The following is a 222636-nucleotide window of genomic DNA, read 5'->3' on the forward strand; positions in this document are numbered from 1 at the left end:
GACGACGTGACGGGCGAGGCGGTGTGTGCCTTCGTGGTGCTCAAGCGCAGCCGCCCGACGGGAGAGGAGGCCAAGCAGATCGCCAACGAGCTGCGTGCCTGGGTGGCCAAGGAGATCGGTCCGATCGCCAAGCCCAAGGACATCCGCTTCGGGGACAACCTGCCCAAGACGCGCAGCGGCAAGATCATGCGGCGCCTGCTGCGCAGCATCGCCAAGGGGGAGGCGATCACGCAGGACACGTCCACGCTGGAGAATCCGGCGATCCTGGAGCAGTTGTCACAGACCAACTGATTGGTTCTGTAGGACACGGCCGTTACTGGAAAGCAGAGGCTATTGGGCCTCGCGGCCTGAGGTAAAACCAGCGGAGCAGCCGTGCGCCTAGAGCGCACGGCGAGTTCCGTTGTGTTCGATTTTCCGAAGGAGGCCCCCCATGGGCGTGAGATCTGCTTTCCTGTTCGTCATTCTGCTGTTGATCGCGGCCCTTGCCGCGCTCAACTGGGGAACACTGTCGGCGCCCGTGCCGGTCTCGCTGGGCTTCATGACGATTTCCGCACCGCTGGGCTTGATGATGCTGGCGCTGACGATCGCTCTCGGTGTGTTCTTCCTGGTCTACGTGCTGTACCTGCACAGCTCGGTGTTGCTCGATGCCAAGCGCCACAACAAGGAAATGCAGGTGCAGCGCGATCTTGCCGACAAGGCCGAGGCTTCGCGCTTCACCGAGCTGCGCAATTTTCTGGAAGTGCAGGAGAACAGGCACATGGCGCAAAACGCCGAGCGGCATGCCTCGTTGCTGACCCGCCTCGGCCAGCTCGAGAGCGTGGTGCGCCAGCGCTCGGAACAGTCCGACAACACCGTGGCCGCGCACATCGGCCAGCTCGAAGACCGCATCGAGCGGCGCCCACTGCCCACGGACATCGATCCGCGGGTTTGACGAGGGCGCGTGGTCCCGGCGCGCGTGCCGGAATCAGCGCGTCATCAGCACCCAGGCGGCGAGCTTCTTGGCGTCGGCTTCGCTCACCTGGGTGTTGGCCGGCATCGGCACCGGGCCCCACACGCCCGAACCGCCCTTGATGATCTTTGCCGCGAGCATGTCGGCCGCGCCGGCGTTGCCTTTGTACTTGGCCGCCACGTCCTTGAATGCGGGGCCGAGCACCTTGCGATCGACCGCGTGGCAGCTCATGCAGTTTTTCGACGTGGCCAAGGCCAGGTCGGCGAAGGCGGGAGCCGCGAGGCAGAGTCCCAGAGCCGCGAATGACAGGAGTCTCTTCATGGGGATGTATTTCGTAATGGCTGGGTTACATTCGATCTAACGCGATTGTAGGTAGCGCCGTGCACCGGCGCCCGGAAGCGTTTCCAACAAAACCCCGAGGATTCGCGATGCTTTTTCTGCTGCTGGGCCTGCTTGGCGTGGCCTTGAAATACCTGGAAGTGGGCATGGTTGCCGGCTGGAGCTGGTGGATCGTGCTGTCGCCTTTCGCCATGGCCATGGCTTGGTGGGCATGGGCCGATTCGTCGGGCTATACCAAGCGCAAGGTCGTCGAGCGCGAAGAACGGCGCAAGCAGGCGCGCATCGACCGGCAGCGCAGCAACATGGGCATGCCGGGCAGCAAGGGCCAACGCCCGAAGCGCTGAGCGGGTCGCGTCGAGGGCTCGGCGGAGCCCGACCGGGCTTCAGAACTTGTCGAGCACCGCGCCCGAGCTTGCGCTCGAGGCGTTGAAAGCGAACTTGGCCTGCACGCCGCGGGTGTAGCGCGGCGCTGGCGGCTTCCAGCCTTCGCGGCGCTTGGCAAGCTCGGCTTCGGGCACGTTGAGTTCGAGCACCAGCTTGTGCGCGTCGATGGTGATCGAGTCGCCTTCGTTCACGAACGCAATGGTGCCGCCCGCCGCCGCCTCGGGCGCGACGTGGCCGACCACCATGCCCCAGGTGCCGCCCGAGAAGCGGCCGTCGGTAATGAGGCCCACGCTTTCGCCCAGGCCAGCACCGATCAGTGCGCCCGTGGGGGCCAGCATTTCGGGCATGCCCGGGCCGCCCTTGGGGCCCAGGTAGCGCAGCACCATCACGTCGCCGGCCTTGATCTTGCCGTCCAGGATGGCCTTGAGCGCCGACTGCTCGTCGTCGAACACGCGCGCCGGGCCGGTGATGACGGGGTTCTTCAGGCCGGTGATCTTGGCGACCGCGCCTTCGGGCGACAGGTTGCCCTTGAGGATGGCCAGGTGGCCTTCGTCGTACATCGGCTTGTCGATCGGGCGGATGACGTCCTGGTCGGCGCGCGGCACGTCGGGCACGTCCTTCAGCACTTCGGCAATCGTCTGGCCCGTGATGGTGATGCAGTCGCCGTGCAGCAGGCCCGCATTCAGCAGCACCTTCATCACCTGGGGGATGCCGCCGGCCTGGTGCAGGTCGACCGCCAGGTACTTGCCCGAGGGCTTCAGGTCGCACAGCACCGGCACCTTCTTGCGCATGCGCTCGAAGTCGTCGATGGACCACTCGACCTCGGCGGCATGCGCGATGGCCAGGAAGTGCAGCACGGCGTTGGTGGAGCCGCCTGTGGCCATGATGACGGCCACCGCGTTCTCGATGGCCTTCTTGGTCACGATGTCGCGCGGCTTGATGTCCTTCTTGATCGCCTCGATCAGCACCTTGGCGGATTCCTTGGCCGAATTTGCTTTCTCGTCGTGAGGGTTCGCCATGGTCGACGAGTAGGGCAGCGAGATGCCCAGCGCCTCGAACGCGCTGGACATGGTGTTGGCCGTGTACATGCCGCCGCACGAACCGGTGCCGGGAATGGCGCGCTTCTCGATCTCGTGCAGGTCTTCGTCGCTCATGTTGCCGGCGGCGTTCTGGCCCACCGCTTCGAACACGCTCACGATGTTGAGGTCTTGCCCCTTGTAGCGGCCCGGCAGGATGGTGCCGCCGTAGACGTAGATGGCCGGCACATTGGCGCGCAGCATGCCCATGAGGCCGCCGGGCATGTTTTTGTCGCAGCCGCCGACCACCAGCACGCCGTCCATCCACTGCCCGCCCACGCAGGTCTCGATGCAGTCGGAGATGACTTCGCGGCTCACCAGCGAGTACTTCATGCCTTCGGTGCCCATCGCCATGCCGTCGGAAATGGTGGGGGTGCCGAACACCTGCGCGTTGCCGCCGGCTTCCTCGATGCCCGCAATGGCCGCGTCGGCCAGCTTCTGCAGGCCCGAGTTGCAAGGCGTGATGGTGCTGTGGCCGTTGGCCACGCCGACCATCGGTTTCTTGAAGTCGCTCTCTTCGTAGCCCATGGCATAGAACATCGAGCGGTTGGGCGCGCGGCTCTTGCCTTCGACGATGTTGGCGCTGCGGCGGTTGATCTGGATCGGCTTGGTGTCCATGGTGTCTCTTCTGTCGTGGGGAGATCGGGGGCCCCAAGTATCGGACTTCTCATTGATTCATTCCAATCCGATTTTTCACGCGTATTGATATGCTCGGCATATGAAAGAAACCATGATCGACCTGCGCGCCTGGCGCCAGTTCGTGGCCGTGGCGGAGGAACTGCATTTCGGCCGCGCGGCCGAGCGGCTGCACATGACGCAGCCCCCGGTTACTCAGGCCATTGCCCAGCTCGAAAAGACGCTGGGTGTGCTGCTGTTCGACCGCACGCGCCGGCGCGTGGCGCTCACGCCCGCTGGCGAGGCCCTGCTGCCTGACGTGCGCGAGTTGCTGGCGCGGGCCCAGGCCCTGCCCGAGCGCGCGCGTGCGGCGGCGGCCGGGCAGGTGGGGAGGGTGCGCATCGCCTTCGTGTCCACCATCGGCTTCGAGAAGCTGCCGGCCTGGGTGCGCGAGTTCCGCGTGCTGTGCCCCGAGGTGGCGCTCGAACTGGTCGAAGCCACCGGCGACGTGCAGCTCGAAGCCTTTGCGCGCGGCGACATCGACGCCGGGCTCATGCTCCATTCCCCCGGCGCCGCACCTCCGGGACTTGCACGGGTGCCGGTGGAACAGGAATCGCTGGTGCTGGCCATGCCGGCGCAACATCGGCTGGCGGGCGCAACCCCCGTGCCGCTGGCCGAGGTGCTGTCCGAACCGCTGGTGATCTTTCCGCGTCGCATCGTGCCGTCGTTGCACGATGCGGTGCTCGGCCTTTATCACTCGGCGGGCCGCGTGCCGCAGGTGGCGCAAGAGGCGATTCAGATGCAGACCATCGTCAATCTGGTTTCGGGTGGCATTGGCGTGGCCTGGGTGCCGCACAGCGTGATGCAGTTCCGGCGCGCCGGCGTGGTCTACCGCCAGGCGCATGAGTTCAAGGGCCTGGGCCGCGGCCGGGTGGTGCTGCCCGCCTGCGAGACCAGCCTCGTGTGGCCCGCGCATGCCATGCATCCGGCGCTGGGTCGCTTCGTGGAATTCGTGCGCGAGCGCACGCAGAAGGGCGGCTGAGCTGGGTCGCTGGGGAGCCACACGCACGGGGCACAATCGGCGCCATGCTCATGTATCCGCAGATCAATCCCGTCGCCCTGCAGCTCGGGCCCGTTGCCATTCACTGGTACGGCCTGACCTACCTCGCCGCGTTCGCGCTGTTCTATTTTCTCGGCACGCGCCGCCTACGGCACGAGCCGTATCGCTCGCTGGTCGGCGCGGGCGCGTGGCAGCGCAAGGACATCGAGGACATTCTCTTTCTCGGTGTGATGGGCGTTATCGTGGGCGGGCGGCTCGGCTACTGCCTGTTCTACAAGCCCGAGTTCTATCTGGCGAATCCGCTCCAGATTCTTTACGTGTGGCAGGGCGGCATGAGCTTCCATGGCGGCCTGCTGGGCGTGATCGGGGCGATGCTCTGGTTTGCGCATTCGCGCGCCCGGCCGTTCTGGCAGGTGATGGATTTCGTCTCGCCTTGCGTGCCGACGGGACTCGCAGCCGGCCGCGTGGGCAACTTCATCAACGGCGAGCTCTGGGGCCGCTTCAGCAGCCCCGACCTGCCGTGGGGCATGGTGTTTCCGCAGAGCGGCTCGATGCTGCCGCGCCATCCCTCGCAGGTCTACCAATTCCTGCTCGAAGGGCTCCTTTTGTTCGTCATCATGTGGCTCTACGCGCGCAAGGAACGCAAGCAAGGGCAGGTGGCCGCAGTGTTCATGATCGGCTATGGCGTGCTGCGCTTCATTGCCGAGTATTTCCGCGAGCCGGATGATTTTCTCGGCTTGCGCGCGCTCAATCTGAGCCAAGGGCAGTGGCTCAGCGTGCCGATGGTGATCTTCGGCATCGGCCTGTGGATCTGGGCCGCGCAGCGCCGCCAGCCGGCGACGGCCTGAGCCTCCGGCACTCAGGGTAAGCACGGGCCGCGGGCGTGCCGCGCGGCCTTGTGCCGCGTTCCTCGCCGACTCACAATTACGCGTAATTACAGGAAATTACGCCTGACAGCGTTTCACATCCTCATGCGCCTGGTCCCGAACTCCTTGCACGACGAAGTGGCCGCCACGCTGCGCGAGCAGATCTTCGCAGGCACATTGGCGCCGGGCAGTTTCCTGGACGAGGCCGCGCTGTGCGAACGGCTCTCGATCTCGCGCACCCCCTTGCGCGAGGCGCTCAAGGTGCTCACGGCCGAAGGCCTGCTGCGGCACGAACCGCGGCGCGGCTGCTTCGTGCGTGAGGTGACCGAACGCGACCTGGACGAGATCTTTCCGGTCATCGCGCTGCTCGAAGGCCGGTGCGCCTACGAGGCCGCACGCAACGCGAGCGATGCCGAATTGAGCGAGCTCGATGCGCTGCATGAACGCCTGGTGCGCCATGCCAAGGGCAAGCGCATCAACGACTACTACGCCACCAACCACCTCATCCACGAGGCGATCATCCAGCTGGCCGACAACCGATGGCTGGCGCAGGTGATCGGCGACCTGCGCAAGATCCTCAAGCTGGCGCGACTCCAGCAGCTGCATGCGCCGGGCCGGCTCGAGCAGAGCCTGTCGGAGCACCTGGCGGTGTTCGCTGCGCTCAAGGCGCGCGACAGTCAAGGCGCGGACGCGGCCATGCGCACGCACCTGACGCGGCAGCGCGAGGCGCTGCGCGAGGTGGCGCGGCAGCAGAAATCCAGGGTGATGTCATGAACGACATGAAAAAAGACTTCCCCGCACCTCACAGCATTGGAGTTTGTAGATGAGTGCGACCGAATGGTTCCAGGCGCGATTGCGTTCTGGCGAGAAGTCAGGCAACAAGGTGCCGGTGGCGCCCGAGGGAGCCGCCCGCGGCGCGTCCAAGTCCGCCGCCAAGCCGAGCTTGCGTTCCACTGCCGAGCGCATGCAGGCCACCCTGCGCAAGGCCGACGAAGCCTTGTCGCCCCGCGCGCTGCGCCGCGTGCTCGCCGCCCTGCAAGCCGTGATCGATCCGCGCGTGAGCGAGGTCGAGGGCGGGCGAAGGGCGCACGCCATTGCCACCGCGTACGCCAGCGCCACACCCGAAGAGCGGCGCGATTATTGGGCGCTGATGAGCGAGCATTTCGCAGCCGATCCGCACAAGCTCAAGTTCGCCCGCGACCAGCACCAGGCAGCGGTGGGAACGCCCGACGAAGGGCAGGCCGAGCTCAAGCTGCGGCGCGCACTGGTCTCGCCCCGCATGCGCCTGCTGCAGCGCTTCGCGGTCGAGCCCGAAGGCATGCGTTTTCTGGTCGACCTGCGCGCCGAACTGCTGCCTTTTCTCAAGTCCGACAAGCGGTTGATCGCGCTGGATGCCGAGCTGGAGCACCTGTTCTCCACCTGGTTCGACGTCGCGTTTCTAGAGCTGCGGCGCATCGACTGGAATTCGCCCGCTTCGCTGATCGAGAAGCTGATCCGCTATGAGGCTGTGCACGACATCAAGAGCTGGACCGACGTGAAAAACCGGCTCGACGACAGCGACCGTCGCTGCTACGGCTTCTTCCATCCGCGCCTGCCCAACGAGCCGCTGATCTTCGTCGAGGTAGCTTTGGTCGATCGCATCAGCGAGGGCATTGCTCCGCTGCTCGACGAGGCCGCGGTGCCGATCCTCCCGGCCAAGGCAACGACGGCCATCTTCTATTCGATCAGCAACACCCAGGACGGCCTGCGCGGCGTGAGCTTTGGCGATTCGCTCATCAAGCGCGTGGTCGAAACCCTGCAGGACGAACTGCCGCGCCTCAAGATCTTTGCCACGCTCTCGCCCATTCCCGGCTTTCGCACGTGGCTCGGAAAGAACGCCGCGGAACTGCTGGCGCGCCTGGACGAAAAACGCGAGGCCGAGCTCGGTCGCCTGATCGGTTCGCTGCCGCCCACCGCCGACCGCCTGCTCGCGGCGGTGGACGGCGCCGCCACCCTCGACGCCAGGTCGCCGCTGCGTCAATGGCTGCTGCAGGCCGCTGCCGAATACCTGGGCCACACGCTGATCGACGGCACGCCGGCCGATCCGGTGGCGCGCTTCCACCTGGGCAACGGTGCGCGTGTGGAGCGGCTCAACTGGGCCGGCGATCCCTCGCCCAAAGGGCAGAAGCAGTCTTACGGACTGATGGTGAATTACCTCTACGATCTGAAACGGCTCGACAAGCATCGCGCGTGGCTGGCAGAAGGCAAGGTGGCGGTATCGGGAGACGTTGAAAGCCTGTTCTTCAAAAAAGGCTGAGAGTTCTGAAAGAAAAAAGTCCGGCGCACGAGGTGCCGGCGGCCGCATGGCGCGGCTCATCCACAACGACAGGAGATGACAGATGACTCAGAGTTTTCAACGACGCGACGTGCTGCGCCTGGCTGCGGCCGGTGCCGCTGTTCTGTGCGGCGGCGGGGCGCGCGCGCAGGGGGGTAATTGGCCGACCCGGCCGGTGAATATGATCGTGCCGTTTCCGGCCGGTGGCGGCACCGACGCCTTCGCGCGTCCACTCTCGGCGCAGTTTGCCAAGATCAGCGGCCAGACGCTGGTCATCGACAACCGCGGCGGCGCGGGCGGCACTGTGGGTGCCAGCATCGCATCCAAGGCCCAGCCCGACGGCTACACGCTCTTCATGGGCGCGGTGCACCACGCCATCGCACCGTCGATCTACCCCAAGCTCGACTACGACCTGGAGAAAGACTTCGTGCCGCTGATGCTGCTGGCCAACGTGCCGCAGGTGGTGGTGGTCAATCCGCGCCGCGTCACGGCCAACACCCTTCAGGAGCTTGTTGCCGCCGCCAAGCGCAACCCCGGCAAGCTCAACTACGGCTCGGCCGGCGCGGGCACTTCGCACCACCTGGCAGGCGAACTGTTCAAGCTGCAGACCAACACGTTCATCACGCACATTCCCTACCGCGGCGCGGGCCCGGCGCTGTCCGATCTGATTGCCGGCAACGTCGACCTGATGTTCGACGGCCTTGGTTCTTCGGCCCAGCACATCAAGGGCGGGCGCATCAAGGCGCTGATGGTGGCAGGCAGCAAGCGCAACCCCGCGTTCCCCGACGTGCCTTGCGCCGCCGAGGTGGGACTGCCCGACTACACGGTCACCACGTGGTATGGCCTCTGGGCGCCCAAGGGCACGCCGGCCGACCTGCAGGGGCGCATCGTCGACGACATGAAGAAGGCGCTGGCAACCGACGAGCTCAAGACCATCTGGGCCCAGAATGGCTCCGAGATTCCGAACCTCACGATGGCCTCCTACGGCGGCTTCGTGCGCTCGGAAATCAAGCGCTGGGCCGCGGTGGTGAAGGCCTCGGGCGCCAAGCTCGAGTGATGGACGAGCGCCACGTTTCGCTGCGCCGGGAGGGCGCCATTGCGTTCGTCACCCTGTCGAACGCGGGTCGCCTCAATGCGATGACGCGCGGCATGTGGCGCGAACTGCGTGCGGTGTTCGACGGCATCCGCCAGGCGGAAGATGCCGAACTGCGCTGTGTCGTGGTTCGCGGCGAGGGCGGAGCCTTCTGCGCCGGCGGCGACATTTCCGAGTACCCGTCGTTTCGTTTCGACGAAGCGAGCCTGCGAGAATTCCACGAGAACGAAGTCTGGGGCGCGCTGCAGGCCATGCTCGACTGCCCGCTGCCCCTGGTCGCACAGATCGAAGGCGCGTGCATGGGTGCCGGCATCGAGATTGCGAGCTGCTGCGACATCCGTCTTGCGGGCGCCTCCGCAAAATTTGGCGCGCCCATCGCGAAGCTGGGCTTTCCGATGGCGCCGCGGGAGGCCGCGCTGGTCCATGGCGCCATTGGCGACGTGCTGGCGCGCGACATGCTGCTGGCCGCCGGCGTCCACGGCGCACAGCGCCTGTACGATGCCGGATTTTTGCTGCACGTGCTGTCCGACGAAGAGGTGGTTGCCGCTGCAGAGGTGCATGCCGCGCGCATCGCAGCCCTGGCGCCGCAGGCCGCGCGCCTGCACAAGCACACCTTCGCCATGCTCAAAGCCGGTGCACATTCGACGAATACCCTTCTCGCGACCGCCTACGATTACGCCGACTCCGCCGAACACCGCGAAGGCATCGACGCCTTTCTTGCCAAGCGCACACCGAATTTCTGAAGACCGCCCGATGAAGACGAAAGCCAACGCCAACCTGTTTGCCGCCCTGCGTGCGGCCTTTCCTGCCGACCTCGACGGCATCGCCGTGGAGACCGACAACGGTCTGTTCTATTCGTGGCGAGACCTCGAGCGCGCCAGCGCCATGATGGCCAACCTGCTCGGCGCGCTGGGCCTGGAAGAGGGCGCCCGCGTCGCGGTGCAGGTGGAGAAGTCGGTCGAGGCGATGATTCTCTATCTCGCCACGCTGCGCGCGGGCTATGTGTTTCTGCCGCTCAACACCGCCTATCAAAGCGCAGAGATCGAATACTTCATCGACAATGCCGAACCGGCCGTGGTGGTGTGCACCAGCCGCAATGCCTCGTGGGTCGGACCCATCGCCAACGCGGCGGGCACGCGGCACGTGTTCACGCTCGACGACGATCGCACCGGCACGCTGCTGGAGGTGGCCGCGCAGTGCAGCGACCAGCACTTGATTGCAAAGAAGAAAGCCGACGACCTCGCCGCCATCCTCTACACCAGCGGCACCACCGGCCGCAGCAAGGGCGCGATGCTCACGCATGGCAACCTGCTGTCGAACGCCGAGGTGCTCAAGGACTACTGGGGCTGGACCCAAGGTGACGTGCTGATCCACGCGCTGCCCATCTTCCACGTGCACGGCCTCTTCGTCGCGTTGCACGGTGCCCTGCTGAACGGCAGCAAGATGATCTGGTTCTCGAAGTTCGACCCGAAGCGGGTTGTCGAGAAGCTGCCCGAAGCCACCGTGTTCATGGGCGTGCCCACGCTCTACGTGCGGCTCTTGGCCGAACCGGGTCTCACACGCGAAGCGGTGCGCAACATGCGCCTCTTCATCGCGGGCTCCGCGCCGCTTCTCATCGAGACCTTCGACGAGTGGCGCGAGCGCACCGGCCACACCATTCTCGAACGCTACGGCATGAGCGAGACGATCATGCTCACCTCCAATCCTTACAGCCCCGCGCAGGGCGAACGCCGCGGCGGCACGGTCGGCTTTGCCTTGCCCGGCGTGCAGTTGCGCGTTCGCGACGACAGCGGTCGCGACTGCACCACCGACGAGATCGGCAACATCCAGGTCAGCGGGCCCAATGTGTTCAGCGGCTACTGGCGCATGCCGGAAAAAACGAAAGAAGAGTTCACCGTCGACGGTTTCTTCAAGACCGGCGACGTCGGCAAGATCGACGGCCGCGGCTACATCACCATCGTCGGGCGCAGCAAGGACCTGATCATCAGCGGCGGCTACAACGTCTATCCGGCCGAGATCGAGGGCTACATCAATGAGCTCCCCGGCGTGGCCGAAAGCGCCGTGGTCGGCGTGCCGCACCCCGACTTCGGTGAAGTCGGCGTCGCGATCGTTATTCCCAAGGCTGGCGGAGTGCTCGACGCCGATGCAATCGTTGCGGAATTGAAGTCCAAGCTCGCGAACTTCAAGATTCCGAAGCGCTGCTTCGTCGTCGGCGAACTGCCGCGCAACACCATGGGCAAGGTGCAGAAGGCGCTGCTGCGGGAGCAGCACAAGGGGCTGTTCGCCTAGGGCTTTTCCTCGGCAGCGTCCGCGGGTTCCGGCACGCGCTGGAAGACGATGTCGGGCACCTGTGGTTCGAATGGCGCCGCGACGCGGTCGATGCGGCCTTCACGGTCGTAGAGAAAGGTCAGCGCCAGGTTGTCGGGGTAGAACTCGCTGGGTCTGTCCGGCGTGGTGAACACGTCGTAGTGCCAGTGCGTCAACGGACCTGAGAGGCCGCGCCATCGCCAGGCGAGCCCGAGATGACTGCTCGTGATTTCAATGCGCCCATAGGCCGGATGTTCATAGATGCCCGCGTACTCGGCGAGTGCATGGCTCGGCTGGGTTCCGGCGCAGCGTTTCTCTTCGCGCCTGGCCTTGTCCGTCTTCTGTTGATCGATGAAGCCGCGCCGCTTGGGCACAAGGCGGCTGAACCAGTCGACAGGCTCCCGCCCGCTGATCTGGTCGAGCGCCGCGTAGGTCAGCAGCGACGTCACCGCGCTCGGCGCGCGATTCGTCAGTACGACGACACCTGCGCGCCGCGAGGGCATGACCGTCATCAGTGTTCCCCAGCCGAGCCATGATCCTGAATGAGACAGCGTGCGATCGCCACGATAGCTTTCGCAGAACAGGCCGTGGCCGTAGTGCGAATCGCCAATCTCGGCATATTCCGACCGGGCCATGTGAATGCGTGGCGTCGCCATCTCGCGCAGCGCTTGCGGGGAGAGAAGCTGAATGCCGTTCACCCGGCCTTCGTCGATCAGAAAGCCAACCCACTTCGCAAGTTCGGCTACCGAGGTGTTGATACCGCCGCCTGCGGTGGTTCGGATGGGCCACAGCGGGGCGCGCGTGCATTCGTCGTCGACCATGGCATGCGGGCGAGCCGCGTTGTCGGCAGCGGCGAGCGCCTCGATGGTGAAACTGAATTCCTCGATGCCCAGTGGCTTCAGCAGGCGCTCGGCGATGAAGTCTTCCCAGCTCAACCCGCTGATCCGCTCCGCGACAATGCCCGCGACCATATAGCCGAGGTTCGAGTACTGGAAGGCATCGCGCAGTTCGCGGCTGGGCATCAGGTGGCGCAGCAGGGGCAGCATCTGCGCGCCCGACAGATCGCCGGGTTGGTGCACCCAGTCATGCCGCGGCAACCCGCTGCGATGGCAGAGCAGGTCGCGCAGCGTCAGGCGCTCCGTCGCGACCGGGTCGTGCAGGCGGAATTCCGGAATCAGGTCGCGCACGGGCCGGTCCCAGTCGAGTTTGCGTTCGTCGACCAGCAGCCCGAGCCCGGCCGCGGTGAACGACTTGGTGATCGAGCACAGCAAAAACTGCGTGTCGGTGGTCACCGGCTGGCCGGTGCCAGTGTCGCGCACGCCGTAGCCCTTGAGCACAGCAATCTCGCCGTCCTGGATGACGGCCAGCGCGAGCCCGGGCACTTTCCATTCCTGCATCGAGGCTTCGACGAGGCTGTCGAGATCGCTCCACATGGTCGGGGTCCTTGCCTTTGAATCGGGCCGCGCATCCTAAAGCAATCGCCCGATAGGCGCCTTTTTCTATGCCAGTGCCAGCCCGTTCATGAGCCCGCTGCGCGCATGGCAGTTGATGTATTCATAACTCTGCTCGTCGGCCTTCAGCACCGACACCTCGTGGTACACGCGCAGCTGCAACTGGAAGTTCAGCGCCTGCACGTAGCGCATGAAGCTGCCGAAGATCGCGACGTGCGTGGGATGCGATTCGGCCCAGCGTTCCATGTCGGCGAGCGAGCGCCAAAAACTCAGTCCGAACGATTTCTCCAGCTGCGCACCCTGGGCGTCGAGGTGGTGCATGTAGCGGTTGCTGTAGCAGCCGATGCCCAGGCCCTGGTCGCGCAGGAAGTCCATGCCTTCGCGCAGAACGGGTTCCATCTCGCCGAGATAGAGCGTGCGTTCCTGGCCCGTGGTGTCGGCCCACTCCTGGCCGGAGCGGATCATCGCGATGTTCTCGTGGCCCGCCACGCGCACGCGCTGCCCCGGTGCAGGTGCGCCCAGCGTGATGGCGCGTGTGCCCGAAGGCGCCATGGCATCGGTTTGCGACAACGGGATGCGGTCGCGCATCGAACCCCAGTAGCCATGCTCCTGCAGTTCGCCGCTCACGCCGCCCATCACCACGCCCACGCCTTCGAGGCGGTCCGGCGTGTTGAACATGGTTTCGAAGTGCTCGGCGCGTGGCGAAACGATTTCGCGGAAATAGCCGAGGCCCTCGGCCAGCCGCTCGTCGGAGCGCCACCAGGCGTCGATCTCCGGTGTTGCACACCATCGCGCGTGCGAAGTGGGGTCACTCCAATAGGCGATGGCGATCATGTTGTCGTAGCCATCGGCGTCGACGTAGTGCGCGAAGTCGTAGTGGCCGGGGCCGTCGGGCAGGGTGAAGCCGGCTGCGATCTTCATCAGCGCCGCGCACGCGCGGCCCCGCATTTCGGCCCCGCGCGACTGCACGCCGAAATAGCCCATCACGACCTGCGTGACCGCGGTCGGCGCGCGCGCCGACCAGACGGGGTAGGGAGGCGCATAGTCGTCCTCCACGCGGCGGTGGCGCGTGCGGGGACACTTCAGGTGCTCGGCAATGGCGGATTCCATGGCGTGGCTCCGGTGCTTCAGGCGGCCAGTGGCTGCTGGCGCGTCGCCGCTGCCGGCTCGGGCGTGGCGACGATGGCTTCGAAAGCGCCGCCTTCAACCTCGGGCGCGCGCTGCAGCACCACGGGCTCGCGGCGTGTCTTGTTCAGCAGCAATTGCGTGACGTCGGGGCGCGAATAGTGGCCACTCGGGTCGGCCGCCGCCTTGGCGAGTGCGATCATTCCCAGGTCGATGTCGGCGATCACCAGCCCTTCCTCGTCTTCAGCGAGCGGCGTGCCGAGCGGCGAGCCGTCGGGTGCATAGATGCGCGCATAGCCGCCGCCGACGCGCAGCATCTGCTGCTTGCCCGGGTCGGTGCACATCAGCTCGCTCATCGCCTGCGACACGGTGGCGCACGGCGCCACGACGAAACATTGGCCCTCGGCCGCGTACACCTGGCTCGCGGCGTTGTTGAGTTCGGGGCCGAGCGCATAGGCCGCGCCGCGGTAGAGCGAAAAGCTGGGCCAGGCGCCGCAGTGAATCTGCTCGTTCTGCGCATACATTGCATACTTGCTGAGCGGCTGAAGATGCTCCCAGCACGACAGCGATCCGATGTTGCCGATGGGCGTTTCGACCACGGCCAGGTCGGAGCCGTCGCCTTCGCCGAACACGGTGCGCTCCACGTGCGTTGGCTTGAGCTTGCGGCGCGTCTGCACCGTGTTGCCCTGGTCGTCGAACAGCGCCTGCGCAATGTAGAGGCTGCCGGCGGCCTTTTCGCTGTAGCCGAGCGAAACCCAGATCTTGTGTTTGCGCGCGGCATCCCTGATGCGGTCGAACTCAGCGGAGCCCACGACCAGCGCGTTGTCGTGGTAACGCTGCACGAACTGCATGCCCCAGGCCGGCGAGTCGAGCCAGATCCACCAGGGATAGCCCGGCACCCAGGTTTCGGGAAAGGCGATGAGCTTCACGCCTTGGCTTGCAGCCTGTGCCATGAGGTCGATGGTCTTGTCGATGGTGCCGTCGAGGTCGAGGAACTCGGGCGCGGCCTGCACAGCGGCAACGCGGAGCTTGGGATGAACGGTGGCGGGCATGGTGGATCTCCAGGAGATTGAGGGTGACGAAACAACTTCGCACACGCCGCACCGGGTTTGCGCGGTGGCATGCGGGTTGCTTCAAGCGTAGATTCGCCGCCGCGAAACGCCTTGATTCGAACTTGCGGCGTTCTTGTTCCAGCGTTGCATGCCGACTCCCCCTAGGAACCCCAAGGACCCCCGATGAACCAGTTGCTCAGCACCGACGCCGTCCCGCGCGACCAGCGGCTCGCCTACTGGACCGACATGATCTGCAACGTCTACGTGCAGCTCGGCTGCGACCCGGTGCGCGAGGGCGGCGCGGGCCAATTCGAAGGCAGCATCCGACAGCACACGCTGCCGAGCCTCGACGTGTCGGTGGTCAAGTCAGGGCCGCAGAAGGTCATGCGCACGCCGGGCCACATTTCGCGCTCGGGCGACGATTACTTCCTGGTCAGCATCCAGGCGCGCGGGCACGGCGTGGTGCGGCAGGACGGTCGTGATGCCGTATTGGCGGCGGGCGACTTTGCGCTGTACGACAGCACACGGCCGTATGAGCTGCTGTTCGACGACACCTTCGAGCAGATCGTGCTCAAGCTGCCCGGCGAACGCCTGCGCAGCGAACTACACGACACTGAAGCGCTGACGGCCACCACCGTGTCGGGCCGCGAGGGCGCTGGGCACCTGCTGCTGGGCATGATCCGCACGCTGCGCGAAGACATCGACACGCTGCAACCGGCCTCTGCGCTCGCGGTGGCCAACGGCGTGCAAAGCATTCTGGTGGCCGGCCTGCAGACGCTGCCCGCGGCGCGCTCGCCGGGGCTGAGCAGTCTCACGGCGTACCACCTCGCGCGCGTGAAGCGCCGCATTGACGATCAACTGGCCGATCCATCGCTTTCAGTGGGAAGCCTTGCGGCGGAGCTTGGTGTGTCGGCAAGCCACATCCACCGCATCTTCAAGAGCGAGCCGCTCACGCCGTCGCAGTACATCTGGGAACGCCGGCTCGAAGCCTGCAGCCGAGACCTGCTCGAGCCCCGCATGGCCGGACGGCCGGTGGCCGACATCGCCTACGGCCGCGGCTTCAACGACGCGGCGCACTTCAGCCGTGCCTTCCGCGAACGCTTCGGCTGCTCGCCGCGCGAGTGGAGGCAGCAGCGCGTTCAATAACTGAAAAAGAAAAGGCTTGGTGCCTTGCCTTACTGCACCAGCATCACGGTGGTGTCCGTCTCCGAAATCACCTTGGTGGCCACAGAGCCCATCAACGCTCGTCCGAAGATGCCGTGGCCGTGGGTGCCGAGCACGATGAGCTCGGCGTGTACCGCGGCGGCCGATTTGAGAATTTCTTCCGCCGCGTGTCCATGGCGCTTGTCGACCGTGTAGTTGGTAACGCCGTTCTCCGCGAACCGCGCCTTCACTGGCTCGATGACCTTGGCGTTTTCCTCGGCGTAGTAGTCGGCAATTACCTCTTTGCTGAGGTGGCGCGCGACGTGGCCCGAGATGCCGGTGCAGACATGCACGATGGTCAGCTCGTGGCCATCCACGAACATGGCGCGGTTGGCGAGAAGGTAGCTGAGCGCTTTTTGCGTATAGGCGCTGCCGTCGACGGCGATGAGGATTTTCATGCGACCGTTATACGGCCGGGGCCGTGGTGTCGCAACGGGTGTCACCCGCGAGCCAAGGGGCTTTGGGTCAGAGGCCTAGCCTTGCAGGCCCTTCCAGAGCATGTAGGCCGCCAGCAGGTACAGGATGCTCGCGAACACGCGCTTGAGCTTTTTGACCGGCAGGTTGTGAGCGGCCTTTGCGCCCAGTGGCGCAGTGAGCACGCTGCACACCGCGATCACCGCGAGTGCGGGCAGCCAGATGTAGCCGAACGAGCCACCCGGAAGGCCCTGCACCGATTGTCCGCTGACCACATAGCCCAGCACATTGGCCACTGCAATCGGAAAGCCCAGCGCGGCGCTGGTAGCGACGGCGTTGTGAATGGAGATGTTGCACCAGGTCATGAACGGCACGCTCACGAAGCCGCCGCCCGCGCCCACCAGGCCCGAGATGAAGCCAATGGCGCCGCCTGCCGACAGTTGCCCCGCGGTGCCTGGCATCTGGCGCGTGGGCTTGGGCTTGCGGTCGAGGAACATCTGCGTGGCCGAGAAGCCCACGAACAGCGCGAAGACGATGGCCAGCACCGTTCCCTTGAGCAGTGCGAACACGCCGAGGCTGCCCAGCAGGCTGCCGATGACGATGCCGGGCGCAAGGCGCCGCACGATGTCCCAGCGCACCGCGCCGCGCTTGTGGTGCGCGCGCACGCTGGACACCGAGGTGAAGATGATCGTGGCCATCGAGGTGGCGATGGCCATCTTCACCGCAAGATCGGAAGCAACCCCGCGATGGCCCATGATGATCGTGATGAACGGCACCATGAGCATGCCGCCGCCGATGCCGAGCAGGCCCGCCAGAAAACCGGTGCCCAGGCCGAGCGCGGCCAATTCGGCGATCAGGACGGGGTCGAGCAGGGAAGTCACGCAGCAGGCCTTGAAAAAAAGCAACGGCCCCGTGCAGTGCATGCAGGGGCCGTATGAACGAAAAAGGTGTCTGCAAGTGGGCGCCGAACCCGCATCCTGAACCAGGGTTCAGGTGGGCGAGGGCAGCAAGACTTCGGGTTCATCTAACGCGAGATGATCACGCCCGTCAAGCGATGTACCAAGCCCGGCTCCGGAGAGCATTGGAACAAGGAAATATTAAGCCCGACGCGCACCGCAGACAGTTTGGATTTTACGCCTCTGGCGGGCCGCCCGCCGCCGTTCAGAGTAAATGGTCGTCGCCGGCGAGGGCTTGATCGAGTTTCTGGATGAGTTGCGCGGCCTTGACATCGGCATCGCCGGGGTCGCCCTCTGGAGTGGCGGCAACCGGCGCGGATACCGTTGCAGCCGCCGCGGCGGTCTGCTGTGCGGCCAGGTCGAAGGCCAGGTTCAACGAGGCCAGCACGGCGATGCGGTCGCGTGCCTTGACCTTGCCCGCATCGCGAATCTTGCACATGGCGGCGTCTACGCGATCGACCGCGTCGCGCAACTGCGCCTCGCCGCCGTCGGGACAGCCGAGCAGATAGCTCTGGCCCATGATCTGAACTTCAATCTGCTTCATGCGGGGGAATCTTCGGAAGGTGGTTCGGCCGGCAGCCGCTCGAGCAGCGCATCCAGGCGCGTGCGGGCCGCGGCAAGCCGCGACTTGAGTGCGTCGCGCTCGCGCGTGAGCGCTTCGACCTGCTCCTGCAGCAGCGCATTGGTGCGCTGCACCTCTTCATGACGCACGAGCAGGCGGTCCACACGCTCGGCGATCTGGTCGATAGGGCTGGAGGCGGGCATGGTTGGCGATTGTAGTTTCACGCCGAACAACGGACCGCGCAACTTTTGGCTTACTGCGCGGTCGAAGGCCCTAAAATCCTGCCGTTGGTGCCTGCGGCGTGGTTCAAACGCCGCGGTTCAACGGGAAGCAGGAGTGAACGCCCCCTGAAACGGAACCGGGCCGAAGCCGCCTGCGCTGCCCCCGCAACGGTCAAGCAGTCGACGCACGCGCGTCAACCTCATCCATTCAGCCACTGGGCGCCCTGAAACAGGCATCTGGGAAGGCGGTGGGGTCGTACTGCCAGCCCGGATACCGGCCAACGAGGCGGCTGCCGCATGCGCGATCGATTTCGCGGCACGAGGCAGCCATTGCGCCCAAACGCTGGCGGGGAGGCCGGCGACGGGCATAGACGTTCGTTCGCTCCATTCATGACTTCCTGTGGTTCCCTCTCCCTCGGCCGTGTTCCCGCGCGCCGTCGCCGCATTGCCTGCCTGCCGCTTGCGCTGGCCTCCGCTTTCGGCGGCATATCGCTCTTCCAACTGCCGCTGGCGGCGCATGCGCAGCAAGTCGCAGCCGTCCCTGCGCTCGGGGAAACCGTGGTCACGGCCAACCGCACGCCGCAGCCGCTGTCTGATCTGGTAGCCGACGTGTCAGTGGTCGACCGGCAGACCATCGAGCGCAGCGGGGCGGTCGGCGTGGCCGACGTGCTGGCGCGCCTGCCCGGCATCGAGATCACGCGCAACGGCGGCGTGGGCAACTCCACTAGCCTCTACATTCGCGGCGCGGAGACGCGCTTCACGGCCGTGTACGTCGATGGCGTCCGTGTCGATTCGCAATCGACCGGTGGCGCTGGCTGGGAGAGCATTCCCCTGTCGCAGATCGACCGCATCGAAGTGCTTCGCGGCCCGGCTGCCGCCGTGTACGGCTCCGACGCCGTGGGCGGCGTGATCCAGCTCTTCACCAAACGCGGCGAAGAGGGGGTGTCTCCTTATGCGGGCGTCGGCTTCGGCAGCCACGGCCTGCGCAAGGCCGAAGCGGGCGTGAGCGGAAAGTCCGGCGCGCTGGACTATTCGCTGGGTGTAGCGCATGAGGAAAGCAGGGGCTTCAACGTGCAGCCTCTGGACAAGCGCACACCTTCGAGAGACGGCTACACCAGCCCCGACCGCGACGGCTACCGCAGCAACTCCGGCAACCTGCGGCTCGGCTACCAGCTCACCCCCGACCAGCGGCTCGACGCGACGCTGCTCTACAGCGATGTGGAAGCGGGCTACGACGCACAGGTCAGCGCCAGGGCCCGCCCGCCGATCCAGTTCAGGAACGACATCGGCAACAACACGCTGCGCACGGCCGGGCTTTCGTGGTCGGCCAAGTGGAACGATGTGTACAGCACGCGCGTGCAGGTCACCGATTCGCAAGCGGTCTACAAGACGCAGCCTTCGTTCTACCGCACCGAGACGAACCTGCGCGGCTACCTGTTCCAGAACGAATTTCGCTTCGGCCCGCACCTGGTGACCGCCACGCTCGAACGCCGCGAAGACGCGCTGGAAAATGCACCGACCCTCTTCAGCGGTCTGCTCGCGAACAAGCGCTCGCAAGATGCGGTCTCGCTCGGCTATGGCTTCGTGCAGGGCGCGCATTCGCTCCAGCTGCACGTGCGCCGCGACGACGACAGCGAATTCGGCGGCAAGACCACCGGCAGCGCGGCCTACGGTTTCTCGATCACGCCCAAACTGCGCGCCACGGTGTCGGCTGGAACGTCTTTCCGCGCGCCCACGCTGTACCAGCGCTTCAGCGAATACGGTACGCCAAGCCTGAAGCCCGAGTCGGGCCGCAACGTCGAGCTGGGACTGCAGTACACCGATGGCGGCACGCATGCGGGCATCGTGGTCTACCAGAACCGCGTCAGCAACCTGATCGTGTTCGACGGCTCGGCCACCAACTGCCCGTCCGGCTTCGGCTGCTATGCCAGCACCGCGCGTGCCCGCTACCAGGGCGTGACGCTGTCGGGCGGCCATCGCATCGGCGACGTGACCTTGCGCGCATCGGCCGACTTCCAGGATCCGCGCGACCTGGACACCGACCACCTGCTGGCGCGCCGCGCCCGTCGACACGGCACGCTGGGCGCCGACTGGCGCGTGGCCGGCTGGACGCTGGGCGCCGAGATCCAGTCGTCGAGCAAGCGCTTCGACGATGCCGCCAACACCCGCACCCTGAGCGGCTACACGGTGCTGAACCTGGTGGCCAGCACGCAGATCACGCGCGACCTTGGCCTGGTGGCGCGCGTGGACAATGTGGGGGACAAGGACTACACGCTGGCGCGCGGCTACGCCACGGGCGGCCGCAATGCTTACCTCGGCCTGAAGTGGACACCGCAATAAGCCAACCCAACGCAAACGGCGAACTTAGCGCTGATGCGCATGCCCATGCCTGAGCACGAACTCATCCTTGGCGGTCAGAAGAGCGGCAAGTCCCGGCGCGCCGAACAGCAGGCCATCGACTGGCTGGCCGAGGCGCCAGCCACGCGGCGCGCGGTGCTCATTGCCACGGGCCAGGCGCACGACGACGAAATGCGCGAGCGCATCGCACGTCACCGGGCCGACCGCGCGCAGCGCGTGCCCGCCATGCGCACGGTGGAAGAGCCCATTGAACTCGCGCGCGAAATCGTCACCCAGAGTGCGCCCGACACGCTGGTAGTGATCGACTGCCTCACGCTTTGGCTCACCAACCTGCTGATGCCGCTGCGTTCCGAATCGGCGCGACCGATGACGCGCACGCCGGCGACGCATATCGGCATGCTGCTCGTTGCATTGCGCGAAGCACGCGGACCGGTGGTGCTGGTCGGCAACGAGATCGGCCTGGGTGTGATTCCGCTTGGCGGAGAAACGCGGGCCTTCGTTGACGCGCTGGGCCGGCTCAACCAGGACGTGGCGGCCGCGTGTGGCCGGGTCACGCTGATGGTGGCCGGATTGCCGCTGACCTTGAAGGCGCCTGCCGCATGACAAGACACTGGATTCGCGCTTTCTCGCTCGCCATCGGCCTGGGCGTTTTCGCACTGGCCGCGCACGCTCTTGAGGTGGTCGACGAGCGCGGTGTGACAGTGAGCCTGCCGCAACCGCCGCAGCGCATCGTCACGCTGCTGCCGTCGTTGACCGAAGGAGTTTGCGCGCTCGGCGCGTGCGCCCGGCTGGTGGGCATCGACAACTATTCCAACTCACCGAACGCGGTGCTTGCCCTGCCTCGGCTGGGCGGCGGAATCGACCCCAATGTCGAAGCCATCGTGGCACTGAGGCCCGATGCGGTGCTGCTTGCCAAGTCTTCGCGCGTGACCCAGCGGCTCGAGGCGCTGGGCCTCAAGGTGGTGGTGCTCGAACCCAAGAGCCATGCCGACGTACGGCGCGTGCTCGACAAGCTCGATCAGGTGCTTGGTACCCACGAAGCCGCGAACATCTGGCGCGTGATCGATGCCAGCGTGTCGGCTGCCGCCCAGTCGCTGCCCGCCAGCGCGAAGGGCCAGCGCGTCTACTTCGAGGTCAACAGCGCGCCCTATGCGGCCGGCGAGTCTTCGTTCATCGGCGAGACGCTCACGCGCCTGGGCATGAAGAACATCGTGCCGGCGTCGCTCGGGCCGTTTCCCAAGCTCAATCCCGAATACGTGGTGCATGCCAATCCCGATCTGATCATGGTCAGCGTGCGCAGCGCAGCGGGCATGGAACAGCGACCGGGCTGGAGCGGCATCCGTGCGGTGCGCGAAGGGCGCATCTGCCGCTTCGATGCGGCGCAATCCGACGTGCTCGTGCGCCCTGGCCCGCGAATGGACGAGGCCGCGAGGCTCATGGCCCGTTGCATCGCGGAGAAAGCCGGTTGAGCCGCGCGGATCTCATGCATACACATCATCGGCGCTGCGTCTGGCTCTTCGGCTTTGCCCTGCTGGGCCTCGGCGGTGCATTGGCGGTGTTTGGCCTCGGCATCGGCAGCACCGGCTTCCAGAGCCTGCTCGCGGCGCGGCACGATGCGGTGGCGCTGCAGATCGTCTGGGACATCCGCCTGCCGCGCACGCTCGGCGCCTGGCTTGCGGGTGCACTGCTCGGTCTCGCGGGCTCGGTAGCCCAGGGCCTGTTCCGCAATCCGCTGGCCGATCCTTATCTGCTCGGCAGTGCGTCGGGCGCATCGCTGGGCGTGGCCTTGGCGCTCATGCTATTCGGCGGCTCGGCCGCCAGCATGCAATGGGCGATGCGCCTGGGGCTCACCGGCGCGGCCTTCGTGGGGGCGGTGTGCGCGGTGATGCTCACGCTGATGCTGGCGCGCGGCGTGCAGCAAACCTTGCGGCTGCTGCTCGCCGGCGTGATCGTCGGCGTGGTGCTCGGCGCCGCCAAGGACCTGATCACCATCGCTTCGGCCGACATCCTGCAGGCGCTGCAGGGCTTCGTCCTCGGTAGCACCGGCTTGGTCGGTTGGAGCGCGTGCGCGGTGATGGCCGCGGTCGGCGCGGTGTGCCTGCTGCTGGCCTGGGCGCTCGCCCCGGTGCTTGACGGCCTCGCGCTCGGAGAAGCGACGGCCCGCAGCCTGGGCCTCCCGCTCGGCGCGATGCGCGCCGCGCTGGTGGTGGTGCTCGCGCTGGCCACCGGCGCGGCCGTGGCGCAGACCGGCCTGATCGCTTTCGTCGGCCTGGCCGCGCCGCACCTCGTGCGTTCCGTGGTCAAGACCACGCACGCCGGATTGATCGTGCTGTCCACCGCGATGGGAGGCTTGCTGCTGATGGCCGCCGATCTGCTGGCGCGCTGGATCATTGCGCCACAGGAACTGCCCGTGGGCGTGCTCACCGCCGTGCTCGGCGGCAGCTACCTGCTATGGCTGATGCACCGGCGCAGCGCGCGAGGGGGCGTGGCATGAGCGGTCATATCCCCGCACTCGAAGCGCGCAGCGTGAGCGCCACGCTAGGCACCGCCGAAGTGCTGCACGGTATCGATTTGAAGTTCGGCGCCGCGCGCTGGACCAGCGTGGTCGGGCCGAACGGCGCGGGCAAGTCCACCTTGCTCAAGGCGCTGGCGGGGTTGCTCCCGCATCGCGGCGAAGTCTTTCTCTTCGGCGAACCCTCGGCCAAGGTGCCGGGCCGCGTTCGTGCGCAGCGCCTTTCATGGCTGGGCCAGAGCGGCGCGGCGGGCGAGGGCGGTGCCGACGACCTGATGGTCTACGACATTGCCATGCTCGGGCGCCTGCCGCATCAGCGTTGGCTTGCCGCCCCGAGCAAGGCGGACCGCGAGGCGGTGGAGCGCGCGCTGCGCAGCACCCAGGCCTGGGATTGGCGCGAACGGCCGCTGGGCCAGCTCTCGGGCGGCGAGCGCCAGCGCGTGCTGCTGGCCCGTGCGCTGGCCGTGGAGGCCGAGCTGCTGCTGATGGACGAGCCGCTCGCCAACCTCGATCCCCCGCACCAATCCGACTGGATGCAGACCACGCGCGCCCTGGTGGCCGAGGGCCGCACCGTGGTCAGCGTGCTGCACGAACTCCCGATGGCGCTTGCCGCCGACGAACTGGTGGTGATGAACCACGGCCGCGTGGTGCACCATGGCGGCAGCAGCGACCCGGCCACCCACGCCGCGCTCGAAGAGGTGTTCAACCATCGCATCCGCGTGCACCGCGTGGCTGACCAGTGGATCGCACTGCCGAACTGACGAGCATCAACACAAGGCCTACATACATCATGCAAATCGAAACTCCCCCCACCGAGAAGCCGTACGACAAGCCCGAAGGCGAGCGCCGCGGCATCGTCATCGTCAACACCGGTGACGGCAAGGGCAAGAGCACCGCGGCCTTCGGCTTGGCGCTGCGCGCGCATGGCCGCGGCAAGGCGGTGAAGATCTTCCAGTTCATGAAAGTGCCCTCGGCTCGTTTCGGCGAGCACCGCATGTTCGAGCAGCTCGGCATTCCGATCCAAGGCTTGGGCGACGGTTTCAGCTGGAAGAGCCAGGACCTCGATCACTCGGCCGAGCTAGCACGCGACGGCTGGGAAAAAGCCAGGACAGCGATTCTGTCCGGCGAGTTCTTCCTGGTGGTGCTCGACGAGATCACCTATCCGCTCATCTACGGCTGGCTGCCGCTTCAGGGTGTGCTCGAAACGCTGCGCGAGCGGCCCAAGCACGTGCACGTGGTGCTGACCGGCCGCCGCTGCCCGCCGGAGATTGTCGAGCTGGCCGACACCGTGACCGAGATGACCATGGTCAAGCACGCCTTCAAGGCCGGCATTCCAGCGCAGCGCGGAATCGAGGACTGAGTTCGATGTCGCAAGCCTTCGCGGCCCACGAGGTGAGGGCGGTGTACCGCGCCATCCATGAGCGGCGCGACATGCGTCACTTCGCAGGGGGACAGGTGGCGCCGGAGCTGCTGCGCCGGCTGCTCGAAGCGGCGCACCACGCGCCCAGTGTCGGATTCATGCAGCCGTGGCGGTTCATTCGCGTTCGAGACGGTGCCTTGCGCCAGCGTCTGCACGATGTGATCGAGCGCGAACGCGTGCTGACGGCCCGCGCCCTCGGCGAGCGCGAAGACGCGTTCATGCGGCTCAAGGTGCAGGGTGTGCTCGATGCGGCCGAACTGCTGGCCGTGTCGTTGGCCGACGGCCGTGAGCAGCATGTGTTCGGCCGACGCACCTTGCCGCAAATGGACCTGGCCTCGGCGTCCTGCGCCATCCAGAACCTCTGGCTTGCGGCGCGAGCCGAAGGGCTGGGCATGGGCTGGGTCTCGCTGTTCGATCCCGCCGAGGTGTCGGCCCTGCTGGGCCTGCCCGAGGGTGCGGAACCGATCGCGCTGTTGTGCCTGGGCCCGGTGCACGATTTCTACGAAGAGCCGATGCTGCAACGCGAACGCTGGGCCCGGCGCGAGCCCTTGTCGGCGCTGGTGTTCGACGAACGCTGGGGCCAGCCCTCGGACCTGTTTTCAACCTCGTCTTCCGTGGAGCCTGCCTGATGTTGGCCTTCGATGCCGTCCTGTTCGTCACCGCTGCCTGACTCGCGAGAATGACGGCTCCCATGCCCGCCTTTCCCCTCGAACACGCCCTGGCCGCCGCCGCCGCGCTGTGGCTTACGCTTGCCATCGACCGCTGGCTGGGCGAGCCCGCCGCGCGCTGGCATCCGGTGGTGTGGATGGGGCAGTACCTCGGCTGGATCGGCTCGCGCATCGCACCGCCGGTGGCCAAGGCGAAGCCGCGCGACCTGTCGCTCTTCTTGATTGGGGTGCTGACGTGGTGCGTGGGCGCGATGTGCGTGGGGGTGGTCGCCGCCGGCGTGCAGGCCGCGATGGTGCAATGGCTGCCCGCATGGGCGCTGGCGATGGCGCTGGCCCTTGCGCTGAAACCGCTTTTCGCGTGGCGCATGCTGCACGACGAAGTGCTCGCGGTCGAGGCGGCGCTGGGCATTTCGCTCGATGCGGGGCGCGCGCAGCTGGCGCGGCTCGTCAGCCGCGATGTCTGCGCGCTCAGCGAGCGCGAGGTGCGCGAAAGCGCCATCGAATCGCTGGCCGAGAACCTCAACGATTCGCTGGTGGCCCCGCTGTTCTGGTTCGTGCTGCTCGGCCTGCCGGGCGCGGCGGTCTACCGCTTCGCCAACACGGCCGATGCGATGTGGGGCTACCGCGGCGAACGCAACGGCCGCGACTGGACGTGGCTCGGCAAATGGGCCGCGCGCGCCGACGACGCACTCTCCTGGCTGCCCGCCCGGCTCACCGTGGTGCTGCTCGCGGTGGCGGCGTGGCAGTGGCCCACCGGGCTGGGCGGCGAAGCGCGCCGCACGCCGTCGCCCAACAGCGGCTGGCCGATGGCAACGATGGCGCTGCTGCTCGGTGTGCGCCTCGCCAAACCGGGCGTCTACGCGCTGAACGCCGAGGGGCGGCAGGCCACGGCGCTCGACACGCAACGCACCGCGCTGCTGGGCGGCAGGGCGGTGCTGGCGATGGCCGTGTGCGCAACCGCGGTCATCGTGTCGTCGGCGAGGTGGGCATGACGTCCGGTATCGCACTGCATGGCGGCCCGGACGAAACCGGCGCTGCGCCGCACGACTTCTCGACCAACGGCAACGCGGTGGGCGCCTGCCCGACCGCGGTGGCCGCCTTGCACACAGCCGATGCTGCGCATTACCCGGATCCGCGCTACACGTCGCTGCGCGACAGGCTCGCTGCATTCCACCGTGTCGCACCCGGCCGCATCGTTATTGCGGCCAGCGCGAGCGAATTCATCCATCGCATCAGCGCCGCCGTCGCGCAGGGCGGTGGGCGGCATATCTGGCTGCCGGCCCACAGCTACGGCGATTACGAACGCGCCGCGCAGGCCTGGGGGTTGCAGGTGCTGCGCGCGCCCCAGTCGCACGAGGGCGCGGCGCTGCTGTGGTGCTGCGAGCCGTCGAGCCCGCTCGGGCAGGCGCAGGCCGGACTGGCGCTGCATGCCAGTGCCGGCAGCACCTGCGTGCTCGACATGGCCTACGAGCCGCTGCGCCTCGAAGGCCGTGCGTCGCTCGATGCCGCGCAGCGCAACTGCATCTGGCAACTCTGGACACCGAACAAGGCCATGGGCCTCACCGGCATCCGCGCCGCCTACGCCATCGCGCCCGAAGACACCGCCGCTGCGCCCCTGATGCAGCGACTCGAACGACTCGCTCCGTCATGGCCGCTCGGCACCCACGGCGTGGCGCTGCTGGAGACCTGGACGGGCGACGAAGCGCAGGCCTGGCTTGCCCAGAGCCTGCAGACCTTGCGCGACTGGAAGGCGCAGCAGCGCGCGCTCTGCGCGTCCCTCGGCTGGCATGGCCTGCCCAGCGACGCCAACTTCTTCTGCGCCCGCACCGACCGGCCGTACCTCCTGCTGGCGGCGGCCCTGCGTGCCGAAGGCATCAAGCTGCGCGACTGTGCTTCCTTCGGCCTGCCGGGGTTCGTGCGACTGGGCGTGCTGCCGCCGCAGAGCCAGCAGGCACTGAAAGAAGTCTGGACGCGCGCCGCTGCCTCGGCCGAACATTGAAGCTCAACATGATCCGCAGGACATCCGCATGCTCTACGCCATCACCACGCTCTTTCTTTGCCAACTGGCCGGCGAGCTGCTCGTGCAGTGGCTGGGCCTGCCGATCCCGGGTCCGCTGATCGGCATGCTGCTGCTCTTCATCGTGCTGCTCGTTCGCGGCGGCGTGCCCGACGCCTTGAGCGAAACCTCGGGCCATCTGCTGCGCAACCTCATGCTGCTATTCATTCCCGCCGTGACCGGGGTCATGCTGCATTTCGAGCGGGTAGGGCGCGAATGGCTTCCGTTCCTGGCGGCCGGCATCGTGGGAGCGGCCTTCACCATGACCGTGACCGCGCTCACCCTGCGCTGGATGATCCGCATCACGGGCAAGGACGCGCAATGAGCCCATCCCCGAAACTCTCCGAAATCTGGGTCTTCCTGGCGCAGTCGCCGCTGCTGTGGCTGTCGCTCACGCTGCTGGCCTACCTGGGCGCGCTGTGGCTGCACAAGCGCAGCGGGGCTAATCCGGCGGTCAATCCGGTGCTGGTCTCGGTGATCGCCATCGTGAGCGTGCTGCTCATCACGCGCACGCCTTACGACACGTACTTCGAAGGCGCCAAGTTCGTGCACTTCCTGATCGGGCCGGCCACCGTGGCGCTTGCGGTTCCGCTTTACGGCCAACTCGCGCGACTGCGGCGCCTGTGGCTGCCGATCGGCGTGGCGCTGTTGGTGGGCTCGATGGCTGCCATCGTGTCGGCCATCGGCATTGCCTGGGCACTGGGCGGATCGCACGAACTGATGATGTCGCTCGCGCCCAAGTCGGCCACCATGCCGATCGCGATGGGCGTGGCCGAGAAGATCGGCGGGCTGCCGTCGCTTGCCGCGGTGGCGGCCGCCGTGGCGGGCATCTCTGGCGCCATCATGGCAACCGGGCTCTTGAACCTGCTGCGCATCGAGGAGCCCGCGGTGCGCGGCTTCTCGGTGGGCTTGGCAGCGCACGGCATCGGCACCGCGCGCGCCATCCAGGTGAACGAAACGGCGGGCGCATTCTCTGCGCTCGCCCTGGGGCTCAACGGTATCGCGACGGCGCTGCTGGTGCCGTTGCTGGTCAGGCTCATGGGCGTTTGACCGCGTTCGCAGCCAATGGCCTCCTGACGCAAAATGGCGGCCACTATTTGCGCTGGAGAGCAAGGCATGGCCCAGTACACCGCAGAAATCCTCTGGCACAGAGGCGAGCAGGACTTCCTCGGCAACACCTACAGCCGAAGGCATTCGATGCGCTTCGACGGCGGCGCGGAAGTGCCCGGCTCCTCGTCGCCGCACGTGGTGCCGCTGCCGTTTTCCGATCCGGCGGCGGTCGATCCCGAAGAGGCTTTCGTCGCTTCGCTGTCGAGCTGCCACATGCTGTGGTTTCTCACCATGGCCATGAAGCGCAAGTTCAACGTCGACCGCTACTTCGACTCGGCGAGCGGCATGATGGAAAAGAACGCCGAAGGCAGGCTCGCGATGACGGTGGTCACGCTCCGGCCCGAAGTCACGTTCTCGGGCGACAACCTGCCCACGCGCGAGCAGATCGAACACATGCACCACCGGGCGCACGAAGAGTGCTTCATTGCAAACTCGGTGAAGACCGAGGTGCGCTGCGAGCCAGTGTTCGCCGCCGCCGACTGAATCGGCGGGCAGCGAACGGCCTCATCGCCGCTGCAGCCGCGGGCTCTTCGCAAACAGTTCGGCCGCCCAATCCACGAACGCCCGCACTTTCGCGCTCAGGTGCCGGTTGGGCGGATAGACCACGTGAATCGGCAGCGGGTCGCGGTGCCACTCGGGCAGCACCTCGATCAGTTCGCCGCTTTCCAGCAGCGGCTCGGCCATGAAGGTGATGCACTGCGAGATGCCGAAGCCGCCGAGCACGGCCGCCATGTGGGCGTTGCTTTCATTCACCGACACGCGGTAGGGGCCGTTGAGCTCGATGGACTCGTCGCCCTTCTTGAACTCGTGCGGATAAACGCGCCGCGTGCTGCCCGAAAAGTAGCTCACCACATGGTGGCGCTTCTCGATGTCGTTGGGATGCTGCGGATGGCCATAGCGCCTGATGTACGCCGGGGACGCCACGGTCACGAAGTGCAGGGTGCCGATGCGCCGGGCCACCAGCGACTGGTCGCTCAGTTCGCCGGCCCGGATCACGCAGTCCACGTTGTCGGTGATGAGGTCGACCGTGCGGTCGCTCACGCCCAGGTCGACCTGGATCTCGGGGTAGCGGTCGCAAAAAGTGGCCAGCGCCGGCAGGATGATGAGCCTCGCCACCGAGGTGCCGACGTCGATGCGCAGCCGCCCCGTGGGGTTCGCCTGCGCATTGGTCATGCTGGACTCGATGTCGTCGAAGTCGTTTAAGAGGCGCGCCGCGCGTTCGTAGTAGGCGGCACCGTCGGGCGTTACGGTCACGCGCCGCGTGGTGCGGTTGAGCAGCTTTACCCGCAGGCGCGATTCCAGCGCCTGGATCTGCTTGGTGACCGTTCCCTTGGGCAGGGCGAGCGAGTCCGCCGCCCGGGTGAACGTGCCTGCTTCCACGACGCGGACAAAGATCCGCATTGCCTGGATTTGATCCATTGATGACTGTTCCTGGGAGCCCGGCCATGCCGGGAGGACGCGGATTCTCACACAAGGTGACAATCCCACAGCGTTTCCCGGATTGTTAGCCGTTTGGAAACAGAGTAGGGGCAGGTTGCCTGTTTAACCCCACACTGGCCGCCTTATATTTCGACTATCGCCAATCCTCCTGAGGTTGCCTCCATGTCACCCCGTCCGTCGTCCCGCTCTGCCGAAGCCGCTGCTCTCGCCGCGGCAGAAGGCGTGGAAGCTGATCTTTCGATCGAGCTGCCCGGCCGCGACCCCGTGGGCGCACGGGTGTATGGGCAGCGCCCCCGGGGCGAAACCGTGCCGCTGGTGCTGCACTTCCATGGCGGCACCTTTGTCTGCGGCAACCTGGACAACGGTCGCAATGTGGCCCGGCTCCTGGCCGGCGCGGGCGCGGTGGTGGTGTCGGTGGCTTATCCGCTGGCGCCCGAATCGCCATTCCCCGAGCCCATCGAGGTGGGCTATGCCGCGCTCGAGTGGCTCTACAAGCAGCGCGTGAAGCTCGGCGGCAAAGGCGCCCAGGTGTACCTGGCCGGCGAGGAAGCCGGCGGCAACCTGGCGGCCGGCGTGGCGCTGATCGCCCGCGACCGGGCGCATCCGCCGCTGGCGGGGCAAATCCTGCTGTCGCCCATGCTCGATCCGTGCGCGGGCACAGCGTCGCTGCGCAAGGCCACCAACGACGAGGCTGAATGCCGCTGGGCCAAGGGCTGGGAAAAGTACTTGAGCTGCCCGTCCAACGCCATGCACCCCTATGCGGTGCCGAGCGGATCGCTCCGGCTGTCTTCCCTGGCGCCCGCCCTGGTGCTGGTGGGGGCCGACGATGCGATGCGCGACGAGGCGATGACTTTTGCGGGGCGCCTGCGTGCGGCCGGCATCGACGTCACGAGCAGCGTGCTGCCTGGCGCCGCGAATTGGCCCAAGGCCCTGTACGACCCCGAGCCCTCGGGCTGCAAGGCGTGCGAGGCCAGCGTGCAGCAGCATTTCCGCGAATTTTTCAGTGCCACCACGCCGCCTCCCGTAGCGCCCAAGCCCAGCTAGGTGGTCCGGTCGCGGCAGCCTGGCTGACGACGCGACGCCACCCCTCGGCCCACCGGTAACCCCGGTCATTTTCGAGTTCCGCCTCCTGGTGCCACAAGCACCGGGATGGCCTGTTGCATCCCAAAACGTCATCGAGAAGGACGAATCATCATGTCGAACAACAATCAAAAACTGTCTTCCGCCGCCCGCAAGGGACTGTGGCCCGCCGTGACCGGCCTCACCGCTGTGCTGGCAGTGGCCGCCGCGGTGCTGGGCATGCACAGCTTCAAGGCCGAGGCCACCGCGCCCGCCGCGGCGCAGCAGGGCACGCCGGTTTCGGTGGCGACGGTGGCGTCGAGCGAAATCAATGCCTGGGACGAGTTCTCCGGCCGGCTCGAGGCGGTGCAGCGCGTGGATGTGCGCTCCCGTGTGGCAGGTGCCGTGCAGGCAGTGCACTTTCGCGAAGGCGCGCTGGTGAAGCAGGGCGATCTGCTGATCACCATCGACCCTGCGCCGTACGCGGCCGAAGTGGAGCGCGCCGAAGCGCAGGTGGCATCGGCCCAGGCCCGTCAGGCATTCAGCCGCAGCGAGCAGGAGCGTGCCAAGCGCCTGTGGGACCAGCAGGCCATTGCCCAGCGCGAATATGACGAACGCGTGAACGCCAGCCGCGAGGCCGACGCCAACCTGCGCGCTTCGCAAGCCTCGCTGCAATCGGCGCGCCTGAACCTCGGCTACACGCAGGTGCGTGCACCCGTATCGGGCCGCATCGGCAAGCTTGAAGTGACCGTGGGCAACCTGGTGGCCGCTGGTCCCGGCGCGCCGGTGCTGACCACGCTGGTGTCGGTGAGCCCGATCTATGCGAGCTTCGATGCCGATGAGCAGGTGATCACGCGGGCACTGAAAGACCTGCCGAGCGGCGCCAGCGCACGCGGCCAGATCGAGAGCATTCCAGTGCAGATGGGTACCTCGGGCTTCGAAGGCACACCTTTCGTCGGCAAGCTGCAGCTGATCGACAACCAGGTCGACGCCCGCAGCGGCACGGTGCGCGTGCGTGCCTCCTTCGACAACAAGGATGGCGCGCTCATCCCCGGCCAGTTCGCCCGCATCCGCATGGGCCAGGCACGCAGCGACTCCGCGCTGCTGGTGAGCGAACGCGCCATCGGTACCGACCAGAACAAGAAGTTCGTGCTGGTGGTGGGCGAGGACAACAAGGCGATGTACCGCGAAGTGACGCTCGGCGCGTCGATCAACGGCCTGCGCGTCGTGAGCAAGGGCCTGAAGGCCGGCGATCGCGTGGTCGTCAACGGCCTGCAGCACATCCGCCCCGGCGCGCTGGTGGTCCCGCAGACCGTGACGATGGACGCCAAGGCCGACACCAAGCAACAACAACCGGAACGCGTCGCGGAAGCCGCGAAGTCCTGAACTCGGAGGGGAGCGCGTTTGCGCTCGCCGGAGAAACAACATGAATCTCTCTAAATTCTTCATCGACCGGCCGATCTTTGCCGGCGTGCTGTCGCTATTGATATTGATAGCCGGCCTCATCGCTTTGCGCGGACTGCCGATCTCCGAATACCCGGAAGTCGCACCGCCCTCCGTGGTCGTGCGCGCCCAGTATCCAGGCGCCAACCCGAAGGTGATTGCCGAAACCGTTGCCACGCCGCTCGAAGAGCAGATCAACGGCGTCGAAGGCATGCTTTATATGGGCAGCCAGGCGACCACCGACGGCGTGCTCACGCTCACCGTCACCTTCCGCCTCGGCACCGATCCCGACAAGGCCCAGCAGCTCGTGCAGAACCGCGTCTCGCAAGCCGAGCCGCGCCTGCCAGAGGAAGTGCGCCGCCTCGGCATCACGACCGTCAAGAGCGCGCCCGACCTGACGATGGTGGTCCACCTCGTTTCGCCGAACGACCGCTACGACATCAATTACCTGCGCAACTACGCGGTGCTGAATGTGAAGGACCCGCTCGCGCGCATCGAAGGCGTGGGCCAGGTGCAGATCTTCGGCGGCGGCGATTATTCGATGCGCGTCTGGCTGGACCCGCAGAAGGTCGCGCAGCGCGGCCTCTCGGCCAGTGACGTGGTGGCCGCGATCCGCGGCCAGAACGTGCAGGCCGCGGCCGGCGTGGTCGGCGCTTCGCCGGGCCTCTCGGGCGTGGACATGCAGCTCTCGATCAATGCGCAAGGGCGCCTGCAGAGCGAAGAAGAGTTCGGCGACATCATCGTCAAGAGCGGCACCGACGGCGCCGTGACCCGCTTGCGCGACATCGGCCGCCTGGAAATGGGCGCCGCCGACTATTCGCTGCGTTCGCTTCTGAACAACGACCCGGCCGTCGGCATGGGCGTGTTCCAGGCACCGGGCTCCAATGCGCTCGACATCTCGTCCAACGTTCGCAAGACGATGGCCGAGCTCAACAAGAACATGCCGGAAGGGCTGGAATACCGCATTGCCTACGACCCGACGCAGTTCGTGCGCGCGTCCATCGAATCGGTGATCCACACGCTGCTCGAAGCCATCATGCTGGTGGTGCTGGTCGTGATTTTGTTCCTGCAGACCTGGCGCGCTTCGATCATTCCTTTGCTGGCCGTGCCGGTGTCGGTGATCGGTACCTTCGCGGTGTTGCACGTGCTCGGTTTCTCGATCAACGCGCTGAGCTTGTTCGGGCTGGTGCTGGCCATCGGTATCGTGGTGGACGACGCCATCGTGGTGGTGGAAAACGTCGAGCGCAACATCGAAGCTGGATTGACGCCGCGCGAAGCCACTTACCGCGCGATGCGCGAAGTGTCCGGGCCCATCATCGCGATTGCGCTGGTGCTGGTGGCCGTGTTCGTTCCGCTGGCTTTCATCAGCGGCCTCACGGGCCAGTTCTATCGCCAGTTCGCGGTGACGATTGCGATCTCGACGGTGATCTCGGCCATCAACTCGCTCACGCTGTCGCCCGCGCTCGCCGCCTTACTGCTGCGCAGCCACGATGCTCCCAAGGACGCTCTGACACGCGGCATGGACAAGGCCTTCGGCTGGCTGTTCCGCGGCTTCAACAGGCTCTTCAGCCGTGGCTCGGAAGCCTACAGCGGCGGCGTCAAGAGCGTGATCTCGCGCAAGACGCTGATGCTGGTGATCTACCTCGCGCTGATCGGCGTGACCTTCGGTCTCTTCAAGGCAGTGCCCAGCGGCTTTGTTCCGGCGCAGGACAAGCAATACCTGATCGGTTTTGCCCAGCTGCCCGACGGCGCCACGCTCGACCGCACCGATAACGTGATCCAGCGCATGGGCGAGATCATGAAGAAGAACCCGAACGTGGAAGACGCCATCGCCTTCCCGGGCCTGTCGATCAACGGTTTCACCAACAGCTCGAACTCGGGCATCGTGTTTGCCACGCTCAAGCCCTTCGACCAGCGCAAGCGCGCCGACCAGAGCGGCGGTGCGGTGGCCGGCCAGCTCAACGGTGCCTTCGCCAGCATCCAGGACGCGTTCATCGTGATGTTCCCGCCGCCGCCGGTGGCGGGGTTGGGCACCACGGGCGGCTTCAAGCTGCAGATCGAAGATCGCGCCTCGGTCGGCTACGACCAGATGGATGCGGCGGTGAAGGCCTTCATGGCCAAGGCCTATGCAGCGCCGGAGCTCACGGGCATGTTCACGAGCTGGCAGGTCAACGTGCCGCAGCTGTATGCGGATATCGACCGCACCAAGGCCCGCCAGCTCGGCGTGCCGGTGACGGACATCTTCGACACCATGCAGATCTACCTCGGCAGCCTGTATGCGAACGACTTCAACAAGTTTGGCCGCACGTACAGCGTGCGTGTGCAGGCCGACGCGCCTTACCGCGCCCGTGCCGAAGACGTGGGCATGTTGAAGGTGCGCTCGACCACGGGCGAGATGGTGCCGCTGTCGGCGCTGATGAAGGTGAATTCGACCTTCGGCCCGGAACGCGCCATGCGCTACAACGGCTATCTTGCAGCCGACATCAACGGTGGCCCGGCTCCGGGCTATTCGTCGGGCCAGGCGCAGGACGCGATCACCAAGATCGCGGCCGAGACGCTGCCCAAGGGCGTGAGCTTCGAGTGGACCGAGCTGACCTACCAGGAAATCCTGGCCGGCAACTCCGCCTTCCTGGTGTTCCCGCTGGCCATCCTTCTGGTGTTCCTGGTGCTGGCCGCGCAGTATGAAAGCCTGACGCTGCCGATTGCCATCATCCTGATCGTGCCCATGGGCATCCTGGCCGCAATGACGGGCGTATGGATATCGGGGGGTGACAACAACGTCTTCACGCAGATCGGGTTGATCGTGCTGGTGGGGCTGAGTGCGAAGAACGCGATCCTGATCGTGGAGTTTGCACGGGAGCTCGAGTTTGCCGGACGCACGCCCATCCAGGCTGCGATCGAAGCCAGCCGCCTGCGTTTGCGCCCGATTCTCATGACCTCGCTGGCCTTCGTGATGGGTGTGCTGCCCCTCGTGCTGTCGACCGGCGCGGGCTCGGAGATGCGCAAGGCCATGGGCGTGGCGGTGTTCGCAGGGATGATCGGCGTGACGGCCTTCGGCCTGTTCCTGACGCCGGTGTTCTATGTGCTGATGCGCCGCCTTGCGGGCAACCGTCCGCTCAAGCTGCACGGCGACGTGCCGCACGGGGAAGACTTCGTTTCGGCGGCGCATCCGGCTGCGCCGTCCCACGGAGGTTCCGGCGGTGGCGGGCTGCACCCGCTGCCGGCTGCGCCGCGTCCTTCGCACGGCTCGCATGACTGATCGAGAAGAAAGCTCATCATGAAATTCTCAGTACAACCTTGGGTCAAGCCACTTCGCACCGCCTTGCTGCCGCTGGTGGCGGCCCTGGCATTGGCCGGCTGCGCGAGCGTTCCCTCCGGCGTGCCGGAGATCCAGACCACCGCCCAGTTCAAGGAACAGGGCGCCGCGCCACCGGCCGGCTGGACGCGCGCCGTGCCTTCCGAGGCGCAGGCTCGCGGCGCCTGGTGGCTGGCATTCAATGACCCGGTGCTCAACACGCTGGTCGAGAAGGCCGACGTCAACAACAACAACATCCAGGCCGCCGCGGCTCGGCTCGCGGAAGCCCGCGCCCTGGCACGCAGCGCCAACGCCGACCGCATGCCGCAGATCGGCCTGAGCGGCGGTGCCAACCGCGGCGCGGGGCTCGACAAGGCCACGGCCAGCACCCGGCCGGCCACCATGACCAACATTGGGGCCACGTTCTCGTACGAGCTCGACCTGTTCGGCCGGCTCTCGGGCGCGAGCAATGCGGCCAAGCTCGATGCGGCAAGCCGCGAAGCGCTGCTGCAAAGCACGCGCCTCGCGGTGCAGGCCGAGGTGGCCCAGACCTATCTGCAACTGCGTGCGCTCGACGCCGAGCGCGCGCTGGTGCGCGAGCAGGTCGAGGCCTACCGCGACACGCTACGCCTGACGCAGCGCAGGCAGCAGGCCGGCGACATCGCCGAGCTCGACGTGGCGCGCGTGCAGACCGAGGTGTCGTCCACCGAGTCGGACGCGCTCGCGCTCGACCGGCAGCGTGCTCAGGTAGAGCATGCGCTCGCGGTGCTGGTGGGCGATTCGGCCTCCAGCTTCGGCCTGCGGACCGACGAATGGGCCACGGCGCTGCCATCCGTTCCGCCCGGTGTGCCGGCCACGGTGCTCACGCGCCGCCCGGACGTCTCGTCCGCGCAGAACGCCGTGCTTGCAGCGCAGGCGCGCGTGGGCGTGGCGCAGGCGGCATGGTTCCCGGACATCTCGCTGACCGGCGCCGCCGGCTATGCATCTCCGGAGATCGGCGACCTGTTCAAGTGGTCGGCCCGTTCATGGGGCGTGGGCGCGCTGCTCTCGCTGCCGATTTTCGACGGCGGCCGCCGCGAAGCCGGCGTGCAGGGCGCCAATGCGCAGCTCGACGGCGCGCTCGCGAACTATCGCAACCAGGTGCTGGTGGCGTTTCAGGAGGTTGAAGACCAACTGTCCGCCATCCGCATCCTGCAGGAGCAGTCGACCGTGCAGGCCCAGGCCGTCACGTCGGCCCAGCGCGCGACCAGTTTGTCCGACACGCGCTACCGCAATGGCTACATCAGCCAGCTCGACCTGCTCGATGCACGTCGCAGCGAATTGCGCAACCGGCGCCAGGCGCTGCAGGTGAAGTCGGCGCAGTACCAGGCGGCCGTGGGGCTGATCCGCGCCATCGGCGGCGGCTGGGAAGTGCCGCCCGCTACGGCGCAGGCTCAGCCCGGCGGGGCTGCCGCGCTGCAGACCGCGGCACGCTGAACACCAAAGGGGCGCAAGCCCCTTTTTCTTTGCCGCTTCCGCTTCGGAAACGGCATGCGGCGGCAACGACAATAGCCGCATGACAACCCGATGCGTGATGGTTCTGGGCACGACCAGTGGCGCCGGCAAGAGCTGGCTGGTCACGGCGCTGTGCCGCTGGTATGCGCGGCAGGGCCTCAAGGTGGCGCCTTTCAAGGCGCAGAACATGAGCAACAACGCCCGCGTGGTGGATGGCGGCGAGATCGGCAGCGCGCAGTATTTCCAGGCGCTGGCCGCGCGTGCCGTGCCCGACGTGCGCATGAACCCGCTGCTGCTCAAGCCCGAGCGCGACACTCACAGCCAGGTGGTGCTCATGGGGCAGGTGAGCGCCGAACTGACGGCCATGCCTTGGCGCGGGCGCAGCGAGCGCGTCTGGCCGCAAATCGCAGAGGCATTCGATTCGCTGCGCGCCGAGAACGACGTGGTGGTGATCGAGGGGGCGGGCTCGCCGGCCGAGATCAACCTGATGGCGAGCGACATCGTCAACCTGCGCGTGGCCCGCCATGCGGGTGCCCGCTGCCTGCTGGTGACAGACATCGACCGCGGCGGCGCCTTCGCGCATCTCTACGGCACCTGGGCATTGATGCCCGAGAGTGATCGCGCATTGCTGCGCGGCTTCGTGCTCAACAAGTTTCGCGGCGATGCCTCGCTGCTGGCCCCGGCCCCGCAGCAGCTGCAGGCGCTGACCGGTATCGCCACCGTTGCGACGCTGCCGATGTGGTGGCAGCACGGCTTGCCCGAGGAAGACGGCGTGTTCGACGATCGAAGCCGTGCGAGCGGCGCCGTCACGCGCACGGTGGCCGTCGTGGCGTACCCGCGCATCAGCAATCTCGACGAGTTCCAGCCGCTCAAGAACGTGCCCGGCGTGCGCCTGGTCTGGGCGCGCACGCCGGCGGACGTGGCCGGCGCGGACTGGATCGTGCTGCCAGGCTCCAAGCACACCAGCGGCGATCTCGCGTGGCTGCGCGCGCAGGGGCTGGACCGCGCCATCGCCGCGCACGCGGCGGCCGGTGGCGCCGTGCTGGGCGTCTGCGGTGGCTTGCAGATGCTGGGCGAGGCGCTGGTCGACCCGCACGGCATCGACGGCAACGCGCCCGGCCTCGGCCTGCTGCCGCTGGTGACCGTGTTCGAGCCCGAGAAGACCGTGCGCCACCGGTCCGCTGTCTTCGGCGAGTTGAGTGGCACATGGGCTTCGCTTTCGAACGTGCCGGTGGCCGGCTACGAGATTCACCATGGCCACACCGCGACCCACCCGCAGATGGCGCAAGACGGCCATGCCGTGATGCCCGAGGGGCTGGCCTGGCAGAACGCGCGCGGCAATGTGCTGGGCCTTTACCTGCACGGCCTGTTCGAGGATGCGGCCGCGCTGCACGCGCTCTTCGGCGCGGCGACACCCACGCTCGATGCCACCTTCGACGGTTTGGCCGATTTCATAGACACCCACTTCGAGCCCGGCGTATTGCAGGGCCTGATCGCATGACCGACAACAACCCCACCATCCCTTCCATCGCCGACATTCACGACGACGTCCTTGCGGCGCGTCTGCAAAGCGCGATCGACAACAAGACCAAGCCGCTCGGCGCGCTGGGCCGGCTCGAGAGCCTGGCCTTGCGGCTCGGCCTGATCCTTGGCAGCGAAACGCCGGCGCTCGAAGCGCCGCAGATGCTGGTCTGCGCGGGCGACCACGGGCTGGTGGCGCGCGGTGTCTCGGCATTTCCGAGCGACGTGACCTGGCAGATGGTCGAGAACTTCCTGGCCGGCGGCGCGGCCGTGAGCGTGCTGGCGCGCCAGCATGGGCTGGCGCTGACGGTGGTCGACTGCGGCGTGCGGCGCGACTTCCAGGCGCGCCCGGGCCTGGTGTCGCGGCGGATAGCCGCCGGTACGGCCGATGCATCGGCGGGCCCTGCAATGTCGGCGGCGCAATGCGCCGAGGCCGTCGCCAACGGCCGCGACGTGGTGCACCTGCTGCCCGGCAACGCCTTGCTGCTGGGCGAGATGGGCATCGGCAACAGCTCGGCGGCGGCGATGCTGCTCGCGCGGCTGGCGGGGCTCGATATCGATGCCTGCACCGGCTCCGGCACCGGGCTCGACGCCGCGGGACTCGCGCGCAAGCGCACGGTGCTGCGCGAAGTGCTGGCGCTGCATGCATCGGCGGTTTCGCCGTTGGATGCACTGGCTGCATTCGGCGGCTTCGAAATCGCCACCCTGGTCGGCGCGGTGCTGCAGGCGGCGCAGGAGCGCCGGGTGATCGTGGTCGACGGCTTCATCGCGAGTGCCGCGGTGCTGGTCGCACAGGCACTGCAGCCGCATGTGGTGCAGCGCTGCGTGGCGGCGCACAGCTCGGCGGAACCCGGGCATGCGCTGTTGCTGAAGCACCTCGGGCTGGAGCCCTTGCTGAGCCTGGACCTGCGCCTGGGCGAAGGCTCGGGCGGGGCGCTGGCCTGGCCGCTGCTCGAATCGGCCTGCCGCATCCTGCGCGAAATGGCGAGCTTCGAGGCGGCGGGCGTGTCGCGCAAGGACGCCTGAACTCGATGAACGGTGTTCGCCACTATCTGCTGGCCCTGCAATTCTTCACGCGCGTGCCGGTCACCGGCCGGCTTGCCGGATGGGTCGGGTTCAGTCCGAAGATGCTGCGTGCAAGCGCGGCGCATTTTCCCGGCGTCGGCTGGCTGGTGGGGGGCGTTGGCGCGGCCGTTTTCGTGCTCGCATTGCAGGGCTTGCCGGGCATGGCCGGTGCACTGGCCGCCGCGCTGCTGAGCATGGCCGCGACGGTGCTGCTCACCGGTGCATTTCATGAAGACGGGCTCGCCGACGTGGCCGACGGGCTGGGCGGAGCATCCGACCGGAGCCGCGCGCTCGAGATCATGAAGGATTCGCGCATCGGTGCCTTCGGCGCCATTGCGCTGGTGCTGGCACTCGGGCTCAAGGCCGCGCTGCTCGCGTCGATGGCGGGGCAGGGCGCGCTGGCGCTGGCAGCTGCCATCGCCAGCGCGCATGTGCTTTCGCGGCTGGCGCCGCTGTTCCTGATTCGCTGGTTGCCCTACGTGGGAGATGCCGGCGCGAGCAAGGCCAAGCCGCTGGCCGATGCAATCGGCGGTGGTGCCTTGCTGGTCGGCGTACTCTGGTCGATGCCTGCCGCCGGGCTGGTGCTGCTGACGCAAGGCCCTGCGAGAACGCTCGCCACGGCAGTGGCATGCGCTCTTGCGGCGCTGGTCATGGCGCGCATGTTCCGGCGCCGGCTGCAGGGGTTCACCGGCGACGGGCTCGGTGCGACGCAGCAGGTGTGCGAGCTTGCCATCTATCTTGCGCTGGCTTGGCAGGCATGAAGCTGTGGCTGGTGCGCCATGCGCAGACCGACGCCGCGCCGGGGCTCTGCTACGGTGCGACGGATGTGGGCGTGCCGGCCGAGGCGACGCTGGCGGTTGCAAACGCGGTGGTGGCCCGCCTGCCGGCGGGCGCCGCGCTGGCCCATTCGCCCTTGCGGCGTTGTGCCGAACTGGCACTGGCCATCGGCACGCTGCGCCCCGATCTCGTGGTGCGGGCCGACGCGCGCCTGGCCGAGATGGATTTCGGCGCCTGGGAAGGCCGGCCCTGGTCGTCGATCGCTCGCACCGAGTTCGACGCGTGGACCTGCAATTTCGCCGAGGGGCTTCCAGGCGGCCACGGCGAAAGCACGGCCGGCTTTCTGCAACGCACGGGCGCTGCCTTCGACGATTGGCGCGTGTCGGGGCAAGACGCGGTGTGGGTCACGCATGCGGGCGTGATGCGCGCAGTGCAACTGCTGCACCGTGGCGTGCGGCGCGTCGACAACGCCACGCAATGGCCGTCGGAGCCCATTGACTACGGGGCGTGCCAGCTGATCGAATGCGGCTGATGGAAAGCGACAAGGCGGCCTGCCGCCGTCACCGCGATGCCGAACCCCTCCACGAACGAACGCCTGTACGTACGCCTCGACGGCGACCCCTTGCACGGGCCGGAGGCCGACATGCCTGCGGGCACGTTGTGCGCCTTTCCGGTTGCAGCGCCGCTGCGGGCCCATGTCGCACACATTCTTCTCTACAGGGAAGCGCTGCCCGAAGGCCATGAGGTTGTCGAGCGCGTGCTGCCCGACGGGGCGGTGCGCCTGGTCTTCAATCTGGGCGATGCGCCGTCGGCGGGCGAAAGCGCCGGGCAACCTGTCGAGGCCCTGGGTGCTTCCGCAGCTCCGGTCCTGGTGCGCCTCCGCCGGAAGATGGAAGGACTGTCGGTAACCCTGCGCCCCGGTGCGGCCGCGGCCCTGCTGGGAATGCCGGCCAGCGAGATCGCCGGCACCGCTGTGCACCTGGACGAACTGTGGCACGGCCGTGGTGCTGAACTGCTGGAGCGCATGGCTGGGCAGCCGGACGACGCCTCGCGCGTGTCGGTGCTCTGCGCCGCACTGCAGCGGCAACTGGCCGATGGCGATGCCACCGTTCACCCGGCCGCGATGCGTGCGGCGCAACTCATCGTGGCGTCGGGGGGGGCGGCGTCCGCTGCGCGAGGTGGCGGCGGCCGTCGGACTCGGCGAGCGGCGGCTGCAGCAGGTCTTTCGGCAGCAGGTGGGGTTGTCGCCCCGTGCCTGGGGCCGGCTCGCGCGATTGCATGCCTGCGTGCGCGCCTTGCGCCTGCAGCGCGCGCCCGCCTGGGCAAGCCTTGCGCTGGACGGTGGTTTCTATGACCAATCGCACCTGGTCAATGAGTTCCAGGCGCTCTGCGGCCTCACGCCGACGGAGTTTCTGGGCCGCGCGATTTCGGGTTCTTCCAAGACGGCGGGTTGAAGCGGCCTTACCGTCGTCGTTTCGAACCCGGAACGAAAGGAGAAAACTGATGCATGCAGAAAGAGAAAGCAATGACCGGCCGTTGAAAGGCCGTGTGGCCGTGGTGACCGGAGCGAGCCGCGGCGCCGGCCGCGGCATCGCGGTAGAACTGGGCGCCGCGGGCGCCACCGTGTATGTCACCGGGCGGAGCACGCGGGAGCAGCCGGCGACCACCTATGGCCAGTTGCTCGCCCTCTCGGAGCTCGAAGTCCTGCCGGGCAGCATCGACGAAACGGCCGACGAAGTCACCCGCCTCGGCGGACGCGGCATGGCAATGCGTTGCGACCACACGCAGGAAGACCAGGTGAAGCAGCTCTTTGCACAGGTGCAGCGCGAGCAAGGCCGTATTGATCTGCTCGTCAACAACGCCTGGGGCGGCCACGAGACTTTCACCGGCGTGTTCGAGGCTCCGTTCTGGGAGCATCCGCTTTCCAACTGGGATTCGATGTTCGACCGTGGCGTGCGCAACCACCTGCTGGCCAGCCGGTGCGCCGCGCCGATCATGGTGGCGCAGCAGGGTGGGCTCATCGTGACCACCACCTTCTGGGACCGCGGCAACTACCTGCGCGGAAATTTGTTCTACGACCTCGCCAAGTCCGCCATGACGCGGCTGGCCTTCGGCATGGCGCAGGAGCTGCGTCCGCATGGCGTCGCTTCGCTGGCCGTGTCTCCGGGCTGGATGCGAACCGAGTTCGTGCTGGCCGGCCACAAGACCGACGAGGCGCACTGGCACGAGCGCCCCGCGCTGGCGCGAACCGAATCGCCGCGCTATCTCGGCCGCGCAGTCGCTGCGCTGGCGGGCGATTCGCGGGTGCTGGAGAAGAGCGGCGGCGTGCATCGCGTGGCCGACCTCGCGCGCGAGTACGGCTTTACCGACATCGACGGCCGGCAGGTCGAGGCGTTCGAGATGTAGCCGGAGAGCCGGCGAGGTTCAGGCCGACTTGGGCCGCGGCGTCTTCGGCTTGTAGTCGCAGTAGGGCGCCACTGCGCATTCCCAGCACTTCGGCGTGCGCGCCACGCAGATGTAGCGCCCATGCAGGATGAGCCAGTGGTGCGCATGCAGGCGAAACTCGAAAGGCACCCGCTTCTCGAGCTTGAGTTCCACTTCGAGCGGCGTCTTGCCCGGCGCGAGTCCGGTGCGGTTGCCGACGCGGAAGATGTGCGTGTCGACCGCGATGGTGGCCTCGCCGAACGCCACGTTGAGCACCACGTTGGCGGTCTTGCGGCCGACCCCCGGCAGCGCCTCCAGTTCGGCGCGCGTGCGCGGCACTTCGCCGCCGTGCAGTTCCACCAGCATGCGGCAGGTTTCGATCAGGTGCTTGGCCTTGCTGCGATAGAGCCCGATGGTCTTGATGTATTCCTCCAGGCCTTCCACCCCCAGCCGGAGGATCGCCTGCGGTGTGTTCGCCACCGGAAAAAGCTTGCGCGTGGCCTTGTTCACGCCCACGTCGGTGGCCTGCGCCGAGAGCAGCACGGCGGCCAGCAGCTCGAAGGGCGTGGCGTATTCGAGCTCGGTTTCAGGGGTGGGATTGGCCGCCTGCAGGGTGGCGAAGAAGAGGGGAATGTTGTCTTTTTTCATGGGGTCGAGGAAACGCGGCGCTCGTCAGCCATGCCAAGCACGGCGGCGATAGACGCAATATATCGTTGAAAGGCGATAGCCTTACGCAGCTTTATTGCCCGCGGCTTTCGCGACAATGGCGTCCAGAAAGTGAGACCTCCCATGCAATTCGCTTCCCGCCTCGACAACGTCGAAACCTCCGCCATCCGCGAACTCTTCAAGCTCCTGGGCAAGCCCGGCATCATCAGCTTTGCGGGCGGCTTCCCCGACAGCGCCATGTTCGACGTCGAGGGCCTGAAGGAGGCGAGCAACAAGGCACTGACCGAAGAACCCGGCGGCGCGCTGCAATACGGCGCCACCGAAGGCTACGAGCCGCTGCGCACGCAGCTTTCTGCCTTCATGAAGACCAAGGGCGTCGACGTGGACCCTAGCGGCCTGATCGTCACCACCGGCAGCCAGCAGGCGCTCGACCTGCTGGGCAAGACCATGATTTCGCCCGGCGACAAGGTGATCGTCGAAGGCCCGACCTTCCTGGCGACCATCCAGTGCTTTCGCCTGTATGGCGCGCAGCTCATCAGCGCGCCCATCGACGCCAACGGCGTGAAGACCGACGAGCTCGAAAAACTCATTGCCGAGCACAAGCCCAAGTTCGTCTACCTGATTCCCACCTTCGGCAACCCGAGCGGCGCCATGCTGAGCCTGGAACGCCGCAAGAAGGTGCTCGAGCTGGCCGTCAAGTACCAGACGCTGATCGTCGAAGACGACCCGTACGGCGATCTCTTCTTCGGCGAAGCACCGCCGCCTTCGATCCTGGCGCTCAGCAAGGACGTTCCGGGCAGCCGCGAGCTGCTGGCGCACTGCGGCAGCCTGAGCAAGGTGCTGAGCCCGGGTCTGCGCATCGGCTGGATGATTGCGCCCGCCGAGTTGCTGGCCAAGGCCACGATGTGCAAGCAGTTCAGCGATGCGCACACCAGCACCTTTGCCCAGGCCACCGCCGCGCAATACCTCAAGAGCGGCCGCATGCCCGCCACGCTCGCGCATGTGCGCGAGGTGTACGGCCAGCGGGCGCAGGCCATGGGCGCGGCGCTGAAGCGCGAACTGGGCGATGCGGTGAGCTTCACGCAGCCGCAGGGCGGCTTGTTCTTCTGGGCCCGGCTTACGGGGGCCAACGGCAAGCTGGCCGATGCGAGCGAACTGGCGAAGCGCGCCATCGAGCAACTCGTGGCTTTCGTGCCCGGGGCGCCGTTCTATGCGGAAAAGCCCGATATGGCGACGCTGCGGTTGAGCTTTGCGACGGCCGACGTGGCAAAGATCGAAGAAGGCGTGAAGCGCCTCGGCCAGGCCCTGTAGATCGTCAGGGCGAGCGATGCAGGCGGGGCGCCGCCAGCAGCGCGAGGTTGTCCGCAATGGCCGCATCCACGTTGGGATAGCGGCCTTTCATTTTCGATAGCGTCATGATGGTCTGAAGCGCCTTCAGGTCTTTGACCGAGGGCGCAACCTTGATCTGCGCGATGGCCGCCGATGCATTGCCACCGTTGACCAATGCCATTACCTTGCTTGCCCAGTCGTTTGCGCGCGCCATGTCTTCACCTGCTTTCAATTGAACCGCCGACTGTACACAGGACGGCCAGGCGGCATTGGTTACCATCACCCATGAGAAAAACCTTTCAGCTTCAGGTCGAGGGCAAGCACCCCGACCGTCTCCTCGAAGCCATCAAGCACGAGATCCGCAAGTACATCAAGCGCGAGCGGCGCCGCGTCCTGCCCGAAGGCAGCGACTTCTGGGACTTCGACTGCAAGTTCGGCACCTCGGCGGAAACCGCCGAAACCGTGCACCTGTCGGCCATCACGGGCCTGATCGACGGCGTCGTCAAGGACGCCGGCAAGCAGTTCTATGTCGAGATCCTGGCCAAGCCCGGCAAGCGCACACCGCGTCCGGCCGGGGAGCGGGCGGAAGAACCGCCCGAAGAAATCTAGCCTCTTCTCAAATCAGCGCCTGCGCGAGTTGCAGCCCGTAGCGCTGCTCCGCGTCCTGCAGGGCACGCGCGATCGACGGGTGCAGCCGCACCCCGTTCTTCGATTGCGCGTCCCGACGCTTCAAACCACCTTCGCCCGGCAGCCGCACCGGCTTTGCGGGGTCGATCGGCATGTTGTTGCGGCACTGCTCGGCCACGTGGTCCATCTGGCGCAGGAATGCTTCCTTGCCGCCGAACGCATTCAGGTCGTGTAGCGTGACGTGCACCGTCGCGCCCCAGCCCTCGGACGGATCGGCCCGGCCGTGGCCCGCGAGGCCGGCTGTCAGCGTCTCCACCAGCAGCGCCATTCCGTAGCCCTTGTGCCCATGGCTCAGGCCCCCGACCGGAAGCAGCGTGCCGGGCGGCTGGTCGAACAGCACCTGCGGGTTGTTGGTCGGCTTGCCGGTGGCGTCGATCAGCCATTCCTCGGCAAAGGTCTCGCCGGCCGCGCGCTTGCGGTTGCTCATGCCGTTGGTGGTGATGGAAGCCGAGATGTCGACCATCACGCCACCCTGCGACAGCGGAAAACCCATGGCCAGCGGATTGGGCGTGAACACCGCCTGCGTGCCGCCGAAGGGCGCGACGCTGGCCGTGTTGGGGTCGGAGCACGCCAGCAGCATCAGCATGTCTTCCTGCAGCGCACGCAGCATGTAGACCGCGAGACAGGCGATGTGGTGGCTGCGGCGGATCACGAGCGATGCGGTGCCGAGCTCGCGGGCGCGCGGCAGCAGCAGGTCAAGGCCCTGATCCATGAGCCAGGGGCCGGGCAGGCGCTTGCCGTCCCACAACACTGCCGCCGGGCGGTCCGACAGCACCTCGGGCGTACCGTCGCGCGTCATGCCGCCAGATTCGATTTCCTTCACATAGCCGGCCAGCAGGGCGAGGCCGTGCGTGTCGTGGCCCAGTAGATCGCCTTCGACCAGCGTGCGGGCGACGCTGTCGGCCATCGATGCAGCGAGGCCGGCCTTCTGCAGCAAGGCGCTGCCGTAGTCCCTGAGTGCATCTGCGCTGTAGAGCGGAGCGGTGTCGTCGTTCATTTCAGAATCTCCAGCAAGCGGTCGAGGCCGCCTTCGTTGATGGCCACCATGGCCTGCTCGCGCACCTTCGGCTTGGCGTGATACGCCACCGAGAGGCCGGCTTCGCCCATCATCGGCAGGTCGTTGGCGCCGTCGCCCACGGCAATGGCCTCTTGCGGCGAAATGCCCATGAGCGATGCGACTTCGAGCAGCGTGCGGCGCTTTTCGGCGCCGTCGCAGATATCCCCCCAGCTTTGCTGTACCACCTGGCCCGTGAGCTGGCCATCGGCCTCGTCGAGCAGGTTGGAACGCGCGAAGTCGATGCCCAGGCGGTCTTTCACGCGGTTGGCAAAGAAGGTGAAGCCGCCCGACACCAGCAGCACCTTGAGCCCCGCCGCCTTGCAGGCCGCCACCAGTTCGGCCGCGCCCGGGTTAAGCCTCAGCCGCTGGTCGTACACCTGCTGCAGCGCCTCAACCGGCACGCCCTTCAGCAGCGCCACGCGGCGGCGCAGGCTTTCCTTGAAGTCCTTGATCTCGCCGCGCATCGTAGCTTCGGTGATGGCGGCCACCTCGGCCTTCTTACCGACGGCATCGGCGATCTCGTCAATGCATTCGATGTTGATCAGCGTCGAATCCATGTCGAACGCGATCAGCTTGAAGTCGGCGAGCTTCAGCGGCGGCTTTACACGCTGCAGAACGAGGCCGAAAGAAAATTCGATGGCGTTCATGCGGGAACGGTTTCCTTGACGATGGGTTGACCGAGGCTGCGCAGCACGTCGCGCACCATTTGCGCGCGCTCCTTCGGTTCCTTGAGTTCACGCTCGATGCGCAGCTTTTCGTTGCCGGCGAGCTTGATGTGCTTGTTCTTCTGGATCAGATGGATGATGGCCATGGAATCGACCGGCGGATCCTTTTTGAACGTGATGTGGATCACGCCCGGCGCCGCATCGACCTTGACCACGCCATAGGGCCGCGCCAGCACGCGCAGCCGGTGCGTGTCGATCAGCGTCTGCGCCTGCGGCGGCAGCTTGCCGAAGCGGTCGACGATTTCTTCCAGCAGCGTGTCGATCTGGTCGGGTGTCTTGGCGGTGGCCAGCTTCTTGTAGAACGACAGGCGCAGATGCACGTCGCCGCAGTAGTCGTCGGGCAGCAGGGCGGGGGCATGCAGGTTGATCTCGGTCGTGACCGACAGCGGCGCGAGCAGGTCGGGCTCCTGTCCCGCCTTGAGCGCGCGCACGGCTTCGCTCAGCATCTCGTTGTAGAGCTGGAAGCCGATCTCCATCATGTTGCCGCTCTGGTTCTCGCCCAGCACTTCGCCGGTGCCGCGGATCTCCAGGTCATGCATCGCGAGGTAGAAGCCGGAGCCCAGTTCTTCCATCTGCTGGATGGCGTCGAGCCGCTGGGCCGCCTGCTTGGTCAGGCCCTCGGTGTCCGGCACCATGAGGTAGGCATAGGCCTGGTGGTGTGATCGCCCGACGCGGCCGCGCAACTGGTGCAGCTGCGCCAGGCCGAACTTGTCGGCGCGGCTCATCACAATGGTGTTGGCGGTCGGCACGTCGATGCCGGTCTCGATGATGGTCGAGCACAGCAATAGGTTGTAGCGCTGCGCCACGAAGTCGCGCATCACGCGCTCCAGCTCGCGCTCGGGCATCTGGCCGTGGGCCACGGCGATGCGGGCCTCAGGAAGAATTTCTTCGAGCTTCTGGCGCCGGTTCTCGATGGTCTCGACCTCGTTGTGCAGGAAGTAGACCTGCCCGCCGCGCTTCAGCTCGCGCAGCACTGCCTCACGGATCACGCCGGTGCCCTCGTTGCGCACGAAGGTCTTGATGGCCAGGCGCCGCTGCGGTGCGGTCGCAATCACGCTCAGGTCGCGAAGGCCTTCGAGCGCCATGCCCAGCGTGCGCGGAATGGGTGTGGCGGTGAGCGTGAGCACGTCGACCTCGGCGCGCATCGCCTTCATCGCCTCCTTGTGGCGCACGCCGAAGCGGTGCTCCTCGTCGATGATGAGAAGGCCCAGGTTCTTGAACTTGATCGACGGCGACAGCAGCTTGTGCGTGCCGACCACGATGTCGACCGTGCCTTCGGCCAGGCCCTTGGCGGCCGCGGTGATTTCCTTGGCCGAACGGAAGCGGCTCATTTCGGCCACCTTGACCGGCCACTTGGCGAAGCGGTCGACCAGCGTCTGGTAGTGCTGCTCGGCCAGCAGCGTGGTGGGCGCGAGGAAGGCCACCTGCTTGCCGCCGGTGATCGCGATGAAGGCGGCGCGCAACGCGACCTCGGTCTTGCCGAAGCCCACGTCGCCGCAGACGAGGCGGTCCATCGGCTGCGGCGAGATCATGTCCTGCACCACGGCGTGGATCGCGGCCTTCTGGTCGGCCGTTTCCTGGAAACCGAAGTCGTTGGCGAAGACCTCATAGTCGGCGGCCGAAAAGCGGAAGGCGTGGCCCTGGCGCGCCGCGCGGCGGGCGTAGATGTTGAGCAGCTCGGCGGCCGAGTCGCGCACCTGTTCTGCCGCCTTGCGCTTGGCTTTTTCCCACTGGCCGGAGCCCAGCTTGTGCAGCGGCGCCTCGTCGGCGCTGACGCCGGTGTAGCGGCTGATCTGGTGCAGCTGCGAAACAGGCACGTAGAGCGTGGCCTTGTCGGCGTACTCCAGGTGCAGCATTTCCTGCAGAAGCGGCTTGCCTTCGGGATCGACGCCCTGGCCCAGGTCCATGTGGATCAGGCCGCGGTAGCGGCCGATGCCGTGCGCGGTGTGGACCACCGGGTCGCCCACGTTCAGCTCCGAAAGGTCCTTGATCAGCGCCTCGACGTCGCTGACCTGTTCCTGCTTTTTGTTGCGGCGGCGGGTGGTGGGCGCGGTGGCGAAGAGCTCGGTCTCGGTGACGAGGTCGATGCCCTGTTCGCGCCATGCGAAGCCCGATGCCAGCGCGGCGGTGGCGATGCCGATCTTTTCGTCGTTCGAAGCCTCGAACTCGGCCAGCGAGTCGAAGGCCGGCGGGCTGACGCCGCTGGCGCGCAGGAAGTCGAGCAGGCTTTCGCGCCGGCCTTCGCTTTCGGCAATCAGCAGCACGCGGTGTGGCGTGGCCTTGATGTGGGCCTTGAGGCCGACCAGCGGATCCTCGGCGCCGCGCACCACCGCGAACGGCGGGAGCTTGTCGAACTCTGCGTAGGGTGTGTCCGTGGCGATGTCGCCCCGAATGGCCAGCTGCGCATGCGGCTTGGCCCGCTGGTAGAACTGCTCGGCGTTGAGGAACAGCGCCTCTGGTGGCAGTGCTGGCCGCTCCAGGTCGCCGCGCACCAGGCGGTAGCGCTCGTTGGTGTCCTGCCAGAAATGCTGGAAGGCGGGTTCGAGATCGCCGTGCAGCACCACGGTGGCATCGGGTCCGAAGTAGTCGAACACCGTGGCCGTCTCGTCGAAGAACAGCGGCAGGTAGTACTCGATGCCGGCGGTGGCCACGCCGTTGCCCATGTCCTTGTAGATGCGGCTCTTGGTCGGGTCGCCCTCGAGCAGCTCGCGCCAGCGGCTTCGAAAGCGCGCGCGGGCGTCGTCGTCCATCGGGAACTCGCGGCCCGGCAGCAGGCGCACCTCGGGGACGGGGTAGAGGCTGCGCTGGGTGTCGGGGTCGAAGGTGCGAATCGAGTCAATCTCGTCGTCGAACAGGTCGACGCGAAAGGGCACGGGCGAACCCATGGGAAACAGGTCGATCAGGCCGCCGCGCACCGCGTATTCGCCCGGGCTCACCACCTGCGTCACATGGCTGTAGCCGGCTAGCGTGAGCTGGGCCTTGAGCTTCGATTCCTCGAGCTTCTGCTTGGCCTTGAAGTGGAAGGTATAGCCGGCCAGGAAGGCGGGCGGCGCCAGCCGGTAGAGCGCGGTGGTGGCGGGCACCAGCACCACGTCGGCTTCTTTCTGGCTGATGCGCCAGAGCGTGGCGAGCCGCTCGCTGATCAGGTCCTGGTGCGGGGAAAAGCTGTCGTAGGGCAGCGTTTCCCAGTCGGGGAACAGGGCACAGCGCAGGTCCGGCGCGAAGAACGCGATCTCGTCGATCAGGCGCTGGGCGTCGTTGGCGTCCGCCGTGAACACCGCGGTGGCGCGGCCCGCGGCCTTTTCGCGCATGCCCAGCTGCGCAAGCAGCAGCGCATCGGCCGACAAGGGAGGACGCGGCAGCGTGAATCGCTTGCCCGCCGTGAGGTGGGGGAGGTCCATGGAACGCTTTAAAAATGCAGAACACCCCGCGCCGCTGGCGAGGGGTGTGAGATGGTCGATTCTAGAATGGCGGCCCCTTGTTCGCTTGCCGGCCCTAGCCCGGTGCCGGAGCCCATGTCTTCCTCCCGACTTTTCGTTCTGATTCCTTGCGCCGGCTCGGGCCACCGCGCGGGCGGCGCGCTGCCCAAGCAATACCAGCGGCTCGCGGGCGCTTCCTTGGTGGCTCACACGGTGGAGGCGTTCCGTGCGCTGGCGGGCCGCTTTGCCGGCTTGGCGGTGGTGGTGGCGCCGGACGACCGCGACGTGCAGGCGGCGCTGCCGCGCTTTCCGGCCACGGGCGAGTTTCTGCTGCAGGTGGGAGGCGTCACGCGGGCGGCCACGGTGCGCAACGGCTTGGCCGCGTTGCGGAAAAAAGGGGCCGGCGCGCACGACTGGGTGCTGGTGCACGACGCCGCCCGCTGTCTGGTCACATCGAGCCAGATCGAGGCGCTGATCGCCGCCTGCGAGCACGACGCCGTCGGTGGTCTGTTGGCCCAGCGCCTGGCCGACACGCTCAAGGTGTCGTCGGCCGAAAGCCGGGTGTCGCAGACGCTGCCGCGCGCCGACAAGTGGCTGGCCCAGACGCCGCAGATGTTTCGCATCGGCATGCTGCTCGATGCGCTGGAGCGCACGGGCGACGCGGTAACGGACGAAGCCGGCGCCATCGAGGCGATCGGCCTTGCGCCGCTGCTGGTACCGGGCACCGCGCAGAATTTCAAGGTGACCTTTCCGGAAGACTTCGCGCTGGCAGAAGCGGTCTTACTGGGCCGCAAGAAGGCCAGAGCATGAGCACCCCTTTTGACATCCGTGTCGGCGAGGGCTGGGACGTTCACCAACTGGTGGCGGGGCGCAAGCTGATTCTGGGCGGTGTCGAGGTGCCACACACTACCGGGCTCCTGGGCCATTCGGACGCCGACGTGCTGCTGCATGCCATCACCGACGCCCTGCTGGGCGCGGCGGGCCTGGGCGATATCGGACGGCATTTCCCCGACACCGATGCGCAGTTTCGCGGCGCCGATTCGGCCGTGCTGCTTGGCGAAGCGGCGCGCCGCGTGCGTGCCGCGGGCTGGGAGATCGGCAACGTCGACAGCACGGTGATCGCGCAGGCGCCCAAGCTGGCCCCGCACATTCCGGCCATGTGCCAGCGCATCGCAACGGCGCTGGGCCTCGCGCCCGACCAGGTCAACGTGAAGGCCAAGACGGCCGAAAAGCTGGGTCCGGTTGGCGAGGGCCGCGCGATGGAAGCGCGCGCGGTGGTGCTGCTGCACCGCTGAATCAGGCGCGCCGGACCCCTGGGGCTTCGACGGGCCTGGGTTCAGGCATGGCGCGCGGCATGCGGATGTGCGCCGCCAGGCCACGCCCCGGCGTGCTGGTGAGCGCAAAGGTGCCCCCCATGCGCTCGATGTTCTTTGCCACGATCGACAGGCCGAGGCCGGCTCCGGCGGCTGAGGTGCGCGCCACGTCGCCGCGGAAGAACGGCTTCGTCAGTTGCGAGAGCAGGGCGGGCTCGACGCCCGCGCCGTGGTCGCGCACCTTGATCAGCACCGCATCGTTGTTGGCCTGGGCCTGGATCACCACGTCGGCCACGCCAGTGGAAGGCGTTTTGCCGTAGCGCCGCGCGTTCTCCACCAGGTTGGAGATCACGCGCGTGAGCTCGACCTCGTCGCCGAGCACGCGAAGGTCGGACGGCACGTCGACCCGGATCTTCATTTCCTCGTAGTCCTGCACGGCATAGGTGCATGCGTCGACCACGTCGCGCAGCAGCACGGGCTTTGGGTCGACATGATCGGGCCGTGCGTAGTCGAGGAACTTGTCGATGATGGCGTCGAGTTGGGCGATGTCGGCCGCCATGTGGTCGCGCGCGTCCTCGTCGGCCACGCTCATCTCGGTTTCCAGGCGCAGCCGCGCGAGCGGCGTGCGCAGATCGTGCGAGATGCCGGCCAGCATGATGGCGCGGTCCTGCTCGATCTTGGCGAGCTGGTCGGCCATGCGATTGAAGCCGATGTTGACCGCGCGGATCTCGTTGGTGCGCGCGCTCTCGTCGAGCCGGTGCGCCTCGTACTCGCCTTCGCGCACCTGCATGGTGGCGCGCGACAGCTGCTTGAGCGGCAGGTTGATGAGTCGGGTGATCAGCGCCGCACCGGCCAGGGACAGGGCCATGGCCGTGCTGAGCCAGACCAGCCACGTGCGGCCTCCTACGATGCTAAAGCGAGTCGGGTCGAGCAGCAACCAGTAGGCGTCGCTTTCGATGGTGAAGCCGATCCACAGGCCGGGCTCGTCGTTGACGCGGCTGGCCACCGTGGTGCCTTCGCCGAGCTGGTCGATCAGCTCCTCAGTCACTCGTTGGTCGAGCGCGCCGCTGGTGTAGGGCTGGAAGCGGTCGTTGGGTTCGCGCGGCAGGATGCGCACGCCTTCCTGGTCGGCCAGCGTCTTGATCAGCGACACCCGCGTGATTGCGTCCGAATACACCAGCGCCGCGCGCGTGAGGTTCACGAGCGAGGCGATCTGGTGCGCCGTCTGAATGGCGCGGGGCTCGTATTCGAGCGAGCGAAAGGTCTGCAGCCACGCGACCGTGCAGCCGACCAGCAACAGCGCGAGCAGGAAGAACGTGCGCCAGAAAAGGCTGAAGCCGAGCTTGAGGCCCGGTCGTCGGTCACGCTGGCCGGCGCCCTCGAGAGGGCTCGGCATCGTGACCTGGGCGCCGTCCTCCTGGGCTGGGCTGGGTCTGGCTGAATTCAGGCCGATGGCCACCAGCGAATGTCGTCAGGCCGTGCCATCCGGCACGAAGACATAGCCCACGCCCCACACCGTCTGGATGTAGCGGGGTGCCGCGGCGTCGGCCTCGACCAGCTTGCGCAGGCGCGAGATCTGCACGTCGAGACTGCGGTCGAAGGGTTCGAATTCGCGCCCGCGCGCCAACTGGGCGAGTTTTTCGCGCGAAAGCGGCTGGCGCGGGTGGCGCACCAGCGCTTTCAGCATCGCGAATTCGCCGGTGGTGAGGGACAGTTCCTCACCGTCCTTCTTGAGCGTGCGCGACCCGAGGTCGAAGGCGAACGGCCCGAAAGTGACGGTTTCGTTCTCGGTGGAAGGCGCGCCTGGCGCTTCCAGTGGCGGACGTCGGCGCAGCACCGCGTGCACGCGCGCCAGCAGTTCGCGGGGGTTGAAGGGCTTGCCGAGGTAGTCGTCGGCGCCGACCTCGAGGCCCACGATGCGATCAACGTCTTCGCCCTTGGCGGTGAGCATGATGATCGGCGTGCGGTCATTGGCGGCGCGCAGGCGGCGGCAGACCGAAAGGCCGTCCTCGCCGGGCATCATCAGGTCGAGCACGATCAAATCGACCGTGTCGCGCAACAGGATGCGGTTGAGCGCCTTGCCGTCCTCGGCCACGATCACTTCGAAACCTTCCTGGGTCAGGTAGCGGCGAAGCAGGTCGCGGATGCGGGCGTCGTCGTCGACGATCACGATCTTGTCAGTGCGAGCGGGAACTTGAGTCATTTCTACAACGTTGAATTTGTAACAGCGTCGATTCTGAAGGCGTTAAGCCGCCGCTGAGCCAGTTTTACTTATGGTTTGACACTAAGTTACAAAACTTGCGGTCGCTAGCTGTCTAGCCATCCGGCGTTCGTTCAGCGGTGGCAAAGTCCACTTGTCCTATGACTTTTGCTCAATGAGAACCCTCTTTTCCGCGTTGCCGATCCTCGTTGCCTGCAGCTGCGGCCCCACCTGGGCCACGGCTGGCGAATTCCTCAAGGTCGGGGATTCGCGCCGCAACGAAGTGCGCGAGGCGGTGGCGGCTCACCGCGCGTCACAGCGTGCCGAGATCCGGCGAGAGGAGGCCGCGGCCGGCAGGCGCCTTACGGCTGCCGAGCTCTTCGAATTGCGGCAGCAGGTGCGCGGCCAGTGGACGCCGCCCGGCACACCCCCCAGGGCCATGAATTCGGCAGAATCGCAGCCGGCCGAGCGAATCGCGCCGCCGCCGATGTCGGCAGCGCGCGCGTTGACCTTGCCCCGTAGCCAGCGCCGTTAACGCGGCGCGGCGCGCGTTTCTGCGTTTCTTGAATACCAATCCAGGGGGTAACTCGTCTTGAAGAAAATCAGTTGGATCGCGGCCGGCGCCGCGTTGGCCGCGGTAGTGGCCGCAGGCAGTGCCACGGCCCAGAACATGGCCCCGCCGCCGCAGAACGTGCTGCAGCTCACTGCGTCGGGCACGGTCGAAGTGCAGCAGGACCTGCTGAGCATGACGCTCACCACCACGCGCGACGCCGCCGAGGCCGCCACGGTCCAGTCGCAGCTCAAGGCCGCGGTGGATTCCGCGCTGGCCGAAGCCAAGAAGAACGCCCAGCCTGGCCAGCTCGACGTGCGCACCGGCAACTTCAGCCTGTCGCCGCGCTACACCCGCGAAGGAAAGATCAACGGCTGGCAGGGCTCCGCTGAAATGGTGCTCGAGGGCCGCGACTTCCCGCGCATCACGCAGACCGCAGGCCGCATCACCACGCTCAACGTCGGCAACGTCGGCTTTGCACTGAGCCGCGAGCAGCGCGCCAAAAGCGAGACCGAAGCCCAGACCATCGCCATCGAGAACTTCAAGCAAAAGGCCACGGAGTTGGCCAAGGGCTTTGGCTTTGCGGGCTACACGCTGCGCGAGGTCGCGGTGAACGCGAACGACAGCGGCCCGATTCGGCCGCGCGCCATGGCGGCTTCGGCCAAATCCTTCTCCCCCGACGCGCCGGTGCCGGTGGAAGCCGGGAAGACCAGCGTGGTGGTGAACGTGTCGGGGTCGGTGCAGCTCAAGTAGAAGAGGGCGGGCAGGCGGGGGGAGGGGCGCGGGCCGCTCCCCTGCAATTACTGTGCGGTCCAGCCGCCGTCCATCTGCCAAGCCACGCCGCGCACCTGGTCGGCCGCCGGCGAGCACAGGAAGACCGCCAGGCCGCCGAGCTGCTCGACGGTGGTGAATTGCAGCGACGGCTGCTTCTCGCCCAGAAGATCGTTCTGCGCCTGCGTGGCCGAAATGCCGTCCCGTGCCGCGCGGTCGTCGATCTGCTTTTGAACCAGCGGGGTCAGCACCCAGCCCGGACAGATCGCATTGCTGGTGATTCCGGTGGTCGCGGTTTCGAGCGCCACCGATTTGGTGAAGCCGACGATGCCGTGCTTGGCCGCCACATACGCGGACTTTTGCGCGGACGCGACCAGCCCGTGGGCCGACGCGATGTTGACGATGCGCCCCCAATTGGCTTCGCGCATGGCGGGGATGGCGAGCCGCGTCGTGTGAAACGCGCTCGTGAGATTGATCGCAATGATGGCGTCCCAGCGCTCCGGAGGAAAGTCTTCCACCTTGGCCACGTGCTGGATGCCGGCGTTGTTGACGAGGATGTCGACGCGGCCGAACTTGGACGCGGCGAACTTCATCATGTCCTCGATCTGGTCGGGCTTGCTCATGTCGGCGCCGTGATATTCAGCGCGCACGCCGAGCGCTTCGATGCGGGTCTTGGGCGTCTCGGAATCGCCGAAACCGTTGAGCACGATGTGTGCGCCTTGTTGTGCAAGAGCCTCGGCAATGGCAAGGCCAATGCCGCTGGTGGACCCCGTGACAAGCGCGGTTTTGCCTTTGAGCATGAAGTTCAGTCTCCGGATGAATTAGGATGCGACGAGACATTATCCGCACCAGGACAACTTCGTTTTCATGACAGAACCGACGCTTCATTACGTGGCGTGCGACGACCCCCAAGGCGGGCATCGCATGGCCTATTGGCAATGGGGCAGTGCGCGCAGTGCGCACGTGGTGATGTGCGTTCACGGCCTGACCCGTCAGGGGCGTGATTTCGACGTTCTGGCCCAGGCCATCGTGGCACGTGCCGGCGGTGACGTGCGCGTGATCTGTCCCGATGTCGCGGGGCGCGGCCAAAGCGACTGGCTGCGCGATCCGGCGCTCTACCAGGTGCCGGTCTATGCGGCCGACATGGTGGCGCTCCTGGCGCAGCTGCACCACGAACAGCCAATCGAGACGCTCGACTACCTGGGTACCAGCATGGGCGGACTCATCGGTTTCGTGCTGGCCGGCCACAAGCAATTGCCGCTGCCGCGCCCAATACACCGCTTTATCGTGAACGACGTCGGCCCGACGGTCGAGGCCGCGGCCATCCAGCGCATCGGCGGCTACGTAGGGCAGGGCGGCCGCTATGCGTCGGTGCAGGAGGCAGCCGACGCGATGTGGGCAATCTCGACCAGCTTCGGTCCCCATACGCCGGAGCAATGGCTTTCGCTGTCGCAGCACATGGTGGTGCCTGCCTCGCGGCGCACGGCCGACGGTGCGCGCAAGGCCGACGAAGCCGGCGGAGCGGAAGCCGATTCCTGGCTGCTTCACTACGACCCGTCCATTGCCGTTGCGCTGCGTGCCATCACGCCCGAGGCCGCGGCCCAGGGCGGCGCGGTGATGTGGAGCCTGTATGACGCCATCGAGGCAAAAACCTTGGTGACGCGCGGCGCCCAATCGGATCTCTTGTCGCGCGAAACGGCGCTGGCCATGACGCAGCGCGGGCCCCGCGCCGCGCTGGTCGAGTTTGAAGGCGTGGGGCATGCACCCACCTTCGTCGACCCCGCACAGGTGTCGGTCGTCACATCCTTCCTGTTCGATTGAGGGCAGCGTGAAGCGCGATTCTTCGAGCCTTCAAACGGCACACAGTCCCGATTCGGCCGTGGCGGACTATCCGCTGTCAGCCGCCACGGCCGATCGCACCCCGGTGATGGAGAACATGCTCGCCCGTGCGCGTGCATTTGCCGAGCCGCTGATCGCCGACGAAAAACTCGACACTGGCGAGAACACGCTGGCCCACGCCGACGCCGTGGCTGCCATCGTCGCGAAGATGGGCGGCTCCGAAGCCATGCAGGCGGCGAGCTATCTGGTCTATGCCTGCCAGCATCTGAACCGGCCGCAGGAAGTGATTGCCAAGGTGTTCGGCGACAACTTTGCGGCGCTGGCGGTCGAGACCACCAAGCTGGTCCGTGTGCAGGAGCAAGCCCGCTCGGCTTCGCAGGGCCATCACCTGTCCGAAGGCGCGGGCGCGCAAACAGAGAACGTGCGCAAGATGCTGCTCGCGTTCTCGCGCGACCTGCGCGTGGTGATGCTGCGCCTGGCTTCTCGCCTTCAGACACTTCGGCATGCCGCGGCCAGCAAGCAGCCGGCGCCCGAGAGCGTGGCGCGCGAGTCGCTGCAGGTGTTTGCGCCGTTGGCCAACCGCCTGGGCATTTGGCAGGTGAAGTGGGAGATCGAGGATCTTTCTTTCCGCTTTCTCGAACCTGAAACCTACAAGCTGATTGCGCGTCTCCTAGACGAGAAGCGGGTCGAGCGCGAAGGCCACGTCGAGCAGCTGCGCTCGCAGCTCGAAAGCGAACTGCAGGCCGAGGGCGTGCGCGCCACCGTGCAGGGGCGGCCGAAGAACATCTATAGCATCGTGAAGAAGATGCGCGGCAAGTCGCTGGACTTCGCGCAGGTGTTCGACATCCTCGCGCTGCGCGTGGTGGTGCCCGACGTGAAGGACTGCTACGCGGCACTGGCCTGGGTGCATTCGCATTTCCTCCCAATCGACGAAGAGTTCGACGACTACATTGCGCGGCCCAAGCCCAACGGCTACCAGTCGCTGCACACGGTGGTGCGCGAAGTGGTCGACGGCAAGCCCGGCAAGCCGATCGAGATCCAGATCCGCACGGAAGAAATGCATGACCATGCCGAGCACGGCGTGGCGGCGCACTGGGCCTACAAGGAAGCAGGGCACAAGGGCTATGCGGGTGTGTGGGCGAGCGGCGAGTACGACGCCAAGATCGCCGTGCTACGGCAACTCCTGGCGTGGGAGCGCGATCTTTCGGGTGGCTCGCAGGGCCAGGGGCTCTTCGACGATCGCATCTATGTGCTGACGCCGGACGCAGCCATTGTCGAACTGCCGCAGGGCGCAACCCCGGTCGACTTTGCCTACACCGTGCACACCACGCTTGGCCATCGGTGCCGCGGCGCGCGGGTCGATGGGGCGATGGTGCCGCTCAACACGCCGCTGTCCAACGGCCAGACGGTGGAGATCATTGCGGCCAAGGAGGGTGGCCCATCGCGCGACTGGCTCAATGCCGAGCTGGGCTACCTGGCAAGCCACCGCGCGCGTGCCAAGGTGCGCGCGTGGTTCAACGCGCAGATCACGCACGAGACCGTGGCGCGCGGGCGAGAAGCGGTCGAGAAGCTGCTGCAGCGGGAAGGCAAGACGTCGACGCGGCTCGAGGACCTCGCTTCGCAACTGGGCTTCAAGTCGGCGGACCATCTGTTCGAAGTGGTTGGCAAGGACGAGTTCTCGCTGCGCAACATCGAAGTGCTCCTGCGCCCGCCGGAGCCTGCGCCGAATCCCGACGACGGCGTGCAGATCAAGAAGCCGCGCGCGAGCGAAAAATCCGGCAAGGGCGGCGTGCTGGTGGTGGGCGTGTCTTCATTGATGACGCAGCTTGCCAAGTGCTGCAAGCCTGCGCCGCCCGATCCCATCAGCGGCTTTGTGACCAGGGGCCATGGCGTCAGCGTGCATCGCACCGATTGCAGCAACTTCCGCACGATGGCTGCGCGCGACGGCGAGCGCGTGATCGACGTCGAGTGGGGCGTGGCCAAGAAGGGCACCGAGGCGCCGGTCTATGCGGTGGACGTGGCCGTGGAAGCGGCGGACCGCCAGGGCCTCTTGCGTGACATCTCCGATGTCTTCGCACGCGAGAAGATGAACGTGATCGGCGTGCAGACGCAATCGGTCAAGGGCACGGCGTGGATGACTTTCACTGTGGAAATCACCGACGCGGCGCGGTTGACGCAGGTGCTCGGCATCGTGACGGCGGTTGCCGGTGTGCGATCTGCACGTCGGCGCTAAAAAGCACGTTTTCTCCTGCTACAATAGCTGCTTCTCGGACACATCCTTAGGCGCGTAGCTCAGCTGGTTAGAGCACCACCTTGACATGGTGGGGGTCGTTGGTTCGAGTCCAATCGCGCCTACCAATTTCTGTTCCAACATCCGGCCAACCACCGGGTCTGTTGAACAGAGCTTTCACCGGGTTCCCCGGTGTCTCAATCGTCCTTTCGGTGAAGCAGACAAAGACCATGGCCACGTTGTTGTGCTACCTTGGCCGCACTGCAAACCTTTTCCAAATTCCTTGACAAGCGATCTGATGAATACGCGATCAACGGTTGTTGATCGGGCTCATGCCGATAAGCGCCTGGCTGCATTGCTCAGGCAAGCCCCCATTGAATTTGCGCGCGCGGTCTATGGCATCAACGACCACGCAGGTGGCCGCACCGACACCATGGCCGCACGCGAGGTGGCGCGCGCCCAGCGACAGGGCACGCCCGTGACGCAAGAGCGCGCAGAACAACGCGCGCGCGCCTACCTTCCGACCTCCGGCCACGAGCACTGTCCGCGCTGCTGGGTGGTCTATGGCCACAAGAGCCCGCTGCGCTTCAGGGAGGCTACGGAAGAACGCCCCGAGACGGCCGCCTGCGCTGCATGCGGTGCCGAGTACGCGACAACGCTCGACTGAAAGATGAAGGCAGGTCGCGCGAGGCGGTCAGGGTAAACCTTGTCGCGATGCAGCAAAACCGCTACCTAGAATTGATCGGATGACATGGGAGTCCATGTGAAGGAGTCCTCAGTGCAGAGCAAGAAGTCCGGGGTCAAGCCGGTGCAACGTGTAATCAAGAAGTACCCCAACCGAAGGCTCTACGACACCGAGACATCCACGTACATCACCCTCACCGAGGTGAAGCAGCTGGTCATCCAGAACGCGCAGTTCGTAGTGCGCGACGCCAAGAGCGGTGATGACCTCACGCGAAGCATCCTGCTGCAGATCATTCTCGAAGAAGAAGCGGGCGGCGCGCCGATGTTCACCGAGCAGGTGCTGGCCAACATCATTCGTTTCTACGGGCAGGCGATGCAGGGCTACATGGGTCCCTATCTGGAAAAGAACATCCAGGCCATGACCGAAGTGCAGGCCCAGCTTACAGAAAAGGCCGAAGGCCTCACGCCCGAGATGTGGTCGCGCTTCATGACCTTGCAGTCGCCCGTGCTCCAGGGGCTGATGGGCAACTATGTCGAGCAGTCCAAGAACGTTTTCCTGCAAATGCAGGAACAGATGCAGAAGAACACCGAACAGGTTTTGGGCGCATTCGGCATCAAACGCCCTTGAAATACCGGCCCCGGCAGATAGCTGGGACAATAGGGGCATATGAGCGAAGTTGCCTCCCCTGAACGTACGGCCACGCCGGCTGCCCCCAAAGTCGGCTTCGTGAGCCTGGGCTGTCCCAAGGCCCTGACCGATTCCGAACTGATCTTGACCCGCCTGAGTGCCGAGGGCTACCAGACGTCCAAGACCTTCGAAGGCGCCGACCTGGTGATCGTCAACACCTGCGGCTTCATCGACGATGCCGTCAAGGAAAGCCTCGACACCATCGGCGAGGCACTGGCTGAAAACGGCCGCGTGATCGTCACGGGTTGCCTGGGCGCCAAGACGGGCGACCAGGGCGGCAACCTGGTGCGGCAGATGCACCCCAGCGTCCTGGCCGTGACCGGTCCGCATGCCACGCAAGAGGTGATGGATGCGGTCCATGCGAACCTGCCCAAACCGCACGATCCCTTCATCGACCTCGTGCCCAACACCTTCGGCATTGCGGGCCTCAAGCTCACGCCGCGGCACTATGCGTACCTGAAGATCAGTGAAGGCTGCAATCACCGCTGCACCTTCTGCATCATTCCGTCGATGCGCGGCGACCTGGTGTCGCGTCCTGTCGGCGACGTGCTCGGCGAGGCCAAGGCCCTTTTCGAAGGCGGCGTGAGGGAACTGCTGGTGATCAGCCAGGACACCTCGGCCTATGGCGTAGACGTGAAGTACCGCACGGGTTTCTGGGACGGCAAGCCTGTCAAGACACGCATGCTCGAACTGGTGCGCACGCTGGGCGAAATCGCGGAACCCTACGGCGCCTGGGTTCGGCTGCACTATGTCTACCCGTATCCGAGCGTGGACGAAATCATTCCGCTGATGGCGAGCGGCCAGGTGCTGCCTTACCTCGACGTGCCGCTGCAGCACAGCCACCCCGACGTGCTCAAGCGCATGAAGCGGCCGGCCAGCGGCGAGAAAAACCTGGAGCGCCTCGCGCGCTGGCGCGAGGTCTGCCCGGAGCTCGTGATCCGCAGCACCTTCATTGCGGGCTTTCCGGGCGAAACCGAGCAAGAGTTCGAGCATCTGCTCGACTTCATCCGCGAGGCGCAGATCGATCGGGCCGGCTGCTTTGCCTATAGCCCCGTCGAAGGTGCCACCGCCAACGACATTCCCGGCATGCTGCCGCCGGCCGAGCGCGAAGCGCGCCGCGCCCGCTTCATGGAAGTGGCAGAAGCGGTGTCGATCGCCAAGCTGCGCCAGCGCATCGGTGCAACCATGCAGGTGCTCGTCGATTCCGCGCCGGGCATGGGCCGAAAAGGTGGCGTGGGCCGTACCTACGCCGACGCCCCCGAGATCGACGGCACTGTGCGCCTCTTGCCACCCGAGAAAATCAGCAAGACGCTCAAGGTGGGTGAATTCACCAAGGCCCGCATCGTGGGTGCCGAAGGCCACGACTTGATAGCGCTGCCGATCTGAGATTCGCCAAATGGAAAAGCCCGCATGAAGCGGGCTTTTCTAAAAGGCTCGATCAGGGCTGGCAAGGCCCGGTTGTTCCTAGTCATCCGAACGCGAGATGACCAGAAGACTCATGAACAACGCTCCAAGAAACATGCCGGCTATCAAAGTAAATGCTGCGACCACGGTGGACTCCTTGATTTGAATGGCTCAAACCAAAGGTAACGTTTTGCGTCGCTCTGTGGTTACTTTTTGAAGCATTTTGAATGGAAGAGCGTGACTTTTGCCACGTCTTTGCCTTTTGAAAACATGTGCTGGAGCGCCCGGGGCTCGCCTTCTCCGAACGTTCGTTAGAACGGAAGCGCTTCGCCAGCGTCCTGCGCGCGCCCCGGATAGAGGTATTTGGAGTACTCGCCCGCCTTGCCGTACAACTGCGTGGCAAGGCCCACCGGGTCCGTGGGGGAGGGGTTTCTTCAGGCTTGGACATGGTGGTTATCCTTTTTGAAAAGACTGTATAAATGTACAGTAATTTCAAGGCCTGTCCAGCTTGGCGAGTGGACTTAGCCGTGCCTGTTGAACCACGCCCAGAGAGCGACGCCCACGCCAACCCAGATGCCAACAATGATCACTGCACCGACGACGCTTCGGGGCTTGCTGCCTTGTTCTTTCATCCACTTGTCGGCCTGCGCGCGGCATTCCTCGAGTACGGCGGCCGGAATGAGCCGGATGTTCAGCCAGATGAGGGCAGGCAGCAGCAGGGCGTCGTCGATGTAGCCCAGGACCGGAATGAAATCGGGTATGAGATCGATCGGGCTCAGGGCGTAGGCGACGACAAAGGCTGCAAGCGCCTTGGCAAACCAGGGCGTGCCGGGGTGGCGGTAGGCAAACCAGAGCGTAACGGCGTCGCGCTTGATGCGCGACGCCCACAGTTTGATGCTTTGAAAAATGGCCATGAACGTGGAGATTGCCAGAGCGCGTCGCGTGGTATGGTGCATGTCGGCTTCGCAGCCCGCCGCAACCTCGGATCCAACCATGATCATCTTCGGCGCCGTACCCATCGGGTTGGGTTTGCGGTTCACCTTTACTGGCAACACGGTGTATTGATTGGTTGCCCCGCTTCTTGAGACTGTGCGCGATCATTCGTCGATGTACTGCGTCAGAATGGCGAGAAAGCCGCTCTCCCTGAGCGGCTGCCGCAGCATTTCATGAGAAGACGAAGCCCGTTGCATCTGTTCGAATCCGTGCCGCCCGAAACAATCCCGCAAGAGGTCTCCACCCGAGAGAGCGAAGGTGTGTGCGAACGCGGCGGCTTGCTGTCGATCCGGCCTTGTTTGGCCACGATCGGCTTTTGCGAGGGAGAGCATCCCTCGATCATGTTCCCAGGGCAAAGAAAAAACCCCTGTGAATCGATGATTCACAGGGGTTTCAGCTTGGTAGGGGTGGTGCCCAGAAGAGGACTCGAACCTCCACGATGTTACTCGCTAGTACCTGAAACTAGTGCGTCTACCAATTCCGCCATCTGGGCCCACATAGCTGCCGAAGCAGTTATGTTTTGAATTTCAGGAAAGAGAGAATCATATCAAAAATAATGGCCATTCCAGCGGCCTGCTGGATGAATTTGAAGGAACTGTTCAAGGGCATCGCGATGGACACGGTTTCGTGCAGCGCGACGACGGCGAAGCCGACATCTATCTGCCCCCGAACGAGATGCGCGCGGTGCTGCACAAGGACCGCGTCAAGGCGCGCGTGGTGCGCCAAGACCGGCGTGGTCGTCCCGAAGGGCGGGTGGTTGAAATCGTCGAACGCCCCGAGCAGCCGATCATCGGCCGCTTGCTTCATGAAGGCGGCATCTGGCTCGTCGCGCCTGAAGACAAACGCTACGGCCAGGACGTACTGATCCCCAAGGGCGCAACCGGTCCCGCGAAGGTGGGGCAGGTCGTGGTCGTGCAGCTCACCGAGCCGCCGGCGTTGTTCGGCCAGCCCGTGGGCCGCGTGAAGGAAGTGCTGGGCGAGATCGACGACCCCGGCATGGAGATCGAGATTGCCGTTCGCAAGTACGGCGTGCCGCACGAGTTTTCCGCGGAATGCCTGGCCGAAGCCAAGGCCTTGCCCGAGAAGGTCCGTCCCGCCGACAAGAAGGGCCGCATCGACTTGACCGACGTGCCGCTGGTCACCATCGACGGCGAGGACGCGCGCGACTTCGATGACGCCGTTTACTGCGAGCCCGCGAAAGTTGGCCGCGGCAAGGGATGGCGTTTGCTGGTTGCCATCGCGGACGTCAGCGCCTATGTGCAGACTGGCTCGGCGATCGATATCGACGCGTATGACCGCGCCACCAGTGTCTACTTCCCGCGCCGCGTTATTCCGATGCTGCCGGAAAAGCTTTCGAACGGCTTGTGCTCGTTGAACCCCGACGTCGAGCGCCTGTGCATGGTGTGCGACATGCTCGTGGCTGCCGACGGCGAGATCTACGCCTACCAGTTCTATCCGGCTGTGATGTTCAGCCACGCACGCTTCACCTACACCGAAGTGGCTGCGATTCTTGGCAACACGCGCGGACCCGAGGCGGCCAAGCGCAAGGACCGCGTGAAGGACCTTCTGAACCTCGCTGACGTCTACAAGGCGCTGCTCAAGCAGCGCGGCAAGCGCGGCGCTGTCGACTTCGAAACCACCGAGACGCAGATCATTTGCGACGATGCAGGCCGCATCGAGAAGATCGTGCCGCGCACGCGCAACGAGGCGCACCGCCTCATCGAAGAAGCCATGCTCGCCGCCAACGTGTGCAGCGCCGACTTCATCGCCGAAGGCAAGCACCCGGGCCTGTTCCGCGTGCACGAAGGCCCGACGCCCGAGAAGAAGGAAATCTTGCGCGGCTACCTGAAGGCGATGGGCGTGGGATTGAGCATCACCGACGACCCGCGGCCCGGCGAATTCCAGGCAATTGCCGAGGCCACCAAGGAGCGGCCCGACGCGCAGCAGATCCACACCATGCTGCTGCGCTCGATGCAGCAGGCGATCTACACGCCCATCAACAGCGGCCACTTCGGCCTGGCGTACGAGGCCTACACCCACTTCACGAGCCCGATCCGGCGCTATCCGGACCTGCTGGTGCATCGCGTGATCAAGGCGATTCTCGGCAAGACGCGCTATCAGCTGCCGATGCTGCCGACGCCGGGCGAGGCGCATGCCAAGCTGGCCAAGCGCTTGGCCTCCCGCGTCAAGGCGCCGACCACCAAGCCGCAGAAGGCCACCGTCGCGCCGACCAAGGAAGTGCTGGCCTGGGAAGCCGCCGGCCTGCATTGCAGCGCCAACGAACGTCGCGCCGACGAAGCCAGCCGCGATGTCGAGGCATGGCTCAAGTGCAAGTACATGCGCGAGCATCTGGGCGAGGAGTACGGCGGCGTGGTCACTGCGGCCACGACCTTCGGCATCTTCGTGACGCTCGACGCCATGTATGTCGAGGGCCTGGTGCACATCACCGAACTCGGAGGCGAGTACTTCAAGTTCGACGAAATGCGGCAGGAACTGCGCGGCGAGCGCACCGGCATTCGCTATGCCATCGGCACGCGCGTGCGGGTGCAGGTGAGCCGTGTTGACCTGGACGGGCGGAAGATCGATTTCCGCCTGGTGCGAGAGGGCGAAGAGCTCACTGCGCGTGCCATGAAGGACAAGGGCGTGGGCTCTGGTGGCGTGCCGGTCAAGGCATCGGCCAAGCGCAGTTCGCGCCACAAGGCCGAACACAAGGCCGAAGCCGTTCCCGAGCCGCGCATCGAGCGCGGCGCGAGCGCCGTTGCAGCGGGCCCGCAGTCGGCCATGCAGGCTTTCAAGTCGGCGGTCAAGAAAGCCGCCAACAAGATGAAGGGGCGCAAGCCGCGCCGAGCATGACGAGCAGCGCTTTGCGTCCATCCCCCACAGACACACCGAGAAGGAGAGACTGAACATGAGCGTGGAAAACAACAAGGGCCGCATCGCGATCGTCACGGGCGCGGGCACCGGCATCGGACGCGCCGCGGCGCTGGCATTGCTGGCCGACGGCTGGAGCGTGACCCTGGCAGGGCGCCGCCTGGAGCCACTGGAGCAGGTGGCGGAAGAGTCGGGCGCTGGCGCGCGAGCGTTTGCGGTGCCTACCGACGTGGCCAATCCTGAATCGGTGCAGGCGCTATTTGCCGCTGCGGTCGAGCGCTTCGGCCGTGTCGACCTGCTGTTCAACAACGCCGGTGTGGGCAACCCCCCTGGGCCGTTCGAAGACTGGACGGCGGACCAATGGCGCGGCGTGGTCGACATCAACCTGACCGGCATGTTCTTCTGCATTCAGCAGGCGTTCCGCACGATGAAGGCGCAAACCCCGCGCGGCGGCCGAATCATCAACAACGGTTCCATCTCGGCCACGGCACCGCGGCCGAATTCGGCGGCCTACACAGCGACCAAGCACGGCGTGGAGGGCCTCACCAAGACCGCTTCGCTCGACGGGCGCAAGTACGACATCGCCGTGGGCCAGATCGACGTGGGCAATGCCATGACCGAACTGGCGGCGCGCATGGCCAAGGGTGTGCCGCAAGCCAACGGCGAGCTCGCCATCGAGCCGCTGATGGACGTCGAGATCGTGGGTCAGTCGGTGCTCTACATGGCGAACCTGCCACTGGAAGCCAACGTGCTGTTTCACACCGTCATGGCGACGAAGATGCCCTTCGTCGGCCGCGGCTAGAGCAGGGACTTCAGGGCGCTTGGCGCGCCAACGCGCCGGCAGTGAGCGGCGGCGCATTGGCCGGCCACGTGTCGGCGATGTGGCCATGGAGCCAGACGGCTTCGTGCGCTGCCTCGAAGGCCGGTTTTTGCATGGCCATCGCGGCGCCGATCATTCCCGCCAGCACGTCGCCGGTACCGGCGGTTGCGAGGCGCGCGTTGCCGGTCGAGTTGAGGACCGGCGGCGCACCGCTGCCATCCGCAATCACCGTTCCTGAGCCCTTGAGCACGGCAACCACGCCGTAGCGGGACGCCAGTTGGCGGGCTGCTGCGAGCCTGTCTGCCTGAATGTCGGCGGCCGAGCAGTTCAGAAGGCGTGCGGCTTCGAGCGGGTGCGGGGTGATCACGGTCGGCTTTCCGCGCCGAGCGCGCGACGCCAGTTGCGTTTGCAATCCACTGTCGGCCGCAATGGCGTTCAGCGCATCGGCATCGAGCACCAATGCAGCCGCTGTCGCCAGCACGCGCGGCAGCACCGCGCGCACGGCTGTGCCGCCACCGCATCCGCAGACCGCCGTCATGCCGGTGAGATCGAGCGTGTTGGCGTCTCGCAGCATCAGCTCGGGCTGTGCCAAATCAACTGGGGCTGCACTGGGGTCGAGCAAGCCGACGAACACGCGTCCGGCGCCCGCATGCAACGCGCCCGAACCAGCGAGCAGTGCGGCGCCCGCCATGCCAGGTGCGCCACCGATCACTGCGAGGTCGCCATAAGTGCCTTTGTGCGATGCATGGCTGCGCGGCTGGTTCGTTGGTGCGCCTGAAAGGCGTGCAGTGGGTGGCTCGGCCATGCTGCTGCAACCCAAGTCGTCGAACCAAACCGTGCCCGCCGCGTCGCGGCCCTGGGCCGTGAAGAGGCCTGGCTTCAGGGTCAGAAAGGTCACGCAAGCTGACGAGATGGCTGCTGGATGGGTGGCGTGCCAGACCCCCGTGTCGGCATTGAGACCGGACGGTAGGTCGACGCTAAGCACCCGTTGCCCGCCTGCATGCCCTGCATGCATCTGCCGTAGCCACTCGGCCATGACGCCTTCGGGCGGCCGGGTCGATCCGATGCCGAGCAGCGCATCGATGGCCAGTTCATAGCCAGCAGGCGGCTGCGGCGAAAAGATCACCCCCGCATCCCGCGCGCGTTGCAGCGAGGCCTTGGCATCGGGCGGCAGGCGGTTTTCATCGCCCGCGAACGTGACGACCGGCCGAAAGCCTCGGCGCTGCAACTGCGCCGCGGCCTCGAAGCCGTCGCCGCCGTTGTTGCCGGGCCCGCAAGCGATCCACATCGTGCGCGCGTGCGGCGCGAGAGCCATGGCCAGCCGCGCCACGGCCAGGCCCGCGCGCTGCATCAGCGTGTGGGAGGGCAGGGTGGCCGCGGCTGCGTGTTCGATGCGCCGCGTCGCCGCAATGTCGAACAGATCGGCGGCGGTGGCGGACGTGATGCGTTGCATCAAGCCATTTTGCCGCTCGGCGGCCGACGAATGAAGCGCTTGAATAAACGGCGCTCCGGCGCCTCGAACCCTAGAGGTTGAGCCGCTCGACGCCAAGACCTTCGAGGTCGACGCCGGCATCGCGGCCACCGACCAGGTCGGCCACCACGCGTGCGCTGCCGCACGACAGCGCCCAGCCGCTGGAGCCGTGGCCCAGGTTGAGCCACACGCCCGGCACGCCGCTGGCACCGAGCACGGGAGGGCCGTCGGGCAGCATCGGCCGTGCACCCTTCCATTGCTGCACGCCCGACTGGAGCGTGACGGCGCCGGGAAACCAGTCGTGGAGCACCTTGTAGAGCGTTTGCACCGCGGATGCATTCAGCGTGCTCAGGGAGCCGCCAATCTCGGCGCTGCCCGCCACACGCACGCGCTGGCCCAGGCGCGAGATGGCTATCTTGTAGCGCTCGTCCATCACGGCGCTGCGGGGAGCGTTGAGCGATTCACGAATCGGCGCGCTAATGGAGTGGCCATACACCGGCGCAAGCGGAATCTTGAGGCCTAGCGGCCGCAGCAACTGGGCCGAGGCAAGTCCGGCGCACACCACCACCGCATCGAAGCGCAGCGGCGGTGAACCGCTGGCAAGCGAGATGGAGGCGGGGTCTGAACGGCTCAGGGGTGCAATGTCGCAATTGAAATGGAACTGGGCACCGAGCGCCTCGCACTCCCACTTGAGCAGCTGCGCGAACTGGCGGCAATTGGCCACCTCGTCTTCGGGCAGGTGAATGGCGCCCGCGAGTGCCGTATCGGCGTTGAGCGCGGGTTCGATGCGCCGGGCTTCGTCTGCGTCGACTTCCTTGAACACACTGCCGGCTGCGCGCAGCACCTCGAGCCCGGGCTGCACCAGCTTCTTCTCGCGCTTGGAGCGCAGCAGAACGAGGTAGCCGTCGCTGCGCTCATAGCTGAGTTCGCGCGCCTCGGTCACTTCGTGCAGCCGGGTGCGGCTGTAGAACGCCAGCCGCTGCATGCGGGCGCGGTTGGCGAGGTAGGTTTCGAGCTTGCAGGCTTTCTGCCAGCGCGACATCCAGCCCAGATCGCGTGTGCTCAGCGGCCATCGCAGCTTGATGGCGCCGTGCGGAGAGAGCAGCGAACGCAGCACCTTGCCCCGCATGCCGGGCGCGGCCCATGGCGTCACATAACCCGGCGCGACCACGCCTGCATTCGCAAAACTGGCCTCCTCGGCCGCGGCGCCGCGGCGCTCGAACACGGAGACTTCATGCCCATCCGAAACCAGTTCCCAGGCGGTGGTGACGCCGATGATGCCGGCGCCCACGATCGCGATTTTCATTGAATTTTTGAGTAAGAAGAGATGGCTGACACCCCTCGATGGGCGTGGAGCTATTGTCTTCGCAGTGCGTGTTCGGCTTGCAGGGCAATTGCGAGAACGGCGTCATCGTGCAGCGCGGCGTGCCACAGCATCAGGCCGACCGGCAGTTCGCCGGTTGCATGGCAGGGCAGCGAGATGGCGCAGCCGTCGAGCATGTTGACGATCGACGGGTTGCGCAGCAGCAGTGCGTTGACGCGAAAGAATTCCTCGTCGCGCTCGGCACCCGGCGCCACGCTGGCGATGGAGGGTGCGGTGATCGGCACGGTGGGCGACAGCACGGCGTCGAAGGACGCCAGCGCTGTTTCGATGCGGGCAATCCACGCGCGGCGGGCATTCACGAGGTCGATGTATTCGTGCGCCTTCATGCCGGCGCCGCGCAGGATGCGCTGCGCGACGCGCGGGTCGTAGCCGGCGCCGCTGCGCTCCAGCAGCAGCCGGTGCCAGGCATAGGACTCGGCCGCCGAAAACCCGCCCGTGGCGTTGATGGCCTGCAACTCGGCCAATTCCGGCAGCTCGATTTCCTCGACCTGGGCACCCGCACCGCGCAATGTCTGGAGCGCGTTCTCGAAGGCGCTGGCCACCGCGGGCTCGATGTCGTCGAAGAACACGTTTTTCACCACCGCGAGCCGGTAGGCGCCGACGGAGGCGGCACCGGCGGTTACGCGGCGCGCCGCAAGGATCTCGTGTGCGGCGATGGCATCGCGCACCGAACGCGTCATGGCGCTGACGGTGTCGAGCGTGGTCGAGAGCGGCAGCGCGCCATCGGCAGGCACCAGGCGGGACGTGCTCTTGAAACCCACGATGCCGTTCAGCGCTGCTGGAATGCGGATCGAGCCGCCCGTGTCAGAACCGAGCCCGATGAAGGCTGCCCCCGTCGCGACCGAAACGGCGGCACCGGACGACGAACCGCCCGGAATGCGCGGCGTGGCGGCGTCGCTCACGTTGACCGGCGTGCCATGGTGCGGGTTGACTCCCACGCCAGAAAAGGCGAACTCGGTCATGTTGGTGCGGCCGGTCAGCACGCCGCCCGCAGCGCGCAGCCGCGCGACCGCCACTGCGTCGGCCTTGGCTGCCGGGGCATGAGAAAGCACGACGGAACCGGCGGGGGTTGGCTGGCCCTCGATGTCGAACAGGTCCTTGGTGGTGAAGGCGAGTCCGGCGAGCCTGCTTTGCGGCGCCGAACGGCCGACCTGCTCGCGGGCTTCGTCGAACAACGTGCGCGTGAAAACGTGTTTGCAGGCAGGGGCTTCGGCGATGCCGATGGCACGCTCCAATTCGGTGCGTGCATCGGTGCCACCTGCCAGCATGTTCAGACGGGTGGCGTGAAGGTCGTTCATGGATCGATCGCCTGGGTGCAGAGGCTGGGTTGCGGGACGGGCCAAGGAGAAGATCAGGAGGAGCGGCGTGCTATACTCTTTGGGTTTCGCTGACCGCGTGACGGCAACCGCCACACACAGCCAGACACATCCGCAAACCGGCCCAATCAAGGTGTTGCGACTCCATTCGAAGGAGGCGCAAAACGGGCTGGATTTTAGACCCAACCTTTGGAGTAATTTTCAATGTCTACCACCATGCGCGAAATGCTGGAAGCCGGTGTCCATTTTGGTCACCAAACCCGCTTCTGGAACCCCAAGATGGCCCCGTTCATCTTCGGCCATCGCAACAAGATTCACATCATCAACCTGGAAAAGTCGCTTCCGATGTTCCAGGATGCGATGAAGTACGCCAAGCAGCTCACCGCCAACCGCGGCACGATCCTGATGGTCGGCACCAAGCGCCAGGCCCGTGAAATCGTGGCTGCCGAAGCCCGCCGCGCCGGCGTGCCTTTCGTGGACACCCGCTGGCTCGGCGGCATGCTGACCAACTTCAAGACGGTCAAGACCTCGATCAAGCGCCTCAAGGACATGAAGGCCCAGCAAGAAGCCGGCCTCGAAAGCCTGAGCAAGAAAGAGCAGCTCACGTTCTCGCGTGAAATCGCGAAGCTCGAAAAGGACATCGGCGGCATCCAGGACATGGCTGCGCTGCCGGACGCCATCTTCGTGATCGACGTTGGCTTCCACAAGATCGCCGTGGCAGAAGCCAAGAAGCTCGGCATTCCGCTGATCGGTGTGGTGGACTCCAACCACTCGCCCGAAGGCATCGACTACGTGATTCCGGGCAACGACGACTCGTCGAAGGCCGTCACGCTTTACGCACGCGGCATCGCCGACGCGATCATCGAAGGCCGCAACAGCGCCGGTGGTGACGTGGTCAAGGCCATCGCCGAAGGCAGCAGCGACGAATTCGTCGAAGTCGAAGAGGGCGCTTCGGCCTGATTGGTGCTCTCGCGAGCCTGAAGAAGGGGCTTTGGTGCCCCTTTTTTTTAACCTGATTTTTGGATTTACGGAGATAGAACAATGGCTGCAATCACCGCAAGCATGGTCGGCGAACTGCGCGCAAAGACCGACGCGCCGATGATGGAATGCAAGAAGGCCCTCACCGAGGCCGACGGCAACATGGAAAAGGCCGAAGAGCTGCTGCGCATCAAGCTCGGCAACAAGGCTGGCAAGGCATCGGGCCGCATCACCGCCGAAGGCGTGGTCACGGCTTTCGTCGACGGCGCTGCCGGCGGCATGATCGAGATCAATTGCGAAACCGACTTCGTCACCAAGAACGACAGCTTCCTGGCAATGGCCAACGCTGCCGCGATGCTGGTCGCCAAGCACAACCCTGCCGACCTCGCCGCACTGGGCGCGCTGCCCTACGAGCAAGACGGCTTCGGCCCCACGCTCGAAGACGTGCGCAAGGGCCTCATCGGCAAGATCGGCGAGAACATGAGCTTCCGCCGCTTCAAGCGCTTTGGCGGCAACGGCAAGCTGGCTTCGTACCTGCACGGCACGCGCATCGGCGTGATGGTCGAGTTCGAAGGCGACGACACCTCGGCCAAGGATGTTGCGATGCACATCGCCGCCATGAAGCCGGTGGCCATCTCGGCCGCCGACGTGCCTGCGGACCTGATTGAAAAAGAGCGTGCTGTTGCCGCCGGCAAGGCCGAGGAAGACCGCAAGACGGCCGAAGCCGAAGGCAAGAAGCCGCAGCCTGCCGACATCGTTGCCAAGCGCATCGAAGGCGGCGTGCAGAAGTACCTCAAGGAAGTCTCGCTGCACAACCAGCCGTTCGTGAAGAACGACAAGCAGACCGTCGAGCAGATGCTCAAGGCCGCCGACACCAGCATCAAGGGCTTCACCCTGTATGTGGTCGGCGAAGGCATCGAAAAGAAGGTCGACGACTTTGCCGCCGAAGTTGCAGCCCAGGTTGCTGCCGCCAAGGCCGCCGCGTAAAACTGTTACGCCCCAAGGCGACGGCGCGCATGTGTGTGCCGCCGCTTTTTCACCGCCTCGTTCTACACTCGCCCCCGCCAACACAAGTAAGGAAATTGCCCATGTCTGATCCCCGCCCAGCCCACAAGCGAATCTTGTTGAAGCTGTCGGGCGAGGCATTAATGGGAGACGATGCCTTTGGTATTAATCGCGCCACCATCGTTCGCATGGTCGAAGAGATCGCCGAGGTGGTGAACATGGGTGTGGAGCTTGCGGTCGTGATCGGCGGCGGCAACATCTTCCGCGGCGTCGCGGGAGGCTCTGTCGGCATGGACCGCGCCACGGCCGACTACATGGGCATGCTGGCCACGGTGATGAATTCGCTGGCTCTGGCCGACGCCATGAACAAGCAGGGACTGGTGGCGCGCGTCATGTCCGCCATCGCCATCGAGCAGGTGGTCGAGCCCTATGTGCGGCCCAAGGCATTGCAGTATCTCGAAGAGGGCAAAGTCGTCGTGTTTGCCGCGGGCACCGGCAACCCCTTCTTCACCACCGACACGGCCGCTGCGCTGCGCGGTGCCGAGATCGGTGCCGAGCTGGTGCTCAAGGCCACCAAGGTCGATGGCGTGTATTCCGCCGACCCGAAGACCAACCCCGATGCAACGCGCTATTCGACGCTTACCTTCGACGAGGCGATCGCGCAAAATCTCGGCATCATGGACGCCACGGCTTTTGCGCTGTGCCGCGACCAGAAGTTGCCGATCAAGGTGTTCTCGATCTTCAAGAACGGCGCGCTCAAGCGCGTTGTCATGGGCGAGGACGAAGGCACGCTGGTGCATGCCTGAGGAGTATTGAGATGACGACCCCTACCATTGCAGAAATTCGCAGCACGACCGATGCGAAGATGAACCAGTCGCTCGCTGCGTTCCAGAACAACCTCACCAAGATCCGTACCGGCCGCGCCAACTCGGCGCTGCTCGACTCGATCCATGTCGATTACTACGGCTCGCAAGTCCCGCTGAGCCAGGTGGCCAACGTGTCGGTGCTCGACTCGCGCACCATCAGCGTCCAGCCCTGGGAAAAAGGCATGGGCGCCAAGATCGAGAAGGCCATTCGCGAAAGCGACCTGGGCCTGAACCCGGCCTCGATGGGCGACCTGATCCGCGTGCCGCTTCCCGCCATGAGCGAAGAGCGGCGCAAGGAAATGACCAAGCTGGTCCGCAACGAAGGCGAAACCGCCAAGATCGCCACGCGCAACCTGCGCCGCGATGCGAACGAAGCCGTCAAGAAGCTGGTCAAGGAAAAGCTCGCCTCCGAAGACGACCAGAAACGCGCCGAAGCCGAGATCCAGAAGGTCACCGACCGCCACATCGCGGAAATCGATCGCCTGGTCGCGGCCAAGGAAGCGGAGATCATGGCCGTTTGAAGCTGCGCATGGCCTCCTCCCTGCCGCAGGTTCCCCGCCACATTGCCATCGTCATGGATGGCAACGGGCGCTGGGCGACGCGGCGGTTCCTGCCCCGCGTGGCGGGACACAAGCAGGGTGTCGAGTCGCTGCGGCGCTGCGTCAAGGCCTGCGTCGATCGCGGGGTGGGCATTCTCACGGTCTTCGCGTTCTCGTCGGAGAACTGGAACCGTCCGCCCGAAGAGGTGTCGGGCCTGATGGAGATCATGGTCGGTGCACTCGCACGCGAGGTGCCCAAGCTGAGCCGCGACGGCGTGCGGCTGCATTTCGTTGGCGAGCGGGCGGGACTCTCCAAGAAAATGGTGCAGGGCCTGGTCGATGCCGAGGAAGCCACGGCAGAGAACACCAAGCTCATTCTCAACGTCTGCTTCAACTACGGCGGCCGGTGGGACATTGCACGCGCCGCCGCCAAGCTGATGGAACAGGGCGAGCCGCTCACCGAAGCCAATCTCGACCGCGCCATGGCCCTGGCGCACGTGCCCGACCCCGACCTGCTCATCCGCACTGGCGGCGAGCAGCGGCTGTCGAATTTCCTGCTCTGGCAGAGCGCTTACGCGGAGCTTTTCTTCAGCAACAAGCTCTGGCCCGAATTCGACGAAGCCGAGCTGGACGCCGGAATTGCCGCGTTCCAGGCTCGCGAGCGCCGGTTCGGCAAGACTTCCGCGCAGGTCACGGCCGGCAGCGATTCCTCTTCAGATCGCCAGATGGCCTGAGGGCCTTCACGGCCCGACAACTCAGCCGCATGCTCAAACAACGCATCCTCACGGCCATCGTCCTGCTGGCGATCCTGCTGCCGGCACTCTTCTATCCGTCCCACATTCCCTTTGCCTGCGTCATGCTGGTGCTGATCGGCGCCGCAGCCTGGGAGTGGGGCCGCCTCAACGGCTACAGCCAGCGGCTGTCCGTGTTCCTCGGGCTGGAAACGGTCGTGCTGTGCGCGCTTTCATGGTGGCTCGGACTGCTCGCGCAGCCGCTCATGCTCATGTGGCTGGTGGCCAGTGCCGCGTGGGTGCTTGGCGGGGCGGCATTGCTGCGGGTGGCGGTGCCGGGCTGGCCCCGCATTCCGCGCGGCCTGCGCCTGGTGGGTGGGTTGCTGGCGCTCTGGGTGGCGTGGCTCGCGGCCGTGCAAGCGCGCATGGTCGGCATCAACTTCCTGCTGTCGATTCTCGTGCTGGTCTGGGTGGCGGACGTCTTCGCGTATTTCGCGGGCCGCGCCTTCGGCCTGAAGTTCACGCGCGGCAAGCTCGCGCCCACCATCAGCCCGGGCAAGAGCTGGGAAGGCGTGTGGGGCGGCATGGCCGGCGTGGTGGTTCTGGCCTTTGCCTGGGTCTGGGCCGACAAGGCGGCCGGCGCCACGGTGGCAAGCCTCTACACCCGGCTGCATGAACGCGGCTGGTGGCTGCTGCTGGTGGGCGTGGTGTTTCTGGCGGCGATGAGCGTTGTCGGCGATCTGGTCGAATCGCTGATCAAGCGCAGCGCCGGCGCCAAGGACAGCAGCAGCCTGCTTCCGGGCCACGGCGGCGTGCTCGACCGCGTGGATGCCCTCTTGCCGGTACTTCCCATTGCAATGATGCTGGCTTCCTTGTGAACACACCCAAACAACGCATCACGGTGCTGGGTTCGACCGGTTCGGTCGGGGTCAGCACGCTCGATGTCATTTCGCGGCACCCCGACCGTTTCGAGGTTTTCGCGCTGTCCGCTTCGACCAAGGTCGACGAACTGCTGGCGCAGTGCGCCCGGTTCTCTCCCCGGTTCGCGGTCATGGCCAGCTCGGCGCATGCGGCGCAGCTGGCGGAAAAGCTGGAGCAGAACAATCTTCCTACACGCGTACTGAGCGGCATCGACGCTATTGAAAAGATAGCGTCTCACGAAGAAGTCGACGCAGTCATGGCGGCCATCGTCGGTGCCGCAGGCCTCGGCCCTTGCCTGGCTGCCGCGCGCGCCGGCAAGCGCCTGCTGCTGGCCAACAAGGAGGCGCTGGTGGTCGGCGGCGAGCTGTTCATGCGCACCGTACGCGAGGGCGGCGCGACGCTGCTGCCGATCGACAGCGAGCACTCGGCCATTTTCCAGTCGCTGCCGGAAGACCCGTCGACCTGGGCGCGCCGCATCGACAAGATCATCCTGACCGCATCGGGCGGCCCGTTCCGCACGCGCGCGCCCGAGACCCTCAGTTCGGTGACGCCCGAGCAGGCCTGCGCCCATCCGAACTGGGTCATGGGCCGCAAGATTTCTGTCGATTCCGCCACCATGATGAACAAGGCGCTCGAGGTGATTGAGGCGCGCCACCTCTTCGGCGTGCTGCCCGAGCAAATCGAAGTGGTCATCCATCCTCAGAGCGTGGTGCATTCGATGGTGCAATTCACCGATGCGTCGGTTATCGCCCAATTGGGCACTCCCGACATGCGAGTGCCGATCGCCGTCGGCCTGGCATGGCCCGAGCGCATCGAAAGCGGAGCGGGGCGCCTGGACTTCCGCCAGATGGCAGCCCTGAGCTTCGACGCCCCCGATGCGGCGCTGTTCCCAGGCCTTGGCCTGGCCTGGCATGCGCTGCGCGCGGCGCCCGGGACCACGGCGGTGCTCAATGCCGCCAACGAAGTCGCGGTCCAGGCATTTCTTGATCGGCGACTGCGATTCGACCGCATTCATGCCGTCAACATGGAAACTTTGGAGGCTGTTGCCCCCTCCAAGCCCGCATCGCTGGCCGACCTGCTGGCGCTCGATGCCAGTGCGCGTGCGGCCGCCAACGCCGCGGCGCTGCGCTTCGCGGCCTGACCCTTCCCGTCGATAGAGGATCCGGATGCTCACCGTCATCGCTTTCGTCGTTGCACTCGGCGTCCTCATTGCAGTGCACGAATATGGCCACTACCGTGTCGCGGTGGCGTGCGGCGTCAAGGTCCTTCGGTTCTCGGTGGGCTTCGGCAAGACCCTCTATCGCTGGCAGCCCAAGCGCCAGCATCCGGGCCAGGAAACCGAATTCGTCATCGGCGCGTTTCCTTTCGGCGGCTACGTCAAGATGCTCGACGAGCGCGAAGGGCCGGTCGCGCCGGAAGAGCGCGAGCGTGCCTTCAACACGCAGCCGCTGCGCTCGCGTGCTGCGATTGTTGCCGCGGGTCCCATTGCCAACCTGCTGCTCGCGGTGGTGCTCTACACGGTCGTCAACTGGATCGGCGTGGACGAGCCTGTCGCCAAGCTGGCCCGGCCGGTAGCGGCCTCGCTCGCGGAAGCCGCGGGCCTGCGCGGTGGCGAGCACGTCACGCGTGCTGGCTTCGATGGCCGCCTGGAGCCCGTGCAATCGTTCGAAGACCTGCGCTGGCGCATGACGCGCGGCGCGCTCGACGGCCGCGACCTCACGCTTGAAATCGCGGGAGAGGGCGGCAAGGCCGCGCGCCAGATCGTGCTTCCGCTGAGCCGCATGGAGGCCAAGGATGCCGATCCGCAGATGTTCCGCAAGATCGGAGTCGTCGCGCCGTTGACGCGTCCCGAGATCGGCCAAGTGATGGCGGGCAGCGCCGCAGAACGCGCGGGCCTTCGCAGCGGAGACCTGGTTCGCACCGTGGGGAGCACGGCCATCGTAGATGGGCAGCAATTGCGCGAGATGATCCGCACCTCGATCGATGGCGACCAGCCTCGCGCACAGACCTGGCAGGTCCAGCGCGGCGGCCAGCCGGTCCAGCTTGAAGTCAAGCCCGAACTGCGCGAAGAGGGCGCCGCGAAGGTCGGCCGCATCGGTGCGTATGTCGGTGCGCCGCCTGAAATGGTCACGGTTCGGCAGGGTCCCGTCGACGGCGTCTGGCTCGGCATCGTGCGCACTTGGGAGGTCTCTGCGCTCACCGTTCGCATGATGGGCAAGATGGTGATCGGGGAGGCTTCGCTCAAGAATTTGAGCGGGCCGCTCACGATTGCCGACTATGCGGGCAAGTCCGCGAGCCTCGGCTTGACCCAGTACCTGGTGTTCCTCGCGCTGATCAGCGTGAGCCTTGGCGTGCTGAATCTCATGCCGCTGCCGGTCCTCGATGGGGGGCACCTGATGTATTATCTTTGGGAGGGCCTGACCGGCAAGAGCGTCTCTGACGCCTGGATGGAACGGCTGCAGCGCGGCGGAGTCGCCTTGCTGCTGGTCATGATGTCGGTCGCACTTTTCAACGACGTCACGCGGCTCTTTGGTTAACTTTCTGCCGGCCCTTTCCGCGCCGGCCCAATTCACAGATGAACACAAACTTCAGTCGCTTTCGCCTGCGTAGCGTTGCCGCGGTGGTGGCCAGCGCGCTGGCGGCCACGGCAGCTTGGGCCGTCGAGCCTTTCACGGTGCGCGACATTCGCGTCGAGGGCTTGCAGCGGGTCGAGCCCGGCACGATCTTCGCATCGCTGCCGCTGCGTGTCGGCGACACCTACAGCGACGAACGCGGCTCGGCTGCCATTCGAGCGCTGTTCGATCTGGGGTTGTTCAAGGACGTGCGCATCGACGTCAATGGCAACGTGCTGGTGGTGATCGTCGAAGAGCGGCCCACCATCGCCGACGTCGATTTCGTCGGAACCAAGGAATTCGAAAAGGCCGCGCTCCAGAAGGCGCTGCGCGAAGTGGGCCTGGCGGATGGCCGTCCCTACGACAAGGCGCTGGCCGACCGTGCCGAGCAGGAGCTCAAGCGCCAGTACGTCAGCAAGAACCTCTACAACGCACAGGTCGTGACCACCGTCACGCCCATCGAGCGCAACCGCGTCAACCTCACGTTCACCGTGACCGAGGGCGACTCCGCCCGCATTCGCGAAGTGCGCGTGGTCGGTAACAAGGCATTCAGCGAATCGACCCTGCTGAGCCTGTTCGACCAGGACAGCGGCGGCTTCATGAGTTGGTACACCAAGTCCAACCAGTACTCGCGTTCCAAGCTCAACGCCGACCTGGAAACACTGCGCTCGTACTACATCACGCGCGGCTATCTCGAATTCCGCATCGATTCGACGCAGGTCGCCATTTCGCCGGACCGCCAGGACCTGTCGGTGACCGTCAACATCACCGAAGGCGAAAAGTTCGTGGTGGCGGGCGTCAAGCTCGACGGCAACTATCTCGGCCGAGAAGAAGAGTTCAAGTCCCTCGTGAGCATCAAGCCCGGCGAGCCCTACAACGGCGAGCAGGTCACCGAAACCACCAAGGCCTTCACCGACTACTTCGGCACTTTCGGCTATGCGTTCGCGCGCGTGCAGGCACGTCCCGAAATCGATCGCGTCAACAACCGCGTGACGCTGACGCTGCAGGCCGAGCCTTCGCGCCGCGTTTACGTGCGCCGTGTCGCCGTGGGCGGCAACGCCAAAACGCGCGACGAAGTGATTCGCCGCGAGTTCCGCCAGTTCGAGGCCTCGTGGTACGACGGCGACAAGATCAAGCTCTCGCGCGACCGCGTAGACCGCCTCGGCTTCTTCACAGAAGTGAACGTCGAAACCCAGGAGATCCCGGGTTCGCCCGACCAGGTCGACCTGGTTGTCAACGTGAACGAAAAGCCCACTGGCAGCCTTCAGCTTGGTGCTGGCTACTCCAGCGCGGAAAAGGTGGCTCTCACCTTCGGTATCTCGCAGGAGAATGTCTTCGGTTCGGGCAACTTCCTCGGCGTGCAGGTCAACACCAGCAAGTACAACCGCACGGTGTCGCTGACCACCACGGATCCGTACTTCACCAAGGACGGCATCTCGCGCACCATCAGCCTGTACCACACCACCACGCGCCCGTACTCGACCAACGTCGACGGCGACTACAAGCTGGTCAACCAGGGGGCCTCGATCCGCTTCGGCGTGCCGTTCAGCGAAGTCGACACCGTATTCTTCGGCGCCGGCCTCGAACGCTATGCGTTCGATCCGAACACCTCGACCTCGTTCTCGGGCCTCTTCACGCCGGCGTCCTACCTCCGCTACTTCCAGTGCTCCAAGGATGCGACCGGCCTGTTCGTAACCGAGTGCGCCCAGAAGAGCGTGTGGGGCGTGCCGCTGACCGTCGGCTGGGGCCGTGACAATCGCGACAGCGCGTTGGTTCCGACCACCGGGCGCCTGCAGCGTGCCAACCTCGAGTTGGGCGTTGGCGGAGACATGCAGTACATCAAGACAAACTACCAGTACCAGCAGTTCTTCGCGATCAACAAGCAATACACCTTCGCAATCAATGCGGACGTGGGCTATGCCAAGCCGCTGGGCGGCAAGGTTTACCCGATCTTCAAGAATTTCTACGCCGGTGGCCTGGGTTCGATCCGCGGCTTCGAGCAAAATTCGCTCGGCCCGCGCGACGTGCCGCTGATTGGCCAGACCGAAGGCGCCGCTCTGGGCGGCACCAAGAAGGCGGTCTTCAATGCCGAACTAAGCACGCCGTTCCCCGGCGCCGGCAACGACCGTACGCTGCGCCTTTACGGCTTCTTCGACGTCGGCAACGTGTTCGGCTCACGCGCCGAAGGCCTGACCGACGAGCAGTACAAGGCCCAGAAGAAGCTGCGCGCCTCGGTCGGTTTGGGGATCAGCTGGATTTCGCCGCTGGGTCCGCTGCGTCTTGCCTACGCCTTCCCCATCAAATCCCAAAAGGAAGTGGTGGATCCGAATACCGGCTTGATCGTGATCCCGAAGGATAGAATCCAGCGCTTGCAATTCCAGATTGGAACGTCTTTCTAAATGAAGCATTTGATTCGCGCTGCGGCCGGCGCGTTGTTGATTCCTGTTTTTGCTCTGGTTGCTGCGCCCGCGGCCCAGGCGCAGGAGACCTTTCGCATCGGATTCGTGAATCCGGACCGCGTGCTGCGTGAAGCCCAGCCGGCCAAGGCCGCGCAAGCCAAGCTCGAGGCCGAATTTCTCAAGCGCGAGAAAGATCTCACGACGCAGGGCGAGGCGCTGAAGACGGCCTCCGAAAAATTCGAGCGCGAGGCGCCCTCCTTGTCGGAAAGCCAGCGTGCTTCGCGCCAGCGGGCGCTGGTCGACCAGGACCGCGACTTCCAGCGCCGCCGCCGCGAGTTCCAGGAAGATCTCAACGCGCGCAAGAACGAAGAGCTCCAGCAGGTCTACGAGCGAGCCAACCGCGTGGTGAAGCAGGTGGCCGAGGCTGAAAAGTACGACGCGATCTTGCAGGAAGCGATCTACATCAATCCCAAGCACGACATCACGGACAAGGTGATCAAGGCGCTGAACGCCTCGACCCCTTCTTCGGCAACGGGCGGCAAGTAACGCCGCAAAAAACGGCGTGTCACTGCAGCTCGGAGCCATTGTCAGCGCCCTGGGGGGCGAGCTCCACGGGGACGCGGCGCTGTCCATCGAGCGGCTTGCGCCGCTCCAGAATGCGCAGCCCGATGCGCTCAGTTTCCTGAGCCATCCCAAATACCAGCAGGAACTGGCGGCCTCCAAGGCCGCCTGCGTGATCGTCTCGCCCGCCATGCGCGAAGCCGCGGCGGCACGCGGGGCTTACATCGTCGCTCCTGATCCGTACCTCTACTTTGCGCGCCTTACGCAGTTGTGGAAGGCGCACCATGCGCGTCCCGAGGCCGACCGCATCCATCCCTCGGCGGTGATCCATCCCGAAGCCCACGTGGACGCCACGGCGCGCATCGGCGCCTTGTGCGTGGTGGAGCGGGGCGCACGCATTGGCGCCGGCACGGTGCTGAAGTCGCGCGTGACGATCAGCGAAGACTGCGTGGTCGGCGAGCGCTGCCTGCTGCACCCCGGCGTGGTGATCGGCGCCGACGGCTTCGGCCTGGCGCCGCACCAGGGGGCGTGGGTCAAGATCGAGCAGCTGGGGGCGGTGCGCATCGGCAACGATGTCGAGATTGGCGCCAACACCTGCATCGACCGCGGCGCGCTCGACGACACCGTCATCGAAGACGGGGTCAAGCTCGACAACCTGATCCAGATCGGCCACAACGTGCGCGTCGGCAAGCACACCGCCATGGCGGGCTGCGTGGGCGTGGCGGGCAGCGCCACCATCGGCGCGCACTGCACCTTTGGCGGCGGCGCTATCGTGCTGGGCCATCTCACGGTGGCCGACGGCGTTCATGTGTCTGCCGCCACGGTGGTCACGCGCTCGATCCACAAGGCCGGCCAGTACACCGGCATGTTCCCCATCGACGACAATGCGAGCTGGGAAAAAAATGCTGCAACGCTCAAGCAGTTGCACAGCCTGCGCGAACGACTGAAGGCGCTGGAGAAGGCCCCCCAGAAAAAGTGAAGACGATGCAGGAACAGAAAATCATGACGACGACGCTCGATATCCATCAAATCCTCAAGCTGCTGCCCCACCGCTACCCGTTCCTGCTGGTGGATCGCGTGCTGGACATGGAAAAGGGCAAGCGCATCACGGCGCTCAAGAACGTGACGATGAACGAGCCGTTCTTCAACGGCCACTTTCCTCACCGCCCAGTCATGCCGGGCGTGCTGATGCTCGAAGCGATGGCGCAGGCCGCGGCGCTGCTGTCGTTCCATTCGCTGGACATCGTGCCCGACGACAACACCGTGTACTACTTCGCGGCCATCGACGGTGCACGCTTCAAGCGCCCCGTGGAGCCCGGCGACCAGCTCACGCTCGAGGTTGAAATCGAGCGCATGAAAGCCGGCATTTCGAAGTTCAAGGGCCGCGCCCGCGTCGGCAGCGAACTCGCCTGCGAGGCCACGCTGATGTGCGCCATGCGCCAGATCAACTGATCTCGCGGCAGTTACAACAAGGCATGACGCAGGTTCATTCGACGGCGCTCATCGATCCGAAGGCAGAGCTCGACGCCTCGGTTTCGGTGGGGCCCTACACCATCATCGGCCCGCACGTGCGGGTGGGTGCCGGCACGACCATTGGCGCGCATTGCGTGATCGAGGGCCGCACCACCATCGGCCGCGACAACCGGATCTTCCAGTTTTCGTCGATTGGCGCAGTGCCGCAGGACAAGAAGTACGCCGGCGAGCCGACCGAACTGGTCATTGGCGACCGCAACGTCATCCGCGAGTTCTGCACCTTCAACCTCGGCGTGCCCGGGGCGGGCGGCATCACGCGCGTGGGCAACGACAACTGGATCATGGCGTACACGCACATCGCGCACGACTGCCGTGTCGATGACCACACCACGCTCGCCAACAACACCACGCTGGCCGGCCACGTGCACCTGGCCGACTGGGTCACCATCGGCGGGCTGACCGGCATTCACCAGTTCGTCTCGATCGGTGCGCACGCGATGGTCGGCTTTGCCAGTGCCGTGTCGCAAGACGTGCCTCCCTTCATGCTGGTGGACGGCAATCCTCTGGCGGTGCGCGGTTTCAACCTGGTCGGCCTGCGCCGCCGCGATTTTTCCGCCCCGCGCCTGGCCGCGGTCAAGCAGATGCATCGCCTGCTGTACCGGCAGGGCAAGACGCTCGAAGAGGCGCGCGCCGAAATCTCCGCGCTGGCGAACGACACGCCCGAGGCGGCCGAGGATGTGGCGCTGATGGAGCGCTTCCTGGCCAATTCGACGCGCGGCATCGCGCGTTGAACTAGCTGCCGGCATGGGCAAGGACGAACAGCGGCGGTTCGCGCTGGTGGCGGGCGAAGCGTCCGGCGACCTGCTCGCCGGCCTTCTTCTCGATGGCCTGCAGACGCGCTGGCCGTCGCTGCAGACGGTGGGTATCGGCGGGCCACGCATGCTCGCGCATGGCCTGCAGAGCTGGTGGCCGCAAGAAAAACTGGCGGTGCGCGGCTACATCGAGGTGCTGCGCCACTATGCCGAGATTGCCGGCATCCGCCGCCAGCTCAAGGCGCGGCTGCTTCGCGAATGGCCCGAACTCTTCATCGGCGTGGACGCCCCTGATTTCAACCTCGATCTCGAGGCGGGATTGCGCGGCCGCGGCATGAAGACGGTGCACTTCGTCTGTCCCTCGATCTGGGCCTGGCGCCCGGACCGCATCGAAAAGATCCGCGCCGCGGCCGACCACGTGCTGTGCATCTTTCCGTTCGAGCCCGCGCTGCTGGCAGAGCACGGCGTGCAGGGCAGCTACGTTGGGCATCCGCTGGCCAACGTGATTCCCATGGCGCCTGACCGCGCCGCGGCCCGCTCGGCGCTGGGCTTGGCACCGGATGCGGAGGTCGTCGCCTTGCTGCCCGGCAGCCGCCGGTCGGAGGTGCGTTACCTGGCTGCCCGGTTTTTCGCCGCCGCCGCGCAAATGCTGAAGACAAGGCCCGCGCTCCGGTTTGTCGCGCCCATCTTGCCGGGCCTGCGTGTCGAGGTGGAAGCCTTGCTGCAGGCCAGCGGCATCGCTGACCGCGTGATGCTGCTCGACGGCCAGTCGCACGCCGCGCTGACGGCCTGCGACGTTACGCTGATCGCCAGCGGAACCGCCACGCTCGAGGCGGCATTGTTCAAGCGCCCGATGGTCATTGCCTACAACATGAACGCGCTGTCGTGGCGCCTCATGCAGCGCAAGCAGCTTCAGCCCTGGGTGGGACTGCCCAATATCCTGTCGCGCGAGTTTGTGGTGCCAGAGCTGCTGCAGGATGCGGCCACGCCGGAGGCGCTGGCCCATGCCACGCTCGCCTGGCTCGACGCGCCTGAAAAGACGCAGGCGCTGCAACAAAAATTTTCAGAGCTGCACGTGCAACTGCAGCGCGATACGCCGACACTTTGCGCAGATGCGATCCAGAAAGTTCTTGAAGGCTGAGCAGGCTGCCCTCGTGTGGGACGCTCCGGGCCTCGTTGCAGGCGTGGACGAGGCGGGCCGCGGTCCGCTGGCCGGGCCGGTGGTCGCAGCAGCCGTCATCCTGGACGACAAGCGCCCGATCCGGGGCCTCGCCGATTCCAAGACGCTCACGCCGCTGCAGCGGGAACGCCTGAACGACCAGATCCTGGCCAAGGCGCTGTGCTGCTCGGTGGCGCAGGCCAGCGTGGAAGAAATCGACACCCACAACATCCTGCAGGCCACCATGATCGCAATGCGCCGCGCGGTCGAGGGCCTGCGCTTGAAGCCTGCCAAGGTGCTGGTCGACGGCAACCGCCTGCCGACGCTCGATGTGCTGGCCGAAGCCATCGTCAACGGGGATGCCCGAATCAAGGCAATTTCCGCTGCATCGATTCTTGCCAAGGTCCATCGCGACCGCCTGTGCCAGCAGCTGCACGTCGAGTTCCCCCTTTACGGATTTGCCGGCCACAAGGGCTATGGCACGCCGGAGCACCTGGAGGCGCTGTTGCGCCACGGGGCATGCGTTCATCACCGCAGGTCGTTCAGTCCGGTGGCTGCGGCGCTGGCGCGCACGATGGGCGACGCCGCCGCGCTGGACGTAACCGCCGCCCTGCCGACGCCGGCACTGATTGCAACGGTCGAAACCGTGCATCTCGACCTGCGCGCCGAGCCCTGAGCCGCCAAATGACCACTCCCGACGGCGTGAGCCACATCAGCTCGCGCGACAACCCGCTGCTCAAGGACTTGCGCAAGCTGGCCCAGGACCCGGGCGCCTACCGCAAGCTCGGTCGCGTGTGGCTCGAAGGCGACCATCTCTGCCGCGCAGCGCTCGAGCGGGGGGTCAAGCCCGCCATCGCCATTTTTTCGGAGACTTATTGGCCATCAGCTCCCGTCGAGTGGTCGAATGCTGCTACTAAAACGATAGTTGTTGCCGACGAACTTCTGCGTGCTGCCAGCGGGCTGGAATCGCCGGCCCTCATGGGATTCGTGCTTGAACTGCCTTCCCGGCCCGCGCTGCTACCCGACGCGCCGAGTGTCGTGCTCGACCGGCTGCAAGATGCCGGCAATGCCGGATCCATCCTGCGCAGCGCGGCCGCTTTCGGGTTCAAGCAGGTGATCGCGCTCAAGGGCACGGCCGCGCTGTGGGCGCCGAAGGTGCTGCGTGCGGGCATGGGCGCGCACTTTGGCCTCCGGCTGATCGAAGGCGTCGAGGCCGACGCGCTCGACGAGCTGAAGGTGCCGCTGGTGGCCACCAGTTCTCATCGGGGCGAATGGCTGCACCAGGCGCGCCTGCCAAACCCGTGCGCCTGGCTGATGGGCCACGAGGGGCAGGGCGTTTCGCCGGCCCTCGAAGCGCGGGCCACGCACCACATCCGCATTGCGCAGCCGGGAGGCGAGGAATCGCTGAACGTGGCCGCCGCGGCGGCCATCTGCCTGCACGCGAGCGGCGCGGCCGGGCTGGCGCACGCCCTTTCCTGATTTGGCGATGCCGTAAAGGCATGAGCGGCGTATGTTTTACGGCGCTGCAAGGCGGGAGAGCGGTGCCGCCGAGCTACAATCGGGGGCTTACTCGCAATAGCGTCGCCCGGCCGCCTTTAACGCCAAAATCCCCTTAAGCAGCAGTCCGCAGGCAACGCGCCTGGGGCTCCGGGCGACCGTAACCATCCGGAGAACCCAGTGCTTTTGTCTCTCAAGGGAAGTTTCCCGCCCGCCATCCTGGCGCTCGCAGACGGCACGGTCTTTCAAGGCAATTCGATCGGAGCCACCGGCTCCACGACCGGTGAAGTGGTGTTCAACACCTCCATGACCGGTTACCAGGAAATCCTCACCGACCCGAGTTATTGCCAGCAGATCGTGACCCTCACGTATCCGCACATCGGCAACTACGGCGTCAACGGGGAAGACATCGAAGCCGACAAGATCCATGCCGCTGGCCTGATCATCAAAGACCTGCCACTCGTCGCATCCAATTTCCGCAAGACGGCCACGCTGAGCGAATACCTCGTGGCCGGCAAGACGGTGGCCATCGCGAACATCGACACCCGCAAGCTGACCCGCCACCTGCGCACCCATGGCGCGCAGAACGGCTGCATCCTGGGCCTCGCCGCGGGTGAGGCGGTCACGCAGGCGCTGATCGACAAGGCCATCGCCGCCGCCAAGGGGGCGCCCAACATGGCCGGGCTCGATCTGGCCAAGGTCGTGTCGGTGAAGCAAACCTATGAGTGGACCGAAACCGAGTGGAAGCTGGGCGCGGGCTACGGCGTGCAGATCACGCCCAGGTTCCACGTCGTGGCGTTCGACTACGGCGTCAAGAAGAACATCCTGCGCATGATCGCGCAGCGCGGCGCCCGCATCACTGTGGTGCCGGCGCAAACGCCTGCCGCGGACGTGCTAAAGCTCAAGCCCGATGGCATCTTCCTGGCCAACGGCCCGGGCGACCCGGAGCCTTGCGACTACGCCATCAGCGCGGTCAAGGAACTCATCGAGACCGGCATTCCCACCTTCGGCATCTGCCTGGGCCACCAGATCATGGCGCTGGCCTCGGGTGCGAAGACCTTCAAGATGAAGTTCGGCCACCACGGCGCGAACCATCCGGTAAAAGACCTGGACAACGGCCGTGTGAGCATCACGAGCCAGAACCACGGCTTTGCGGTCGACGAGAAGTCGCTGCCGGCCAACTTGCGCGCCACCCACATCAGCCTGTTCGACAACACGCTGCAGGGCCTCGCCCGCACCGACAAGCCGGCGTTCTGCTTCCAGGGCCACCCTGAAGCCTCGCCCGGCCCGCACGACATCGGCTACCTGTTCGACCGCTTCACCGCGCTCATGGAGCAGGCACGTGGCTGATGCACCCGCGGTGCTCGACGCTTCGGTCATCGCCGCCTTGCGCGATGCCGAGGGCAAGATCTACGCGCTGCGCGGCCTCAAGGTCATGCTGGCGCAGGACCTTGCCGCGCTCTATGGCGTCGAGACCCGGGTGCTGTTGCAGGCCATGCGCCGCAACCTCGATCGCTTTCCGGCGGATTTCGCCTTCACGCTGGAGAACCAGGACCTCGAGAATTTGAAATCACAACTTGTGATCTCAAAACCCGAGAAGCCGGGCTCGGGCGGTGCGCGCTACCGAAGCGTGGCGTTCACCGAACAGGGCGTGGCCATGTTGTCGAGCGTGCTGCGCAGCGAACGCGCCGTGGCCGTCAACATCGAGATCATGCGTACCTTCGTCAAGCTGCGCAGCATGCTGTCGGAGCACGCCGATCTCAAGCGCAAGCTGAACGCGCTGGAACAGCGATACGACCAGAACTTTCGCGATGTATTCAACGCGATCCATCAACTGATGGATGAGCCGAAGCCGGGCGCCTACAGCGGCCGCGGCATCGGTTTCACCAAGGACAAATAAGATGCCCAAGCGCTCAGACCTCAAATCCATTCTCATCATCGGCGCCGGCCCGATCATCATCGGCCAGGCCTGCGAGTTCGACTACTCCGGCGTGCAGGCTTGCAAGGCATTGCGCGAGGAGGGCTACAAGGTCATCCTGATCAACAGCAACCCCGCGACGATCATGACCGACCCGGCCACGGCCGACGTCACCTACATCGAGCCGATCACCTGGCAAACGGTCGAGAAGATCATCGCCAAGGAGCGCCCCGACGCCATCCTTCCGACCATGGGCGGACAGACCGCTCTCAACTGCGCGCTCGACCTCTGGCGCAACGGCGTGCTCGACAAGTACACCGGCGCGGCCACCAACAAGCCGGTCGAACTCATCGGCGCCACGCCTGAGGCCATCGACAAGGCCGAGGACCGCCTGAAGTTCAAGGACGCGATGACCAAGATCGGCCTCGGCTCGGCGCGCTCCGGCATCGCCCACTCGATGGACGAGGCCTGGGCCGTGCAGAAGTCGGTCGGCTTCCCGACCGTGATCCGCCCCAGCTTCACGCTCGGCGGCACTGGCGGCGGCATTGCCTATAACCCGGAAGAGTTCGAGACCATCTGCAAGCGCGGCATCGAAGCCTCGCCCACCAACGAGCTGCTGATCGAAGAATCGCTGCTCGGCTGGAAAGAGTACGAGATGGAAGTCGTGCGCGACAAGGCCGACAACTGCATCATCGTCTGCTCGATCGAAAACCTCGACCCGATGGGCGTGCACACCGGCGACTCGATCACCGTGGCACCCGCGCAGACGCTCTCCGACAAGGAATACCAGATTCTCCGCAACGCCTCGCTGGCCGTGCTGCGCGAGATCGGCGTGGACACCGGTGGCTCGAACGTGCAGTTCTCCATCAACCCGAAGGACGGCCGCATGGTCGTCATCGAGATGAACCCGCGCGTGTCGCGTTCTTCGGCGCTGGCCTCCAAGGCCACGGGCTTCCCGATCGCCAAGGTCGCGGCCAAGCTGGCTGTGGGATACACGCTCGACGAGCTGCGCAACGAGATCACGGGCGGTGCCACGCCCGCGTCGTTCGAGCCCTCGATCGACTACGTGGTCACCAAGATTCCGCGTTTCGCATTCGAGAAATTCCCGCAGGCCGATTCGCGCCTCACCACGCAGATGAAATCCGTGGGCGAGGTGATGGCCATGGGCCGCACCTTCCAGGAGTCGTTCCAGAAGGCGCTGCGCGGCCTCGAGGTGGGCGTCGATGGTCTCAACGAGAAGACGCAGGACCGCGAAGTGCTCGAGAAGGAACTCGGCGAGCCCGGCCCCGAGCGCATCTGGTACGTGGGCGATGCCTTCGCGATGGGCCTGAGCGTGGAGGAAGTGTTCGCGCTGACCAAGATCGATCCGTGGTTCCTGGTGCAGATCGAAGAGATCGTGAAGATCGAACTCGAACTCGAAACCAAGTCGCTCGACGACATCGACAAGGACACGCTGCTCGCGCTCAAGAAGAAGGGCTTCTCCGATCGCCGCCTGGCCAAGCAGCTCAAGACCACCGACACCGCGGTCCGCGAGAAGCGCCGCGCCCTCGGCGTGCGCCCGGTCTACAAGCGCGTGGACACTTGCGCAGCCGAGTTCGCGACCAACACGGCTTACATGTACTCGACCTATGAAGACGAGTGCGAAGCCGACCCGACGGACAAGAAGAAGATCATGGTGCTCGGCGGCGGTCCCAATCGCATCGGCCAGGGCATCGAGTTCGACTACTGCTGCGTGCATGCCGCGCTCGCGATGCGCGAGGACGGCTACGAGACCATCATGGTCAACTGCAATCCCGAAACCGTATCGACCGACTACGACACCTCCGACCGGCTGTACTTCGAGCCGCTCACGCTCGAAGACGTGCTCGAGATCGTCGACAAGGAGAAGCCGCTCGGCGTGATCGTGCAGTACGGCGGCCAGACGCCGCTCAAGCTCGCGCTCGACCTCGAGGCCAACGGCGTGCCGATCATCGGCACCTCGCCCGACATGATCGATGCGGCCGAAGATCGTGAGCGCTTCCAGAAGCTGCTGCATGAACTCAAGCTGCTGCAGCCGCCGAACGCCACGGCGCGCACCGAACCTGAGGCGCTCGAAAAGGCCGCCGCGCTGGGCTACCCGCTGGTGGTGCGCCCGAGCTATGTGCTTGGCGGCCGCGCGATGGAAATCGTGCACGAGCAGCGCGATCTCGAGCGCTACATGCGCGAAGCCGTCAAGGTCAGCAACGACTCGCCGGTGCTGCTCGACCGCTTCCTGAACGATGCCGTCGAATGCGACGTCGACTGCCTGCGCGATGCCGAAGGCCAGACCCTGATCGGCGGCGTGATGGAGCACATCGAGCAAGCTGGCGTGCACTCGGGCGACTCCGCCTGCTCGCTGCCGCCGTACAGCCTGAGCGCCGAAACGATTGCCGAGCTGAAGCGCCAGAGCGCCGCGATGGCCGCCGCGCTCAACGTGGTGGGCCTGATGAACGTGCAGTTCGCCATCCAGCAGAAGGACGGCAAGGACGTCATCTACGTGCTCGAAGTGAACCCGCGTGCTTCCCGCACCGTCCCTTACGTGAGCAAGGCCACGGGCATCCAGCTCGCCAAGGTGGCGGCACGCTGCATGGCCGGCCAGTCGCTCAAGTCGCAGGGCGTGACGAAGGAAGTCACTCCGCCTTACTTCAGCGTGAAGGAAGCCGTGTTCCCGTTCGTCAAGTTCCCAGGCGTGGACACCATCCTCGGGCCGGAAATGAAATCGACCGGCGAAGTGATGGGCGTGGGCAAGACCTTCGGCGAAGCGTTCGTAAAGTCGCAGCTCGGCGCGGGCACCCACCTGCCGAAGTCGGGCAAGGTCTTCATCTCGGTGAAGAACAACGACAAGGCACGCGCCGTGGAAGTGGCGCGCGGCTTGGTCAAGCTGGGCTTCGAGATCATTGCCACCAAGGGCACGGCCGCCGCCATCGGCGCTGCGGGCATCGAATGCGCGACGGTGAACAAGGTGACCGAAGGCCGCCCGCACATCGTGGACATGATCAAGAACAACGAGATTGCGCTGGTCATCAACACGGTCGAAGAGCGCCGCAACGCGATCAACGATTCGCGGCAGATCCGCACCTCGGCGCTCCTGGCCCGCGTAACCACCTTCACCACCATTTTTGGTGCTGAAGCCGCGGTCGAAGGCATGGGCTTCATGGACGAGCTTGGCGTGATCTCGGTGCAGGAGATGCACGCGCAACTGGCAGCCGCCTGAGCGCCGCCATGGAAACCCAGCTGGTCGAACTGGACCTGGCCGACTGGAACGCGGCCACGCCCAACGAGGCGTGGATCGCGGCGCTCGAGGCCGGCAAGGTGCTGTACTTTCCGCGCCTGGGCTTCGAGCTGCTGCAGCAAGAGCGCAGCCTGCTCACGCCCAGCCTGTTGTCGCCCGACGTGCGGAACATCAGCCTCGATGCCGACGGTCACCTCAAGGGAGTGGCGGGCGACGAGCAGGTGCAGCGCGCGACTGCGGCGATGGTCGGGCGCTTTCGCGCGCAGGCGCAGCAGCTCATCCATGGCTTGCTGCCGCACTACACGCCGGCCCTGCGCCTGGCGCCGACCAGCTACCGGCCGACGCAGGTCGAGACGCGCGTGCAGTCGTGGCGCGCCGATGATCGGCGCCTGCACGTCGATGCATTTCCGTCGCGGCCCAACTACGGCGAGCGCATTTTGCGCGTTTTCACCAACGTGAATCCCGAAGGGGCGCCGCGTGTATGGCGCGTGGGCGAGCCCTTCGAGGACATCGCCAAGCGCTTTCTGCCGCGTGCCAAGCCTTATGTGCGATGGCAGGCCAAGCTGCTGCAGGCGTTGCATGTGACCAAGTCGTTCCGCAGCGAATACGACCACCTGATGCTGCAGCTGCATGACGGCATGAAGTCGGACATGGCCTACCAGGAAAGCTCGCCCCAAGAGACCGCCAAGTTCCCGCCTGGTTCGGTGTGGGTGTGCTTTTCGGACCAGACCTCGCACGCCGTCATGGCGGGGCAGTACATGCTCGAGCAGACCCTTCATCTGCCCGCGGCTAGGCAATACAATCCAGATTCGAGCCCGCTCGCCATCCTGAGCCGGCTGACCGGACGCACCCTCGTCTGATCCTTTCCCTCATCGACCGCCGAACGGCAGCGTTCGGCGGTTTCGCTTTATGGAGAACCAAACATGGCGACCATCCCAATTACCAAGCGCGGTGCCGAGAAACTGCGCGCTGAATTGCATCAGCTCAAGACCGTGGACCGTCCCTGGGTCATCAATGCGATTTCCGAAGCCCGTGCGCAGGGCGACCTGAGCGAGAACGCCGAGTACGAAGTCGCCAAGGATCGCCAGGGCTTCATCGAAGGCCGCATCCAGGAAGTCGAGGGCAAGCTCTCGGCCGCGCAGATCATCGACCCGGCCGAGCTGGATGCCGGTGGCAAGGTGGTGTTCGGATCTACCGTGGAACTCGAGGAAGAAGAGTCTGGCGACGCCGTCAAATACCAGATCGTCGGCGAAGACGAAGCCGACTTGAAGCTGGGCCTGATCAACATCTCCAGCCCGATCGCGCGTGCGCTCATCGGCAAGGAAGAGGGCGACGTTGCCGAAGTGCAGGCACCCGGTGGCCTCAAGCGCTACGAGATCGTCGCGGTCCGCTACCTCTGACCTGCCGCGCCGCATGAAAGACCGCCTCGCGCTGCTGCTGGCCGCCTTCTGGTGGGGCAGTCTCACGACGATCGGTTTCCTCGTGGTGCCAATGCTGTTCGCGAAGCTTGGCAATCCCGCTGTCGCGGGCAATTTTGCCGGGCAATTGTTCGAGGCGCAGAGCTGGATCGCCATCGGCTGCGGCCTGCTGCTGCTCATTCATTTCAGAACAAAGATGGACGAGCGCATCGACAGCGCCTCGATGGGCGCAATCTTCCTGATATTGGCCGCATTGCTGCTGGCGCTGCTCCAGCAATATGCCGTGGCGCCCCGCATTCTGGCGCGCGATAACCTCAAGCTGTGGCATGCCGTGGGAAGCGGGATGTACCTGGCTCAGTGGCTCTGCGCCGGCGTGCTGCTGTGGCGCATGGGCGCCGTTCGCACGCCCTCGGCAGACTGAAGGCTGGCGGTTGGGCAAGCTGCCCACCGCCATCCGTTCACCTCATTCTTTCCAGAACTTGGCGACCCAGCTTGCTGGCCGGATAAAGCGAAAAGTCCGGTTGCGGCGCCCCGCCAGCGCATCGGGCGGATTGCATTCGCCATGGAACACCATGATGCGTGCGCCTTCGGGGACGAAGGGCTCTTCCCAGTAGTTGGTCGGCCACATGGGAATGCCGTGGTACTTGAAGCTCGGGCACCAGGCTGTGGGCCAGTAGCCCAGCTTGCCCTGCTTGTGCAGCATGGCGGACAGGTAGGTCTGCTCGTTGCGGTACTCGGCCTGGACTTTGTCCATGTTGTTGCGGAAATACGCCAGCACGTCGGCGTGGGCACCCAACTCGAAGCGGTACACCGATGAATTTCCGGTGATTCGCCCGCGGCGCCAGGGGCGCGCGTAGTCTTTAATGATCAGGAACTCGCCCGGGTACTCGAAGAAGGCATCGAGGCTGCCCACGATCACCACGTCCACGTCCAGGAAGAGGGCGGTGCCGCGCAGGCCGTGCAGGTCCTTTTCGAAGGTGGTGAGCTTCTTCCACGCGCCGTCGCGCTGGCCGGGGGCCAGCTGCAGGTTGAGCGGCGGAATCGGCAGGCACGTCACTTCGGGGCGGATGCCGGTGCCGTCGTCCGTCAGGCACACGAACTTGAAGTCGCCGCTGAGATTGCGGCGCACCATCGCGTAGAGGCGGTTGACGTATTCGGGGCCGTATTTCGTGCCCCACTTCATGCAGAGGATGTGGCGTGTCACCCAGCTCAATCCGACTGGTTGCGCTTCTTGGCCGAGAGGGGCCGCTTCGCCTTGGCGCGCTTGATGGTGCCGCCGGGGGTGAGGCGCTGGTTGCCGAGCACGCGCAGGGTCTTGATCTCGGGGCGCTGGCCGCCGCGCTTGCTGTACTTCAGCACCTTGATGTCGCGCGGACCGGGCATGCGGTCTTCGTCGACCACGCGCTCTTTCTCGGGCTTGGGGCGCCACAGCACCAGCAGCTTGCCGATGTGCTGGATGGGCGCCGCGTCGAGCTCTTCGGCCAATTCGCGCAGCATGGCGTCGCGGGCCAGGCGGTCGTCGGAAAAGACACGGACTTTGATAAGGCCATGGGCCTTCAGCGCCGCATCGGCTTCTTTTTTAACGGCAGGGGTCAGCCCGTCTCCACCGACCATGACGATCGGATCCAGGTGGTGAGCTTCGGCGCGGTGCACCTTGCGCTCGGCAGGGGTAAGTTGAATGGCGGGCATCCCCGTATTATCGAGGGTAGAAAGCAACCTCTCGAACCGCCGGGCCGCTTCCACGCGAATACCGCAGCGCGAAGCACGAGAGGCTCCCCATGAGCACCAAGGCGAAAAGCAAAAAAGTAAACAAGGCGTGGCTGCACGACCACATCAACGATCCGTACGTCAAGCTGGCCACGCGGGAGGGGTACCGCGCACGCGCCGCCTACAAGCTGAAGGAAATCGACGAATCGCTGGGCCTGGTCAAACCGGGCCAGCTGGTGGTCGATCTGGGCTCTACGCCGGGTGCCTGGAGCCAATACCTTCGGCGGCGCATGTCGCCCGACGGGGCTGCGGCTGGCGCGCTGAACGGCACCATCATCGCCCTCGACATGCTGCCCATGGAGCCTATCGAGGGCGTGACCTTCCTGCAGGGCGACTTTCGCGAGGCGGAGCTGCTGGAGCAGGTGCTGGGCGTGCTCGCGGGCCGGAAGGCCGACCTGGTGGTTTCGGACATGGCCCCCAACCTGTCGGGCATCCATTCGGCTGACGCCGCCCGGGTTGCGCACCTGATCGAGCTTGCCATCGACTTCGCCCAGCACCACCTGAAGCCGGAAGGGGCGCTGGTCGCCAAGCTTTTCCATGGCAGCGGCTATGACGAGCTGGTGAAGCTGTTCAAGGCGAATTTCCGCACCGTGAAGCCCTTCAAACCCAAGGCCTCGCGGGACAAATCGTCCGAAACCTTTCTGGTTGGCATGGGTCTCAAGGCCCACGAAACGCTTTGATACCTTGCCGTCGGAGGCCTCGGCAGGGGGCCGTCAGGGCGCTAACCCTTGTCAGGCTATGGCTGCTTTAGGGAAATGCCCGCTTTTCGCAGCTTGAAAAGCCTAAAATGGGGCGCAATTGCGTATCCATAGCGCGTTCTTTCACAATCTTGTCACGCGCTTTCGACTGGAGCTTCGTTTGAACAATCAGTGGTTTTCCAAAGTTGCCGTATGGCTCGTCATTGCCATGGTGTTGTTCACTGTGTTCAAGCAGTTCGACACCCGCGGCGGCGTCGGCTCAGGAGCGGTGAGCTATTCGGAGTTCCTGGATCAGGTCCGAAACAACCAGATCAAGAGCGCCATCATTCCTGAAGGCGCGGGCGGCGGCGAAATCGTCGCAGTCACCAACGACGATCGCAAGATCCGAACAACCGCCACCGTGCTCGACCGCGGCCTGGTCGGCGACCTGATCGACCACAACGTCAAGTTCGACGTCAAGCCGCGTGAAGAGGGCTCGCTCCTCATGACGCTCTTGGTGAGCTGGGGCCCGATGCTGCTCTTGATCGGCGTCTGGATCTATTTCATGCGCCAGATGCAGGGCGGCGGCAAAGGCGGGGCATTCAGCTTCGGCAAGAGCAAGGCCCGCATGATGGACGAGAACAACAACACGGTCACTTTCGCCGACGTCGCGGGCTGCGACGAGGCCAAGGAAGAAGTCCGTGAAGTCGTCGACTTCCTGAAAGACCCGCAGCGCTTCCAGAAACTGGGCGGGCGCATTCCGCGCGGCTTGCTGCTGGTCGGCCCTCCGGGCACCGGCAAGACCTTGCTGGCCAAGTCGATCGCCGGCGAAGCCAAGGTTCCGTTCTTCTCGATCTCAGGTTCCGACTTCGTCGAAATGTTCGTCGGCGTGGGCGCGGCCCGGGTGCGCGACATGTTCGAAAACGCCAAGAAGAACGCTCCCTGCATCATCTTCATCGACGAAATCGATGCGGTGGGCCGCCAGCGCGGTGCCGGCCTGGGCGGCGGCAACGACGAACGCGAACAAACCTTGAACCAGATGCTGGTCGAGATGGACGGTTTTGAAACCAACCTCGGCGTGATCGTGGTGGCTGCCACCAACCGCCCCGACATCCTGGATGCCGCTCTGCTGCGCCCGGGTCGTTTCGACCGCCAGGTGTATGTCACGCTGCCCGACATTCGCGGCCGCGAGCAGATCCTCGGCGTCCACATGCGCAAGGTGCCGCTGGGCCAGGACGTGAACCCAAGCGTTATCGCGCGCGGCACGCCCGGCATGTCCGGTGCAGACCTGGCCAACCTCTGTAACGAAGCCGCCCTGATGGCCGCACGCCGCAACGCGCGCGTGGTCGAAATGCAGGACTTCGAGAAGGCCAAGGACAAGATCTTCATGGGCCCCGAGCGCAAGAGCATGGTCATGCCCGAGGAAGAGCGCCGCAACACGGCCTACCACGAGTCCGGCCACGCCCTCATCGGCAAGCTGCTGCCCAAGTGCGACCCGGTCCACAAGGTCACGATCATTCCGCGTGGCCGCGCCCTGGGCGTGACCATGAGCCTGCCGGCACAAGACCGCTACAGCTACGACCGCGAGTACATGCTGAACCAGATCAGCATGCTGTTCGGCGGCCGCATTGCCGAAGAAGTGTTCATGCACCAGATGACCACCGGCGCCAGCAACGACTTCGAGCGTGCAACCTCCATCGCCCGCGACATGGTCACGCGCTACGGCATGACCGACGCGCTGGGCCCGATGGTCTATGCCGAGAACGAAGGCGAAGTGTTCCTCGGCCGCTCGGTCACCAAGACCACGAACATGAGCGAGCAGACCATGGAAAAGGTCGATGCCGAAGTTCGCCGCATCATCGACGAGCAGTACGCCTTGGCGCGCCGCCTCATCGAGGAGAACAGCGACAAGATGCACACCATGGCCAAGGCCCTGCTCGAGTGGGAAACCATCGACAGCGAGCAGCTCGACGACATCATGGCAGGCCGTGCTCCGCGTCCGCCCAAGGACTGGACGCCGCGCATCCCGCCTTCGGGCAGCGGCGGCAGCGGCGGCACGCCGGCTGTCAATCCGGATCCGGCGCCCACAGTTGCCTGAAGTGCAACCGGCGTCAAACAACAACGGGGCCCTGGGCCCCGTTTTCGATGAAGGTGCCGCATGACGAAGGCCCCTGCAACCGTCTGGCAGACGGCGCGCTTTGCCGTCGATCTGGCGCAGCCACGCGTGATGGGCATCGTCAACGTCACCCCTGATTCCTTTTCCGACGGTGGAGCGCATGCTTCCACCGAAGCTGCGCTGCGCCATTGCGAGCAGTTGTTGAAAGAGGGCGCCGACATCCTCGATATTGGCGGCGAATCGACCCGCCCGGGCAGCCCGGCCGTGCCGCTCGACGCCGAACTGGCGCGCGTGCTGCCCGTGGTCCGCGAAGCGGTCAGGCTCAACGTGCCGGTGTCCGTCGATACCTACAAACCGGAAGTGATGCACGCGGTGCTCGATCTGGGCGCCGACATCATCAACGACGTCTGGGCGCTGCGGCAGCCCGGTGCGCGCGAAGCCATGGCCGCGCATCCGTCATGCGGCATCTGCCTGATGCACATGCATCGCGACCCGCAGACCATGCAGACGGCGCCAATGCAGGGTGACGTGGTGCCCGAGGTGCTGTCATTCTGGGTGCAGCAGGTGGCGCAGCTCCTGGCGCTGAAAGTCGATCCCTCGCGCATCACGCTGGACCCTGGCATTGGTTTCGGCAAGACCGTGCCGCAGAATTTCGCCCTGCTGGCGCGCCAGCGCGAGTTGCTGGGCGCCGGCTTCCCGCTGCTTCTGGGCTGGTCCCGCAAGTCGTCGATCGGCGCGGTGAGCGGCATCCAGATTGCCAGCGGACGCATCGTGCCGAGCGTGGTCGCAGCGGTGCTCGCGGTGGAGCGGGGCGCGGCCATCGTGCGGGTGCACGACGTGCGCGACACCGTGTCGGCGCTTGCCGTGTGGCGCGCCATGAAGGCTGAAGAGCCGCATCCCGATCTGCAAGTTTCACAAGATCAACAACAGGAGGAGATCCCTTGACCCGAAAATACTTTGGTACCGACGGCATCCGCGGTACGGTCGGCCAGTCGCCCATCACTCCTGATTTCGTGCTGCGCCTCGCGCATGCCGTGGGCCGCGTGCTCAAGAAGAGCCAGTCGCGTCCCACGGTGCTGATCGGCAAGGACACTCGCATCTCGGGCTACATGCTCGAAAGCGCGCTCGAATCGGGCTTCAATTCCGCCGGCGTCGACGTGGTGCTGCTCGGCCCACTGCCGACCCCCGGCGTGGCGTACCTGACGCGCGCGCAGCGTGCCAGCCTGGGCGTGGTGATCAGCGCCAGCCACAACGCCTACCCGGACAACGGCATCAAGTTCTTCAGCGCGCAGGGAACCAAGCTCGACGACGAGTGGGAGCTTGCGGTGGAGGCTGTGCTCGAGGAGGCTCCCGTTTGGGCAGCCTCGGCCGAGCTTGGCAAGGCGCGCCGTCTCAATGACGCACCCGGCCGCTACATCGAGTTCTGCAAGAGCACCTTCGCCAACGACCTCACGCTGCGCGACATGAAGCTGGTGATCGACGCGGCGCATGGCGCGGCCTACCAGGTGGCGCCCAACGTGTTCCACGAACTCGGCGCAGAGGTCACCAGCATCGGCTGCGCCCCCGACGGACTGAACATCAACAAGGGCTTCGGCGCCACGCATCCCGCCGCACTGGTCGCGGCCGTGACGGCGCAGAAAGCCGACTACGGCATCGCGCTCGACGGCGATGCCGACCGCCTGCAGCTCGTCGACGCGAGCGGGCGCCTGTTCAACGGCGACGAACTTCTCTACCTGATGGTGGCCGAGCGCATCGCGCGCGGCGACAAGCCCGTCGGCGTGGTCGGCACGCTGATGACCAACAAGGCCGTCGAGGTGGCGCTGCGCGGGCAGGGCATCGAGTTCGTGCGCGCCAAGGTGGGCGACCGCTATGTGCTCGAAGAGCTCGACAAGCGCGGTTGGCTGCTGGGCGGCGAAGGTTCGGGCCATCTGCTGGTGCTCGACCGCCACACCACCGGCGACGGCATCGTGAGCGCGCTGCAGGTGCTGCAAGCCTGCGTGCGCAGCGGCAAGACCGTGGCGCAGCTGCTTGCGGATCTCACGCTGTTCCCCCAGGTCCTGATCAATGTTCGGCTGGCGCCCGGCCAGGACTGGAAGAACAACGAGGGTTTGGTCCGCGAAACGCAGCGCACCGAAGCCGAGCTTGGCGACGGCGGCCGCGTACTGATTCGCGCAAGCGGCACCGAGCCGCTGGTGCGCGTGATGGTCGAGGCGCGTGACGCCAAGCAGGCCGAGGCCTGCGCGAAGCGCCTCGCCGCGACCCTCGAGTCCGCGCAGCAACGATGATCGAGGTCGTTCTCGTCGATTACCGCAACGCCGCGCAGGCAGCTGCGCTGGTCGACCTGCTCGATGCCTATGCGCGCGATCCCGCTGGCGGCGGCACGCCGCTCGATGCCAGCGTGCGCGCCGGGCTGCCCGCGGCATTGGCCGCGCGGCCGCAAGCCTTCAGCGTGCTGGCGTACGACGGTGCACAGCCGGTCGGCCTCGTCAATTGCATCGAAGGGTTTTCGACCTTCGCCTGCAAGCCGCTGGTCAATGTGCACGACGTGGTCGTGCTGGCCAGCCATCGCGGCCAGCGCGTTGCGCAGCGCATGTTCGCGCGGGTGGAGCAGGAGGCAAGGGCGCGTGGTGCCTGCAAGCTCACTCTGGAAGTGCTCTCGGCCAATGCGCCAGCGCTGCGCAGCTACGAGCGTGAAGGGTTCATCGGCTATCAGCTCGACCCCGCGTTCGGGCACGCGGTGTTTTTGCAGAAGAAGCTCTGAAAAAAGAAAAAGGGCCGGGGCGCATTTGGCGCCGTCGGCCCTCACCCCGACCCTCTCCCCGAGGGGAGAGGGAGTAAGACAAATCAGAAGCGCGTAACGGGCGGCTCGGCTTCGGTCTTGCTGAGCGCGTACTTGCCCAGCTCCCACTTCGCGATTGCATTGCGGTGCACTTCGTCCGGACCGTCCGCAAAGCGCAGCGTACGCGCACCGGCGTAGGCGTAGGCCAGCGGAAAGTCGTCGCTCATGCCGCCGCCGCCATGCACCTGCATGGCCCAGTCGATCACCTGGCAGGCCATGCTCGGCGCCACTACCTTGATCATCGCGATCTCGTTCTTCGCGACCTTGTTGCCGGCCACGTCCATAAGCCATGCGGCCTTGAGCGTGAGCAGGCGGGCCATGTCGATCTTGCAGCGCGCTTCGGCAATGCGTTCCTGCGTGACGGTCTGCGAAGCGACCGTCTTGCCGAAGGCCACGCGCGACGAGGCGCGCTTGCACATCAGTTCGAGCGCGCGCTCGGCCAGGCCGATGAGGCGCATGCAGTGGTGAATGCGTCCGGGGCCAAGCCGGCCTTGGGCAATTTCGAAGCCGCGGCCTTCGCCGAGCAGGATGTTGTCGACCGGCACGCGCACGTTCTCGAAGTACATCTCCACGTGGCCGTGCGGCGCGTCGTCGTACCCCATCACGTTGAGCGGGCGCACGATGCGGATGCCCTTGGCGTCCGCCGGCACGATGACCATGCTCTGCTGCGAGTGCTTCGGCGCGTCAGGATCGCTCTTGCCCATGGTGATGAACACGGCGCAGCGCGGATCGGCGGCACCCGAGATCCACCACTTGTGGCCATTGATCACGTACTCGTCGCCCTGGCGTTCGATACGGGTCGAAATGTTGGTGGCGTCGCTCGATGCGACGTCCGGTTCGGTCATCGCGAAGGCCGAGCGGATCTGGCCTTCGAGCAGCGGCTTGAGCCAGCGCGCCTTGATGGCTTCGGAGCCATAGCGGGCAATGGTCTCCATGTTGCCGGTGTCCGGCGCCGAGCAGTTGAAGGCTTCCGATGCCCATGGCACGCGGCCCATGATCTCGGCCAGCGGTGCGTATTCCTGGTTCGTGAGGCCGGCGCCTTCATAGCCCGACGCGGATGCACTGTCGACCGGCAGGAACAGGTTCCACAGCCCCTGGGCCTTGGCCTTCTCCTTGACCTTCTCAACGGTCTTGAGCGCGGTCCAGCGCTTGCCGGCGGCCGTGTTGGCGGCCAGTTCGGCCGAATACTCGGCTTCGGCCGGGTAGATGTGCTCGTCCATGAACGCGCTCACGCGCTTCTGGAGTTCCTTGGTTTTTGCCGAGTATTCGAAGTCCATCGTTTGTCTCCTGGTGGGGGTGTGAGGCAGCTACGCCTTTTGGGCAAACTGCCAGGCCATCTCGGCCATCGGTCGCGCGCCGCGGGCAGAGGCCACGGCCTGCTCGCTCGATGCGGTACCGGCCTCGACCCGCTTGGCAATGCCTTGCAGGATCGCGGCCATGCGAAACAGGTTGTAGGCCTGGTAGAAGTTCCAGTCGGGCGCCAGCGCCTGGGGCGTGGTGATGCGCGTGCGCTCGCAGTAGCGGCGGATGTATTCGCTCTCGGTGGGAATGCCCAGCGCCGCGACGTCCACGCCGCCGATGCCGCGGCCGGTGGTGGGAGGCATGTGCCAGGACATGCAGTGGTAGCTGAAGTCTGCCAGGGGATGGCCCAGCGTGGAGAGCTCCCAGTCGAGCACCGCGATGATCCGCGGCTCCGTGGCGTGGAACATCACGTTGTCCAGGCGATAGTCGCCGTGCACGATCGAGACCTTGGTCTCGTCGCGCGCGCTTTCCGGCATGTGGGCGGGGAGCCAGTCGATCAGGCGCTCCATGGCCTCGATCGGCTGCGACAGTTCTCCGGCACCATCGGTCGAGGCCTTGTACTGTTTGCTCCAGCGGCCGATCTGCCGCTCGAAGTAGTTACCTGGCTTGCCGTAGTCCGCCAAACCGCGCTCCGTGAACTTCACTGTGTGCAGCGCAGCGATGACGCGGTTCATCTCGTCGTAGTGGGCCGTGCGCTCGGCATTGCTCATGCCCGGCAGCGACTGGTCCCAGAGCACGCGGCCCTGCATGAACTCCATCACGTAGAAGGCGCGGCCAATGATGGCTTCGTCCTCGCACAGGCAGTGCATGCGCGGCACGGGCACGTCGGTGCCGGCAAGGCCGCTCATGACCTTGAATTCGCGCTCCACCGCATGGGCCGACGGCAGCAGCTTGGCAACCGGCCCAGGCTTGGCGCGCATCACGTAGCTCTGCGTGGGCGTGACGAGCTTGTAGGTCGGGTTCGACTGGCCGCCCTTGAACATCTCCACAGTGAGCGGACCCTTGAAGCCATCGAGGTTCTTCTCGAGCCAGGCTGCGAGTGCGTCGACGTCGAAGGCGTGCTGCTGCGAAACCGCGCGGGTGCCAATGAAGTTGGAGAAGTCCTGGCTCATGTCAGATGTCCGCTTCGGAGACGCGCATCAATGCGACGCGGTCGAGGACCACGAGGCCGCCCGGCTCGATGCGGATGGTGCCCTCGCGTTCCATGGTCTTGAGTTCCTGGTTGACGCGCTGACGCGATGCGCCGAGCAGCTGCGCCAGTTCTTCCTGCGCAAGTTGCAGCCCGATGCGCATCTGGCTGCCGTCTTCCAGGTTTGGCACGCCGTAGCTGCGCACCAGGTGAATGAGCTGTTTGGCCAGCCGCGCGCGCAAGGGCAGGGTGTTGAGGTCTTCCACCAGCCCGAAGAGTGTGCGGATGCGGCGTGCCTGCAGACGCATGAGCGCTTCGTACAGCTCTACGTGCGCTGCCAAGATTTTCTGGAAGTCGGCACGCGCCACGCAGAGGATGGTGGTGTCCCCATGCGCATAGGCGTCGTGCGTGCGCCGGTCCCCGTCGAACATCGCCACGTCGCCGAACCAGATGCCCGGCTCCACGTAGGTCAGCGTCACCTGCTTGCCTGACACGGCCGTGGAACTGACGCGCACCGCGCCCTTGGCGCAGGCAATCCAGTGGTCGGGAGGGTCGCCGCGGGCGGCGATCAGGTCGCCGTCCTTGTAGCGTTTGACGAAAGCACATCGGAGAATGTCGTGCCGCAGCGAGGGAGATAGAGAAGAAAACCAGCGACCACTGTTGATCGCTTCACGTTCTTCGATGGTAAGAATGGGGTCGTCCATTGGTCTGTCCTGTCGGCGACTGAAAGGCTGGAGGGTGTCACGAGAGCGACGTTGCGCTGCTACTCGTACTGCGGAGGCTTTTTCTCGAGAAACGCGGCAATGCCGATGCCGGCATTCGGGTGGTGCAGGTTGCGCACGAAATGGTCGCGCTCCTGCGAGAGCTGCGACGCGAACGTGGTGCCGCGCGCCTCGCTCAGCAGCTCCTTGATGCTGGCAAGCGAGTTCGGCGCGCGAGCGTTGAGCCGGGTTGCCAAGGCCAGCGCGCTGGCGAGTGCCTGGCCGTTTTCGCTCAGTTCATTGACCAGCCCGAGCGCATGCAGTCGCGGTGCGCCAATGCGCTCGCCGCACATCAGCCACTCGCTCGCCAGCTGGCGTGGCAATGCCTGGCCCAGGTGCCAGCTCAGGCCGCCATCGGGCGACAATGCCACGTTGCTGTAGGACGCCGCAAAAATCGCATCGCGCGCAGCGACGACGAAATCGCAGGCCAGCGCAAGCGAGAAGCCGGCGCCTGCCGCCGCGCCTTCGACCGCCGCGATGATGGGCTTGGGAAAGGCGCGGATTGAATCGATCCAGTTGTGCAGGCCCTCGATGCTTTCGGCCTGCACCGAAGGATCGCGCTGGCGGTTGTCGGACAGCCGCTGCAGCGAGCCGCCGGCGCAGAACCATGCGCCTTCGCCCACGATGACCACGCTGCGGATTTCATCGCTGCTCTCGGCGCCGTTGAGCGCCTCGATGCCCGCGGCGTAGATCTCGGGGCCCAGTGCATTGCGCTGTGTCGGGTTGGCGATGGTGAGCACCATGGTGCGTCCCTCGCTGGTGCTCTTCAGTTCGGCGGTCATCGCTGTGATGCTTTCGTTGGTGTTGGCTTGTTTATTCTTCTTCGTGCAGCAGGCTCAGGCCCAGCGCGCCGCGGCGGCGCAGCCACGGGCTCGGGCGATAGCGCGGATCGCCGTAAACGGTCTGCAGGTTGAACAGCACCTCGAGCATGTTGGTCGGGCCATACAGGTTGCCCATGGCCAACGGACCGCGCGGGTAGCCGAGGCCCAGCTGAACCGCGGTCTCGAGATCGGCCGGCGAGCAGACGCGCTGCTGGCACATGTCCGCGGCAATGTTCACGATGGTGCCGATCACGCGCTGCGTGACGAAGCCGCCGCTGTCGCGGATCACGCTCACGGCCTTGCCGTCGCGCGCGAAGAGGGCATGCGCCGCATCGCGGATGTCACGCCGCGTGGCCGGATTGGTGGCGAGCACGCGCCGCTTGGTGGCCGCATCGTCAATCAGCATGTCGATGCCGACGGTGCGCGTGGCATCCAGGCGTTCGACTGCGGCCACCGTGGTCACGTCGAAGCCCAATGGCGCAACCAGGATCACCGATCCGGGTGCGGGCGCGGCGCCGCTGTCGATCTGGGCGCCGAGCGCATTCACCAGCCGCAGCAGTTCCGCCCGCCTTGCAGCACGGGGAGAGACCCAGACCGAGGGCAGCGCCTCGACCGTGGGGGTCGGGGCTTCGGCCACCTGCTGCATCACGCCATCGTGGTACTTGTAGAAGCCCTCGTTGGTCTTGCGGCCCAGCACGCCCGCCGCAAGGCGCTGGGCCGTGATGACGCTCGGGCGGAAGCGCGGCTCCTCGTAGTACTGGCGATAGATCGATTCCATCACCGGATGCGACACGTCGAGCGCCGTCAGGTCCAGCAGTTCGAACGGGCCTAGGCGAAAGCCGGCCTGCTCCTTGAGAATGCGGTCGACGGTGGCGAAGTCGGCCACGCCTTCGCCAACGATGCGCAGCGCCTCGGTACCGTAGCCGCGCCCGGCGTGGTTGACGATGAAGCCCGGCGTGTCTTGCGCCTGCACGGCGCTGTGGCCCATCTGCACCGCGTAGCCGGCCAGCTGCTTGCAGACTTCGGCGGAGGTTTTGAAGCCGGCCACCACCTCGACCACCTTCATCAGCGGCACGGGGTTGAAGAAGTGAAAGCCCGCCACCCGCTCCGGCCGCTTGAGCTCGGCGGCGATGGCCGTGACCGACAGCGACGATGTGTTGGTGACGAGCGTGGCCGCGGGCGAGACCACCGATTCGAGTTCGCGGAACAGCGAACGCTTGACCTCGAGGTCTTCAACCACCGCTTCGATCACGAGGTCGCACTGGGCGAGGGCTGCTACCGAATCGACCGTCTTGACGCGTGCGATCTGCGCATCGCGCGCCGCGGCGTCGATCTTGCCCTTCTCGTGCAGCTTGTTCCATTGGGCCGCGAGAGCTTCGCGCCCGCGCTCTGCGGCGCCGGCGAAGCTGTCGAGCAGCAGCACTTCGCTGCCTGCCTGGGCGGCGATCTGGGCGATGCCTCTGCCCATGGCGCCGGCGCCGACGACGCCGATCCGGGTGTAGTTCACTGTCATTGAAAAAGATTTTCGCTGGTTGATGAGGCCGGCCCTCTTGCAGGCGTTGGGCCCCTGAATTTGCGCAGCCTTCGATTTTGCAGCCATGGACCGCGGGCGCGTGCCCGGTTTTACGCGGGTCCGCGTTTCAGGCCGCGCGGCGGCTGCGATCGATGGCCACGCTCAGGCCGATGGCGAGCAGCAGCAGGGAAAAACCGACCCAGTTCATCCACGAGACCGCATCGTTGGCAAGCAGCCATCCGCCCAGCCCTGCACCGACTGCCTGGCCAATGTAGATGCCCGAGCTGTTCAGCGCCACCGAGCCCGGCGCCAGAGCCGGGGCCAGGCCCACCAGGCGCGCCTGCTGCGCGGAATTGGTCGCGAAGCAGCCCAGACCCCAAGGTACGAGCACCGCCGCAAGCCAGGGGAGCGTGCCGGCCCAGGGCCAGAGAAAGAGGCTGAGCGCAATCAACGAACTTGTCAGCAGCACCATGCGGCCGGCGCCCGCCCGGTCGATGAACCGGCTCACGAGCATGTTCCCAACCAGCCCGAAGGCGCCGAACAGCGCCCACATCAGGCTCAGCGTGGTGGGATCCGCACCGAAGTTCCGCTTCAGCAATGGCCCGAAATAGCTGAACAGGACGAATTGGCCGCCACCCTGCAACGCCGTAACCGACACGATGCCCATCAGCACCGGGCTGCGGAGCACGCGCGACCATGCGGCGGCCGTCAGCGCGGCGGGCCGGATGCCGCGCGGCAGCGTCAGCCAGATCGACGCCGCACTCACGATGCTGAGCAGCGCAATGGCCGTGAAAGCCATGCGCCAGCCCAGGTGGCCGCCAATCAGCGCGCCGAGCGGCAGGCCCAGAACGGAAGCCATCGACCAACCGAGAAAGACGAAAGTCACGGCACGCCCGCGCTGCTCCTGCGGCACCAGCATGCCGGCACAGGCCGCGGCCTGGGGCGTGAAGATGGCCGGTGCGACAACCGTGAGCATGCGCACTGGCAGCAGTGCGCCAAAACTTGGCATCAAAGCCGCAATGACATGCCCAGCGGCATACCAGAGGAGGGTGAGGGCGAGCAGATGGCGGCGGTCCCAGCCCGCGACCACGGCCGCCAGCAACGGAGCGCCGAGGCACATCACGACCGCGGCGGCCGTGATCAACTGGCCCGCGGTGGCAACGGTGACGGCAAGCGATGTGCTGATTTCATTGAGCGTGCCGGGCACCACCATCACGCCCGTGCCGATCACGAAATTGCCGGCCAGCAGCGCCCAGAGCGCGCCCCGCGGCGCCGGCCGGCTCACTGAAGAACCTTCGCCTTCGGCCGCGGTATTCGCCTTGGGGCGGCCCGGCGGCGCGGGATCACCGGCGAACCTGCAGCGCGCCGGGATTCACGATGTTGGTGGGGTTGCCTTTGATGAAGCTCACGACGTTGTCGAAAGCCTGGCCGAAATAGCTTTCGTAGCTGTCCTGCTCCACATAGCCGATGTGCGGCGTGCAGATGCAGTTTTCCAGGCGAAGCAGCGCGTGGCCCTGCAGCGGCGGCTCGCTCTCGAACACGTCGACGGCAGCCAGCCCCGGACGGCCGCGGTTGAGAGCGGCCAGCAGCGCATCGGCCTCGACCAGTTCGGCACGCGAAGTGTTCACGAAGAGTGCCGTAGGCTTCATGCGCGAAAGGTCTTCGAGCTTGACGATGCCGCTGGTTTCCTCGTTGAGCCGCAGGTGCACCGACAGTACGTCGGCGGCGGCAAAGAATTCGTGGCGGTTCTGCGCGACCTGGAAGCCGTCGGAGCGGGCCTTGGCGCAGCTGGCCTCGCGCCCCCAGATGACCACCTGCATGCCGAAGGCTTGCCCGTAGCGCGCCACCAGCTGGCCGATGCGGCCATAGCCCCAGATGCAGAGCGTCTTGCCCTTGAGCACCGAGCCCAGCCCGAAGTTGGGCGGCATCGAGGCCGACTTGAGCCCCGATTGCTGCCAAGCCCCGTGCTTGAGGTTGCTGATGTACTGCGGCAGGCGGCGCATGGCCGCCATGATCAGCGCCCAGGTCAGCTCGGCCGGCGCCTGGGGAGAGCCGGTGCCCTCGGCCACGGCCACGCCTCGCTCGGTGCAGGCGGTGACGTCGATGTGGCCACCCACGCGCCCCGTCTGCGAAATGAGCTTGAGCTTGGGCAGCTTTTCGATCAGCTGGCGTGAGATGTGGGTGCGCTCGCGGATCAGCACGATCACATCGGCATCCTTCAGGCGAACTGAAAGCTGGCCGATGCCCTTGACCGTGTTGGTATAGACCTTGGCCGCGTACGCGTCCAGCTTGGCGGCGCAGCGCAATTTGCGCACGGCGTCCTGGTAATCGTCGAGGATCACAATGTTCATGGCGTGCCATTGTGCCTCGCAGCATTGACCTGACGCTCGCGTGAACGTTTGGATACCCGCCCCGGGCCATGGTCGCCGGGGCTTGCACGGATTCAGTGCAGGTGCGTGGGGCGGGCTGCGGTGCTGAGCGTTTCCATGGCTTCGAGCGCAGCGAGCCGGTCGAGTTCGGCGCAGACATCGGCCATTCGGCCTGAGATCACCATGCGGTTGGTGCTGCGTTTTTGGCCCTGGGGTCCGTCGACCACGCGGATGACACGAAGCGGACGGCTCGGTGCCGCCGCCGCCTTGGGTGGTGCCGAGGCGTGAGCCCGCGCCGTGCAAGCAGGCCGTACCGCAACGTAGCGCAACCCTGCGGACGCACTGCCGCTGTCGCGGTGACGAGGCCGGCGCGAGGGCAACAGCCGGCTTGCCAGTGATTGCAGCGGCATCCACAAATCAACGATGGTGAGGAGGGCGATTCCCATGTGAACTCCAAAAAAGTCTGAGGTTGAACACAGGCAGGATTTCTTTGAAGGGACGCAACAGGGTGATGGCGACATTGCGCCATACGCCCGCCACCTGTTGCGGCCGGATGGGGATGCTGGTGCAGGCCGAAGGGCCTACATCAGCATGGTGTTGCGAATGAGGCCGACCGCCAGGCCTTCGATTTCGAATGGTTCGCCGGGCTGGACAATGATGGTGGGGTAGTCGGGGTTCTCGGCGTGCAGTTCGATGACCTGCTTGTTGCGCTTGAGGCGCTTGACCGTGACCTCATCGCCGAGGCGCGCCACCACGATCTGGCCGTTGCGTGCTTCCTTGGTGGCTTGCACCGCGAGCAGGTCGCCGTCCATGATGCCGGCGTCGCGCATGGACATGCCGCGCACCTTAAGCAGGTAATCGGGCTGGCGCTGAAACAGCGTGTTCTCGACGTAGTAGGTCTGGTCGACGTGCTCTTGCGCGAGGATGGGCGAGCCCGCCGCGACGCGGCCAATGAGGGGCAACGCAAGCTGCGCCATGCCGGGCAGCGACAGCGAAAACTGGTTGTTGCGCGACTCGTTGAGCGAGCGCAGCGCGTCGCCCTTGAGGCGAATGCCGCGCGAAGTGCCGCTGACGAGTTCGATCACGCCTTTGCGTGCCAGAGCCTGCAGGTGCTCCTCGGCCGCGTTGGCCGACTTGAAACCCAGCTCATTGGCGATTTCGGCCCGCGTGGGCGGAGCGCCGGTACGGGCGATGGCGCTCTGGATCAAATCCAGGATTTGCTGCTGGCGGGCGGTAAGCTTCACGGCGAACTGCATATGTGGGTTCCTTGCGGCACTGGCTGAATATCCAGTACCTGTATTTTTAACCAGTTTTTAAAAGTTGGCAAGCATGGTCAATTCCCTTTCATCGGGCGCGCGGCGTGTCGTGGTGCTGGGCACCGGCGGAACCATCGCAGGCCGCGCCGCCAGCGGCGGTGACAACATCGGCTACACCGCAGGGCAGGTGGCGGTGACTGACCTGCTTGGCGGTATCGATGCGCCAGAGGGTGTGCTGCTCGAAGCCGAGCAGGTGGCGCAGCTCGACAGCAAGGACATGGGCTTCAATGTCTGGCTGCAACTCGCGCAGCGCTGCGCATTCTTTCTATCCGAGGCCGACGTGGCGGGGGTGGTGATCACGCATGGCACCGACACCATCGAAGAGACAGCATTTTTTCTCCAAGCGGTGCTTGCACCCAGCAAGCCCGTGGTGCTGACCTGTGCCATGCGTCCGGCAAGCTCGCTTTCGCCAGACGGCCCGCAGAACGTGCGCGACGCCATCGCCGTTGCGACTACGCCGGGGGCGCAGGGCGTGACGGTAGTCTGCGCGGGCACCGTCCACGGTTCGCTGGATGTGCAGAAGGTGCACACCTATCGCCCGGATGCGTTTTCATCGGGCGATGCGGGACCAGTAGGCTACGTGGAAGAGGGGGAGGTGCGGCGTCTTCGCGATTGGCCAAGTTTGCCGATGAGCAGGCTCGCGAAAATCCTTGCGATGAAGGCGGGCGACGCGTTGCGCTGGCCGAGGGTCGAGGTCGTCACTAGCCATGCTGGTGCGAGCGGCGCCATTATCGATTTGCTGTTGCAGGAGCGGACCGCGGGCGTGGCCGAGCCGATTCGCGGACTGGTTCTGGCCGCGACGGGCAACGGAACGGTGCATCACGCGCTGGAGGCTGCTGCGCTGCGCGCCCAGGATGCGGGAGTGGCCGTGCTGCGCGCAACCCGTTGTGCGAATGGGCGCATTCTGCCGAAGGCTGATGATCGCTTGCGCGACGCCGGTGCCCTGACGCCAGTCAAGGCACGCATCGCGTTGATGCTGGAACTGATCGAGTCGCCAGGGGCCGCCTGAGGCGGCGCGCGATCAGCTGCTCAGGGCAGCCAGGGCGCGTTGGGTGATCTCTTCGACCGTGCCGACGCCCTTGATGGCGCGGTACTTCGGGGCGGTGGCCGGATCGGCCTTCGCCCAGGCCGAGTAGTACTCGACCAGCGGACGCGTCTGCTGGCTGTAGACCTCGAGCCGCTTGCGCACGGTTTCTTCCTCGTCGTCCTTGCGTTGGATCAGGTCTTCGCCGGTGACGTCGTCCTTGCCCTCGACCTTCGGCGGGTTGAACTTCACGTGATAGGTGCGGCCCGACGCAGGGTGCGAGCGCCGGCCGCTCATGCGTTCGATGATGTCGCTGAACGGCACGTCGATTTCAAGCACGTAGTCGAGCTTGACGCCGGCTGCCTTCATGGCGTCGGCCTGCGGAATGGTGCGCGGGAAGCCGTCGAACAGGAACCCATCGGCGCAATCAAGTTGTGCGATGCGTTCCTTCACGAGGTTGATGATCAGGTCATCACTCACCAAGCCACCTGATTCCATCACGGCCTTGGCCTGCTGGCCAAGCGGCGTACCGGCCTTGACGGCCGCACGAAGCATGTCGCCGGTGGAAATTTGAGGAATGCCGTACTTCTGGCAGATGAAAGCCGCTTGCGTGCCTTTGCCCGCCCCGGGCGCGCCCAGCAAAATTAGTCTCATGGTGTCCTCGGACGGTTCTTGGATCTTGTGTCGCACCCAGCGCCGGCCCTAGAGCCGTGCAAGGCGGAATTGCGTCGAGGATAGCATGCGTAAGCGTGAAGAATTTCCGTCAATCGCCGCGGTATTGATGCAACTCAAGGGGCCAACTGGGCTGCAAAGACCGCGCGCACGCGAGCAAGGTCTTCGGGCGTGTCGATGCCCGGGCCCGGAGCCACCTGGCTGACATGCACCGCGATGCGATGCCCGTGCCACAGCGCACGCAATTGTTCGAGCGCTTCGGTGGCTTCGATGGGAGCCGGCGCGAGCGAAGGGAACTTGCGCACGAAACCGGCGCGGTAGCCGTAGATTCCGATGTGGCGCAGCGGCTGAGGTGACGGCAGCACGGAAGGCGGCGCGCCGCCAGCGGAGCCGTCGCGCCACCACGGAATGGGCGCGCGGCTGAAGTAGAGCGCGTTGCCCTTTGCATCGAGCACGGCCTTCACCACGTTCGGGTTCAGAAAGTCGTCGAGGGAATCGATCTCGTGGACTGCCGTGCTCATGGCGCATTCCGGGTGAGCTGCCAGCTCAGAGGCAACCGCGTCGATCAGGGCGGGATCGATCAGCGGCTCGTCGCCTTGCACGTTGACGACGATGTCGTCGCCGTCCAGGCCCAGTTGTTCGCAGGCTTCGGCCAGCCGGTCGGTTCCGCTGGGATGGTCTTGGCGGGTCAGGATGGCCTGCACGCCATGCGCCGCGCAGGCTGCGACGATGGACGGATCGTCGCCAGCCACCACCACGCGCGCCGTGCCGGACTGACTTGCGCGCTGGGCGACGCGCACCACCATAGGCAGGCCGGCAATGTCGGCCAGCGGTTTGTTGGGGAGCCGGGTCGACGCCAGCCGGGCCGGCACCAGGACGGTGAAGCTCACAGCCCCAGCTCTTCGTCGGACAGCGTGCGCGCCTCGTTCTCGAGCAGCACGGGAATGCCGTCGCGCACCGGATAAGCGAGGCGTGCGCTGCGCGAGCAGAGCTCCTGCTTCTCGGGGTTCCAGGTCAATGGGCCCTTGGTGACAGGGCAGACGAGCAGTTCAAGCAGCTTGGGATCCATCGAGCGATGATAGCTTTGCATCGAGAGCCGCGAAGAACTGCGGTTCGGGTGCGAAATGCAATGGCACGGCCAGCGCATCCGGGGCATGCCGCCAGAGCTTGACGGCGTCTTTTTCCGTGCAGAGGAGGGGGTGTTCAAGACCGGAAGGACGTTGCCAGCCGCCGAAGTCGAAATGGTCGGGCAGCGCGATCGTCTTGGTCAGTGTGAGGCCGCGCGCGCGCAGCATGCCGAAAAATGCTTCCGGCCGCGCGATGGCCGCAAGCGCGATCACCGGTGTACCGGCCAGCGCGTCAAGTGGCGTGCGCTGTCCGTCGCTCGCAACCGCGTCTTGCGCGAGTGCGCGGGTGGCGGTGTAGCCGCCCTCGAACGCCGGGTGCTCGCCACTGTGGAGCACCAGGTCGCAGGGGCGCGGCCATTGTTCGCGAAGAGGTCCGGCCGGCAGCCGCCAGCCATTGCCCACGCCGCGGTCGTCGAACACGCAGATCTCGACGTCGCGTGCGAGCGCCAGGTGCTGCAGCCCGTCGTCGCTCACGATGACCTGCGTGGCCGGGTGACGGGCGAGCAGCGCACGCGCGGCTTCGACGCGGCGCCGCGCCACGAACACGGGTGCGCCGGTGGCACGGCGGATCAGCGCCGGCTCGTCGCCGACATCCTGCGGATCGCTTTCATCGAGCACTTCACGGCAATCGTCGGTGCGGCGGCCGTAGCCGCGCGACACCACGCCGACGCTAAGGCCGCGGGCCTGCAGATGCCGAACCACGGCCATCACCACCGGCGTCTTGCCGGCACCGCCCGCAATGACGTTGCCGACGACGATCACCGGGACGCGCACGCGGTACGCCTTCAGCCAGCCTATTCTGTAGAGCCTGCGCCGCAAGCTGAAAAGCGCCGCATACAGCAGCGACAGCGGCCACAACAGCCAAGCCAATGGGCCGCGATGAAGCCAGGCGCGTTGAAGCCGTGAGGCCGGCGCGCTGGCCGCACCGCTGTTGCCAGTCGTGCGGCGGCCCTGCAACGGCACTCAATGCCCTGCCTGGGCCGACGACGACTGGGCTGCGAAAGTGATCTGGACCAGGCCCGCGCGGCGTGCGGCTTCCATCACCGTGATGACGGACTGGTGCGGGCTGCTCGCGTCGGCGCTGATGATCACCACGCTGTCCTTGCCGGCGGTGGCTGCCGCTCCCAGCGCGGCAGCCACCGTGGCCACGTTGCGGTCCGCCAGGGGCGTCTTGTTGATCGAGTAACGGCCGTCGGCGGACACCGCCACGATCACTTCCTTGGGATAGTCGCGCTGCGAATCGACGTCCGCCGTCGGCAGGCGCAGCTGCATCTCGGTGAACTTGCTGTAGGTGGTCGAGAGCATCAGGAAGATGAGGACGACCAGCAGCACGTCGATGAACGGGATCAGGTTGATCTCGGGTTCGTCGCGCGCGCCGTGGCGAAACTGCATGCGGCCGCGGCTCATGGCGAATCTCCCGCGGACAGCGGAGCTCTCGCAGTGGCGAGCGTGGGTGCGGCCATCATTTCCGCATTGCGTTCAGGTGGCGGGCGAAGCGCTCGCCAGAAAGCTCGAGGTTCAGCAGGTATTCATCGACCCGGCTGCGGAAATAGCGCCAGAAGATCAAGGTCGGAATGGCCACGATCAGGCCAAAGGCCGTGTTGTACAGCGCAATAGAAATACCGTGCGCCAGCTGCGCCGGGTTCCCCGAACCCACCGCCCCGCTCCCGGGCGATTGAGAGCCGAAGATCTCGATCATGCCGATCACCGTGCCAAGCAGGCCGAGCAGCGGCGCAGCCGAGGCAATGGTTGCCAGCGCCGGCAGGTAGCGCTCCAGCTTGTGCGCCACGGTTCGGCCGGAAGCTTCCATGGCCGCCCGAAGGTCGTCCTCGGTGCAGCGCGGGTTGGCATTGAGGGCGCGAAGGCCCGCGGCCAAGACTTGCCCGAGCATCGAATTGCGCTCCAGCTTGGTCACCACGTCCGGGCCCGGCACGGAACCGTGCGACACCGTGATCGCTTCATCGAGCAGCTTGGGCGGCAGGACCTTCACGGTTTTAAGACTTGTGAAACGTTCTATAACCAGCGCGAGGGCGATGATCGAACAGGCGAGCAATGGCCAAATGGGCCAACCCGCGGCAACTATGATGGAAAACAAGGAAATCCTCCGGCCCCGTAGACTGCAAATGCGGGGCGATTATCGCCCGAGCCCACCATCGCCACTCGGCTTGTTTACTTGTAAGCAAAGACGCACAGATTCTGTGGATAACTTTGTGATTAACCCGTTGGGCAACCTGTTCCAACCCGCATGGCGTGGGCTTTCCATTAGATCGACTGAATTTTGAGCAGCAGTTTTTTGAATGAAATCAACGACTTGCACGAGAAACCGTGCACTTGTTCCGCACCGAGGGCTGGGCAGGGGGACTTGCCGCCACACTGTGGAAGAGTGGTCACACGCTATCTGGCCTGTTTGTGACATTGCGTGATTCCTACACAACGCCGGGTCCGCGGATCTGGCCCGTCGGCGCCTTGTGCCGCGCGGTCGGGGATGCGCTCGACGCGCGCTTCAACCCGGTTGCGGTGCGCGGCGAAATCTCCGGTTTTTCACGCGCGTCGAGCGGACATTGTTACTTCGCGCTCAAGGATGATTCGGGCCAGCTACGCTGCGCGATGTTCCGGCGTGCGGCTGGCCTGCTCGATTTTTCCCCGCGCGACGGCGACCAGGTCGAGGTGCGCGGCCGCCTGGCCGTGTACGAGCCTCGTGGCGATCTGCAACTGGTGGTCGAAAGCCTGCAACGCGCCGGACAGGGCGCCCTGTTCGAGCAGTTCCTGCAGCGCAAGGCGCGGCTCGAGGCTGAAGGGCTCTTTGATGTCGAGCGCAAGCGGGCGCTGCCGGTCATGCCGCGCGCGGTGGGCCTCGTCACGTCGCTGGGCGCCGCGGCGCTGCACGACGTCGTGACCGCGCTGCGGCGACGCGTGCCGCACATTCCGGTGATCCTGGCGCCCGCGGCAGTGCAGGGTACCGGCGCACCGGCAGAACTCGTGCGCGCCCTGCAATCCCTGTACGCCCTTGAGCCTGCCGTCGACGTGATTTTGCTGGTGCGAGGCGGCGGCTCCATCGAGGATCTCTGGGCCTTCAACGACGAAACACTGGCGCGCACCATCGTTCAAAGCCCAGTTCCGGTGATCTGCGGGGTGGGCCACGAAACCGACTTCACCATCGCCGACTTTTGCGCCGACCTGCGCGCGCCCACACCCACGGCGGCAGCGGAACTCGTCAGCGCGCCGCAGGCAATGTGGCTCGGCGCGATCGATCTTCTGGGGGAACGACTCGACGGTGCGCTGGGCGCCCGGCTCGACATGCTGGGCCAACGCCTCGACCAGGCGGCGGCACGCTTGGGCCGGCCGTCGGTGCTGGTGGCGCGGCAACAGCTTCGGCTTGCGCACCAGTCGCAGCGTTTGCGCTATGCGGTGCTCTCGAGAACGGAGCGCCTGGCGCATGTGCCGCGTTCCATCTCGGCCGATTTGCCTCGCAAGCTCGAGCGTGCAGTTGTAGAACGCCGCGAGCGGCTGGAGCGCGTGGCGCTCCGGCTCAAGCTGCTCGATCCCGCGCTGGTGCTGCAGCGCGGCTATGCGTGGCTCACCGGTGCCGATGGCCGCGCGATCGTGAGCGCAAAGGCACTGAATCCGGGCGACGCCGTGGTCGCACGGCTGGCAGACGGATCCGTCGACCTGACCGTGGCCGGCAACTCGGGACCGCGTCCGACGCCCGGCCCGTGATTCCTTTCTAGAATCCTTAATTCCCCGCAACCAACCCACGAGAAAAAACCATGGAACATGTGCTCCCACCCCTGCCGTACGCCCTGGACGCGCTGGCACCCGAGTACTCGAAGGAAACGCTCGAGTACCACTACGGCAAGCACCACAATGCCTACGTGGTGAACCTCAACAACCTGCAAAAGGGCACCGAGTTCGAGTCGATGCCCCTGGAGGACATCGTCAAGAAGTCCAGCGGCGGCATCTACAACAACGCCGCCCAGATCTGGAACCACACCTTCTTCTGGAACTGCATGAAGCCTCAAGGCGGCGGCGCTCCCAGCGGCGCGCTGGCCAAGGCCATCGATGCCAAGTGGGGCAGCTACGACGCCTTCAAGGAAGCCTTCGTGAAGTCGGCCGTGGGCAACTTCGGCTCGGGCTGGACCTGGCTGGTGAAGAAGGCCGACGGCTCGGTGGACATCGTGAACATGGGCGCAGCGGGCACGCCGCTCACCACCGGCGACACGCCGGTGCTGACGGTGGACGTCTGGGAGCACGCCTACTACATCGACTACCGCAACCTGCGCCCCAAGTTCGTGGAGACCTTCCTGGCCAAGCTGGTCAACTGGGACTTCGCGGCCAAGAACTTCGGCTGATCCGGATTCCTCATTGAAAAAGCCGACCTGCGAGGGTCGGCTTTTTCGTTGGGGCTGGCGAGCGAAGCTCAGCGCTTGGCAGCAGCAAACAGCTCGCCGCCCAGCTTGGCGCCTTTCTTGATGTTCTTCTTGGCGAACCAGCCCTGGTTCATTTCGAGCACGAAGCGAACCGGCTCTTCGGAGCAATGCGAGTTCTCGGTCATCGGCTGCATGTCGACGAGGTTCACGATGCGGCCATCATCCGCCACGAAGGCGGCCGTCAGCGGAAGCAGCGTGTTGCGCATCCAGAAGCACTGGGTGGCCGGCTGATCGAAGACGAAGATCATGCCCTCGGCCTGGGGCATTGCCTTGCGAAACATCAGGCCGATCTCGCGTTGCAGGGGCGTCTGCGCGACTTGCGCATCGATCTTGTACAGGCCAACCGACAGCTGCGTGCGCTGCAGGTCGGTCTGGGGTTGCTGCTGGGCCTGCGCGGGCGCCGCCAGGCAAGCGGCAAGCAGGAGCAGGGCGGCAAAACGCTGAAACATCGGAAGGCTTCTTTCAGGTCGGGTTCAATGGTGCAAGGCCAATAAAAATGCCCGCTGAAGCGGGCATTGGCAGAGGCATTGCCGGTGAGCGTGGCAGCTTACACCTTCTTGGCGACGTGCGCCTTGGCCACGTGGCGAACCTTGTGCTTCTTGACCGTGTGCTTCACCGGCTTCGTTGCCTTGTTGACCACGGCAGGTGCGGCCGGCGCCGGAGCGGGCGGGGTTTGTGCGAATGCACCGGCTGCGAAAAGACCGGCGACGAGGGCTGCGAGCAGCTTGTTCATGAAAGACATCCTTTGAGATTGTTGATATGGACCACCTCCCAGTGGAAGGTCAACATTCAACGCGTCTACTGCTCGGCCCGGTTGACAGCAGTTGTGCCATGGGAGGCGAAAAAAAAGCGCTCCGGAGAGCGCTTTCTTGTACGGCTGAAGCCGATTACTGGGGCGTGCCGCCTTGGGTCGACTTGCGCTTCACGCTGCCGTCCTTGTTGCGGCGACGCTGGTCGCGCGTTTCGGCGCGCTTTTCGCCAGCTGCTGCAGCCTTGTCGGTACCAACGGCGCCGCCTTCGGGCGTCTTGGCGATGTCGCCGGCGGGAGCAGCCACCTTGCCAGCAGGCTTGGCTTCCTTCTTGGCTTCAGCGCGCGCTTGGGGCTTGCTGTTGGTGGCGTTCCCTTGCTCGGGCGTGGTGCCGGTGGGGTTCTGGGCGTAGGCGCCAGCGGCGAACAGGCCAGCGATCATGACTGCGAGAATTTTGCTCATTGATTGATTCCTCTATCGAGAATTGGTTGGAAACGCCTCCCGGCGAGCAGAAGGTCAGCAACTAACGAGGTCCTTGCCTCGCAGGTTGACAAACGCCAGCTGATGGGTTGCGTCTAAAATGTACAGCGATTTGTTCGCGGGCTGTACAGCGATTCCCCGTCGCTGTCTGAATTCGCAGACAGTCGTCCGAATTACGTCACTCCCGGAGTCATTCCCCCTCATGTCCAGCTACCAGCACATCAAAGTCCCGGCCGAAGGCCAGAAGATCACGGTCAACGCCGACAACTCGCTCAATGTGCCTGATCAGCCGATCATTCCCTTCATCGAGGGCGACGGCACGGGTCTGGACATCACTCCCGTGATGCTCAAGGTGGTCGACGCAGCGGTGGCCAAGGCCTACGGCGGCAAGAAGAAGATCCACTGGATGGAAGTCTATGCCGGCGAAAAGTCGACCAAGGTCTACGGCCCCGACGTCTGGCTGCCTGAAGAAACGCTGCACGCTGTGCGCGACTACGTGGTTTCCATCAAGGGCCCGCTGACCACGCCCGTGGGCGGCGGCATCCGTTCGCTGAACGTCGCGCTGCGCCAGGAACTCGACCTGTACGTGTGCCTGCGCCCCATCCAGTACTTCGAAGGCGTGCCCAGCCCGGTTCGCGAGCCGCACAAGACCAACATGGTCATCTTCCGTGAGAACTCGGAAGACATCTACGCCGGCATCGAGTTCGAAGCCGAAAGCGACAAGGCCAAGAAGCTCATCAAGTTCTTGCAAGATGAATTGGGCGTCAAGAAGATCCGCTTCCCCAACACCTCCGGCATCGGCGTCAAGCCCGTGTCGAAGGAAGGCACCGAGCGCCTCGTGCGCAAGGCGCTGCAATACGCAGTCGACAACGACAAGCCCAGCGTCACCATCGTGCACAAGGGCAACATCATGAAGTTCACCGAAGGTGGCTTCCGCGACTGGGCCTACTCCCTGGCTGCCAAGGAATTTGGCGCCGAGCTGATCGACGGCGGCCCCTGGATGAAGTTCAAGAACCCCAAGACGGGCAAGGAAATCACCGTCAAGGACAGCATCGCTGACGCGTTCCTGCAACAGATTCTTCTGCGTCCCGCCGAGTACAGCGTCATTGCCACGCTCAACCTCAATGGCGACTACGTTTCCGACGCGCTGGCGGCCCAGGTCGGCGGCATCGGTATTGCCCCGGGTGCCAACCTGAGCGATACCGTCGCCATGTTCGAAGCCACCCACGGCACGGCTCCCAAGTACGCCGGCAAGGACTACGTGAACCCCGGTTCCGAAATCCTCTCGGCCGAAATGATGCTGCGGCACATGGGCTGGACCGAAGCGGCCGACCTGATCATCAGCTCTATGGAAAAGTCGATTGCCAGCAAGAAGGTCACTTATGACTTCGCCCGCCTGATGGACGGCGCCACGCAAGTGAGCTGCTCGGGCTTCGGCCAGGTCATGATCGACCACATGTAATTTGCGCTAGACGCGCGAGCTAACAGCGTTCTGGCGCCCATGGGCGCCGGGAAGCCATGGGCCCTCGAGACCGTCACGGTTTCGAGGGTTTTTTCTTTCTTGGTCGCCGTGGGCCAGGCTGTTGGGCCCGTAGCGCAGCCGGGACAGGCTGGTACAGGTTGCTCCGGAGATGGCCCGCGACTGGCCCGACGCTGGCCCTTGAAACCTCTTGGGCATCGAGAAAATGGAGCCCGGCAATTCGAACCTGCCCACCCAAGGCGATGAGGAGCGATATTTGAAAAGCGGCGATCGAGCGGCTAAATTTTTTTAGCCATCTGTGCTGTCGCACACGGCGCAAGGCTCTTGATTTGTCGAATACGCGCCACCAAGTCTTCTTGCGCCGGCACGTTGCTTGCACGCTCTATAGAATCTTTTTTATGGCAACGAGAATTCCCAAGACTCCCAGTACTCCACCGGCCCAGAAACCGGCCGGGGATGACGGAGATTCGGTCGTTCTGGAGCGGCGGCCGCAAAAAACGGCGCCTCCCCAGATGTACCAGGTGGTGATGCTGAACGACGACTACACGCCCATGGAGTTCGTGATCGTCGTGCTGCAAGAATATTTCAACAAAGATCGTGAAACTGCGACCCAGATCATGTTAAAGATTCATCTTGATGGACGCGGCGTTTGCGGGGTGTATTCCCGCGACCTCGCGGCCACCAAAGTCAATCAGGTGATGGAGGCGGCGCACCAGGCCGGGCATCCGTTGCAGTGCGTGAGCGAGCCTGTTGCGTGAACCAGTTGAATTGCGCAAGCTCCAACCCATCTGAGAAGTTATTTACAGCAAGGCAAAAGGAAATCACATGATTGCCCAGGAACTGGAAGTCAGCTTGCACATGGCCTTCGTCGAGGCCAGGCAGCAGCGCCACGAGTTCATCACCGTGGAGCATCTGTTGCTCGCTTTGCTGGACAACCCGAGCGCCGCGGAAGTTCTGCGTGCCTGCTCGGCCAACGTCGACGACCTGCGGGCGTCGCTCACCAACTTCATCAAGGACAACACGCCCCAGGTGGCGGGTACCGACGATGTAGACACCCAGCCGACGCTGGGTTTCCAGCGCGTGATCCAGCGCGCCATCATGCATGTGCAGTCCACCGGCAACGGCAAGAAGGAAGTCACTGGCGCGAACGTGCTGGTCGCGATCTTCGGCGAGAAGGACTCGCACGCGGTGTACTACCTCCACCAGCAAGGCGTGACGCGCCTCGACGTGGTGAACTTCATTGCCCACGGCATCAAGAAGAGCGATCCGCCTGAAGCCGTCAAGGGCAGCAGCGAATCGTCTTCGGGCGAGGGCGAAGAGGGCGGCGGCGAAAAGAACGAGAAGGCTTCGCCTCTCGAGCAGTTCACACAAAACCTCAACCAGCTCGCCAAGGACGGCAAGATCGATCCGCTGATCGGCCGCGAATACGAGGTCGAGCGCGTCATCCAGATCCTGTGCCGTCGGCGCAAGAACAACCCGCTCCTGGTGGGTGAGGCCGGCGTGGGCAAGACGGCCATTGCCGAAGGCCTTGCATGGCGCATCACGCAGTCCGACGTGCCGGAAATCCTGGCCGAGGCGCAGGTCTACTCGCTCGATATGGGCGCGCTCCTGGCCGGCACCAAGTACCGCGGTGATTTCGAGCAGCGCCTGAAGGGCGTGCTCAAGTCGCTCAAGGACAAGCCGAACGCCATCCTGTTCATCGACGAGATCCACACCCTCATCGGTGCGGGCGCGGCCTCGGGCGGCACGCTCGATGCGTCGAATCTGCTCAAGCCGGCGCTCTCCAGCGGCCAGCTCAAGTGCATCGGTGCCACCACCTTTACCGAGTACCGCGGCATCTTTGAGAAGGATGCGGCCCTGTCGCGTCGCTTCCAGAAGGTCGACGTGGTCGAGCCGACGGTGCAGGAAACCGTCGACATCCTGAAGGGCCTGAAGTCGCGCTTCGAAGAGCACCATGGCGTGAAGTACGCGGTGGCGGCCCTGCAGGCTGCGGCCGAGCTGAGCGCCAAGTACATCAACGACCGCCATCTGCCCGACAAGGCGATCGACGTGATTGACGAGGCCGGTGCCGCCCAGCGCATCCTGCCCGCGAACAAGCGCAAAAAGACCATCAGCAAGACCGAGGTCGAGGACATCGTCGCGAAGATCGCGCGTATTCCCCCGGCCAACGTCAGCAACGACGACCGCGGCAAGTTGCAGACCATCGAGCGCGACCTGAAGAGCGTCGTGTTCGGCCAGGACAAGGCACTCGAAGTGCTGGCGTCCGCGGTCAAGATGGCGCGTTCAGGTCTCGGCCGCGAAGACAAGCCGATTGGCTCGTTCCTGTTCAGCGGCCCCACCGGCGTCGGCAAGACCGAAGCGGCCAAGCAGCTCGCCTACATCATGGGCATCGAGCTGATCCGCTTCGACATGTCGGAGTACATGGAGCGCCATGCGGTGAGCCGGTTGATCGGCGCGCCTCCGGGCTACGTCGGGTTCGACCAGGGCGGCCTCCTGACCGAAGCCATCACGAAGAAGCCGCACGCGGTGCTGCTGCTCGACGAGATCGAGAAGGCGCATCCTGACATCTTCAACGTGCTGCTGCAGGTCATGGACCACGGCACCCTGACGGACAACAACGGACGCAAGGCCGACTTCCGCAACGTGATCATCGTGATGACCACCAATGCGGGTGCCGAGACCATGAACAAGGCGACCATCGGCTTCACCAACCCGCGCCAGGCGGGTGACGAAATGGCCGACATCAAGCGCCTGTTCACGCCGGAGTTCCGCAACCGCCTGGACGCGACCGTGAGCTTCAAGGCGCTGGACGAGCAGATCATCCTGCGCGTGGTCGACAAGTTCCTGCTCCAGCTCGAAACGCAGCTGGCCGAGAAGAAGGTCGACGTCACGTTCAGCGACGGCTTGCGCAAGCATCTGGCCAAGAAGGGCTTCGATCCGCTGATGGGCGCCCGCCCGATGCAGCGCCTGATCCAGGACACGATCCGTCGTGCGCTGGCCGACGAGCTGTTGTTCGGTCGCCTGATCGATGGGGGCCGCCTGTCGGTCGACATCGACGACAAGGGCGAAGTGCAGCTGGACATCCAGCCGCTGCCGAAGAAGGAAGGCAAGTCCAAGCCCGAAGCCGAAGAGGCTGCTGCAGGATAAAGCGGGGCCGGCCAAGCCGGTTCCGCGGTATTTCTGGCAGTACCAAAAAGGCCGGTAGCATTCGCTGCCGGCTTTTTTTTGCCGGAAGCTACCTGTACCGCACACCTTGATTCTTCCCGAGCTCAGCCAGGAATGGAAAACCGGCCTCTCTTTGGCCTGGAGCGGCTATATCGCCGTGCTGTCGGTCTGGATCGTGATGCAGAAGCGTGCGCCGGTGTCCACCATGAGCTGGATCCTGTCGCTGGCGCTGCTGCCGTTTGCGGGCTTCATCGTCTATTACTTCCTGGGGCCGCAGCGCTTGCGAAAGCAGCGGGTCAAGCGCCTGCGCAGCCGCGCCAAGGCCCACACGCAGCCCGAACTTGCGCGGCTGCGGGACGCGGCGCAGAACGCGCCGCCGGCGCTGCAGCAGATGGCGCGGCTCGGCACCGCCGCGTGCGGGCTGCCGGTTTCCAGTGCGACGGGCGTGGAGTTGCTCTCGGGCGGTGCGCGGACCTTCGACGCGATTTTTGAGGCGGTGCGCGCGGCGCGCGACCACATCCACCTCGAGTACTACATCTTCGAGCCCGACAGGATCGGCACTGCGCTGCGCGACCTGCTGGTGGAGCGTGCGGGGCAGGGCGTGGCCGTGCGCCTCCTGCTCGATGCGCTCGGTTCCAAGCGCATCGGCCGCAAGTTCATGGCGCCCCTTCTAGCTGCGGGCGTGCAGGTCGCGCTTTTCCACGACACTCGCATCGGCCGCCGCCTGCGGCCAGTGACCAACTACCGCACCCACCGAAAGATCGTGGTGTGCGACGGCCGCGTCGGTTTCACCGGCGGCGTCAACATCACTGACGAGGAAGACAAGCGCACCCGTCCTGACGCGTACCACGACGTGCACCTTCGCATTGAAGGCAGTGCTGTGCGCTGGCTGCAGACGACCTTTCTCGAGGACTGGGCCTACGCCACCGGCGAAGACCTGCGGAACATGGACCCCCTGATGGACGCCATGCTGCCGCAGGTGGAGGCTGGCAACATTCCGGTGCAGATTGTGACCAGCGGACCGGACAACGCGCTGGAGCCCATCCACCGCATGCACGTGGAGGCCATTCATTCAGCGAGCGAACGCGCGTGGCTCACCACGCCGTACTTCGTGCCCGGCGAGCCCGCCCTTATGGCGCTTACCAGCGCTGCGCTGCGCGGCGTGGACGTGCGCCTCCTGGTACCGCGCCGCAGCGATTCGGCCATTGTGAGCGCCGCCGCGCGATCCTATTTCGACGAGCTGATTGCGGCCGGAGTGAAAGTGTGGGAGTACAAGGCCCGCATGCTGCACTCCAAGACCTTGGTGGTCGACGACCATTGCGCGATGATCGGTACCGCGAATTTCGACAACCGCAGCTTCCGGCTCAATTTCGAGGTGAGCGCGGTGGTTTACGGCCCCGAGTTGGCGCGCCCGCTGGCCGCGCAGTTCGAAACCGACCTCCACAGCTCCGGCGCGGTGCGCGCCCACCGGCCGCAGAGTTTCTGGCGCCGCCTTGGCGACGCGATTGCACGATTGCTTTCTCCCTTGCTCTGAATGAACCACACCTTTCTCTGGCACGACTACGAAACCTTCGGCGCCGTGCCGCGCCGCGACCGGCCCTCGCAGTTTGCCGCGATCCGCACCGACGCAGAGCTGAACGAAATCGGCGAGCCGCTGATGATCTATTGCAAGCCGGCGCCCGACTACCTGCCCAGCCCCGAGGCCTGCCTGATCACCGGCATCACGCCCCAGCTGTGTCTCGAGCGAGGCATCCCCGAGCACGCCTTTGCCGCGCAAATCGAGAAGGCCTTCTCGCAGCCGGGCACCATTGGCGTGGGCTACAACACCATTCGCTTCGACGACGAGGTGACGCGCTTCCTGTTCTGGCGCAATCTCATCGATCCGTATGCGCGTGAATGGCAGAACGACTGCGGCCGCTGGGACTTGCTCGACGTGGTGCGCCTCACCTATGCGCTGCGCCCAGACGGCATCGAGTGGCCGAAAAAGGAGGACGGCAAGCCCAGCTTCAAGCTCGAAGACCTGGCGCGCGCCAACGGCCTGCTGCATGAGTCGGCGCACGATGCGCTCTCCGACGTGCGCGCCACCATCGCACTGGCCCGGCTGATTCGCGATCGGCAGCCCAAGCTGTTCGAGTTTGCCTTCGGCCTGCACAAGAAGGACCGCGTCGCCAGTGAGCTGGGCTTGCCGGCCATGCGTGAAACAGCCAAGCCCTTCCTGCACGTGTCGGGCATGTTCCCGGTCGAGCGCGGCTGCTTGAGCGTGATGTGGCCGCTCGCGAGCCACCCGACCAACAAGAACGAGTTGATCGCCTGGGATCTGGCCCACGACCCGAGCGAGCTGCGCGACATCGACATCGAGACCCTGCGCCTGCGCCTCTTCACGCGCACCGCCGACCTTCCCGAAGGCGTGGTCCGACTGCCGGTGAAGGGCATTCACCTGAACAAGTCGCCGATGGTGGTGGGCAACCTTCGCACGCTCGCGCCGGCCATGGCCGAGCGCTGGAACGTCGATCTCGATGCGGCCATGCGTCACGCGGCCATCGCACGCGACCTGCCCGACATGAGCGCCATCTGGTCGCAGGTGTATGCCCGTCCCAAGGAGGCCACGCCCGACGTCGATGAAGACCTGTACGGCGGCTTTGTAGGCAATGGCGACCGGCGGCGGCTGAACCAGCTGCGAGGGCTGCCGCCCGAAGAGCTTGCCAAGGACCGCACTGGTTTCGACGACGGGCGGCTGGAGGAACTGCTCTTTCGCTACCGCGCACGCAACTGGCCCGAGTTGCTCAGCCCGGACGAAGCGGAGCGTTGGGAGGCGCTGCGCGCCGCGCGGCTCTTCAAGGGTGAGGGCGGGGCCCGCACCATCGAAATGCTGTTCAGCGAGGTCGATGCCTTGTCCGAAACCGCGGACGAGCGCGGCGAAGAGATTTTGGGTGCGCTCTACGAGTACGCCGAGGCCATTGCGCCTGAGGCCTGATTTGCGTCGAACGTCACGCCCAGCTAGGGCTTTTGGATCATCCAACTCGTGGCCTGCGCACGATCCGGCAGATGCAGCGCGGCCGTGGCAGCGGGCGTTTCCGCGAGCAGCCGGCCCTTGCGGAACACCTTGAGCCGCGTGGCGCGCAGGCGGATCGCCTCCACCGGGTCGCGCGCCTGTAGCAGCACGAAGCTCGCGTCGCAGCCCGCCTCCAGGCCATAGCCTTCAAGGTGCATCACGCGCGCGGCATTCGTTGTCACGGCCTCGAAGCACTGGCGGATGCCGGCCTGGCTCGTCATCTGCGCCACGTGCAGGCCCATGTGCGCCACTTCGAGCATGTCACCCGAGCCCATACCGTACCAAGGATCCATCACGCAGTCGTGGCCGAAGGCGACGTTCACGCCGGCGGCCATCAGCTCCGGCACGCGCGTCATGCCGCGGCGCTTGGGGTAGGTGTCGTGGCGGCCCTGCAGCGTGATGTTGATGAGCGGGTTCGACACCACGCCGACGCCGCTCTCGGCAATCAGGGGCAGCAGCTTGCTCACGTAGTAGTTGTCCATCGAGTGCATCGACGTGCAGTGCGAGCCCGCCACGCGGCCCTGCATGCCCAAGCGCTGAGCCTCGAAGGCCAGCGTTTCGATATGGCGTGAGAGCGGATCGTCCGACTCGTCGCAGTGCATGTCGACCAGCTTGCTGCGCTCGGCCGCAAGCTCCATCAGCAGCTTCACGCTGGCTGCGCCGTCGGCCATGGTTCGCTCGAAATGCGGAATGCCCCCGACCACGTCCACGCCCTTGTCGAGCGCGCGTTTCAGGTTGTCGACGCCGCCGGGGGAGCGCAGCACGCCGTCCTGCGGAAAGGCGACCAGCTGCAGGTCGAGGTAGGGCGCCACCTGCCGCTTGACTTCGAGCAGCGCATCGACCGCGAGCAGGCTCGGGTCGCTGGTGTCCACGTGAGAGCGAACGGCCAACAGCCCCTTGGCCACGGCCCAGTCGCAATACGCCAGCGCACGCTCGATCAGCGCTTCTGCCGTGAGCAGCGGCTTCAGTTCGCCCCACAGCGCGATGCCTTCGAGCAGCGTGCCGCTTTCGTTGACCCGCGGCAGGCCGTAGCTCAGCGTGGCGTCCATGTGGAAGTGCGGATCGACGAAGTGAGGCGCGACGAGCAGGCCTTGCGCGTCGAGCGTTTCGTGGGCAGGGGCGACGAGGCCTTGGGTGACTTCGGCGATACGGCCTCCCTCGACGGCAATCGACATGCCGGTGCGGCCGTCGGGGAGGGTGGCGTTGGTGACGAGTAGATTCAGCATTGGATGACCTGCGTCGCGGTGTTTCCAGTGGGTCCGAGATAGAGCCTAATTTTCATATCAGAAAACTTTGCGCTGCGGAGACAAAGCGCAAGAAGGTGCTGCCTATCCTCTCATGCTCCGATATACCAAGCTTGTCCAAAGGCCGAAAGTCATGAGGATTGATCGCGATCCGATATCGCCACAAATGCAGCGCAGTGGCGGCCCGTGCGTTATTTGGCTGACAGGACTTTCAGGCGCCGGGAAATCCACGATCGCCAAAAATCTGCGTCTGCGTGCAATGGCCGACGGTGTTCCGGTCGCCATCCTTGACGGAGATGACGTTCGTCGCGGCCTGAGCCAAGGGCTGGGGTTTGGCCAGGCAGATCGCCGCGAGAACATCCGAAGAATTGCGGAAGTCGCCCGCTTGCTGAGTGACCAGGGGCTCGTGGTCATCGTGGCCGCCGTATCTCCGATGCGTGAACTCCGTGTCTTGGCGCAGAACATCATCGGCGCGGCTTTTCATGAAGTCTATGTAAGTGCCCCTCTCGCGACTTGCGAACGGCGTGATGTCAAAGGTCTGTACGCGCGTGCGCGCCGGGGCGAGGTGACCAAATTCACGGGCATTTCAGACGCCTACGAGCCGCCCCTTCAGCCCGACTTGGTCATCGATACCTCGGACTGCGAAGTCGCTCATGCAACGAGCACTCTGATGTCAGCTTTCCGCGAGTGGCGTATGAGGGACAGAAGAAAATGAAAAATCATCTGCTCATCGCAGGGACGGGCCGTGCTGGCACGACATTCCTGGTGCAATACCTTGCCGAATGCGGCCTGGATACTCATCTTGCCCGCAATCAGCATCCTGGCTACGACGAGGATGCCAACGCGGGGCTGGAAGACTTGCTTCTAGGCAATGCCGATGCCCCCTACGTCGTCAAGTCGCCCTGGTTGTACGAGTACGTGGAGCGCCTGCTGGCCGATCGAGAGATCGTGGTGGATGCGGTCATTATTCCAATGCGAAGCATCGTCGAAGCGGCAACCAGCCGTTCCATCAACGAGCTGCGCGCACGTTACGGCAACCCGACGATGCCCGACGATTGCAAGCAATGGGAGTCCTGGGGAACGACGGCGGGCGGAATCGTCTATTCACTCAACCCCATCGATCAGGCGCGTCTTCTTGCGCTTGGCTTTCATGAACTTCTGCACGCGCTCGTGAAGCGAAGTATTCCGGTCGTGCTGCTTGATTTTCCGCGTTTGGTTGACGACCCAAACTATCTCTATGAGTCGTTGCATTCAGTCCTTGGGAGCAAGGTCGAGCGCGCATCGGCCCTGCGTGCGCATGAGCGCATTGCGGTGCCTTCGAGGGTTCGCATTGGCAAGGAACTGACTTCTGATGACGCTGTGAAATGCCTGCCGGAATCCGGCGCAAAGCCGCCGGGCATTGCATTCCCCAGCCATGCGGTGCTCGACAGAACCGCATTGAAGCGCCAGCTGGACAAGACGGTGATTCATGCCGAGCAACTGACCTTGGAAAAAGCGGCGTTGAAACGGGAGCTGGAAAAGGCTCGAATTCATGCCGAGCAATTGACCTCGGGCAAAACCGCACTGCAACGGGAGCGGGATGAAGCAACCACCCGTACTGCGCAACTGACGCTGGAGAAAACCGAACTGAATCAGAGGCTGAAGGAATCCGCAATCTGTATTGCGCAAATGGAGCGTCGCGTTGTCTCATTGCAGGCGTCGCACTCGTGGCGTGTGACCGCGCCGATGCGCGCGGTATCAGGCGTGATGAAGAATTTTTGGCGAGTAGCGTTTTCTTCTCGTCCATGAAAGGGGAGCCGACCGAGATTTGGCTTAGCGCGTGTGTTGCGCCCGATACCGGTATTGCCCCGGCGCAGGTCCGATCTCGATCATCACGCGGCGCAGCTTGTCGTCGTGGCTCGAATCGGCCTTGGCCGATACCACGATGCCCCGCGGTGTGGCGCGGCAGGTGAGGTCGCTGAGCGCAATTTCAGCGTGGTCGTTGTCGAGCTCGGCAATCGCCACAGTGTGCTCGGCATGCAGGTTGCCAGCGGCGTCGCGGCCCATCCATTGCACGTACAGGAAAGACTGCGCGTCCTGCTCAGCATGGATCACGCGGTAGGTGCCCTTGTGGTCCTTGCCCCACGTGCCGCACAGCTGCACCCAGTCGACCGCGTCAGGCGTCTTGAAGCGCTCGTAGGGCTGGTCGATGCCCAGCGCGTGCACGGCCGCGCAACACAATGCCATGAGCAGGCCCGCGTACATCGTGGCCGGCTTGCGCATCAGCGTTCCCCCTTGCGATAAGGCTTCATCAGCGCCTGCGGATAGCTCGCCTTGCGCGCCACCAGCACCAGCGCGAGGATCGACAACAGGTAGGGCAGCATCAGGTAGATCTGGTAGGGGAGCACCGCATCGCCCGATTGTTGCAGCCGCAGCTGCAGTGCGTCGAAAAACGCGAACAGCAGCGCGCCCAGCAGGGCCTTGCCCGGCCGCCATGAAGCGAACACAACCAGGGCCACGCAGATCCAACCCCGGCCGTTCACCATGTTGAAGAAGAAGGCATTGAAGGCGGAAAGCGTGAGGAACGAGCCCGCCACGCCCATCAACGCCGAGCCGGCCACGATGGCGCCGGTGCGCGTGGCCGCGACCGATACGCCCTGGCTCTCGGCCGCCTGCGGGTTCTCGCCCACCATGCGCAACGCGAGCCCGAGCGGCGTGCGGTACAGCACCCAGGCGATGGCCGGCACCAGTAGCAGCGCGAACAGGGTGAGCGATGTCTGTGCATTCAATATCGGCACCGGCAGCCACTCCATCGGCGCGAAGGGTGCGATGGTCGGCGGCGTGTTCACCTTCGGAAAGCTCACGCGGTAGCCGAAGTAGCTGAGCGCAGTGGCCAAGAGCGTGATGCCCAGCCCCGACACGTGCTGCGAAAGCGCGAGGCCCACGGTGAGAAAGGCGTGCAACAGTCCGAACACCATGCCCGTGAGCGCAGCCACGCCGACGCCGACCCACAGCGGCGCACCGGCATACACCGCGAGCCATCCGGTGAAGGCGCCTGCGACCATGATCCCCTCGATGCCCAGGTTGAGCACGCCCGCGCGCTCGCACAGCAGCACGCCGAGCGTGCCCAGGATGAGCGGCGTGGCGATGCGGAGCACCGCGACCCAGAAGGCCGGGTTGGCGAGGATGTCCAATAAATCCGTCATGGCGAATTTCTCCCTCCCCTTCCGGGGGAGGGTTGGGGTGGGGGCAAGCGGCGCTCGTTATGAAAGCCGATGCGCCCATCCCAGCCTTCCCCCAGCGGGGGAAGGAGCAAGACCGAAGAGGAGAGCGGAGTCATTTCATCCGCACCCGGTATTGCGTCAGCAAGGTCGCCACCAGCACCGCGATCAGCGAGGCCGCCACGATCACGTCGGCAATGTAGGTCGGCACGCCCACGGCACGGCTCATGGTGTCCGCGCCGACCAGCACACCGGCCACGAACACGCCCGCGGCGATCACGCCCAGCGGATGCAGGCCCGCGAGCATCGCGATCACGATGCCGGTGTAGCCATAGCCTGGCGACATGTCGAGTGTGACGTAGCTCGTGCGGCCTGCCACTTCGATGGCGCCAGCGAGCCCGGCCAGCGCGCCCGAGAGCAGCGCCACCAACACCACCGTGCGCGTGACCGGCACGCCGGCAAAGGCCGCGGCGCGCGCATTTGCGCCCATGGCGCGAATGTCGAAACCCAGCACCGTGTACTTGAAGATCGCCCACACCATCACCGCCAGCGACACGGCCCAGACGAGCCCGGTGTGTATGCGCGTCTGCGCGATGAGCTTGCCGAGTTCGAGGTCCGGCTGCAGCGACACGCTCTGCGGCCAGCCCATGGCGGTCGGGTCTTTCATCGGCCCGTCGAGCAGCGCGGAGACTCCGAGCAGCACGATGAAGTTGATCAACAGCGTGGTCACCACCTCGTCCACGCCGAGCTTGTTCTTCATGAGTGCCGGGCCCAGCAGCAGCAGGGCACCAGCGAGGGCCGCGGCCAGCATCATCAGCGGGAACAGCAGCCAGGGCGCGAGCTCGAAGCCGGTGCCGCCGTGCATGCCGCCCACGGCCACGGCGGCAAGGGCGCCGGCGAACAGCTGCCCCTCGGCGCCGATGTTGAAAAGGCGTGCCTTGAAGGCGACCGTCGCGGCCAGCCCGGTGAGGATCAGCGGTACCGCGCGCGTCAGCGTCTCGCTCCATGCGAACACCGAGCCGAAGCCGCCCTGCAACAGCAGCGCGTAGGTGCGTCCGACCGGTGCGCCGGCCCAGAGCACGAGCAGCGCGCTTACGAGCATGGTGAACGCCACAGCCCCAATCGGCGCCAGCATCAGCGCGGCGCGCGAGGTTTCGTGGCGCCGTTCGAGACGCATCATTGCAAGGCTCCTGCGCCTGGCTGCTGCTGCGTCGCGCCGGCCATCGCCAGCCCGATGGCTTCGCGCGTCCAGGCCGCGGCCGGCCGTGCTTCGCCCAGATGCCCGCCGTGCATCACCGCGACGCGATCGCCGAGCGCGAGCACTTCGTCGAGATCGTCGGAAATCACCAGCACCGCCGCGCCAGCATCGCGCGCGGCGATCAGCTGCTGCTGCACATAGGCCACGGCGCCGATGTCGAGGCCCCAGGTCGGCTGGTGCGCGACGATCAGGCGCGGCGCGCGCGTCGGGTATTTCTTGTTGTCGGCGTCTTCGGCCTGCTCGGGCGCGAGCAGCGCCCGCCCCAGGATCAGCTTCTGCATGTTCCCGCCGGAGAGCGAGCGGGCCGGCGCCATCAGGCCGGCGCCGCGCACGTCGAATGCTTTTTCGATGCGCCTGGCATGAAGCCGCGCGGCCGCGCGCCGAACGACCCACGACCAGCGCGAGAACACAGGGCTGCGCAGCCGCTCCGACACCGCGTTCTCCCACACCGGCAGGTCGCCGACCACGCCGACGGCATGACGGTCTTCGGGAATGCGCGCCACACCGCGCTGCACCAGCCGGGCAGGCGAGGGCGGCAGCGCGCGGCCCATCAGCTGGGCCGTGCCCGAGGTGGCACGGCGCGTGCCGCACAGCAGCTCGGCCAGCGCCACCTGGCCGTTGCCCGAAACGCCCGCGATGGCGGTGATCTCGCCGGCGCGCAGCGTCAGCGACACCTCGCGGAGGGCGCTCGAATGGTCCTGCCCGCCGTCCTTGGCCGATGCGGTGCTCACGTGGTCGAGCACGCAGACGGCATCGCCCACCGACTTGGCCGGCCGGCGCTGCGGGGCGTCGACCGCATGCCCGACCATCCAGAGCGCCAGCTGCGCCTGCGTGGTCTCGGCCGTGCGCGCCTCGGCCACGAGCTTGCCGCCGCGCAACACGGCAATGCGCTGCGACACGCGCAGCACCTCGCCAAGCTTGTGGCTGATGAAGATCACCGACAGGCCCTGCGCCACCATCTGCGCGAGCGTGGCAAACAGCGCTTCGCTTTCCTGCGGCGTCAGCACGGCGGTCGGCTCGTCGAGGATCAGGATGCGCGCGCCGCGGTACAGCGCCTTGAGGATCTCCACTCGCTGCCGCTCGCCAACCGACAGGCTGCCGATCATCGCGTCGGGCTCCACCGGCAGGCCGAAGCGTAGCGCCACTTCGAGCAGGCGGGCGCGTGCCGCCGCGCGGCGCGAGAACACGCGCCACAACGGCTCGGTGCCCATGATCACGTTGTCGAGCACGCTGAGGTTGTCGGCCAGCGTGAAGTGTTGGTGCACCATGCCTACACCAGCGGCCAGTGCGGCCTTGGGATTGCCGGCAGGCAACGGCGCACCGAACACCTCGATGCTGCCCTCGTCGGCGACGTAGTGGCCGAACAGGATCGACATCAAGGTCGACTTGCCCGCGCCGTTCTCGCCCAGCAGCGCGAGCACTTCGCCTGCTTGCAGGTCGAGCGAGATGCCGTCGTTCGCAACGAGAGAGCCGAAGCGCTTGGTGATGCCCTGAAGACGCAGAACGGTGGCGTTGCTCATGAATATCTTGCTCCTTCCCCCTCTGGGGGAAGGCTGGGATGGGGGCAAGCAGCGCCCGCAACGCCAGGGTGATCGATCGAAGGCCGCCTGCCCCCACCCCGACCCTCCCCCGGGAGGGGAGGGAGTGAAAGCGGGATCACTTCCATGCAGCCAGGAACGCCAGCATGACCTTGGCCGAGTTGTCCGCCGCAATGCCCATGAAGGTGCCCATCTCGTTCTCGCCGTCTCCGCCGCCCGCAAGGTCGCTGAGGGAACGGAAGGCGATGTAGGGCACGCCGTTGCTGTAGGCCACCATGCCCACGGCCGCGGTCTCCATGTCGAGCACGTTGGCCTGGAAAGTCTTGAAGGTGTATTCGCGATACGCCTTGTTGTCCATGAAGGCCTGGCCGGAGACGCCGTTGCCGCCGACCACCAGCTGGGGCTTGCGCGCCAGGCACTTGCCGGCACTGCAGTTCGCCAGGTCGACATTGCGAATGCTGCGCGCGACGTCCAGCATCTTCGGATCGGCCTCGAACCAGAACTTGCGCACGATCTGCGGATGCGCCGCCGAGCGCACTTCGACCGGGCGCGGATGCATCATGCCGAAATTGGGCAGCGTGGCATCCTTGATAAAGGGCGGCGCGGCGTATTTGCCCGGCGCGGTTTCGCGCGCCATCAGCACTTCGAGGTACTGACCCCATTGCGCCGGCACCGTGACGTCGCCGACGTGCAGCTGTGGATTCACACCGCCCGCGATACCGCTGAAGACGATATTGGTGATGCGAAACCGGTCGAGCACCACCTGCGTGTTCATCGTCGCATTGGTCATGCTGATGCCCGAGAGGAACAGCACGACCGGCTTGCCTTCGAGCGTGCCGGTGGTGAACTCGACGCCGTTGACGCTGTGCTTTGCCGCTCCCTGCAGGCGGTTCAGCAGCAGCGTGAGTTCGGGCTGGAAAGCCGAGATCACGGCAATGCGCGGCGCGTCGTCCAGCCGGACGTTGCGAGTGTCGGCGCTACCGGTCTTGTAGACGCCGGCACAACCGGAAAGACCGAGGGCCAGCACGCCGGCCGCTAGAAGAGAGCGCCAGCGCATCATCGTCGGCTTCCTCACTTCGCTGTTGACTTGGGTTGCGAGTCGTCGACCTTCACCGTGAACTTGCCGGCCAAAATGTCGGCCTGCCTTGCCTTTACCTTGGCGACGATGTCGGCGGGAACCTTCTTCTCGAAGGTGCCGAGCGGCGCGAGCTCCGAGCCCTTGTGCTTCATGGTCGAGTAGACGCCGTAGTCCTCGGCCGTGAACTTGCCTTCCTTCACGAGCTTGATCGCGCGGTCGGCCGAGGGCTCGAAGTTCCACAGGGCCGAGGCCACCACCGTGTCAGGGTATTGCGCCTGCGTGTCGATCACGTTGCCGATGGCGAGCTTGCCTTTTTCCTTGGCCGCATCGGAGACGCCGAAGCGCTCGGCATACATCACGTCGGCGCCTTTATCGATCATCGCGAAAGCCGCTTCCTTGGCCTTGGGCGGGTCGAACCAGCTGTTGATGAAGCTCACGCTGAACTCGACCTTGGGGTTGGTTTCCTTCGCGCCGGCCATGAAGGCATTCATGAGCCGATTCACTTCAGGAATGGGGAAGCCGCCGACCATGCCGATGCGATTGGTCTTGGTCATGCCGCCGGCCACCATGCCGGAGAGATACGCCGGCTCCTGGATGTAGTTGTCGAACACGCTGAAGTTGGGCGCCTGAGGCTTGAGCGACGAGCCCATCAGGAAGGCGACCTTCGGAAAGTCTTTCGCGACCTTGCGCGCCGCCGCTTCCACGCCGAACACTTCGCCGAGAATCAGCTGGTTGCCGCCCGTGGCGTACTCGCGCATCACGCGTTCGTAGTCGGCGTTGCTGACGTTCTCGGTGGCCTTGTATTCGATCTCGCCGCGCGCCTCGGCCGCCTTGAGCGCCTTGTGGATGCGGCCCACCCATTGCTGTTCGAAGGGCACGGTGTACACCGCCGCCACCTTGAGCTTGGCCTGTGCGAGCGCAAGGCCGGGCGCGCCCGCCGCAAGCGCTGCCGCGGCAATGGCGACCGAACGAATGATCAACTGACGGCGTGCTGTCACGGTGCTTCTCCTCGGTATAAAAAATTCTCGACCGCGCTCCCCGTGCCTCTTCCAGAAACACCGCGGAACCGGCTTTGCCGGGCCGCTGGTGTTGCCCCCTTGAGGGGGGAGTCGAGCTACACGAAGTGAGCGAGGGACGGGGGTGGGTTCATTTCGTGCCGAAGATGCGGTCGCCCGCGTCGCCGAGGCCCGGCAGGATGTACCCATGGCTGTTCAGCTCCCGGTCGATCGCGGCGGTGTAGATCGGCACGTCGGGGTGCGCTTTCTGCATGGTCGCGATGCCTTCGGGGCAGGTGAGCAGGCAGACGAACTTGATCGACTTGGGGTTGAGCTCCTTCAGGCGCTCGACCGCGGCCACGGCCGAATTGCCGGTGGCCAGCATCGGGTCGACCACGATCACGTCGCGGTTCTCCATTTCGCCCGGCATCTTGAAGTAGTACTCGACGGCCGTGAGCGTCTTGGGGTCGCGGTACAGGCCGATGTGGCCGACGCGCGCGCCCGGCACCACGGTCAGCATGCCGTCGAGGATGCCGGTGCCCGCACGCAGGATGGACACCAGCACCAGCTTCTTTCCGTCGATGACCTTGGCCTGCATGGTTTCGAGCGGCGTCTCCACTTCGATGTCCTGCATCGGCATGTCGCGCGTGACCTCGTAGGCCATGAGCATGCTGATTTCGTTCAGGAGCCGGCGAAAGCTGTTGGTGGATGCATCCTTGCGGCGCATCAGCGTGAGCTTGTGCTGGACGAGGGGATGGTCGAGGAGATGGACGTTGCTCATTGGATTTTTATTTCTGCCGTTGCTGATGCAGGGAGTCTAAAAGACGGTGCCGTCGCTTTCGATCAGGAGCGGTGGCGCTCCGTCACGCAAGCGTTGTGCCAAGACGCGGCCGGCGGCCCAGGTGCCGCCCTCGAGCACGCAGGCCAGCGGCAGTTCCTGCTCGGTGCGGTCGAGCATCTTGCGCACGTGCGGCGCCAGCTCGTCGAGCAGCGCCACGGTGAGCGCGCGCCATTCGACGATGAACTCGTCGCCGGCTTTCCAGGTGCGCGAAAGGAAAGCCGGGTCCTTCGGCACGATCACGCCGCTGTCGAGCAGGAGGCCGCCGTTGCGGTATTCGGGCAGGGCGGTGAGTGCATCGAGATGGCGCACCTTCACGCCCGCCCATTCAAACGGTTCGAGCAGCGAATAGGTGAGCCATTGCGACAGCTTGTGAAACGGCATCCAGCCGTTGGTGAGGCCGGGGCCGCGCACCGCGCTATGGCGCCAGCAGTCGCCGAGCGCAAGGGCCGGGTCGCTCCAGCCGATGCCGCCCGTGGCGTCGCTGCCGTCTGCCGCAATGCTGTCTATCGCATTGGCGGAGGGCCAGATGCCCGAGAGCGTTTCGAGCAACAGCGACAAAATCTGGTGTGCCGTGATCTCGGCCGTGGGCGGCGCGGCGGCGCCGAACGGCGCGACCAGCGCGTCGAACATGCCGGCGGGGCGGCCGTCGTCGCCAAAGGTTTCGGGTTGCTCGCTCATGGCTTCGCCGAGCCGGCGCAGCAGCACGGTGCGGCCGGGCAGGCCCACCAGCGGGTTGACGTCGCTGACTTGGAAGGCGTCGCCGAGCCTGTCGGTCACGAGGCCGCGCAAGCCGGCCGCGTCCACCTGCAGTGGATGGTCGGGGTCAGACGAGAACAGGCCGCTGGTGAAGGCATGGAAGCTCGCGACCGCCAGTCCTTCGGAGCGGGTGAAGCGCTCGCCCGAGGCAGGCTCGGTGTAGTGCCAGTCGGGCCCCGCGCCGGCATCGAGCAGCACGCTCACCAGCACCAGATCGATGTGAGCGCGGGCGCGCTGCCGTGCATCGATGCGCTTGCCGAGCAGCTGGTCGAGCTGCTTCAGCCGGTCGACGCCGCCGGCCTCGAAGTGGCGCCAGCGGCTGTGATACGGAATGGTGTCCCAGGGGTAGCGCTCGCGCGTGACCTCGGCCACCGTGCGCGACGCGTCGTCCAGCGCGTCGGCACCGCCGATGCGGAACCACTGCGACTCGCCCCGGCGCGCGCGCGCCAGCAGCGCGGCCGCGCGCTCGCGGATCGCGGCCGTGGTGCGCAGCACGGAGGCGGCGCCCGCGGGGTGGCTGGTGTCCGGCGCAAACTCGATGGCCGGATCGACGTCCCCTGCGCTGCCCGGCGGCAGGTTGCCGGAGCCATCAACGGGCAGGTAGTTGCTGATGTTTTCCTTGTTGCCGCTCATTCGCTCAATCCCCGGCCCTTGGCCTTCTTGAGTTCCTCGGCGTCCGGCACCGGGCCGGGCGTGAAATAGCCGGCCGCCATCTTGGCGTCCATCTCGACGCGGGCGTCGGCCGGAATCAGTTCGTCCGGAATGTTCACGCGCTCGCCGATCTCGATGCCAGAGCCGGTGATGGCGTCGAACTTCATGTTGCTCATCGACACGAGCCGATGGATCTTCTTGATGCCGAGCCAGTGGAAGACGTCTGGCATCAGCTCCTGAAAGCGCATGTCCTGCACGCCGGCCACGCACTCGGTGCGCGCGAAATACTGGTCGGCCGTGTCGCCGCCGAGCTGGCGCTTGCGTGCGTTGTAGACCAGGAACTTGGTCACCTCGCCGAGCGCGCGGCCTTCCTTGCGCGAGTAGGCGATGAGGCCGACGCCGCCGCGCTGCGCGCCCTGGATGCACTCTTCGATGGCGTGCGTGAGGTAGGGGCGGCAGGTGCAGATGTCGGAGCCGAACACGTCGGAGCCGTTGCACTCGTCGTGGATGCGCGCGGTGAGCTCTACCTCCGGGTTGGCCAGGTCGCGCGGGTTGCCGAAGATGTAGAGCGTCTGCCCGCCGATCGGCGGCAGGAACACCTCCAGGTCGGAGCGCGTGACGAGCTCGGGGTACATGCCGCCGGTCTCTTCGAAGAGCGTGCGGCGCAGGTCGGTCTCGGAGCAGCCGAAGCGCCGCGCCACCTCGGGCAGGTACCACACGGGCTCGATGGCGGCCTTGGTCACCATGGCGGCGCCGCCGGCGGTCAGAAAGTGGCCGTCGGCCTTGAGGCGACCACTTTGCAGCGCCTCGATCACCTCGGGCAGGATCACATGCGCCTTGGTGATCGCGATGGTCGGGCGAATGTCGTAGCCCGCCGCCAGCTCGGCGGAGAACACATCGGCCACCAACGCGCCCCAGGGGTCGAGCGAGACGATGCGCCCGGGTTCGCTCCATTGCGGGTAAGGGCCGATCACGTCCGTTGGCGCGGTGTTGGTCAGGTCGGCCTTGTGTTCGCGCTTGAGGGCGCCGGCCGCCACGGCCAGTGCGCGGTACACGCTGTAGGACCCGCTGTGCGTGCCGATCACGTTGCGATGCGCCCGCTTCGTGGTGGTGCCCACCACGGGTCCGCGCTCCGTGGCCGTGGCCGCTCCCCATCGGATAGGCAGGGCGCCAAAACCTCCGGCATGGGAGGTCAGCCGGATGTGGCCGGTCGACGACGAAGGATGGAGCGGGGGAAGGGGGGAGACGACAGGAGTTGCCGGAGTCGCTGGGATCACCGAAGAGGTCACTGTGCTATCTGCGGACATTGGAGGCCCTCAAAAAATGCAATGTACCGATCACTCGCGCGGCTGGCAAGCAGGGCGCGAAGGTCGTCATTGCTGCCGGGCCGTGGCAAGTCCGCCGCAGCCAGAGTGCTGCTCAGGCCGGCGAAGAGCGCAGGCCGTAGACCTTGCCGCCGACGAACAGGTATTCGGCGCGCAGCACGGGGTCGCCTTTTTCGCCGGTGAACGTGAAGCCCAGCGCTGCGACCTGCGTGCCGGGCTTGATTTCGTCCAATCCCCAGGCCTGCAGTCGCGTGAGCGGCGCCAGTTCGATAGTCCACTTGCGGTCGCGGCGCGTCGGCAGCTGCGCCTTGGCCAGCAGACCGGGGCCATCGACTGTCGCGCTTTGCTTGGGCAACGCACGCTGCTTCAGATCGGCCGGCAGGGTCGGGTTCTCGGGCAGTTCGAGTTCCAGCTCACCATGCGGGTTGCGCCACATGACCTTGGTCGCACGCCCCTCCAGATAGAGCGGGCGGTCCTGGTCGAAGCTGCTCCACCCATGGTGCGCCCAGGCAGGAAGGGCCAGGCCCAGCGAACCGGCAACCAACAAGCGTCGTCTCTGAATCATCTCGGTCTCCTTGGCTTAGAACCTTGGCTTAGATGTAGGCAATCCAGCGCCCGCAAATGATGACAGCGAGCCAAAACCCCAACGACAAAAGGCATTGCGCCTTGGCCACCCTGCCAGTGGCGGCGGGGCCGCCCCGAACGTGAAACCAGATGGCGTTGGCGCCCGCCAGGCCGATCAGCAGCAGCTTCACCCGAAACGCGTTGTTGGCCAGCAGTTCACCGGGCTGAGTCGAAAACATGGTGAGGCCGGTAGCGGCGCACAGGCCGAAGCCGACCAATGCCGGCAGCAGTGTCAGGCGGGCCAGTTGCGGCGCCGAAAGCTCGCGGCCGAGGCCGAGCACGCGCAGTTCGAACACCAGGAGGCCGCCGAACAGCAGCGCAATGCCGACGATGTGCACCACTTCCAGTGCCGGATAGGCCCAGGGGTTCGAAGCGAGCCCGGACAGCATCGGCTTCAGGCCCTGGTTGGGCGCTGTTCACGGCCCGAGAGACACGAAGTGGCAGCTTGCATGGGCGCTCCTTGCATGGGTTCGGCCGAGCTTAGCCGACCGCGGAACGTGGTGCCGCGACCGGGCACGGCACAATCCGGCGGAATCTTTTTTCGAAAGGGCTGTAACCAGCCGGTCCGATGGTACGAAACACAGTGGACAGCAGGGCGCGAATGAGCGACGCCGAAGCGGCGCTGCGGAGCCTGTTCCTGCGCGGCCTGGACGGCGACGCAGCGGCCTATCGCGAGTTCCTGCAAAAACTCAGCGCGCACCTGCGCGCTTTTCTGGGCAAGCGCCTGTTCGGCTGGCCCGATGAAGTGGAAGACCTTGTCCAGGAATGCCTGCTCGCCATGCACAACCAGCGCCACACCTACCAGAGCGACCAGCCGTTGACGGCCTGGGTGCATGCGATTGCGCGCTACAAGATGATCGATCTGCTGCGCGCCAAGTCCGCGCGCGAAGCGTTGCATGACCCGCTGGACGACGACCTGGCGGTGTTCGCCGAATCGGCCACCGATGCCAGCGACGCGCGCCGCGACCTGGGCGGTCTGCTGCAGACGCTGCCCGAGCGCCAGCGCCTGCCGATCGTGCACGTGAAGCTCGAAGGCCTTTCGGTGGCCGAGACCGCCAGCCTGACCGGCATGTCCGAGTCGGCCGTGAAGGTGGGCATCCATCGTGGCCTGAAGGCGCTCGCAGCACGAATGGGAGGCAAGACCTCATGAAAACCGACGAGCTCGTCGCGATGCTGGCCAGCGGCCCCACGGCCGTGCCGCGCCGTGCCGCGGGGCGCCGACTCGCTTTGGCGCTGCTGGCAGGGCTGCCTTTGTCATTCGCCATCATGCTCACCGAATACGGCGTGCGCCGTGATCTGGTGCAGGCCATGTTCTGGCCGATGTTCTGGGTCAAGGTGCTGTTTCCGCTGTGCATTGCAGCGGCCGCCTTCGTGATGGTGCAGCGCCTCGCGCGCCCCGGCGTGCAGGTGCGGCGCGCCTGGCTCGGCGCCGCGGTGCCGCTTCTTGTGGTGTGGGTGCTGGCGGCCATGGCCTGGTTCAATGCACCGCCACAGGAGCGCATGCCTCTACTCATGGGCGAGTCGTGGCGCGTTTGCGCACTCAGCATCGGGCTCATGGCGCTGCCCGTTTTTGCGGCCGCGCTGCTGGCGTTGAAAAGCCTGGCACCCACGCGGCCGGCATGGGCCGGCGCGGCTGCCGGCGGGCTGGCCGGGGGCGTGGGTGCGGCCGTTTATGCGCTGCACTGCGTGGAGTTGACGGCGCCATTTTTGGCGGTCTGGTACGTCAGCGGCATCGCGCTGCCGGTGCTGGTGGGGGCTGTGCTCGGGCCGCGCCTTTTGCGCTGGTAATCCAGGCTGGGCCGAGCCGGCTCAGCGCTTCTTGGCCCCGAAGATCCCGCCCAGCACGCCGCGCAAGATCTCCTTGCCGACCGAAGTGCCCATGGTGCGCACCGCCGACTTGGCCATGGTCTGGACCAGGCCGTCGCGCTTGCCGCCGCGTGGGCCGGTGCTGCCGAAGAGCAGGTCATTCAGCATGCTGCTGGCTCCGGACGATTCGGTCGCATCCTTGGCCCCCGGCTTGGCCACTGGCGCATCGGGTGCGGTTTCGGTCCGGTTCTTGAGCTTTTCGTAGGCCGATTCGCGGTCCACCGTCTTCTCGTACACGCCCGCAACGAGCGAATTGGCCATCACCGCCTGGCGCTGCGCTGGTGTGATGGGGCCGATCTGGCTGCCGGGCGGCACCACGTACACGCGCTCGGTCACGCTCGGGCGACCCTTGGCGTCGAGAAAGCTCACCAGTGCTTCACCTACGGCGAGCTCGGTGATGGCCGTTTCAATGTCCAGGCCCGGCTTCTGCCGCATGGTGGTGGCGGTGGCTTTCACGGCCTTCTGGTCGCGCGGGGTGAAAGCGCGCAGCGCGTGCTGGACGCGGTTGCCGAGCTGGGCCAGCACCGAATCCGGAATGTCGAGCGGGTTCTGCGTCACGAAATAGACGCCCACGCCCTTGGAGCGCACCAGCCGCACCACGAGTTCGATGCGCTCGACCAGGGCCTTGGGCGCCTCGTTGAACAGCAGGTGGGCCTCGTCGAAGAAGAATGCCAGCTTGGGCTGGTCGGGGTCGCCGATTTCAGGCAGCTGCTCGAACAGCTCGGACAGCATCCAGAGCAGGAAGGTTGCATAGAGCCGCGGCGAATTCATGAGCTTGTCGGCGGCCAGGATGTTGATCACGCCCTTGCCGCCCACGGTCTGCATGAAGTCGGCGATGTTGAGCATCGGCTCGCCGAAAAACTTGTCGCCGCCCTGGGTTTCGATCTGCAGCAGGCCGCGCTGGATGGCGCCGACGCTGGCGGCGCTGATGTTGCCGTACTCGGTGGTGAACTGGCTCCCGTTCTCGCCCACATACTGCAGCATGGCGCGCAGGTCCTTCAGGTCGAGCAGCAGCAGGCCGTTGTCGTCGGCGATCTTGAACACAAGATTCAGCACGCCGGCCTGGGTTTCGTTCACGTCCAGCATGCGGCCCAGGAGCAGGGGGCCCATGTCGGAAACGGTGGCGCGCACCGGATGGCCTTGTTCGCCGAACACGTCCCACAGGGTGACCGGGCAAGCGGCCGATTCGGGCAGATCGATGCCGCGTTCCTTCAGCGTGGCCGCCATCTTTTCGCCGATGGCGCCTTTCTGGCTCATGCCGGTCAGGTCGCCCTTCACATCGGCCATGAACACCGGCACGCCGATGCTCGAAAGCTTCTCGGCCATGGTCTGCAGGGTGACCGTCTTTCCGGTGCCGGTGGCGCCGGTGATCAGGCCGTGGCGGTTTGCCAGGCTGGGGAGCAGGGCGCACTCGATGGTGTCGTGGCGTGCGATGAGAAGGGGGTCGGCCATGGGGGGCTCCGGGTCGTATCGAAGCGGGCAGTCTAATCAAGCGGCCCTCCTATAATCCACGACCCCCGAGGTAGTAACCGAAAAAGTTTCAGGAGGTTTTCTTGTCATCGACTGCTCAGCCCCCCATTCCCGCCGTTGGCGATTCACCTGAACAGTCGCCGATTGAAAAAGAATTGGCCGTCCTGCTTGTGAACGCGCTCAATCTCGAAGTCGCGCCCGAAGACATCGTGCCGACCGATCCGCTGTACGGCGAAGGCCTTGGCCTCGACTCGATCGACATCCTCGAAGTGGCGCTCGAAGTGTCCCGGCGCTACGGCTTCCAGCTGCGCTCGGACGACGAGCGCAACCAACAGATCTTCCAGTCGCTGCGCACGCTCGCGACCCACGTCGCCCAGCATCGCAGCGCTTCCTGATCCCATGTCACGATGGCGACTGGCGCTCCTGCTGCTGGTGGGAGTGGCCTATGCCGGCCTCTCTCACTGGATGATGCTGTTCCACCCCACGGAGCCGTGGGCTGTGGTGGTCCTGCTCGGCCCGCTATGGCTTGCCGCCATGGGCTTTGCCGCCAGCAAGTTCGGCCGCCTGGGGTTCATTGCGGCCATGCTGCTCGGCATTGCTGGCTTCGCGCTCGTGTTCCTGGGTGAAGCGGGAGACACCAACCGACTCTATGTATTCCAGCACGTGGCCATCAACGGCCTGCTGTGCGGCTGGTTCGGCGCTTCGCTGCGCGGGCCGGGGCTTCCGCTGATCACGCAGTTCGCGCAGCGCGTGCATCCGCTCAAAGGCCACATGCTGGCCTACACCACGCAGCTCACCCGCATCTGGACCGTTTACTTCGCTCTGGTGGTGGTGTCGTCCATCGTCGTGTACATGACCCTGCCTTTTTCGGCTTGGTCGCTGCTCGCGAACGTGCTGACCCCGCTCTCGGTGACGCTTCTTTTCGTGGGCGAGCACCTGGTGCGCTATCGGCTGCATCCCGAATTCGAGCGCACGCGGCTCATCGATGCGGTGCGCGCCTTTCAAGGCACATCCACGATCGATCACGGCACCGGCGGCCGATGAAACAGGGGCCACCCGCGTGACCGCCGACACCCGCCTGCTGCCGCTGATCGCCAACCGGGACCTCGATGCGCCCCTGGCCTGGCGGGCCGGCGTGCCGGTCAGCACGCGGCAGTTCCTGGCCGACGTGGCCCGCTTTGCGCCGGTGCTGCCGGCGGCGGGGAAAGCCGTCAACCTGTGCGTCGACCGCTACGCCTTTGCCGTCAGCCTGGCAGCGGCGCTGGTGCGCGGCCATGCGAGCCTCCTGCCGCCCGACGCGCGGCCCGACACGCTCGCACGCCTGCTCGAATCCGGCGGATCGAACCTTTTTGCGCTGACCGACGATGCCGATCTCGCCACGCCCGGCATGCAGCGTGTGCTGATCGAAGACCGCTCCAGCCCCGAAGGCGGCGACGGCCTGGAGGTACCGCTCATCGACGGTGCCATGCACGCGGTGAGCCTGCTAACTTCCGGCTCCACCGGCGTGCCCCAGCCGCACGCCAAGCGGTGGGAAACGCTGGTTGGTGACGTTGCGGTGGCGGTGGAGCGGCTCTCCAGCCTGCTCGGGCTGCCGTCGCTCGCCGGCCTGACGCTGGTGGCAACCGTGCCGGTGCAGCACAGCTATGGGCTGGAATCGTCGGCACTGCTGGCCATGCTCGGCGGCGCCGCGTTCGAAAGCGGGCGGCCGTTCTTTCCGGCCGATGTCGCCAAAACCCTGGAATCGGTGCCGCGTCCGCGCGCGCTGGTCACCACGCCCTTCCATCTGAAGACGCTGCTGCTGTCGGGCATCGAACTGCCTGCGGTCGACCTGATTCTTTCCGCCACCGCGCCGCTGTCGCCGCAACTCGCCGCCCAGGCCGAGCAGGCGCTCGGCGGCGTGCTGATCGAAATCTACGGCAGCACCGAATCCGGCCAGGTCGCCACCCGCCGCACGACCCAGAGCGACATCTGGGAGAACTTCGGCAGCATCCGTGTGCATGCCGAGCCGGGCGAGGGCGACGGTCCGGAGCGCTTCATCTTCAGCGGCGACTTCCTGCCCGAGCCCACGCCCATGGCCGACGTGCTCGAACTGCTCGACGAGCGCCGCTTCCGGCTGTTCGGCCGCGCCAACGACCTGATCCACGTGGCGGGCCGGCGAAGTTCGCTCGCGCACCTGAACTATCACCTCAACAGCATTGCGGGCGTGGAGGACGGCGCGTTCTGGCTCCCCGACGAAGTGGCCGATGGGGTGGTGCGCCCCGTGGCTTTTGTGGTGGCTCCCACGCTATCGGCCGGCGAAATCATTGCCGCACTGCGGCAGCGGCTGGAGCCGGTGTTCGTGCCGCGCCGCGTGGTGCAGGTGAAGGCTTTTCCGCGCGAAGGCACTGGCAAGCTCACGGTGCGTGCACTGCGCGAATTCGCGCTCGCACAGCTTGCAGACGACACCACCCCGGTGCAGCTCGCCCATGCGGTGCCCATCGACCATCCGGCATTCGCCGGCCATTTTCCGGGTCAGCCGCTGTTGCCGGGCGCGCTGATTCTGGCCGAGGTGATGGAAGCCATGCAGCGCGTGCCCGCGCTGGTCGCGCGCCTCGGCAGCCATCCCACGCTGGCGGCCGCCAAGTTTCTCGCGCCTGTGCGGCCCGGCAGCATGCTCTCCATCGAGCTGCATCCTGAGTCCGGCGCCGCGCGCGGCGTGCGGTTCGACGTGCGCTGCGACGGCGTGGTGGCTGTCACCGGCCGCTGGGCCGCCGTGCAAGAGTCCGCGTGATGAAGCACACCGATGCCGAAACGCGCGCCGTGAACGACGCAGCGCAAGCGGGGCACCGCGGCGACTGGGCCCACACGCCCGAGCGCAGCAACATGCTGGCACTGCGTCTCATGTGCCTTGTGGCGCTGGTCTGTGGGCGCCATTTGACGCGCCTGCTGCTGCCGCCCATCAGCCTGTACTTTCTCTTGTTCGCTCCCGTGCCGCGCCGCCACATCAAGCGCTACCTGTTCAGGGCCATCGGTCCGCACGCCGGCTGGATCGACGGCTATCGCCTGCTGCACGCCTTTGCCTCCACGGTGCTCGACCGCGTGTATTTCCTGCGCGGGCGCATGAACCTGTTCGACGTGAATGTGAAAGGCAACCCCGCGCTGGAAGCCGAGGCGCTGGGCGGACGTGGCGCCTTCCTGCTGGGTGCGCACGTCGGCAGCTTCGAGGCGATGGGCGCCTGCAAGCAAAAGAGCGAGCACAAGCAAGAGCTGCGGCTTGCGATGCTGATGTATCCCGACAATGCGCAGCGCATCACGGCCATCCTCAACGCCATCAGCCTGCCCGAACTGCGGCCTCACGTGATCGCGCTGGGCCGCCCACATTCGATGCTGGCGCTGCGCGATTGGCTCGACAGCGGCGGCCTCGGCGGCATGCTCGCGGACCGCACCCTTCCGGGCAGCGAAGACCAGCCGGCGCAGCAGCGCGGCAACACCATCGTGCTGCCGTTCCTCGGCCAGCCGGCAAGTTTCAACGACGGCCCCTTTCGCCTGGCAGCGCTGCTGCGGCGCAAGGTGTTCTTCATGGCCGGCCTCTATGGCGGGGGCGCGCGCTACGATGTTCAGTTCGACCTCCTGGCCGACTTCAGCGAGCGGTCAATCGATCCCGCGGAGCGGGAACGCCGCATCCAGGCGGCGGTCGAAGCCTACGTGGCGCGCCTGGAAGCGCTGTGCCGCGCCTATCCGTACAACTGGTTCAACTTTCATGATTTCTGGCTCGAAGATTCGGTTTGACTGGCTGTGCAGGAGCCTGCTGCTGGCACTTGCTTGCTGCGCTGCGCCGGCCTGGGCTTTCGACCTGCCCGATCTGATGGGGCTGCTCTCCAAGCAGAAAAGCGGTGAGGCCCGCTTCACCGAACAGCGCTTCGTGCATGGGCTCGAAGGCCCGCTCGATTCGCGCGGCACGCTGAGTTTCAACGCGCCCGATAAGCTGGTCCGGCGCACCTTGTCGCCGCGCGAAGAGACGATGGCGGTCGAAGGCAACACGCTCACGCTGTCGCGCGGCGGCCGCAACCGCACTCTGACGCTCGACAGCATGCCCGAGCTGCTCGGCTTGGTCGAAGCCATGCGCGGCACCCTGAGCGGCGACGGCACGACCTTGCAGCGGTATTTCCGCAGCACGGTGAGCGGCTCGGCCGCCAACTGGACACTCGACCTGCTGCCGGCGGACAGCCGCCTCGCGGCCCAGGTGCGCAGCATCCGCATCAGCGGGCGCGCCAGCGAAGTGGTCGGCCTCGAGATGGAGTTCGTCGGCGGTGACCGCTCGGTCATGAGCATCACGCCCGAACGCCCGGGCGCCGCCGGACGCACGACGCCGTGAAGGCACGCGAGGCCGGAGGAGGGCCGCCGAGCTGGCAACGCCGCGCGGTGGTGCTGCTGGTGTGGGCGCTGGTCCTGCTTGGCGGTGCGCTGCAGATTGCGCGCACGCACTTCAGCGCCGACCTTTCGGCCTTTCTGCCCAAGAGCCCCGACGTTCGGCAGCAGGTGCTCATCGAGCAGTTGCAAAGCGGCGTGGCGTCGCGAACGCTGATGCTCGGCATCGAAGGCGGCGCCAACGCGGAGGTGCGCGCCGCGGTGTCGCGCGCTGTCGCCAAGGCCATGCGCGACAGCAAGCTGTTCGACCTGATCCAGAACGGCGACACCGGCGACTGGAGCGAAGCCGGCACCTGGGTCTTCGAGCACCGCTACCAGCTCTCGCCTGGCGTGCGGCCCGAGCAGTTCACGGTTGCAGGCCTGCGCGACGCGATCTACGAAACGCTGTCGATGCTGGGCACGCCGGCCGGCAATGCGATCAAGCCATTGCTCGACCGCGATCCGACCGGCGAAACGCAGCGCATCGCCGTGGAGCTGACGCCAGCCAGCGCGCCGCGCAGCGAGAACGGGGTGTGGATGTCGCGCACCGCACCGCGCGCGCTCATGATCGCCACCACGCGCGCGGCGGGCAGCGATCTCGATGCGCAGGCCGTGGCCATCGCACGGGTGCAGGCGGCCTTCGACGCCGCAACGCAGGGCATGGCCGAGGCCGGCAGGCCCAAGCTGCTGTTGAGCGGCCCGCCTGTGTTCTCGGTGTTGAGCCGCGACAAGATCAAGACCGAAGCGACGCACCTTGCCATCGTCGGCGGCCTCGTGATGGGCGGCCTGCTGCTGCTGGCGTTCGCCTCGCCGCGCGCGCTGGTCATCGCGTTCCTGCCTGTGGCCACCGGCGTGGTGGTGGGGACCGCCGCGGTGAGCGTGGTGTTCGGCTCGGTGCACGGCATGACGCTGGGTTTTGGCAGCACGCTGATCGGGGAGACGGTCGACTACGCCATTTACTACCTGATCCAGGCCCGCGGCGCCGCCGTGGCCGGCACCGGCTGGGCCCGCTGGCGCGAGGTGCATTGGCCCACCGTGCGGCTCGGGCTGCTGACCTCGGTGTGCGGTTTTGCGGCACTGGTGTTCTCGGGGTTTCCGGGCCTGGCGCAGCTGGGTGTGTTTTCCATCGCGGGGCTCGTGGCTGCCGCGCTGGCGACGCGCTATGCGCTGCCCATGCTCGCGCCCGATGGCGCCACCGGCATGGGCATGCGCAGGTACATGGCGCAGGCTGCCGGCATGCTCGTGCGCGGCCTGCCGCGCCTGCGCTGGGTGTTGGCCGGGCTTGGCGCCGCCGCGCTGGTGGTGGTGGTCTGGCAGGGCGGCCATCTCTGGCGCGCCGACCTCGGTGCGATGAGCCCGGTGCCCAAGTCGGCACAGCAACTCGACGAAATGCTGCGTGCCGACATCGGTACCGGCGACGGCGGCACGCTGGTGGTGGTCTACGGCGCCGATGAGGAAACCGCATTGCGCAACACCGAAGCTGCCACGGCGCGGCTCGAGGCGCTGGTCGACAAGGGAGAGCTCGGCGGTTTCGAGGCCGTCACCCGCGTGCTGCCGAGCGTGGCGACGCAGACGGCGCGCTTGGCCAGTCTGCCCGAGATTGAGGCGCTGCGCACTCGGCTGGCCGAGGCCACGCAAGGCTCGCCGCTTCCGGCCACACGGCTCGGGCCTTTCCTGGCCGACGTCGAAGGCGCGCGAAAGCTGGCGCCGGTGCGGCGCGCCGACCTGACTGGCGGGCCCCTCGGTTCGGTGGTCAACACGCTCATGTACCAGCGCCCGGGTGGTGGCTGGTCGACGCTGGTGGTGCTGCACCCTGGTCCGAACTTCAATGCGGGCCGGCTCGAAAAGGCGCTCGCGGGCGTGCCCGAAGTGCAGGTGGTCGACGTTGGCCGCGAACTCGCGGGGCTGTATCAGCGCTATCTGCACGAGGCTTTCGTGCAGGTGCTGCTCGGCGCGCTGGCCGTGGTGGTGCTGCTCGGCATCTACCTGCGTTCGGGCAAGCGCCTGCTCGCGGTGTGCCAGCCGTTGGTGGTCGCGGTCGTGCTCACGCTCGGCGGCATGGCCGTGCTGCAGGTCCCGTTGGGCATCCTGCACCTGGTCGGGCTGCTGCTGATCGTGGCGGTGGGCTCCAACTATGCGCTGTTCTTTGATCAGCTGCGCGTGGCCGGGCGCGCCGACGAGGACACGCTGGCCTCGCTGATGCTGGCCAACCTGACCACGGTGGTCTCCTTCGGCCTGATTGCGATCTCGGAGATTCCGGCGCTGTCGTCGATCGGCCGCGTGGTCGCGCCGGGTGCGCTGCTGGCGCTTTTGCTGTCGGCAGCATTCGCGCGGCGATTGGCGCCGCCGGCCGCGCACGGCTGATGGGACAATCCCGCGCCATGTCTTCCGCTTCCGCCGCCTCGTCCGAATCCTGGCCCTGGCCGACGGCCATCCGCGCCAGTGCGGCCTGGCACGTGGCGGCCATTGGTGCGGGCGCCCTGGTGCCGGGCGCAATGCCCTGGGCCATCGGCGCCATCGTGCTGAACCATGCCCTGATCACCGGTGCGGGGCTCACGCCGCGCAGCAGCCTGCTGGGCCCCAATGTCACGCGCCTGCCCGAGGCGGCCGGGGCCCGGCGCCAAGTGGCCATCACCATCGACGACGGGCCCGATCCCGAGGTCACGCCCAGGGTGCTCGACCTGCTGGATGCGCTCGGCCAGCGCGCCACCTTCTTCTGCATTGCCGAGCGCGTCTTTGCGCATCCGGCACTGGCACGCGAGATCGTGGCGCGAGGCCACAGCATCCAGAACCACACCGCGCAGCACCGGCACAATTTTTCCTTTCTCGGCCCCCGCGGCTTTGCCAGCGAGATTGCGCGCGCGCAAGACATCCTGGCTGAAGCCACCGGCCAGCGCCCGACTTGTTTCCGCGCGCCGGCCGGTTTGCGCAATCCGTTCCTGGAGCCCGTGCTGCACCGGCTAGGCCTGTCGCTCGTGAGCTGGACGCGGCGCGGCTTCGACACGCGCGAAGGCGACCCGGCCAAGGTCATGGCGCGCCTGGGCCGCAATCTGCAGGCGCGCGACATCCTGCTTCTGCACGACGGCAACGCCGCGCGCACCCCTGAAGGAACCCCCGTTTTGCTGGAGGTATTGCCCTTGCTTCTCGAACGCTTGCACGCCGGCGGACTGCACGCCGTCACCTTGCCGGAAGGCCTTGAACCATGAGCGCCATGCCGCCTCTTTCCACCGATACAGCCTGGCGCGAACTTCACGAGGCCGCCACCGTTCCCTACAAGAAGGGCGGCAGCTTCGCCTGGCATTTCGCGCGCGGCAAGCTCGGCCGCGACCCGGTGTTTCGCGGCCTGCTCGAACGCGGGCTGATCGACTCGGCCCATCGGCGCGTGGTCGACATCGGCTGCGGGCAGGGGCTCTTCGCGAGCTTGCTGGCTTCGATGAGCCGCATGCAGACGCATGGCCGCTGGCCGTCCTCCTGGAAGACCACGCCGGCGGCGGCCGACTACACGGGTATCGAGTTGATGCCCAAGGACGTGGCGCGCGCCGCCGCTTCCATCGGACATCTGCAGCCGGCGCCGCGGCTCCTCTGCGCCGACATGTGCTCGGCGCATTTGCCGGAATGCGACCTGGTCGTGATTCTCGACGTGCTTCATTACGTGGACATCGAGGCGCAGAACGGCGTGCTTCAGCGCGTGCGCGACGCACTGCGGCGCGGCAGCAATGCGAATGCCCGGCTGCTGCTGCGCATTGGCGACGCGTCGAGCAAGCGCGGCTTTGCCATCAGCCAGTGGGTCGATCGCACTGTGACACGCATTCGCGGCCACAAAGTCTCGCCCACCTGGGGGCGTCCGCTGGCCGATTGGGTCGCGGTGCTGCAGCGACTGGAGTTTCGCGTGCAGAGCATTCCGATGAGCGAAGGCACGCCCTTTGCCAACGTGCTGCTCGTGGCCGACCTGCAGCCCGCCCCGTGACCATGGCTGTGCAGACGCTCGACCGTGCCGGCATTGCCGAGCGCATTCCGCACAGCGGCAGCATGTGCCTGCTGGAGCGGCTTGATCGCTGGGACGCCGAGTCCATCCATTGCAGCACCCGCACACACCTGCACCCGGACAATCCGTTGCGGACGGCCGGTGGGTTGCTTGCGCCCAACGCCATCGAGTACGCAGCCCAGGCCATGGCCCTGCACGGCGGCCTGCTGGCGGCCGAGGGGAGCACGCCCTCGGCCGGGTTCCTTGCGAGCGCGCGCAACGTGCGCTTCTCGGTTGCGCGGCTTGATACCGTCGACGGCGAGTTGCAGGTGCAGGCGCGGCGCCTCTCGGGCGACACGTACCAGATCCTCTATGAATTCGCGGTGAACGACAGCGCTGGGCGTGTGCTGGCCGAAGGCCGCGCCGTGGTGGTGCTGAACACACCGCTCGCAACCGGAGCATGAGGCCATGAGTCTTGAAGGAAAACGCGCACTCATCACCGGCGCCAGCGGTGCGCTGGGTGCGGCCATGGCCGAGCGCCTGGCACGCGACGGCGCCACGGTGCTGCTGCATGCCAATTCGCGCCCCGAAGCGGTGGAGCAACTCGCGGCTGCCATCGTGGCCGCGGGCGGCAGGGCCGAGTGCCACGTGTTCGACCTGCGCAGCGACGACGACTGCCGAGTGGCATGCGAACGCATGCTCGAAGGCGGGCCGGTGCAGATTGTCGTCAACAACGCGGGCGTGCACGACGACGCCGTGCTGCCCGGCATGCGCGCCGAGCAGTGGCATAAGGTTATCGACGTTTCGCTCAACGGATTTTTTCGCGTGACGCAGCCGCTTTTGCTGCCCATGATGCGCACGCGCTGGGGCCGCGTTCTCAACATCTCCTCGGTTTCGGCGCTGACCGGCAACCGCGGGCAGGTCAACTATGCCGCGGCCAAGGGTGCGCTCAACAGCGCGACCAAGGCGCTTTCGCTCGAAGTGGCGTCGCGCGGCGTGACCGTCAACGCCATTGCCCCCGGCATCATCGCCTCGCCCATGGCCGATGCGGTGTTCGATCCGGCGCTCATCAACCAGATGGTGCCGATGAAGCGCGCCGGAACGCCGCAGGAAGTTGCGGCGCTCGCGTCTTTCCTGGCGAGCGACGAAGCGGCCTACATCACAGGGCAGGTGATCTCGATCAACGGCGGGATGATCTAACCCGCCGAGTTCCTCAAGGCTGGAACGGCGGCATGCGCCGCGCCTTGCGCCACAGAAGCCCGGGCAGGCGCAAGGCGAATTCGATCATCAGCCGCGTGTGCATCCACGTCAGCAGCACGTTGTCGCGCCCATAGCGAAAGTGCGAAACTCCGCCTTCCTCGGCCGTCAGGTACTTCACCGGCGCGTCGATGTTCACGGGCTTGACGCCGCGCCAGGCGAGCCGCACGACGGCTTCGGTGTCGAAGTCGAAGCGGCGCATCCAGGGCTGCCTCTGCATCACGGCAATGAGGTCAGCCACGGGGTAGACGCGAAATCCATAAAGCGAATCGCCCACGCCGGCAAACAGGGTCTCCAACTGGGTCCAGCCGTTGGACACGCGCCGCCCGCGCACGCGCAGCAGCGGGGCGGAGGCATCGAACACGGGTCGGCCCAGCACCATGGTTTCGGGCCGGGCTTGCGACGCATGCATGAAAGCGGGAATCAGATTGGCCGGATGCTGCCCATCGGAATCCATGGTCAGTGCATGCGTGAAGCCGGCGTTGCGCGCTTCGCAGAGGCCGTGCAGCACAGCCGCGCCCTTGCCCTGGTTCTGGGGCAGCAGCCATACGCGCAGGCCGGGATCGCCGGCCGCCAATTGCTGCAGGCGCTCGCCCGTGCCGTCGGTGCTGCCGTCCAGCACCACCCACACCGGATTCCACTGCGCGCGCGCCGCTTCGACGGTCGAGAACAGGCGTTCGCCCGTGTTGTAGCTGGGAATCAGGACAAGGTGTGTGCGCGAGGCGTCTGGCATTCGGGGGACGCGTCGTTGGCGCGCTGTTCCAAGTTTTGGCGAAAGTATTGTTCCAGCTCCGATTGCAGCACATGGCTGTCTGGAAGGGGTGCGAACCGTTCGCCCAGCCGCAGTGTGAAGACGATGGGCAGCGGCGGTACGCGCCACAGCGGCCAGCCCTTGCTGAGGTAGGGCGAGTCGGTTTCGATGAACACGGTCTGGATCGGCGCTTGCGCGAGCTTGGCGATCAGTGTCACGCCATGGCCGAAGGGGTTGAGCGGCGGCGTGACGGTGCGCGTGCCTTCGGGAAAAATGACCAACTGCCCGCCGTTGCGAAGGTCGGCCACGGCCAGCCGCACCATGGTGCGCGCGGATTCGTTGCTGATGTAGCGCGCGAGCCGCGCACCCGCGCCAAGAAAGATGTTGCGCAGCAGGTCGGCCTTCATGATGCAGGCGCTGCGCGGCAGCCGCGCCACCAGCAGCAGGGCATCGAGCATCGTGGGGTGGTTGGCGACGAAGATCACGCCGGGCTCGCTGCGCATCGGATCCAGGCAGCTGGCGTCGATGCGCATCATCCCCGTGACCGAGGCCAGGCCCCAGAACATGCGGTACGCAAAGGCGATGGTCAGCCGGCCCAGGGTGCGGGCTGGCGCCTCCGGCATCACCGGGTACAGCAGCATGGCGACGAAATTCCAGGCGAGCGAAATGAGGCCGAGGAAAAGCAGCAGCGCGTAGAGCATCAACGCGAGTGGAATGGCCGTGAGAATGCGCAGCACGCGGGTCATCGACATGGGTTCGTCGGTCCGATTCGATCGCAGCGGGTCAGGCCCGCAGGCGACCCGGGGCGACAGCATGGGCTTCGATCTCGACCAGCAGGTCGCTGCGGCAAATGTCTGCCTCCAGGTAGACGGCATGGCGGATCATCGGCGCGCCGGCGCCGAGCGCGCTTTCGATCACGCCGCGCACCTTGTCGGTATCGGCCGGATGGCGCACGTACACCACGCAATCGAGCGTGGCGAGCGAGAACGCTTCCGAAACCTGGGTGACTTGGCTGTTGGCTGCCGCGATGACAGCTTCGAGATTGCGCAGCGTTTCGCGCGTTTGCTCCAGCACGTCGCCCTGGTGAACGGTTTCATGGCCGACGATGCTGGCAGTGCCCGAGATGAAGAGCGCCACCTGGCCATTGCCGATCTCGGCCAGCGCGGCGCGCGAGAAGGTGGGCGAGCGCGGCCCGTAAGTTTCGGGGTAGCGGTAGGCCGAGACCTGGCGCGGATTTTCGACCGGCAACGGCGCCTTCTGGCCGGCCAGGAAGCGGATCGACAACGCGCCCTGGTGAATGCCCAGCGCACAAGCCGCGGGCGCGCCCTCGAAGGCGGCGCGGCCGGCTTCGAAGAAGGCTTCCTGGCGCCCGAGGTTGAACTGGCGGTAGCGCTCCAGCCCGCCGCCGTCGCCATTGATCTGCGGCAGGTAGTTCCAGATGCGCAGCAGGTGCGGTGTTGCGGCCTGATCGAGTGTCTTGAACAGGTCGCCATAAGCGCTGTGGGCGATTTCGGCGAGGTTCTGTTCTTCCACGGATTCGTCGATGTCGATGGCGCCGAGCAGCCAATGGCCATCGGTGCGCCAGCGGGCAATGCCGGTGGTGCCAGATTCGACGTTCGCGCTGGTCACGTGCCACACGTCGGCCATGGCACCTTGCGCCGAAAGTACGCGCGCGTTGACTGTCGGCATCCACGCCAGCTCGTGCGGCGTGCCGTAGCCGAGCGCCGCAAAAGGCGCGGCGCCGTTCGCGGCCAGCGCGAGGCAGGCGGGCAGTGAAAGGCGCTCGACGCGCAGGTGGGAGTTTTCGCCCTGGACTCGCACGGTCAGCCGGCCTCGACGGTGGTTTCCGGTTTGCGGGCCATGTACTCGGAGAAGACGCCCAGGCTCGCGTGCCGGCGCACGTCGGTGAAGCCCGCGGCGCGCAGCGCTTCCAGCACGCGTTCGGGAGGAATGCAGGCCTCGATGGTGTCCCAGTAGTAGCGCCACAGTTCCGAGGTGTTGGAGCGGCGACCCACCACGCGGGCAATCAGCGGCACCACGGCGCGCATGTAGCCCTTGAGCAGCGCGGTGGCGATGCGGCCATTGGGCTTGGTGATCTCGAGCACCACCAGCCGTCCGCCGGGGCGCAGCACGCGGTGGAATTCGCCGAAGGCGGCCGCCACGTCGCTGATGTGGCGCATGGCATAGCCCATGCTCACGAAATCGCAGCTGGCGTCCGGCCGGGGCAGCGCTTCCGCCACGCCGGCAACCAGTTCGACGCCCGGCAGGTCGATCTGCTCCATCATGCCGACGCTGGGATCGACACCCGTTAATTTGCCGGTCGGGCCGATGATCTTGAGCGCCTCGCGGGCGACCAAGCCGGTGCCGATACCGACATCGAGAACCTGCGCGCCCTGGGCTAGCCCGGCCTGCGTCAGTGCGTCCCGCCGGTACGACGGACCGGTGCCGAAGGCGAGCACGCTTTCGATGCGGTCATAGTCGGCAGCGGTGCTGTCGAAGATGCGACGCAAGAATGCCTGGTGCTCCGTCTCGTTCTTGTAATACAGCGGTAGCGGGGTGTGGGGCGGCAGGATGGTCGGTTTCCCGGGCCCGACAGAAGGCGATGGCGTCATCGGGGGATTATCACCAAAAGGGAGCGCCGCCTCGCCAGCCGTTGTGTGCGCCGGACAGTAAACTCGGAACCTGCTTTGAAAACACAGGATTGCGAGAGATAAGTCATGGCCGGACATAGCAAATGGGCAAACATTCAGCACCGGAAGGGCCGCCAGGACGAGAAGCGCGGAAAGCTCTGGACGCGCGCCATCCGCGAAATCACTGTGGCCGCGCGTGCCGGCGGGGGTGACCTCAGCGCCAACCCCCGTTTGCGGCTGGCAGTGGAAAAGGCCAAGGCAGTCAACCTGCCGATCGACACCGTCAAGCGCAACATCGACAAGGCCACCGGCAATCTCGAAGGCGTCAATTACGAAGAAATTCGTTACGAAGGGTACGGCATCGGCGGCGCGGCGATCATCGTCGACACCATGACAGACAACCGCGTGCGCACGGTGGCCGAGGTGCGCCACGCCTTCTCCAAGCACGGCGGCAACATGGGCACCGAAAACTCGGTGGCGTTCCAGTTCAAGCACTGCGGGCAGATCATCTTTGCGCCGGGCACCAATGAAGACAAGGTCATGGAAGCCGCGCTCGAAGCCGGCGCCGAAGACGTCGTCACCGACGACGACGGCGCCATCGAGGTGATCACCGCCGTGACGGATTTCGAAACCGTCAAGAACGCGCTCGAAGCGCGCGGACTCAAGCCCGAGGTGGCCGAGGTCACCATGCGGGCCGAAAACACGATCGAACTGACCGGCGAAGACGCCGCCAGGATGCAGAAGCTGCTCGATGTGCTGGAAGACCTGGACGACGTCCAGGAGGTCTATCACAACGCCGCGCTTTCGAATGAATGAATGACCATTGATCCACAGCGAATGAAGAAGGCCCACGAATGAAGGTACTGGTAATTGGGGGAGGGGGCCGGGAACACGCATTGGCGTGGCGGTTGGCGCAGGCCAGCCGGGTCAGCCGCGTGTACGTGGCGCCGGGCAATGGCGGCACCGTGAGCGACGAGCGCTACGACTGCATCGACATCACCGAGCCCGCCGCGCTGCGCGAGTGGGCTGCCAAGGAAAAGATCTCGCTCACCGTCGTCGGTCCCGAGGCGCCCCTGGCGGCCGGCGTGGTGGACGAATTCCGCGCCCACGGCCTGCGCATCTTTGGCCCCACGCGGGCGGCCGCGCAGCTCGAGAGCTCCAAGGCGTTCTCCAAGGCGTTCATGAAGCGCCACAAGATCCCGACGGCCGAGTACGAGGCCTTCACCGATGCGGCCGCGGCCCACGCCTACATCGATGCCAAGGGCGCTCCCATCGTCGTCAAGGCCGACGGTCTGGCTGCTGGCAAGGGTGTGGTGGTGGCCATGACCGCGCAAGAGGCGCACGAGGCCGTCGACTTCATGCTGGTCGACAACAAGTTTGGCGTGTCTCACAACGACGGCGGCGCGCGCGTCGTCATCGAAGAATTCCTGCAGGGCGAAGAAGCCAGCTTCATCGTGCTGTGCGACGGCAAGAACGTGACCGCACTGGCCACCAGCCAAGACCACAAGCGCCTGCTCGACAACGACGAAGGCCCCAACACGGGCGGCATGGGCGCATATTCGCCCGCACCGGTCGTCACTGCCGAAGTGCATGCACGCGCCATGCGCGAGATCATCCTGCCGACCATCCGCGGCATGGAAAAGGACGGTATTCCGTTCACGGGCTTTCTCTATGCCGGCTTGATGATTGACGCGTCGGGTCACCCGAAGACGCTCGAATTCAATTGCCGCATGGGCGACCCCGAAACACAGCCGATCATGATGCGGCTTAAATCCGACTTGTTCGAAGTGTTCTGGCACGCCACCGACGGCACGCTCGACCAGGTCGAACTGCAGTGGGACCGTCGCGTGGCGCTTGGCGTGGTGATGGCGGCGCACGGCTATCCGCTCTCGCCGCGCAAGGGCGACCGCATCACCGGCATCCCGCCTGAGGCGCCCGATGCCGTGGTGTTCCACGCCGGCACCACGCAGCAAGACGGCGAGCTCAAGACCAGCGGCGGCCGCGTGCTATGCGTGACCGCACTGGCCGACAGCGTGAAGCTTGCGCAACAGCGGGCCTACGAGGTTGCTGCGCGCATCAATTTCGATGGCGCGCAATACCGCAAGGACATTGGGCACCGCGCGGTCCACGCTCGCGCCAACCCGCACGCCTGATGCAACAGACCAACCCGGCCGCGGTCGGCGACTACCTGCGCAAGCTGCAGCAAGACATCGTCGCGGCCGTTGAAGCGGCCGACGGCGGCACCTGTACGCGCGACGCCTGGCAGAAGGATCCCGGCGAGGCGTTGCAAGGCAGCGGCCTCACGTGCATCCTCGAGGGCGGGGAGTTGTTCGAGCGCGCGGGCTGCGGCTTCTCGCAGGTGCGCGGGCCCAAGCTGCCGCCATCGGCCACGCAGAACCGGCCTGAACTCGCAGGTGCGCCGTTCGAGGCCATGGGCGTTTCGCTGGTGTTCCATCCGCGCAACCCCTACGTGCCCATCGTTCACATGAACGTGCGCATGCTGGCTGCGCTGCCCGAGGGCAAGGAGCCTGTATGCTGGTTCGGCGGCGGCATGGACTTGACGCCTTGCTACGGATTCGAGGAAGACGCGGTGCACTTTCACACCGCGTGCCGCGATGCGCTTGCTGCCTTCGGCGACGACAAATATCCGCGCCTCAAGAACTGGTGCGACGAGTATTTCTTTCTCAAGCACCGCAACGAGCAACGTGGCATCGGCGGGATCTTCTTCGACGACTTCGCCGAGGGCGGATTCGAGAATGCCTTTGCAATGCTGCGCTCCGTGGGCAATGCCTTCCTGCCGGCCTACCTGCCCATCGTGGAGCGCCGCCGCGCCATGCCCTGGGGCGAGCGCGAACGGGCTTTCCAGCTCTACCGGCGCGGACGCTACGTGGAGTTCAACCTCGTGTGGGACCGCGGCACGCACTTCGGGCTGCAGTCGGGCGGGCGCACCGAATCGATCCTGCTGTCGATGCCGCCGCTCGCAAGCTGGGCCTACCGCCAGCATCCGGAGCCGGGCACCCCCGAAGCCGCGCTCTACAGCGACTTCATCGTGCGGCGCGACTGGTTGTGAATCCTTCCACCAGCAAGTCACCCCCGCGCATCGGCATTTTTGGCGGCGCCTTCGATCCGCCGCACAACGCCCACGTGGCATTGGCCGAGGCGGCGCTTGAGCAGCTCGGCCTGGCCGAACTGCACGTCATACCTACGGGGCAGGCCTGGCACAAGAGCCGGGCGCTGACGCCGGTGCAAGACCGCTTGGCAATGACGCGGCTGGCTTTTTCGGGGCTGAAGGGCACGGTGGTGGTCGACAGCCGTGAAGTGCTGCGCGACGGCCCCACCTACACGCTCGACACCCTGCATGAATTGCAGCGGGAGCAACCCGGCGCTCAACTCGTGCTGATCATGGGCGCCGACCAGGCCAGCGCATTGCCGACATGGCACGGCTGGCAGGCTATACTCGGCATTGCTATTGTTTCTGTAGCGTATCGCGCATTATCGACGGGCGGCACTGCTCGTTTTGATCCGAAGATGCTGCCCGGCCTTCCGGCTGGCGCGCGTTTCGAGGCGCTCGATCTGCCGGCCATGGACACCAGCGCCACCGATATACGGGGGCGTGCGGCGCTTGGCGAGGACATTTCCTCGCTGGTTCCGCCAGCCGTTGCACGCTATATTGACCAACACCACCTTTACCGCCCTGCCTGATGACCACTGAAGCCGCCGCCAAGAAAGACACCCAAAAACTCCAGCGAGCCATCATTGATGGACTCGAAGACGTCAAGGCGCAGGACATCCAGGTTTTCGACACAGAGCATCTCTCACCGCTGTTCGAACGCGTGATCGTTGCCTCGGGCACCTCTAATCGCCAGACCAAGGCGCTGGCCGCCAGCGTTCGGGATGCGGTGCGAGAGGCCGGTTTCGGCAAGCCGCGCATCGAGGGCGAGGACAACGGCGAGTGGATCATCGTGGACTGCGGCGCGGCTGTTGCGCACATCATGCAGCCCGCCATCCGCCAGTACTACCACCTCGAAGAGATCTGGGGCGACAAGCCCGTGCGCGCCAAGCTCGGCGGCACCAAGCCGGCCCTTGCCACGGCCTCCAAGGTCATCGAGGAGAAGAAGCCGGTGGCGGCCAAGATGCCTAACCTGCGCCGCACCAGCGCAGCCAAGACCGCCATCCGCGCGGCCGAGCAAGAGGCCAAGGCCGAAAAGGCCAGTCGCAGCCCAGCCAAGAAAACCGCCGCCAGGAAAGCACCGGCCAAGAAGACCACGACCGCGCGCGTGCCGGTCAAGGTGGTCGGCAAGCCGGCCGCAAAGAAACCCGCGGCGAAGAAGCCCGCGGCAAAGAAGGCGCCTGCCAATAAGGCGCCAGCCCGCCGCGCATGAAGCTCCTGGTGGTCGCCGTCGGGCAACGCATGCCCGACTGGGCACAGACTGCCTGGGACGACTACGCCAAACGCTTCCCGCCCGAGCTCAAGCTCGAGCTGCGGGCCGTGAAGACCGAGCCGCGCGGTTCCAAGTCGCTCGAAACCATCTACGCTGCCGAACGTGAACGCATCGAAGGTGCCATTGCCAGGGGCATGCGCATCGTGGTGCTCGATGAGCGCGGCACCGCGATCACGACCAAGGCGCTGGCTGCGCGCCTGCAAGCCTGGCAGGGCGAGGGCGATGACGTGGCCCTCGTCATTGGCGGGCCCGACGGGCTCGACCCGGCCTTCAAGGCCGCGGCGCACGAGCGCATCCGCCTTTCCGACCTGACCCTGCCGCACGCGATGGCGCGCGTGCTGCTCGTGGAGCAGCTGTACCGGGCCTGGTCGGTCAACGCGGGCCATCCGTACCACCGGGAATGACACCAGACTTCATCTACCTCGCGTCGCAAAGCCCGCGCCGCGCCCAGCTGCTCGGCCAATTCGGCGTACGCCACGAGCTTCTTCTTGCCGGTCCTGAAGAAGATGCCGAATCGCTAGAGGCGGTGCTGGCCAACGAATCTCCCACCGCCTACGTACAGCGTGTCACTGCGCTCAAGCTCGATACCGCAGTGGCGCGGCGCAAGCGCCTCGGCCTCGCCGATGCACCAGTGCTCTGCGCCGACACCACCGTGGCCCTGGGCCGCAGCATCCTCGGCAAGCCGGACGATGCGCGTGATGCCGAGCGCATGCTGGCGATGTTGTCAGGCACCACGCATCGCGTGCTGACGGCCGTGGCGCTGCAGCATGGCCGACGCCGCCATGCGGCGCTCAGTGTTTCGCGTGTGCGCTTCGCTCCCATGACGGGGAAGCAGATCGCGCGCTATGCCGAGAGCGGCGAGCCGCTCGGCAAGGCTGGCGCCTATGCGATCCAGGGCGCGGCGGCAGCGTTCATCGAGCACATCAGCGGGTCCTATTCGGGCATCATGGGACTCCCGATGTTCGAGACCGCGCAGCTTTTGCGACAGGCGGGGATGATTCGATGAGCATGCCCATGACACTCAAACCAAGACTTTTTTTCAGAGCGGCCGCGGAACCGGCTTCGCCGGGCCGCTGGCGGCGCCCCCCGGTAGGGGGGAGGGCGAAGCGACACGAAGTGCGCGCAGCCTGGGGGGCGAGCCTGTAATGCAAGACATCCTGATCAACTGGTCCCCGCAGGAGACCCGTGTGGCGCTGGTCGAGCACGGCGCGGTGCAAGAGCTGCACGTCGAACGCACGTTGGAGCGCGGGCTGGTCGGCAACATCTATCTGGGCAAGGTGTCGCGTGTGCTGCCAGGCATGCAGTCGGCCTTCATCGACGTTGGCCTGGAACGCACAGCCTTTCTGCACGTAGCAGACATTGTGGCGCCGTTCACGCCAGGCTCACGGCCCAGCGCCCCGGCGCCCGAGCGCGACCACCGCAACGGCGGGCCGATCGTGCCCATCGAGAAGCAGGTGTTCGAGGGCCAGTCGCTGCTGGTGCAGGTGATCAAGGACCCGATCGGCACCAAGGGCGCGCGGCTGTCGACGCAGATCAGCATTGCCGGCCGGCTCTTGGTGTTCCTGCCGCAGGACAACCACATCGGTGTTTCGCAGAAGATCCCTTCGGACCAGCGCGATTCGTTGCGCACGCGCATGCTCGCGCTGATCGAGGCGGCCGCGGCGGCCGACAGCGGCGGCGTGGTGCCCGCCAACACGGGCGGCTTCATCCTGCGTACCAACGGCGAAGACTCGTCCGATGCCGAACTGGCCGAAGACATTGCGTATCTGCGCAAGACCTGGTCGCGCATTCGCGAAGCATCGAGCAAGATGCCGCCGATGTCATTGTTGCACCAGGACCTGAGCCTGCTGCAGCGCGTGCTGCGCGACATGACCAGCGAAGACACGCAGACCATCCGCATCGACTCGCGCGAACAGTTCGAGGTGCTGCTCAAGTTTGGGCTCGAATACATGCCGCAGGCGGCCGGCAAGCTGCAGCACTACAAGGGCGAGCGGCCGATCTTCGACCTGTACTCGGTCGACGAGGAAATTGCCAAGGCGCTGGGCCGACGGGTCGAACTCAAGTCGGGCGGCTACCTCGTGGTGGACCAGACCGAGGCACTCACCACAGTGGATGTGAACACCGGCGGCTTTGTCGGTGCGCGCAATTTCGACGACACCATCTTCAAGACCAACCTGGAAGCGGCGCAAGCCATTGCGCGGCAATTGCGCTTGCGCAATCTGGGCGGGATCATCATCGTCGACTTCATCGACATGGGGCGCGACGACCACCGCGAACAGGTGCTGGCCGAGTTCCGCAAGCAGCTTGCGCGCGACCGCGTCAAGACAACGGCCGGCGGCTTCTCGCAGCTCGGGCTCGTCGAGATGACGCGAAAGCGCACGCGCGAATCGCTGGCCCACATGCTGTGCGAGCCCTGCGTCGCGTGCGGCGGGCAGGGCATTGTGAAGACCGCGCGCAGCGTGGCCTACGACGCCATGCGCGAGATATTGCGCGAGGCGCGGCAGTTCACGCCGCGTGAGTTCCGCATCGTGTCGTCGCCGCAGGTGATCGAGCTGTTTCTCGACGAGGAAAGCCAGCACCTGGCAGGGCTGAGCGACTTCATCGGCAAGCCGATTTCGTTGCAGTCCGAGCCCGCCATCGGGCAGGGCCAGTACGACATCGTCCTGCTCTGAGCCGTCAGAGCGTCGGGTCCTGCCCCGGAGTCGCGCTGCGCACGGCCAGCGTCTGCAGGCGGGCGTAGAGCCCGTCAAGCGCCATCAATTGAGCGTGGCTGCCTTGCTCGGCCACTCGGCCTTGTTCCATCACGATAATGCGGTCGGCATGCTGGATGGTCGAAAGCCGGTGCGCGACGATCAGCGTGGTGCGGTTCTGCATCAGGCGGTGCAGGGCGTCTTGCACCAGCCGCTCCGATTCAGTGTCGAGGGCCGAGGTGGCCTCGTCCAGCAGCAGGATGGGTGCGTTCTTGTAGAGCGCGCGCGCAATGGCCAGGCGCTGGCGCTGGCCGCCCGAAAGCTGCGTGGCGTTGTGGCCAAGCACCGTGTCCACGCCTTCCGGCAGGCTCTCGACGTGGCTCGCAAGGTTCGCGGCCTCTATGCATTGCTGCACCCGTGCACGATCGATATCGGAGCCCAGCGCCACGTTGGCCGCCAGCGTGTCGTTGAGCATCACCACGTCCTGGCTCACCATGGCGAACTGCGCGCGCAGGCTCTTGAGTTCCCATTCGCTGGTGTCGTGGCCGTCGAGCAGCACCTGCCCGCCGCTGGGCAGCACGAAGCGCGGCAGCAGATTGACCAGCGTGGTCTTGCCCGATCCCGAGGGGCCGACGAAGGCCACCACCTGGCCCGGCTCGATGGCGAGACTCACGCCGTCGAGTGCGCGGGCCTCGTCCTCGCCACGGTAGCTGACCTTCACGTCGCGAAGTTCGATGCGGCCTTGCGCATGCGCGAGGCTGAACGTGCCCTGCGGCTCTGGGGCCACGTCGTCGATGAGCACCAGGCCGCGCTCGAGCGCGGCGAGGCCACGTGTGATCGGCGCGGCCATATCCGCCAGGCGGCGGATCGGTGCGATCAGCATCAGCATGGCCGTGATGTAGGCCACGAATCCGCCCACGGTCAGCCCCTGCTCGCCGCTCTGCCAGAGCGCGATCATCACCACGACCGACAGCGCGAGCGATGCCATCATCTGCGTAAGCGGCGTGGTGGCCGCTTGCGCGATGGTCGACTTCACGGCCAGGCGGTTCAGGCGCTGGCTCAGCTGCTCGAAGCGTTCGGCTTGCGCCTCCTCGGCCCCGTGCAGCCGCACCATGCGGTGCGCGAGCACGTTTTCCTCGACCACGTAGGCCAGCTCGTCGGTGGCTTGCTGGCCCTGCTGCGTAAGGCGATACAGGCGCTTGGAGAACACCTTCATGATCCACGAGATGCTCGGCACCAGGAAGGCAACGATGAGCGTGAGTTTCCAATTCAGATAGACGAGGTAGGCGAGCAGCGCCACCAGCGTGAAGCCATCGCGCGAGAGGCCGAGCAGTGCCTGCACCAGCAGCATGGATCCGGTCTGCACCTCGTACACCACGGTGTTGGAGAGCGTGCTGGCCGACTGGCGCGAGAACAGGGCCAGCTCCGCGCCCAGCAGGCGCTGGAACAACACGCGGCGCAGACGCTGCATGCCTTCGTTGGCAATGCGTGAGAGCGCATATTGCGAGATGAACTGGGCAATGCCGCGCACCGCAAACAACAGCAGCACGGCCGCCGGTACGATCCACAGTGCCAGCTGTCCACGGTTGAAGCCGCGGTCGAGCAGGGGCTTCAGCAGCGCGGCCATCAGCGGCTCGGTGATGGCCGCCATCAGGGCGCCGATGAGCGCGACCGCCCACCATTGGCGCGAGCCGCCGAACCAGGTCATGAGTCGCGCCAGCCGGCGCATCAGGGGAGGGCGCGCGGACTCGCTGCCGGGGGATGCTTGCATGGCGGCGGATTCTACGGGGGCCTCGACAGGCTCTTTGACGGGTCCGCTGTAGGACTGCACCGTCCGATACACCTTTTGTGATTTCGCGGCCAAACCAGTGTGTAACATGTGGCCCGTCGCACTTGGGGAGAACTTTTTACCCCGAAACATCTCCGAACCGCATGAACAAGCCGTTGCCAGTTTCTTTTCCAACTCCTTCTTCATCGTTTTTTGCACGCCGCACGTTGATTGCGGCTCTTGCAGCAACCCCCATGCTGCCCGCGCTCGCCCAGTTCCGGGTCGAGGTGTCGGGCGTGGGTCTCACGCAGCGGCCTATCGCGCTGGTTCCGTTCAAGGGACAGGACGCATCGCCGCAGAAAATCTCCGACATCGTTCAGGCCGACCTCGAACGCAGTGGCCAGTTCCGCGGCGTCGATGCTTCGGGCCAGGCGCTCGACGAAGCCTCGCGCCCCGATCTCTCGCTCTGGCGCCAGCGCACGGCGGATTCGCTCGTGGTCGGCAGCGTCACGCGTTTGGCCGATGGCCGCTTCGATGTGCGCTTTCGCCTGTGGGACGTGGTGCGCGGGCAAGACCTTGGCGGCCAGAGCTACACCGTGCCGCAGGGCGACCTGCGGCTGGCGTCGCATCGCATCGCCGACTACGTCTACGAGAAGCTGACGGGTGACAAGGGCATCTTTTCGACACGCATCGCCTATGTGACCAAGGGCGGAAACCGGTATGCGCTGTGGGTGGCGGATGCCGATGGCGAGAACTCGCAGGCCGCGCTCGCAAGCCCGGAACCCATCATCTCGCCCTGCTGGTCGCCCAACGGGCAGCAGTTGGCCTACGTGTCCTTCGAATCGCGCAAGCCCGTGGTTTACGTGCACAACGTGGCGAGCGGACAGCGCCGCTTGCTGGCGAACTTCCGCGGTTCCAACAGCGCACCCGCCTGGGCACCCGATGGCGGCTCGCTGGCCGTCACGCTGAGCCGCGACGGCGGCTCGCAGCTCTTCACCATTCCGGCAGGCGGCGGCGAGCCGCGACGCTTGACGCAAAGCGCCAGCATCGACACCGAACCCGCATACTCGGCCGATGGCAGCACCATCTACTTCGTGAGTGACCGCGGCGGTGCACCGCAGATCTACAAGATGGGCGCCAGCGGCGGCGCGCCGACCCGTGTAACCTTCAGTGGCACCTACAACATTTCTCCGTCTGTCAGCGGCGATGGCCGGTGGTTGGCCTACATCTCCCGCGTGGGCGGTGCGTTCAAACTCCATGTGATGGAGTTGGCCACCGGCAATGTCTCGGCCATTACCGACACCTCGGCAGACGAGAGTCCCAGTTTCGCACCCAACAGCAAGCTGATCGTCTATGCAACGCAGCTGCAAGGCCGCGAAGCGCTCATGACGACCACGCTCGACGGCAAGATAAAAGCACGGCTGGCCGGGCAGGCGGGAGACATAAGAGAACCGGACTGGGGTCCGTTTCAAAAGCAATGACCAAGGTTTATTTGAGGAGTACCCAATGTTGAAACGTACGATTTATTCGCTGGCCATCGTGGCCCTGATTGCCGGCTGCTCGTCGGGCACCAAGCTCAACGATGCACCGGTAACCGACCGCTCCGGCACCGCCGGTGGCCAGCAGGGCAGCGCGAGTGCAGTCGCTCCCGTCTCCATCGATCCCAATGCCTCCACCGCGCAAGGCCCGGTCGGGATCGAACGGATCGTCTATTTCGACTTCGACAGCTACACGGTCAAGCCCGAGTTCCAGGCACTGATCGACGGCCATGCCCGTTTCCTCAAGGGCAACCAGCAGCGCCGCATTTCCATCGAAGGCCACACCGACGAACGCGGCGGTCGCGAGTACAACCTGGCACTCGGCCAGAAGCGCTCCGAAGCCGTCCGCCGCGCGCTAACGCTCCTGGGTGTGAACGACGCTCAGATCGAAGCCGTGAGCTTCGGCAAGGAAAAGCCGGCGGCCCAGGGTTCGGGCGAAGAAGCCTGGGCGCAGAACCGCCGCGCTGAAATTCGATACACACGGTGATGCAACGCGCCTTGTTGCGAGGCGCGGCCCTGGCTGCCGCCTTGCTTTGCGTTTCGATCGGCTCGCAAGCTGCATTGTTCGAGGATGATGAGGCGCGCCGAGCCATCCTCGACCTGCGGCAGCGGGTGGAGGCGATGCGCCAGCAGACGGACCAGCGGTTGACCGACGAAAACGGCCAGCTGCGCCGCAGCCTGCTCGAACTGCAAAACCAGATCGAACAGATGCGGGGCGACCTTGCACGCATGACCGGGCAGAACGAGCAGCTGCAGCGCACGCTGAGCGAAATGCAGTCGCGCCAGACCACCATCGACGATCGGCTCAAGCAGAACGAGCCCGCCAAGGTTTCGGTGGACGGCCGCGAATTCACTGCGGATCCGAAGGAAAAAGCCGACTTCGATGCGGCGCTCGGTATCTTCCGTGCGGGCCAGTTCGCGCAGGCGCAGACCGCGTTTGCGGAGTTCGTCAAGCGCTACCCGCAAAGCGGCTACAACGCGTCCGCGCTGTTCTGGCTCGGCAATGCGCAGTACGCCACGCGCAACTACAACGAGGCCATCGCCAACTTCCGCTCCATGCTGTCGCTGGCACCCGACCACGCCAAGGCTCCCGAGGCCGTGCTGTCGATAGCCAACTGCCAGATCGAGCTGAAGGACACGCGCGCCGCGCGCCGCACGCTGGAAGACCTGACCAAGGCCTATCCGCAATCCGAAGCCGCGCAAGCGGGTCGCGAGCGTCTCTCGCGTCTGCGCTGACGCCGGCGGAGCCCTCCGCTTGAGCGCAGCAACGCTTTCGCAACCATCGAACGCTGCCGTGGATGTCGTCACAGACACCGCGGCGGCGCCTGACTATGCGCGTCGCTTTGGCGGCCTTGAACGCCTCTACGGCGTAGCGGGTGCCGCGCGCATCCGGAACGCCCATGTGCTCGTCGTCGGCATCGGCGGTGTCGGCTCATGGGCCGTCGAGGCCTTGGCGCGCAGCGGCGTGGGTCGACTGACGCTGGTCGATCTCGACCATGTGTCCGAGTCGAACATCAACCGGCAGATCCATGCGCTCGACTCAACGGTGGGACAGGCCAAGGTCGAGGCCATGCGCGACCGCATTGCGCAGATCAACTCGGAGTGCAAGGTGCTCGCGATCGACGAATTCGTCGAGCCCGGCAACTGGACGATGCTGCTCGAAACGGCGCAGCAAGCCAACGGAACTGCAACAGCCGTCATCGATGCCTGCGATCAGGTGAAGGCCAAGCTCACGATGGCCGCATGGGCGCGCGCATCGGGCACCGCCTTCGTCACCGTGGGTGCGGCCGGTGGCAAGCGGCAGGCGCACAAGGTCGACGTCGACGATCTTTCGCTCGTCACGCATGACCCGCTATTGGCCCAACTGCGCCAGCGCCTTCGCAAGGAGCATGGCGCTCCGCGCGAAGGCCGCAAGATCGGCGTCACCTGCGTGTTCAGCCGCGAGAGCGTCGCACCGCCCGATGCGTCCTGCGCCATCGAAGGCGACGGCTCGCTCAACTGCCACGGCTACGGTTCGGTGGTGAGCGTCACCGCTACTTTCGGCCAATGTGCGGCAGGTTGGGTTTTGGACAAGATTGCGAGCAACGCCGCGCTATAATCTTTGGCTTTGCCGGATTCAACGCCGGCAAGAGACAAAAGAGAAAAATGGTTCCGGGACGTTAGCTCAGTTGGTAGAGCAGCGGACTTTTAATCCGTTGGTCACTGGTTCGAATCCAGTACGTCCTACCACCCCCCAAAGAAGCCGCTCCATAGAGCGGCTTTTTTTATGCCGCGACCCGATCGATTGCGCATCGAGTGGCGCATTCGGGACCCCGATCCGCGCACGCTTTTCCACCGTCTTATCCACCGCAGTGGTGCAGAAATTTCCCTCTGCAAGAGGGTGCATTGGAAGGCGAGGCTAACAAAGTTGTACACATTTGGTATTACATATTAGTAATAACTAACTGCGGCAGCTGAAGAGGGCACCTGCGGATCGACGAAGCCTCCGGTGGGTCGCGGACTGCCGCGCAGCAAAAAAACAGCCCGCACAAAGGCGGGCTGGAAGATGACCTGCTGGAGGAGGGGGATCAGAGGGAGTGCAGGCCACAGGAGAGCCTCCACTATGTGCGCCGAACCTGCACGCAACCTGACCTGAAGCGCTCGTTGTTCGACGGCGGCGCGTTCAGGCGGGCGCGTGCGGTTCGGGCGGCGACAGGGCGAGCGTGGTGCTCACGCGGACGCAATCCTTGATGTGCTGCTCGCCGAGGGCGCGCAAGGCCGCATAGCCTAGCGCGGCGGACACGATCTGTCCGGCGATCGGCACGTACTTGGTGGCCTGCTTGACGGTGAGCTTCACGCCCGCATACCGGGCGAGCTTGATCAGCAGCTCCCGCGTGACGAGTCGGCCGACCAGCAAGGCGCCCACCGTGGTAGCGGCCTTCTGGATGCGTTCGCGCTGGTGTGGAGCAAGCTTTTCGACCTGCGTGACCGAAAGGCCGAACTCGGCGCTGATCTGCGGCACCAGGCGTGTGAGCAGGGCCGCGTCGGCGGCCCAGTCGATGCCCGGCAACGGAATGGTGCTGGCGGCTGCGGCCATCAAGGCCTTGCGGCCGATCAGGCGGCGACTGCGGTGGATGGCCGCAATCAGTTTTTCGTCGCCCCGGGCCAGTTCGATGGCAGACGGCATGCGATGTGCCTCCGTTTTTCAGGCCGCCAGCGCCTCGAGCTGGTCCGACAGGGCCAGCCAGCGCTCTTCGAGTCGGCCGATTTCGTCGTTGAGGGCCTTCAGGCGCTTGCCCGCTTCCGCAATCTCGGCGGACGACAGGGGCTGTGCCAGGCGCGCTTCGAGCGCGGCGCGCTCGGTGCCTGCTGCGGCCAGCCGTTCGTCGATCTGTGCGATCTCGCGCTTGATCGGCTTGGCCTGGTCGCTGCGCTGCTGGCGCCCCTGGGCGTCCTGCTTGCGTTGCTGCGGATTCTTGTTTGCGGCTGCGGGTTCGTTGGCAGCGGGCGCGGGAGCGGCAATCGGTGCGGTTTCGGCAGCGGTTGCGATCGCTGCAGCCGCGTCCCGCACAGCGATCTTGGCCTCCTCGCGCAGCCGCTTGGCTTCGTCGAGCAGGTAGCGCTGGTAGTCGTCGAGGTCGCCGTCGAAATCGGCGACCACGCCGCGTCCCACGAGCCAGAACTCGTCGCACACCGAGCGCAGCAGCGCGCGGTCGTGACTCACCAGCATCAGCGTGCCTTCGAACTCGTTCAGCGCCACGGCCAGGGCCTCGCGCGTGGCCAGGTCCAGGTGGTTGGTGGGCTCGTCCAGCAGCAGCAGGTTGGGGCGCTGCCACACCATCATCGCGAGCACCAGGCGGGCCTTTTCGCCGCCGCTCATGGTGCCGACGGGTTGCTTCACCATGTCGCCGCTGAAGTTGAAGCTGCCGAGGAAGCCGCGCAAGGCCTGCTCGCCGGTGCTTTCCTTGACGGCGCTGCCCAGCTCGCGCGCCATGCGAACCATGTGTTCGAGCGGGTTGTCCTGTGGGCGCAGCACGTCGAGTTCCTGCTGCGCGAAGTAGCCGATGTTGAGGCCCTTGCCTTCGGTGACCTGACCGGCCAGCGCGCCCATTTCACGCGCGATGGTCTTCACCAGCGTCGACTTGCCCTGGCCGTTGGCGCCCAGGATGCCGATGCGTTGGCCCGCCAGCACCGAGCGGCTCACGCCGCGCAAGATGGTCTTGGGCTCGGCGTCTTCGATCTCGTAGCCGAAGCTCGCGTTGCTGATCGACAGCATCGGGTTGGGGATGTTGCCCGGCTCCTTGAATTCGAAGGTGAAGTCGGCTTCGGCCAGGAGCGGCGCAACCCTTTCCATGCGCTCCAGCGCCTTGACCCGGCTTTGCGCCTGCTTGGCCTTGCTGGCCTTGGCCTTGAAGCGGTCGATGAACTTCTGCAAATGGGCGATCTTGTCCTGCTGCTTGGAGAAAGCGACCTGCTGCTGCTCCATCTGCAGCGCACGCATATCCTCGAACTTGCTGTAGTTGCCGCCGTAGCGTGTGAGCTGCGCGTTGGCGATGTGCAAGGTCACGTCGGTCACGGCGTCGAGAAACTCGCGGTCGTGGCTGATGACGATCATGGTGCCGGCGTACTTCTGCAGCCAGGCTTCCAGCCACACCAAAGCATCCAGGTCCAGGTGGTTGGTGGGTTCGTCGAGCAGCAGAAGGTCGCTCGGGCACATCAGCGCGCGGGCCAGCTGCAGGCGCATGCGCCAGCCGCCTGAAAAGCTGTTGACGGGGCCGTCGAGTTCGTGCGACTTGAATCCCAGTCCGAGGATCAGGGCCTGGGCGCGCGGCACGGCGTCGTGCTCGCCCGCGTCGGCCAGGTCGGTGTAGGCGTGGGCCAGCTCCATGCCGATGTCGGCGTCGTCGGGGTTGGCTTCGTAGGCAGCCTCGATGGCCGCCAGCGTGGCGCGCAGCTCGGCCAGGCGGGTGTCTCCCCCCACCACGAAGTCGGTGGCCGACTCCTCGGTTTCGGGCATGTCCTGGGCCACCTGCGCCATGCGCCACTGCTTGGGCACGTAGAAGTCGCCGCCGTCCTCGTGCAGCGAACCGTTGAAGAGCGCGAACAGGGTCGACTTGCCGGCGCCGTTGCGTCCGACGAGGCCGACCTTTTCACCGGGGTTGATGGTGACGGTGGCGCCGTCGAGCAGAACCTTGGCGCTGCGGCGAAGAATGACGTTTTTGAGAGTAATCATGAAATAGGAACCGTAGGGGCGATTATCCCGCCCGGCCGCGGCGGCTTGGCGCGAAGGGGCAAATGGGGCCACCACCCCGTGTAAACGGGAGGCCGGAAAAGGCGGCAGAGGGAAAAGAGTACGGCTGGCGCAGCTAACGTGCGCCGGCGCCGGCCAGCATTGCGGCCCGGGTGACGAGCAGCACCTGGTCTTCGCCCGCAGAGGTTTCGAGCCACACGACCTCGAGCTGCGGAAACGCCGCTTCGAAGTGGTCGCGCTCGTTGCCGATTTCCAGCACCAGTACGGCTTCTTTGCTCATGCGCGAGGGGGCGTCGGCAAACAGCCGGCGCACGAAGTCCATGCCGTCGTCTCCGCCGGCCAGTGCCAGTTCGGGCTCGGCCCGGTATTCGGCGGGCAAGGCGGCCATGCTCGCGCTGTTCACGTAGGGCGGATTGCACAGCACCAGGTCGTACGGGCCGGGCAAGTTGGCCAGGCCGTCCGATTCGACCAGCCTGATGCGGCTGTCGAGCTGGTGCCGCGTGACGTTGATGGCGGCCACCTCGAGCGCTTCGACCGACAGGTCTGCAGCGTCCACGGTGATCTCTGGGTAGGTCATGGCCGCGAACACGGCCAGGCTGCCATTGCCCGTGCACAGGTCGAGCACGCGCTGCGTGTGTTCGCCAAGCCAGTAGTCGATGCTGCCGTCCGCGATCAGCTCGGCAATGAAGCTGCGCGGCACGATCGCGCGTTCGTCCACGTAGAAGGGCACGCCCTGCAGCCAGGCCTCTTTGGTCAGGTAGGCGGCGGGCTTGCGCGTGGCGATGCGTTCGTCGAGCAGCGCGGCAACCTTGCCCGCATCGGCCGGCGAAACGGGCGTGTCGGCCACGGCGTCGATGTCGTCGAGCGGCAGGTTCAGGCGCCACAAAACCAGCCAGGCGGCTTCGTCGAAGGCGTTGGCCGTGCCGTGGCCGAAGGCGACGCCGGCGTCTTCCAGGCGCTTGGCGCCAGCCTCGATCAGCTCGATGACCGTGCTCATCGGGAGAGCGACGCTTCGAGCCGCTCCATCGTGCGCCTGTAGATGTTCTTCAGCGTTTCGATTTCGGCCACGTCGATGTGCTCGTCGATCTTGTGAATGCTGGCGTTGACCGGGCCGAGCTCGACCACCTGCTTGCAGATCTTGGCGATGAAGCGCGCATCGCTGGTGCCGCCGCTGGTCGACAGCTCGGTGGCAATACCCGTTTCATCGACGATGGCTGCCTGCACCGACGAGACGAGTTCGCCCGGCGTGGTCAGGAAAGGCAGGCCGCCAATGGTCCAGGCCAATGTGTAGTCGATGCCATGGGCGTCGAGTACCGCGTGCACGCGCTTCTGCAATGACTCGGGCGTCGACTCGGTTGAGAAGCGGAAATTGAAATCGATCACCGCGCTGCCCGGGATCACGTTGCTCGCGCCGGTGCCCGAGTGAAAGTTGCTGATCTGCCAGCTGGTCGGCTGGAAGTAGGCATTGCCCGCGTCCCATCCGGCCGCCGCATTGATGGCCACGAGTTCAGCCAGCGCGGGCGCTACGGCATGCACCGGGTTCTTTGCAAGGTGCGGATAGGCGATGTGGCCCTGCACGCCCTTGACCGTGAGCTTGCCGCTCATGGTGCCGCGGCGGCCATTCTTGATCATGTCGCCGCAGCGCTCGACGGCGGTGGGCTCGCCGACGATGCAGTAGTCGAGCACCTCGCCGCGCGCCGCCAGCGTGTTGCAGACGACGACGGTGCCGTCGACGGCCGGGCCTTCCTCATCGCTGGTGAGCAGCAGCGCCAGCGTGAGCTTCGGATCGGGCGTGGCCCGCAGGAATTCCTCGATGGAGATAACGAAGGCCGCCACCGAGGTCTTCATGTCGCAGGCGCCGCGGCCGTAGAGCTTGCCGCCCCGGTGCGTGGGCGTGAAGGGATGGCTGGTCCATTGCTCGAACGGGCCGGTCGGCACCACATCGGTGTGACCGGCGAACACCAGCGTCTTTGTTGCCGTGGCAGCGGCCGGACGGCGCACCGCCCAGAGGTTGGTCACGCGGAAATCCGCAGGACCGCTCTCGATGGTTTCGAGCGTGAAGCCCAGTGGCGCGAGCCGCTCGCCAAGAATCTGTTGGCAGCCCGCATCGTCAGGGGTGACCGAGGGGCGCGAGATGAGTTGTTCGGCGAGCTGGAGCGTACGGGACATCGGAAAAAAGCCAAAGAGGCTGGGTCAGAACTTCACGTCGAGCGTGATGTCGGTAAAGGTGGGTTCGTCGACCTGGTCCATCAGGTTGCGCTCTTCGGCCTTCTGCTTGGGCGCGGCGCGGTTCTGCAGCCGCCACATCAGGTTGGTGGGCGAGTCGGACTGGGCCAGGCCTTCCTCGCGCGTCACGCGCTCTTCGATGATGAGACGGGCAATGTCTTCCTCGAAGGTCTGGGAGCCTTCGGCCATCGATTGCTCCATGGCTTCCTTGACGGCGGAAAAATCGCCTTTTTCGATCAGCTCGGCCACCAGGGCCGTGTTGAGCATGACCTCGAGCGCCGGCACGCGGCCGCCCGTGGGCGTGCGAAGCAGCCGCTGCGAGACGATGGCGCGCAGCGCCGAGCCCAGGTCGCCCAGCAGCGTGGGGCGCACCTCGACCGGGAAGAAGCTCAAGATGCGGTTCAGCGCGCGGTAGCTGTTGTTGGCGTGCAGCGTGGCCACGCATAGGTGGCCCGACTGCGCATACGCAATGGCCGCGGTCATGGTTTCGCGGTCGCGGATTTCGCCGATCTGGATCACGTCGGGTGCTTGGCGCAGCGCGTTCTTGAGCGCGACATGCAGCGACTCGGTGTCGCTGCCCACGTCGCGCTGGTTCACCAGCGATTTCTTGTTGGTGTAGGTGAACTCGATGGGTTCTTCCACCGTGAGGATGTGGCCCGTGGCGTGCTCGTTGCGGTAATCGAGCATCGAGGCCAGGGTGGTGGTCTTGCCCGCGCCGGTGGCGCCGACCATCAGGATCAGCCCGCGCTTCTCCATGATCAGCGTCTTGAGAATGTCGGGCAGGTTCAGGTCGGCAAAGCTGGGAATGGTCGAGGCAATGTGCCGCACCACCACCGCATAGCTGCCGCGCTGGCGCATGGCGCTGATGCGGTAGTTGCCGGCGCCCTCGAGCATCACGGCCATGTTGAGCTCGCCCTTGCTCTCCAGCTCCTGGATGCGGGCTTCGGGCACCACTTCGGCCAGCAACGCGAGTGGCGCGGTGGCCGGCAGCACCTGGGCGTTGATCGGCACACAGGTGCCGTTGATGCGGATCAGCACCGGGGAGTGCGCCGAGAGGTAGATGTCGGAGGCCTTGCGCTCGGCCATCAGACGAAGGATTCGCTCCATCATGTTCATCGGTCTCTCTCTCCTCGGGTGCTGTTGTTTTCTAACGGGACAAAGCTGGCGCCTGACGATCAGTCGCGCAGCAGGTCGTTCAGGCTGGTCTTGGAACGCGTTTGCGCATCGACCGTCTTGACGATGATTGCCGCGTAGGTGCTGTAGTCCTGGCCCGACTTGGTCTTCTTGGGCAGGTTGCCACTGATGACGACGCTGCCGGACGGCACGCGGCCGAAGAAGGTCTCGCCGGTGTCGCGGTTGAAGATGGGGGTGCTCTGGCCGATGTACACGCCCATGCCGAGCACCGAGTTTTCTTCGATCACCACGCCTTCGACCACTTCGGAGCGGGCGCCGATGAAGCAGTTGTCTTCGATGATGGTGGGGCCGGCCTGCAGCGGCTCGAGCACGCCGCCGATGCCGACGCCGCCCGACAGGTGCACGTTGGCGCCGATCTGCGCGCATGAACCCACGGTGGCCCAGGTGTCGACCATGGTGCCTTCACCCACGTAGGCGCCGATGTTCACGTACGAGGGCATCAGGATCGCGCCCTTGGCGATGTAGCTGCCGCGGCGTGCGACGGCCGGGGGCACGATGCGAACGCCCGATTCCTTCAGCTCGCCGGCCGACAGGTGCGAGAACTTGGTCGGCACCTTGTCATAGAAGCCGAGCGAGCCGGCCTGCATCTGCTCGTTGTCCTTCAGGCGGAACGACAGCAGCACGGCCTTCTTGATCCACTGGTGCACCGTCCACTTGCCCACGCTCTCGCGGGTGGCAACGCGCAGCTTGCCGTTGTTGAGCTCGGAGATCACGTGCTCGACGGCGTCGCGCACTTCGGCCGAGGCGGCGCTGGGCGAAACGTTGGCGCGGTCTTCCCACGCGGCGTCGATGATTTGTTGCAGTTGCTGGGTCATGGAGAAAGTCTCGTGTGAAAAATGGGAGCCGGGAAAGCAGCGGTTCAGCCCCGGCCTGTTTGGCCGGATTGCACGAAGCGGACGATGCGCTCGGCGGCTTCCACGCATTCGGCCGTTTCGGCCACCAAGGCCATGCGGATGCGGCCACGGCCGGGGTTGGCGCTGTGTGCCGTGTCGCGCGCCAGATAGCTCCCCGGCAGAACCGTAACATTGTATTGAGCGTAGAGCGCGCGGGCGAAGGATTCGTCGTCGCCAGCCCACACTTCGGGCACCCCCGCCCAGAGGTAGAAGCTGGCATCGGGCAGCCGCACGTCGAGCACCGGTTCGAGCAGGGGCGTCACGGCGGCGAATTTGGCCCGGTACTTGGCGCGGTTTTCGACCACGTGGGTTTCGTCGCCCCAGGCCGCGATGCTGGCCGCGGCCACGGTGCCGCTCATGGCGCTGCCGTGGTAGGTGCGGTAGAGCAGAAAGCTCTTGATGATGGCGGCATCGCCCGCCACGAAGCCGCTGCGCAGGCCCGGAACATTGCTGCGCTTGGACAGCGACGTGAGCGCAATCAGGTTCTTGAAGTCGGCGCGGCCGAGCTTGGCGGCGGCTTCCAGCCCGCTGAGCGGCGGCTCGTCGCGGAAGTAGATTTCGCTGTAACACTCGTCGGCCGCGATCACGAAACCATAGCGGTCCGAAAGAGCGAAGAGCTTGCGCCACTCGTCCAGCGGCATCACGGCGCCGGTCGGATTGCCGGGCGAGCAGACGAACACCAGCTGGGTGCGCTCCCAGACGGCCTCGGGCACGCTGTCCCAATCGACTGCGAAGTTGCGCGACGCCACGCTCGGCACGTAATAGGGCTCGGCGCCCGAGAGCAGGGCCGCGCCTTCATAGATTTGATAGAACGGGTTGGGCGAAACCACCACCGGTGCGGGGGTCTTGCTGCCATCGACCACCGTTTGCGCAAGCGAAAACAGCGCCTCGCGCGAGCCGTTGACTGGTAGTACCTGCGTAGCCGGGTCCAGCTGCAGGACGTAGCGGCGCCGCAGCCAGTCGGTGAAGGCGGTGCGCAGCGCCAGGGTGCCGGCCGTTGCGGGGTAGGCCGCGAGCGTAGCCATGCTGGCGGCCAGCGCTTCCTTGATGAAAGCGGGCGTGGCGTGCTTGGGTTCACCGATGCCCAGGCTGATGGGCGCGAAATCGGCATTGGGCGTGACGCCCTCGAACAGGCGCCGCAGCCGCTCGAAGGGGTAGGGCTGGAGCTTGGAAAGCAGGGGGTTCATGGAGAGCGATTATCGGCGACGGGTCGCCGGCCGCTCAGGCCCCCGCGCCGCTCAGGTGCCGCTGCGCCGGTAGAACGCCAGCGAGCTGGCCAGCGCCAGCAGCATCGCGCCGCAGGTGCGGTCGATCCAGCGGCCCGCGGCGGCCGTCAGCAGCCGCATTGCCCGTGCGCCCACGAAGGCATAGACCAGCATCACCAACGCGTCCAGCGAAGCGAACAGCACGGCGATGATGGCGTACTGCATGCCCTGCGCGGCCGAGGGGTCGATGAACTGCGGCATCAGCGCCGAGCAGAACAGGTAGCCCTTCGGGTTGGTGACCGCCACCAGGAACGACTTGAAAAAGACCTTGCGGCCGTCTCCGTTCAATCCCGTGGCCGGCTCGGCCGCTTCGGCGCGCGGCGCATCGAAGCTGCCGCCCTTGGAGCGCAGCATGCGAATGCCCAGCCAGGCAAGGTACACGGCGCCCACCCACTTGAGCATGGAGAACCAGAATTCCGAGGCCGCCAGCAGCGTGCCCAGGCCCAGTGCCACGGCGCCGACCAGGACGAAGTCGGACAGCACGGCGCCCAGAATGCCCGGCATTGCACCGCGCACGCCGCGCCGGGAGCCATTGCTCAGCGCCAGCAACACGGTGGGACCCGGCGTTGCGATGGCAGCCAGCGCGACGATGGAAAACAGCAGTGCGGTGGCGAACGTCATGGCGGCGGGCTCCCCTTCAAAGGCTTAAAGATTCAGATTTTCTTGACCAGCACCTGGCTCTTGCGGTCCCAGTTGTACTTGCGCTTGCGGGCTTCGGGCAGCCAGTCGGGGTTGACCTGTTGGAAGCCGCGCTTCAGGAACCAGTGCATGGTGCGGGTGGTGAGCACGAAGATGCTCTCCAGGCCCATGGCCTTGGCGCGGTGCTCGACGCGCTTGAGGATGCGTTCGCCGTCGCCCTGCGATTGCGACTGGGGCGAGACGGTCAGCGCGGCCATCTCGGCGGTCTTGGCCTCGGGGTAGGGATAGAGCGCCGCGCAGCCGAAGATCACGCCGTCGTGCTCGATGACTGTGTAGTGGCCCACGTCGCGTTCGATCTCGGTGCGGTCCCGCTTGACCAGCGTGCCGTCGCGCTCGAAGGGCTCGATGAGCTGCAAGATGCCGCCGATGTCGTCGACCGTGGCTTCGCGCAGGCTTTCGAGCTTTTCGTCGATCACCATGGTGCCGACGCCGTCGTGCACGTACACCTCGAGCAACAGCGCGCCGTCGAGCGCAAACGGCAGGATGTGGTTGCGCTCCACGCCGCCCTTGCAGGCCTTCACGCAGTGCTGCAGGTAGAAGGCGGTGTCGGTCGGCTTCTGCGGTGGTGGCAATGACGCCAGCAGCTTTTCGGCCGCGGCAAGCGGCAGCTCGGTGTCGATGGGGTTGTCTTCGCTCTCCGGCAGTTCGCTGTCGATGCGAATGCCCGGAATCTCGGTCAGGAAGATCAGCTTGTCGGCCTGGATCGAGATGGCGACGCTGGTGGCAACCTCTTCCATCGTCAGGTTGAAGGCCTCGCCAGTAGGCGAGAAGCCGAAGGGCGACATCAGCACCATGGCGCCGAAATCAAGCGTGCGCCGGATGCCCACGGTGTCGACCTTGCGGACCAAACCCGAATGCTTGAAGTCCACGCCGTCGACCACGCCCACGGGTCGGGCGGTGATGAAGTTGCCCGAAATCATGCGGACGGTCGAACCAGCCATCGGCGTGTTTGGCAGGCCTTGGCTGAAGGCGGCCTCGATCTCGTAGCGCAGCTGGCCGGCGGCTTCCTGGGCGGAGTCGAGCGCCACCTCGTCGGTAATGCGGATGCCATGCGAATAGCGCGCCTCGTGCCCCTTGGCCGCGAGCTGCTCGTTGACCTGCGGGCGAAAGCCGTGCACCAGCACAATCTTGACGCCCATGCTCTGGATCAGCGCCAGGTCTTGCGCAATGTTCTGCAGCTTGCCCGCGGCGATGGCCTCACCCGCCAGGGCGACCACGAAAGTCTTGCCGCGGTGCGTGTGGATGTAGGGCGCGACCGAGCGGAACCAGGGCACGAAGGTGAAGTTGAAAACGGTGGACATGGAACGTGATTGTGCATTCTTGAAGGGCGCTCCGCGCGGGACGGGCCATCGCCCGCAGCAGCCGCGCAACGCCGCAAGGCGTGCAACCGTGGCGGCGCGCACCGATAATCGCCGGTTTGCCCGCCGCGCCTTCGCGAATCAGCTTTTCCCTTGACGACCACGACACCTTCCGCTCCCTTGCGCATCGACTTTCCCGAATCGCTTCCGGTCTCCGGCCGGCGCGACGAGATCATGGCCGCCATCGAGGCGCACCAGGTGGTGATCGTCTGCGGCGAAACCGGCTCGGGCAAGACCACGCAGCTGCCGAAGATCGCGCTGGCGCTCGGCCGCGGCAAGCTCAACGCGCCGCCGGGCAAGGGCCGGCTCATCGGCCACACGCAGCCACGCCGCATTGCCGCCAGCTCCGTGGCCAAGCGCATCGCCGAAGAACTGAAGACGCCGCTGGGCGACGTGGTCGGCTTCAAGGTGCGCTTTCAGGACAGGCTGAGTCGCGACGCCTCGGTCAAGCTCATGACGGACGGCATCCTGCTGGCTGAGACCCAGACCGATCCGCTGCTCAAGGCCTACGACACGCTGATCATCGACGAGGCGCACGAGCGCTCGCTGAACATCGACTTTCTGCTGGGCTACCTGCGCGAGATTCTTCCGCGACGGCCCGACATGAAGGTGATCGTCACGTCGGCCACCATCGACGCCGATCGATTCGCCCAGCATTTCGCCTCGGCCAACGGCCCGGCGCCGATCATCTATGTATCGGGGCGCACCTTTCCGGTCGAGCAGCGCTACCGGCCCTTCGAGGAATCGCGCGAGCATGACCTGAACGACGCCATTGCCGATGGCGTCGACGAGCTCTGGCGCGATCCGCACAACGCGGGCGACATCCTCGTCTTCCTGCCCGGCGAGCGCGAGATCCGCGAGGCGGCCGACCATCTGCGCCGGCACCTGAGCCACCAGCCGCTGCTGCGCAACGCCGAGGTGCTGCCGCTGTTCGCGCGGCTGTCGGGCCCAGAGCAGGACCGCATCTTCGACGGCCACACGGGCCGGCGCATCGTGCTGGCCACCAACGTGGCGGAAACCTCGCTCACCGTGCCGGGCATCCGCTACGTGATCGACACCGGCACTGCGCGCGTCAAGCGCTACAGCTTCCGCAGCAAGGTCGAGCAGCTGCTGGTCGAGCCGATCAGCCAGGCCGCGGCCAACCAGCGCGCCGGCCGCTGCGGCCGCGTGGCCAACGGCATCTGCATCCGTCTCTATGAGGAGAAGGACTTCGAAGGCCGCGCGCGTTTCACCGATCCGGAAATCCTGCGCTCGTCGCTGGCGGGCGTGATTTTGCGGATGAAGTCGCTGCGCCTTGGCGACGTGGCGCGGTTCCCGTTTCTTGAGGCGCCTTCGCCGCGTGCCATTGCCGACGGCTATCAGCTGCTCAACGAGCTCGGCGCGGTCGATGACGCGAACGAGCTCACCGCCACGGGCGCCGAACTCGCCAAGCTGCCGCTCGACCCGCGCGTGGGGCGGATGATTCTTGAAGCCCGCACGCGCGGCGCGCTCGAAGAAGTACTCGTCATTGCGTCGGCCCTCAGCGTACAAGACGTGCGCGACCGCCCGATGGACGCGCAGCAGCAGGCCGACCAGGCGCATTCGAAATTCGACGACGAGAAGAGCGAGTTCAGCGGCTACCTGCGGCTGTGGAAATGGATCGCCGATGCGCGCGGCGGCCACGGAGACACTCACAAGCTCAGCAACCGGCAGTACGAGCAGCTGCTGCGCCAGAACTTCATCAACATCCGCCGCGTGCGTGAATGGCGCGACATCCACTCGCAGCTGCTCACCGTGGTGACCGAGCACAAGTGGCGCATCAACGCGGAGCCTGCCGGCTATGAACCGCTGCATCTTTCGATGCTCGCGGGCCTGCTCGGCAACGTCGGCTGGAAGCTCGAGGATGACGAGGCGTACCTCGGCGCGCGCGGCATCAAGTTCTACAAGCATCCGGGCGCTCACCTGAAGAAGAAGCCGGGGCGCTGGATCGTCGCGGCCGAGCTGGTAGAGACCACACGTCTCTTTGGCCGAGGCATTGCCAACATCGAGCCCCAGTGGCTCGAACAGGTGGCGGGCCATTTGCTGAAGAAGCAACTGCTCGATCCGCACTGGGAGAAGAAGGGCGCGCAGGTGTCGGCACTGGAGCGCGCAACGCTCTATGGGCTCGTGGTCTATAGCGGCCGCCGCGTGGATTTCACCAAGGTCGATCCCGTAGCTGCGCGCGAGATCTTCATCCGCGAAGCACTGGTCGGCGGGCAATGGGAGAGCAAATTCCCATTTCTCGTGGCCAACCGCAAGCTGGTGCGCGAGGTCGAAGGGCTGGAGCACAAGTCGCGCCGGCAAGACGTGCTGGTCGACGACGAGCTGATCTTCGCCTTCTACGACGCCCAGCTGCCTGCCGACGTGGCGAGCGGCATCACCTTCGAGAACTGGTACCGCCACGCCTCGAAGGAGCAGCCGCGCCTGCTCTTCCTGACACGCGAAGAACTGATGCGCCACCAGGCGGCCGGCATCACCACACAGTCGTTTCCGTCCACACTGAAGCTCGGTGGAGTCGACTGCGCGGCCACCTACCTGCACGAACCCGGCGATGCGAAGGACGGCCTCACGGTCAGCGTGCCGCTGTTCGTGCTCAACCAGGTGAGTGAAGAGCGCTGCGAATGGCTGGTGACGGGCATGCTCAAGGACAAGATCCAGGCGCTGCTCAAGAGCCTGCCGCAGCGTCCGCGCTCGCGGCTGGTGCCGCTGCCCGATTCGGCGGCAAAGCTCGCGGAAGAACTCTCGGCGCCCGAGGTGTTCGGCCACGGCTCGCTGACCGACGTGCTCCTGAAGCGCGTTCGAGATGCGACGAGCATCGATGTGAAGCGTGCCGACTTCAAGCTAGACATGCTGCCGCCGCACTTGTTCATGAACCTGCGCATCGTGGACGAGCACGGACGCCAGCTGGGCATGGGGCGCAACCTGGGCGCGCTCAAGGCAGAGCTGGGCGTGCAGGCGCGGGGCGCCTTTCAAGCGCTGGCGGGGCTCAACGTGAAGGCGTCGCCCGACCGAAAGCCTGCGGAAGCCGCAGAAGGACAGGCGCAAGCCAAAGGCCGTGCCGCCGCGCCGGCTCCGGCAACGCCGAGCATGCCCGCAGGCCAGCGCTACACGAGTTGGAGCTTCGGCGAGCTTCCCGAACTGATGGAAGTGCGACGAGGCGCGCAGTCGCTCATCGGATTTCCCGCGCTGCGGGACGAAGGCGATGCCGTCACCATCGAGGTGTTCGACGAGCCGGCCGTGGCCGCCGCAAAGCACCGCGCCGGTCTGCGCCGCTTGTTTGCGCTGCAGCTGAAGGACGCGCTCAAGTACCTCGAGAAGAACATCCCCGATCTGCAGAAGATGGCAGTGGCCTACATGCCGCTAGGCACTTCAGAGGAATTGCGCACGCAGATCGTCGACGTGGCCATCGACAGGGCCTTTCTGCAGGAGCCGCTGCCAACTGATGAATTCGCCTTCAAGCGCCGCCTGGAAGAAGGCCGCGGTCGGCTCACCTTGATTGCCAACGAGGTGGCGCGGCTGGCATCGGTCATCCTCATCGAGTACGCCGCCGCGGCGCGCAAGATCAAGGACACCAAGATCCAGCCGGAGGCCGTGCAAGACGCCGCGCAGCAATTGCAGCGCCTGGTCGGCAAGCGCTTCATCGCGGATACGCCATGGACGCAGCTGCAGCATTTCGCGCGCTATCTCAAGGCCATCGTGCTGCGGCTCGACAAGCTGCGCGCCGATCCCGCCCGCGATGCCGCCAAGCTGGCAGAGCTTCGGCCGCAGGAGCAGCGCTATTGGCGGCTGGTGGCCGAGCGCAAGGGCGCGGTGGACGATCGCATGCTCGAATTCCGCTGGCTGCTCGAAGAGCTTCGCGTGAGCTTCTTCGCGCAGGAGCTGCGCACGCCACAACCGGTCAGCATCAAGCGGCTGGACAAGGCCTGGGCACAGCTGCAGGCCTGACCCTGGCAGGCGGACGAAAAAAAGCCCGCTTGCCGCGGGCTTCTTTCAGGTGCGCGAATTGTCCGGAAGCTTCATATGCGTCCCATGAGCACCAGGATGATGACGATCAGCAGAACCAGGCCCAGGCCACCGCTGGGCCAGTAGCCCCAGCTCCGGCTGTAGCCCCAGCTCGGCAGCGCGCCTATCAACAGCAAGATCAAAACGATCAGCAGAATGAACGAGAGGGACATGCTTTTCTCCTGGACGTTTGTTGTTACGAGCCTGCATGCTCGCTGTCCAAGATCGAAAAACACGCCGGAAAGCCGCTCCTTCGGCGGTCAGGACTATCCTACCGGTGGCGTCGGCTTTATAGCCGTGCGAGGCGGTCCAGCGCGGCCAGCAGCGTCTCTTCCTTCTTGGCAAAGCAGAAGCGCACCACGCGCTGGTCGAAGCCGTTGCCATAGAAGGCCGACAGCGGAATGGCCGCCACGCCAATCTCGCGGGTCAGCCACAGGCAGAAGTCGGCCTCCGAAAGCTCGCTGACTGCGGAGATGTCGACGCACTGGAAGTAGCTGCCTTCGCTGCGAAGCAGCTTGAAGCGGGTTTTCTCGGCCAGGCCAGCGGCGAACAGGTCGCGCTTGCGCTGGTAGAAGGCCGGCAGTTCCAGGTAAGGCGCTGGGTCGGCCATGTACTGCGCGAGTGCATGCTGCATCGGCGTGTTGACGGTGAACACGTTGAACTGGTGGACCTTGCGGAACTCGGCCATCAGCGGTGCCGGCGCCGCCACGAAGCCGACCTTCCAGCCGGTGACGTGGTAGGTCTTGCCAAAGCTGCTCACAATGAAGCTGCGCGCGGCCAGGCCCGGGAAGCGCGCCACGCTTTCATGCTGGGCGCCGTCGTAGACCATGTGCTCGTAGACCTCGTCGGCAATCACGAACACGTCGGTGGGGGCGAGCAGCTCTTCGAGCTTGCGCATTTCGGCCGCGGTCCACACCGTCGCGCTCGGGTTGTGCGGCGTGTTGACGATGATGGCGCGCGTACGCGGCGAGAGGGCCGCAGCAATCTTGTCGAAGTCCGGCCGGAAGGTGCCAGGCACGAGCGGCACGCGCACCACGCTGCCACCGGCCAGTTCGATGTTGGGCACGTAGCTGTCGTAGCAGGGCTCGAGAACGATCACTTCGTCGCCCGCGCGCACCACCGCGAGGATGGCCGTGATGATCGCCTGTGTGGCGCCGGCGGTTACCGTGATCTCGTCGGCGGCGCTGTAGCTGTGGCCGTAGAGTGCCGCAATCTTGCCCGCAATGGCCTGGCGCAGTGCCGGGATGCCGGGCATCGGCGGGTACTGGTTATGGCCCGCCGCCATGGCGGAGGTCACGTCCTCGAGCAGCTTCGGGTCGCAGTTGAAATCTGGAAAGCCCTGGCCGAGGTTCACCGCATTTTTCTCTGCCGCCAGCGCGGACATCACGGTGAAGATGGTAGTGCCGACCGCGGGCAGCTTGGTGCCGATGGCCGGTGTGCGGGGAGAGGAAGAGGTAGCAGTGCTCATGGTCGTGGTCGGAAGCCGGTGCTGGATCTCAGAGTTCGTAGTCTTGCTGATGGCCGCTCAGGGCCTTGGCGATCAGGTTGCGGTCGAGCCGGTCGGACAGCAGCTCGGCGAACTTGAACACGAAGTTTCGCAGGTAGGCGCTGCGCTTGAACGCCACGCGCGCGATGTTCTGTCCGAACACATGTCCCATGGGTCGCACCACGAGGTCGGCGTTCGATTCGTCGCGCACCGCCATCTCTGCCACGATACCCACGCCCAATCCTAGGCGCACGTAGGTCTTGATCACGTCGGAGTCGATCGCTTCGAGTGCGATACGCGGCGTGAGCTTCTTCTGCGCAAACGCATGGTCGATGCGCGTGCGGCCGGTGAACGACGGGTGGTAGGTGATGATGGGTTCGTGCGCCAGGTCCTCGAGCGAGATGCGGTCCTTGGCAGCCAGCGGGTGGTCCTTGGGGAGCACCAGCACGTGCTGCCATTCGTAGCAGGGCAGCGTCACAAGCTCGGTGTAGTCGGCCAGCGATTCGGTCGCAATGCCCACCTCGGCGATTTCGTCGATCACCATGCGCGCCACCTGGTCGGGCGAGCCCTGGTGCAGGCTGACGTTGACCTTCGGGTAGGCCTCGCGCAGCTTAGCCACCGGTACCGGCAGCACGTAGCGCGCCTGGGTGTGCGTGGTTGCGATGGAGAGGGTGCCGCTGTCTTGCGCGCTGAACTGCTCGCCAATGCGCTTGAGATTGCCGACCTCGCGCATGATCAGTTCGATGCTGGCAATCACATGCTGGCCCGGCTCGGTGACTCGCTTGAGGCGCTTGCCATGGCGGGCGAAGATCTCGACGCCGAGTTCTTCCTCCAGCTCGATGATGGCTTTCGACACCCCCGGCTGGGAAGTGTGGAGCGCCTTGGCCGCTTCCGTGAGGTTCAGGTTGCGCCGCACGGCCTCCTGAACAAACTTGAACTGGTGCAGATTCATATCAAATTCCGTCTTATTACGGAATTCATTATGCCTTCGGAGTCTATGGAAATAGCCGCGAATTCAAGATTTGCTTGCAATTCTGGCGAGTAATTCAACCAGTTCAGGTTCTTCGCCAACGATGCTGGCGAGCTGGAACTCGACTTGCGGCCAGGTGCCTTTGAGCGCATCGAGTTGTAGCGGCAGATCTTCGCGTGCGTGCTTTCCCATTCCGAGGAACAGCGGAACGACGCGAAGCGAACGGGCACCGCTCGCAATCAGAGCCGCGGCGGCGGTGCGCAAGTCAGGCGTGGCGAGTTCCATGTAGGCGCACACCACGCGGGCTTGCGGATCGAGCGCCGTGACGCGGGCAGCCACGGCCTCGATTGGCGCGCGCCAGCGCTCGTCGCGCGAACCGTGGGCCAAGAGGATGATGCCCCTTGCGTTGCCAACCGCCATCTTTTACTTCTCTTTTATCTTCGAAGAACCAGCCAACTGAACGCGGCAAGCGACATGACTGAATAAATGAGGCCCGGCGCCGCGGCTGTGAGCCACGGCGACCAGTTGCTTAGGTTGCCGAGGTAGCCGAACACGTTGTTGAGCAAGAAGAAGCTGATGCCGATCATCACCCCGCCGAACACGTACGTGGTGATGCCGGCTTGGCGGAAGTGCAGGTACGCGAAGGGCAGGGCGAGCACCACCATCACGAGGCAGGAGAGCGGATAGAAGACCTTGCGCCAAAACTGGATCTCGTAGCGCTGCGCCGTCTGTCCGTTGGCTTCGAGATGGCTGATGTAGTCGAACAGGTCGATGGTTCCCATGCGGTCCGGCCGCAAAAGGGCCACCGACACCATCTCGGCCGTCAGCGTGGTTGGCCAGTCGAGTTGCGGCAGCTTGGTGGTGACGATGCGAGCCTTGTCGGCGGCCGTGCGCGTGTCGTAGTCCTGCAGTTCGACGTCCGACAGGGTCCAGTGGTCGTCGTAGATGCGCGCCGTAGACGCGACGAGCTGCTTGCGCACATAGCCGTTGGCGTCGAACTCGAAGATGCGTGCATTCTTCAGCGAGCCATCGCGTGCAATGGACAGCACGTTGACGGCATAGGAGACGTTCTCGCGCTTTTCCTTGAGCCAGGCTCCGGTATTGCCCACCAGCGAGTACGAGCCCTGGTAGCGCGACTTGAGCAGTTGGCCGGTGCGCTCCGAGGCCGGCGCGATGTAGTCGCCGATGGCAAAGGTCAGCACGACGAAACCCACGCCGAGGAGCAGCAGGGTGCGCAGGGCGCGCCAAGGCCCGAGGCCGCTGGTGCGAAGAATGGTGTATTCGGAGCTCTGCGCGAGGCGTGCCATCACGAAGATGCAGCCGATCAGCACGGTGATGGGAAGCAGCTCGTACAGGTGGCTCGGGATCAGCAAGGCAACATAAATCAGTGCCTGCGCGGGCCCGTAGGCCAAGCTCTCGGGTTTGCCGATGGACTGCAGTTCGTCGACGAAGTCGAAGAAGAAGAACAGGCTCAGGAAGCCGAGCGTCACGAAAGCCACGGCTTTCAGTGCCTCGACATAGATCAGGCGTCGGATTGTTTTCACGAGGTCGGGTCGATCTTTGCGGGCTGTGAGGGCAGGCCGCCGGCCATGACGCGCTCGGTCTTGCGCCGCCGGCCCCAGTTGTTGTTGCGCAGGATCAGCCAGGCGACGCCGATCAGGAGAACGCCGCCGTGCAGCACCAGCATGAAGGAGCCCATGCCGTAGCGGCCGGAGCTGATCCAGCTCTGGCCGAGGTTCAGCATGTTGTAGTAGACGACGAAGGCGAACAGCGCAAACAGCAGGTTCCCGCTGCGTCCCACGCGCGGATTGACACTCGACACGGTCAAGGCGAGCAGCACGAAATTAATGGCCGCCAGCAGCATGCCGATGCGCCAGGCCAGTTCTCCACGGCTTGCGTCGCCGGGCTCGCGCAGGAGCTGGAGCGTGGGCTTGGCGCGTGCTGGGGTGGTGTCGCCAGCCAAAGCCGCTGTGCCGCCGGCGCGCGTGCCGTAGGTTTCGAACTCGCTGATCTTGAGGCCGGCAGTGGGCAGCAGCGGCCGTTCGAGCCGCTGGCCGTTGCTCAGCATCAGGAAGCGGTTCTCGCCGATGTTCTCGATGCGCCCGCTGCGCGCGGAGGTCGTGATCTGCAGCCCGCGCTCGATGGCCCAGATGAAGACGTTGGTTGCGGTGGCGCCATCAGGCGTGTCCTTGTCGATGAAGAAGACGCGCATGCGCCCCGACGATTCGCGGAACTCGCCCGGCGTGACGCGTTCGATGTCGCTGCGCCGTTCATACTGCGCGCGCATGCCGATGGTCTGGGAGTTGGCCCAGGGCCAGCCCAGCAGCGCCATGACCGCGATCAGCGCAAGCACCGGCCACGCAAAGCGGAACAGCGGCTTGACGAAATCGGCCAGGCCGCGCCCGCTGGAGAACCAGATCACCATTTCGCTGTCGCGATACATGCGCGACAAGGTGCCGACGATGGCGATGAACAGGCTCAGGCTCAGGATGGTCGGCATGTAGCCGAGCACCGTGTACGCCATCACAAGGAAGACTTCGGACGGGTTCACGCTGCCCTTGGAGGCAAGCCCGAGCGTGCGGATGAGCATCATGGTCATCACGATGGTGACCAGGACAACGAGGGTCGCTCCGAAGCTGCGCGACAGCTCCTTGCGTAAGGAAGAATGGAATAACATCGTTCGAGGAAAAAAAGGATTATGGACTTTCAGCTCAAGACCCTCACCCTTGCCCGCGCCGCGGCCGAAAAATCAGACGTGCTGATCGTGCTTGTCGGCAGCGCACCCCTCACTTCCAAAGACCCGTTGTCAGCGCTGATAGCCAGCGCCCGCAAGGCTGGCGACCTGCCCGACAAGGCCGGCAAGCTGCTCGCGCTCTATCATCCCGACGAGGTGGTCGCGTCGCGGGTCGTGCTCGCCGCCATCGGCGACGGCAAGCCCGCGTCGGTGCGTAGCGGCGTCATCGCCGCGGTCAACGCAGCCAAGGCCAACGCCCCCAAGCGCATGGTGATGGTCTTCGCACAAGAGGCCGATGGCGCCGCCGCGGCAAGCGCCGTGGCAGCGGCCGCCGACGCCAGCTACGTCTACACCACGACCAAGGCAACGGGCTCGAATGGGGAGAACGGGCGCACCATTCGCAACCTGACGCTCGGCGTGACGGACGCCTCGGCGGTCGGCAAGGCCTTCGACGAAGCCCGCGCCACGGTGTCCGGCATTGAGCTCGCAAAAGAGTGGGGCAACCGCCCCGGCAACTATTGCACGCCCACCTTGCTGGCCGAGGCGGCCAAGGGCCTGGCCAAGCTGCCACGCATCAAGTGCGAGGTGCTGGGCCCCAAGGAGGTGCAGAAGCTCGGCATGGGCTCGTTCGCTGCCGTGGCGCAAGGATCGGCCGAACCGCTGCGTTTCATCGTGCTGCGCTACCAGGGCGGCCCCAAGGATCAGGCGCCCGTGGTACTGGTCGGCAAGGGCATCACCTTCGACACCGGCGGCGTCTCGCTGAAGCCGGCCGCCGAGATGGACGAGATGAAGTTCGATATGTGCGGCGCGGCCAGCGTGCTGGGCACCTTCCGCGCGCTGGGAGAAATCCAGCCGGCCATCAACGTCGTGGGCCTCGTGCCCACGTGCGAGAACATGAACGACGGCCGCGCCATCAAGCCCGGCGACGTGGTCACCAGCATGAGCGGCCAGACCATCGAAGTGCTGAACACCGACGCCGAGGGGCGGCTTATCCTGTGTGACGCCCTCACGTACGCCAAGCGCTTCGAGCCGGCTGCCGTGATCGATATCGCCACGCTTACCGGTGCCTGCGTGGTGGCACTTGGCGGCGTGCGCAGCGGCCTTTTCACCGCCGACGAAACCCTGGCTACGGCGCTCCAGGCGGCCGGCGAGGAATCGCAGGACCGTTGCTGGCGCCTTCCGCTGGACGACGAATATGCCGATGGCCTGAAGAGCAACTTTGCCGATGTCGCCAACGTGGCGGGCCGCGCGGGCGGGGCCATCACGGCGGCCAAGTTCCTGCAGCGCTTTGCTGGCGATTTTCCCTGGGCGCACCTGGACATCGCAGGCACCGCTTGGAAGAGCGGGGCAGCCAAGGGCTCGACCGGACGGCCCGTGGGCCTGCTGGTCTCCTACCTGATGGAGCGCGCACGCAGTGGCTCCGCCAAGGCGGCCGCCCCGTCGAAGGCCGTTCGCAAGAGCGCCGGTTCAGCCACCCGAAAGGCCCGGTCCGCGCAGTGACCGAAATCGGATTTCATTTCAATACGCCGGACAAGGTGAACTACGCCTGCCGGCTGGTTCGCAAGGCCGTGAACGCGCGCGGGTTGCGCGTGGTCGTGGTGGGTGAGGCGCGAGTGCTCGAGGCGGTGGATGCGGCGCTTTGGCAGCTCTTGCCGTCCGACTTCATCGCCCACTGCAGGGCCGACGCGCAGCCTCACGTGGTGGCCCGCTCGCCGGTCATTCTTTCGGCGGAGGGCGCGGAGGCCGCATCGCTGCCGCACCGCGAAATGCTCGTGAACCTGGGCGCCGAGGTCCCGGCGGGTTTCGAGCGCTTCGAGCGCCTGATCGACATCGTGAGCGACGAGGCCGCAGAGCGGCAGATCGGCCGGTCGCGGTGGCGCCACTATGCCGATCGGGGCTACACGATCCAGCCGCACGACTTTGCAAGGAGCGCTTCCTGATGGCCAGCACGCTGCGTACACCGCCCCGATTCGTTCCCACCCTGACCACGGTGCTCGACCTGCCGGCCGACGCTGTGGGCACCGAGCCTGCGAGCCCTGTGGCCGCGCCGGCTGCGCCCGTCGACCCCGCCGAAGCGGTAGCGCTGCCTCCGGCTGAGCAGCGTTCGGACGCCGAGATCGTGCGCCTCGAAGAGCAGCTTTTGCACCGCGTGCTGCAGCGCGTCGACCTCTCCTTGGAGGAGCGTTTGAGCGACACCGTATCGGCTGCCGTGCAGCAGCAACTCGATGCCATGGTGCCTCGGCTGCGCGAAGAAATCGAGGCCGTATTGCGGGCTTTGGTGATCGAGGCAATGGCCGCCGAGCTCTCTGAAAACACAGGGTCTGTGCCAACTTCCGGAGCGTAAAGCTTCAGCTAAACTGCGCGCCAGGTCGGTGGGGCGGGAGGGTGCCGCTGGTCTGCGGCGCGAAACTTGCGAGGTCTGCGCGCCCGGATCACACGACCGGTTTTTAGTTATTTATCAATGTTCTGGAGGTTCTCATGCAATTGAAATGGACTGCGGTCGCACTGGCTGCTCTCACGCTTGTGGCTTGCGGCAAGAAAGAAGAAGCTGCTGCACCGGCCGCCCCGGCGCCCACGGCAGCGGCCCCCGCACCTGCAGCGCCTCCGGCAAGCACGCTGGTCGTCAAGATCGGCCACGTCGGTCCCACCAGCGGCGCCATTGCCCACCTTGGCAAGGACAACGAGCTCGGCGCCAAGATGGCCATCGAAGACCTGAACGCCAAGGGACTCAAGATCGGTGACAAGGTTGCCAAGTTCGAACTGCTCGCAGAAGACGACGCTGGCGATCCGAAGCAAGGCACGGCAGTGGCCCAGAAGCTGGTCGACAGCAAGGTCAACGGTATCGTCGGCCACCTGAACTCGGGCACCACGATTCCCGCCTCCAAGCTCTACAGCGACGCCGGCATTCCGCAGATCTCGCCTTCGGCAACCAATCCCAAGTACACGCGCCAAGGCTTCAAGACCGCGTTCCGCGTGGTGGCTGACGACACGCAACTCGGCGGCACGCTGGGCAAGTACGCGGTCGAAACGCTCAAGGGCAAGAACATTGCCGTGATCGACGACCGCACGGCTTACGGCCAGGGCGTTGCCGAAGAGTTCGAAAAGGCGGCCAAGGCTGCTGGCGGCACCATCGTCGGCCACGAGTTCACGACCGACAAGTCGACCGACTTCAACGCTATCCTGACCAAGCTCAAGTCTGCCAAGCCCGACGTGCTGTTCTTCGGCGGCATGGACGCCGTTGGCGGCCCGATGCTCAAGCAGGTCAAGCAACTCGGCCTGAACGTCAAGTTCATGGGCGGCGACGGCCTGTGCACCGGCGAACTGCCGAAGCTGGCTGGCGATGCCATCGGCGAAGAGATGGTGGTTTGCGCCGAAGCCGGCGGTGTCGATGGCGACTTCAAGCAGCCGCTGGAAGACTTCAAGGCCAAGTTCAAGACCAAGAACGGCGTGGACGTCCAGATCTATGCACCGTATGTCTACGACGCGGTCAACGTTCTGGCCGAAGCCATGGTCAAGGCCGGTTCCTCCGAACCTGAAAAGTACCTGCCGGAGATCGGCAAGCTGCAATACAAGGGCGTGACCGGCCCCATCGCCTTCGACGAAAAGGGCGACATCAAGAACGGTGCGCTGACGCTCTTCACCTACAAGGGTGGCGTGCGTACGCAGATCGCCGTGGTGCGCTGATCGGTGCGCCTAAGCGCAAAATGAAAAAGGGCCTTCGGGCCCTTTTTTCTTGGCCGGCGTAAACCGGCGTTCAGTGCAACCCGGCAAAGCCGGAAGGCCGGTCGGTGTTGCAGTAGTCGATGAAGGCGTCGAGGTCGCGAGACTTGTCGAAGACTGCGTCGGCACCCAGGGCCTCGCAACGCGCGCGGATGTCGGCTGTCACGTAGTTGCTCAGCACCACGACGCGCTGGCCGGGGCCGCGTGTCTTGCAGCCCGAGAGCACGCCCAGGCCGGAGCCTTCTTTCAGAAAAAGGTCGACGATGAGCAATTGCCAGTCATGGGGGTGGGCGGCGAGCCAGGCGAGCGCCGCCGACTCGGTTTCGGCGAAGCCCACGACTTGGCCATTGACCAGATCTTCGAGAGCTGGGACCAGGTTGTCCCTGATGGTCTTGTTGTCCTCGACGAGGAACGTGATGAGGGCCATGCCGTGGTTTCGCTTTGAGAACCAATAGCGTAGCGTGCCGAATGCGTCCGCAGCGTAGGAGAAGGGATAAGGAGCGTCCCGTTCGTCTCGGAAAGACCGTGGAGACGATCAGTCCGAAGCGCCGGAACGGATCCTTGCCTTGAGTTTCTCGGCCTCTGCTTCGCTTTCGTCGCGCTGGGCCGTGATCTCGAGACGCTTCTCGATTTCCTCGCTCAAGGCGGCGTTCACTTCGGCCAGCGTTTCGGCCGACTTGGCCAGCTTTTCTTCGAGCTGGTTGGTGTGCTCGATGGCCTGGGCCACTTCACCCACCTGAATGTCTTCGGGCAATTCCTGTTCGAGAACCGTGTTCACGACCGCCAGGTTGTCCGACGCCCGCTGCACATCGGCGGCGACCGCTTCGGTCTTCTCCAATGTCTGTTCGAGCGACGTGTCGCCGCGCGGGGCGGCTTGTGGTTGTCCGGCCATCCGGGCTCCTTCTGCAGGCGTGAAAGTAAGACTTTGGATCGTACCGCCAGTTGAGGCCGGTGGGCACCCAGGCTTGCGTTGCAAGGGCGCAACGAGGCAATAAAAAAACCCAGGATGCTGGAAGGCACCCTGGGCTCTTATTCTGACTCTCATGCCCGCGAACGGTTGCGAACAATCAATTCTCTGGCGGAGCAGGCGGGATTCGAACCCGCGGAGGGCTATTAACCCTCACACGCTTTCCAGGCGTGCGACTTAAACCGCTCATCCACCGCTCCTGAGCCTTCGATTGTAGCAGTCGCTCAGGCCGGATTTTGCGGCTTGCCGGCCTGGACCATGCGCATAGCCGAGGCAATGAGCGCGGCGGTTTCGGTCATGTTGCTGGGCACGATCAGCGTAGTCTTGGAGTCGGCCGCGACCTTGCCGTAGGCATCGACCGCGCGTTCGGCCACCTTGAGCTGCACCGCCTGTTCGCCGCCCGGCTGGCGGATGGCTGCCGCCACGCGCTCGATGGCGTCGGCCGTGGCAGTGGCCACGGCCGTGATGGCGGCCGCCTCGCCCTGGGCATTGTTGATCTGGGCCTGCTTCTCGCCCTCGGAGCGAGCGATGAAGGCTTCGCGCTCGCCGGTGGCGATGTTGATCTGCTCCTGGCGCCGGCCTTCGGAGGCGGCGATCAGCGCGCGCTTGCCGCGCTCGGCGGTGATCTGGGCCTGCATGGCCAGCAAGATTTCCTTGGGCGGGGTCAGATCCTTGATTTCGTAGCGCAGCACCTTCACGCCCCAGTTGAGCGCCGCCTCGTCGATGGCCGCCACCACTTGCGCGTTGATGACGTCGCGCTCCTCGAAGGTCTTGTCGAGTTCGAGCTTGCCGATCACGCTGCGCAGCGACGTTTGCGCCAGCTGCGTCACGGCCACGATGTAGTTCGACGAGCCGTAGCTCGCCCGCATCGGGTCAGTCACCTGGAAGTACAGGATGCCGTCGACCTGCAGCTGGGTGTTGTCCCGCGTGATGCAGATCTGGCTCGGCACGTCGAGCGGAATTTCCTTCAGGCTGTGCTTGTACGCGACCTTGTCGATGAAGGGGATCAGGAAGTTGGGACCGGGCGTCATGGTGCTGTGGTACTTGCCCAGCCGCTCGCGCACCCAAGCGTTCTGCTGCGGCACGAACTTGACCGACTGGCTGATGACGATGACCGCAATGATCAAAATGATGATGGGAACCGAAAATTCCATGATGTGTTTCTCCTCTGGGGTTCTGATTAGGTCTTCTCGACCACGAGGCGGCTGCCGATGACCTCGACCACGCGGTGCTCGCCGGTGACGGGCGCATTGCCGGCGCGCGGCACCACTGTCCACTGGGCACCTCTGTAGCGCACGGTGGCCGTGCCGTCGGGGTTCCACGCCTCGATATGAATGAGTTCGCCGATGTCCAGGTTGAGGTCGCGGTTCGACCCCGTGGGCGGCGGAGCCGGGCGCCGGCCGTGCACCACATACCAGGCAATCACGGCACCCACGCCCACCACGGCCGCCACGACCAGTTGCGCAACGGTGCCCGCTCCGACGTGCGCCGCCACCGCGGCCGCTGCGAAGCCCGTGGCCAGCAGCAACAGGTAAACCGTCCCCGAGAGCAGCTCTAGCACGATGGCCGCCCCCGCTATCAGCCACCAGATGGTGGAATTCGCCATGTCTTCTCCTCTTTGATGGACGCCCGACATTCTGAGTCAAAAGGTCACGGAATCCTTCATCCGAATTCCGTACACTTCGCGCCTCATTGCCTGTCCGGGACCCCGCTCATGAAATTTCGCTTCCCCATCGTCATCATCGACGAGGATTTCCGCTCCGAAAACACCTCGGGCCTTGGTATTCGCGCGCTTGCGCAGGCCTTCGAAAGCGAGGGCTTCGAGGTGCTGGGCGTCACGAGCTATGGGGACTTGAGCCAGTTTGCGCAGCAGCAAAGCCGTGCCAGCGCTTTCATCCTGTCGATCGACGACGAGGAGTTCACAGTCGGCCCCGACCTCGATCCGGCCGTGCTGAGCCTGCGCAGCTTCATCGGCGAGGTGCGCCGCAAGAACGCCGACGTGCCGATCTACATCTACGGCGAAACCAAGACCTCGCGCCACATTCCGAACGACATCCTGCGCGAGCTGCACGGCTTCATCCACATGTTCGAGGACACGCCCGAGTTCGTGGCGCGCCACATCATCCGCGAGGCCAAGAGCTACCTGGAGGGCGTGCAGCCGCCGTTCTTCAAGGCGCTGATCGACTACGCCGAAGACGGCTCGTACTCGTGGCACTGCCCGGGTCACTCGGGCGGCGTCGCGTTCCTGAAGAGCCCGGTGGGCCAGATGTTCCACCAGTTCTTTGGCGAGAACATGCTGCGCGCCGACGTCTGCAACGCCGTGGAAGAACTCGGCCAGCTGCTGGACCACACCGGCCCCGTGGCCGCCAGCGAGCGCAACGCCGCGCGCATTTTCAACGCCGACCATTGCTTCTTCGTGACCAACGGCACCAGCACCAGCAACAAGATGGTGTGGCACCACACCGTGGCGCCGGACGACGTGGTGGTGGTCGACCGCAACTGCCACAAGTCGATCCTGCACGCGATCATCATGACCGGCGCGATTCCGGTGTTCATGAAGCCCACGCGCAACCACTTCGGCATCATCGGCCCGATTCCGAAGAGCGAGTTCGAGCAGAGCGCCATCAAGGCCAAGATCAAGGCCAATCCGCTGCTGGCCGACGTGGACCCGAACAAGGTGAAGCCGCGCGTGATGACGCTCACACAGTCGACCTACGACGGCGTGATCTACAACACCGAGACCATCAAGGGCATGCTCGACGGCTACGTCGACACGCTGCATTTCGACGAGGCATGGCTGCCGCATGCGGCCTTCCATCCGTTCTATGGCGCCTACCACGCGATGGGCAAGCGCCGCGTGCGGCCGAAGGAATCACTGGTGTTTGCGACCCAGTCGACCCACAAGCTGCTGGCCGGCATCAGCCAGGCCAGCCACGTGCTGGTGCAGGACTCGCAGAACCGTGCGCTGGACCGCGACCTGTTCAACGAGGCCTACCTGATGCACTCGTCCACCAGCCCGCAGTACGCAATCATCGCGAGCTGCGACGTGGCCGCCGCCATGATGGAGCCGCCCGGCGGCACCGCGCTGGTAGAAGAGAGCATTCTCGAAGCGCTCGACTTCCGCCGCGCCATGCGCAAGGTGGAGGACGAGTTCGGCAAGGACGAGTGGTGGTTCAAGGTCTGGGGCCCCGAGAAGCTCGTCGACGAAGGCATTGGCCGCGCCGAAGACTGGATCATGACGGGCGAGAAGAACGGAAAGCCCAAGAACAAGAAGTCGCCGCGCAACTGGCACGGCTTCGGCGAACTGGCCGACGGCTTCAACATGCTCGACCCGATCAAGTCGACCATCGTGACGCCCGGCCTCGACCTGGAAGGCAACTTTGCCGAGACCGGCATTCCCGCGAGCGTGGTGACCAAGTTTCTCGCCGAGCATGGCGTGATCGTGGAGAAGACCGGGCTCTACAGCTTTTTCATCATGTTCACCATCGGCATCACCAAGGGCCGCTGGAACACGCTGCTCACGGCGTTGCAGCAGTTCAAGGACGACTACGCGCGCAACCAGCCGATGTGGCGCATCCTGCCCGAGTTCTGCCAGCAGCACCCCGGCTATGAGCGCCTGGGCCTGCGCGACCTGTGCCAGCACATCCACCAGCTGTATGCGCGCTATGACGTGGCGCGCCTCACCACCGAGATGTACCTGAGCGATCTCACGCCGGCCATGAAGCCGAGCGATGCCTTTGCCCACATCGCGCACCGCAAGACCGAGCGTGTGGAAATCGACGAGCTCGAAGGCCGCATCACCACCAGCCTGATCACGCCGTATCCGCCGGGTATTCCTCTCTTGATTCCGGGCGAGGTGTTCAACAAGAAGATCGTCGACTACCTCAGGTTTTCGCGCGAGTTCAATCTGCAGTGCCCAGGCTTCGAGACCGACATCCATGGGCTTGTGGCGCGCATCGACGAAACGGGCAAGAAGCGCTACTACGCCGATTGCGTCGCCGCACCGAAGAAATAAAAGACGGGGCAGCGCGCAGATAGCGCGCTGCGATTCAGGAAGGCAGGTCGAGCCGCACCCGCACGAAGCGGGCAAACCTCGGCAGACCGCCCGGGTTGGTGCCGTTGAAGCGGTAGGTCACCCAGCTTCCGATGGCGGGCGGCGTCTCCCGCTCGGCGTCGGTGAGGCCGCTGCCGAGTTTGAAGCGCTTGCCGTCGGGCGTTTCGACCAGCAATGCACCGAGCCTGCCGCCGTGCCGGCCTTTGCCCGGAACGTGCCCGACCACCCGGGCCTCGGCGTCGTCGTGCAGCTTGACCTTGAGCAGGTCGCTGTTGCGCTCGGGGCGATAGAGCGATGCGCCCCGGTGCAGCATCAGGCCTTCGCCGCCCATCTTCACGGTCTTGTCGAGCAGCGCATGCAATTCGACATGGGTGGTGGCGCGCTCCTGGGGCACGGGCACGATCCACGGCGCGTCGGTGATGGGCAGCAGCTTGCGCAGCGCGGCGAGCCGTGAGGTGAAATCGCCGCCGTGGCTCGGCATATCGAAAACCATGAACCGCATGCTGTGCCAGGCTGTGTCGTTCGGCGTCTGGCTGCGCACGGTGGAAACGGCAAGCGCAAACTGGCCTCGGCCGGCCCACAACTCGCCATCGAGCGGCTGCTTGGGCAACTTTGCCGTGAACCAGGCGGGCGCCACCACGGGCTCGCCGCCACGCGTCCAGAGCTGCTGGCCGTCCCAGTAACCGCGCACCCCATCGTATTTTTCGCTGACCCAGTAGTCCGCCAGCGGCATGCCTGGGCGGTAGACCTCGGCCAGCATCAGTGCCGGCGCGGCCTCGCGCGCGGCGGCCACCCGGGCCGCCAGTGCACCGAGCCCGGCAAGCAGGAGGGAACGTCGGGTCAGCAAGACGCCGCTGCCAATCGATGAAGACGTAATGCTTTGGGGAAGATAAGGGGGCGAGCCCTTATTCGCCCATACCAGCAACGACGTTGCTGAAGCCTCCGTCCACGTAGGTGATCTCGGCGCTGACGCCGCTGGCGAGGTCGCTCAACAGAAAGGCGGCCACGTTGCCGACTTCCTCGATCGTCACGTTCCGGCGAATCGGCGAGGCCTCGGCCACCGCGGACAGCATCTTGCCGAAACCCTTGATGCCGCTGGCTGCCAGCGTCTTGATGGGGCCGGCGCTGATGCCGTTGACACGCATGCCCTTGGGGCCGAGCGATGCCGCGGTGTAGCGCACCGAAGCCTCGAGCGAGGCCTTGGCCAGACCCATGGTGTTGTAGTTGGGCAGTGCGCGTTCGGCGCCCAGGTAGGTCAGCGTCAGCAGCGCGGCCTTGTCGTTGAGGTAGGGCAGGGCGGCCTTTGCCATGGCGGGAAAGCTGTAGGCGCTGATGTCGTGCGCAATCTTGAAGCCCTCGCGCGACAGCCCTTCGAGGAAGTCGCCGGAGATCGCTTCTCGCGGCGCGAAACCGATGCTGTGCACGAAGCCGTCGAACTTGGGCCAGGTCTGCGCCAGATCGGCAAAGAGCTTGTCGATCTGCGCGTCGTCGCCCACGTCGCAGTCAAAAATAAGCTTGGAGCCGAAGTCCGCGGCGAATTCGGTGATACGGTCCTTGAATCGCTCGCCGACGTAGCTGAAAGCAAGCTCGGCGCCTTGTTCGTGACACGCCTTGGCAATGCCGTAGGCAATGGAGCGATTGCTCAACACGCCGGTGATCAACAGTTTTTTGCCGGAAAGAAAGCCCATGAAGTTGCCTCGTGAAAATCTTGGGCAGAATTCTCGCATGCGGGCTTGGCTGCTTTTTCTCCTGATGCTCTGGGCGGCTCCCTCATGGGCCGCCCATGCCTATGCGCAGTTCGGCGATGTCAAGTATCCGCCCGGCTTCACGCATTTCAGCTATGTGAATCCGAACGCGCCCAAGGGCGGAGAGATCCGCATGGTCCCGCCGACTCGGCCGACCAACTTCGACAAGTTCAACCCGTTCACCCTGAAGGGCACGGCGCCCTACGGGCTGGGCGTGCTGGTGTTCGAAACCCTGCTCGCAGGCAATTCGGAGGAGCCGACCACAGCCTATGGCCTGCTGGCGGAGGACGTCGAGGTGCCAGCCGACAAGCTTTCCGCCACCTTCCGGCTCAATCCCAAGGCGCGCTTCAACGACGGCTCGCCGGTGCTGGCTGCCGACGTGGTGTATTCCTTCGAAACGCTCAACAGCAAGCTGGCAGCGCCCCAGTTCCGAACGATCTATGCCGAGGTGAAGGGCGTGCGCGCACTCGACGAACGCACGGTGCGCTTCGAGTTTGCAAGGCCCAATCCCGAGCTGCCTTTGGTGGTCGGCGGCATGGCGGTGTTCAGCCGCGCCTGGGGCGGCGGCAAGGCTTTCGACCAGATCATCAGCGAGGTGCCAATTGCCTCGGGCCCCTACAAGCCCGCGAGCGCGCGGCTGGGCCGCGACATCACCTATGTGCGCGACCCCCGCTATTGGGGCGCCGAGCTGCCGGCGCGCCGGGGGCAATTCAATTTCGACCGGATCTCGTTCAAAAACTACCTGGACGACACCTCCCGCTTCGAGGGGCTCAAGGCGGGTGAATTCGACTTCATGCGCGAATTCACTTCTCGCAACTGGGCGCGCCAATACAAGGGCAAGCAGTTCGAGAGCGGCGAGCTCGTCAAGCGCGCCTTCGAAACCCGAAATCCCGGCGATTTCCAGGGCTACGTATTCAACCTTCGCAAGGACAAATTCAAGGACGTGCGAGTGCGGCAGGCCATCGGGCTGGCAATGGATTTCGAATGGCTCAACCGCCAGCTGTTCTACGGGCTCTACACGCGCGTGCAGGGTTATTTCCCCAACAGCGAGTTTCACGCCGAAGGCTTGCCAAAACCCGACGAGCTGGCGCTGCTCGAACCGCTGCGCGACAAGCTGCGCCCCGAAGTCTTCGGACCGGCCGTAATCTCGCCCAGCACCGCGCCGCCAGGAAGCCTGCGCGAGAACCTGCGCCGCGCAAGGGCGCTGCTGGCCGAGGCGGGCTGGACCTACCGCGATGGCGCGCTGCGCAACGCCAAGAACGAGCCATTCACCATCGAGTTCCTGAACGACCAGCCCTCGCTCATCCGGGTTGCCACACCGTTCCAGAGCGCGCTGCAGAAGCTTGGCATCGAGATGCGCTTTCGCACCGTCGACTTCTCGCTGTCGCAGCAGCGCATGGACAATTTCGACTTCGAAATGACCAGCCTGCGCTTGTCGGGCAGTACCGCGCCGGGAGGCGAGTTGCTCGACTTCTTCGGGTCCAAGGCGGCCGAGACCCATGGCTCCTCCAACATCTGGGGCATTGCCGATCCGGCCGTCGACGCGCTGGTGCAGAAGGTGCTCAGTGCCACAACTAGGTCCGAACTGCGCACCGCGGTGCGCGCGCTCGATCGCGTGCTGTCGCACGGCTACTACTCGATCCCGCAGTACTACGGGAGCGCCTTCTTGGTCGGCTACCGGCCGCGGCCTGTCGTACTGCCCGATGTCGTTCCCCCGTACTACCAGGCCGACGCTTGGGCGATGACCACCTGGTGGGCGTCGCCCACGAACAAATAGAGAATCGCGCACGCCATGGCCAGCTACATCCTCAAACGCCTGCTTCTGATGGTGCCCACGCTGCTCGGCGTGCTGCTGCTGACCTTCGTGGTCATCCAGTTCGTGCCGGGCGGGCCTGTCGAGCAGATGGTGTCCCAGCTGCAGGGCCGCGACTCTGGTGGGGAGCGCGCTGCGAGCAGCGGGGCCGGCTATCGCGGACGGCAGGGGCTGGCGCCGGAACGCATTGCCGAGATCAAGGCGCTCTATGGTTTCGACAAGCCGGCGCACGAGCGCTTCTGGCAAATGCTCAAGTCGTTTGCGAAGCTCGACTTGGGCCAGAGCTTCTACCAGCGCAAGGCGGTGTGGGACCTGGTCAAGGAAAAGCTGCCGGTGTCGATCAGCCTGGGCCTGTGGACCTTCTTCATCAGCTACCTGATCGCGGTGCCGCTCGGCGTGGCGAAGGCGGTGCGGGCGGGTTCGCGTTTCGACTTCGTGACCACGCTCATCGTGCTGATCGGCTATGCGATACCCGGCTTCGTGCTGGGCGTGGCGCTGCTCGTGATCTTCGGCGGGCAGCTGCAGTGGTTTCCGCTGCGCGGACTGACTTCGCCCAACTGGGAAACGCTCGGATGGGGCGCGAAGATCGTCGACTATCTTTGGCACATTGCGCTGCCCGTGACCGCGATGGTGCTCGGCAGCTTTGCCGTGACGGCCATGCTCACGAAGAATTCCTTCCTGGAGGAAATTCGAAAGCAATACGTATTGACCGCGCGCGCCAAGGGGCTGGCCGAGCGGCAAGTGCTCTGGAAGCACGTCTTCCGCAATGCCCTGATCCCGATCATCACGGGATTTCCGGCGGCCTTCATCGGCGCGTTCTTCACAGGGTCGCTGCTGATCGAGACGCTGTTCTCGCTCGACGGGCTGGGCCTCTTGAGCTACGAAAGCGTGATCCGGCGCGACTATCCCGTGGTGCTGGGCACGCTGTACCTGTTCACGCTGATCGGCCTCTTGACCAAGCTCATTTCCGACCTCTGCTACGTCTGGGTCGACCCGAGGGTGAAATTTGACTGACGCGCTGCCCGTTTCATTGAGCCCGGCGCGCCGCGCCTGGCGCCGCTTTCGCCGGAATCCACTCGGGTTCTGGAGCCTCGTAGTCTTTACGGTGCTCGTCGTCCTCAGCCTTTTTGCGGAAGTGCTGTCCACGGACAAGCCGCTCGTGGTGCGTTACGAGGGGCACACCTACTTCCCCGTGCTGCGCGACTATCCCGAAAAGACCTTCGGCGGAGACTTCGAGACACCGGCCGACTACCTCGATCCGTTCATCCGCGAGCGGATCACGGGGGCGGGGAACTGGGCAATTTATGCACCGAACACCTACGGCCCGCAAACCCTCAACTACTTTGCCAAGTTGCCGAATCCGTCGGCCCCATCGCGCGACAACTTTTTTGGCACGGACGATCGCGGCCGCGATTTGCTGGCGCAACTGATCTACGGCTTTCGCGTGAGCGTGCTGTTTGCACTGGCGCTCACGGTGATCGGCGTGGTGCTGGGCATCGTGACGGGGGCAGTGCAGGGCTTTTTTGGCGGCAAGACTGACCTCGCATTCCAGCGCTTCATCGAGATCTGGAGTTCCATGCCCGAGCTCTACCTGCTGATCATCTTCAGCGCGATCTTCTCGCCCAGCGTGGCGCTGCTGCTCATCCTTTTGAGCCTGTTCGGATGGATGGGCCTGTCGGACTACGTGCGCGCCGAGTTCCTGCGCAACCGCCAGATGGACTACGTGCGCGCCGCGCGAGCGCTCGGCGTCGGCAACTTGCAGATCATGTGGCGCCACATCCTTCCCAACAGCATGGTGCCGGTCGTCACCTTCTTGCCGTTCCGAATGAGCGCGGCCATCCTGGCGTTGACGTCGCTCGACTTCCTGGGCCTCGGCGTGCCGCCGGGTACGCCGTCGCTTGGCGAGCTGCTCAGTCAGGGCAAGGCGAACATCGATGCCTGGTGGATTTCGTTGTCCACCTTCGGCGTGCTGGTCGTGACGCTGATGCTCCTGACGTTCATGGGCGACGCTCTGCGCGATGCGCTCGATCCGCGGAAGGCCGACAAGTGAGCGCAATGACGACCCCTCATCAGCCGCTGCTCGACGTCAAGGGCCTGCGCGTCGCGTTCGGCGGCAAGGAAGTGGTGCATGGCATCGACTTCCGCATTGCCGCCGGCGAGAAGCTCGCGCTGGTGGGCGAGTCGGGCTCGGGCAAGACCGTCACGGCGTTGGCGCTGCTGCGCCTGGCGCAGAACGCCGACATCGCCGGCGTCGCGAAGCTGTTCGACGCCCAGGCGGCTTCGAATGGCCGCGATCTGCTGTCGATTCCGGAGCGGGAGCTGCGTGGCATCCGCGGCAAGGAGATCGCGATGATCTTCCAGGAGCCGATGACCGCGCTCAACGCGCTCTACACGGTGGGCGACCAGATTGCCGAGGTGCTCGAGCTGCACGAGGGGCTCTCGGCACGCGACGCGCAGGCGGCCGCGGTGCAGTTGCTTGCCGACACCGGCATTCCTGAGCCCGAGCGGCGGGCGAGGGCGTTCCCGCACCAACTCTCGGGTGGGCAGCGACAGCGCGCCATGATCGCCATGGCGCTCGCCTGCAAGCCCCGCCTGCTTCTGGCGGACGAGCCGACCACAGCGCTCGACGTGACCGTGCGCGCGCAGATCCTCGATCTGCTCGCCGATCTGCAGCGCAAGCATGGCATGGCCGTGCTGCTGATCACCCACGACCTGAACCTGGTGCGCCGGTTCGCGGACCGCGTCGCGGTGATGGAAGACGGGCACATCGTCGAGCAGGGCGATGTGGCCACGGTGTTCGAAGCGCCGCAGCATGCCTACACCCGCAAGTTGATCGACAGCCACCCGGAGCGCAACGTCAGTGCCGTAGCTGCAGGCAGCGATGCACGGCCGGTGCTCGAAGCCACGGGCCTGAGCGTGAGCTACCCGGTGCCACGGCCCGGCGTGGCCGGCTGGTTCCGCAAGGGCGAATTCATCGCGGTGCAGAACGCTGATTTCCGCATCGCACCTGGTGAAACGCTGGGCGTGGTCGGGGAATCCGGGTCAGGCAAGTCGACGCTGGCGCTGGCCGCTCTCGGGCTGCTGAAGTATCGCGGCGCGCTCAAAGTCGATGGCAAGGGCTGGGCGGTCGACCGAGGGTCCGATCTGGCCTTGCGCCGAGTCATGCAGGTGGTTTTCCAAGATCCGTTTTCTTCGCTTTCGCCGCGCATGACGGTCGAGCAGATCGTGGGCGAGGGGCTTCGCGTGCATGCGCCCGAGCTCGGCACCGAGCAGCGCCGTGCACGGGCCCTGGCGGCGCTGGCCGATGTGGGGTTGAGCGAGGCGCAGTTCCCGTCGCTGCTCGACCGCTACCCGCACGAGTTTTCGGGCGGGCAGCGCCAGCGCCTTGCGATTGCGCGCGCGCTCATCGTCGATCCGCAACTGCTGGTGCTCGACGAGCCCACGAGTGCGCTCGACGTGACGATCCAGAAGCAGGTGTTGGGCCTGCTGCAACGCCTTCAGCGTGAGCGCGGCCTGAGCTATTTGCTCATCACCCACGACGTCGAAGTGATACGGGCCATGGCGCACCACGTCATCGTGATGAAGGATGGCAACATCCTCGAATCCGGCCTTGTCGAGCGCGTGCTCGACGCGCCCGAGCACCCCTACACAAAGACGCTGGTGGCTGCTGCGCTGCTGGAATAGAACAACGGGATTCAGAACAATGTCGGGAATTGGACAAGGCCGTCGCGGGGCTTGGCGCGCGGCGCTGGCCTGCATGGTCACTTTGGCAGTGGCAATGGGGCTGGGGCGTTTCGCTTTCACACCCATGTTGCCGATCATGTTGCATGAGGGAAAGCTCCAGCTCGAGGCAGGCGGCGTGCTGGCGTCGCTCAACTACCTGGGCTATTTCCTGGGCGCGGTCAGCTGCGCGGCCATCGGCATCAAGGCCAAGACCATGGTGCGCGGCGGGCTGGCCGCAACGGCCGTGCTGCTGGTCGGCATGGGCGTGCTCCACAGCTTCACCAGTTGGGGTGTTCTGCGCGCGGCAGCCGGCGTAATGAGCGCGTGGGTATTCGTCTTTGCGTCCGGCTGGGGGTTGCGCCGGTTGGCCGAAACCAATTCCCCGGCACTGGCCGGCGTGATCTACACGGGGCCTGGCATCGGCATCGCCATGACTGGCTTGCTCGGCGGTGCCCTAGGCCGCTGGGGTTCGGAAGTGGGTTGGATTGGCCTCGGCATGCTGGCGGTGGTGCTGGTGGCGGCGATCTGGCGGGTGTTCGACGATGGCGAACTGCCCGCGGCTGGCGCGTCTACAACCGCACCGGTGGGCACGGCCGGGATGCCCACATCGGCCTCGACGCGAAGCGACGCGGCATGGCTGGTCGCGCTCTATGGCCTGGCCGGCTTCGGTTACATCATCACGGCGACCTTCCTGCCCGTGATTGCCCGGCAGGCTCTTCCGGGCTCGCCCTGGCCCGACTTCTTCTGGCCGCTTTTCGGGCTGGCGATCATTCCTGGCGCGCTGATCGGCGCCCGCGCGCCCCTCCATTGGGACAACCGGCTGCTGCTGGCGGCGGCCTACGCGTTGCAGGCGCTGGGTGTATTGCTGTCGGTGGCATGGCCCACGATTGCCGGTTTTGCGCTTGGCAGCCTGCTGCTCGGCATGCCGTTCACGGCCATCACTCTTTTTGCAATGCGGGATGCGCGCCGGCTGCGGGGCAATGCCGCTGCCGGGCTGATCGGCTACGCCACGGCGTCCTACGGCGTCGGGCAGATCATTGGCCCGCTCTTTGCCGCGCCGCTGGCCCAGCGAACCGGCTCTTTCCAATTGCCGTTGCTGGTGGCGGCCGCGGCCTTGGCGCTGGGGGCCGTGCTGTTCGTGGTGGTGTGGTCGAAATCTCGCCGCATAACAGGCAACTGAGCGTCAATGCCCCTTCATTTCTCACACGAATAGCATATAATTCGAGGCTCACGACCAAACGGGCGGGTACCAACCGCCCGTTTTTTTTGGTCTATGCATTCTCGATGCGTGGCACCCGTGGCGGGCGGGTGGCGCGCATAACCATTTTTACAAGGCATTTTCAAACACGTGGCATTGCAGCAGACAGTGGAACAAACCGTGGCCGGACTCGGCTACGACCTGGTCGAGATCGAAAGATCGGCCGGGGGATTGCTGCGCGTCACGATTGATTTGCCCTGGACAGCCCCCACCTCGGAAGCTGTGGCTGCAGGTATTCCCGAGCCTTTCGTGACCGTCGAGGATTGCGAAAAGGTCACGCGGCAATTGCAGTTCGCGCTCGAGGTCGATGGTGTCGATTACAAGCGGCTCGAGGTTTCCTCGCCGGGTATTGACCGTCCGCTTCGCAATGAGCAGGATTTCGAGCGTTTCGTCGGCGAGGTGATCGACATCACGCTCAAGGCGCCCATGGGTGCCGCGGCGGCGGGGCAGGTGTCTGCCAACCGCAAGAAGTTTCGCGGCACGCTGGAGCGTGCTGAAAAGGCGCAAGGGGCTGACGGAGCCCCGGGCTGGCAAATCGTCTGGAGCGATGCGCCCGAGCCCAAACCGGGACAAAAAGTGAGCAAGAAGCGCGCGCCTGCAAAGTTGCAGGCGCTCGGCTTCGTGCTGGACGAGCTGCGCGATGCGCGGCTCGCGCCAATTGTGGATTTCAAGGGCCGCAGGGCCAAAACCCAACCGGGTTTTTCGGATATTGACGACGGAACGAATGTTCCGGACTGAACAGAGGAGTGGTGGCATGAATCGCGAAATGTTGATGTTGGTGGATGCGATCTCGCGAGAGAAGAACGTCGAGCGCGACGTGGTCTTCGGCGCGGTCGAATCCGCACTGGCGCAAGCCACCAAGAAGCTCTATGCGGGCGAAGTGGACATCCGCGTGGCCGTGGACCGCGACAGCGGCGACTACGAAACCTTCCGCCGCTGGCACGTCGTTCCGGACGAGGCCGGCCTGCAGCTGCCCGACCAGGAAATCCTCCTGTTCGAAGCCAAGGAAGAAATGCCCGACATCGAGGTCGACGAGTACATCGAGGAATCGGTGGACTCGGTGCCGATCGGCCGCATCGGCGCCATGGCCGCCAAGCAGGTGATCCTGCAGAAGATCCGCGACGCTGAGCGCGAAATGCTGCTGAACGACTTCATGTCGCGCGGCGACAAGATCTTCGTGGGCACCGTCAAGCGCCTGGACAAGGGCGACATCATTGTGGAGGCCGGCCGCGTCGAAGGGCGCCTGCGCCGCAGCGAAATGATCGCCAAGGAAAACCTGCGCAACGGCGACCGCGTGCGGGCCATGATCATGGAGGTCGACCTGACGCTGCGCGGCGCGCCGATCATCCTCTCGCGCTCGGCCCCCGAGTTCATGATCGAGCTGTTCCGCCAGGAAGTACCCGAGATCGAACAAGGCCTGCTCGAAATCAAGAGCTGCGCCCGTGACCCCGGTTCGCGCGCCAAGATCGCCGTGCTCTCGCACGACAAGCGTGTCGACCCGATCGGCACCTGCGTCGGCGTGCGCGGCACCCGTGTCAATGCCGTGACCAACGAGCTCGCCGGCGAGCGTGTGGACATCGTGCTGTGGAGCGAAGATCCGGCGCAGTTCGTGATCGGCGCCCTGGCTCCGGCCAATGTGTCTTCCATCGTTGTCGATGAAGAAAAGCACGCCATGGACGTGGTGGTCGACGAGGAAAACCTCGCCATCGCCATCGGCCGCGGCGGCCAGAACGTGAGGCTCGCCTCCGATCTGACCGGCTGGAAGATCAACATCATGGACGCCAACGAATCTGCCCAGAAGCAGGCCGTCGAAACCGACGCCAGCCGCAAGCTGTTCATGGAAAAGCTCGACGTCGACGAGGAAATCGCCGACATCCTGATCTCCGAGGGCTTCAACAGCCTCGAGGAAGTGGCCTATGTGCCGATCTCCGAAATGCTGGAGATCGAAGCTTTCGATGAAGACACCATCAATGAGCTGCGCACGCGCGCCAAGGATGCGCTGCTGACCATGGAAATCGCCAAGGAAGAGGGCGTCGAGACCGTCTCGCAGAATCTGCGCGACCTCGAAGGCCTCGACCCCGAGCTGATTCCAAAGCTGGCCGAGGCGGGTGTGCACACCCGCGACGACCTCGCCGACCTCGCGGTCGATGAACTCACCGAGATCACCGGCCACAGCGCCGATGACGCCAAAGCCCTCATCTTGAAAGCCCGCGAACATTGGTTCGCCGGCCAAGAGTGATGGTCATGGAGGCACGAAACCAATATGTCCAGTACCACTGTCGCCGAGTTCGCGAACGAGCTCAAGAAGACTCCCGAAACCTTGCTTGACCAGCTCAAGAGCGCAGGCGTGCCCAAAGCGGCACCCACCGATGCACTCACCGAGGCTGACAAGCAGCGCCTGCTCGGCTTTCTCAAAGCCAGCCACGGCACCGCCGAGCCCGAGCGCAAGAAGATCACGCTGACGAAAAAGTCGACCAGCGAGATCAAGCAGGCCGATGCCACCGGCCGCGCCCGCACCATCCAGGTCGAGGTGCGCAAGAAGCGCACCTTCATCCAGCGCGACGACGGCCACCCGGCCGTGCCCGAAGCACAACAACCGGTGGCCGAAGCGCCCGCGGCTCCCGCCGCACCGCGCGTCGACGAAGCTGAACTGGCCCGCCGCGAGGAAGAAGCGCGCCGCCAGGCCGAACTGATCCGCCGCCAGGAAGAAGAACTGGTCGAGAAGCGCCGCCTGCGCGAAGAAGCCGAAGCGCGCGAACGCGAGCAGGCCGAAAAGGCCGAGCGCGCCGAACAGGCAGAGCAGGAAGCCGCACGCATCGCCGCCGAGAAGAAGGCCGCTGCCGAAGCCGCTGCCGCGCCCGCCAAGGAAGCGGCCAAGCCGGTAGCAGCACCTGCGGCCGCCGCAGCCGCTGCCGCCGAGCAGCAAGCCGCAGACACCAAGCTGGCCGCCCAGACCGCCGCCACGCAAGCCAAGGAAGACGCGAAGGCCAAGGCCGCCGCCGAATCGAAGGCCCGTGCCGACGAAGAAGCCGCCCGCGCGAAGGACCTCGACGAGCGCCGCCGCAAGGCACTCGCCGAAGCCGAAGCCATTCGCGCCATGATGAATGCACCGGCCCGCGTGCTGGTGCCGCACAAGGCGCCCGAGAAGCCGCAGCCCGAAAAAGCCGCGGTCAAGGGAACGCTACACAAGCCAGCCACCCCGGCCGCGCGCCCCGGCGCGCCAGCCGCACCGGGTGCAGCCGCAGCCCCTGGCGCTGCGGGTGCCGGCAAGGAAGTCAAGTCGGCCAAGCTCTCATCGAGCTGGGCTGGCGATCCGGCCAAGAAGAAAGAAATCAAGACCCGCGGCGATGCCAGCGGTGGTGTCGGCCGCGGCAACTGGCGCGGAGGCCCGCGCGGCCGCCGTGGCAGCAACGACCGTGGAGGCCACGAAGAGCATGTGCAGGCCGCACCGGTCGAGGCGCGCATTCTCGAAGTGCACGTGCCCGAAACCATCACGGTGGCCGAGCTCGCCCACAAGATGGCCGTCAAGGCGCAGGAAGTCATCAAGCAGCTCATGAAGCTGGGCCAGATGGCGACCATCAACCAGTCGCTGGACCAGGACACCGCCATGATCCTGGTGGAGGAAATGGGCCACAACGCGGTCGTTGCTGCGCTTGACGACCCCGAAGCCTTCACCGACGAGGACGTGTCGGCGCAAACCGCCGAAGCCCTGCCGCGCGCGCCGGTCGTGACCGTCATGGGTCACGTCGACCACGGCAAGACCTCGCTGCTGGATTACATCCGCCGCGCCAAGGTGGCCGCGGGCGAAGCCGGCGGCATCACGCAGCACATCGGTGCCTACCATGTGCAGACCGAACGCGGCATGGTGTCGTTCCTCGACACCCCGGGTCACGAGGCCTTCACGGCCATGCGTGCCCGCGGTGCGCAGGCCACCGACATCGTCATCCTCGTTGTGGCGGCTGACGACGGGGTCATGCCCCAGACCAAGGAAGCCATCAAGCACGCGAAGGCTGCCGGTGTGCCGATCGTGGTCGCGATCAACAAGATCGACAAGCCCGACGCCAGCCCGGACCGCGTGAAGCAGGAACTGGTGACCGAAGAGGTGGTGCCCGAAGAGTACGGCGGCGACGTGCCGTTCGTGCCGGTGTCCGCCAAGACGGGCCAGGGCATCGACGAGCTGCTCGAGCAGGTGCTGCTGCAGGCCGAAGTGCTGGAACTCAAGGCGCCGGTGGATGCCGCCGCCAAGGGCCTGGTCATTGAGGCCCAACTCGACAAGGGCCGCGGCCCGGTCGCCACCGTGCTGGTGCAGTCCGGCACGCTCAAGACCGGCGACGTGGTGCTGGCGGGTTCGACCTATGGCCGCGTACGCGCCATGCTGGACGAAGACGGCAAGAGCATCAAGACGGCCGGCCCGTCGATCCCGGTGGAAATCCAGGGTCTGACCGAAGTGCCGCAGGCGGGCGACGAGTTCATGGTGATGTCCGACGAGCGCCGTGCGCGCGAAATCGCCACCTACCGTGCCGGCAAGTTCCGCAACACCAAGCTGGCGAAGGCTCAGGCTGCGAACCTGCAGAACATGTTCACCGACCTTTCGGCCGGCGAAGTGCAGACGCTGCGCATCATCATCAAGGCCGACGTGCAGGGCTCGCAGGAAGCGCTGGCCCAGTCGCTGCTCAAGCTGGCGACCGAAGAGGTCAAGGTGCAGATCGTGTACGCCGGCGTGGGCGGCATCAGCGAAAGCGACATCAACCTTGCCATCGCCTCGAAGGCGATCGTGATCGGCTTCAACGTGCGCGCCGATGCCGGTGCGCGCAAGCTGGCCGAAGGCAATGGCGTGCAGCTGAACTACTACAGCATCATTTACGACGCTGTGGACGAGATCAAGGTCGCGATGTCGGGCATGCTGGCACCGGAGCGCCGCGAGGAAATCATCGGTTCGGCCGAAATCCGCACGGTGTTCGTGGCTTCCAAGATCGGTACGGTTGCAGGTTCGTACATCACCTCGGGCTCGGTCAACCGCACGGCGCATTTCCGCCTGCTGCGCGACAACGTGGTGATCTACACCGGCGAAGTCGACTCGATCAAGCGCATGAAGGACGACGTTCGCGAAGTGCGCGAAGGCTTCGAGTGCGGTATCAAGCTCAAGAACTACAACGACATCAAAGAAGGTGATCAGTTGGAATTCTTCGAGATCAAGGAAATCGCCCGGACGCTGTAAGCGTTCGATGCGAGAGAGACCATGCCGAAAAGAAAAGCCGCCGCCCCCAACCGCGCGTTCAAGGTTGCCGACCAGATCCAGCGGGATCTGACGGAGCTGATCGCGCGCGAGTTGAAGGACCCGCGCGTGGGCATGGTCACGATCCAGGCCGTCGAGGTCACGCCCGACTATGCGCATGCGAAGGTCTACTTCAGCATGCTCACGGGCGACGTGACCGAGACCACCGAAGCGCTGAACCAGGCTGCGGGGTTTCTTCGCAACGGCCTGTTCAAGCGCCTCCACATCCACACCGTGCCGACGCTGCACTTCCTGTTCGATCGCACCACCGAGCGTGCGGCCGACATGAATGCGCTCATCGCGCAGGCCGTCGCTTCGCGTTCGAAAGACGACTAGCGATGAATGCGCCACGCACAAGGGTGCAGCGGCGCCCTGTGCATGGGGTGTTGTTGCTCGACAAACCGCTGGGACTCTCCAGCAACCAGGCTTTGCAAAAAGCCAAGTGGTTGCTGCGCGCCGAAAAAGCGGGCCACACCGGCACGCTCGACCCGCTGGCCACCGGCGTGCTGCCGCTGTGCTTCGGCGCGGCCACCAAGTTCAGCCAGCTGCATCTCGATGCCGACAAGACCTACGAGGCTACGGCCCGCCTGGGCATCAAGACCGCCACCGGCGATGCCGAGGGCGAGGTGATCGCCGAGCGTCCGGTGCACGTCACGCCTGAAGACCTGGCCCGCGTCGAGGCGCAATTCACCGGCCCCATCCGGCAAGTGCCGCCGATGCACAGCGCACTCAAGAAAGACGGCAAGGCGCTGTACGAGTACGCCCGCGAAGGCATCGAGATCGAGCGCGCGCCGCGCGACGTGGTCATTCATGCATTGAAGATCACGCAGGCAGCGGCCGAATCGGCGGGCAATGCGATAAAAATAGTGGCTTCCGTGAGCAAGGGAACCTACATTCGCACGCTGGGCGAAGACATCGGCGAGGCACTGGGCTGCGGCGCCCACCTCACGTCGCTGCGCCGTACGGCCACCGGCGGTTTCGGCGTGGTGCAGTGCATCACGCTCGAAGCGCTCGAAGCCATGGGCGAGGAAGAGCGGCTGGCCCAATTGTTGCCTGCCGAATCCCTGGTCGAGGGCCATACCATCGTCACGCTGGGCAGCGAAGATGCGGGGCGCTTTCTGTCCGGCCTGCGCCGCCGCGGCACCTGGCCCGATGCCGACCACGTGGCAGTGTTCGGCGAAGCGCCTCCCGCCTTCCTCGGCACGGCGCATGTCGCTGCCAACGAATTGATACCGGGGCGCTTGCTGAACCCCATCGAAATCCAGCAAATTCTTTTGAACGCACAACAGACCGAAGCGACACCATGAGTACCAAGCAAATCCGCAATATCGCCATCATTGCCCACGTGGACCATGGCAAGACCACGATGGTCGACCAATTGCTGCGCCAGTCGGGCACCTTCGCCGAGCACGAGAAAGTCGTCGACACGGTGATGGACAACAACGCCATTGAAAAGGAACGTGGCATCACGATCCTGGCCAAGAACTGCGCCGTGACCTGGGAAGGCACGCACATCAACATCGTCGACACCCCCGGCCACGCGGACTTCGGCGGTGAAGTGGAACGCGCGCTGTCGATGGTCGACGGCGTGGTGCTGCTGATCGACGCGCAGGAAGGCCCGATGCCGCAGACGCGCTTCGTGACCAAGAAGGCGCTGGCCCTCGGCCTCAAGCCAATCCTGGTCGTGAACAAGGTCGACAAGCCGGGCGCGAACCCCGACAAGGTGGTGAACGCCGCCTTCGACCTGTTCGACAAGCTCGGTGCCACCGACGAACAGCTCGACTTCCCCGTGGTGTATGCCTCTGGCATCAACGGCTGGTCGTCGCTGGAAGAAGGCGCTGCAGGCGAGCAGTGGGGCCCCGACATGTCGGCCCTGTTCAACACCATCTTGAAGCACGTTCCGTCGCAAAAGGGTGACCCGAACGCGCCGCTGCAGCTGCAGATTTCCGCGCTCGACTTCTCGACCTTCGTCGGCCGCATCGGCGTGGGCCGCATCAGCCAGGGCACGCTCCGGCCCATGACCGACGTGCTGGTCATGGAAGGTCCGGACGGCAAGACCGTCAAGGGCCGCGTCAACCAGGTGCTGACCTTCCAAGGCCTGGACCGCGTGCAATCGATTGAAGCCGGCCCCGGCGAAATCGTGCTGATCAACGGCATCACCGACATCGGCATCGGCGTCACCGTGACCGACAAGGACAAGCCCGCGCCGCTGCCCATGCTCAAGGTCGACGAGCCGACCCTGACCATGAACTTCTGCGTGAACACCAGCCCGCTGGCCGGACGCGAAGGCAAGTTCGTCACCAGCCGCCAAATCTGGGACCGCCTGCAGAAGGAACTGCAGCACAACGTTGCGCTGCGCGTGAACGAAACCGACGAAGAAGGCATCTTCGAAGTGATGGGCCGCGGTGAACTGCACCTGACCATCCTCTTGGAAAACATGCGCCGCGAAGGCTACGAAATGGCCGTGTCGAAGCCGCGCGTGGTGTTCCGCACCGTGAACGGCGAGAAGCACGAGCCCATCGAGCTGGTGACGGCCGACATCGAAGAGCAGCACCAGGGCGGCGTGATGCAGGCACTGGGCGAGCGCAAGGGCGAGCTGGTCAACATGGAACCGGACGGCCGCGGCCGTGTTCGCCTCGAGTACCGCATTCCGGCGCGCGGCCTGATCGGCTTCACCAACGAGTTCCTGAACCTGACGCGCGGCTCGGGCCTCATCAGCAACATCTTCGACAGCTACGAGGCGCACAAGGGCGACATCGGCAGCCGCAAGAACGGCGTGCTGATCTCGATGGACGATGGTGAAATCTTCACCTACGCCCTGGGCAAGCTGGACGACCGCGGCCGCATGTTCGTGAAGGCCAACGATCCGGTGTACGAAGGCATGATCGTCGGTATCCACAGCCGCGACAACGACCTCGTGGTGAACGCCACGCGTACGAAGCAGCTGACCAACTTCCGCGTGAGCGGCAAGGAAGATGCGATCAAGATCACGCCCCCGATCGACCTCACGCTGGAATACGGCGTGGAATTCATCGAGGACGACGAGCTGGTCGAAATCACGCCCAAGAGCGTGCGCCTGCGCAAGCGTTTCCTGAAGGAAAGCGACCGCAAGCGCGCCAGCCGCGAAACGGCGAGCTGAGCGCCGACATCGACCGATGCTGCGCCTGACGCACGGAGGAGCCGTGTGGCTGATGGTCGCCGTGACCCTGATGTGGGCCACGGCGGGCGTGGTCACGCGGCACCTCGCACAGGCGCACAGTTTCGAGATCACCTTCTGGCGCAGCCTCTTCACTATGCTGGCGCTGCTGGTGATCTTGCCGCTTTGGCGGGGTCGCGCGGTGTTCTCGCAAATCCGCAGCGGCGGGCGCGAACTCTGGATCTCGGGCGTCTGCTGGACCGTGATGTTCACGGCCTTCATGGTGGCGCTCACGCTGGCCTCGACGGCAAGCGTGCTGGTCACAATGTCGCTCGGGCCCTTGCTTACCGCATTGGCCGCGCGAATCTTCATCGGTCACCGGTTGCCCGCGCGAACCTGGCTTGCCATCGTGGTGGCTGGGTTGGGCATCGCCTGGATGTACGGCACGCAGCTGATGCAGGGCGGCGATACGGCGGGCGGATCGCTGCTCGGAACGCTGGTGGCGCTGTGCGTGCCGCTCGCGGGCGCCACCAACTGGACGGTGGTCCAGCATGCGCAGGCCAAGGGGCGCGACATCGACCTGGTTCCCGCGGTGCTCATTGGCGCCGCGCTCAGCACGCTCGCCACCTTGCCGTTTTCCCTGCCGTTCAAGGCGACCGCGCACGACCTCGGCCTGCTGGCTTTCCTTGGCGTTTTCCAGCTCGCGATTCCGTGCGTGCTTTCAGTGCTTTGCGCCCGGGTGCTGAAGGCGCCCGAGGTCGCGTTGCTTGCGCTGCTCGAAGTGATTTTCGGCATTGCACTGGCGTGGCTCGGCGCGGGCGAAGAACCCGCTGCGAGCGTGCTGACCGGCGGTGCGCTGGTCATCGGCGCGCTGGTGTTCAACGAACTGCTGGCAATGCGCGGACGCCGCGCCACGGTGGCCGATGACGCGCTTCCCAGCGCGCATTAGCGCGCACCAACGCGGCCAGGTAAAGCTCAAAAGAAAAAGGCCCCGACATCTGCCGGGGCCTTTTCGCATTCAAGAGACGCGCAATCAGGGACGCGCGACTTTCCAGGCGCCGTTCAGGACGCCGTCGCCGGTCTTGTCGCCGGGCTTGCTGTCCTTCGTCCAGTAGTAAAGCGGAGCGCCCTTGTAGGCCCACTGCTTCTTGCCGTCTTCGCGCACGATGATGGTGTAGCCGCCCATGGGCTTGGCGGTTTCGGCCACAGGCAGCGGTGGCCAGTTGGCGGCGCACTGGGCGTTGCAGGCGGAGGTGCCCGCACCGGCCGTATCGCGGCCGAAGGTATAGAGCGTCATGCCATTCGGTCCGACGAGTACGCCGTCGGCGGTGCGGGTGGGCGCGTCGGGTGCGCTGGCGGTCTTGTTGGACATGCCGCCGCAGCCGGCGAGCAGTGCCGCCGCGAGGATCGAGGCGCTGAGCAATTTCATGCAGTTTCTCCTTCAGTTGATAAATCGCGAAATCGAGCCAGGTGGTTGGTTGCGCGAGTCGGCAGTTTATGCCGGGCTCAAGACAAATCCCGGTAGGCGAGCGTCGCCAGTTTGAGCAAAACGTCTCGCGGCAGCTTGCCCGCAACGGCATAGCCGAAGCCCTGGTCCACCCAATAGAAACTGGGCACCGGCCCTTCGGAGGCAAAGCGGAACGCTGTTTCGCGAGATGCGGCGGTGCCGGCGGCTGCTCGGCTGTCGAGCGTGCCGATGTAGAGCGTCACGCGTTCGCCCGCCGCGTCCTCGAACATGAACTGGGCGCGCGCGCCGCTTTCTCCGGGCAGCAAACGGCCGCCGACGAGCGTGTAGCCCATCGATGCCAGGTCGGGCACCTTGAGCGGCTTGTCGAGCCGCTTCGATAGCCACTGCACGAGGTGCTGTTGCTCCGTGGCGGCCACTTCGACCGGGTGTCTTTTCTCGGGCGCGTAGACGGCGTGCGCCACCGACGCGTCGTGCACGAACTCGCGCATTGCGGGTGCCTTGGCCAGTTGGGCCGGCGCAGCGCGCTGCATCGACCATTGGGCATTGCCGAGCCATCCTGCGGCAAAGGCGACCAGCACGCTGGCCGCCATGCCGCCCCATCGGATCCATCGGCCTTGCCGAGCGTGCCGCGGCTCGTTGCGATCGAGTGCGCTCATCAAGTGCGCGGGAACGGGTTCGCCGAGCAAGTCGCCATGCAGCCGGCGCAAGGCGTCTCGTTGGCTCCGCCACGCTGCGACCTGCTCGGCTAGGGCCGGGTCGTGTGCCAGGGCGTCTTCGACCTCGGACCGGCGGTCCGGTGCCAGCTGGCCATCGACGAGGGCATGCAGCTCGTCGTCGGTGGGGGGCGGGGCGGGGCGGTTCATGGTTCGGCGAAAGGTTTCACTTGAGGCGGCGCAGGCCGGTGCGGCTCGGCGCGGTGGCGCCATCCATCAACTCGTGCAACCGGGCGCGGGCACGTGACAGGCGCGACATCACGGTGCCAGCGGGTATGCCGAGCACCTTTGCCACCTCGGCATAGGAAAGGTCTTCGAGCGCCACCAGCAGCAGCACGGCACGCTGCTCCTCGGGCAATTGCATCAGGCAGCGCTGCAGGTCGAGGCCGCTGCCGGGGTCCCGGCCCGGATCGACGGCGCCGTGCAGCTCGTGCGCCACGTCGTCCAGCGGCACGACGCTGTGGGGCGATGGCATGCGCCGCCGCTGACTCGCGAAGATGTTGTGCATGACCGTGAACAGCCACGCACGCAAATCGCTGCCCACCCGCCAGAGCCGCCATTTGCCGCAGGCCCTCTCGAGCGTGTCCTGCACCAAGTCGTCGGCTGCCCATGCATCGCCCGTGAGCGCGCGCGCATAGCGGCGCAGGCTCGGAATCTGTTCGGCGATCTGGCGGGCGTCCACGGAGAGGCGGGCCGTGCGTCGCGCTCAGGGCTTGGCGGTTTTCCAGGCGCCGCCGACGCCGTCGCCGGTCTTGTCACCCGGCTTCGAGTCCTTGGCCCAGTAGTAGAGCGGCCAGCCCTTGGCGGCCCACTGTTTCTTGCCGTCGTCGCGCGTGACGATGGTGAAGTCTCCCGCCGGCTTGTCGCTGTCGGTGGCCATGAAGGGCGGCCAGTTGGTCGCGCAGCCGCCGTTGCAGGCCGACTTGCCGCTGCCGGCCGTGTCCTTGTCGAAGGTGTACAGCGTCATGCCGTTCGGCCCGACCAGCGCACCGTCGGCGGCCTTGGGCTGTGCGAACGCGGGAAACGCGAGCAGGCTGCTCAGCAGTGCGGCGGCAAGGCCGGCATAGGAAGCACGAAAAGGCGACATGGGAAGACTCCTGAGTTGGTGCCATCGACGATCCGATGACACCGCACAAACGCCTGCAGCGCGCGTTTTATTCCATGCCGCGCAAAAAAGAACTAGCGGTTGCGGCTCTTCATCGCGCGCTCGACCTCGCGCTTGCCTTCGCGGTCCTTGATGGTGTCGCGCTTGTCGTGCTCGGCCTTGCCCTTGGCCAGCGCAATATCGAGTTTGATCTTGCCGGTCTTCCAATGCAGGTTGAGCGGCACCAGCGTGTAGCCCTTTTGCTCGACCTTGCCAACCAGGCGGCGAATCTCTTCCTTGTGCAGCAGCAGCTTCTTGGTGCGGATGGAGTCGGGGTTGACGTGGGTCGAAGCGCTCTTGAGCGGGTTGATCTGCAGGCCGACGACAAACAGCTCGCCGTCGCGGATCACCACGTAGCCATCGGTCAGCTGGACCTTGCCTTCGCGCAGGGATTTGACTTCCCAGCCTTCGAGGACGATGCCGGCTTCGAAGCGTTCTTCGAAGAAATAGTTGTACGCGGCCTTCTTGTTGTCGGCAATGCGGGAGGAGGTATCTTGTTTCTTGGTGGCCATGGCTCGGAAAGGTGGGGGCGCATGGCTTCAATACAATCCGTCGCGCACGCTGTCCCGATTCTATGAAAACAGTCAACAAGTCCGTCCTCATCTGGTACAGCGCCGAAGAGATGTACGCGCTCGTCACCGATGTGGAGAAGTATCCGCAGTTCCTTCCGTGGTGCGACAAGTCGCGGGTCATCGAGGAAGACGAAGCCGGAATGACCGCCGAAGTGGGCCTGGCTTTCGCGGGCCTTCACCAGAGCTTCACCACCCGCAACACGCACGTGCCGGGGCGCGAAGTGCATCTCAAGCTCGTAGACGGTCCGTTCTCCAACCTCGACGGCCTCTGGAAATTCGCCCCCGTGGGCGAGCCCGGAGAGCGCGCCTGCCGCGTCGAGCTGCACATGAGCTACGGCTTCAGCAACTTCGCGTTGCAGGCCCTGGTGGGGCCGGTGTTCGACACTGTCGCCTCCAGCCTTGTCGAAGCCTTCGTCAAGCGCGCTGAGCAGGTCTACGGCGCGGCCTGATTAGTCAATGATCGAAGTCACGCTGAGCTGCTCGCCCGCGCCGCGCGAGGTGTTCGAGCAGGTCCTGCGGCTCGCACTTGGTGCCACCGTGGACGATGCCGTGAAGGCCAGCGACCTCGCGCAACGCTTTCCGCAGCTGGACTGGCGCCAGGCCATGACGCCCGGCATCTGGGGCAGGGAAGTGGAGTGGAACCAGCCTTTGAAAGACGGTGATCGGGTCGAACTGTGCCGGCCGCTGGCCGTCGATCCCAAGGTGGCGCGCCGCGAGCGCTTCCAGCGCCAGGGCGCGCGCGGCACCGGTCTTTTTGCGAACCGCCGCAAGGGCGGCAAGGCCGGCTACTGAATCGGCCCGCGTGCTGCAGTTACTTGCAGTCGCTTTCGATGACCGACTGAAGGCGCTTCTGCTCCGCCGCACGCGCGGCATCGTCCATGATCTCTCGCTCGCCCTTCGCGTTGACCCTGGCCACGCGAAGGCCGCTGTCGAACGTGGCCTTGCCCTGGCGGGCGCGGTCGCAGTTCTCGGCCTTGATCTTGGCGTTCTTCTCCGCCTCGGCGGCCTGCTTGGCTTTTTCTTCCGCCTGCGCCTTCTTGGTCTTTTCCTCGAGTTCCTTGTCGACGCCCGGCGCCTTGGGCGCTGCCGCGACTTCGCGCGGCTTGGACGCCTCGGGTGCATCGGCCTCCGCAGGGGCCTGCGTCAAGCCGCCGCGCGGTGGGGGCGTACCCGAGCGGCGCAGGATGTTCTTTTCGGGCACATCGGGCGGCGGCGCCTGGTCGCTGAAGACCTTCTTGCCGTTCTTGTCGATCCATTGCCATTGCGCGCTGGCCGAGAGCGGCAGCAGGCAAACACATCCAAGTACGAGCCAATGCGCGAATTTCATGCGGCGAGTTTAGCGTTGCCTTACGTTTGGCAACATGGCCGGTGCGAGCTTTCGAGCAAGGTGAGTTGGAAATTGGCTACGTTCGGCCACTTGGGCAGCCAGATCGAGGCCGGCCGAAGCCCCCTCCGGGGCGGGTAAGTACCGAGCATCGCTACAATCCGTCTTTTGGAGCTTCACCCATGCGCCTTCTCGGCAAAGCGCTCACCTTCGACGACGTGTTGTTGGTGCCAGCGTTCTCCCAGGTCCTGCCCAAGGACACCTCTCTCGCCACCCGTTTTTCCCGCAACATCGCGCTGAATCTGCCGCTGGTCTCCGCCGCGATGGACACGGTGACCGAGGCTCGCCTCGCCATCGCGATCGCGCAGGAAGGCGGCATCGGCATCGTGCACAAGAACTTCACCGCAGCCGAGCAGGCCGCGCAGGTTGCCAAGGTGAAGCGGTATGAGTCGGGCGTACTGCGCGATCCGGTGGTGATCACGCCGACGCACACTGTGCTGCAGGTCATGCAGCTGTCCGACGAACTCGGCATCTCGGGCTTCCCGGTGCTCGACGGCGGCAAGGTGGTCGGCATCGTGACGGGTCGTGACCTGCGTTTTGAAAACCGCTACGACGTGCCGGTGAGCGAGATCATGACGCCGCGCGAAAAGCTCATCACCGTGCCCGACGGCACCACGCTGGCCGAAGCCAAGGCGCTGCTCAACAAGCACAAGCTCGAACGCCTGCTGGTCATCAACAGCGCGTGGGAGCTCAAGGGCCTGATCACCGTCAAGGACATCACCAAGCAGACCAGCTTCCCCAACGCGGCGCGCGACCCAAGCGGTCGCCTGCGCGTGGGCGCGGCGGTAGGAGTGGGCGAGGGCACCGAGGAACGCGTCGAGGCGCTGGTCAAGGCCGGCGTCGATGCGATCGTGGTCGACACCGCGCACGGCCACAGCGCCGGCGTGATCGAGCGCGTGCGCTGGGTCAAGAAGAACTATCCGCAGGTCGACGTGATCGGCGGCAACATTGCCACCGGCGACGCCGCGCGTGCGCTGGCCGATGCCGGCGCGGACGCGGTCAAGGTCGGCATCGGCCCCGGATCGATCTGCACCACGCGCATCGTCGCCGGTGTGGGCGTGCCGCAGATCATGGCCGTGGACAACGTGGCCACCGCGCTGCAGGGCACTGGCATTCCGCTGATCGCTGACGGCGGCATCCGCTATTCGGGCGACATCGCCAAGGCCATTGCCGCAGGCGCCAGCACCGTGATGATGGGCGGCATGTTCGCAGGCACCGAAGAGGCGCCCGGCGAGATCGTGCTGTTCCAGGGCCGCAGCTACAAGAGCTACCGCGGCATGGGCTCCATCGGTGCCATGCAGCAGGGCAGCGCCGACCGCTACTTCCAGGAATCCACCACTGGTAATCCCAACGCCGACAAGCTGGTTCCCGAAGGCATCGAAGGGCGCGTGCCCTACAAGGGCTCGATGGTTTCCATCGTGTACCAGATGTCGGGCGGCTTGCGCGCCAGCATGGGCTACTGCGGCTGCGCGACCATCGAGGACATGAAGAACAAGGCCGAGTTCGTCGAGATCACCACGGCCGGCATCCGCGAGAGCCACGTTCACGACGTGCAGATCACCAAGGAAGCGCCGAACTACCGCGCCGAATAAGTGCTGAGCGAGCCCAATCTGGCCAGACCTTGAAAGTCGGGCCAGATTGGCGTTAGAATTTGGGCCAGATTCAATTTTTCTGGCCCAAATGCAATCCATCGGCATCGCTGAAGCCAAGAACAACTTCTCGGCCCTGATCGACTCGGTCGAAAAGGGCGAGGAGGTTCGCATCACCCGCCACGGCAAGGAAGTCGTGCGCATGCTGCCGGTGCGGCGCAAGCCAGTCATCACCGACGAGCAGATCGAGCGCGAGCTCGGCCAGATTGACGCGCTGCACGCCACCATCCAGCCCGGCCGCCCGGTGCGCGCATTGCTCGACGAAGGGCGTCAATCGTGACAGCCTTCGTCATGGACGCTTCCGTCACCGCCGCCTGGCTGCTGCCAGACCAGGCCAGCGAACACACCCGCAAGCTCTACGCCGCCATCCGCCGCGACGAAGTGGAGCCGCAGGCGCCCAATGCCTGGCAGTGGGAGTGCGCCAACATCCTTGCCAATGGCGTGCGCAGCGGCCGCATTCCGACTTCGGCGGTCGAAGGGTTGTGGAGCGTGCTCGACGCCATCCGCCATCGCGTCGAACTGCACGAACTCGCGCCCGCGCAACACAAGGCCGTCCTGGCCGTGGCCATCGATGCCGGCGTGTCGCTCTACGATGCGGGCTATCTCTGGCTCGCGCGCTCGCTCAATCTCCCGCTCGCCACTTTCGACGAGCAACTCATCCAGGCCGCACCCAAGGCGGGTGTGAAGCTGTTCGACATTTCAACGCTCTGACCGAGTCTTCTCCATGCAACACGACAAGATCCTCATCCTCGATTTCGGCTCGCAAGTCACGCAGCTCATTGCTCGCCGCGTGCGCGAGGCGCATGTGCTCAGCGAGGTGCATCCCTGCGACGTCACCGACGAGTGGGTGCGCGAATACGCGGCCGACGGCCACCTCAAGGGCGTGATTCTTTCGGGCAGCCACGCCAGCGTGTACGAAGAAACCACCGACAAGGCCCCGCAGGCCGTGTTCGACCTGGGCGTGCCCGTGCTCGGCATCTGCTACGGCATGCAGACCATGGCACACCAGCTCGGCGGCAAGGTCGAAGGCGGCCACAAGCGCGAGTTCGGCTTTGCGTCCGTGCGCGCCCACGGCCACACCGCGCTGCTGAAAGACATTGCCGACTTCACCACGCCCGAAGGCCACGGCATGCTCAACGTGTGGATGAGCCATGGCGACAAGGTGACCGAGCTGCCGCCGGGCTTCAAGCTCATGGCCAGCACCGAGAGCTGCCCCATCGCCGGCATGGCCGACGAGGCGCGCCGCTACTACGCGCTCCAGTTCCATCCCGAAGTGACGCACACGGTGCAGGGCAAGGCGATCATCGATCGCTTCGTGCTCGGCATCTGCGAAGCAAAGCCCGACTGGGTCATGCGCGACCACATCGCCGAAGCCGTCGAGAAGATCCGCGAGCAAGTCGGCGACGAGGAAGTCATCCTCGGCCTCTCCGGCGGTGTCGATTCGAGCGTGGCGGCCGCGTTGATTCATCGCGCCATCGGCGACCAGCTGACCTGCGTGTTCGTCGACCACGGCCTCTTGCGGCTGAACGAGGGCGACATGGTTATGGAGATGTTCGAAGGCAAGCTGCATGCGAAGGTCATTCGCGTCGATGCGAGCGACCTGTTCCTCGGCAAGCTCGCTGGCGTGAGCGACCCCGAAGCCAAGCGCAAGATCATCGGCGGCGAGTTCGTCACCGTGTTCAAGCAGGAAGCCGCCA

At 65.6% G+C, this 222636-nt stretch carries 218 protein-coding genes, 4 tRNA genes, 1 pseudogene and 1 riboswitch (1 of these 224 only partly in view); of the genes and pseudogenes, 134 read left to right on the forward strand and 89 right to left on the reverse strand.

Annotated features, from left to right (window positions below; genetic code table 11):
* On the forward strand, positions 1-291 hold a 291-nt coding region (locus tag J2X92_RS15875; RefSeq protein WP_444875715.1), incomplete at its 5' end, for an AMP-binding enzyme.
* A gap of 139 nt (positions 292-430) precedes the next feature.
* The gene (locus J2X92_RS15880) at positions 431-931 is read left to right on the forward strand and encodes a LapA family protein (RefSeq protein ID WP_307576923.1); all 501 of its coding nucleotides are present in this window, start codon (positions 431-433) and stop codon (positions 929-931) included.
* A 33-nt stretch (positions 932-964) separates the two neighbouring features.
* Here the strand turns inward: J2X92_RS15880 and J2X92_RS15885 are convergent, their stop codons facing one another.
* A complete protein-coding gene (locus J2X92_RS15885) occupies positions 965-1270 on the reverse strand; it encodes a c-type cytochrome (protein WP_307576924.1) in 306 nt (101 codons plus the stop codon).
* A gap of 107 nt (positions 1271-1377) precedes the next feature.
* Here J2X92_RS15885 and J2X92_RS15890 point away from each other — a divergent pair, with 107 nt between their 5' ends.
* Positions 1378-1632, forward strand: a complete 255-nt coding sequence (locus tag J2X92_RS15890; protein WP_307576925.1) for a TIGR04438 family Trp-rich protein — start codon at positions 1378-1380, stop codon at positions 1630-1632.
* A gap of 39 nt (positions 1633-1671) precedes the next feature.
* Here J2X92_RS15890 and ilvD read toward each other — a convergent pair whose 3' ends face one another.
* Positions 1672-3366, reverse strand: a complete 1695-nt coding sequence (gene ilvD / locus J2X92_RS15895; protein ID WP_307576926.1) for a dihydroxy-acid dehydratase — start codon at positions 3364-3366, stop codon at positions 1672-1674.
* A 100-nt stretch (positions 3367-3466) separates the two neighbouring features.
* On the opposite strand from ilvD, the gene J2X92_RS15900 reads away from it, so the two are divergent.
* The 7 genes from J2X92_RS15900 to J2X92_RS15930 all read left to right on the forward strand — a co-directional run bounded on the left by J2X92_RS15900 (position 3467) and on the right by J2X92_RS15930 (position 10985).
* Positions 3467-4405, forward strand: coding sequence for a LysR family transcriptional regulator (locus J2X92_RS15900; RefSeq protein WP_307576927.1), 939 nt, complete (start codon positions 3467-3469; stop codon positions 4403-4405).
* A gap of 44 nt (positions 4406-4449) precedes the next feature.
* The gene (lgt, locus tag J2X92_RS15905; protein ID WP_307576928.1) at positions 4450-5271 is read left to right on the forward strand and encodes a prolipoprotein diacylglyceryl transferase; all 822 of its coding nucleotides are present in this window, start codon (positions 4450-4452) and stop codon (positions 5269-5271) included.
* 123 nt (positions 5272-5394) lie between these two features.
* The gene (locus J2X92_RS15910) at positions 5395-6063 is read left to right on the forward strand and encodes a GntR family transcriptional regulator (RefSeq protein WP_307576929.1); all 669 of its coding nucleotides are present in this window, start codon (positions 5395-5397) and stop codon (positions 6061-6063) included.
* 49 nt (positions 6064-6112) lie between these two features.
* Positions 6113-7585, forward strand: a complete 1473-nt coding sequence (locus J2X92_RS15915) for a malonyl-CoA decarboxylase (protein ID WP_307576930.1) — start codon at positions 6113-6115, stop codon at positions 7583-7585.
* Positions 7586-7667: 82 nt separating this feature from the next.
* On the forward strand, positions 7668-8660 hold the full coding sequence (locus J2X92_RS15920; protein ID WP_307576931.1) for a Bug family tripartite tricarboxylate transporter substrate binding protein: 993 nt from the start codon (positions 7668-7670) through the stop codon (positions 8658-8660).
* Positions 8660-9439: an enoyl-CoA hydratase/isomerase family protein gene (locus J2X92_RS15925; protein WP_307576932.1), complete on the forward strand. Its 780-nt coding sequence runs from the start codon at positions 8660-8662 to the stop codon at positions 9437-9439. Before J2X92_RS15920 ends, J2X92_RS15925 begins: the two co-directional genes overlap by 1 nt.
* Positions 9440-9449: 10 nt before the next feature.
* Positions 9450-10985: a malonate--CoA ligase gene (locus J2X92_RS15930; RefSeq protein WP_307576933.1), complete on the forward strand. Its 1536-nt coding sequence runs from the start codon at positions 9450-9452 to the stop codon at positions 10983-10985.
* Here J2X92_RS15930 and J2X92_RS15935 read toward each other — a convergent pair.
* The 3 genes from J2X92_RS15935 to J2X92_RS15945 all read right to left on the reverse strand — a co-directional run bounded on the left by J2X92_RS15935 (position 10982) and on the right by J2X92_RS15945 (position 14631).
* A complete protein-coding gene (locus J2X92_RS15935; protein ID WP_307576934.1) occupies positions 10982-12436 on the reverse strand; it encodes a serine hydrolase in 1455 nt (484 codons plus the stop codon). The genes J2X92_RS15930 and J2X92_RS15935 overlap by 4 nt on opposite strands.
* Positions 12437-12502: 66 nt before the next feature.
* On the reverse strand, positions 12503-13564 hold the full coding sequence (locus tag J2X92_RS15940; protein ID WP_307576935.1) for a phenylacetaldoxime dehydratase family protein: 1062 nt from the start codon (positions 13562-13564) through the stop codon (positions 12503-12505).
* A gap of 17 nt (positions 13565-13581) precedes the next feature.
* On the reverse strand, positions 13582-14631 hold the full coding sequence (locus tag J2X92_RS15945; protein WP_307576936.1) for a carbon-nitrogen hydrolase family protein: 1050 nt from the start codon (positions 14629-14631) through the stop codon (positions 13582-13584).
* 183 nt (positions 14632-14814) lie between these two features.
* Between J2X92_RS15945 and J2X92_RS15950 the strand changes: the two genes are divergently transcribed.
* Positions 14815-15777, forward strand: coding sequence for an AraC-like ligand-binding domain-containing protein (locus J2X92_RS15950; RefSeq protein ID WP_307576937.1), 963 nt, complete (start codon positions 14815-14817; stop codon positions 15775-15777).
* Positions 15778-15806: 29 nt separating this feature from the next.
* On the opposite strand, the gene J2X92_RS15955 is transcribed toward J2X92_RS15950, so the two are convergent.
* From J2X92_RS15955 to J2X92_RS15970, 4 genes are all read right to left on the reverse strand, one after another.
* Positions 15807-16232, reverse strand: a complete 426-nt coding sequence (locus J2X92_RS15955) for a universal stress protein (RefSeq protein WP_307576938.1) — start codon at positions 16230-16232, stop codon at positions 15807-15809.
* A gap of 75 nt (positions 16233-16307) precedes the next feature.
* Positions 16308-17129, reverse strand: coding sequence for a sulfite exporter TauE/SafE family protein (locus tag J2X92_RS15960; RefSeq protein WP_093023623.1), 822 nt, complete (start codon positions 17127-17129; stop codon positions 16308-16310).
* Positions 17130-17409: 280 nt separating this feature from the next.
* Positions 17410-17748, reverse strand: a complete 339-nt coding sequence (locus J2X92_RS15965) for a cell division protein ZapA (protein ID WP_307576939.1) — start codon at positions 17746-17748, stop codon at positions 17410-17412.
* Positions 17745-17969, reverse strand: coding sequence for a hypothetical protein (locus J2X92_RS15970; RefSeq protein WP_055796573.1), 225 nt, complete (start codon positions 17967-17969; stop codon positions 17745-17747). The genes J2X92_RS15965 and J2X92_RS15970 overlap by 4 nt, the downstream gene beginning before the upstream one ends.
* Positions 17970-18037: 68 nt before the next feature.
* Positions 18038-18284: riboswitch (cobalamin riboswitch) on the forward strand.
* A 93-nt stretch (positions 18285-18377) separates the two neighbouring features.
* Between J2X92_RS15970 and J2X92_RS15975 the strand changes: the two genes are divergently transcribed.
* The 12 genes from J2X92_RS15975 (at position 18378) to J2X92_RS16030 (ending at position 28594) form a co-directional block, all read left to right on the forward strand.
* Positions 18378-20327: a TonB-dependent receptor domain-containing protein gene (locus tag J2X92_RS15975; protein WP_307576940.1), complete on the forward strand. Its 1950-nt coding sequence runs from the start codon at positions 18378-18380 to the stop codon at positions 20325-20327.
* A 39-nt stretch (positions 20328-20366) separates the two neighbouring features.
* On the forward strand, positions 20367-20948 hold the full coding sequence (locus tag J2X92_RS15980; protein ID WP_373424848.1) for a bifunctional adenosylcobinamide kinase/adenosylcobinamide-phosphate guanylyltransferase: 582 nt from the start codon (positions 20367-20369) through the stop codon (positions 20946-20948).
* Entirely contained in the window at positions 20945-21814 is an 870-nt protein-coding gene (locus J2X92_RS15985) for an ABC transporter substrate-binding protein (RefSeq protein WP_307576942.1), read from the forward strand. Before J2X92_RS15980 ends, J2X92_RS15985 begins: the two co-directional genes overlap by 4 nt.
* 14 nt (positions 21815-21828) lie before the next feature.
* Positions 21829-22839: a FecCD family ABC transporter permease gene (locus J2X92_RS15990; protein WP_307576943.1), complete on the forward strand. Its 1011-nt coding sequence runs from the start codon at positions 21829-21831 to the stop codon at positions 22837-22839.
* The gene (locus J2X92_RS15995) at positions 22836-23618 is read left to right on the forward strand and encodes an ABC transporter ATP-binding protein (RefSeq protein ID WP_307576944.1); all 783 of its coding nucleotides are present in this window, start codon (positions 22836-22838) and stop codon (positions 23616-23618) included. The genes J2X92_RS15990 and J2X92_RS15995 overlap by 4 nt, the downstream gene beginning before the upstream one ends.
* A gap of 29 nt (positions 23619-23647) precedes the next feature.
* A complete protein-coding gene (gene cobO, locus J2X92_RS16000; protein ID WP_307576945.1) occupies positions 23648-24217 on the forward strand; it encodes a cob(I)yrinic acid a,c-diamide adenosyltransferase in 570 nt (189 codons plus the stop codon).
* 5 nt (positions 24218-24222) lie between these two features.
* Complete coding sequence (bluB, locus tag J2X92_RS16005; protein WP_307576946.1) at positions 24223-24906, forward strand: 5,6-dimethylbenzimidazole synthase; 684 nt, start codon at positions 24223-24225, stop codon at positions 24904-24906.
* A 62-nt stretch (positions 24907-24968) separates the two neighbouring features.
* Entirely contained in the window at positions 24969-25937 is a 969-nt protein-coding gene (gene cbiB / locus J2X92_RS16010) for an adenosylcobinamide-phosphate synthase CbiB (RefSeq protein ID WP_307576947.1), read from the forward strand.
* Positions 25934-26944 carry an aminotransferase class I/II-fold pyridoxal phosphate-dependent enzyme gene (locus J2X92_RS16015; protein WP_307576948.1) on the forward strand — a complete coding sequence of 337 codons (1011 nt, stop codon included), beginning with the start codon at positions 25934-25936 and terminating at the stop codon, positions 26942-26944. The genes cbiB and J2X92_RS16015 overlap by 4 nt, the downstream gene beginning before the upstream one ends.
* A 28-nt stretch (positions 26945-26972) precedes the next feature.
* Complete coding sequence (locus J2X92_RS16020; protein WP_307576949.1) at positions 26973-27326, forward strand: CidA/LrgA family protein; 354 nt, start codon at positions 26973-26975, stop codon at positions 27324-27326.
* Positions 27323-28051 carry an LrgB family protein gene (locus tag J2X92_RS16025; protein ID WP_307576950.1) on the forward strand — a complete coding sequence of 243 codons (729 nt, stop codon included), beginning with the start codon at positions 27323-27325 and terminating at the stop codon, positions 28049-28051. Before J2X92_RS16020 ends, J2X92_RS16025 begins: the two co-directional genes overlap by 4 nt.
* Positions 28052-28117: 66 nt before the next feature.
* Positions 28118-28594, forward strand: coding sequence for an OsmC family protein (locus J2X92_RS16030; protein WP_307576951.1), 477 nt, complete (start codon positions 28118-28120; stop codon positions 28592-28594).
* Between the two features lie 21 nt (positions 28595-28615).
* Here the strand turns inward: J2X92_RS16030 and J2X92_RS16035 are convergent, their stop codons facing one another.
* Complete coding sequence (locus J2X92_RS16035) at positions 28616-29530, reverse strand: LysR family transcriptional regulator (RefSeq protein WP_307576952.1); 915 nt, start codon at positions 29528-29530, stop codon at positions 28616-28618.
* Between the two features lie 183 nt (positions 29531-29713).
* Here J2X92_RS16035 and J2X92_RS16040 point away from each other — a divergent pair, with 183 nt between their 5' ends.
* From J2X92_RS16040 to J2X92_RS16090, 11 genes and pseudogenes are all read left to right on the forward strand, one after another.
* Positions 29714-30595: an alpha/beta hydrolase gene (locus J2X92_RS16040; RefSeq protein WP_055796616.1), complete on the forward strand. Its 882-nt coding sequence runs from the start codon at positions 29714-29716 to the stop codon at positions 30593-30595.
* Positions 30596-30745: 150 nt separating this feature from the next.
* Complete coding sequence (locus J2X92_RS16045; protein WP_307576953.1) at positions 30746-31996, forward strand: efflux RND transporter periplasmic adaptor subunit; 1251 nt, start codon at positions 30746-30748, stop codon at positions 31994-31996.
* A 40-nt stretch (positions 31997-32036) separates the two neighbouring features.
* Positions 32037-35312 (forward strand): efflux RND transporter permease subunit, encoded by a 3276-nt coding sequence (locus J2X92_RS16050; protein ID WP_307576954.1) that lies wholly within the window; start codon positions 32037-32039, stop codon positions 35310-35312.
* A gap of 18 nt (positions 35313-35330) precedes the next feature.
* Positions 35331-36824: an efflux transporter outer membrane subunit gene (locus J2X92_RS16055; protein WP_307576955.1), complete on the forward strand. Its 1494-nt coding sequence runs from the start codon at positions 35331-35333 to the stop codon at positions 36822-36824.
* Between the two features lie 79 nt (positions 36825-36903).
* On the forward strand, positions 36904-38343 hold the full coding sequence (locus J2X92_RS16060; RefSeq protein WP_307576956.1) for a cobyric acid synthase: 1440 nt from the start codon (positions 36904-36906) through the stop codon (positions 38341-38343).
* Positions 38340-39389, forward strand: coding sequence for a nicotinate-nucleotide--dimethylbenzimidazole phosphoribosyltransferase (cobT, locus tag J2X92_RS16065; protein ID WP_307576957.1), 1050 nt, complete (start codon positions 38340-38342; stop codon positions 39387-39389). Before J2X92_RS16060 ends, cobT begins: the two co-directional genes overlap by 4 nt.
* 5 nt (positions 39390-39394) lie before the next feature.
* Positions 39395-40189: an adenosylcobinamide-GDP ribazoletransferase gene (locus tag J2X92_RS16070; protein WP_307576958.1), complete on the forward strand. Its 795-nt coding sequence runs from the start codon at positions 39395-39397 to the stop codon at positions 40187-40189.
* Positions 40186-40737, forward strand: coding sequence for a histidine phosphatase family protein (locus J2X92_RS16075; RefSeq protein ID WP_307576959.1), 552 nt, complete (start codon positions 40186-40188; stop codon positions 40735-40737). Before J2X92_RS16070 ends, J2X92_RS16075 begins: the two co-directional genes overlap by 4 nt.
* 111 nt (positions 40738-40848) lie before the next feature.
* Positions 40849-41121, forward strand: a pseudogene (locus J2X92_RS16080) (DUF6597 domain-containing transcriptional factor); the annotation flags it as partial.
* Between the two features lie 184 nt (positions 41122-41305).
* The gene (locus tag J2X92_RS16085; RefSeq protein WP_307576960.1) at positions 41306-41659 is read left to right on the forward strand and encodes a helix-turn-helix domain-containing protein; all 354 of its coding nucleotides are present in this window, start codon (positions 41306-41308) and stop codon (positions 41657-41659) included.
* A gap of 49 nt (positions 41660-41708) precedes the next feature.
* Entirely contained in the window at positions 41709-42611 is a 903-nt protein-coding gene (locus J2X92_RS16090) for an SDR family NAD(P)-dependent oxidoreductase (RefSeq protein ID WP_307576961.1), read from the forward strand.
* A gap of 18 nt (positions 42612-42629) precedes the next feature.
* On the opposite strand, the gene nth is transcribed toward J2X92_RS16090, so the two are convergent.
* Positions 42630-43277 (reverse strand): endonuclease III, encoded by a 648-nt coding sequence (nth, locus tag J2X92_RS16095; RefSeq protein WP_055796645.1) that lies wholly within the window; start codon positions 43275-43277, stop codon positions 42630-42632.
* A 141-nt stretch (positions 43278-43418) separates the two neighbouring features.
* On the opposite strand from nth, the gene J2X92_RS16100 reads away from it, so the two are divergent.
* Entirely contained in the window at positions 43419-44606 is a 1188-nt protein-coding gene (locus J2X92_RS16100) for an aminotransferase-like domain-containing protein (RefSeq protein WP_307576962.1), read from the forward strand.
* Positions 44607-44610: 4 nt separating this feature from the next.
* On the opposite strand, the gene J2X92_RS16105 is transcribed toward J2X92_RS16100, so the two are convergent.
* Positions 44611-44838, reverse strand: a complete 228-nt coding sequence (locus J2X92_RS16105; RefSeq protein ID WP_012747682.1) for a hypothetical protein — start codon at positions 44836-44838, stop codon at positions 44611-44613.
* Between the two features lie 71 nt (positions 44839-44909).
* Here J2X92_RS16105 and J2X92_RS16110 point away from each other — a divergent pair, with 71 nt between their 5' ends.
* Positions 44910-45233, forward strand: coding sequence for a DUF6172 family protein (locus J2X92_RS16110; RefSeq protein ID WP_055796654.1), 324 nt, complete (start codon positions 44910-44912; stop codon positions 45231-45233).
* A 7-nt stretch (positions 45234-45240) separates the two neighbouring features.
* Here J2X92_RS16110 and J2X92_RS16115 read toward each other — a convergent pair whose 3' ends face one another.
* Genes J2X92_RS16115 through mfd form a run of 3 tightly spaced genes read right to left on the reverse strand, consistent with a single transcriptional unit; the run spans position 45241 to position 50494 of the window.
* The gene (locus tag J2X92_RS16115; protein ID WP_307576963.1) at positions 45241-46308 is read right to left on the reverse strand and encodes an Ldh family oxidoreductase; all 1068 of its coding nucleotides are present in this window, start codon (positions 46306-46308) and stop codon (positions 45241-45243) included.
* Positions 46305-47015 (reverse strand): phosphoserine phosphatase SerB, encoded by a 711-nt coding sequence (serB, locus tag J2X92_RS16120; protein WP_307576964.1) that lies wholly within the window; start codon positions 47013-47015, stop codon positions 46305-46307. Before serB ends, J2X92_RS16115 begins: the two co-directional genes overlap by 4 nt.
* Positions 47012-50494 carry a transcription-repair coupling factor gene (mfd, locus tag J2X92_RS16125; RefSeq protein WP_307576965.1) on the reverse strand — a complete coding sequence of 1161 codons (3483 nt, stop codon included), beginning with the start codon at positions 50492-50494 and terminating at the stop codon, positions 47012-47014. The genes serB and mfd overlap by 4 nt, the downstream gene beginning before the upstream one ends.
* A gap of 114 nt (positions 50495-50608) precedes the next feature.
* On the opposite strand from mfd, the gene ispD reads away from it, so the two are divergent.
* Positions 50609-51322: a 2-C-methyl-D-erythritol 4-phosphate cytidylyltransferase gene (ispD, locus tag J2X92_RS16130; RefSeq protein WP_307576966.1), complete on the forward strand. Its 714-nt coding sequence runs from the start codon at positions 50609-50611 to the stop codon at positions 51320-51322.
* Positions 51319-51807, forward strand: coding sequence for a 2-C-methyl-D-erythritol 2,4-cyclodiphosphate synthase (gene ispF, locus J2X92_RS16135; RefSeq protein WP_307576967.1), 489 nt, complete (start codon positions 51319-51321; stop codon positions 51805-51807). The genes ispD and ispF overlap by 4 nt, the downstream gene beginning before the upstream one ends.
* A 1-nt stretch (position 51808) precedes the next feature.
* Here ispF and J2X92_RS16140 read toward each other — a convergent pair whose 3' ends face one another.
* Both J2X92_RS16140 and ompR read right to left on the reverse strand, forming a co-directional pair.
* Complete coding sequence (locus J2X92_RS16140) at positions 51809-53221, reverse strand: sensor histidine kinase (RefSeq protein ID WP_307576968.1); 1413 nt, start codon at positions 53219-53221, stop codon at positions 51809-51811.
* A gap of 75 nt (positions 53222-53296) precedes the next feature.
* Positions 53297-54028 (reverse strand): osmolarity response regulator transcription factor OmpR, encoded by a 732-nt coding sequence (ompR, locus tag J2X92_RS16145; RefSeq protein ID WP_012747691.1) that lies wholly within the window; start codon positions 54026-54028, stop codon positions 53297-53299.
* A gap of 172 nt (positions 54029-54200) precedes the next feature.
* Here ompR and J2X92_RS16150 point away from each other — a divergent pair, with 172 nt between their 5' ends.
* Together J2X92_RS16150 and J2X92_RS16155 are read left to right on the forward strand one after the other, a co-directional pair.
* Positions 54201-54560 (forward strand): hypothetical protein, encoded by a 360-nt coding sequence (locus J2X92_RS16150; RefSeq protein WP_307576969.1) that lies wholly within the window; start codon positions 54201-54203, stop codon positions 54558-54560.
* Between the two features lie 57 nt (positions 54561-54617).
* Positions 54618-55328 carry an SIMPL domain-containing protein gene (locus tag J2X92_RS16155; protein WP_307576970.1) on the forward strand — a complete coding sequence of 237 codons (711 nt, stop codon included), beginning with the start codon at positions 54618-54620 and terminating at the stop codon, positions 55326-55328.
* Between the two features lie 47 nt (positions 55329-55375).
* Here the strand turns inward: J2X92_RS16155 and J2X92_RS16160 are convergent, their stop codons facing one another.
* Positions 55376-56146, reverse strand: coding sequence for a 3-hydroxybutyrate dehydrogenase (locus tag J2X92_RS16160; protein ID WP_307576971.1), 771 nt, complete (start codon positions 56144-56146; stop codon positions 55376-55378).
* A gap of 67 nt (positions 56147-56213) precedes the next feature.
* On the opposite strand from J2X92_RS16160, the gene J2X92_RS16165 reads away from it, so the two are divergent.
* From J2X92_RS16165 to rimO, 6 genes are all read left to right on the forward strand, one after another.
* Positions 56214-57167 (forward strand): alpha/beta fold hydrolase, encoded by a 954-nt coding sequence (locus J2X92_RS16165; protein ID WP_307576972.1) that lies wholly within the window; start codon positions 56214-56216, stop codon positions 57165-57167.
* Between the two features lie 7 nt (positions 57168-57174).
* A complete protein-coding gene (locus J2X92_RS16170; protein ID WP_373424849.1) occupies positions 57175-59418 on the forward strand; it encodes a RelA/SpoT family protein in 2244 nt (747 codons plus the stop codon).
* A 48-nt stretch (positions 59419-59466) separates the two neighbouring features.
* Positions 59467-59543: transfer RNA gene (locus J2X92_RS16175), tRNA-Val, on the forward strand.
* A gap of 170 nt (positions 59544-59713) precedes the next feature.
* Positions 59714-60082: a hypothetical protein gene (locus J2X92_RS16180; protein ID WP_307576973.1), complete on the forward strand. Its 369-nt coding sequence runs from the start codon at positions 59714-59716 to the stop codon at positions 60080-60082.
* Positions 60083-60166: 84 nt separating this feature from the next.
* Positions 60167-60727, forward strand: coding sequence for a polyhydroxyalkanoate synthesis repressor PhaR (phaR, locus tag J2X92_RS16185; protein WP_307576974.1), 561 nt, complete (start codon positions 60167-60169; stop codon positions 60725-60727).
* Positions 60728-60766: 39 nt separating this feature from the next.
* Positions 60767-62173, forward strand: coding sequence for a 30S ribosomal protein S12 methylthiotransferase RimO (rimO, locus tag J2X92_RS16190; protein ID WP_093023531.1), 1407 nt, complete (start codon positions 60767-60769; stop codon positions 62171-62173).
* Between the two features lie 539 nt (positions 62174-62712).
* On the opposite strand, the gene J2X92_RS16195 is transcribed toward rimO, so the two are convergent.
* Both J2X92_RS16195 and J2X92_RS16200 read right to left on the reverse strand, forming a co-directional pair.
* Complete coding sequence (locus J2X92_RS16195) at positions 62713-63105, reverse strand: YkvA family protein (RefSeq protein WP_307577161.1); 393 nt, start codon at positions 63103-63105, stop codon at positions 62713-62715.
* Between the two features lie 487 nt (positions 63106-63592).
* Positions 63593-63677 (reverse strand) — tRNA-Leu (locus tag J2X92_RS16200).
* A gap of 80 nt (positions 63678-63757) precedes the next feature.
* Here J2X92_RS16200 and rnr point away from each other — a divergent pair.
* Together rnr and J2X92_RS16210 are read left to right on the forward strand one after the other, a co-directional pair.
* The gene (gene rnr, locus J2X92_RS16205) at positions 63758-66037 is read left to right on the forward strand and encodes a ribonuclease R (RefSeq protein WP_307577162.1); all 2280 of its coding nucleotides are present in this window, start codon (positions 63758-63760) and stop codon (positions 66035-66037) included.
* A 55-nt stretch (positions 66038-66092) separates the two neighbouring features.
* The gene (locus J2X92_RS16210; protein WP_307576975.1) at positions 66093-66857 is read left to right on the forward strand and encodes an SDR family oxidoreductase; all 765 of its coding nucleotides are present in this window, start codon (positions 66093-66095) and stop codon (positions 66855-66857) included.
* 10 nt (positions 66858-66867) lie between these two features.
* Here the strand turns inward: J2X92_RS16210 and J2X92_RS16215 are convergent, their stop codons facing one another.
* From J2X92_RS16215 to J2X92_RS16225, 3 genes are all read right to left on the reverse strand, one after another.
* Entirely contained in the window at positions 66868-68328 is a 1461-nt protein-coding gene (locus J2X92_RS16215) for an NAD(P)H-hydrate dehydratase (RefSeq protein WP_307576976.1), read from the reverse strand.
* A 70-nt stretch (positions 68329-68398) separates the two neighbouring features.
* Positions 68399-69652 (reverse strand): D-amino acid dehydrogenase, encoded by a 1254-nt coding sequence (locus J2X92_RS16220; RefSeq protein ID WP_307576977.1) that lies wholly within the window; start codon positions 69650-69652, stop codon positions 68399-68401.
* 50 nt (positions 69653-69702) lie between these two features.
* The gene (locus J2X92_RS16225; protein ID WP_307576978.1) at positions 69703-71028 is read right to left on the reverse strand and encodes an amidase; all 1326 of its coding nucleotides are present in this window, start codon (positions 71026-71028) and stop codon (positions 69703-69705) included.
* A gap of 222 nt (positions 71029-71250) precedes the next feature.
* On the opposite strand from J2X92_RS16225, the gene rpsB reads away from it, so the two are divergent.
* The 22 genes from rpsB to J2X92_RS16335 all read left to right on the forward strand — a co-directional run bounded on the left by rpsB (position 71251) and on the right by J2X92_RS16335 (position 93606).
* Positions 71251-72006, forward strand: a complete 756-nt coding sequence (gene rpsB, locus J2X92_RS16230) for a 30S ribosomal protein S2 (protein ID WP_307576979.1) — start codon at positions 71251-71253, stop codon at positions 72004-72006.
* Positions 72007-72087: 81 nt separating this feature from the next.
* A complete protein-coding gene (gene tsf, locus J2X92_RS16235) occupies positions 72088-73011 on the forward strand; it encodes a translation elongation factor Ts (protein WP_307576980.1) in 924 nt (307 codons plus the stop codon).
* Between the two features lie 101 nt (positions 73012-73112).
* A complete protein-coding gene (pyrH, locus tag J2X92_RS16240) occupies positions 73113-73835 on the forward strand; it encodes a UMP kinase (protein WP_307576981.1) in 723 nt (240 codons plus the stop codon).
* Between the two features lie 11 nt (positions 73836-73846).
* Positions 73847-74416, forward strand: a complete 570-nt coding sequence (gene frr, locus J2X92_RS16245; protein WP_093023553.1) for a ribosome recycling factor — start codon at positions 73847-73849, stop codon at positions 74414-74416.
* Between the two features lie 8 nt (positions 74417-74424).
* Positions 74425-75168, forward strand: a complete 744-nt coding sequence (uppS, locus tag J2X92_RS16250; protein WP_307576982.1) for a polyprenyl diphosphate synthase — start codon at positions 74425-74427, stop codon at positions 75166-75168.
* Positions 75169-75197: 29 nt separating this feature from the next.
* On the forward strand, positions 75198-76043 hold the full coding sequence (locus tag J2X92_RS16255) for a phosphatidate cytidylyltransferase (RefSeq protein WP_307576983.1): 846 nt from the start codon (positions 75198-75200) through the stop codon (positions 76041-76043).
* On the forward strand, positions 76040-77227 hold the full coding sequence (gene ispC, locus J2X92_RS16260) for a 1-deoxy-D-xylulose-5-phosphate reductoisomerase (RefSeq protein WP_307576984.1): 1188 nt from the start codon (positions 76040-76042) through the stop codon (positions 77225-77227). Before J2X92_RS16255 ends, ispC begins: the two co-directional genes overlap by 4 nt.
* Positions 77228-77252: 25 nt before the next feature.
* Entirely contained in the window at positions 77253-78623 is a 1371-nt protein-coding gene (gene rseP / locus J2X92_RS16265; RefSeq protein WP_307576985.1) for an RIP metalloprotease RseP, read from the forward strand.
* Positions 78624-78661: 38 nt separating this feature from the next.
* Positions 78662-81097, forward strand: coding sequence for an outer membrane protein assembly factor BamA (gene bamA, locus J2X92_RS16270; protein ID WP_307576986.1), 2436 nt, complete (start codon positions 78662-78664; stop codon positions 81095-81097).
* The gene (locus J2X92_RS16275; RefSeq protein ID WP_307576987.1) at positions 81098-81643 is read left to right on the forward strand and encodes an OmpH family outer membrane protein; all 546 of its coding nucleotides are present in this window, start codon (positions 81098-81100) and stop codon (positions 81641-81643) included.
* A gap of 16 nt (positions 81644-81659) precedes the next feature.
* On the forward strand, positions 81660-82637 hold the full coding sequence (gene lpxD / locus J2X92_RS16280; protein ID WP_307576988.1) for a UDP-3-O-(3-hydroxymyristoyl)glucosamine N-acyltransferase: 978 nt from the start codon (positions 81660-81662) through the stop codon (positions 82635-82637).
* Between the two features lie 23 nt (positions 82638-82660).
* The gene (fabZ, locus tag J2X92_RS16285; protein WP_307576989.1) at positions 82661-83110 is read left to right on the forward strand and encodes a 3-hydroxyacyl-ACP dehydratase FabZ; all 450 of its coding nucleotides are present in this window, start codon (positions 82661-82663) and stop codon (positions 83108-83110) included.
* Positions 83111-83133: 23 nt separating this feature from the next.
* Entirely contained in the window at positions 83134-83922 is a 789-nt protein-coding gene (lpxA, locus tag J2X92_RS16290; protein WP_307576990.1) for an acyl-ACP--UDP-N-acetylglucosamine O-acyltransferase, read from the forward strand.
* A gap of 13 nt (positions 83923-83935) precedes the next feature.
* Positions 83936-85084, forward strand: coding sequence for a lipid-A-disaccharide synthase (gene lpxB / locus J2X92_RS16295; protein WP_307576991.1), 1149 nt, complete (start codon positions 83936-83938; stop codon positions 85082-85084).
* Entirely contained in the window at positions 85056-85778 is a 723-nt protein-coding gene (gene rnhB, locus J2X92_RS16300) for a ribonuclease HII (protein ID WP_307576992.1), read from the forward strand. The genes lpxB and rnhB overlap by 29 nt, the downstream gene beginning before the upstream one ends.
* Positions 85779-85786: 8 nt before the next feature.
* Positions 85787-86581, forward strand: a complete 795-nt coding sequence (locus J2X92_RS16305) for a TrmH family RNA methyltransferase (protein WP_307576993.1) — start codon at positions 85787-85789, stop codon at positions 86579-86581.
* Between the two features lie 198 nt (positions 86582-86779).
* Positions 86780-87949: a glutamine-hydrolyzing carbamoyl-phosphate synthase small subunit gene (carA, locus tag J2X92_RS16310; protein WP_307576994.1), complete on the forward strand. Its 1170-nt coding sequence runs from the start codon at positions 86780-86782 to the stop codon at positions 87947-87949.
* A complete protein-coding gene (locus J2X92_RS16315) occupies positions 87942-88499 on the forward strand; it encodes an ORF6N domain-containing protein (RefSeq protein ID WP_307576995.1) in 558 nt (185 codons plus the stop codon). Before carA ends, J2X92_RS16315 begins: the two co-directional genes overlap by 8 nt.
* Before the next feature lies 1 nt (position 88500).
* Positions 88501-91749 (forward strand): carbamoyl-phosphate synthase large subunit, encoded by a 3249-nt coding sequence (gene carB, locus J2X92_RS16320; protein WP_307576996.1) that lies wholly within the window; start codon positions 88501-88503, stop codon positions 91747-91749.
* An 8-nt stretch (positions 91750-91757) separates the two neighbouring features.
* The gene (locus J2X92_RS16325; RefSeq protein WP_307576997.1) at positions 91758-92627 is read left to right on the forward strand and encodes a Kdo hydroxylase family protein; all 870 of its coding nucleotides are present in this window, start codon (positions 91758-91760) and stop codon (positions 92625-92627) included.
* Between the two features lie 63 nt (positions 92628-92690).
* A complete protein-coding gene (gene greA / locus J2X92_RS16330; RefSeq protein ID WP_307576998.1) occupies positions 92691-93167 on the forward strand; it encodes a transcription elongation factor GreA in 477 nt (158 codons plus the stop codon).
* Between the two features lie 13 nt (positions 93168-93180).
* A complete protein-coding gene (locus J2X92_RS16335; RefSeq protein WP_307576999.1) occupies positions 93181-93606 on the forward strand; it encodes a DUF4149 domain-containing protein in 426 nt (141 codons plus the stop codon).
* A 42-nt stretch (positions 93607-93648) separates the two neighbouring features.
* Here the strand turns inward: J2X92_RS16335 and J2X92_RS16340 are convergent, their stop codons facing one another.
* Entirely contained in the window at positions 93649-94368 is a 720-nt protein-coding gene (locus J2X92_RS16340) for a glycosyltransferase (RefSeq protein WP_307577000.1), read from the reverse strand.
* A 26-nt stretch (positions 94369-94394) separates the two neighbouring features.
* Positions 94395-94874, reverse strand: a complete 480-nt coding sequence (locus J2X92_RS16345) for a YhbY family RNA-binding protein (RefSeq protein WP_055796764.1) — start codon at positions 94872-94874, stop codon at positions 94395-94397.
* An 89-nt stretch (positions 94875-94963) separates the two neighbouring features.
* On the opposite strand from J2X92_RS16345, the gene J2X92_RS16350 reads away from it, so the two are divergent.
* The 5 genes from J2X92_RS16350 to J2X92_RS16370 all read left to right on the forward strand — a co-directional run bounded on the left by J2X92_RS16350 (position 94964) and on the right by J2X92_RS16370 (position 100506).
* The gene (locus tag J2X92_RS16350) at positions 94964-95632 is read left to right on the forward strand and encodes an RlmE family RNA methyltransferase (protein ID WP_307577001.1); all 669 of its coding nucleotides are present in this window, start codon (positions 94964-94966) and stop codon (positions 95630-95632) included.
* A gap of 178 nt (positions 95633-95810) precedes the next feature.
* A complete protein-coding gene (gene ftsH, locus J2X92_RS16355) occupies positions 95811-97727 on the forward strand; it encodes an ATP-dependent zinc metalloprotease FtsH (protein WP_093023592.1) in 1917 nt (638 codons plus the stop codon).
* Between the two features lie 60 nt (positions 97728-97787).
* Entirely contained in the window at positions 97788-98690 is a 903-nt protein-coding gene (gene folP / locus J2X92_RS16360) for a dihydropteroate synthase (RefSeq protein ID WP_307577002.1), read from the forward strand.
* A complete protein-coding gene (gene glmM / locus J2X92_RS16365; protein ID WP_307577003.1) occupies positions 98687-100030 on the forward strand; it encodes a phosphoglucosamine mutase in 1344 nt (447 codons plus the stop codon). The genes folP and glmM overlap by 4 nt, the downstream gene beginning before the upstream one ends.
* Positions 100027-100506 (forward strand): GNAT family N-acetyltransferase, encoded by a 480-nt coding sequence (locus tag J2X92_RS16370; protein ID WP_307577004.1) that lies wholly within the window; start codon positions 100027-100029, stop codon positions 100504-100506. Before glmM ends, J2X92_RS16370 begins: the two co-directional genes overlap by 4 nt.
* 83 nt (positions 100507-100589) lie before the next feature.
* Here the strand turns inward: J2X92_RS16370 and J2X92_RS16375 are convergent, their stop codons facing one another.
* The 9 genes from J2X92_RS16375 to lexA form a co-directional block, all read right to left on the reverse strand.
* Positions 100590-101861 carry an acyl-CoA dehydrogenase family protein gene (locus J2X92_RS16375; RefSeq protein ID WP_307577005.1) on the reverse strand — a complete coding sequence of 424 codons (1272 nt, stop codon included), beginning with the start codon at positions 101859-101861 and terminating at the stop codon, positions 100590-100592.
* Positions 101862-101891: 30 nt separating this feature from the next.
* Positions 101892-102998, reverse strand: coding sequence for a phosphotransferase (locus tag J2X92_RS16380; protein WP_307577006.1), 1107 nt, complete (start codon positions 102996-102998; stop codon positions 101892-101894).
* 1 nt (position 102999) lies between these two features.
* Entirely contained in the window at positions 103000-103719 is a 720-nt protein-coding gene (locus tag J2X92_RS16385; protein WP_307577007.1) for a Crp/Fnr family transcriptional regulator, read from the reverse strand.
* Positions 103720-103778: 59 nt separating this feature from the next.
* On the reverse strand, positions 103779-104558 hold the full coding sequence (locus tag J2X92_RS16390; RefSeq protein ID WP_307577008.1) for an oxepin-CoA hydrolase, alternative type: 780 nt from the start codon (positions 104556-104558) through the stop codon (positions 103779-103781).
* 31 nt (positions 104559-104589) lie between these two features.
* The gene (locus J2X92_RS16395) at positions 104590-106110 is read right to left on the reverse strand and encodes a 3-hydroxyacyl-CoA dehydrogenase (protein ID WP_307577009.1); all 1521 of its coding nucleotides are present in this window, start codon (positions 106108-106110) and stop codon (positions 104590-104592) included.
* A 127-nt stretch (positions 106111-106237) separates the two neighbouring features.
* A complete protein-coding gene (locus J2X92_RS16400) occupies positions 106238-107395 on the reverse strand; it encodes an MFS transporter (RefSeq protein ID WP_307577010.1) in 1158 nt (385 codons plus the stop codon).
* Positions 107396-107453: 58 nt separating this feature from the next.
* Positions 107454-108461 (reverse strand): D-2-hydroxyacid dehydrogenase family protein, encoded by a 1008-nt coding sequence (locus tag J2X92_RS16405; protein ID WP_093023609.1) that lies wholly within the window; start codon positions 108459-108461, stop codon positions 107454-107456.
* A 92-nt stretch (positions 108462-108553) separates the two neighbouring features.
* Positions 108554-108925, reverse strand: coding sequence for a hypothetical protein (locus J2X92_RS16410; protein ID WP_307577011.1), 372 nt, complete (start codon positions 108923-108925; stop codon positions 108554-108556).
* 135 nt (positions 108926-109060) lie between these two features.
* Positions 109061-109735: a transcriptional repressor LexA gene (gene lexA, locus J2X92_RS16415; RefSeq protein WP_055796803.1), complete on the reverse strand. Its 675-nt coding sequence runs from the start codon at positions 109733-109735 to the stop codon at positions 109061-109063.
* A gap of 73 nt (positions 109736-109808) precedes the next feature.
* Here lexA and J2X92_RS16420 point away from each other — a divergent pair, with 73 nt between their 5' ends.
* Complete coding sequence (locus tag J2X92_RS16420; RefSeq protein WP_307577012.1) at positions 109809-110804, forward strand: asparaginase; 996 nt, start codon at positions 109809-109811, stop codon at positions 110802-110804.
* Between the two features lie 12 nt (positions 110805-110816).
* On the opposite strand, the gene adk is transcribed toward J2X92_RS16420, so the two are convergent.
* The 6 genes from adk to J2X92_RS16450 all read right to left on the reverse strand — a co-directional run bounded on the left by adk (position 110817) and on the right by J2X92_RS16450 (position 114713).
* Positions 110817-111473 (reverse strand): adenylate kinase, encoded by a 657-nt coding sequence (gene adk, locus J2X92_RS16425; protein ID WP_307577013.1) that lies wholly within the window; start codon positions 111471-111473, stop codon positions 110817-110819.
* A gap of 134 nt (positions 111474-111607) precedes the next feature.
* Positions 111608-112381, reverse strand: a complete 774-nt coding sequence (gene kdsB, locus J2X92_RS16430) for a 3-deoxy-manno-octulosonate cytidylyltransferase (protein ID WP_307577014.1) — start codon at positions 112379-112381, stop codon at positions 111608-111610.
* Positions 112378-112560, reverse strand: coding sequence for a Trm112 family protein (locus J2X92_RS16435; RefSeq protein WP_028260080.1), 183 nt, complete (start codon positions 112558-112560; stop codon positions 112378-112380). Before J2X92_RS16435 ends, kdsB begins: the two co-directional genes overlap by 4 nt.
* Complete coding sequence (gene lpxK / locus J2X92_RS16440) at positions 112541-113581, reverse strand: tetraacyldisaccharide 4'-kinase (protein ID WP_307577015.1); 1041 nt, start codon at positions 113579-113581, stop codon at positions 112541-112543. Before lpxK ends, J2X92_RS16435 begins: the two co-directional genes overlap by 20 nt.
* The gene (locus J2X92_RS16445; protein WP_370878406.1) at positions 113582-114010 is read right to left on the reverse strand and encodes an ExbD/TolR family protein; all 429 of its coding nucleotides are present in this window, start codon (positions 114008-114010) and stop codon (positions 113582-113584) included.
* A 70-nt stretch (positions 114011-114080) separates the two neighbouring features.
* A complete protein-coding gene (locus tag J2X92_RS16450; RefSeq protein WP_307577017.1) occupies positions 114081-114713 on the reverse strand; it encodes a MotA/TolQ/ExbB proton channel family protein in 633 nt (210 codons plus the stop codon).
* Positions 114714-115027: 314 nt separating this feature from the next.
* Between J2X92_RS16450 and xseA the strand changes: the two genes are divergently transcribed.
* Positions 115028-116335, forward strand: a complete 1308-nt coding sequence (gene xseA, locus J2X92_RS16455; RefSeq protein WP_307577018.1) for an exodeoxyribonuclease VII large subunit — start codon at positions 115028-115030, stop codon at positions 116333-116335.
* Positions 116336-116385: 50 nt separating this feature from the next.
* Complete coding sequence (locus tag J2X92_RS16460) at positions 116386-116967, forward strand: superoxide dismutase (RefSeq protein ID WP_307577019.1); 582 nt, start codon at positions 116386-116388, stop codon at positions 116965-116967.
* Between the two features lie 68 nt (positions 116968-117035).
* On the opposite strand, the gene J2X92_RS16465 is transcribed toward J2X92_RS16460, so the two are convergent.
* The 3 genes from J2X92_RS16465 to J2X92_RS16475 form a co-directional block, all read right to left on the reverse strand.
* Positions 117036-117494, reverse strand: a complete 459-nt coding sequence (locus J2X92_RS16465) for a DUF192 domain-containing protein (protein ID WP_307577020.1) — start codon at positions 117492-117494, stop codon at positions 117036-117038.
* Positions 117495-117592: 98 nt separating this feature from the next.
* Positions 117593-117778: a hypothetical protein gene (locus J2X92_RS16470; RefSeq protein ID WP_307577021.1), complete on the reverse strand. Its 186-nt coding sequence runs from the start codon at positions 117776-117778 to the stop codon at positions 117593-117595.
* A gap of 154 nt (positions 117779-117932) precedes the next feature.
* Positions 117933-118256 (reverse strand): cell envelope biogenesis protein TolA, encoded by a 324-nt coding sequence (locus J2X92_RS16475; protein WP_307577022.1) that lies wholly within the window; start codon positions 118254-118256, stop codon positions 117933-117935.
* A 220-nt stretch (positions 118257-118476) separates the two neighbouring features.
* Between J2X92_RS16475 and icd the strand changes: the two genes are divergently transcribed.
* The 5 genes from icd to sbcB all read left to right on the forward strand — a co-directional run bounded on the left by icd (position 118477) and on the right by sbcB (position 125893).
* On the forward strand, positions 118477-119736 hold the full coding sequence (icd, locus tag J2X92_RS16480) for an NADP-dependent isocitrate dehydrogenase (RefSeq protein ID WP_157614112.1): 1260 nt from the start codon (positions 118477-118479) through the stop codon (positions 119734-119736).
* Between the two features lie 416 nt (positions 119737-120152).
* On the forward strand, positions 120153-120512 hold the full coding sequence (gene clpS / locus J2X92_RS16485; protein WP_021007487.1) for an ATP-dependent Clp protease adapter ClpS: 360 nt from the start codon (positions 120153-120155) through the stop codon (positions 120510-120512).
* Positions 120513-120579: 67 nt separating this feature from the next.
* Positions 120580-122901, forward strand: coding sequence for an ATP-dependent Clp protease ATP-binding subunit ClpA (gene clpA / locus J2X92_RS16490; protein WP_307577023.1), 2322 nt, complete (start codon positions 120580-120582; stop codon positions 122899-122901).
* Between the two features lie 106 nt (positions 122902-123007).
* A complete protein-coding gene (gene cls / locus J2X92_RS16495) occupies positions 123008-124453 on the forward strand; it encodes a cardiolipin synthase (RefSeq protein ID WP_307577024.1) in 1446 nt (481 codons plus the stop codon).
* Positions 124454-125893, forward strand: coding sequence for an exodeoxyribonuclease I (gene sbcB / locus J2X92_RS16500; protein ID WP_307577025.1), 1440 nt, complete (start codon positions 124454-124456; stop codon positions 125891-125893).
* A 23-nt stretch (positions 125894-125916) separates the two neighbouring features.
* Here sbcB and J2X92_RS16505 read toward each other — a convergent pair whose 3' ends face one another.
* Positions 125917-127197: an amidohydrolase family protein gene (locus tag J2X92_RS16505; protein ID WP_307577026.1), complete on the reverse strand. Its 1281-nt coding sequence runs from the start codon at positions 127195-127197 to the stop codon at positions 125917-125919.
* Positions 127198-127348: 151 nt separating this feature from the next.
* Between J2X92_RS16505 and cysC the strand changes: the two genes are divergently transcribed.
* Both cysC and J2X92_RS16515 read left to right on the forward strand, forming a co-directional pair.
* Positions 127349-127930, forward strand: a complete 582-nt coding sequence (gene cysC / locus J2X92_RS16510; RefSeq protein WP_307577027.1) for an adenylyl-sulfate kinase — start codon at positions 127349-127351, stop codon at positions 127928-127930.
* Entirely contained in the window at positions 127927-129003 is a 1077-nt protein-coding gene (locus tag J2X92_RS16515; RefSeq protein ID WP_307577028.1) for a hypothetical protein, read from the forward strand. The genes cysC and J2X92_RS16515 overlap by 4 nt, the downstream gene beginning before the upstream one ends.
* Before the next feature lie 24 nt (positions 129004-129027).
* Here the strand turns inward: J2X92_RS16515 and J2X92_RS16520 are convergent, their stop codons facing one another.
* The 11 genes from J2X92_RS16520 to J2X92_RS16570 form a co-directional block, all read right to left on the reverse strand.
* Positions 129028-129477: a hypothetical protein gene (locus J2X92_RS16520; RefSeq protein WP_307577029.1), complete on the reverse strand. Its 450-nt coding sequence runs from the start codon at positions 129475-129477 to the stop codon at positions 129028-129030.
* Positions 129477-130400, reverse strand: a complete 924-nt coding sequence (locus J2X92_RS16525) for an ABC transporter permease (RefSeq protein ID WP_307577030.1) — start codon at positions 130398-130400, stop codon at positions 129477-129479. Before J2X92_RS16525 ends, J2X92_RS16520 begins: the two co-directional genes overlap by 1 nt.
* Positions 130401-130530: 130 nt before the next feature.
* The gene (locus J2X92_RS16530) at positions 130531-131592 is read right to left on the reverse strand and encodes an ABC transporter permease (RefSeq protein WP_307577163.1); all 1062 of its coding nucleotides are present in this window, start codon (positions 131590-131592) and stop codon (positions 130531-130533) included.
* Positions 131592-133193 carry an ABC transporter ATP-binding protein gene (locus J2X92_RS16535; RefSeq protein ID WP_307577031.1) on the reverse strand — a complete coding sequence of 534 codons (1602 nt, stop codon included), beginning with the start codon at positions 133191-133193 and terminating at the stop codon, positions 131592-131594. Before J2X92_RS16535 ends, J2X92_RS16530 begins: the two co-directional genes overlap by 1 nt.
* Before the next feature lie 136 nt (positions 133194-133329).
* On the reverse strand, positions 133330-134271 hold the full coding sequence (locus J2X92_RS16540; protein WP_444875716.1) for a 5'-methylthioadenosine/S-adenosylhomocysteine nucleosidase: 942 nt from the start codon (positions 134269-134271) through the stop codon (positions 133330-133332).
* 11 nt (positions 134272-134282) lie between these two features.
* The gene (locus tag J2X92_RS16545) at positions 134283-135287 is read right to left on the reverse strand and encodes a BMP family protein (protein ID WP_307577032.1); all 1005 of its coding nucleotides are present in this window, start codon (positions 135285-135287) and stop codon (positions 134283-134285) included.
* A gap of 148 nt (positions 135288-135435) precedes the next feature.
* On the reverse strand, positions 135436-136065 hold the full coding sequence (upp, locus tag J2X92_RS16550; protein ID WP_055796873.1) for a uracil phosphoribosyltransferase: 630 nt from the start codon (positions 136063-136065) through the stop codon (positions 135436-135438).
* Positions 136066-136101: 36 nt separating this feature from the next.
* Positions 136102-137514 carry a URC4/urg3 family protein gene (locus J2X92_RS16555; RefSeq protein WP_307577033.1) on the reverse strand — a complete coding sequence of 471 codons (1413 nt, stop codon included), beginning with the start codon at positions 137512-137514 and terminating at the stop codon, positions 136102-136104.
* Positions 137511-138839, reverse strand: coding sequence for a GTP cyclohydrolase II (locus J2X92_RS16560; RefSeq protein ID WP_307577034.1), 1329 nt, complete (start codon positions 138837-138839; stop codon positions 137511-137513). The genes J2X92_RS16555 and J2X92_RS16560 overlap by 4 nt, the downstream gene beginning before the upstream one ends.
* A gap of 112 nt (positions 138840-138951) precedes the next feature.
* On the reverse strand, positions 138952-139419 hold the full coding sequence (locus J2X92_RS16565; RefSeq protein WP_370878374.1) for a DUF6152 family protein: 468 nt from the start codon (positions 139417-139419) through the stop codon (positions 138952-138954).
* 31 nt (positions 139420-139450) lie between these two features.
* Positions 139451-139870, reverse strand: coding sequence for a hypothetical protein (locus J2X92_RS16570; protein ID WP_307577036.1), 420 nt, complete (start codon positions 139868-139870; stop codon positions 139451-139453).
* Between the two features lie 179 nt (positions 139871-140049).
* Here J2X92_RS16570 and J2X92_RS16575 point away from each other — a divergent pair, with 179 nt between their 5' ends.
* Entirely contained in the window at positions 140050-140631 is a 582-nt protein-coding gene (locus J2X92_RS16575) for a sigma-70 family RNA polymerase sigma factor (RefSeq protein WP_307577037.1), read from the forward strand.
* A complete protein-coding gene (locus J2X92_RS16580) occupies positions 140628-141269 on the forward strand; it encodes a DUF1109 domain-containing protein (protein WP_307577038.1) in 642 nt (213 codons plus the stop codon). The genes J2X92_RS16575 and J2X92_RS16580 overlap by 4 nt, the downstream gene beginning before the upstream one ends.
* Positions 141270-141290: 21 nt before the next feature.
* On the opposite strand, the gene J2X92_RS16585 is transcribed toward J2X92_RS16580, so the two are convergent.
* On the reverse strand, positions 141291-142799 hold the full coding sequence (locus J2X92_RS16585) for a helicase HerA-like domain-containing protein (protein WP_307577039.1): 1509 nt from the start codon (positions 142797-142799) through the stop codon (positions 141291-141293).
* A gap of 101 nt (positions 142800-142900) precedes the next feature.
* Here J2X92_RS16585 and J2X92_RS16590 point away from each other — a divergent pair, with 101 nt between their 5' ends.
* From J2X92_RS16590 to fabG, 10 genes are read left to right on the forward strand one after another with little or no spacing between them, the layout of a single operon-like run.
* Positions 142901-143212, forward strand: coding sequence for a phosphopantetheine-binding protein (locus tag J2X92_RS16590; RefSeq protein ID WP_055796895.1), 312 nt, complete (start codon positions 142901-142903; stop codon positions 143210-143212).
* A 4-nt stretch (positions 143213-143216) separates the two neighbouring features.
* Positions 143217-143861 carry a hypothetical protein gene (locus J2X92_RS16595; RefSeq protein WP_307577040.1) on the forward strand — a complete coding sequence of 215 codons (645 nt, stop codon included), beginning with the start codon at positions 143217-143219 and terminating at the stop codon, positions 143859-143861.
* Between the two features lie 16 nt (positions 143862-143877).
* A complete protein-coding gene (locus tag J2X92_RS16600; protein ID WP_307577041.1) occupies positions 143878-145587 on the forward strand; it encodes an AMP-binding protein in 1710 nt (569 codons plus the stop codon).
* Positions 145587-146585 (forward strand): acyl-CoA synthetase, encoded by a 999-nt coding sequence (locus J2X92_RS16605; RefSeq protein ID WP_307577042.1) that lies wholly within the window; start codon positions 145587-145589, stop codon positions 146583-146585. The genes J2X92_RS16600 and J2X92_RS16605 overlap by 1 nt, the downstream gene beginning before the upstream one ends.
* On the forward strand, positions 146557-147171 hold the full coding sequence (locus tag J2X92_RS16610; protein ID WP_307577043.1) for a LolA-related protein: 615 nt from the start codon (positions 146557-146559) through the stop codon (positions 147169-147171). The genes J2X92_RS16605 and J2X92_RS16610 overlap by 29 nt, the downstream gene beginning before the upstream one ends.
* Complete coding sequence (locus J2X92_RS16615; protein ID WP_307577044.1) at positions 147168-149567, forward strand: MMPL family transporter; 2400 nt, start codon at positions 147168-147170, stop codon at positions 149565-149567. The genes J2X92_RS16610 and J2X92_RS16615 overlap by 4 nt, the downstream gene beginning before the upstream one ends.
* Positions 149567-150409 carry a polysaccharide deacetylase family protein gene (locus J2X92_RS16620; RefSeq protein WP_307577045.1) on the forward strand — a complete coding sequence of 281 codons (843 nt, stop codon included), beginning with the start codon at positions 149567-149569 and terminating at the stop codon, positions 150407-150409. Before J2X92_RS16615 ends, J2X92_RS16620 begins: the two co-directional genes overlap by 1 nt.
* Positions 150410-150414: 5 nt before the next feature.
* Positions 150415-151170: a class I SAM-dependent methyltransferase gene (locus J2X92_RS16625; RefSeq protein ID WP_370878373.1), complete on the forward strand. Its 756-nt coding sequence runs from the start codon at positions 150415-150417 to the stop codon at positions 151168-151170.
* A gap of 2 nt (positions 151171-151172) precedes the next feature.
* Positions 151173-151631, forward strand: a complete 459-nt coding sequence (locus J2X92_RS16630) for a hydroxymyristoyl-ACP dehydratase (protein WP_307577165.1) — start codon at positions 151173-151175, stop codon at positions 151629-151631.
* Positions 151632-151635: 4 nt separating this feature from the next.
* Positions 151636-152367, forward strand: a complete 732-nt coding sequence (gene fabG, locus J2X92_RS16635) for a 3-oxoacyl-ACP reductase FabG (RefSeq protein WP_307577047.1) — start codon at positions 151636-151638, stop codon at positions 152365-152367.
* Positions 152368-152380: 13 nt separating this feature from the next.
* On the opposite strand, the gene J2X92_RS16640 is transcribed toward fabG, so the two are convergent.
* The 4 genes from J2X92_RS16640 to J2X92_RS16655 are packed head-to-tail and all read right to left on the reverse strand — an operon-like array spanning position 152381 to position 155787.
* Positions 152381-153157 (reverse strand): glycosyltransferase family 2 protein, encoded by a 777-nt coding sequence (locus J2X92_RS16640; RefSeq protein ID WP_307577048.1) that lies wholly within the window; start codon positions 153155-153157, stop codon positions 152381-152383.
* A complete protein-coding gene (locus J2X92_RS16645) occupies positions 153124-153927 on the reverse strand; it encodes a lysophospholipid acyltransferase family protein (protein ID WP_307577049.1) in 804 nt (267 codons plus the stop codon). Before J2X92_RS16645 ends, J2X92_RS16640 begins: the two co-directional genes overlap by 34 nt.
* A 31-nt stretch (positions 153928-153958) precedes the next feature.
* Positions 153959-154996, reverse strand: coding sequence for a chorismate transformation enzyme, FkbO/Hyg5 family (locus J2X92_RS16650; RefSeq protein WP_307577050.1), 1038 nt, complete (start codon positions 154994-154996; stop codon positions 153959-153961).
* Between the two features lie 2 nt (positions 154997-154998).
* A complete protein-coding gene (locus tag J2X92_RS16655) occupies positions 154999-155787 on the reverse strand; it encodes a class I SAM-dependent methyltransferase (RefSeq protein WP_307577051.1) in 789 nt (262 codons plus the stop codon).
* A gap of 105 nt (positions 155788-155892) precedes the next feature.
* Between J2X92_RS16655 and J2X92_RS16660 the strand changes: the two genes are divergently transcribed.
* From J2X92_RS16660 to rng, 8 genes are all read left to right on the forward strand, one after another.
* On the forward strand, positions 155893-156621 hold the full coding sequence (locus tag J2X92_RS16660) for a YebC/PmpR family DNA-binding transcriptional regulator (RefSeq protein ID WP_307577052.1): 729 nt from the start codon (positions 155893-155895) through the stop codon (positions 156619-156621).
* Between the two features lie 38 nt (positions 156622-156659).
* Positions 156660-157958, forward strand: coding sequence for a phosphoribosylamine--glycine ligase (gene purD, locus J2X92_RS16665; protein WP_307577053.1), 1299 nt, complete (start codon positions 156660-156662; stop codon positions 157956-157958).
* Complete coding sequence (hemF, locus tag J2X92_RS16670) at positions 157958-158875, forward strand: oxygen-dependent coproporphyrinogen oxidase (RefSeq protein WP_307577054.1); 918 nt, start codon at positions 157958-157960, stop codon at positions 158873-158875. The genes purD and hemF overlap by 1 nt, the downstream gene beginning before the upstream one ends.
* Positions 158872-159507 carry a nicotinate (nicotinamide) nucleotide adenylyltransferase gene (gene nadD / locus J2X92_RS16675; RefSeq protein ID WP_307577055.1) on the forward strand — a complete coding sequence of 212 codons (636 nt, stop codon included), beginning with the start codon at positions 158872-158874 and terminating at the stop codon, positions 159505-159507. The genes hemF and nadD overlap by 4 nt, the downstream gene beginning before the upstream one ends.
* Entirely contained in the window at positions 159507-160187 is a 681-nt protein-coding gene (gene rsfS / locus J2X92_RS16680) for a ribosome silencing factor (RefSeq protein WP_307577056.1), read from the forward strand. Before nadD ends, rsfS begins: the two co-directional genes overlap by 1 nt.
* Entirely contained in the window at positions 160184-160651 is a 468-nt protein-coding gene (gene rlmH / locus J2X92_RS16685; RefSeq protein ID WP_307577057.1) for a 23S rRNA (pseudouridine(1915)-N(3))-methyltransferase RlmH, read from the forward strand. The genes rsfS and rlmH overlap by 4 nt, the downstream gene beginning before the upstream one ends.
* Positions 160648-161253, forward strand: a complete 606-nt coding sequence (locus J2X92_RS16690) for a Maf family protein (protein WP_307577058.1) — start codon at positions 160648-160650, stop codon at positions 161251-161253. The genes rlmH and J2X92_RS16690 overlap by 4 nt, the downstream gene beginning before the upstream one ends.
* 139 nt (positions 161254-161392) lie before the next feature.
* Entirely contained in the window at positions 161393-162919 is a 1527-nt protein-coding gene (rng, locus tag J2X92_RS16695; protein WP_307577059.1) for a ribonuclease G, read from the forward strand.
* 4 nt (positions 162920-162923) lie between these two features.
* On the opposite strand, the gene msbA is transcribed toward rng, so the two are convergent.
* Positions 162924-164708 (reverse strand): lipid A export permease/ATP-binding protein MsbA, encoded by a 1785-nt coding sequence (gene msbA, locus J2X92_RS16700; RefSeq protein ID WP_307577060.1) that lies wholly within the window; start codon positions 164706-164708, stop codon positions 162924-162926.
* Between the two features lie 251 nt (positions 164709-164959).
* On the opposite strand from msbA, the gene tolB reads away from it, so the two are divergent.
* The 5 genes from tolB (at position 164960) to J2X92_RS16725 (ending at position 168472) form a co-directional block, all read left to right on the forward strand.
* Complete coding sequence (gene tolB, locus J2X92_RS16705) at positions 164960-166186, forward strand: Tol-Pal system beta propeller repeat protein TolB (RefSeq protein ID WP_307577061.1); 1227 nt, start codon at positions 164960-164962, stop codon at positions 166184-166186.
* A gap of 25 nt (positions 166187-166211) precedes the next feature.
* On the forward strand, positions 166212-166730 hold the full coding sequence (pal, locus tag J2X92_RS16710; RefSeq protein WP_307577062.1) for a peptidoglycan-associated lipoprotein Pal: 519 nt from the start codon (positions 166212-166214) through the stop codon (positions 166728-166730).
* Positions 166730-167479 (forward strand): tol-pal system protein YbgF, encoded by a 750-nt coding sequence (gene ybgF, locus J2X92_RS16715; RefSeq protein WP_093022791.1) that lies wholly within the window; start codon positions 166730-166732, stop codon positions 167477-167479. Before pal ends, ybgF begins: the two co-directional genes overlap by 1 nt.
* A gap of 58 nt (positions 167480-167537) precedes the next feature.
* Entirely contained in the window at positions 167538-168341 is an 804-nt protein-coding gene (locus J2X92_RS16720; RefSeq protein WP_307577063.1) for a tRNA threonylcarbamoyladenosine dehydratase, read from the forward strand.
* Between the two features lie 55 nt (positions 168342-168396).
* A tRNA-Lys gene (locus tag J2X92_RS16725) sits at positions 168397-168472 on the forward strand.
* A 433-nt stretch (positions 168473-168905) separates the two neighbouring features.
* Here J2X92_RS16725 and J2X92_RS16730 read toward each other — a convergent pair.
* The 9 genes from J2X92_RS16730 to argA form a co-directional block, all read right to left on the reverse strand.
* The gene (locus tag J2X92_RS16730) at positions 168906-169409 is read right to left on the reverse strand and encodes a hypothetical protein (protein ID WP_307577064.1); all 504 of its coding nucleotides are present in this window, start codon (positions 169407-169409) and stop codon (positions 168906-168908) included.
* A gap of 18 nt (positions 169410-169427) precedes the next feature.
* Complete coding sequence (locus tag J2X92_RS16735) at positions 169428-171455, reverse strand: ABC-F family ATP-binding cassette domain-containing protein (RefSeq protein ID WP_307577065.1); 2028 nt, start codon at positions 171453-171455, stop codon at positions 169428-169430.
* A 133-nt stretch (positions 171456-171588) separates the two neighbouring features.
* A complete protein-coding gene (prmB, locus tag J2X92_RS16740; protein WP_307577066.1) occupies positions 171589-172470 on the reverse strand; it encodes a 50S ribosomal protein L3 N(5)-glutamine methyltransferase in 882 nt (293 codons plus the stop codon).
* Positions 172467-173642, reverse strand: coding sequence for a succinyl-diaminopimelate desuccinylase (dapE, locus tag J2X92_RS16745; RefSeq protein WP_307577067.1), 1176 nt, complete (start codon positions 173640-173642; stop codon positions 172467-172469). Before dapE ends, prmB begins: the two co-directional genes overlap by 4 nt.
* A gap of 24 nt (positions 173643-173666) precedes the next feature.
* Positions 173667-174815: a PilT/PilU family type 4a pilus ATPase gene (locus J2X92_RS16750; RefSeq protein WP_307577068.1), complete on the reverse strand. Its 1149-nt coding sequence runs from the start codon at positions 174813-174815 to the stop codon at positions 173667-173669.
* 59 nt (positions 174816-174874) lie between these two features.
* Positions 174875-175708: a 2,3,4,5-tetrahydropyridine-2,6-dicarboxylate N-succinyltransferase gene (gene dapD, locus J2X92_RS16755; protein WP_055796987.1), complete on the reverse strand. Its 834-nt coding sequence runs from the start codon at positions 175706-175708 to the stop codon at positions 174875-174877.
* Between the two features lie 44 nt (positions 175709-175752).
* On the reverse strand, positions 175753-176973 hold the full coding sequence (dapC, locus tag J2X92_RS16760) for a succinyldiaminopimelate transaminase (protein WP_307577069.1): 1221 nt from the start codon (positions 176971-176973) through the stop codon (positions 175753-175755).
* 51 nt (positions 176974-177024) lie between these two features.
* Complete coding sequence (locus tag J2X92_RS16765; RefSeq protein WP_307577070.1) at positions 177025-177672, reverse strand: LysE family translocator; 648 nt, start codon at positions 177670-177672, stop codon at positions 177025-177027.
* Positions 177673-177704: 32 nt separating this feature from the next.
* Entirely contained in the window at positions 177705-179051 is a 1347-nt protein-coding gene (argA, locus tag J2X92_RS16770) for an amino-acid N-acetyltransferase (protein ID WP_307577071.1), read from the reverse strand.
* Positions 179052-179201: 150 nt separating this feature from the next.
* Here argA and hrpA point away from each other — a divergent pair, with 150 nt between their 5' ends.
* On the forward strand, positions 179202-183071 hold the full coding sequence (hrpA, locus tag J2X92_RS16775; protein ID WP_307577072.1) for an ATP-dependent RNA helicase HrpA: 3870 nt from the start codon (positions 179202-179204) through the stop codon (positions 183069-183071).
* A 71-nt stretch (positions 183072-183142) separates the two neighbouring features.
* On the opposite strand, the gene J2X92_RS16780 is transcribed toward hrpA, so the two are convergent.
* From J2X92_RS16780 to lptF, 6 genes are all read right to left on the reverse strand, one after another.
* Positions 183143-183301, reverse strand: coding sequence for a DUF3309 family protein (locus J2X92_RS16780; protein ID WP_082517427.1), 159 nt, complete (start codon positions 183299-183301; stop codon positions 183143-183145).
* Positions 183302-183417: 116 nt separating this feature from the next.
* Entirely contained in the window at positions 183418-184596 is a 1179-nt protein-coding gene (locus J2X92_RS16785) for a pyridoxal phosphate-dependent aminotransferase (RefSeq protein WP_307577073.1), read from the reverse strand.
* Between the two features lie 28 nt (positions 184597-184624).
* Complete coding sequence (locus tag J2X92_RS16790) at positions 184625-185566, reverse strand: CysB family HTH-type transcriptional regulator (RefSeq protein WP_307577074.1); 942 nt, start codon at positions 185564-185566, stop codon at positions 184625-184627.
* Positions 185567-185629: 63 nt separating this feature from the next.
* Positions 185630-186004, reverse strand: a complete 375-nt coding sequence (locus J2X92_RS16795; protein WP_307577075.1) for a sirohydrochlorin chelatase — start codon at positions 186002-186004, stop codon at positions 185630-185632.
* A gap of 14 nt (positions 186005-186018) precedes the next feature.
* Entirely contained in the window at positions 186019-187128 is a 1110-nt protein-coding gene (gene lptG, locus J2X92_RS16800; protein ID WP_307577076.1) for an LPS export ABC transporter permease LptG, read from the reverse strand.
* Positions 187125-188261 (reverse strand): LPS export ABC transporter permease LptF, encoded by a 1137-nt coding sequence (lptF, locus tag J2X92_RS16805; protein WP_307577077.1) that lies wholly within the window; start codon positions 188259-188261, stop codon positions 187125-187127. The genes lptG and lptF overlap by 4 nt, the downstream gene beginning before the upstream one ends.
* A gap of 21 nt (positions 188262-188282) precedes the next feature.
* Here lptF and J2X92_RS16810 point away from each other — a divergent pair, with 21 nt between their 5' ends.
* From J2X92_RS16810 to J2X92_RS16825, 4 genes are all read left to right on the forward strand, one after another.
* Positions 188283-189818, forward strand: coding sequence for a leucyl aminopeptidase (locus J2X92_RS16810; RefSeq protein WP_307577078.1), 1536 nt, complete (start codon positions 188283-188285; stop codon positions 189816-189818).
* Positions 189815-190258, forward strand: a complete 444-nt coding sequence (locus J2X92_RS16815; protein ID WP_307577079.1) for a DNA polymerase III subunit chi — start codon at positions 189815-189817, stop codon at positions 190256-190258. The genes J2X92_RS16810 and J2X92_RS16815 overlap by 4 nt, the downstream gene beginning before the upstream one ends.
* Positions 190258-190662, forward strand: coding sequence for a hypothetical protein (locus J2X92_RS16820; protein WP_307577080.1), 405 nt, complete (start codon positions 190258-190260; stop codon positions 190660-190662). Before J2X92_RS16815 ends, J2X92_RS16820 begins: the two co-directional genes overlap by 1 nt.
* 134 nt (positions 190663-190796) lie before the next feature.
* A complete protein-coding gene (locus tag J2X92_RS16825) occupies positions 190797-192002 on the forward strand; it encodes a branched-chain amino acid ABC transporter substrate-binding protein (protein WP_093022735.1) in 1206 nt (401 codons plus the stop codon).
* Between the two features lie 70 nt (positions 192003-192072).
* Here the strand turns inward: J2X92_RS16825 and J2X92_RS16830 are convergent, their stop codons facing one another.
* The 5 genes from J2X92_RS16830 to J2X92_RS16850 all read right to left on the reverse strand — a co-directional run bounded on the left by J2X92_RS16830 (position 192073) and on the right by J2X92_RS16850 (position 194611).
* On the reverse strand, positions 192073-192465 hold the full coding sequence (locus J2X92_RS16830) for a response regulator (protein WP_307577081.1): 393 nt from the start codon (positions 192463-192465) through the stop codon (positions 192073-192075).
* Between the two features lie 108 nt (positions 192466-192573).
* Entirely contained in the window at positions 192574-192930 is a 357-nt protein-coding gene (locus tag J2X92_RS16835) for a hypothetical protein (RefSeq protein WP_307577082.1), read from the reverse strand.
* Between the two features lie 184 nt (positions 192931-193114).
* Positions 193115-193205 (reverse strand) — tRNA-Ser (locus J2X92_RS16840).
* A 24-nt stretch (positions 193206-193229) separates the two neighbouring features.
* Positions 193230-194159: an SPFH domain-containing protein gene (locus J2X92_RS16845; protein WP_307577083.1), complete on the reverse strand. Its 930-nt coding sequence runs from the start codon at positions 194157-194159 to the stop codon at positions 193230-193232.
* 26 nt (positions 194160-194185) lie between these two features.
* A complete protein-coding gene (locus J2X92_RS16850) occupies positions 194186-194611 on the reverse strand; it encodes an NfeD family protein (RefSeq protein WP_307577084.1) in 426 nt (141 codons plus the stop codon).
* A 108-nt stretch (positions 194612-194719) separates the two neighbouring features.
* Between J2X92_RS16850 and J2X92_RS16855 the strand changes: the two genes are divergently transcribed.
* A complete protein-coding gene (locus J2X92_RS16855) occupies positions 194720-197020 on the forward strand; it encodes an arginine/lysine/ornithine decarboxylase (protein ID WP_307577085.1) in 2301 nt (766 codons plus the stop codon).
* 34 nt (positions 197021-197054) lie between these two features.
* On the opposite strand, the gene J2X92_RS16860 is transcribed toward J2X92_RS16855, so the two are convergent.
* Together J2X92_RS16860 and fabI are read right to left on the reverse strand one after the other, a co-directional pair.
* A complete protein-coding gene (locus J2X92_RS16860; RefSeq protein WP_307577086.1) occupies positions 197055-197906 on the reverse strand; it encodes a DNA ligase in 852 nt (283 codons plus the stop codon).
* 58 nt (positions 197907-197964) lie between these two features.
* A complete protein-coding gene (gene fabI / locus J2X92_RS16865) occupies positions 197965-198747 on the reverse strand; it encodes an enoyl-ACP reductase FabI (protein ID WP_055797050.1) in 783 nt (260 codons plus the stop codon).
* Between the two features lie 37 nt (positions 198748-198784).
* On the opposite strand from fabI, the gene J2X92_RS16870 reads away from it, so the two are divergent.
* From J2X92_RS16870 to J2X92_RS16925, 12 genes are all read left to right on the forward strand, one after another.
* Positions 198785-200581 (forward strand): extracellular solute-binding protein, encoded by a 1797-nt coding sequence (locus J2X92_RS16870; RefSeq protein WP_307577087.1) that lies wholly within the window; start codon positions 198785-198787, stop codon positions 200579-200581.
* A 15-nt stretch (positions 200582-200596) separates the two neighbouring features.
* A complete protein-coding gene (locus tag J2X92_RS16875) occupies positions 200597-201631 on the forward strand; it encodes a microcin C ABC transporter permease YejB (protein WP_307577088.1) in 1035 nt (344 codons plus the stop codon).
* Positions 201624-202667, forward strand: a complete 1044-nt coding sequence (locus tag J2X92_RS16880) for an ABC transporter permease (protein WP_307577089.1) — start codon at positions 201624-201626, stop codon at positions 202665-202667. Before J2X92_RS16875 ends, J2X92_RS16880 begins: the two co-directional genes overlap by 8 nt.
* Before the next feature lie 5 nt (positions 202668-202672).
* A complete protein-coding gene (locus J2X92_RS16885; protein ID WP_307577090.1) occupies positions 202673-204301 on the forward strand; it encodes an ABC transporter ATP-binding protein in 1629 nt (542 codons plus the stop codon).
* Positions 204302-204320: 19 nt separating this feature from the next.
* Complete coding sequence (locus J2X92_RS16890; RefSeq protein WP_307577091.1) at positions 204321-205520, forward strand: YbfB/YjiJ family MFS transporter; 1200 nt, start codon at positions 204321-204323, stop codon at positions 205518-205520.
* 168 nt (positions 205521-205688) lie between these two features.
* Positions 205689-206336 (forward strand): ribosome maturation factor RimP, encoded by a 648-nt coding sequence (gene rimP / locus J2X92_RS16895; RefSeq protein ID WP_307577092.1) that lies wholly within the window; start codon positions 205689-205691, stop codon positions 206334-206336.
* Between the two features lie 16 nt (positions 206337-206352).
* Positions 206353-207837 (forward strand): transcription termination factor NusA, encoded by a 1485-nt coding sequence (gene nusA, locus J2X92_RS16900; protein WP_055797065.1) that lies wholly within the window; start codon positions 206353-206355, stop codon positions 207835-207837.
* Positions 207838-207861: 24 nt separating this feature from the next.
* Entirely contained in the window at positions 207862-210816 is a 2955-nt protein-coding gene (infB, locus tag J2X92_RS16905) for a translation initiation factor IF-2 (protein WP_307577093.1), read from the forward strand.
* Between the two features lie 21 nt (positions 210817-210837).
* The gene (gene rbfA / locus J2X92_RS16910; protein ID WP_093239564.1) at positions 210838-211209 is read left to right on the forward strand and encodes a 30S ribosome-binding factor RbfA; all 372 of its coding nucleotides are present in this window, start codon (positions 210838-210840) and stop codon (positions 211207-211209) included.
* 2 nt (positions 211210-211211) lie between these two features.
* The gene (gene truB, locus J2X92_RS16915; RefSeq protein ID WP_093022693.1) at positions 211212-212180 is read left to right on the forward strand and encodes a tRNA pseudouridine(55) synthase TruB; all 969 of its coding nucleotides are present in this window, start codon (positions 211212-211214) and stop codon (positions 212178-212180) included.
* Positions 212177-214012, forward strand: coding sequence for a translational GTPase TypA (typA, locus tag J2X92_RS16920; RefSeq protein ID WP_055797073.1), 1836 nt, complete (start codon positions 212177-212179; stop codon positions 214010-214012). Before truB ends, typA begins: the two co-directional genes overlap by 4 nt.
* 16 nt (positions 214013-214028) lie before the next feature.
* Positions 214029-214958, forward strand: coding sequence for a DMT family transporter (locus tag J2X92_RS16925; protein WP_307577094.1), 930 nt, complete (start codon positions 214029-214031; stop codon positions 214956-214958).
* 84 nt (positions 214959-215042) lie between these two features.
* On the opposite strand, the gene J2X92_RS16930 is transcribed toward J2X92_RS16925, so the two are convergent.
* The 5 genes from J2X92_RS16930 to smpB all read right to left on the reverse strand — a co-directional run bounded on the left by J2X92_RS16930 (position 215043) and on the right by smpB (position 217846).
* Complete coding sequence (locus tag J2X92_RS16930) at positions 215043-215438, reverse strand: COG4315 family predicted lipoprotein (RefSeq protein WP_055797076.1); 396 nt, start codon at positions 215436-215438, stop codon at positions 215043-215045.
* 77 nt (positions 215439-215515) lie between these two features.
* Complete coding sequence (locus tag J2X92_RS16935; protein ID WP_307577095.1) at positions 215516-216340, reverse strand: anti-sigma factor family protein; 825 nt, start codon at positions 216338-216340, stop codon at positions 215516-215518.
* A gap of 16 nt (positions 216341-216356) precedes the next feature.
* Positions 216357-216872 (reverse strand): sigma-70 family RNA polymerase sigma factor, encoded by a 516-nt coding sequence (locus J2X92_RS16940; RefSeq protein ID WP_307577096.1) that lies wholly within the window; start codon positions 216870-216872, stop codon positions 216357-216359.
* Positions 216873-216896: 24 nt separating this feature from the next.
* Positions 216897-217277 (reverse strand): COG4315 family predicted lipoprotein, encoded by a 381-nt coding sequence (locus tag J2X92_RS16945; RefSeq protein ID WP_307577097.1) that lies wholly within the window; start codon positions 217275-217277, stop codon positions 216897-216899.
* Between the two features lie 92 nt (positions 217278-217369).
* Positions 217370-217846, reverse strand: coding sequence for an SsrA-binding protein SmpB (gene smpB, locus J2X92_RS16950; RefSeq protein ID WP_307577098.1), 477 nt, complete (start codon positions 217844-217846; stop codon positions 217370-217372).
* A 62-nt stretch (positions 217847-217908) separates the two neighbouring features.
* Here smpB and J2X92_RS16955 point away from each other — a divergent pair, with 62 nt between their 5' ends.
* Positions 217909-218355 carry a type II toxin-antitoxin system RatA family toxin gene (locus J2X92_RS16955; protein ID WP_055797090.1) on the forward strand — a complete coding sequence of 149 codons (447 nt, stop codon included), beginning with the start codon at positions 217909-217911 and terminating at the stop codon, positions 218353-218355.
* Between the two features lie 7 nt (positions 218356-218362).
* The gene (locus tag J2X92_RS16960) at positions 218363-218698 is read left to right on the forward strand and encodes an RnfH family protein (RefSeq protein WP_307577099.1); all 336 of its coding nucleotides are present in this window, start codon (positions 218363-218365) and stop codon (positions 218696-218698) included.
* 19 nt (positions 218699-218717) lie between these two features.
* On the opposite strand, the gene J2X92_RS16965 is transcribed toward J2X92_RS16960, so the two are convergent.
* Positions 218718-219233, reverse strand: a complete 516-nt coding sequence (locus J2X92_RS16965) for a DUF4124 domain-containing protein (protein ID WP_307577100.1) — start codon at positions 219231-219233, stop codon at positions 218718-218720.
* 179 nt (positions 219234-219412) lie between these two features.
* Here J2X92_RS16965 and guaB point away from each other — a divergent pair, with 179 nt between their 5' ends.
* The 4 genes from guaB to guaA form a co-directional block, all read left to right on the forward strand.
* Positions 219413-220882 (forward strand): IMP dehydrogenase, encoded by a 1470-nt coding sequence (gene guaB, locus J2X92_RS16970; protein WP_055797099.1) that lies wholly within the window; start codon positions 219413-219415, stop codon positions 220880-220882.
* 88 nt (positions 220883-220970) lie between these two features.
* Positions 220971-221219, forward strand: a complete 249-nt coding sequence (locus J2X92_RS16975; protein ID WP_055797102.1) for a type II toxin-antitoxin system Phd/YefM family antitoxin — start codon at positions 220971-220973, stop codon at positions 221217-221219.
* 11 nt (positions 221220-221230) lie between these two features.
* Positions 221231-221650 carry a type II toxin-antitoxin system VapC family toxin gene (locus J2X92_RS16980; RefSeq protein WP_124959705.1) on the forward strand — a complete coding sequence of 140 codons (420 nt, stop codon included), beginning with the start codon at positions 221231-221233 and terminating at the stop codon, positions 221648-221650.
* A gap of 13 nt (positions 221651-221663) precedes the next feature.
* On the forward strand, positions 221664-222636 hold the 5' portion of the coding sequence (gene guaA, locus J2X92_RS16985) for a glutamine-hydrolyzing GMP synthase (RefSeq protein WP_307577101.1). It continues 644 nt past the right edge of the window; only the first 973 of its 1617 coding nucleotides appear in the window; its start codon is at positions 221664-221666; its stop codon lies off the right edge, out of view.

Origin of the sequence: Variovorax paradoxus, assembly GCF_030811855.1 — a bacterium.
GTDB classification, from domain to species: Bacteria; Pseudomonadota; Gammaproteobacteria; order Burkholderiales; family Burkholderiaceae_C; genus Variovorax; species Variovorax paradoxus_L.

Bases quoted from the DNA above. Each gene is read 5' to 3' on its own strand.
- J2X92_RS15880 (WP_307576923.1), top strand. From the start codon at position 431: ATGGGCGTGAGATCTGCTTTCCTGTTCGTCATTCTGCTGTTGATCGCG.
- J2X92_RS15885 (WP_307576924.1), bottom strand. From the start codon at position 1,270: ATGAAGAGACTCCTGTCATTCGCGGCTCTGGGACTCTGCCTCGCGGCT.
- J2X92_RS15890 (WP_307576925.1), top strand. From the start codon at position 1,378: ATGCTTTTTCTGCTGCTGGGCCTGCTTGGCGTGGCCTTGAAATACCTG.
- ilvD (WP_307576926.1), bottom strand. From the start codon at position 3,366: ATGGACACCAAGCCGATCCAGATCAACCGCCGCAGCGCCAACATCGTC.
- J2X92_RS15900 (WP_307576927.1), top strand. From the start codon at position 3,467: ATGAAAGAAACCATGATCGACCTGCGCGCCTGGCGCCAGTTCGTGGCC.
- lgt (WP_307576928.1), top strand. From the start codon at position 4,450: ATGCTCATGTATCCGCAGATCAATCCCGTCGCCCTGCAGCTCGGGCCC.
- J2X92_RS15910 (WP_307576929.1), top strand. From the start codon at position 5,395: ATGCGCCTGGTCCCGAACTCCTTGCACGACGAAGTGGCCGCCACGCTG.
- J2X92_RS15915 (WP_307576930.1), top strand. From the start codon at position 6,113: ATGAGTGCGACCGAATGGTTCCAGGCGCGATTGCGTTCTGGCGAGAAG.
- J2X92_RS15920 (WP_307576931.1), top strand. From the start codon at position 7,668: ATGACTCAGAGTTTTCAACGACGCGACGTGCTGCGCCTGGCTGCGGCC.
- J2X92_RS15925 (WP_307576932.1), top strand. From the start codon at position 8,660: ATGGACGAGCGCCACGTTTCGCTGCGCCGGGAGGGCGCCATTGCGTTC.
- J2X92_RS15930 (WP_307576933.1), top strand. From the start codon at position 9,450: ATGAAGACGAAAGCCAACGCCAACCTGTTTGCCGCCCTGCGTGCGGCC.
- J2X92_RS15935 (WP_307576934.1), bottom strand. From the start codon at position 12,436: ATGTGGAGCGATCTCGACAGCCTCGTCGAAGCCTCGATGCAGGAATGG.
- J2X92_RS15940 (WP_307576935.1), bottom strand. From the start codon at position 13,564: ATGGAATCCGCCATTGCCGAGCACCTGAAGTGTCCCCGCACGCGCCAC.
- J2X92_RS15945 (WP_307576936.1), bottom strand. From the start codon at position 14,631: ATGCCCGCCACCGTTCATCCCAAGCTCCGCGTTGCCGCTGTGCAGGCC.
- J2X92_RS15950 (WP_307576937.1), top strand. From the start codon at position 14,815: ATGAACCAGTTGCTCAGCACCGACGCCGTCCCGCGCGACCAGCGGCTC.
- J2X92_RS15955 (WP_307576938.1), bottom strand. From the start codon at position 16,232: ATGAAAATCCTCATCGCCGTCGACGGCAGCGCCTATACGCAAAAAGCG.
- J2X92_RS15965 (WP_307576939.1), bottom strand. From the start codon at position 17,748: ATGAAGCAGATTGAAGTTCAGATCATGGGCCAGAGCTATCTGCTCGGC.
- J2X92_RS15970 (WP_055796573.1), bottom strand. From the start codon at position 17,969: ATGCCCGCCTCCAGCCCTATCGACCAGATCGCCGAGCGTGTGGACCGC.
- J2X92_RS15975 (WP_307576940.1), top strand. From the start codon at position 18,378: ATGACTTCCTGTGGTTCCCTCTCCCTCGGCCGTGTTCCCGCGCGCCGT.
- J2X92_RS15980 (WP_373424848.1), top strand. From the start codon at position 20,367: ATGCCCATGCCTGAGCACGAACTCATCCTTGGCGGTCAGAAGAGCGGC.
- J2X92_RS15985 (WP_307576942.1), top strand. From the start codon at position 20,945: ATGACAAGACACTGGATTCGCGCTTTCTCGCTCGCCATCGGCCTGGGC.
- J2X92_RS15990 (WP_307576943.1), top strand. From the start codon at position 21,829: ATGCATACACATCATCGGCGCTGCGTCTGGCTCTTCGGCTTTGCCCTG.
- J2X92_RS15995 (WP_307576944.1), top strand. From the start codon at position 22,836: ATGAGCGGTCATATCCCCGCACTCGAAGCGCGCAGCGTGAGCGCCACG.
- cobO (WP_307576945.1), top strand. From the start codon at position 23,648: ATGCAAATCGAAACTCCCCCCACCGAGAAGCCGTACGACAAGCCCGAA.
- bluB (WP_307576946.1), top strand. From the start codon at position 24,223: ATGTCGCAAGCCTTCGCGGCCCACGAGGTGAGGGCGGTGTACCGCGCC.
- cbiB (WP_307576947.1), top strand. From the start codon at position 24,969: ATGCCCGCCTTTCCCCTCGAACACGCCCTGGCCGCCGCCGCCGCGCTG.
- J2X92_RS16015 (WP_307576948.1), top strand. From the start codon at position 25,934: ATGACGTCCGGTATCGCACTGCATGGCGGCCCGGACGAAACCGGCGCT.
- J2X92_RS16020 (WP_307576949.1), top strand. From the start codon at position 26,973: ATGCTCTACGCCATCACCACGCTCTTTCTTTGCCAACTGGCCGGCGAG.
- J2X92_RS16025 (WP_307576950.1), top strand. From the start codon at position 27,323: ATGAGCCCATCCCCGAAACTCTCCGAAATCTGGGTCTTCCTGGCGCAG.
- J2X92_RS16030 (WP_307576951.1), top strand. From the start codon at position 28,118: ATGGCCCAGTACACCGCAGAAATCCTCTGGCACAGAGGCGAGCAGGAC.
- J2X92_RS16035 (WP_307576952.1), bottom strand. From the start codon at position 29,530: ATGGATCAAATCCAGGCAATGCGGATCTTTGTCCGCGTCGTGGAAGCA.
- J2X92_RS16040 (WP_055796616.1), top strand. From the start codon at position 29,714: ATGTCACCCCGTCCGTCGTCCCGCTCTGCCGAAGCCGCTGCTCTCGCC.
- J2X92_RS16045 (WP_307576953.1), top strand. From the start codon at position 30,746: ATGTCGAACAACAATCAAAAACTGTCTTCCGCCGCCCGCAAGGGACTG.
- J2X92_RS16050 (WP_307576954.1), top strand. From the start codon at position 32,037: ATGAATCTCTCTAAATTCTTCATCGACCGGCCGATCTTTGCCGGCGTG.
- J2X92_RS16055 (WP_307576955.1), top strand. From the start codon at position 35,331: ATGAAATTCTCAGTACAACCTTGGGTCAAGCCACTTCGCACCGCCTTG.
- J2X92_RS16060 (WP_307576956.1), top strand. From the start codon at position 36,904: ATGACAACCCGATGCGTGATGGTTCTGGGCACGACCAGTGGCGCCGGC.
- cobT (WP_307576957.1), top strand. From the start codon at position 38,340: ATGACCGACAACAACCCCACCATCCCTTCCATCGCCGACATTCACGAC.
- J2X92_RS16070 (WP_307576958.1), top strand. From the start codon at position 39,395: ATGAACGGTGTTCGCCACTATCTGCTGGCCCTGCAATTCTTCACGCGC.
- J2X92_RS16075 (WP_307576959.1), top strand. From the start codon at position 40,186: ATGAAGCTGTGGCTGGTGCGCCATGCGCAGACCGACGCCGCGCCGGGG.
- J2X92_RS16085 (WP_307576960.1), top strand. From the start codon at position 41,306: ATGCCACCGTTCACCCGGCCGCGATGCGTGCGGCGCAACTCATCGTGG.
- J2X92_RS16090 (WP_307576961.1), top strand. From the start codon at position 41,709: ATGCATGCAGAAAGAGAAAGCAATGACCGGCCGTTGAAAGGCCGTGTG.
- nth (WP_055796645.1), bottom strand. From the start codon at position 43,277: ATGAAAAAAGACAACATTCCCCTCTTCTTCGCCACCCTGCAGGCGGCC.
- J2X92_RS16100 (WP_307576962.1), top strand. From the start codon at position 43,419: ATGCAATTCGCTTCCCGCCTCGACAACGTCGAAACCTCCGCCATCCGC.
- J2X92_RS16105 (WP_012747682.1), bottom strand. From the start codon at position 44,838: ATGGCGCGCGCAAACGACTGGGCAAGCAAGGTAATGGCATTGGTCAAC.
- J2X92_RS16110 (WP_055796654.1), top strand. From the start codon at position 44,910: ATGAGAAAAACCTTTCAGCTTCAGGTCGAGGGCAAGCACCCCGACCGT.
- J2X92_RS16115 (WP_307576963.1), bottom strand. From the start codon at position 46,308: ATGAACGACGACACCGCTCCGCTCTACAGCGCAGATGCACTCAGGGAC.
- serB (WP_307576964.1), bottom strand. From the start codon at position 47,015: ATGAACGCCATCGAATTTTCTTTCGGCCTCGTTCTGCAGCGTGTAAAG.
- mfd (WP_307576965.1), bottom strand. From the start codon at position 50,494: ATGGACCTCCCCCACCTCACGGCGGGCAAGCGATTCACGCTGCCGCGT.
- ispD (WP_307576966.1), top strand. From the start codon at position 50,609: ATGTCTTCCTCCCGACTTTTCGTTCTGATTCCTTGCGCCGGCTCGGGC.
- ispF (WP_307576967.1), top strand. From the start codon at position 51,319: ATGAGCACCCCTTTTGACATCCGTGTCGGCGAGGGCTGGGACGTTCAC.
- J2X92_RS16140 (WP_307576968.1), bottom strand. From the start codon at position 53,221: ATGCCGAGCCCTCTCGAGGGCGCCGGCCAGCGTGACCGACGACCGGGC.
- ompR (WP_012747691.1), bottom strand. From the start codon at position 54,028: ATGACTCAAGTTCCCGCTCGCACTGACAAGATCGTGATCGTCGACGAC.
- J2X92_RS16150 (WP_307576969.1), top strand. From the start codon at position 54,201: ATGAGAACCCTCTTTTCCGCGTTGCCGATCCTCGTTGCCTGCAGCTGC.
- J2X92_RS16160 (WP_307576971.1), bottom strand. From the start codon at position 56,146: ATGCTCAAAGGCAAAACCGCGCTTGTCACGGGGTCCACCAGCGGCATT.
- J2X92_RS16165 (WP_307576972.1), top strand. From the start codon at position 56,214: ATGACAGAACCGACGCTTCATTACGTGGCGTGCGACGACCCCCAAGGC.
- J2X92_RS16180 (WP_307576973.1), top strand. From the start codon at position 59,714: ATGAATACGCGATCAACGGTTGTTGATCGGGCTCATGCCGATAAGCGC.
- phaR (WP_307576974.1), top strand. From the start codon at position 60,167: ATGGGAGTCCATGTGAAGGAGTCCTCAGTGCAGAGCAAGAAGTCCGGG.
- rimO (WP_093023531.1), top strand. From the start codon at position 60,767: ATGAGCGAAGTTGCCTCCCCTGAACGTACGGCCACGCCGGCTGCCCCC.
- J2X92_RS16195 (WP_307577161.1), bottom strand. From the start codon at position 63,105: ATGGCCATTTTTCAAAGCATCAAACTGTGGGCGTCGCGCATCAAGCGC.
- J2X92_RS16210 (WP_307576975.1), top strand. From the start codon at position 66,093: ATGAGCGTGGAAAACAACAAGGGCCGCATCGCGATCGTCACGGGCGCG.
- J2X92_RS16215 (WP_307576976.1), bottom strand. From the start codon at position 68,328: ATGCAACGCATCACGTCCGCCACCGCCGCCGATCTGTTCGACATTGCG.
- J2X92_RS16220 (WP_307576977.1), bottom strand. From the start codon at position 69,652: ATGAAAATCGCGATCGTGGGCGCCGGCATCATCGGCGTCACCACCGCC.
- J2X92_RS16225 (WP_307576978.1), bottom strand. From the start codon at position 71,028: ATGAACGACCTTCACGCCACCCGTCTGAACATGCTGGCAGGTGGCACC.
- rpsB (WP_307576979.1), top strand. From the start codon at position 71,251: ATGTCTACCACCATGCGCGAAATGCTGGAAGCCGGTGTCCATTTTGGT.
- tsf (WP_307576980.1), top strand. From the start codon at position 72,088: ATGGCTGCAATCACCGCAAGCATGGTCGGCGAACTGCGCGCAAAGACC.
- pyrH (WP_307576981.1), top strand. From the start codon at position 73,113: ATGTCTGATCCCCGCCCAGCCCACAAGCGAATCTTGTTGAAGCTGTCG.
- frr (WP_093023553.1), top strand. From the start codon at position 73,847: ATGACGACCCCTACCATTGCAGAAATTCGCAGCACGACCGATGCGAAG.
- uppS (WP_307576982.1), top strand. From the start codon at position 74,425: ATGGCCTCCTCCCTGCCGCAGGTTCCCCGCCACATTGCCATCGTCATG.
- J2X92_RS16255 (WP_307576983.1), top strand. From the start codon at position 75,198: ATGCTCAAACAACGCATCCTCACGGCCATCGTCCTGCTGGCGATCCTG.
- rseP (WP_307576985.1), top strand. From the start codon at position 77,253: ATGCTCACCGTCATCGCTTTCGTCGTTGCACTCGGCGTCCTCATTGCA.
- bamA (WP_307576986.1), top strand. From the start codon at position 78,662: ATGAACACAAACTTCAGTCGCTTTCGCCTGCGTAGCGTTGCCGCGGTG.
- J2X92_RS16275 (WP_307576987.1), top strand. From the start codon at position 81,098: ATGAAGCATTTGATTCGCGCTGCGGCCGGCGCGTTGTTGATTCCTGTT.
- fabZ (WP_307576989.1), top strand. From the start codon at position 82,661: ATGACGACGACGCTCGATATCCATCAAATCCTCAAGCTGCTGCCCCAC.
- lpxA (WP_307576990.1), top strand. From the start codon at position 83,134: ATGACGCAGGTTCATTCGACGGCGCTCATCGATCCGAAGGCAGAGCTC.
- lpxB (WP_307576991.1), top strand. From the start codon at position 83,936: ATGGGCAAGGACGAACAGCGGCGGTTCGCGCTGGTGGCGGGCGAAGCG.
- rnhB (WP_307576992.1), top strand. From the start codon at position 85,056: ATGCGATCCAGAAAGTTCTTGAAGGCTGAGCAGGCTGCCCTCGTGTGG.
- J2X92_RS16305 (WP_307576993.1), top strand. From the start codon at position 85,787: ATGACCACTCCCGACGGCGTGAGCCACATCAGCTCGCGCGACAACCCG.
- carB (WP_307576996.1), top strand. From the start codon at position 88,501: ATGCCCAAGCGCTCAGACCTCAAATCCATTCTCATCATCGGCGCCGGC.
- J2X92_RS16325 (WP_307576997.1), top strand. From the start codon at position 91,758: ATGGAAACCCAGCTGGTCGAACTGGACCTGGCCGACTGGAACGCGGCC.
- greA (WP_307576998.1), top strand. From the start codon at position 92,691: ATGGCGACCATCCCAATTACCAAGCGCGGTGCCGAGAAACTGCGCGCT.
- J2X92_RS16335 (WP_307576999.1), top strand. From the start codon at position 93,181: ATGAAAGACCGCCTCGCGCTGCTGCTGGCCGCCTTCTGGTGGGGCAGT.
- J2X92_RS16340 (WP_307577000.1), bottom strand. From the start codon at position 94,368: ATGAAGTGGGGCACGAAATACGGCCCCGAATACGTCAACCGCCTCTAC.
- J2X92_RS16345 (WP_055796764.1), bottom strand. From the start codon at position 94,874: ATGCCCGCCATTCAACTTACCCCTGCCGAGCGCAAGGTGCACCGCGCC.
- J2X92_RS16350 (WP_307577001.1), top strand. From the start codon at position 94,964: ATGAGCACCAAGGCGAAAAGCAAAAAAGTAAACAAGGCGTGGCTGCAC.
- folP (WP_307577002.1), top strand. From the start codon at position 97,788: ATGACGAAGGCCCCTGCAACCGTCTGGCAGACGGCGCGCTTTGCCGTC.
- J2X92_RS16370 (WP_307577004.1), top strand. From the start codon at position 100,027: ATGATCGAGGTCGTTCTCGTCGATTACCGCAACGCCGCGCAGGCAGCT.
- J2X92_RS16375 (WP_307577005.1), bottom strand. From the start codon at position 101,861: ATGGACTTCGAATACTCGGCAAAAACCAAGGAACTCCAGAAGCGCGTG.
- J2X92_RS16380 (WP_307577006.1), bottom strand. From the start codon at position 102,998: ATGAGCCAGGACTTCTCCAACTTCATTGGCACCCGCGCGGTTTCGCAG.
- J2X92_RS16385 (WP_307577007.1), bottom strand. From the start codon at position 103,719: ATGGACGACCCCATTCTTACCATCGAAGAACGTGAAGCGATCAACAGT.
- J2X92_RS16390 (WP_307577008.1), bottom strand. From the start codon at position 104,558: ATGACCGCCGAACTGAAGAGCACCAGCGAGGGACGCACCATGGTGCTC.
- J2X92_RS16395 (WP_307577009.1), bottom strand. From the start codon at position 106,110: ATGACAGTGAACTACACCCGGATCGGCGTCGTCGGCGCCGGCGCCATG.
- J2X92_RS16405 (WP_093023609.1), bottom strand. From the start codon at position 108,461: ATGAACATTGTGATCCTCGACGATTACCAGGACGCCGTGCGCAAATTG.
- J2X92_RS16410 (WP_307577011.1), bottom strand. From the start codon at position 108,925: ATGGGAATCGCCCTCCTCACCATCGTTGATTTGTGGATGCCGCTGCAA.
- lexA (WP_055796803.1), bottom strand. From the start codon at position 109,735: ATGCAGTTCGCCGTGAAGCTTACCGCCCGCCAGCAGCAAATCCTGGAT.
- J2X92_RS16420 (WP_307577012.1), top strand. From the start codon at position 109,809: ATGGTCAATTCCCTTTCATCGGGCGCGCGGCGTGTCGTGGTGCTGGGC.
- adk (WP_307577013.1), bottom strand. From the start codon at position 111,473: ATGAGACTAATTTTGCTGGGCGCGCCCGGGGCGGGCAAAGGCACGCAA.
- J2X92_RS16435 (WP_028260080.1), bottom strand. From the start codon at position 112,560: ATGGATCCCAAGCTGCTTGAACTGCTCGTCTGCCCTGTCACCAAGGGC.
- J2X92_RS16445 (WP_370878406.1), bottom strand. From the start codon at position 114,010: ATGCAGTTTCGCCACGGCGCGCGCGACGAACCCGAGATCAACCTGATC.
- J2X92_RS16460 (WP_307577019.1), top strand. From the start codon at position 116,386: ATGGAACATGTGCTCCCACCCCTGCCGTACGCCCTGGACGCGCTGGCA.
- J2X92_RS16465 (WP_307577020.1), bottom strand. From the start codon at position 117,494: ATGTTTCAGCGTTTTGCCGCCCTGCTCCTGCTTGCCGCTTGCCTGGCG.
- J2X92_RS16470 (WP_307577021.1), bottom strand. From the start codon at position 117,778: ATGAACAAGCTGCTCGCAGCCCTCGTCGCCGGTCTTTTCGCAGCCGGT.
- J2X92_RS16475 (WP_307577022.1), bottom strand. From the start codon at position 118,256: ATGAGCAAAATTCTCGCAGTCATGATCGCTGGCCTGTTCGCCGCTGGC.
- icd (WP_157614112.1), top strand. From the start codon at position 118,477: ATGTCCAGCTACCAGCACATCAAAGTCCCGGCCGAAGGCCAGAAGATC.
- clpS (WP_021007487.1), top strand. From the start codon at position 120,153: ATGGCAACGAGAATTCCCAAGACTCCCAGTACTCCACCGGCCCAGAAA.
- clpA (WP_307577023.1), top strand. From the start codon at position 120,580: ATGATTGCCCAGGAACTGGAAGTCAGCTTGCACATGGCCTTCGTCGAG.
- sbcB (WP_307577025.1), top strand. From the start codon at position 124,454: ATGAACCACACCTTTCTCTGGCACGACTACGAAACCTTCGGCGCCGTG.
- J2X92_RS16505 (WP_307577026.1), bottom strand. From the start codon at position 127,197: ATGCTGAATCTACTCGTCACCAACGCCACCCTCCCCGACGGCCGCACC.
- cysC (WP_307577027.1), top strand. From the start codon at position 127,349: ATGAGGATTGATCGCGATCCGATATCGCCACAAATGCAGCGCAGTGGC.
- J2X92_RS16515 (WP_307577028.1), top strand. From the start codon at position 127,927: ATGAAAAATCATCTGCTCATCGCAGGGACGGGCCGTGCTGGCACGACA.
- J2X92_RS16520 (WP_307577029.1), bottom strand. From the start codon at position 129,477: ATGCGCAAGCCGGCCACGATGTACGCGGGCCTGCTCATGGCATTGTGT.
- J2X92_RS16525 (WP_307577030.1), bottom strand. From the start codon at position 130,400: ATGACGGATTTATTGGACATCCTCGCCAACCCGGCCTTCTGGGTCGCG.
- J2X92_RS16530 (WP_307577163.1), bottom strand. From the start codon at position 131,592: ATGCGTCTCGAACGGCGCCACGAAACCTCGCGCGCCGCGCTGATGCTG.
- J2X92_RS16535 (WP_307577031.1), bottom strand. From the start codon at position 133,193: ATGAGCAACGCCACCGTTCTGCGTCTTCAGGGCATCACCAAGCGCTTC.
- J2X92_RS16540 (WP_444875716.1), bottom strand. From the start codon at position 134,271: ATGATGCGCTGGCGCTCTCTTCTAGCGGCCGGCGTGCTGGCCCTCGGT.
- upp (WP_055796873.1), bottom strand. From the start codon at position 136,065: ATGAGCAACGTCCATCTCCTCGACCATCCCCTCGTCCAGCACAAGCTC.
- J2X92_RS16555 (WP_307577033.1), bottom strand. From the start codon at position 137,514: ATGAGCGGCAACAAGGAAAACATCAGCAACTACCTGCCCGTTGATGGC.
- J2X92_RS16560 (WP_307577034.1), bottom strand. From the start codon at position 138,839: ATGTCCGCAGATAGCACAGTGACCTCTTCGGTGATCCCAGCGACTCCG.
- J2X92_RS16570 (WP_307577036.1), bottom strand. From the start codon at position 139,870: ATGCTGTCCGGGCTCGCTTCGAACCCCTGGGCCTATCCGGCACTGGAA.
- J2X92_RS16575 (WP_307577037.1), top strand. From the start codon at position 140,050: ATGGTACGAAACACAGTGGACAGCAGGGCGCGAATGAGCGACGCCGAA.
- J2X92_RS16580 (WP_307577038.1), top strand. From the start codon at position 140,628: ATGAAAACCGACGAGCTCGTCGCGATGCTGGCCAGCGGCCCCACGGCC.
- J2X92_RS16585 (WP_307577039.1), bottom strand. From the start codon at position 142,799: ATGGCCGACCCCCTTCTCATCGCACGCCACGACACCATCGAGTGCGCC.
- J2X92_RS16595 (WP_307577040.1), top strand. From the start codon at position 143,217: ATGTCACGATGGCGACTGGCGCTCCTGCTGCTGGTGGGAGTGGCCTAT.
- J2X92_RS16605 (WP_307577042.1), top strand. From the start codon at position 145,587: ATGAAGCACACCGATGCCGAAACGCGCGCCGTGAACGACGCAGCGCAA.
- J2X92_RS16610 (WP_307577043.1), top strand. From the start codon at position 146,557: ATGATTTCTGGCTCGAAGATTCGGTTTGACTGGCTGTGCAGGAGCCTG.
- J2X92_RS16620 (WP_307577045.1), top strand. From the start codon at position 149,567: ATGGGACAATCCCGCGCCATGTCTTCCGCTTCCGCCGCCTCGTCCGAA.
- J2X92_RS16625 (WP_370878373.1), top strand. From the start codon at position 150,415: ATGCCGCCTCTTTCCACCGATACAGCCTGGCGCGAACTTCACGAGGCC.
- J2X92_RS16630 (WP_307577165.1), top strand. From the start codon at position 151,173: ATGGCTGTGCAGACGCTCGACCGTGCCGGCATTGCCGAGCGCATTCCG.
- fabG (WP_307577047.1), top strand. From the start codon at position 151,636: ATGAGTCTTGAAGGAAAACGCGCACTCATCACCGGCGCCAGCGGTGCG.
- J2X92_RS16640 (WP_307577048.1), bottom strand. From the start codon at position 153,157: ATGCCAGACGCCTCGCGCACACACCTTGTCCTGATTCCCAGCTACAAC.
- J2X92_RS16645 (WP_307577049.1), bottom strand. From the start codon at position 153,927: ATGTCGATGACCCGCGTGCTGCGCATTCTCACGGCCATTCCACTCGCG.
- J2X92_RS16655 (WP_307577051.1), bottom strand. From the start codon at position 155,787: ATGACGCCATCGCCTTCTGTCGGGCCCGGGAAACCGACCATCCTGCCG.
- J2X92_RS16660 (WP_307577052.1), top strand. From the start codon at position 155,893: ATGGCCGGACATAGCAAATGGGCAAACATTCAGCACCGGAAGGGCCGC.
- purD (WP_307577053.1), top strand. From the start codon at position 156,660: ATGAAGGTACTGGTAATTGGGGGAGGGGGCCGGGAACACGCATTGGCG.
- hemF (WP_307577054.1), top strand. From the start codon at position 157,958: ATGCAACAGACCAACCCGGCCGCGGTCGGCGACTACCTGCGCAAGCTG.
- rsfS (WP_307577056.1), top strand. From the start codon at position 159,507: ATGACCACTGAAGCCGCCGCCAAGAAAGACACCCAAAAACTCCAGCGA.
- rlmH (WP_307577057.1), top strand. From the start codon at position 160,184: ATGAAGCTCCTGGTGGTCGCCGTCGGGCAACGCATGCCCGACTGGGCA.
- J2X92_RS16690 (WP_307577058.1), top strand. From the start codon at position 160,648: ATGACACCAGACTTCATCTACCTCGCGTCGCAAAGCCCGCGCCGCGCC.
- rng (WP_307577059.1), top strand. From the start codon at position 161,393: ATGCAAGACATCCTGATCAACTGGTCCCCGCAGGAGACCCGTGTGGCG.
- msbA (WP_307577060.1), bottom strand. From the start codon at position 164,708: ATGCAAGCATCCCCCGGCAGCGAGTCCGCGCGCCCTCCCCTGATGCGC.
- tolB (WP_307577061.1), top strand. From the start codon at position 164,960: ATGCTGCCCGCGCTCGCCCAGTTCCGGGTCGAGGTGTCGGGCGTGGGT.
- pal (WP_307577062.1), top strand. From the start codon at position 166,212: ATGTTGAAACGTACGATTTATTCGCTGGCCATCGTGGCCCTGATTGCC.
- ybgF (WP_093022791.1), top strand. From the start codon at position 166,730: ATGCAACGCGCCTTGTTGCGAGGCGCGGCCCTGGCTGCCGCCTTGCTT.
- J2X92_RS16730 (WP_307577064.1), bottom strand. From the start codon at position 169,409: ATGCCGTCTGCCATCGAACTGGCCCGGGGCGACGAAAAACTGATTGCG.
- J2X92_RS16735 (WP_307577065.1), bottom strand. From the start codon at position 171,455: ATGATTACTCTCAAAAACGTCATTCTTCGCCGCAGCGCCAAGGTTCTG.
- prmB (WP_307577066.1), bottom strand. From the start codon at position 172,470: ATGAGCACGGTCATCGAGCTGATCGAGGCTGGCGCCAAGCGCCTGGAA.
- dapE (WP_307577067.1), bottom strand. From the start codon at position 173,642: ATGTCCCGTACGCTCCAGCTCGCCGAACAACTCATCTCGCGCCCCTCG.
- J2X92_RS16750 (WP_307577068.1), bottom strand. From the start codon at position 174,815: ATGAACATGATGGAGCGAATCCTTCGTCTGATGGCCGAGCGCAAGGCC.
- dapD (WP_055796987.1), bottom strand. From the start codon at position 175,708: ATGACCCAGCAACTGCAACAAATCATCGACGCCGCGTGGGAAGACCGC.
- dapC (WP_307577069.1), bottom strand. From the start codon at position 176,973: ATGAACCCCCTGCTTTCCAAGCTCCAGCCCTACCCCTTCGAGCGGCTG.
- J2X92_RS16765 (WP_307577070.1), bottom strand. From the start codon at position 177,672: ATGACGTTCGCCACCGCACTGCTGTTTTCCATCGTCGCGCTGGCTGCC.
- argA (WP_307577071.1), bottom strand. From the start codon at position 179,051: ATGTCCACCGTTTTCAACTTCACCTTCGTGCCCTGGTTCCGCTCGGTC.
- J2X92_RS16780 (WP_082517427.1), bottom strand. From the start codon at position 183,301: ATGTCCCTCTCGTTCATTCTGCTGATCGTTTTGATCTTGCTGTTGATA.
- J2X92_RS16785 (WP_307577073.1), bottom strand. From the start codon at position 184,596: ATGAGCACTGCTACCTCTTCCTCTCCCCGCACACCGGCCATCGGCACC.
- J2X92_RS16790 (WP_307577074.1), bottom strand. From the start codon at position 185,566: ATGAATCTGCACCAGTTCAAGTTTGTTCAGGAGGCCGTGCGGCGCAAC.
- J2X92_RS16795 (WP_307577075.1), bottom strand. From the start codon at position 186,004: ATGGCGGTTGGCAACGCAAGGGGCATCATCCTCTTGGCCCACGGTTCG.
- lptF (WP_307577077.1), bottom strand. From the start codon at position 188,261: ATGTTATTCCATTCTTCCTTACGCAAGGAGCTGTCGCGCAGCTTCGGA.
- J2X92_RS16810 (WP_307577078.1), top strand. From the start codon at position 188,283: ATGGACTTTCAGCTCAAGACCCTCACCCTTGCCCGCGCCGCGGCCGAA.
- J2X92_RS16820 (WP_307577080.1), top strand. From the start codon at position 190,258: ATGGCCAGCACGCTGCGTACACCGCCCCGATTCGTTCCCACCCTGACC.
- J2X92_RS16825 (WP_093022735.1), top strand. From the start codon at position 190,797: ATGCAATTGAAATGGACTGCGGTCGCACTGGCTGCTCTCACGCTTGTG.
- J2X92_RS16830 (WP_307577081.1), bottom strand. From the start codon at position 192,465: ATGGCCCTCATCACGTTCCTCGTCGAGGACAACAAGACCATCAGGGAC.
- J2X92_RS16835 (WP_307577082.1), bottom strand. From the start codon at position 192,930: ATGGCCGGACAACCACAAGCCGCCCCGCGCGGCGACACGTCGCTCGAA.
- J2X92_RS16845 (WP_307577083.1), bottom strand. From the start codon at position 194,159: ATGGAATTTTCGGTTCCCATCATCATTTTGATCATTGCGGTCATCGTC.
- J2X92_RS16850 (WP_307577084.1), bottom strand. From the start codon at position 194,611: ATGGCGAATTCCACCATCTGGTGGCTGATAGCGGGGGCGGCCATCGTG.
- J2X92_RS16855 (WP_307577085.1), top strand. From the start codon at position 194,720: ATGAAATTTCGCTTCCCCATCGTCATCATCGACGAGGATTTCCGCTCC.
- fabI (WP_055797050.1), bottom strand. From the start codon at position 198,747: ATGGGCTTTCTTTCCGGCAAAAAACTGTTGATCACCGGCGTGTTGAGC.
- J2X92_RS16870 (WP_307577087.1), top strand. From the start codon at position 198,785: ATGCGGGCTTGGCTGCTTTTTCTCCTGATGCTCTGGGCGGCTCCCTCA.
- J2X92_RS16875 (WP_307577088.1), top strand. From the start codon at position 200,597: ATGGCCAGCTACATCCTCAAACGCCTGCTTCTGATGGTGCCCACGCTG.
- J2X92_RS16885 (WP_307577090.1), top strand. From the start codon at position 202,673: ATGACGACCCCTCATCAGCCGCTGCTCGACGTCAAGGGCCTGCGCGTC.
- J2X92_RS16890 (WP_307577091.1), top strand. From the start codon at position 204,321: ATGTCGGGAATTGGACAAGGCCGTCGCGGGGCTTGGCGCGCGGCGCTG.
- nusA (WP_055797065.1), top strand. From the start codon at position 206,353: ATGAATCGCGAAATGTTGATGTTGGTGGATGCGATCTCGCGAGAGAAG.
- infB (WP_307577093.1), top strand. From the start codon at position 207,862: ATGTCCAGTACCACTGTCGCCGAGTTCGCGAACGAGCTCAAGAAGACT.
- rbfA (WP_093239564.1), top strand. From the start codon at position 210,838: ATGCCGAAAAGAAAAGCCGCCGCCCCCAACCGCGCGTTCAAGGTTGCC.
- truB (WP_093022693.1), top strand. From the start codon at position 211,212: ATGAATGCGCCACGCACAAGGGTGCAGCGGCGCCCTGTGCATGGGGTG.
- typA (WP_055797073.1), top strand. From the start codon at position 212,177: ATGAGTACCAAGCAAATCCGCAATATCGCCATCATTGCCCACGTGGAC.
- J2X92_RS16925 (WP_307577094.1), top strand. From the start codon at position 214,029: ATGCTGCGCCTGACGCACGGAGGAGCCGTGTGGCTGATGGTCGCCGTG.
- J2X92_RS16930 (WP_055797076.1), bottom strand. From the start codon at position 215,438: ATGAAATTGCTCAGCGCCTCGATCCTCGCGGCGGCACTGCTCGCCGGC.
- J2X92_RS16935 (WP_307577095.1), bottom strand. From the start codon at position 216,340: ATGAACCGCCCCGCCCCGCCCCCCACCGACGACGAGCTGCATGCCCTC.
- J2X92_RS16945 (WP_307577097.1), bottom strand. From the start codon at position 217,277: ATGTCGCCTTTTCGTGCTTCCTATGCCGGCCTTGCCGCCGCACTGCTG.
- smpB (WP_307577098.1), bottom strand. From the start codon at position 217,846: ATGGCCACCAAGAAACAAGATACCTCCTCCCGCATTGCCGACAACAAG.
- J2X92_RS16955 (WP_055797090.1), top strand. From the start codon at position 217,909: ATGAAAACAGTCAACAAGTCCGTCCTCATCTGGTACAGCGCCGAAGAG.
- J2X92_RS16960 (WP_307577099.1), top strand. From the start codon at position 218,363: ATGATCGAAGTCACGCTGAGCTGCTCGCCCGCGCCGCGCGAGGTGTTC.
- J2X92_RS16965 (WP_307577100.1), bottom strand. From the start codon at position 219,233: ATGAAATTCGCGCATTGGCTCGTACTTGGATGTGTTTGCCTGCTGCCG.
- guaB (WP_055797099.1), top strand. From the start codon at position 219,413: ATGCGCCTTCTCGGCAAAGCGCTCACCTTCGACGACGTGTTGTTGGTG.
- J2X92_RS16975 (WP_055797102.1), top strand. From the start codon at position 220,971: ATGCAATCCATCGGCATCGCTGAAGCCAAGAACAACTTCTCGGCCCTG.
- J2X92_RS16980 (WP_124959705.1), top strand. From the start codon at position 221,231: ATGGACGCTTCCGTCACCGCCGCCTGGCTGCTGCCAGACCAGGCCAGC.